The following is a 230,686-nucleotide window of genomic DNA, read 5'->3' as shown; positions in this document are numbered from 1 at the left end:
AGCAAGGTGATCATCGGTATGACCAGGCGTTTCTAAGACACGAATTTCTAATTGACCAACTGAAAAGCAGTCACCATTACGTACTGTCTCAGCATAGACAACAGGTTGTTCTGGATTAGGGCCATGTAAAACTGTCGCTCCTGTCATTGCAGCCAAGATAGGTGCGCCAGAAACCAAATCCTCATTACGATGTGTCTCAAAAATATGAGTAATCTCAAGTCCTGCTGCACGCGATTTTTCTACATATATCGCACAGTCACGACGTGGGTCAATTACCGCTGCTTGACCACCAGAGCTTACCAAGTAAGATAAGTGCGAAAGTCCAGGTGTCTTAATTTTCTCTAGTAGCATGGTCATTTCCTTATTGTTGTTTTAATCATAATAGTTATTTTAATCAGGTTTATTGGCAGTACAGAGCGAGAGCTACCAGCCAAATTTAGTTTTACTGTGCATAAACTTGTATTCAATCTAGCATGAACTTATAAGTGTCATCAATATACAATAACATATATTAAACTTGTTATTTACATAGGCCAAACGTAGAGGATTTTAGGTTTAAAAGGTTAAACAAGCATTATTTTCGCTATTTAGTTAATCGCTTTTACTTGTTGATATATATAGTTTAATTGCACAGATATATTTCTTTTAGAATAAAAATATCTGTAAAACATTGAATTATTTCCATATGTCTGTATTATTGGACATATGGAAATAACTAATGCTATTGCAAGCTTTGCTGCGCTCTCTCAAGATACTCGTTTAAAGGCTTTTAAGCTGCTCGTCAGCCACGAGCCTGAAGGCCTACCTGCGGGCGAAATAGCCCGTCAGCTCTCTGTTCCTCATAACACAATGTCAACCCACTTATCGGTGTTGGCACGAGCAGGGTGGGTGGTCTCACAGCGTCATAGCCGACAGATTATCTATCGTGCTTCGCTATCACATATGGATAACGTCATCCAGTTTCTGTTGCAAGATTGCTGTGCGGGACATCCAGAATTATGTGCGTCACTCATGGATAGTTTGAGTGGCTGCAGAGTAAATGAGTCTGCTGAGCAAGGTAATGATTAAACCAATTATCAATTCAATAAATACATAAAATAGGTGTAAAAACTATGAAGCCATTAATTTTTCATAATCCTAAATGCGGTACATCTCGCAACACACTTGCTATTATTAAAGCATCAGGTGAAGAGCCAGAAGTGGTGGAATATCTGAAAAATACACCAACCCGCGACCGTTTAGTGGAGCTGTTGGCACAAATGCAGATTTCGCCTAGAGAGCTATTAAGAAGCAAAGAAGCTATCAATGATGAGCTTGGTTTAGATAATCCTGAGTTGTCTGACGATCAAATTATCGATGCCATGATTGCGCATCCTATTTTAATCAACCGTCCTATCGTAGTGACTGATAAAGGCGCTGCTCTATGTCGTCCTTCAGAGCGCGTGTTTGAATTGCTAGCCAATCCAGTAAGTAGCTTTACAAAAGAAGACGGCGAGGTTATTACTCATGATAAACACTGAGGTTGACCAAGCATTGGAAGCCGAATCTACTGTTTCGCCAAAATTTAGCTTAGACGATTTGCCCAATATTGATATAGATAATCTTCAACCTATCGACATTGAGTCTTTGGTTGCACCGAATGACTCACGTCACCCGCCTAGAATACTAGTGCTATACGGCTCTGTCCGCGCGCGCTCGTTTTCTAGATTGGCCGCTGAAGAGTCGAGCAGGTTGCTACGTTGGTATGGTTGTGAAGTAAAAATGTTTGATCCATCCGGCTTGCCATTGCCTGACGATGTAGACGCAGACCATCCCAAAGTGCAAGAATTGCGGGAGCTGGCGCAGTGGTCAGAAGGCATGCTGTGGGTGAGTCCAGAGCGTCACGGTAGTATCACCAGTATTATGAAAGCGCAAATCGACTGGATACCGCTGTCACTAGGTGGCGTACGTCCAACTCAAGGTAAAACACTAGCACTGATGCAAGTCAGCGGCGGTAGTCAGAGCTTTAATACGGTTAATCAAATGCGTATTCTCGGGCGCTGGATGCGGATGATCACTATCCCCAACCAATCCTCGATCCCCAAAGCATTCTTAGAGTTCAACGACGACAATCGCATGGATATGTCTCCATTATATCTGCGCCTTGTTGATGTCTGTGAGGAGCTAGTGAAGTTTACTTGGCTCACACGCGGACGTTCAGATTATCTTACTGATCGTTATTCAGAACGCGTTGAGAGTGCTGAAGAACTATCGAGCCGCGTCAATCAAAAATCGATCTAACCCCCTAATCGATCTAATTCCCTATATTAAATCGGCTGAATAAAATCAGCTTAAGTAAGGTTGTACAATGCTTGCATTTGCTATTTTTGTGGTCACTTTAGTCTTAGTTATCTGGCAACCTAAAGGATTGGGCATCGGTTGGAGCGCCATGGGTGGTGCGTTAGTCGCGTTAGCGCTTGGCGTCGTGCAGTTATCAGATGTGGGTATTGTCTGGGATATTGTCTGGGATGCGACCTTTACTTTTGTGGCGCTGATTATCATCTCGCTTATCTTAGATAGGGCAGGGTTTTTTGGCTGGGCAGCATTGCACGTGGCACGCCTTGGCAATGGACAAGGGCGCTTATTATTTCCGATGATTGTCGTGCTCGGCGCTTTTATTTCTGCCTTTTTTGCCAATGATGGTGCTGCGCTACTACTGACCCCGATCGTCATCGCTATCTTGCTACGTCTGAAATTTTCGCCACCATCAGCGTTAGCATTTATCATAGCGACTGGTTTTATCGCTGATACGGCAAGTCTGCCATTGGTCACCTCAAATTTAGTCAATATCGTCAGTGCCAATTATTTTGCTATTGGTTTCGGTCGTTATGCGGCGGTGATGGTACCAGTCAATATCGTGTCTGTATTAGCGACGCTACTGGTATTGTGGATTGTCTATGCACGTCATATTCCAAAAACCTACTCGACTAGCGAGCTCAGCGCTCCAGAGTCTGCTATTACCGATCCATTGGTATTCCGAGCTGCTTTTCCACTATTAGGCTTGCTACTGGTCGCCTATTTTGAGACTGAGCCGTTGGGGCTACCTATTTCATTGGTCACGGGCATCGCTGCTGTCGCGTTAATGGCAATCGCTGGTCGTATATGGCAAGGCGGGCGTGGTGCGGTGGTCTCGGTGAGCGATGTGGTACGCAAGGCGCCTTGGCAAATCGTACTATTTTCAATCGGTATGTATCTAGTGGTATACGGTCTGGGTAATGCAGGTCTTACCGCCTATGGCGCGCAAGTACTTAACTGGTTGGGTCAACAAGGCGCAGTCATTGCTACGGTTGGAACTGGTTTTTTGTCCGCTATAGTCGCTTCTGTTATGAATAATATGCCAGCAACCCTAGTCGGCGCGCTTGCTATTGATCAAGCACAAGTGCCTGCTGCAACGCGAGAGCTGATGATTTATGCCAATGTCATTGGTAATGATTTAGGACCTAAGTTTACGCCGATTGGTAGTCTTGCAACCCTTTTATGGCTGCATGTGTTGGCAGAGAAGGATTACAAAATCAGTTGGGGACAGTATATTAAGATTGGATTAGTGATTACACCGCCAGTGTTGTTAGTGACCTTGTTAGCCTTGGTGTTCTGGTTGCCACTGTTGCCAAGTTAACTGATGAAAAACTTACTACAGTAATATCCTATCGTGACAATGATATTTATTTTTAAATATCATTGTCACTATCAAGTATGAAACAAAGTAGTTATTAGCGTTTATCAAAATGGCAACGGTAATAAAGCATATTAAATGAGACACATAAAAAAACCCCCATCAAAGTGATGAGGGTTTTGGCAAATGCCATAATTGAATTAATCATAATTCAAAAAATTTACTACTAAAATGTGGCTCTCCAACCTGGGCTCGAACCAGGGACACACGGATTAACAGTCCGTTGCTCTACCAACTGAGCTATTGGAGAATAGGCTGTAAGTAACTAATCGCTTACAACGAGCCTTAGAAGTCTCTAACGAGTTCTTGCTAAGTGGGGCGTATTCTAGCAAAGTTAAAAAATACGTCAAGCCTTTTTTTGCATAATTAGTAAAAATTATCATTTTAATGATGAGATAGCGTGTTTTTCCTAGTTATGCCTAAGACTCTCGCACAAAAAGACGCCCTATAGAATGTATAGGGTGTCTTTTTAATGAACAGCGGTAAGACTCGTTGCTATTTAAAATTTATTCAGCAACGTCTAAGTCAGCCACTGCTTTTTCGATACGCGATAGTGCATCTTTCAATGTTGCCTCATCAGTAGCGTACGAGATACGCATATAGCCGCCAAGACCGAACGCATCGCCAGGTACAACTGCCACGCCTACTTTGTCCAATAACCATGCTGAGAATTCAGTACATGATGACAGGCCCGCCGCTTTGATTAGCGGTACGATATTTGGATACACATAAAATGCGCCATCAGGACGCAAGCAAGTAATACCTTTAATGGCATTTAGACCATCTACGACTAGGTCACAGCGCTTCTCAAAAGCGGCTACCATCGGCTCTAGTACGCTCTGATCACCACTGATAGCGACTTCCGCTGCCACTTGGCTGATTGATGTTGGGCATGAAGTAGACTGTGACTGTACCTTTTTCATCGCGCCGATTAGCTTAGCAGGGCCACCCGCATAACCGATACGCCAGCCTGTCATCGCATACGCTTTAGACACACCGTTCAAGATGATGGCACGATCTTTTAGCTCAGGTGCTGCGTTTAAGATATTGTAGAACTTATCGCCTGTCCAGCGGATGTGCTCGTACATATCGTCTGAAGCTACATAAACTTGTGGATGCTTTTTTAATACTTCAGCGATGGCCTTTAGCTCATCTAATGTATAAATCATACCCGTTGGATTCGATGGGCTATTTAATACCAACAATTTAGTCTTGTCAGTGATTGCTTCTTCTAGCTGCTCAGGAGTAATTTTGAAATCTTGTTCAGCTGGGCATTTGACGATGACTGGCACGCCTTCTGCAATGATAACCATGTCAGGATAGCTGACCCAATATGGTGCTGGTATGATGACTTCGTCGCCAGGATTGATAAATGCTTGAGCAAGGTTAAAGAAAGACTGCTTACCGCCGACCGATACTAATATTTCATTTGGCTCATAGCTGATGTCGTTGTCGCGCTTGAATTTCTCGATGATGGCTGTTTTTAGCTCTGGCGTACCATCGACAGCCGTATATTTAGTAAAGCCATCATTGATTGCATCGATTGCTGCTTTTTTGATGTGTTCAGGGGTATCAAAATCAGGTTCACCAGCGCCCAAACCGATAATATCTTTACCAGCTGCTTTTAGCTCTTTGGCTTTATTGGTAATCGCTAGCGTAGGTGATGGTTGGATGTTGTTGACGCGGTCAGACAGTTGCAACTCGCTCATGAGAGATCCTTTTTTATATGAGGGTGGGGTTGGTGAAAATCTGATATTAATTATATAACGTTTTCATTGCTATCAGGACAAGATGTCAGATAGTTTTAAAAAAGATAGCGTTATCTTACCGTGATACGGCGGTCATTCGACTATAGACGATGGTGATGATGCTTCGGCAAACGACGCGATTGCTAATTTTTGCATTGTAGCATGCTGATATTGAGCTGTCTTATGACGCTAGTAACAGAATATTGTGTTGTTGCTTGTGATAGCAGGGTACTTGTGGAAATGACAAATAACACGCTGAGCTTAAGCTTAAGCCCATATGATTGCGAAGACACAACAATAAACCTATAGCTGACCACTACAATTATTTAGATTTGTTAAATAAAATGGCCTATAGCTTAATGAAATGCGCCCAATGATATCTGCGAAGAATAATGATAATAGCTAGCTGTTATCAAAGATTTAAGCTTTCATTCAGCAAACAGTTTAAGAGCATTAATGCCATATTATGAAAATACTTAAAAAGATAAGAATACTCAAAAAGGATATTTACGATGACAGATTCTACTGAAAAATTACATATTCTCATTACTGGGGCGACGTCAGGCATTGGTAAGCAGTTGGCAAAAGACTATCTGCTAGCAGATCATCATGTATATGTAGTTGGCCGTGACGACGAAGCGTTGGCTGAACTTCAGGCGTTAGGTGCAGAAACGATTGATTTAGACCTAATGGAACGAGAAAAAGTCATCGAAGCTTTTGAAAAAATCGACAATGTTGATTTAGCGATTTGCGGCGCTGGTATGTGCGAGTACTTAGATATGCCGAACTTTGATAGCGGTGTGTTTATGAAAGTCATGTCGGTAAATATGGGTACGTTGTCGCATGCGATCGAAGGAGTGCTGCCAAAGCTAATTGCGTCTAAAGGTCGCTTGGTCGGTATCGGTTCAGCGTCTGCTTATGTGCCTTTTGCGCGTGCTGAGGCCTATGGTAGCTCAAAAGCTGCTATCCATTATCTAATGAAGACACTACAGATTAGCCTTGCTCCGCATGATGTGTCAGTCAGCTTAGTCGTACCTGGTTTTGTTGAGACACCGATGACCAAACAGAATGACTTTCCGATGCCATTTATCCAGACGCCAGCGCAGGCCAGTCAAGCCATACGTGACGGTATCGAAAGTGGGCATGACGTGATTGAATTCCCAAAAAAACTAACCATGCCTTTAAAAGCATTGGGTACGTTGCCTGATTTGGTCTGGCAGCAAGTTAGCGAAAAACTTAATAAAAAATAATCTACCATTAATAGAACTCTTAGCCATCATATCGACAGAAAAACACAGAAGGGAATGCTTTTATGCCGTTTACTCGTTTCAAGCGTGCAAGTAACCAAAAAAATGCTACCAATGCTGCAACAGATTCTGACCATCAGACTACCCCAAAACGTATTGCTATCATCGGCTCAGGTGTGTCAGGACTGACATGCGCCCATTATTTAGGTACGCAACATGATGTGACGGTATTTGAAGCCAATGATTATATCGGCGGGCATGTAAATACGATTGACGTGGCACTACAAGACGGTAAAAAAGCAAAGAGTAGCAATGTAGAGAGTAGTGCGATAGATACAGGATTTATTGTTTTTAACGAGCGCACATACCCGAACTTTTTTCGTTTGCTTCATGAGTTGCAGGTGCCATTTCAGGCAACGGATATGAGCTTTTCTGTCAAGAATACTGCACGTCATTTTGAATACAACGGTCATACGCTCAACACTTTATTATCACAGCGCAAGAATGTACTCAATCCAAAATTCTGGCAGTTTATCAAAGATATTCTGCAGTTTAATAAGCATATCAAACAGCTACGCCAAGATTACGATAGTGCGCGTTCTCAAGGACAAGATGTCAGTAGCTACGCAGAGCAAACGCTTGGCGGTTATTTGGCACAAAAAAAATACGGTCAGCTATTTACCGATAACTATCTACTGCCAATGGTCTCGGCTATTTGGTCAACCAGTCTAGATGAAGTACAAGAATTTCCTTTGGTGTTTTTTGCACAGTTCTTTGACAACCACGGGTTGCTGGATGTGGTCAATCGTCCGCAGTGGTTTACGATAAAAGGCGGTTCAAAACAGTACGTCAATAAATTGATTCCACGCTTTATCAAAGCGGGTGGCAAGATACGGGTCAATAGCCCAGTACAGTCTGTAGTTCGTGATGGTGAGCAAGTAACTTTGACAGTACAGAATGCTTTGACAGTGCAGGATAAAGGTAACGCTGACAACCGTAGAGAAAAACTTGTATTCGACGAGGTTATTTTTGCTTGTCATGCAGATACCGCACTAAAGATATTAAAGGATGCGAGCACCGATGAATCTGAAGTATTAGGTCATTTCCGCTTTACCAAAAACACGGCTGTACTGCACACCGATACCAGTGTTTTACCTAAAAAACCACTGGCATGGGCAAGCTGGAATTACTTAATAGATGAAACAGTTTCAGGCAATGCTAAGGATGAGCAAGCGTCTGGAAACGCACAGATACCTGCAAAGCCAGTGCTGACTTATCACATGAATATCCTGCAACGCTTGACCAAAAAACACAATTATTTGGTAACCCTAAATCCAGCTGTAGACAATAAAAGCGTCGATGATAAGCAGATAATTAAGAGCATTGATTACAGTCATCCAGTGTTCGATCTTGCGATGATTGATGCGCAGACTAAATGGTCGAGTATCTCTGGTAACGGTTTGCACACGCATTTCTGCGGGGCTTATTGGTTTAATGGCTTTCATGAAGATGGCGTACGCAGTGGATTACGTGTCTGTCAGGCGCTTGGTCTTGATATTGATATAAAAGACGAGGTTGACCCAGCTCATTTACCTGATGTTGATAGTGCGCATACGCCGTTTCGTTATAAAGATCTACCTATAAAAGGGGATACCAAATTACGTAAACTGAACAAGCGCGAAGTCACCATAGCGACGACCAATCAGGAGCTGGTCGAGTATGCTAATCGTTTGCAGAGTTCAACTGCTGATACGAGCCAATATAAGAAACGTGGCTTATTCGGTCGCCGTAAAACCAAATAATATGAGGATTAATGCCGTTATGTATTCTAAGTATTTTGAAATATTCGCCATATAAAAAGTACGCCGTTACCCAAGAGACTATTTATGACCACGTTCGCTCAAGATACCAATGCTATGCCAAGTCATGAGTATTCTTATGATACCACTGCATTGCCGCATCAGCTGTTTGAGGGTACGACATGGCACAGTCGGTTGCTACCTAGTGTGAATAAATTCGTTTACTCTTATCGCTATTGGGGCGTCAATATTAGTGCACTGGCGGCAGGGCAAGAACTTCCTGAAATTAGTACGGCAGCATTTGATGAGAGTAAGTTTTTAGAAAAATTACCATTACGTAAAATATTGCCGAAAAAGCTGCTAGCGAAAGGTCTACCTCTATTTTCAGCAAAGAAAAAGGCGCTACAACAATTCTGTCCTGATGACTATTTACAGCATATTAATCTACAGAGTAATAATAGCCTAAGCGATGATAGAAAACCTGATAGTAATGGACAGTCTGTTCAAGCACTAGAAAAACGCCTAAGCCGAGCATTTGAAAAACATGCAGGAAGCGCGCCTGAAGGCGATATGTTGGGACTGCTTGTCTGCCGTAATGCGGGCATGTACTTTAGCCCAGTTAATTTTTACTTGGGGTTTGATGCGCAGCAGACGCCAACTCATCTGCTGGCTGAAGTGTCTAATACGCCTTGGGACAAGCGTCATTATTACGGGTTTCTATTAGAAGGAGAGGATACTGAGTTCTGTCATGACAAGGATTTTCACGTATCACCTTTTAACCCTATCGATCAGCTGTACCGCTGGCAGGTAACGGTAAAACGTACAAAGACAGACGATCAACCTAACGCTGGATTACAAGTTCGTATTGCTATCAATATCAGTGATGAGCGCGGTGAAGTGCTAAAAACTGGTATAAAGATATCAGGCGTACCGATGACAGAAGAGGCTGTTCGTCATAGCTTGCGAAAAAATCCTCTGATGAATATAACGTCCTTAACCCGTATTTATTGGCATGCGTTTAAGCTCTATGCGATAAAAAAAGTGCCATATATCAACTACGATGAAAAGTTGGCCGACAGTCAACAGAAAAGCGGCCATCAGAAAAGTAGACAAAAGGAAAGCAGCTAGCAGTATCGAGCGCAAAAAATGTCTTATAGTTCTAGCAATTTTTGAACATTAAAAATCTTGTCAGTGTATGACTGAAAATGAACCACTAAAAAATAAAGCATTTAAACAAGGATAAATACACGATGCCAGCACGACCGACCGATCGAGCACCAGTCACAAAACTAGAGAAGTTAACTGCTCGTGTGAGCAAAGTAGTTAATGAAAGTGCTGTACTACAGCCAGTCAGCAATAGTGTGAACAACTTAGCTAGAAAGCTTATATTTCGTGCGTTACAGCATGTTCAGTTTGGTAGCCTCACGCTGATTGAAACGTTTGACGAGCAGGAACCTAAGACAAGAAGTTTTGGTAAAGTAGCTACTAACGATGCTAGTAGCTCGGCGGTTGGTCGCCATTCGCTACATGTGACGCTACAGATTCATGATAGCGCTGTCTATCGTCAGCTATTACTTGGTGGCTCTATCGCGCTAGCAGACAGTTATATCAATGGTGAATGGGATGCGGATGATCTAACAGGTTTGATTCGTTTGGCGGCTCGTAACTTAGCAGTGCTCAATAAACTAGAAAATCGTTTTGCTGGTATTAGTAAAGCATTTGAAAAAGCGAAGCATCAGCTTCGTAGCAATGACAAATCTGGCTCCAAATCCAATATCCTAGCGCATTATGATTTGGGTAATGACATGTATGAGCGGTTTTTGGACGATACGATGATGTACTCATCAGCAGTTTATCCTACACCTGACGTGACGCTTAGCGATGCTCAGCAGCATAAACTATCGCTTATATGTCAACGTTTACAGCTTAGTGCTGATGATAATGTGATCGAAATCGGTACAGGGTGGGGTGGCTTTGCTATCTTTGCAGCCAAGCATTACGGCTGCCATGTGACCACCACGACTATCTCTGATGCCCAGTATGATGAAGCACAGCGACGAGTCGAGGCAGCAGGTCTGTCTGACAAAATCACACTGCTCAAACAAGACTACCGCGAGCTGACAGGTCAATATGACAAGCTAGTCAGTATCGAGATGATTGAAGCGGTGGGGCATGAGTATTTACCGACTTTCTTTGCCAAGTGTAATAGCTTGCTCAAGCCAACAGGTCTTATGGTATTGCAGGCCATCACTTTTAATGATCAAAATTATCAAGACTATATCGACTCGGTTGATTTTATCCAAACGCATATTTTCCCAGGTGGTTGCCTGCTTTCAAACCAAGAGCTGACGACCCAATTCACTGAACAGACTGATATGGTTGTCAAACAATTGCATGATTATGGCTTTGATTATGCGTATACGCTGCGTGACTGGCGTGCTGCGTTTATGGCCCAGCGTGCAGAGATTCAAGCGCTTGGCTATGACGATGCCTTTATCCGCCTGTGGGAGTTTTACTTTTGCTATTGCGAAGGTGGCTTTTTGGAGCGCACGATCGGTGTGGTACAAGTCACTGCGGTGAAGCCTAACAACATCGACACGCTACATTTTTCCGATTTGCCATCTGCCGTCTTAAATCATGAAACGGTTTTGAACGATGAGACATTTAGTGAAGATAGAACAGACACCGCGTCAGTATAAGTCTGATCATATAGATATGGTTTGTTCATGACATTCATAGGGTCTCATACTGCACAAACAGTTTGGGACCCATATGTTGAGAGGTTGTACATCGAAAGGTTCTACGATGCTTGCAGGGCACGCTTATCACGTAGACCTGAATAGCGTGTGACCGCTAGTGCCATTAAAGAGATAACAGCGCCGATCCAAGCTGTGTCTTGCAATGACATATTTTCAACCACGCTACCACCGATGATTGAGCCCAGTGCAATACCGATATTAAATGCAGCAATATTCAATCCAGAAGCGACATCGACGGCATTTGGCGTATATTTTTCAGCTTGCTTAACCACATAGATTTGTAGACCTGGTACATTACCAAAGGCAAAAGCACCCCATACCAAAATAGTCAGCACTGCGGCAATCTTGGACTGCATAGTAAAGGTGAACAGTAAAAGAATGACACTTAAGGCGCTGAATATAATGCTAAGCGCACTAATAGGGCCGCGTTTATCTGCAAGTTTTCCGCCCCAGATATTACCGATAGCAACGGACACGCCATATACGAGCATGATGAGACCGATGGCTGATGGCGCAAATTTGGTCTGCTGCTCTAAGATAGGTGCTAGGTAGGTAAATGCCGTAAACGTACCGCCATAACCAAGGATCGTCATGAGATAAACCAGCAGTAACTGTGGTTTTACAATGACTTGTAATTGCTCTTTGAACGTTGCAGGGATAGATTTTTTTAGGTTTTTTGGTACTAATATTGCGCTACCAATTAAAGCAATTAAACCCAGTACTGAGACGACCAAAAACGTAGCGCGCCAACCGAAATGCTGTCCAATCCATGTACCTAAAGGTACGCCAGTGACGAGCGCTACAGTAAGCCCAGTAAACATAATGGCAATTGCGCTGGCTTCTTTCTCTTTACTAACAAGGCTAGTAGCAATCATGGAACCAATAGAGAAAAACACACCATGTGCCAGACCGGTCAAGATACGGGCAAGTATTAAGGTTTCATAACTGGGTGCTTGCCAAGCCAGCAAGTTACCGACGACAAACAGACCCATTAAGCTCATCAGTACGATTTTACGGTTCCAGCGGCCAGTGAGTGCGGTAAGTATAGGGGCACCGATGGCAACACCGACAGCATATAGGCTAACGAGTAACCCTGCTGAAGGTAAGCTCACGCCTAGATCTGCGGCAATAGTTGGTACCAGACCAACGATGACAAATTCGGTTGTCCCAATTGCAAATGCGCTTAGAGTAAGCGCCCATAAAGCGAGTGGCATAACGACATCCTAATAATTAAATGATGCGCGTAGTTTGACGGATTTATAGTTTGCAAAAAACAGCACAAATGACAAAATACCTTTGTCGATTTTGTAAAGGTAATCATGATGATGGGACATGCTAAAACAGAAGACATAGAGATATTTTTGACGGTAGTAGACACGGGTAGCTTTACTGGCGCTGCCAACTTACTGAATCAGCAGGTTGCCAAAGTATCTCGTGCGGTGTCCAGACTCGAAGACACGCTGCAATGCACGCTGCTAAATAGAACGACACGGCGCTTGGAGCTGACGGAGGAAGGGCATGTCTTTATAAGATATGCGCGTGAGAGTTTAAATACGTTATATACCGGTGAAGAAGCGATTAAGCTGTTAAAACAAGCGCCGAGTGGGCATTTACGGATTGACGCCGCGAGCCCGTTTGTCTTTCATCAACTGACGCCTTTGGTTGGTGATTTTGTGGCGCAGTATCCACATATCACTCTCGACCTTACCTCGCATGACAATATTATTGATTTGCTTGAGCATAAGACGGATCTAGCTATCAGAATTGGCGACTTAAAAGACTCAAATTTGCATGCACGTCTATTAGGTAAAAGTAAGCTGCGGCTAGTAGCCAGTCCTGAATACTTACACCAGCATAATGAAGTGACTCATATTGATAATTTGAATGTTGATGATTTAAGCACTCATAAATTAATTGGCTTTAACTATGCGTCAAAGCTAAACAGTTGGCCGTTAAGAACACCAGTGAAGCTCAATTTTCACATGACAGCCAGTAGCGGCGAGACCTTACGTCAGCTATGTTTGAATCATCAAGGTATTGCTTTATTGTCACACTTTATGATTGGTGAAGATTTAGAATCTGGACGATTGGTTGAGGTGTTGCCTGAGGCGATAGTCAGACCAAACAACCGTGAAGCCATACAGGCGGTATATTACAAAAACAGTGCCGTATCTTCACGTATTCTGGCATTTTTAGATTTCGTTCAACCAAGACTGACATTATAACTTTTATCCGTTTCTATTCATTTTATAAGAGGTAATATCATGGGTTACGTTTTTATTTATCTCGCCGCTGTGGTTATCTTTTTGGGTATCGATGCTGTCTGGCTAACGACCATGAAAGGCGCCTTTTATGAGTCGCGTATCGGGCATCTATTGGCTGATGAGCCGAACATGATGGCGGCTGGCGTGTTTTATATGTTTTATATATTAGCGCTTTGTATTTTGGTTCTATATCCGCAAATCAAAGCTGGCGCATCCGTTGGTCATATCTTCTTACTCGGCGGGTTAATTGGCTTGATGGCTTATGGAACATACGACTTTACCAATTTGGCACTGTATAAGGGCTTTACGCTAGATACAGCGTTGGTTGACTTTGTATGGGGTGGTATTTTGACCGGTTCGGTTAGCGCCATAGTAGCGTGGCTTGCGTATCGCTTTCACTGGTTAAGCTAATGCTTATATCTTGGCCTATATAACGCTGTTTAAATAGCTCCAATTTACACAATTTAGACTGTCTAATGACAGAGGTCTGTTTGTGCTAGACGGCGACCTGCTGTATAAATGGTAGACATAATAAATAAGTGTCAAACCATTAAGGAATATTATGCCGCAATATAATACCAGCTCCACTGCCAAAAAAGCCCCATTAAACCATGAACTATATATGTCAGTACTTATGACGCCCGATATGGCGAATTTCATTGGCAACGTGCATGGTGGAGATTTGCTGAAGATGCTTGATCAGGTCGCTTATGCCTGTGCCAGTCGCTATAGTGGTAACTATGTGGTGACACTGTCTGTCGATCAGGTGATGTTCCGTGAGCCGATATATGTGGGCGAGTTGGTTACTTTTGCAGCCAGTGTCAATTATGTTGGTAACACCTCAATGGAAGTAGGTATCCGCGTCGAAGCAGAAGATGTGCGTGGTCGTACCGTCCGTCATACCAATAGCTGTTACTTTACGATGGTGGCTATCGATGACAATGGTAAACCAACCTCCGCACCGCCACTCGATATCAAAAACAAGATGCAGCAGTGCCGTGCCGATGCGGCTAAAGAACGAAAAAAGCTGCGTATGGAAAGCTCGCATCGTCCTAGTTGCGACTTCGAAGAAATTAACAAGCAGTTTAGCGAACACGAAGAAAATGCCGAGGTGGAAAAGTAGCCCAAGTTATTCAAAGCTATCTAAAATTGTATAAAGTTATCTAGTTTTATTAAATTAATAATTCATACAACGACTCACTAAAAAGACACTGTTATTGTAGAGCGCTTATTTTAAGCTGATATAGATTTCAAGCCATTCATCTATGGCAAAATTCTACTATCAATACGTTATCTCAGTGAGTCTAGCATGAGTCTAAAGCCATCTATTGCTAATCCCCAGCGCCATTTACCAGCCTCTCCTAAAGCGCAAACACCTCGCGCGCGTGGGGCGGGTAATCCTAAAATTTCAAATGACCCTGAACTAAAACATACCCTTAATCAAAGCCCTGAAACCAATGATGAGCATTCAGGCTCACTGATCACTGTGTTGATTGCGGTCGGGGCCAATCTGGTTATCGCTATCGCAAAAACTGTTGCCGCCTTTATGACAGGCTCAGCCTCTATGATTGCGGAAGCAGCTCACTCATGGGCAGATGCTGGCAATGGCACATTGCTCATCGTCGCAGAAAAAAAATCCATCAAACCTGCTGATAAAAGCCATCCGTTAGGCTACGGCAAAGAGTCTTATGTTTGGTCGATGATTGCGGCTTTTGGTGTATTTACGGCAGGTTCGATTGTCTCTATCTATACCGGTATCAAAGAATGGAACGCTACTGAGTCTGAAGCTAACTATACGATTGGCTTTATCGTATTGGCAGTGGCATTTGTGCTCGAAGGAATCTCATTGATTCAGGCTTACAGACAAAGCAAAAAGCATGGTGAAGCGCTCGATATCAGTGCACTTGGCTATGTTGTAGATACGTCTAACCCAACGTTGCGCGGTGTATTCTTTGAAGATTTAGCAGCGGTCATCGGTTTGGTGATTGCCGCTGCTGCTATGGGTATGCATGCTTATACGGGCGAACCGTATTGGGATGCGTTAGGGTCTATCATCGTCGGTCTACTACTGGGCGTCGTCGCCATATTCTTGATCAGTCGCAACCGAGATTTCTTAGTCGGGCATAGAGTCACTGACCGTATGCATGAATATGTTTTAAGCGAGCTGCTAAATCATCCAGATATCGATAGTGTGTCCTATCTGCACCTAGAGTGGGTCGGTCCAAAGAAGATATTTATGGTGGCGGCAGTAGATATCGCAGGCAATCAAAAAGAAGAGCATATCGCACAGAAGTTTGAAGAGATTGAAAATTTATTCAGAGGTAATCCAGTCTTTCAAGAGGCTATCTTGACACTGTCTGAACCTAACGCTGAGCTCCTAAGTTTAGAGAATATTTGATATAAAGGTTTAATAGATTAAGTAGGTGGTAGAGGAATCATATTGAATGCTTTTAAGTATTCTTTTTAAATTAACAAAACGCTAAACACAAAAAAGCCGTCAATCATGACGGCTTTTTTTATAACTTTATAACTCTAGTACTTAGTGACTAGTCGAATTAAATACTATTAGTTCTTTGGTGCGTTTGCGCCGATGAACCATGCATCTTTATCGACAATGCGACTAGCTTCTGTGAATAAGTCAGCGGTGTCTTCATCACCTGCATCGCCAGCAGTAGCAATCGCTTCACGCAATGTCTCGGCTACTTTCTTGTAGCGGCTTGTTAGCTCACGAACATGCTGATCTACCTCAGTGATGTCGGTTGGGTAGTCATCTAGGATAGACTCTTTTACTACTCGACTTGCTAAACCGTTTGGTTGGCCACCTAGGATTACAATACGCTCTGCGATAGTATCTGATACTTCAAGGATACGATCTGACGTCTCATCTAGTAATTGATGCACACCGATAAAGCCAGTACCTTGTAGATTCCAATGGCACTGTTTACCATCTAAGGTTAAATCGATAACGTTTGCTAGGTTAGCGTTTAGCAAATCAATCATTTTTTTCGCAGTTTCGTCTGAAATACCACTTGCGTAACGTTCTCTCATATTTTACTCCGTCATTTATTTAAAATTATTATATTGAATGAAAGTTCAATGTATTTTTATTGGTCTTCTATTCGATGACAATCAATTCAAAACTAATCATAGGAATTGCTATAAAGCTATCCATTCACTAATACTGATCATTAATACTTGAAAGTCATCAACTTGTTAACTCAAGAACGATAATAGCAGCTTAACTCAGTGTTGGAACCCTTGAGTGTTAGGCTTTGTTGAGTGGTCGTGTAACGAGTTTGTTAACCGTGAAAAGCTTTGTAAATTTATCGAATACTGTGTGCATTTTTTATAACGATGTAAGTTTTATCCGCTAATATTAGGCCTTAACTTTTAATAAATCTTACCTTTATATACTTATATTTTGGGCAGCGAGACAGCGTTTCGACTATAGGATAAGACTCCTTATTCTCCTTTAAAAACCGCTGCTCAGACCCCATATTGTTATAAACCTTAAGAAGAAGAAAGCCATTATGCGAATGCCTGAACCGCGCTCATCGCGTCAGTTAAATCAATTGGCCACTCAGCTCCAAGGCGAAGCTGAAATTAGTGGTGTTAATGCGTCAGGGACGCAAATATCAAGCCGTGCCTTTGAGATGGTTACTGACTTTGAGCCAGCAGGCGACCAGCCGCAAGCCATCAAAAAGCTAGTCAACGGCATCAATTCGGACATGGACGAGCAGTTGCTACTAGGTGTGACTGGTTCTGGTAAGACCTATACCATGGCGAAGGTCATCGCTGAAACTCAGCGTCCGACCATTATTATGGCGCACAACAAAACGCTAGCCGCTCAACTATATGGTGAGTTCAAATCGTTCTTCCCTAATAATGCGGTCGAATATTTTGTCAGCTATTATGATTATTATCAGCCAGAAGCGTATGTCGCTGCTAGTGATACCTTTATCGAAAAAGACAGCGCCATTAACGATCATATTGATCAGATGCGCCTGTCAGCCACGCGTGCCTTGTTAGAGCGCCGTGATGCGATTATTGTCGCTTCGGTATCTTGTATCTATGGTTTGGGTGATCCAGAGAGCTATCTTAAAATGCTCTTGCATGTCGTTGTGGGCGATAACATTGATCGTACAGCAACCATCAAGCGTTTGGTTGAGATGCAATACACGCGTAATGAGCTGGATTTTGGCCGTGGTACCTATCGCTTGCGTGGAGAGCTGTTAGATATCTATCCTGCTGAGTCTGAGCAGCTAGCCGTACGTGTGCATTTATTCGATAACGAAGTCGAGAAGATTACGTGGTTTGATCCCTTAACGGGTAAGACGGTACGCAGCGTGCCACGTATTACCATTTATCCAAAGTCGCACTATGTGACGCCGCGTAATAAGTTAGAAGCTGCCAGCCATACGATTCGTGCTGAGTTAGAGCCGCGTTTAGAATACTTCCGTGACAACAATAAGTTGATTGAAGCACAACGTCTCAAAGAGCGTACTCAGTATGACTTGGAGATGATTCAGCAGCTTGGTTACTGTAACGGTATCGAAAACTACTCACAGCATCTCTCTGGCCGTCCATCAGGGGAAGCGCCGCCAACGTTATTTGATTATATTCCAGAAGATGCCTTACTGTTCCTTGATGAATCACATGTGACGGTTTCGCAGATTGGCGCGATGTATAAAGGCGATAGATCACGTAAAGAAAACTTGGTCAATTATGGTTTTAGATTACCCAGTGCGATGAATAACCGCCCGATGAAGTTTGAAGAGTGGGAACGTATCAAGCCCAAAACCATTTATGTGAGTGCCACGCCAGCCCTATATGAGCTTGAACACAGCGAGCAAGTCGTTGAGCAGGTCGTTCGTCCTACAGGACTAATTGATCCTGAGATTGAGATACGTCCTGTCTTGACGCAAGTTGATGATGTGCTATCAGAGATTACCAAACGCCGTGAAAAGGACGAGCGTGTACTGATTACTACATTGACCAAGCGTATGTCAGAAGATTTGACCAGTTACCTCAAAGAGTATGATGTAAAGGTTGCCTATCTACATTCGGACATCGATACTGTCGAGCGTATGCAGATTATCCATGAGCTCCGTACTGGCGTGCATGATGTGCTGGTCGGTATCAACTTATTACGTGAAGGCTTGGATATGCCTGAGGTATCACTGGTAGCGATATTTGATGCTGATAAAGAAGGCTTCTTGCGTTCAGAGCGTTCGCTTATTCAGACCATTGGTCGTGCAGCGCGTCACTTGAATGGTAAAGCCATTCTCTATGCTGATCGCATTACGCCAAGTATGCAAAAGGCGATAGACGAGACGGATCGCCGCCGTGATAAGCAGATTGCCTTTAACCTTGAGCATAACATCACGCCAAAAGGGGCTCGTCGTAGTATCACGGACAAGATTGATACTGGTGAAAGCTTGGATGCCAATGACAATCAAGCTATCCCAGTTAAGAGTAACTTGCCAGATGTGGATATCAATATCTTGCGTAGTCCTGATTTGCTTGCCAAAGAAATCAAACGATTAGAGAAGCAAATGCAGCAAATGTCTCGTGATTTGAAGTTTGAAGAAGCAGCAAAAACGCGTGATAAAGTGCTAGAGTTAAAAGCACATTTAATCTGATCGCTTGGGTTAAATGCTGAGGCTAAAAAGAGGCTAAACAATAGCGAAGGTGAGGTGCTTTTTGAGTACCTCACTTTTTTGTGGTTTATTCAATATCGGAATGTGTAGAAGGCTTGTAATACAGCGCATTGCCACTTACCATATCCGCATAAACCTCACCATCCATATAACATTTCAAAAATTTAAGTCGTAAGCTAATAAGCCGAGCACGTGTGATGCTCTATTTGGGCTAGGCTTGTTGTTCTCATAGATCACACTGTCAACGTCAACACAGACTAAATTTTTGGAATGGACATAATCTAGGCGTATTATTCACTGTGCTTACCAACAACTTAATAGAATTAAACTCTAACGAAAACTCACTCGGCATGTCAGATGCTGCCAAACAAGCTATTATCGACTCTCTAGACATTGGCTTTCGTTATCCTGATGACCAACGTGCGGCGCTGATTACTAAAGTCGCTGAGATAAACGGTGTGATAGAGAGTCAAATCTCACTGGGCAGTGGCTCTAGTGAAAACATCCGTACTGTCGTCCAAATGCTACAAAATCAAGCATTAGTAGCAGGTAAAAAATTCCAAGTTATCGTGCCGCATCCAACCTTTGCCTATGCTGAGTTATATGCGACATCTATCGATGTACCTGTGGTCAAAGTACCACTGACGACTGAAAATTACGCCTTTGACTTGCAAGGTATGCAAAAAGTGGCTGATGACTTTGACGGTATTAGCTTGTTTTATCTGTGCAATCCAAACAACCCAACGTCGACTATTACTGACACAGTAAATCTCAAAGAATGGGTAGGAAATGCAACAAGTAACCATTACTTTTTATTAGATGAAGCTTATTCGGAATATGTGACTGATCCAAGTTTTGAGAGTGGTGTCGCATGGATACGAGAGGAGTACTCAGAAAATATCGTTGTAGTGCGTACTTTCTCAAAACTATGTGCACTCGCTGGCATGCGTGTCGGCTATGCAGTTGCTAGCCCGCAAACGATAGGCAAACTAGAGGCTTTCATCTCAATTGATAATACCAACTTGGCAGGTGCCGTGGCTGCATTAGCGACTCTCGATGATGAAGCGTTTCTAGTATTGAGCTTGTGTATGGCCAATCAATCGCGTCAACTGGTTGAGCAAACATTAGATGAGCTTGGCTTACGCTACTTGCCATCGCAGGCAAGCTTTATATTTCATGAGATACAAGGCGATGTGCAAACCTATATCGACAGAATGCGTGAGCATGGTATTGCTGTCGGGCGTGAGTTTGCGCCAATCAGTGGCTTTAATCGCTTAACACTTGGCAGACCTGATGAGATGGCAGTATTTGTAGAGGTACTCAAATCATTTCGTGAGAAGGGCTGGGTCTAGCTAAATTAGTTAATGCAGTTCAATAATAAAAAAGGAAGTTGCTTGTTGGTAGCTTCCTTTTTTGTTGAGTCTATTTTTCTAGTTCTATTTTATTGGGTCTATGTCACATCCAAAATCAATCGCACATTTTTACCAACATCAAACGCAGTTTTACATATCGCACCTTAAATAATCTAACGCTATCTTATAGGATAACTGAGTAAAGCATGACCCGTTAATCACACAGATGAATACTGGGTAACAGTCACAGTGCTCGGCATGCTCACGTATCTTATAATTATAAAGTTAGGGATGTACCTATGTTTGATATCAAATCATTTTTTAAACGAGAAGTAGAGAAAAAGCTTATCAATGTAGATGACTATATTTTTATGCCAGAACGCGTAGAGATGGAAATTGAAGGCGGACTATTAAATTGTGTGTTGAATAGTGATGGTCGCGTAGATATTTTTTATAGTAAAGACGGTGTCACTGAAGTGGGTTCAGCGTCGCGCAAGCACCCATTTACAGCATTTGAAAAAGAGCTATATCATGGTATTTATGATGACGTGATTAATGATTTAATTAAGGAAGTAGATAAAATTATTGATAGCACCTCGAAGTATTTCCGTCGTAGCCAATCATTACCTTTTACGGCCTCTATAACGTCTCAAGCATCTGACACAAATAAATTTTAGGCTAATTAATTGAACTAATCTATTAGCAATAAAAAGGGTGCATTATGTATAACGCACCCTCTTTATTATTTTTTATTCTAATAAATAACTTAATTGTTCTATTGAACAAAGCTTGTATAGCAGCTCTGTAGAGATTTGGCGACGACTTGTGCGACTAACTGAGTACGGTACTGAGAGTCAATCGCGGCATTGCCCAGCTCAACAATCGTCACTTGCTGTGGCGCTTGCTCACTCACACAGCCACAAACATTGGTTTTAACAGATTCTTGCTGTGCTTCTGTCATGGCGACGCTTGCAACACGCCATGCGTTTTGTTTTTCAATTTGGCTACGGCATTGGTTGTCGATCGCAGCTCTAAAAACATTCATGCCGATCTCGTTTGCGGTACCGATTGCTGTACCTGTACCGTTGTTTGTAGTACCTGTTGAGGTACATCCCGCCAAGGCAAAAGTCGCTAGCATCATCGTTGAAGCCAAGATTTTTTTCATAAGTTAGTCCTTTAAGGTGTCTGTCATAAATAAAGCTGTATTTTATCAGTAAAACCTAGCAATGACATCATTAACCACAGGCGCATTTTATTTTAGAACTCTATAACCTATATGTATTAACCACAAAAAAGCCAGCTAAGTAATCACTTAACTGGCTTGATATAGACTAAGCTATTCGGCTTATTTATACGTTTTTGCCGTGTTCTTTTTGCTGAATATCTTTCGCCAATTTATAGCATTCGTTGATATGGTCATTAGCGATTTTCTTAAAAATCGTATAGCCCATAGTCGCAGCAACCAATTGACCGCCAAGTGGGATAAACTTAGTCACTTGTTTGGCAGCGATACGACCACCGAAACCTTGAATGGTTTTCTTAACGATACCGCGTGTTGCCATGAGTCCAGCGAAATCTACAGTACGATCTTTTACTGCGCTCCAATGCACTTCGCGAGATTCCAAGTTAATGGCTGATTGACGGTCTTCAATGAGACCAAAACGCTCACTAATCTCTGGAATCAACTGCGTCAACATCCCCGCGTCAACTGCCACATCAAAAAATGGTACTGGCACAACTGCTACACCAGCAGAAACTCTAGCGCGTCTTTTTACCATTCCCTGACATTCTTTTTTAACCTTCTCAAGGTCTAGGTTAGGGTCGATCGTATTTGGAAGTTTTTCAGCAAGTGGCGTGGTTTTCATAAAGTGTCCTTATAAATAATTAAAATATAAATGATAAAAAGTTCAATGAACAACAAATTCTTCAGTTGCTTACTATTTTATGGATTTATGCGTGGCTTACAATCATTGCTTTGTAGCAAAATGAATGAAATTACTCATACTGTGCACCTTTTTTGTAAGTGATTAAACGAAGGCAGTTTACATGAGCTATAAAAATGGCAGTATCAATTATTGCTAATTTACAGGCATTATTCATCAGGTTGCACAATGCCTAATGATATACAAAGGTAGTATAAATTGTCATTGTGAGCCTCTGCTAAAGCCAGTAGAATACGCTCATGCTAAATTTAACCCCCCGTTATACCAGCACTCGCATCGACGAGTTGCCCGCCGCGCTGCAACCATTTGCCGCTCAATCATTCACGCTTGCCCGTCTGTATGCAGGGCGAGGTATCACTGCGCCTGATGAGCTGGAGACTAGCCTGTCAGGTCTATTGCCTGCTGAGGCCCTGCACGGTGTCACTGAAGCCGTGCGCTTATTAGATGTGGCCATTGATGAGCGTCAGCGCATCTTGATCGTTGGTGACTTTGACTGTGACGGTGCCACCAGTACAGCCTTAATGATGCGCGCGCTCACAAAGATGGGTGCGGTCGTTGATTTCCTAGTACCAGATCGTTTTAAGTACGGTTATGGCCTGACGCCAGAGATTGTCGAGTTAGGTATTGAGACTTTTCAGCCAGATATGATAGTGACGGTTGATAATGGTATCTCAAGTCACGAAGGGGTGGCACGCGCCCAAGCTGATGGTATTACGGTGATTATCACAGACCATCATCTCACGACCAAAGAGACGCCACCTGCGGAAGCGGTAGTCAATCCCAATCAGCTAGGTTGTGACTTTGCTAGTAAAGCACTGGTTGGAGTTGGAGTCGCGTTTTATGTGCTCGGACGCTTAGCAAAGCTACGCCGCGAAGCTGGCAAGTCTACGGTACAGGTGAGCCAATATTTAGATTTAGTCGCACTTGGGACGATTGCAGATGTTGGGGTACTGGATAAAAACAACCGTATCTTGGTACATCACGGTTTATCAGCTATTCGTCAAGGCCGCTGCTGTATGGGAATATTGGCATTGCTTGAGCAAGCGGGCCGTGATCCTAAGCAGCTTCATGCGCAGGATTTCGGTTTTGTATTAGGCCCACGTATCAATGCAGCTGGGCGTATGGATAATATGCGCATCGGTATCGAATGCTTATTAACTGAAGACTGGAGCACCGCACAACGTTTGGCACAAGAGCTTGAACAGCTGAATCGTACGCGTCGTCATGTAGAGGGCGAGATGCGTGCGCAAGCTGATAGTATCGTACAAGCACTGGTTAATAAAGATAATAACGACGATAGTACGAATGGTGATAGTGATGATAATGGCAGTAACGATGACACAATTACTCAAGCACTTGTTACTCAGAATGTGGCTACTCAAGCTGTCTCTACTGCTAAGGTCAACAATACAGGTGCTCGTAGTATTATTCTGTACCAAGATGACTGGCATCAAGGAGTCATTGGCATTGTCGCTGGTCGCTTAAAAGAAAGCCATTATTTACCCAGTATCGTTTTTGCACCAGCAGACACTGAACAAATAGATGAAGATAGTGCCATTAAAGGCTCTGCACGTTCTATCGCTGGCGTACATATTCGTGATGCGATTGAACAAGTTGCTGAGCGTCATCCTGACTTAATCAGTCACTTCGGTGGACATGCGATGGCAGCAGGTCTGACCCTCAAGCGTCGTAACTTTGAGGCATTTGTCACAGCTTTTAACGAAGTGATGGCTCAAATGGATGATGAGGTATTTGCAGAGCAAAAATTCACCGATGGACCTTTGCAAGCGAGTGACTTCAGTTTATGGTTTGCCGAGCATTTAGCCGATGCCAGTATTTGGGGTCATGGATTTGCACCGCCAATATTTGATGGCGTGTTTGAGGTTCTGAGCTTTAAGATTTTAAAAGATAAACATCTTAAGTTATCGCTGCGCTATCCAGACGTTCAATATCCGATAGAGGCCATTTGCTTTAACTTCGATAATGAGGCTTGGGATTATCGTGCTAAGCAAGTCCATTTATTATTTCAGCTAGACATCAACGAATGGAACGGCAAACAAAGCTTACAGTTGATGGTCAAGGATTTGGCTGTGGTAGAGCAAGGGTAAAGCGAAAATGTTAAATCGATAATACTAAAAGCCCTCAAATATGGGCGCGTTGGTATTATCAACTTTAATTTAGTCTAGGGCGTGTCTTCAATTCACCCGATAGTCATCTAAATGGGCTAAAAATGGTTAAATCTTGCCAAACAGCGTCAAATAGCTGGTTAATATCCCGATATTATCTGCGCTATTTTTCTTGTTTGACGGCAATTTATCTCATTTTTATCACCATTTTTGAAATGAAGACACGCCCTAGTATCAGTATTTCCACTCTAGTGTGGGGAACTGCCAATCGTAACGAATAGCAAGCATACGCAAAGTAAAAATCGTACTCATCGTAGAGATGTCAGCTACCCAATCTGTCACGCCTAAATTCTTTAGAGCAAAGTACAGCACGCCACCCGTCAACGCTGCCGTGATATAAATCTCTTGCTGTAGTACCAATGGAATCTCATTGCAAATCATATCGCGAATGATGCCACCAACCACGATAGTAATTACACCTAATAATAGCGCTACAGGCACATTGGCGCCCATACTGTCAGCGACTTTGATACCGATCAGTGTAAATGCTGACAGACCAATGGTGTCAGAAAGCTTGAGGAACTTATCCACTCGTCTAGAGTTTGGATGAAAAAATATCTGCATCGCTAGCGATGAAATCGTAATAAGGGTCAGATAGCTCATATCTACCATCCAAAATAACGGATGGCGATCGAGAATGACATCACGTACCGTGCCGCCGCCGATAGCAGTGACAATAGACACGAGAAGACAGCCGAAGACGTCGAAGTTTTTGTGCTTGGCAAGTATCGTGCCCGAAACGCTACAGGCGATAATGCCAATCATATCGAAGAAATATATCAAAGAGCGCGGGTCAAAAGTAGTGATCAGTACGGTAGGGTCCAATACGATAGCCAACATGGGCAGTTCTCACTATTTTCAATTATTGTCAGTCAAACAAAGGCTATCTCAGCAGAGTCTTGCTCAATCAATCAGTCTACGAGTCGAATAGAAGGCAGATGCCAGTCGAATCTGAGCGCGAGCATACGTACTGCAAAGATGACAAACAGCATAATAAATTCGTTGAGACTGGCGTCCACCCCAAAATACTGTAAGCATAAATAAGTCACAGACCCTGCGATACTGGCAGTAATATAAATCTCACGCTGTAGTACCAGCGGAATCTCATTACAAATGATATCACGTAACAAACCACCAATGATGGCGGTCCAAACACCCATCATAATAGCAATAAGGGGAGACATGTCTAGGGTTAAGGCCACCTTAAAACCAATGACACTAAAAGCGGCCAACCCAATGGCATCAAAGAGCTTTAACGCATTATCAATCTTATGATAAAGGTGAAAGAAGATTTGTAAGATAAGGGAGGTCACCGTGATAACGATCACGTAATTAAGATCAGTCATCCAAAATAGAGGGTGACGGTCGAGAGCCATATCGCGTAATGTCCCACCGCCGATGGCATTGACCATCGCTACCAAGATACAACCAGCGATATCGAAGCCTTTATGCTGCGCAAGCAAAGTCCCTGCAATCGCGCAGGCAACAATGCCAACCATGTCCAATAAATATAATAGAATATCAGGAAAAATCAAAGCATTGCCCATGGTTATATTGCCAAATCGAGATCATCAAAGTGATAGGTGTTTTTTAGGTGGCTATTCAATGCATAACTGTGACGAAATGGGCGTAGTGTTATAGTGCCATTTAGCCGTCTTTTGCAAATAATATCAGCCCTACCATAATAAGCCCTATACCGACCAGTCCCATCGCCGAAGGTATGGCGTTACCTAACAATAATATACCCCCAATCAAGGCAAAGATAACCTCACTGGCTTGGGTTGAGTCAACGCCTGCAACCTCGCTTGAAGTAACAGCTTGCTCGCGCGCATACAAAAATATAGTGGTCGCTGCCACGCCTGCTAATAGAGCAACGAGCAACGTATTGATTATTTGTGAGGCGTGGGGCTGGTCAGGGCGCACTATAATGCCCAAAAACAGCCAAAATGGCAAACACCCGAGAGTCATTAGCCACACTTTGTTAAAGGCATTTTGCAGTAGCGTGGTTTCGATAGAAGGAATACGAGCAATTAGATTTTGTAGGGATGAGGTTGCCGCAGTGTTGTTACTTTGAAGTACGCTATCGAGGTCGGTAGCATCATATGTCGTAGCTGGCAAATCATAAGCTTCGGATATGAGTGGTTCATTCTGCTCACTGATATCAATACTAATACTGATGCTAGCTTTTTGATCGTTAAACTCTGCTGCCTTCTGTAATTCAGTATTGCGCTGGCGGGCATTATGAGAAGCCTGCCAAACCAGCTGGTTACCAATTGGGTAGCTAAAAGCAGCGATAAGCGCAGGTAGCGCACCGTAGAGCAGCATGTCAGACATTGGGACGGTGTCGGTTATAGCAGCAGCATGCAGACCTTCACTGATATTGACGAGTGCCACACCGATAAAGACAATGACAGCATATACGATGAATTTTTTATCAAAACGTTGACCAAATGCCAATAGTACAAGTAAACTGGCGACGACGGTAAACATAAAGGTAGCCGCTACCACCCATCCCGCAACATGATCTGCGGCATAGCAAATACCGGTATAAAACAGTCCAAACCCGATACTGCCAGTAATGCACCAAAAGCCCCAATGCTGAAGAAAAATCCTCATTAGCGCTTTAATACGACCAAAGCCATGTTGTATCGCAATAATGACGGTAATAATTAACAGCATAAAGACATAGCGTAGACTCGCTGACCAAAACCAATGTCCACCTGCGCTACTCATAAGCTCATTTAAGATAAATGTCGAGCTAAAAAACGCACCTGCTAGCAAGCCCAATAAAATGAGTTTGATCATACCGCTACCTTATCCATGGCACTCAACGTGTTCACACTTTTTGTTTGTTACTTGCTGATAATTACTTGCTGATAGTTACTTGCCTTTGGCATCTGCCCAAATGATTTTGTGCAATTGCAGCTGAAAGCGAACTGGCAAGGCATCAGCCAACATCCATTCTGCTAGCTCGCGCGCCAATACAGGTACTTCAGGGCTGAGCTGTTCATCGACATCATTTGCGACATTAAACATCGGAGAGAACCATACCGTACCGACCAATTCGTTTAGCTTATACTCGGTCAATTTAGCTTTTGCCCAGTCGTAATCTGTACGATTCATAATGACAAACTTGATTTGGTCATGCTGAGTGAGATAGTCGAGGTTTGACCATAGATTCTTATCGACTTCACCTGAGCTTGGTGTTTTGAGATCCATTACCTTGCTGACTGCTGCTGGCACGTTTTCTACCGTGAGTGCGCCTGCGGTCTCAAGGGATATCTCATACCCATCGCTCAGCAAACGTTTCATCAATTCAATGGCATTTGGCTGTGCTAATGGCTCACCACCAGTCAGACAGATACGCTTGCACGGATAACCTTTGATGGTTTCTATGATGGTTTCTAATGATTGACGTTCGCCGCCAGTAAAAGCATATTCGGTATCACAATAGACGCAGCGCAGCGGACAGCCCGTTAGACGCACAAATATCGTCGGCAAGCCTGAAGTGATTGCCTCACCTTGTAAGGAATAAAAAATCTCAGTCAGACGTAATCCTGCTTCGGGGTCAGTAACAGGGATAGCGGCGGTGCGTAATGATGATTCACTCATAATATTTCAAATACAGTTAAAGGTCGATAAGGCGATGAAGCGCTTATCAATCGTAATAAAAAGGCAGGGGATGGTACGAATGATTTTGTGTTTGTATAAAGACAAACTAAAAGAGGATTATAACGTAACGCGTTATATTAAGCTGCAAAAAAGATGCTGGAGTCATCCCCCAGCATCTTCATATAAAACAATATTATGTACCAAATAATGGTACGTGCCAAATATTTAGGCTAGGCGTAATAGCTCGTTTACTGATGTTTTTGCACGAGTTTGCGCGTCAACTTTTTTCACGATGATGGCAGCGTACAAGCTGTGCGTGCCATCTTCTGACGGTAAGCTACCTGGTACAACAACAGAACCTGCTGGTACACGGCCACGATGAATCTCGCCAGTTTCGCGATCATAGATGCGCGTCGATTGACCGATATAGACACCCATAGAGATGACAGCGCCTTCTTCAACGATAACGCCTTCAACGATTTCAGAGCGTGCACCGATGAAGCAGTTGTCTTCGATGATAGTAGGGTTTGCTTGCAATGGCTCTAATACACCGCCGATGCCAACGCCACCTGATAAATGCACGTTTTTACCGATTTGAGCACATGAACCAACGGTCGCCCACGTATCAACCATCGCACCTTGATCGACATAGGCACCGATGTTGACGTATGACGGCATCAATACTGCGCCTGCTGCGATGAAAGAACCTCTACGTGCGACAGCTGGTGGTACAACGCGTACGCCTGCTTCTTTAAACTGCGCTTCGGTCCAGTTAGCAAATTTAGTTGGAACTTTGTCATAGAACTGTACGTGTTCGCCAGCGGCTTGGACGTAGTTGTCGTTTAGACGGAAAGACAATAGTACGGCTTTTTTGGCCCACTGATTGACAACCCATTCGCCATCTTTCTTTTCTGCTACGCGCAGGCTACCGTTATCTAGTTGCTCAAGTACTTGATTGATAGCATCACGCACGTCTTGTGGCATATTAGCTGGACTGTATTCGTTACGGTTTTCAAAAGCTTGTTCGATGGTTTGTTGTAATGACATAAAGGTTCCTAAAATGAATGAAAGGGAGGGTGATCTTAATGTTATGGTTAAAGACTTATATGACCCAGCCTAAAGAAAATTCAAGGTATGGCTTGGTCCAAAAACTTGCTTGCCGTATTGTCGCTAATTTGACCGCTTTTAGCAAACGCGTTGAGGGTCTTATTGTGACAATATTGAATGAGTTGTTTTCAGACATCCTCTCAAAACAACTCATTTATCATAATTTAATTGTCTGCCGTGTTGGTCTCTATCCACTCTAAAATATCTTGATAAACGGTCTGTTTATCCTTTTCGTGCAGCACTTCATGGCGCATATTAGGATACAGCTGAATATCGACATGACTGAAATGACGTTTGTCCAGACGCGTGACAACCCTACGTATACCGCGACCCATTTCACCAATCGGATCATCTTCACCGCTGATAAACAGCATTGGGAAGTTTTTGGCAATAGTGGTAGCCCAATTTTTATTTAATCCAGTATCCATGAGCGTGAACAATGTCATAAAGCCATTATTGGTAAAGTCAAAACCAGTCTTAGGATCGGCTTCATAGGCTTCAATGTTTGCGGTATTTTCACTGAGCCACGCAAACTGTGAGGACGAATTGCGATCAGATAGTTGGCTGTTAAGGACTTTATTCATCACCTTGGCAAAAATTGTATTCGGTTGTCTTGGAGCAACTCTGGCCAGTAGCTTGTTAATAGGTAATAAAACCTTAGCCAGTGGGTTGGCGTCTGCGGAACCCATTAGGATGGCACCTGTGAAATTATGCGCATGATGCTTGAGTACATTGCGTACGATAAATGAGCCCATCGAGTGACCCATCACAAAATGCGGGACGTCTGGATGACGGTCTTTTAGGCTATCGGCCATCACAATCACGTCTTTCAAAAGTGACTGTACCGGATGCTCCTCACCAAAAAACCCAAGATCGGCCTCAGTCTTGATCGTCTGTCCATGACCCAAATGATCGTAAGTCGCCACAGCAATACCATTATCTGCCAAAAACTGTGCAAAATCGCTATAGCGACCGCTGTGCTCTGCCATGCCATGCACAATCAATAAAGTCGCGCTAATCTCGACGTCTTTGCTACTTGGTTCAAAAAAATTATGATGCAAGTAGTGAATATTGTCAGAAGACAAAATGTGGTCGTTACTGGTATCGATATTGGTACTCATGTAATGTTCCTTGATTACTTATAATTTTCATTAACGTTTTTGACGATGTTGCTCAAGTAATGGGTCAAGCAGCGCAATTTATCATGCGGCTCTTATAATGTCCTATTGTACTGGGCGATGATAAATAATTTCACCTTATTTTATGATTTTAATTCAGGTGTACAAAATATCATTCTACTAATAACGGTTGACGCAGTGACTATCGCTGAATCCGTATAAGTCATTTACGCTCTTACTGTTTACCCGCAATAGACTGGTCTTATTTATATGATACTTTTAAATGAGTTTTTAAAGTCATTTATATCAATCAACATTCGATCAAACACTAATAGCAACTAACCGCCTTGATAAAATCATCTATGACAAAATTTTCATCGAAAAAGACACTACTATTGGCAGGCGCAGGTCATGCTCACATTGGCATGTTGCGCCGACTTGGCACAGCGCGTTTAAAGGACACCGATACGATAGAGGCAGACATTCATTTAATTAGTGAGCAACCGCAAACTATTTATTCTGGCATGTTACCTGGTTGGATGGCAGGACATTATCAATTGCATGATATCAGTATCGATATCAAATCGCTTTGTGTACGAGCAGGCGTGCGCTTTATTCAGCAGTCGCTTGTAAAAGTAAACGCAGCGTCAAACAAGGTGGTTACGACTGGCGATGAACAAACGGATTTTGACTACGATGTCTTGTCTTTAAATACTGGCGCAGATACAGACATGCGTTGGCTATGTAGCCACAATGACTACAACGAGCACAGAAGCGATAGTGACGATAACAATACTGGTGCTGCTAATACCGACGTAATTGTCATACGACCGTTATCAACATTCATCACACAATGGCAGCGGATTCTAAAAGATGCTCAACAGTCTGAAAGGTATCAATTGGCTATTATTGGGGCAGGCGCTGCGGCAATAGAATTGGTGATGGCCGCTCAAGTCGCGCTACGGAACATCAATCGTAATCATCAGGTGACATTAGTATGCGGTGAGAATCTATTGTCAGGGTTTAATTCAGGCTTTCGACAACGGGTCATTAAGCAGTTACATCGTCATGGCATTACGATAATTCGAGAACGAGCGACCGATTATCGTGACGGTAAATTATCGACCACCCATAAATCATTGCCCATAAATGCTGTCATCGCTGCGACTGGCGTCATAGGCTCGGCATGGACGGCTTCTACGGATTTGGAGATAGAAGGTGATGGGTTTGTCGCGGTAAACGATAAGCAACAGAGCGTCTCTCATTCTAATGTGTTTGCGGTTGGTGATGTGGCGACACGAATCGATAAATACGTGGCGCACTCGGGGGTTCACTCAGTGCATGGTGGTGCTATCGAAGCTGATAACTTATTGGCCTATCTGGGTGACAACGTAATGAAGAGTTATCAGCCAAAGTCGCGCACGCTATATCTGCTGTCTTGCGGTGACAAATATGCCATTGGTAGTTGGGGTAATGTAAACCTACAAGGTCGCTGGGTATGGCATCTCAAGAAATATATCGATAAGCGTTTTATCGAAGTTGATAAGAATTGACGAAGCTGATAAGAACTAACGAAGGTTAATGCTCATTTAGAATAAACCATAAAATCCATATGATTAGTTGTCAATGCTTATTGATAATCAGGTATGATTGATTAGATAAACCGTAAAGTGAGCAATCAGGTTTTACATTGTCAAACTTGAAAATAAACAGTAAAAGCAATGCGCTATCTGTGTTTTCTAATATTTAATGTTACGTTGCTATCCTTTTTTAGTTGTACTGCTAACAGGATTTTAGACCACCATGAAATCAACTATCGAGTTACTTGAGCATACTGATTTTCCAGCGATAAAACGACGTCAATTGACGATATTACAAGTCAATATGGGCTACTTATGCAATATGTCCTGCGTACATTGTCATGTGGCTGCAAGCCCTTATCGTACTGAAATGATGTCACGTGAGTTGGTTGAGCTGATACCAGAGGTATTGCAAGCACAAAACATCGATATGCTTGATTTGACCGGCGGTGCGCCTGAAATGCATGAGGATTTTAAGTATTTGGTTAAGGCTGTTCGGGCATTAGGTGTCAAAGTAATAGACCGCTGTAATCTGACTATCCTTATGGAAGAGGGTTATGAGGGTATGGCGCAGTTTCTAGCAGATAACCAAGTGGAAGTGGTGGCTTCTTTGCCTTGTTATTCCTTAGAAAATGTAGACAAACAGCGCGGTAAAGGCGCGTTTGACGACAGTATATTAGGATTACAGAAGCTCAATCAGTTAGGGTACGGCAAGCCTGATTCAAATTTAACATTAAACTTGGTTTACAACCCACAAGGCGCGACGCTGCCGCCCAATCAACAACAGCTTGAAGCAGACTATAAGCGTGAGTTAAAAGCGCACTTTGATATTGAGTTTAATCATTTATTTGCCCTAACCAATATGCCGATTCAGCGTTTTGGGGCGGTGCTGTTGGCAAAAAACCAGTTCCACCCGTATATGGATTTGCTCAAAGCTAATTATATGGCTGCCAATTTAGCCGAGGTCATGTGCCGTTCGACCATTAGTGTCAATTGGTTGGGTGAGCTGTTTGATTGTGATTTCAATCAGCAGTTAGAGATACTTGTCCCAAACAAGTCACGGCGACACCTAAGTGATTTGTTAACGCAAAACCCGTCTGGTGATGACATTGCCATTGCTGAGCACTGCTATGGCTGTACAGCAGGACAGGGCAGTAGTTGTGGCGGCGCGTTAGAAGAAGAGGCAGTAGAGCCAGTGCTAGCAGACACGCCTTAGCCGTTCTAATGTAAGTGCTTTTAATATAAGTACTTTTGGTATAGATAAAAAACAATCAGTATAAACGGAGTAAGCCTTATGTCAGTATCTAACTTTTCAGCGAAGACATTTTTCGCCCAACCAGTGATTGCTACGACTATTTTATTAGCAAGCGTGGCCGCTCATGCTGACTTTAACCATCAGAGCTGGGATAGCTTATTAAATAAGCATGTGACCATGACCAACGGTGGCAAAGCTTCAGTGGTCAATTATGCTGGTATGAAAGCAGATCAAAGTAAGCTGACAAGCTATCTGGAAGCGACAAGCAAGGTATCTCAATCAGAGTTCAATCGTTGGAGTAAAAATGAACAGTTAGCATTTTTAATCAACGTTTATAACGCTGGTACGGTAGATTTGGTATTAACGAAATATCCAAATGTTAAATCTATCAAAGATATCGGCGGACTGTTTGGGTCACCATGGAAGCAAGAGTTTGTTTCGCTACTTGGTAAGACGCGCTCACTTGATGATATTGAGCACAACCTGATTCGTGGTTCTAAACGTTACAACGATCCGCGCATTCACTTTGCGGTCAATTGTGCCAGTATTGGTTGCCCAGCACTGCAAGATGATGCCTTTACTGGCAAGCGTTTAGACAGTCAGTTAGAGCAGGCAACGTCTAAGTTTTTAGCAGACAGTAGCCGCAACAGTCTCAAAGGCGATACGCTTAAAGTATCACCAATTTTTAAATGGTATAAAGAGGATTTTGCAACCAACTGGCGTGGCACCAAAGATTTAGCAGGGTTTTTGGGTCGTTATAACTCGTCACTAGGATTGAGTAAAGCTCAGACAGCAGAGCTAAAACAAGGCAAGATAAAAATAAGCTATACCGACTACAACTGGAATTTGAACAAAAAATAAGCCAGTTTTTAATCTTACTCGCTGATTAACGTGACGGTATATCCATTGAAACTCTCCATCATCATTCCATTGTTAAATGAAGCGGACAACTTGCCTGAGCTTATCGCTCATATTGCCAGTCTCGATCCGGCACCGCAGCAAGTGATATTGGTCGATGGTGGTTCAGTGGATGGTTCGGTTGCTATCGCCAAAAGTGTGCTCAAAAGTACAGAGATTGCTCAATCAATCATTGATTGGCATATTATCGAATCTACGGTAGGGCGTGCACAGCAAATGAATGCGGGCGCTATGTTAGCAACAGGTGATGTGTTGCTATTTTTACATGCCGATACCGAGCTGCCAGCTGATGCGATAGATAACGTTCAGCAGGCAATAGCTCAGTATGACTGGGGACGATTTGATGTGCGCTTAGACAGCTGTGAGCCATTGTTAAAAATCGTCGGGTTCGTGATAAATAAGCGCTCACGCTTAATGAGTATCGCCACTGGCGATCAAGCAATTTTTATCAAAAAATCCATATTCGAGCAGATTGGTGGCTATCCTGATCAGCCATTGATGGAAGATATTGAGCTCTGTAAACGTCTAAAGAAGTTTGCTCGACCAGCTTGTCTAAAAAGTAAAGTCATAACATCCGCGCGGCGTTGGCAGCAATATGGTACATGGCGGACGATTTTTTTGATGTGGCAGTTGCGCTTTGATTATTGGCGCGGCGTATCGCCTAATGTTTTAAAGCAACGTTATTATAAGTAGTGAGATTGTTTGATTTATAAATATGATAGACAAAAGAAGAAAGAGCTCGTCCTTGTACATTTGACCAATTGAGAGACCGTTATAGTGACAGCTGATTTATCTGCAAGACAGCAAGATACCTGCATCATTCTTTTTGCAAAATATCCAGCGCGCAATAAGGCAAAAACCCGTTTGCAGCCAGCGCTAGGGGTAGATGGCGCTGCACGTATGGCAAGGCAACTCTTACTGCATAGTATTGAGCAGGCCGTTGATACGGGCTTTGCTGTCGAGCTATGTGTGAGTCCAGCACCAACAGATCCATGTTGGCAGGCGCTTGATTTGCCTGACTCGTTGCGCTGGTCTGCGCAGGCCGAAGGGGATTTGGGTTTGCGTATGTTGATAGCCAGTCAGCGCGCATTGCAACATTTTGACAAGGTTGTGTTAATTGGTACGGACTGTCCTAGTCTTACGACAGCACGTATTCAGACATCGGTACAGCAGCTAAATCAACACGATGCGGTTATGATTCCAGCAACTGATGGTGGGTATGTGTTGTTAGGATTTAAACAAGTTAATGACAGCATGTTTTCGGACATTGTTTGGAGTACGGCTAGTGTAGCCGCTGTCACCAAGCAGCGCATGGCGGCATTAGACTGGACACTTGCACTATTTGACCCTTTGCACGATATTGATGAGCCTAAAGATCTAGTACATTTGCCGTCAGGCTGGCTAGATTCTTACATCAATATTAATATCAAAGTGGATAACTACTGATAACCGATAAGTGACAACTAGGTTGATAAACTCACTAATGTAGTTGCATATTCTAAGATGATTCACTAAGAATTTTAACTGGATGGCACATTCAATAAGGATATTGTTATGCATGACGTCGTGCAAAATTACTATGGAAAAGAGTTACAGAGTACCAATGATCTAAAGACCTCGGCTTGTTGTGATATTAGCAATATGCCTGAGTGGCTCAAGCCCTTACTCGCAAATATTCACGATGAAGTATTGAATCGATATTACGGCTGTGGTCTGGTGTGTCCAGCACTGCTCGAAGGCTGCCGAATTTTAGATTTGGGCAGTGGCTCAGGCCGAGATGTCTACGCATTGGCGCAACTGGTTGGTGAGAGTGGCCACGTAGTCGGTGTTGATATGACCGATGAGCAGCTAGCCGTTGCCAGACAGCATCAAGCCTATCATGTTGATAAGTTTGGCTATGATAATGTGACATTTTTGCACGGCTATATCGAGAAACTAGATGAACTAGAACTTGAGGCTAATAGCTTTGATATTATCGTCTCCAATTGCGTTATCAATCTATCACCAGATAAAGCCGCGGTTATGGCCAGTGTACAGCGTTTGCTGAAACCTGGTGGGGAGTTTTATTTTTCTGACGTCTATGCCGACCGCCGTATCCCGCGACACTTAATCGATGACCCAGTCTTATATGGTGAGTGTTTAAGCGGTGCATTGTATTGGAATGATTTCAACCGTTTGTCACGAGATGCAGGATTCTTAGACGTACGTTTGGTTGAAGATCGCCCACTTGAGATTACAGATCCTGCTTTAGCAGCCAAAATTGGTGATATTCAATTTTTCTCTGCGACTTATCGCTTATTTAAAATCGACTCGCTTGAGGATGCTTGCGAAGATCATGGACAAGCGGTGATATACAAAGGAACTATCGAGCAGTCACCGCATCGGTTTGATTTAGATAAACATCATGCTATCGAAGCTGGTCGGGTATTTCCAGTATGTGGCAATACGTTTCGAATGCTGAAAGAGTCGCGCTTTGCGCCGCACTTTGAGTTTATCGGTGATGACAGTCGTCACTACGGTATTTTTGCAGGTTGCGGTGAATTAATGCCATTTAATCAACCTATGATGCTGGCATCTGGTGCAGGTGGTTGTTGCTAACATTAAAGTGGTGTATTTAGCATAAATTTAAATATATATGCTTAATTATGAAAAAGGCCATTATTTTAGATAATGGCCTTTTTTGATTCAATGGGAAACAGCTTGATTAAAATTGAACCGATTAGCAGTAATTAGTTTAAAATGGAAAAGACGCATTACAATCATGTTAGTAAGGCGGCCAGTCTGATCTTGGTATGTTCGTCCATCGCATCTATAGGTGTGACTAATGCTTGTGCGATAGCATTGTGAGCGATTGACTCAGGTAATTCGGCAGCAATTAAAGTCACTGCTTCTCGTATCACTTTTTGAGCATTGTCCGCATTTTTCATTAGGTTCTGTATAGCATAGTCGGCACTAACGGCTTCTTCCGTCGGATGCCAGCAGTCGAAGTCTGTCACCAGAGCTAACGTGGCATAAGCAATACTGGCTTCACGTGCCAATTTGGCTTCTGGCATATTGGTCATGCCAATGATATCTGCCTCCATCTGACGATACCATTCTGACTCTGCCCGAGTTGAGAACTGAGGGCCTTCGATGCAGACATAAGTTGCTTTAGAATGACTGCTAGCTTCTGCAATATCTGCTTGGTCATAAGCGCGCGTCAAGATGTCTGCTAGGGCAGGACAAAGCGGGTCAGCCATCGACACATGAGCGACGGCACCTTCACCAAAAAAGGTACTCACTCGCTGCTTGGTCATATCGATCATTTGATCAGGCACGACCATATCTAGTGGCTTAAGATGCGCTTGCAATGAGCCAACTGCTGATACGGATACGATATAGCGTACCCCAAGCGTTTTTAGCGCATAGATATTGGCACGATAAGGCACTTCGGACGGGGTCAGTCTGTGGCCCTGACCATGCCGTGTTAGAAATGCGACGGTCACTCCCTCAAGCTCACCTAAGACAATATCATCAGATGGACTACCATAAGGCGTCTGTATCGTTATACTGCGTTTGTTGGTCAGTGATGACATTTGGTAGAGACCGCTGCCACCGATGATAGCAATATCAGCAGATAACGTTGCCAGTACTTCCGTGTGGGGTATTGTCATAAGGACTATCCGAATGGGTTAATAAAAGAGAGACACAGGCTAGTGCCATGTAATATCCTGAACCAAAAAATAGCTCAGATAAAATATAGCAGAACTTTTGCCCTTATAGTTATAAATCGAGAATTCTCATTAATTTGCTATATCTAAAAATTCCTAAGAAATAATGCGATATGGCGATATTTGCTAGATATCGATAAAGGTTTACAATAGCGACAATTTTTGTTTTAATATTTATTAAATGAAACTTTGTTTCGCATAGCAAAACATACATATATATTAGTACAATTGATGAATGACCTATATTTTCTCTAATAGCTTTAAATATAAGGTATTGAAAGAAAAATAGAAAGTAAGCTAAGGTTTATTTATTGACAGAATTGCTATATTATTACTCGTCTGTAACGTATTTATGTATAAATACGGATATTGTTAAACGTATAAAACCGATTACTTCAAGGATGAATTCAATGCTTAATTCTTTAAAATCCCCATTACTTTTGTCAGCTATGTTGAGTGCTGCGTTAGGTCTAACTGCATGCTCATCTCCAAGCTCAGAGGGCAGTGATACTGCATCTGCAGATAGCGCGGCAACAGATAAGCTTGATACTAAGTTTTTGACCATCGCTACTGGCGGTGCGTCTGGCCCTTATAACATCATTGGTACTTCATTGTCTGAAGTCTATGTCAAAACCTTTGGCGTAAACTCAAAAACTCAAACCACTGGCGCATCAGTTGAAAACGTCAATCTACTGACCCAAGGCAAGGTCGACATGGTCTTGGCACTGAGTGACGTGGTTACGGATGCTGTCGAAGGTAAAAACAACTTTGAGCAGCCAATCACTAACATTCAGCAGATTGCTGTTTTGTACCCTAATGTGGTGCAAATCGTGACTTCGAAAAAATCTGGTATCAAAAATATTGAAGACTTACGAGGCAAGCGTATTGCGGTAGGCGATCAAGGATCTGGTACAGAAGTCAATGCTCGTACTTTACTGGAAGGGTTTGGTATCACGTATGATGATGTCACCGTTGATTATCTAGGCTTTGCTGAAGCTGCTGATGGTATGAAAGCAGGTAAGATCGAAGCGGCATTCTTTAGTAGTGGGCTACCAAACTCATCTTTGATGGAGTTAGAGCAAGGTTTAGATTTACAGATTGTCACTATCAACCAAGACAAGCTAAAAGAAATCATCGCGACCAAGCCTTACTTCAAAACCTTTGAGATTCCTGCTGGCACGTATGGCAATGAAACAGCCGTACCAACTGCCGCAATCATGAATGCATTATTGGTTAGCTCTGATCTATCTGAAGCGGATGGTTATAAACTAACCAAAGCATTGTTTGATAATTTAGATGGTCTAAAAACAGCTCACCAAGCGGCCAATGATATCAGTTTAGAAACCGCTCGTGATGGCATGGTAGCCCCAATCCATCCTGGAGCTAAAAAGTACTATGACGAACAAGCAGCCAAGTAATTCATTATGGTTATCAACTGGCGCGGCATTTATTGCAGCGCTGGTTTTTTTTACGCTATGGTTAGGCTTTACGCTTCAGTCTGTCGTTGAAGTGCGAGTCGCAGGCGTAGACGGTGCTGATGATAAGGTTTGTTACTTCACTGAGCCTGACTTTCAGCTACGTTGGATACATTCTGTAGAAAAACAGTGGTGGGAAGAGCAGTATCAACGCATAGACGGCAGCAGTACAGAAGGTGCGGAGCTGTTATTGACCACGACCTATTTTGAAGCGTTCGGTGCGGGGACACCCTCCACCGAAATGCTCGCTCCTATACAAAAGCCTGGCTATCTGGGTTATCAAATCAACGAAAAACTGCCTCGCCTTAATTGGGTCGTATCTAGACTGACCAAAGGGGAAATGGATTATGGTGGTCATCGTGTCTTGATTCACCAGTGGGTGCCAGACTATTCTGAAGTGGTGATCATGCCTAAGACGTATGATTTAATTGATAGATTTAAAAAGGACTTTTGTCATGAACTCCCAAGTGACGGATCAAGGTAGTGTGACTACCATGCCAGATGCTCAAGTTGATAACGATGCTGAGGCGGATGCGGTCAACCGAGCAGTATTGGAAAAATATGACCGAGAGTCAATCACGCGTCATATCACTCAAGGACCAGTGAAGTATTTTATCGCTGGCATTTGTATACTCTATTCACTGTTTCATTTATACATCACTTTTAATCCAATGCCAGCATTGTTACAGCGCTCTGTGCACGTGGGTGTTGGTTTTGCATTGATATTCCTAATTTTTCCAGCCAGCAAAAAAAGCAGTCGCAAACGAGTGGCATGGTATGACTGGATTTGGTTTGCCCTGTCTCTATCCGGTATGGGTTATCTCATCTATGAATATCAAGATATCGTGACCTCGCGTGGCGGCATGGCCAATCAGGTCGATGTGATATTTTCCTTGATTACGGTAGTCTGCGTACTAGAAGGCAGCCGCCGTATCACTGGTTGGATTTTGCCAATCTTGGCAGGCATATTTTTGGCCTATCCATTTGTTAGCCATTTAGACTTTATGCCCGATAGGCTACTGACTCGTCCTTATGATATGGGTGATATCTTTGGTCAATTATTCTTAAAAACAGAAGGTTTGTACTCTGTTGCGATTGGTGCATCGGTCACCTTTATCTTCTTATTCATTCTCTTCGGTGCATTCTTAGCCCGTTCGGGAATGGGGCAGTTGTTTAATGATTTGGCATTGGCCATCGCTGGTCATAAAAAGGGCGGACCTGCAAAAGTAGCAGTCATCTCTAGTGGTTTTATGGGTAGTATCAATGGCTCAGCTTTATCGAATGTGGTTAGTACAGGTGCCTTTACCATTCCGTTGATGAAAAAGGTCGGCTATCATAAAGATTTCGCAGGTGCAGTTGAGGCCAGTGCTTCGGTTGGTGGACAGATCTTGCCACCGATTATGGGTGCCAGTGCCTTTATTATGGCTGAGACAACAGGCTTGCCGTATAGCACGATTGCCTTAGCAGCATTATTACCAGCGATATTGTACTATTTAGGCGTCATCGCGCAGGTGCATTTCCGCGCTGGACGTCGTGATCTAAAAGGTATTGCTAAAGAAAATCTACCAGCGGTAAAAGAAGTATTAAAAGCCCGCGGTCATATGCTATTGCCGATTGTCTTCTTGATTTTCTTATTAATCAGAAACGTACCTGTAGGATATGCAGCAGCTTATACCATTGGTTTTACTGTTGTTATCAGTATGCTACGTGCCGAAACGCGCATGAGTTTTTCTGATATTTTAGGTGCATTAGAAGATGGTGCGCGCCAGTCGCTAGCGGTTATGGCTGCTTGTGCGGTCGTTGGTATTATCATTGGGGTGGTGAGTCTGACCAGCTTTGGTACGGTGATGACGTCATCTATCGTCACGCTAGGAGCAGGATCGCTATTCTTTACCCTTATCTTAACGATGTTGGCATCAATGGTTTTAGGCATGGGATTACCATCTATTCCTGCCTATATCATTACGGCGACCATGGCTGCGCCAGCATTGGCCGGTTTTGATATTCCAATTTTGTCAGCGCACATGTTTGTTTTCTATTTTGGTATCTTTGCCAATATTACACCGCCTGTGTGTCTTGCAGCCTTTGCGGGTGCAGGTATATCCGGTGGAGATCCAATGAAAACAGGGTTCTTATCTCTCAAACTTGCCCTCGCGGGATTCATCGTGCCGTTCATGTTTATCTATAATCCAACGATGTTGATGATAGATCCAACTGGCCTAGCAGTTACGGCAAAAGATTTCCCGCTGCCACCTATTGTAGATATCATTACAGTGGTAGTGACTTCGGTAACGGGTGTTATTGCGCTGAGCTCGGCACTTGAAGGCTACTTTAGAGGCGGTATGAATACGGTGACTCGTGTCATTTTAGCTATTGGTGCTTTGCTATTGATTTATCCTGAGATTACGACTGGTATCGCAGGTGGTGTGATCGTCCTTGGTATTGCTGCATTCAATATAAAAACAGCTGGAAAGCCGACGCCAACTTTAACCGTGTAAAGCGTTAGGTTTAATCATTCTTAAATCTAACAAAGCTCAAAAAAAGGGTGAATAACAAATTTGTTATTCACCCTTTTTAATATTCTCGAGATGTCGTAATAACTGTCTTAGCTACTGTTCTTCACAATTACTTTCACATCACTTTATTACTAAATTAGCAGCCAAGTTTGCCTTCAGCTTCTAATGCTTTTTTGCTACGGATAGGTGCTGGGCAATCTTCGCCATAGTATTGACGATCTGCAAAGTAGCTTGAGCGTACCATTGGACCTGCCCAAATGCTAAAGAAGCCAATCTTTTTACCGTAGTCCATATAGCGTTGGAACTCGTCTGGATGGACATAACGATCGACAGGCGCATGGTTTTTACTAGGCTGTAGATACTGACCAATCGTGATCATATCCACGTCATGAGCTTTTAGATCATCGAGTAGCGCATAGATCTCTTCTTCTGTCTCACCAAGACCAACCATAAAGCCGCACTTGGTGGCGATATCAGGACGACGCTCTTTATAAATCTTAAGCAAATCTAGCGAATGCTGATAATCAGAACCCGGACGGAAAGCTTTGTATAGACGTGGCACCGTTTCGATATTGTGGTTAAACACATCTGGTGCAGTCTCTGTCAATAAATCCAATGCGATATCCATACGGCCACGGAAATCTGGTACTAGGATTTCAATCAAGCAGTTTGGGCTAAGTGCTCTTGACTCGTTTAGCACTTCCACAAAATGTCCCGCACCGCCGTCTTTTAGATCATCGCGATCGACAGAGGTGATTACGGCATATTTAAGCTGTAGACCTTGAATGGTCTCAGCAGTATGACGCGGCTCATCCTTGTCTAGCTCATTAGGGCGACCATGGCCTACATCACAGAACGGGCAGCGACGCGTACAGATATCACCCATAATCATAAAGGTGGCTGTACCATCAGCGAAGCACTGTGGCAGGTTAGGGCAGGCCGCTTCTTCACAAACGGTATAAAGCTTTTGCTCACGCAAGGTTGCTTTGATACGAGCGACTTCAGCAGGCGAGGACATTTTTACCCGAATCCAATCAGGCTTTTTCTTTGCCTCGACAGTCGGGATCACCTTAATTGGGATACGGGCAACTTTGTCATAGCCACGTAGCTTTTCACCTTGGATGGCTTTTTTTGGTTTGGCCTTAGCAGCAGGTACATGTGTTTGTACGGCAGTTGTCATAATGGAGTTATCTCTTAACCCTTTATATTATAAGGGTTTATGGAATTATCAGAATGTTTTATGAGTGCAGACATTATAGCAGAAATTTGGTCGTCAATTTTTAAACAATATTGTTAAGATTACTATGATTGCTCGGACGACCATAGTTTTAAATATCTATATCGATTTCCAACTCATTCAGTATATCTATGGCAGCGCGAAACGCTTCTTGAGTAGCAGGTGCACCGCAGTACGGCAAGCTGTGCATGAGCACTTCTCTAATCTCGGCGACACTGGCCCCGTTGTTAATGGCACCGCGTATATGACCTTTCAACTCATTTGGGCTTTTTTGAGCAATTAAAAAGGCAATAGTGATTAATGAGCGATACTTGCGTGGTAATACTGAGTCATCTTGCCAAGTGCTGCCCCAAGCGTGTTCAATAATCCAGTCTTGCAGCGGTTGGGTAAATCCTGTGGCCGCATCAAGCGAGCGTTTGACATGCTGCTCACCCATCACCTCAGTGCGTACCTTGAGACCATTATCATAGTTAGGATTGTTGTCCGTATTGCTATCAGTCATATCGTCGTCCTTAATATTTTTACCAAAATGTTTTTACCAAATCGACTGTTAATACATCGATATTGCTACATTTCTTTAAGCGAGATTTTATCGAAGTTGTTTCTTACAAAATCGTATATCAGTCATATGGTGTCTGCTCAGTCATAAAGCAAGCGCTTATTGATAAGCGTAATCAGACAAATGCCAGTTATAATGAGCACTACAATCATATTATTGATGGCACTATTTTTATAATAAATGTTCAATATGGCCTTACTATGCGCCTTTTCAGAGCTGAGCCATTAACATTTAAAGCGTTTTAAGCTATGATTGCACGGATAATTATTTCATATAGTATATAGACGCAGGCAGTCATGCTGACTACCCACGTAATGTGCTACACCCCAACTGACGAGGACGACTATTGTGTTAGAAGCTTATCGTAAACATGTCGAAGAACGTGCTGAGCTAGGAACTGTACCCCTACCACTAAATGAAAAACAAGTAGTAGAGTTGGTTGAACTGTTAAAGAACCCGCCTGCAGGCGAAGATGCGTTCTTGATGAACCTATTAGAAAACCGTATTCCTGCTGGTGTTGACCAAGCAGCATACGTTAAAGCGGCATTTTTGGCTGCTATCTTAAAGGGTGAAACATCATCACCACTTATCAGCAAACAAAAAGCGGTTGAAATTCTAGGTACTATGCAAGGTGGCTACAACGTTCAGCCATTAGTTGCTGCACTAGATGATAGCGAAGTTGCACAAGACGCTGCTGAAGCACTAAAGAAAACTTTGCTAGTATTTGACGCATTCAATGACGTGACTGAAAAAGCTGAAGCGGGCAACACCATTGCTAAAGAAGTTGTTCAATCTTGGGCTGACGCAGAATGGTTCTTGAATCGCCCTGAAGTACCAAAGAAAACCACTTACACGACGTTCAAAGTCACTGGCGAGACCAACACGGATGACTTATCACCTGCGCAAGACGCATGGAGCCGTCCTGATATCCCATTGCATTCACTAGCCATGCACAAAAACTCTCGCGACGGCATCAATGCTGACGAAGAGGGCGTTGTTGGCCCAATGAAGCAAATCGAAGCACTGAAAGAAAAAGGCCATCCGCTAGCCTATGTTGGTGATGTTGTTGGTACTGGTTCTAGCCGTAAGTCTGCGACCAACTCAGTATTGTGGTTGATGGGTGAAGATATCCCTAACGTGCCAAACAAACGTGGCGGCGGTCTCGTACTTGGTAACAATATCGCTCCTATCTTCTTCAACACCATGGAAGATTCTGGCGCATTGCCAATTGAAAAAGTGGCAGTTGATAACCTAAACATGGGTGATGTATTTGACATCTATCCATACGAAGGCAAAATCACTAAGCATGATTCTGACGAAGTACTATCAACGTTCTCACTAAACTCACCAACATTGCTTGATGAAGTTCGTGCTGGCGGCCGTATTCCATTGATCGTTGGTCGTGGTTTGACTAACCGTGCTCGTGAATACATGGGTCTTGGTCATTCAGACATCTTTGCTAAGCCAGAAGAGCCAGCTGATACTGGTAAAGGCTTTACGCTTGCACAGAAAATGGTTGGTAAAGCTTGTGGTCTGACAGGCGTACGTCCAGGTATGTACTGTGAGCCTAAGATGACGACTGTCGGCTCTCAGGATACCACTGGTCCGATGACGCGTGATGAGCTAAAAGACTTGGCATGTTTGGGCTTCCAAGCAGACCTAGTGATGCAGTCATTCTGTCATACTGCGGCTTATCCAAAGCCAGTTGACGTTGAGACTCAGCACACACTACCTGACTTTATCATGAACCGTGGCGGTGTAAGCTTACGTCCAGGTGATGGTATCATTCACTCATGGTTGAACCGTATGCTACTTCCAGATACCGTTGGTACTGGTGGTGACTCGCATACTCGTTTCCCAATGGGTATCTCGTTCCCAGCGGGCTCTGGCCTAGTTGCTTTCGCAGCGGCAACTGGTGTAATGCCACTTGATATGCCTGAATCTGTTCGTGTTCGTTTTGTTGGTGAGCGTCAAGCTGGTATCACTCTACGTGACCTAGTACATGCGATCCCTTACCAAGCGATCAAAGAAGGTTACTTGACGGTTGATAAGAAAGGTAAAATCAACGAGTTCAACGGCCGTATTCTTGAAATCGAAGGTCTAGAAGATTTGACCGCTGAGCAAGCGTTTGAATTGTCTGATGCCTCAGCTGAGCGTAGTGCTGCTGGTTGTACCATCACTTTATCTGAAGCGTCAGTGACTGAGTACCTAAACTCAAACATCACGCTGCTTAAGTGGATGATCTCAGAAGGCTATGGCGATGCACGTACGATCAGCCGCCGTGTTGAGCAAATGCAAGAGTGGTTGGCTAACCCAAGCCTCATGCGTGCTGACGACGATGCTGAATACGCGATCGACATCACTATCGATATGAGTGAAATCAAAGAGCCTATCCTGTGCTGCCCGAACGATCCAGATGATGCAAAAACGCTAGCAGACGTGGCTGGTGATACGATTGATGAAGTATTCATTGGTTCATGTATGACTAACATCGGTCACTTCCGTGCCGCTGGTAAATTGCTACAAGACGTACCAGCAGGTAGCCTGAAGACTCGTCTATGGATTGCACCACCTACTAAGATGGATGCACGTCAGTTGATGGAAGAAGGGTACTACAACATTTATGCACAAGCCGGCGCTCGTACTGAAATGCCAGGTTGTTCACTATGTATGGGTAACCAAGCACGTATCGCACCGAAATCTACTGCGGTATCGACCTCAACTCGTAACTTCCCGAACCGTCTAGGTCAAGGCGCTAACGTATACCTAGCTTCTGCAGAGCTTGCAGCAGTCGCAGCGGTACTTGGTAAATTGCCGACTAACGATGAGTATCAGCAGTATGCTGGTATGCTAAACAGCATGGGTGATGAAGTCTATCAATACATGAACTTCGACCGTATGGAAGACTATACTGAAGAAGCAGACAAGATTAACGTTGCTCAGTTGACCTAATCTTGAGTATATAAGCTTTTAAAATTAGAGGCTTTATACTAAAAACTTTATACATAAAAAATAACCCCGTATCGTCATGATGCGGGGTTTTTTATTAATGACTCTAAGAAAACTAGTATTCATTTACAAACTTTTATTGAGTATCTATAATCAAAGCCAATTGTTGATAATTTTCACTGACTATTTCTACTTTTCACGACTGAGATAAAAAGCCCTATGGAAAATAATATTAAGCTCGATAAAGCAACACCGCCGCCATTGCCCAGATCTACGATGGCTAACAATCATAGCGCTGAAGCAAATTATGGCATCATTGACTGGTTTAAAAAGGGCATGAGAAATTACACGAATTTTTCTGGTCGTGCGCGCCGTAAAGAATATTGGTATTTTTTTCTAGTGCAAATGGGGGTGATGATCGTTGCAATGCTGCTAGACGCAATAATATTCAGCTCAGAGACAGGTTTATTTTACATAGTAGCGGCACTTGGTTTATTTCTGCCTGGTCTTGCCGTGACTATCCGTCGCTTACATGATACTAGCCGCTCAGGATGGTGGTTTTTGATAGGGATAGTGCCACTTGTAGGCTCTATTATATTGCTGGTATTTCTAGTGAGTGATACCAAGCCTGAAACCAATAAATGGGGTCTACCGGCGAAATAGTCCGGTTAAAACAGGCGGTAATCGTTAATAAAACGGCTTACGCCTGTTTACAAATGTCCTCACTGATTTTTGAGTCTGGTTTCTGTATAATATAGGGGCAGGCGGAAACCGTGGCTCTGTACTTTATTTATCTTTTCTAATTCGGGACGGACCGATACTTTGATACGCACCTTGCTGTTTAAATACAGGTGCTTTGGAGTCTTGGTTGATGACCTTATCACCGCTTAAACGTCGCTTAATTTATGTGACCGCCTTCGAAATTATCGCGATTATCTTATCTACCCTTATATTGATGAAACTCAGTCACAGTGATGCATCAGAATCTTTACCAATCGCCGTAATGATGTCGGTAGCAGCCGTCGTTTGGAACTTCATATATAATACCGCTTTTGAAGCGTGGGAACGTCGCAGGCGCATTGTACGTCGCACATTATGGATACGCAGTGTTCATGCTTTTGGTTTTGAAGGTGGGCTGGTGTTGATCTGCTTGCCACTATATATGATTTGGTACGATGTTGGTCTAGTAAAAGCCTTGATGATGGAAGTGGCGCTACTGCTGTTTTTCTTAGTTTATACGTTTACGTTTACTCTGATTTTTGACAAGATATTTACTTTACCTCATCATTCTAAACCCGCTACCGCTTCTTAATTAAAGGCATTGACAAAAAAAGGGCTACCATATTGGCAGCCCTTTTTTGATTGTATCGTTATTTAAGTTATTATTTACCTTGATATACAGGCTTACGCTTTGCTATAAAGGCGCTAACCCCTTCGATAAAGTCATCGGTTTTTGCCATTACGGTCTGTTGCTCAACTTCCGTATCTAACGCTGCGCTCAAACCAGCGAAGGCGTGTACGTTGAAGCTCTCTTTCATAGCGGCCAATGCTTTGCCTGGCAGCTGGCTCAATCGTAGCGCCAATGCTTGTACGGTGGCTTCTAGCTCGTCAACACTTACCACGTTGTTCACTAGGTTTAAGCGCGCCATGTCTTCTGCTTTTAATTTGTCACCTAGCATTACAAGCTCAGTGGCTTTTGCTGCACCTACCAATTGGTTTAATAAGTAAATACCGCCAGCATCTGGAACTAGGCCGATATTAACAAACGCTTGTACAAACTTCGCATTGTCTGCGGCAATGCGGAAGTCACAAGTAAGCGCCAAGTTCATGCCAGCACCTGCCACAGCACCTTCTAATTTGGCAATAATCGGCTTATGGATATGACGTAATTTTAAGCTGACTTCGCCTGCACCTTCTACCATGCCTCTTAATTTGTTTGAAACAATATCCTTGTCTAATCCTTCAGACAACATCTCTTTTATATCGCCGCCGCTTGAGAAGTTACCACCAGCCCCTTGTAAAATAATCACCCGTACTTGATCATCTGCGGCCGCTTTATCTAGCGCTATCAAGACTTGGTTTTTTAAGGGTGTGCCAAAGGCATTTAAGCTTTTTGGATCGTTAAAGGTAATGGTAGCAATGTGCTCTGCAACTTGATAATCGACGAGAGGCTGTGACATTTGAGACTTCCTTATTTTAAATGACGGTTTTAATATTCTGTATCAATGACAATACTTTGAGATAAAGGTAAAAATGGTTCAATGCTGATTACTATAGCAGCTTGCTATGATTATAAAAGCGTGTTTTGTGGGCGCTTAAGACACATCTACATACTGGTAAACTTTCCTATTCTATCGTAAAAGCTGATGCTAGCTAATGAGACAAAACGACTGGCTCGTAAAAAGGCTATGACCTAAGGGGCTAATGGATTATGCTAATATGCCAGGTTGAGCGTAAAAGAGTCGTAAAAGACACAAGGGTACGCTCGAACTTTTCATTGATCAAACAAGGATGTGGTTATGCCAACTATCACTGTAAATAACGCTGATATTTATTACGAAGACAGCGCACCGAATGACACACAAAAGCCCGTTATCGTATTTGCTCACGGTCTACTGTGGAGCTCACAGATGTATGATAAGCAAGTAGAGCACTTTCAAACAGACTATCGTTGTATTGCTTTCGATTTTCGCGGGCAAGGTCAGTCTCAGGTTACCAAATCTGGCTATGATATGGAGACGCTGACTGAAGATACGCTTGGCTTACTTGCAGCGCTTGGTATTGATAAATGTCATTTTGTTGGGCTATCTATGGGCGGGTTCGTGGCTCAACGTATCGCGCTTAAACGCCCTGAGCTGCTATTGTCGTTAACGCTGTTAGAAACCTCTGCTGACCCTGAAGATCCAAAAAACATCCCTCAGTATCGCAAGCTGGTGAAAGCCATTCGCTGGCTAGGTATGAAGCGTGTGAGTAACAAAGTGATGCCAATCATGTTTGGCAGTACGTTTTTGGCAGACAAGCTGCGCAAATCTGACCGTAAGCAGTGGCTAACAATGCTACAAAGCAATCGCAAAGGCGGCGTGGTCAAAGCAACAATGGGCGTGATTGAGCGTACAGGTACTTATGAGCAGCTGGGTGAGATTACAACGCCAACACTGATTGTGGTTGGTGATGAAGATGCCGCCACGCCTTATGCCAAATCTGAACGCATGCATTTTGCTATCGCTGGGTCCAAGCTTGCTATTATCAAAGGTGCCGGTCATACATCGACAGTAGAAGAGCCTGATCAAGTGAACCAAGTACTTCGTCAGTTTTTGGAAAGTTGTGCTTAATATAGATATTGTTCGAGAGCTTTGAAGCCTTATATCTATAGAAGTCCTAAGCAAATCTCTATATAAAAAAGCCGCTACCTGTATTTGATAGCGGCTTTTTGTATGGTGCAATTTGTTAAATGGCAGTCAGCCATCATCAGAGATGAAAGCTACATTCGTGAGCTGTATTGGCTATGTCCGTCATCAATGGTACCAAAGGCTTCTGCACGATTAACAATTTCAGTCGCCCAAGCACGGTGCGTCGCAGGCTCTAGCATCGTATTATTGTACTTAAACACTGCTTTGGCCTCAGAGTGAAGGATCGCTTGTGCTTCATCCAGTGTACTCAATGGCACGCAATAAGCTTGCTGTACTAGGGCGATTTGGCTTGGATGAATGACAGTTTTGCCTACCATCCCTAAGCTGACGTCTCGGTTCAGCTCTTGCATAAACAGCGTCGGCTGATCCAAGTACTCAAATACTGGCGCGGTAAGATAAAAACCATGCGGTACAAAACAGCCAAGCATTTGATAAGCCAACGTACCGATAGGCGATTCATAGACAATACTGTTCTTTGGGCGGCGTAAGCGCAGTGCTGCGAATAAGTCATTACCGCCGATACGCAATGCAAAAACTGGTTGGCTAAACGCTTCTTTAAAAGCGATGGCAAGCTCTTGATTGTGATGCGGATTGAATAGCGCTGCGGTTTCGAGCGTCGGCATAAGTAGTTGATCTACTTTTAGGTTCTGACAAGCCATGCGCCAGTTAGATAAGCTATACATATCAACTTTTGGCATAACGAAACCATCGATAAGATCGATATGGGTGTAGTCAGCCAGTTGCTGTAGCATCATCGGGCTACGTGGACGTATAAAAACCAATGGACGTGTCGGGTGCTGAGCATGAATTTTCGCCGATTTAGATGGCGCATTAATGCTATTCACATGCTCAGCCCATGTATCGAGCAGGGTGCGCAAACGCTCAAGCGCCAACTCTACATCCTGCTGACTGACCGCATCCTCTAGACAGATAATAATACTATTAATCGTCGGTAATTTATCTCGCTTGATGACTTGCCAAATATCTTGGCGAGTCGCAGGCATGTATAAGCTAGCACCGAGCTGATATGGATGGTGCGTGTGTGGTTTGACCATCGCATGACGCTCAGTGATCAGATGCGCATAAGATTGGGTATCATTGTAAAGGTCTGACTCGGTTTTTAGCATATCTGACATAATTGGCATCATAAGTAGAGAGTATAAGAGAACGAAAAAGAAAGTATTTAATACCGTTAAATGTATTAAGTGTCTTGGGAGCGCTGCTTGATAAGCGTGATGGCTTGATAAGGCAGTATTCTATCACCTAATACACTGATAGTGATATTTCGTTGCGCACATAAGTGGCGTAGCAGTACGGTATCAGGGTGCTCAGCAGTGGCGAGCAATATACGCTCTGGATCACGGCGTAATATGGCACGTGTTGCCTCGGCAATAGTCGGCTTAATACGGTTGCGATTGATAATCTTATAGTCTGCGGCCAACGTCTCTATCAACGCCGCAGTCTGGTAGCGTGGCTGCTGGTAAGTCGGTAGACGCACTGGAGTAGTAGCCAATGATCGTTTCGCGGCATCGATATGCTCGACGAATGCCAAACTGTGATCTACCTCAATTAAATCATCATAAAAGACACTGCGATGCAGGCCTGATGATGGCTCTGTATACAAGCTACGTGAAATTAATCCCGATACGGTGCTATTTAACAAACCCGATGGGATCAACCAGTCTTCTTCACTTGCCGCGAGCCAAGCAACGCCAGCCGGATCGGCAAGAGTCAGTAACGGAATGACGTCAGCGCCTTGATGGAAAATGTTGGCAAAATTAACATGAGTAGAATCGCTAAACGTCTCTAGACTGCGAGCCAACTCTTGATATATGGCACCTTTACCTGTCCAGCCATCGACGAATACGACTGGACTGTTTGGATAAGCCTCTAGTAGCATTTGCAGGGCCACTGGATCAAGACCACGATCGCGAATGATACTGATGCCATAATGTACACTTGGCAAGCGATAGCTACTGTCTGTATCCGACAGCGCACGCTGCAATAACACACCAATTGGCAGACCAGCTCGCACCAAACTGACCAAAACCAGTGGATGCTCATCACTCACGTCCTGCTGGAACAGCTGATGTAGCGTATGAGACAAATGAGCGATATCAGTCGCGGTCCTTGTTGACCCTTGCTCTAACGCCTGTATGTATAGCTGCTCATGCATTGCAGTAGGTGCTTGCTCTAAGGTCAGCATGTCAGAGTAATGGCGTTGTCCGCTTTGGATAAGTGCTTCTTTTTGACTGACGGGCACATCGGCAACCGCGTCCTTATCTACCATATCGAGTAGGACAGTGACATCGCTTGCAAGATAGCTGCCTGAGCCATAGTTTTTTAAATCGGCTCTTTTTATCTGTATATTAGGTAAAGTCATAGTATGAATAGTAGCACTCTTGATGATAACAGTGGATTTGCGTGGCTGCAGTTTAAACTCGTGGTTTAGCCTGACAATTTAGACTGGTATTGCTCATGCAATTGGCCATGATTGGGCATACCGTACCAGTCCAATAACTGTAAGAAAGGCAGGTCAGCTAAGCTATCACCAAAACCAAAACTGGGACGCTGATGGTCTAAATGATGCTCTAATAAAAACTGTACCGCATGACGCTTATGAACCGCATGGGGCAATATCGCTAGGTTATTGGCATTCACATGAACATAGAAATCTTGATCAAAATCACGTATCAGAGTGGGCAGTTTCTCAGCTAAATCTACGAGCGCTTGATGATCTTTCTGCGCATGTTTGACAGCCAGATAAATGGTTAGCTCTTCATCAACAGAACCATTGTTAAAGCTATCGATATGCGGTGTGAATACTAAATGACTTTGCTCGCTTTGACTATGACTGGCAAATAATTCGCTTAACTTATTAAGCTTATTTTGCAATGGCGCGAGCTTACTATACATATGCTGCTGCCAACTGCTTAGCAGCGCTCCATCAGACGTTAAAATAATCGCCCCATGAGTTAATACTTGCCAACTATCAAAGGGCAGCTTAACGCGTTTGATTTCACTACGATCCCGTGCCGTCACTACAATTAATTCAGTGCTAGCAAGTAACCAATTAAAAAAGGTTGCTTGGCGCTGGCTCATAAAGCTCAAAGGCTCGTCTTGCTTATTGACTGTTGCACATACCAAAGATTCAGGCTCAGTAGTGAGCAAATCCCAAGCGTCGATTTTGCGCTGGGTTTGGAATAACGTATCATCCAAATCCATCAAGGCATAAGGCTTAATAATGTCTGGGCTAGCTTTAAAAAATGAGGTAGTCATGGTGTCGTCCGTAAATAATAGGTTTGAAAGTTAGAGAGCAATTTAAAGACTAGGGCTCACCACCAGCACGTTATCCAAACCTCGCCACATAGCATCCACACTATCAGCTGATGTTTCTACACACAACACTATCAAATCCCAATCACTAGGCTCAACGTTATAAGCAAAATTGGTCATACCAAGCCCGTAATTGTCGCTAAAGCTTAGCATCGTAGTAATCGCTCCACCAAGCGCAATCGGTGAGCGGGTTAAAGCGCTAAAATTAACCATGGACGCTGTATCGTCGTTGAGTTTGTCTGACTCTGTTTCAAGCCATTGAGCCAATAAAAATGGCAACCAAACAAACTCATTGCTACCCAATACTAAGATTCTTTTTGGTAGCTGAGTAACATCAAAGTTTTCTTGGCCATCGAAGCGCGTAAATGCAGTCTGAAAACTTGAAAGATAGTTAGCAAAACCCTCTGTACTGTCTAGCGTTGGAAAACGCCCCCAGTTGCCCGTATCACCGAGCGCCTGACTACCAGCGGCAGTAGTATCAACCGATGGCATCGTGATGGGTTCAGGATTGGGTGCATCTGTCCATTGCCAGGCACCAGACAATAAATGATGGCGATGAAACTCAATACTAGCGAGACGATCGGCCATACGTGCAGGCTTAGCATCTGACTGTGGGTGAGGTTTTTCTTGATCTAATGACCAGTCGACCAATGTTGTTAGATGCACTTGCTCTAACTGGTTCAATCCTGCTTCACGTAGGGCCGTGACGACATTCACACAGGTATTACCCGTTGAGGCTTCATCATCGACCATAATTAGTGTTTTACTGGCCAGTAGCTGCGCTTGAGTAACGCTATCTTTGCTCTGATAAATCAAATGCTGGCTGGCATGGCTGTGATCTTCACAAAACGTCGTCAGTAAAGAGTCGGTATCATTGGCATCACTACCATTTGCATTGTTACTCTCATCGTGCTGTGCATGACGCGTAGAGTTCAATAGCAGAGCTTGAGGATAGCGCGTTTGTAGCGCTTGATGGACACCAGCAGATAGACCAACAGCGGTCTCTGCCATACCAATGACTAGCACTGGTTCGGCCAAGTCACTAGGCACTAAATCAGCCAAATCAGTAAATGCGTTTCGCATAGTGCTTGGCGCAACGGGAATATGACGACCTAGCACTTTTGAGACAAACAGAAACGCCCGTTTTGGATTAATACGCTGTGCAAATCCTAGCAAATCTTCTAATTGATAACGGTCGCGTTGTTCTACGCCATTTTTATTAGTGACTGATTTATTAGTGGCTGAATTGGTTTGGTAAGTCAGATCTAGCGTACCACGGGGTAGGGTGATGGTCGTACTGTGTTGCTCATTTAACATTCATATTCCTTGGCGCTTTTATTTGTATGTCGTCGTAGATTTTTAACCCTGACAGCCAACTAGCCATAAGGCACTGCGACTTTGCTTGCTTAGCTGAGGTGTTGTAAGAGGCGTAGAACTGGTCAAATCAGTCGTGTTCTCCAAACTGATGCCAGCGCTCGCCAGTAGGGCAGATAATAACTGAAATTTCACCGCATAGTTCATATTTTGTGCATGTTCATGAACCAGACTTGATGTGACCATACCGACTACCTCTCCAGTCAGCAATAATAAAGGACTACCACTAGATCCAGGCTGAATGGGTGCGGTGAACTGTATATGACGGATATCGTTATTTAAACCTGTCAATCCTGATATACAGCCTTGAGTGACTTGCAGTTGGCTACTCAGTCCTGATAACGGAAACCCCAGTGTGGTAATGGTCTCACCCAATATATCAACACATTGCTGCGCCAATGGGAGGTAGCTAGGCAAAGGGTCGCTAACTTTAATAATAGCTGAATCGCTTCCGATATCGCTGAATACGACTTGTGCCTCGCGATCAGGCTGACCTTGCTGACGTATGCCAACCATTGCTGCTGACTCAATCACATGATAGCAGGTCAGCAGATGATAGGGATCAATAGCAAACGCTGTTCCTGTCCAAGTCTCGCCTGCTTGTACATGACGGGGAGGGCGAGCTTCGTTGTTTGGTTGAGTACGCTGCTGCTGTTGCGCTTCTTGAATAAGTGTATGTGTGCTAGGTGGACGAATATCCAGACTAACCTGTACATGATGTTCAAGGCTCGCTAAGCCTTGGGTTGATGCCTCGCCAAGCGCACGACATTTGAAATGTCTATTACGTTGATATATTTCTAATATAATCGCCGCTTTGACATGCCGCTCGTTCGTTGTGAAGTTATAGCGAATATCCCCGTTGTTGAGCGTGAGGCTTACGTCATTTAACTCTACCGCTGGCAAGTTTAGGCTTGGATCATGATAAACATAAGCAATCAGTTGTAAGAAACTAACATTATTTTTATCAAATAACTGGGGTAAATCTAACTGCCATGTACTTGGATTATCCTTGCTATCGAGCTGAGCCCAGTCTTTAGACTCATGTAAATAAGCAGGACTACAAACTGCTTTACGATTGGCATCTAATGGCAACCACAATAGTCCAAGCTGCTGTCCAAACTCTAATGATTTAGTAGTAGAAAATGCGATCGAACACTTTGTATTTTCGATAACCGTATTGGCTCCTAGCACTAATTCGACTTGCTTCAACATCACATTTCCTTAGTTTATTTGCGTGATTATAATTATTTTTATTGTTTAATGATTTTATCCTTGAGACTAAAGTCTGACTATACAAAGGTTTTTGATTTTATTTCGAACCTACCATTCTACAAAGAGAAAACATTAATAGATGTTTTAATATACAGTTAAGATTAATTGCATAATAGATATATCAAGATATATAGGTTTAAATAGTTTTGGAATTCCTTTTAATAATTAATTACTTTTAGAAAATAATGATGGGGTTTTATAGTCTAGCCATTTGTCGGCTAATGGAGCCACTTATCGGACAAAGCCATATAGTGTATTGCTACAAAACAGGATTCCGGTGATAATACAATCAAAATCTATTGCTATTTAGTAACTCTACTGTGACCAAATGTTATCTGTAAAGTTTAAAAATAGGATCTGATTCAAAACTATTAATTCTAATCTTATTTTCAAGCTTGTTACTGTTTCGCGATTAATGAATTTCTAGTAGTTAGAGCACTTGTATGCTTAATAACTATAAAAATCGAAATTTCATCTACTGAATATAGTTCATTTCTTATAATATAAAAGATATACAAAAACTATTGTGTGGTTGATGTCTGAATATTTTTTATATTGTGAGAAAGTCAGTTGGTGGACCTTTGAAACGTTATTCACATTAGCTTATCTAGATAGCTTGATATAAGAAAGCGTAACAGTATTTTAAGAAAAGGAGTGCTCTGTGAAATTCTCTTGTGCATTAGAAACGTCTTCTGAACGTATTCGTCTGGTCAATGTTATTTCGCCGCTTATCAAAGCAGGTTATCAGCTAGTCTCCCAAAAGCAAGAACCTTCAGAGAATGGTGGTAATATCATTCATGTGATCGCAAGAAGCCTGGGCTCTAAAACGCAGGAAGATCTAATCGATGACTTGTCTTCAATTGAAGGTTGTACGCTTTTTAATCTAGAAATAGAAGAAGAAGGCGGATCGTCAGCTGCCCCTGCAAAAAAGACATTGGATGAGAAAAGCGTCTTATCAGCCATTGGTGCTTATTACCCTAAAATAGCAGATATTGTCAGCCAGTATGAAGATAGTTTGCCTATTGAGCGACGTGTGACGGCATTGCAAGAATTGGGTCGTAAGGTTGGTGGCGGCATTTACCAGCGTGATTATTCACTTGGTAGTCCACTGAAGATGCCTACTACGATTACTCGTGAGCTTGTGCCAGCACTAAAAGGCCTATCTAAAGTTAAAGCAAAAAACAATGTAATTTATTTAATCAAATGTCCGTTCTGTAAGTCGTCAGATCATACTCACTCAGGATGCCATTTTATTGTAGGTTATATAGAAGGCTTTTTGGCAAGCAACCCTGCTATAGATGTGGTTCAAGTTGAAGAGACTAACTGCGGCGCAGGCAGTACCAATATTTGCGAATTTACCATTGGGTAAGAAAAACTGTGTGTAGATAATTTCATGTCTATGCAAAAAAATCAACGAGTGAATGACGCACCGTGTTGCAATAAAAGTAACGTTATTTGACTCAATTCTTATGATAGATAAAAGGCAAAAAAATGATGGAAGTTGAATATAACTTACTTTTGGTGTTGGTCTCATACGCCATTGCAGTATTTGGTTCTTATGTTGGCTTAAACCTTGCCATTCGAGTACCTTCTGCCAAGCCAGGAACAGATTTGTATTTTTGGGTAGCGCTATCATCGATTGCTATCGGTGGTGCGATTTGGTCTATGCACTATATCGGTATGATGGCAGTAGATATGAAAATGCCTGTGACCTATGACTTAGGGTTAACAATTGTCTCAATGCTACTCGCGATTTGTTTCGTTGCAGTCGGTATTGTCATCGTAGGTCGCGGTGAGCCAAGCGTTGCTAAGCTAATCGGTGGCGGCGTACTTACTGGACTGGGTGTTGCAGCCATGCATTATACCGGTATGGCCTCTATGCAGATGGACGCTACCATGTCGTACAATATACCGCTGCTTATCCTATCGATTGTGATTGCTATCGCAGCTGCTATCGCTGCGCTATGGTTGGCATTCAATCTACGTGGTACATTACAGCGTTTTGGTAGTGCCTTCATCATGGGTCTTGCCGTTTGTGGTATGCATTACACTGGTATAGCCGCGATGGAAATGACGATGACTGATCACACAATGCCTATGGATTATACCCATGCAGGTGCCATCTCTTCATCTATTATGATCTTCATCGGTTCAGCAATCGTATTGAGCTTACTATGGGTCATTGCTTCTAAAAATGCACCTAAGCAAGCGACACTAGCCTTTGGCGAGTAATTTTAAACGCTCATTTTTGATACTTTTCAAGAATGAAGATAGTAAAAAAGGTTTTTAGATATTAATCTAAAAACCTTTTTTTGTGCCTATTCAAATCATTTACTAACCACGTGCATGCCTAGCGGACCATTCATTCGTCATCCTTTTCAATTTTGACACTCATCATAATAGAGCGTACTTGGCATGGTTCAATATGCTGAATATTGGTCTCTAAGTTAGGTTTCTCTGATAGCCCCAACCAATAAGAAAATCCGACTTGCGTTAAGTCGATCCCACTATGAGAAGTATAACCAATACCACCTGATGGACGGCTATTAATCTCAAGAACTCGGTGTTGACCACTATCATCAGCTTTGGTTTGTACACTGACGATGCCATCACAGCCAAAAGCCCTAATCAGTGGGATTACGACATCCATGACAGACTGCTCATAACCAACGTGTTGTATCTTTCCTGTTTTATGACGAGTGACAGCAGCTAGGACTTCGCCATATTCACAGACTACATCGATAGAGTACTCTTGCCCTGACAGATAAGGCATTAGCAGCATTGGAATAGGGCGCTCGTGTACCATTTGGCTGTTGGTATAGGCATTCACAAACTGAGCTGTGTTGATTTTTTTCTCTTCAGTGAAATATAAGTGCTCAAAGCTATCGTACTGCTCGTCATATTCTTTACCAGTGTCTAGTCGCCAAAACCCTTGTGCAAAAATACCGACAACAGGTTTCACGCATAGAGGTTGGTCACCATATTTGGCTAATAAATCCTCAAGCTCCGCCGTATTATTAAAACGCCATGCGTCTGCCGCTGGAATGTTATGAGTGTGACAATGCTGCATAAAAGCAAATTTATCATCGATTGATTCTAGTGCTGTTACGCTGGTTGCGCCCGTCAATAAGCGAATACCAGCAGCGTCAAATTTCTCACGATGCACTTCATAATCAATACCATTGCGCCCAGTCAGCAGTACTTTTACGTTATGCTTTTGAGCTTGCTCCAATACGAACTGCCAGCGTGGTATGGCAGTTTCATCAGTCATTTGGATATCAGTATCTATAATCGAGTCAGATGGCTCGCGATAAACCATATCGGCGAATTCGAAAATCTCAGGCCTATCATGACGATGTGAGGCAATAACTTGAAAAGGGTTGTTTGAAGGACTGTTTGATTTGCTCTTTAGACTTTGTAAGCTCTCCAACATATCACGCTGGCTAGATTGACCTTCAGCTAACCACGCCGCTACTGGCATTGAAGGGTTACTATTGTCAGCAAGATTATTCATAATTCTCTCAGCGTTATCATTAGGTGTAGGGGAATGGGCAAGTCAATATTGCTACTGCAAATCTAGTAGTAATATTAGCAAAGGTATACGGTTTAATAGGACGTATTATATACAAATGATATGCGTTATAAACGCCTCTAATAAAATAGTCATAGGGATTTGTAAGGACGACTTTAGCGCTTATATCGCGATTGTCTGGTTCAAAATTTTCATAATATCCATGCTACTATATGACGACAGTCAGCATGACAATGACAACAGCATAATAAATAATCTAAAGGACGTATGATGAGTCAAAACCAACCTCAAAAACTAATTGCAGGTGCCAATGCGCCACTACCGACTGACAATATTAGCATTCGTATTTTAAGCCAAAATGCTATCGATTGTGCTGCTTATCGCCTGACTAATGACGGCAAAGTGCGCGGTGATGGTGACATGATATTTTATGGTCAGACACGTAGCGATGATGGTAGTGTTAGCTTCCGTGGTCATGACAGTGATGGTTTTTTTGATGTCAATTTGTCTGCACAGCCTGCAACTATTGAGAAAATTGCCCTAGCGTTCTCTAGTGCGCAAACATTATCACAAGTTGGCGATGTGGACATTCAAGTCTTACAGGGTAGTCAGGTGCTAATGACCTGTCAACTGAGTAGTGCTGGACGTAATGAAAAAGCCATTATATTGGCTGAATGCTATCGAAGACAAGGAAGCTGGAAATTTCGTTTTATCGCCCAAGGATTTGAGGGAGGGTTAAAACCTTTATCTGAGCATTTTGGTGTGGAAATCGCTGATGACGCACCTGCTCAAAATCATAACCCTGCACAAAGCCAAACTCAACCTATCAACACGCAGCGACCAATCAATACGCAGAAAGCAGGCAACACGTCTCAAACTAACAACCCACCACCGATTCCTGCCAGTCCTTCGATTAACTTAAGTAAAATAACCTTAACCAAAAACCAATCTAGCATCAATCTTAAGAAACGTGATGATTTCGGCAAAATTTCGGTCAATTTAGATTGGAATCAACGCCCGCAAAATGATAAAGCAGCGCCCAAGAAAGGCATACTGGGTGATTTATTTAAGCAGCATCAATCAAGCAGTATCGATCTAGATGTCGGCGCTATGATTCATCTAAAAAATGGTGAAAAAACCCTGATTCAAGCGTTAGGTAATCGCTTTGGTAGTTTACAATCAGCGCCTTATGTTTGCCTACGTGCGGATGATAGAACGGGGCAGGTAAGTGGCGGTGAATGGCTGGATATCAATGGTCAGCAATGGTCGCAGATTGAAGAGGTATTTATCTTTGCATTTATCTACGAAGGCGCACCTAACTGGGAAAAAACCGATGGGGTCGTGACTATCCATGTGCCAGAGCAATCACCGATTGAGACACGTTTGACCGAAGGTGCTGGTAACTTACCGATGTGTGCCATTGCCCGTTTGGTCAATCAACAAGGCAGTATCAATGTTGAGCGTATCAACCAATATTTCAAAGGTCATCAAGAGATGGACAAAGCGTTTAATTGGGGCTTTAGCTGGAAGCGTGGACGTAAATAGTGTTTTTTAAGATCTAAATAATAAACATAAAAGAGCGGCCCATCTACTGATAGATGGGCCGCTCTTTTTTGAAATAAACTATTTAACTAGATTGGTAATAATCTAGTTAAAGTCTCAAGTCCATTATGCATGCGGAGTAATAGCAGGCATTAAGTCGTGGAAAGTACGGCCAGAAGCTGTCTCGCCAATCGCATGCATTTTCCATTCATTGTTATGACGATAGACCTTTGCCATTACCATCGCTGTATGTCCACCTTGTGCAGACAAATTATAACGTGCTACTTCGCTATTATTATTGGCATTAACGATACGGCAAAACGCATTTTCTACCGTTTCAAACGTTTGACCGGTAAAGCTATTGACCGTAAATACCAATGAGACCACATTGGCAGGTACTCTTGAGAGATCGACGTTGATGACTTCATCATCGCCATCACCGTCGCCAGTACGGTTGTCACCAGTATGCACGATACTGCCATCTTTCGATTTTAGCTGACTGAACCAAATGGCATCGACCGCTTGCTTGTTAGCATCGAACATGATGCATGAAGCATCTAAATCGATAGAGTCGCCGCCAGAACCGCCGCCGAATAATTTTCCTAAGAAGCCACCTTTTTTATCCTGTGGCCCTTGCGCGACATCCCAGCCTAGACCTAGTTTAACTTGAGTTAGCTCGCCACCAGCTTCTTTGCTTAGGGAGATTTTTTGACCTTTTTGAAGACTAACTGCCATGTGAGTATCCTTATAATAATTGTGAATAAAACCGTTTAAAAATAATGCTAAAGAGTGTGATAAATTGCGAAATGCACTATAAGATATTGTCTAAAAAGCCACCACCGCCGCCACGTCCGCCTGAGCTACTACCTAGGACGCTTTGTATCCAACCTTGATAACTGTCACGATTGCGCGAGCAAATAATGACTTTGCCACTTCCTGAGAAGTTCAGAACCATACCTTCACCACTGGTGACAGAGTTAATAATATTGCTCATGATGCCTTTTTTCTTACTGGTCGAAACTGACAACTTGTATTCAAGGTTCGAATCCCAGCAGACCACATGACCGTTATCAATAATGACGTCTTTGTCTGGTGTAACATCAATCTCAAACAACGAGCCAAAACCAGATACCACGACTTGGCCTTGACCTTGGGTCTGCATCACCATAAAGCCGCCTGTATCACCAAACACTGCACCGCCTAAATTGCGCTGAATATTGGCTCTGATATCGACGCCAGTTTGAGCCGCGACAAACGCACCATCACTCAATGTATACTGCTGCTTACCAACTTCTATGATTTGCATATCACCATCGAGCGTGGGCGCAAGCAAACAGTCGCCTTCACCATTAACTGCCTCAATCTGCTGTTGGAACAACGATTCATCGTTTGCAAAGCGGCGCATCAGTGACTGCATCAGCCCACCTTGTAGCTTACCTTTCAGCTCAAGATTGGACTCCATCATTACCATCGCATTGGCCTCACAATAAATTGAATCGCCTTTTTTAAGATTACAATGCAAAAAAGGTTCAATAGTACCGATTAAACTGAATGTTGCGGCCATGGCTTGCAAATCCTTATTCTAATATCTTTGTTGAATGCTCTTAATGTGTGCGTGTGCTTTTATGTGCTCTATAGCTTTTAATGATAAGCCAATTAAATTTAAAGCCATCAAATGCGTTAAAGGGGCACACTTGATGGCTCATTAGATCATAACCAGACGTCTGATTATGATAATTGGCTTGCTAAACGTTTACGTTGGTCTTAACGTTAAACATTTACGCCATAAGAGGCTGCTAATGGTCCAAGACCACCGCTGAAGCCTTGACCGACCGCACGGAATTTCCAATCACCGCTGTGACGATATAATTCACCGAAAATCATCGCTGTTTCAGTGCTGCCGTCTTCTGATAGGTCATAACGAGCGATTTCAGATTCGCCATTGTCGTTTACAACGCGAATATAAGCATCACCAACTTGACCGAAGTTTTGGTTACGTGCTTGGCCTTCATAGATGATGGCACAGATAGCTACTTTGTTGACGTCAGCTGGAATGCTCGCAAGATTGATTTTGATTTTCTCATCATCGCCATCGCCTTCGCCAGTACGGTTATCACCAGTATGCTCAACAGCGCCGTTGTCTGATTTTAGGTTATTGAAAAAGATAAAATCTTGGTCGTTACGGACTTTGCCTGCTTCGTTAATCAAGAAACCGATTGCATCTAAGTCAAACTCTTGGCCGTCAGTGGCACGTGGATCCCAGCCTAGACCGACTGTAATGTTAGTTAAACCTGGCGCTTCTTTTGATAAGTTTACGTTGCCGCCTTTTGTTAAGCTAATAGCCATACAAATATCCTTTGGATTAATAGTTAAGTGGATTGATTGATAAAAAATAAACTAAAAGTTGTGCAGTGACTGATATCTCAGAGCAAATAATAAAAACTTACCTGTACGCTATGCCCTGCATATCATTACGTTTTACTATACTAAGCGTTTGCTCACTAAGCAAGGCGTATTTTGTGCGCTTACTATATGCTTACTAAGGGACATAATACTTCTGTATCTTTGATAATTTCTAATCAACTTAGCAATAGTCGTTAAGATATTGTTATGAAAAGTAATGTTTCATACAAAAGGGATTTAGCACAAAGGTAGCTTAGATAAAACAATCGCTTTAAAAAGCACCGACTGACTATATGGGCTTAGAACAAACTAACTCATGGCTTAGGTATGCTTCGCAGCTAGTATGAGAGCTTGGCATTATATAAAAAACCTATTTAGACAAATAGACATGTATCTCTTATTCTGCAAAAACCGACCAGCCAGTTTTTTGTACGAAGCGCTCTAGTGCTTTTAGTCCAAGCTTAGAGTTACCTACATGATCAAGCCCTGGCGACCAGACAGCGATAGACCCTTTACCAGGTGCTATCGTCAAAATACCGCCACCAACACCACTTTTGCCTGGTAAGCCCACACGGTAAGCAAATTCGCCAGAACCATCATAATGACCACACATCATCATCAATGAGTTAATACGGCGTGCTCTTTTTTCATTGATTACACGTACTCCTGAGTGCTTATCAACTCCGTTAGACACTAAATAAAGACCGGCACTAGCCAGCTGTTGACAGTTCATTGCAATCGAGCACTGATGAAAATACGTACCTAATACATTATCCACATCGTGTTTTAAACGACCAAAGGATTTCATAAAGTGCGCCAGAGAGGCATTTCGGTCCTTGTGCGCCATCTCAGAAGCCGCTACTTTATGATCAAAGCGAATTGACTCATCATCTGCAATGAGGTGAACAAACTGCAGGATTTCACCCAGTGTTTCTTTAGGTTTATGCCCCATCATAATAGCATCCACCACGGCAATGGCACCAGCATTGATAAATGGGTTGCGCGGTCGGCCAGACTCATGCTCGAGCATCACAATTGAATTAAAAGGATCGCCAGATGGTTCGCGTCCGACGTGTGTCCAAAGTGTATCGCCTAGCTTGCCAAGACCAATGGTTAAGGTAAATACCTTAGAGATACTTTGGATGGAAAACAGAGTGCTTGCATCACCTGCTGCATACATATGCCCATCAGGAGTCGCTACGGCTATACCGAACTGATTAGGATCAATATGAGCCAATTGAGGGATATAATCTGCGACTTTGCCGCGGTCAGTTTCTCTTGCCATCTCTGCAGCAATATCATCAAGAATTTTTTGCATATCGTTTATAGGGTCTTATTTCGACAAGTTATTTAAGGACGAGGATTTTAACTGAAGATAGGGTAATAGTAACAGGGCAAACGTAGTTTTAACCATTGATTGTCTCAATTATGGGTCATTTCGATATCTTGGGGCTTCAATATGACCTAGCAGTATGGCGAAATAATATGACAAAAAAACAGGCCATACCTGATGATATGACCTGCTCGAATAATAACTAAATACAAAGCGTACTGCGCCTACAAAGGGCTTTAGTTCAGAGTGGCTCTTTCAGCCTTACGATGCTGAAGTGACGCTAGCAGCGCCCAACCAATAAAGGCAATACCAATCAGACCAGTTATAATCTCTGGTACATGGAACTTCACTGACAATAGCATAATCAGTGCCAATGCGCCGATGGCATAATGTGCGCCATGCTCAAGATAGATGAACTCGTCAAGCGTGCCTTTGTCTACCAAGAAGATAGTCATAGAACGTACGAACATCGCACCAATCGCAAGACCTAACATGATAACAATCACGTCATTGGTAATTGCAAATGCCCCAATCACACCATCAAAACTGAATGAAGCATCTAGGACTTCTAAGTATAAGAAACCAATGATACCGCCTTTCATAATGGCACTTGTCGCTGCAGCGCCCGAACCATTCTCTTCGTTCTCTAGGTCTTCTTCCAGATCGCCCTCAAGCATACCCGATACAACCTGTACGCCCAGATAAACCAAGATACCCCAAACACCTGCGATTAGGACAGCGCTTGACTGCTCTGCATTGGCCCATGATACCGCGATCATCAAGACGATAAGCGCTACAAATACGCTCATAGCATCGACTTTACCTAGCTTGGCTAAACGGCTCTCAAGCCAGTCAAACCAATGTACGTCTTTGTCATCAAAAATAAAGTTCAAGAATACCAATAGTAAGAAGATACCACCGAATGCTGAGATTTCTGCATGGTGTGCCATCAGTCTTGCTGAGTACTCTTCAGGGCTATATAAAGCCAAGTTGATAACTTCCATCATACCAAGGTCAGCAGTAACCGCGACGATGACAATAGGGAAGACCAATCGCATACCGAATACGGCGATTAGGATACCAACGGTTAAAAATATCTTTTTCCAAAATTCGTCCCAGCCCTTAAGGACTGAAGCATTGACCACCGCATTATCAAAAGATAATGAAATCTCCATGACGGCCAAAATAGCGGTAATAGAAAGAGTGGCTATCATGCCACCCATACCACCATGTGAATATCCCCACCATGCTGCTATTGCCAAAGCAATTGCGGTGAAGATAAAGTCTAAATAAAAATGTCTCATGACACATCCTGTATGGTTGCGTAAAGCTAAGGTCTACCTAGTATAGGCATGAACCGCAAAAAAGCGGTTATTACTAACCACTTTTTATGCATAATTTTAAACGAAACGTAAAGCATTACTAGTCATTTGGCCATTAAAAATTGTGACTATTTGCAACGATGGCGGTTTGCTATTTTGGACGTGATGACGGTGACTAATAACTGACTAAATACCAGTAAATAATGGTTTTAGATATCAACACCGTATTGCTGACACATCGCTTGCAAGCCGCCTGAATAGCCTTGACCAACAGCACGGAATTTCCATTCGCCATTGTGACGATATACTTCGCCAAACACCATTGCTGTCTCAACAGAATAGTCTTCTGCTAAATCAAAACGTACCACTTCAGTGCCTGTTTCCTCATTGACGACGCGGATAAAGGCGTTTGCGACTTGACCAAAGTTCTGGCTACGCGCAGCCGCGTCATGAATAGTCACTGTCACGACTACTTTATCTACGTCTGCAGGTACTTGAGTGAGGTTTACTTTGATAACTTCATCATCACCGTCGCCTTCGCCAGTACGGTTGTCGCCAGTATGCTCGACAGCGCCATTGTCAGACTTCAGCTGATTATAAAAGATAAAGTCATGATCGCCGCGCACTTTACCTGCGCCATTTAGCAAAAATACGCTAGCATCAAGGTCGAACTCAGCACCAGAAGTGGCGCGCTCATCCCAACCAAGACCGATAAGTAGTTTGGTTAAATTTGGGTCAGTTTTCGTTAGCGATAAATTACCGCCTTTATTAAGTGATAAAGCCATGGTGTTATCCTTTTTATTAGACGTTAGTGGTTTTATAAGGTCATCGAAAAAAGGCGATGCTTACGCAATAACTGCGCAAATCCATCGCCTAGTAACGCTCTATCATAGCAACAAAAAATGACCCAATCAAAGCTGATTGGGCCATTGTTATATTTCATATACATTCGGCAAAAAACAGAAGTTTCAGATACTTATATTGCCCTTATAAATCTAAAACTTCGAATTATAGACTTTGACGATGACGAATCTCAAAGCTTTGATGAATCGGCTTTTTGATATTGAAATCAAAGCCAATGGTTTTTTGCGTGATATCAATGATGTCATAACGCTGAGTCAACTGCTCATCTAACTCAAAACGCGTAAAGTTGTTAGAAAAGTACAAGACGCCATCAGAGGTGAGGCGGTTCATGGCACGATTAATCAATGCAGCATGGTCACGTTGCACATCAAAAGTACCTTGAAACTTCTTAGAATTTGAGAAGGTCGGTGGATCAATAAAGATAACATCGAACTGTTCGGTATTGTCTTTTATCCACTCAAAGATATCGGCAGCAACGAACTGGTACTTATTGCGGCTAACGTCCAAACCGTTCAAGACAAAGTTTTGTTTGCCCCAATCTAGATAGTTCTGTGACAAATCAACGCTAGTGACTTTTTTCGCACCAGCAAGCGCTGCATGCACACTTGCGGTACAAGTATAAGCAAACAGGTTAAGTACGGCTTTACCGCGGCTGTTGTCCTTGATACGAGCACGCATATTACGGTGATCGATAAACAGACCAGTATCTAAGTAATCTGTAAAATTGACATACAGATAGGCGCCATCTTCGCGCGCAACATGAAACTTGCCACGTTTTTCTGTGGTGTTCTGCTTGCTGTACTGATCGTTGCCAGACTGACGGGCACGCGTTTTGATAAAGATCTGTTCACGGTTAATATCAAAGACTTCACGGATACCCATCAATGCCAAGTTAAAGCGTTTCTTTGCAGTCTCAGGTGGGATAGTCTTTGGCGGCGCATATTCTTGCACATGCGCATAATCACCGTACAAGTCGATCGCGACTTTGAAATCAGGTAAATCAGCATCGTAAACACGAATGTTGCTTACATTGTCTTTTTTGGCCAGTTTCTTGAGCTTAGCAAGGTTTTTTTGCAGACGGTTAATGAAGTCTTGACCATCTTCTACTTCAATCTCGCGTTTCTCAAAACGACTAACAAGATTGCCCGTTTGCCCAGCGATGAGCGTTCCGTAGCGGAAATAGACAGTGATGGCACCATTATGACAGCGTAAGGTTTTTGGTTCTTTAATCGGTAGAATATCTACTTGTTCAACATGAGAGGCCAATATGCCAAGCATCGGGTCAATGCCACTACCGGCAAAGCTGTCTTGCAATATCAGCCCAATTGCTTGATATAACGGCTTAATCATTTCTTCATCACCCAAACGCTCACCATACGGTGGGTTGGTAATGACTAAAGGATTGCTCAATCGACCATCATTGACTAATGGCTTGAGCACGTTGCTGAGCTGGTCAAGCGCACGATGTTCGATATCGAGTAATGGTAAAAGGTCTTGTAAACCTGCGGCAATTAAGTTTTTTTCTGTGGCGAGGATCGCACCACTATCAGCATCAAAGCCTAGCATAAGTGGCAACGTATCAGGTTGCTCGTTGGCAATTTCTAATGCTTCGCGGAAACGCGTTTGAGCATCATCGATCATTTCTTGCCATAACGTCTCGTCATGATGCTGCCACTGGTAAAAGCCAAATTGATTGGCAGCTTTGTCGATGCCCACGGCATAGTCGCAATGCATCAATAACGCTTCGATAAGGAACGTTCCAGAGCCGCACATTGGGTCGATTAACGCATTATAAAAAGGTGCGTCGCCAGCTTCATTTTTCTTGTGCCAACCAGCACTATAAAGTAGGGCAGCTGCCAAGTTTTCTTTTAATGGCGCTTCTGTCATGGCCACGCGATAACCACGGCGATGCAAACTGGTACCTGATAAATCTAGATACAGCTCTGCTTGCTTATCATTGATAGTTGCAAAAACAGAGAAGTCTGGGTTTTTACTATCGACGTTAGGACGGCTGTCGTAAACTTCGTTAAACGTATCGGCAATCGCATCTTTGATACGTAGCATGGCAAATTGCTGACTGACGGCGACACGCTTATCGACAGACAGACGAATAGCAAAGGTTTGCTCTAGGCTAAACTGCTCAGTCCAATTGACCGATTTTGCCAAGCCATATAGCTGCTCTGCAACGTCGTATTCTGCATTGATGTTTTTACGTTTAATCAGCATCAATACCCGCGAGGCCACGCGTGACCATAGGCAGATAGTATATAGCTCACGCAAGCCACCAGTTACAGCTAGACGGCCAGTACTTTTGATTTCGCTGTCAATACCAAAACTGGTTAGCTCAGTCTGCAGTGGTGCCTCAAGCCCATCGGCACAGGTAATAATAAGATCAAGCGACAACTCTGGTGAAGCTGCTGTTAGAGATGCGGGCGCGGTTTGTTCGGTCATACGGGTACCTGTGGGCTAAATTGACAAAAAAGCAAATAATAAGATAATCGGTGTAACCGGCAATTTTACCATAATTCAGAGTAGGATGGTTCAAAGTAGCCGTGTTTAAGATTTTAAGATGTGATAGCTAAATACGTGACAATAAATTCTCTACTCACCCTTCGTCAGTGGTAATTCCTCTGGGACGATTTGAGTGGTGGTCGCAAAGGGCTTGGTTGCGATAGGGTAATCAACATCTTTTGGCATCAGCAATCGCATATGAGGATAGGGCGTAGAAATATTAGCCGCATCAAATGCAACCTTAATCTCTTCTTGCAGCACTTCTTTAATTTTGGGGATACGGGCAACGGCCGCTGGTTTGACCCAAAAGCGTACGATAAAGAACACCCCGTATTCACCAATTTCTGCCACAGTCGCTGAGGTCTCAGGACGATTAAGCACAGCATCGGTATTGCTGAGCACTTGCAAGATTTCCTTACGAGCTGTCTCAATATCATCTTCGAACGCGATACGTACACGAATATCAAAACGGATAAAGTTCTTGGAAGTCAGGTTAATCACCTCGGAGGAGGCAACATTAGAGTTTGGAATAATGACAGTGATATTGTCTCGAGTGAGGATATGAGTGGTGCGCAACGCGATAAGTACCACGCGTCCTTCATTATCATTGATATGAATCCAGTCACCGACTTGAAAAGACTGCTCAAGCAAAATCGTGATACCAGCGATAAAATTGGCAAGGGTAGACTGAGCGGCGAAACCAACCGCCAAACCAACAATACCTAAACCCGCCACTAACGATACAATGTCGAAGCCAAATTGCGCCATGACGCTGGCAAGCCCGAGTACCAATAGTAGTACAGATAAAATATTTTTGAGGAGCTGCTCTATGGAAGCATTGAGACCATAATGCTGTAGGACTCTGTGAATGATTTGTCCTGATGATGCCCAAAGTACGTAATAGATACCTGCCCAAGTGCTTGCCTTCGCGGTGGCTTTGATGGTCTCTGGTTCAAAGTTTATCTGACTCATAATCGCTATCAGACTGGCGACAATCCAAACGTAACGTAGCGTTGAACGGACAATCTTGGTGCGGCGCTCATTTAATCGAATTTTGGCACGGCTTTGCTTAAGGATATAATTGGCCAACCAATAAAAAAATCCCAATACCGCAAGCAGTATTAGGATTTTGATGCCAGTGCTCGCCAATTCTACTGCTTGAGAGGACCAATTAAGTGACTCTTCATCTATAGAGCCGCCTAGAGCAAGATATAGGCTAGTATGTAAGTCGCGAATGATCTCTTTAAAAAAGTCGGTAACACTAGCGATTGGCATTTTTTCGTCCATGCAGGATGTGTTTGTACAAAAAGTTGTAAACGAATATACATTTATAAATTACCTCAAGTCGTCAAAGCAATCAAATAAAGCAACAGTTAAGACTAGTTACTATTAATTTAAAGGCATTGCTGAATTGAGGACTTAGCTAAAGGGTCGATTAAGAAGTATCCTTTTGGGTATCTAGAGATTGGAAAGGTATCTCCATTTTATACTGCACATCACGTAACGCCGTACGTAGTCCCTCTAGTATCGTCGGATGATAAAAAGGGGTGTCGAGCATATCTTTAATACTCAAATCATTGGTAATCGCGGTGGCAAGTATATGACCGATATATTCAGCATCAGGACCGACCATACTGGCGCCTAAAATTCTGTCTGTCTTTTTGCAGCCATAGATATGTAGCAATCCGCAATTGACACCCATTACACGGCTACGTCCTTGATTATCAAAGCTTACGCTACCGATAACAAATTCGAGTTCTGAATCTTTTTGAATCTCTGGTAGCGACATACCAACATTGACGATTTGCGGTGAGCAAAATACGATAGAAAACGGCGTCGCAGGTGGGCGAATATAGGCCGCTTCTGTGTTTTCGCAGACCATACTGCCCGCACTATAGCCCTCATCGCTGGCCACATGCAATAACGGAATATTAGCATTGGCATCACCAACGATATAAACGTTTAAGTCACCAATTTGACCTGTTTTTTTACTCAAGTTTTTTGGGCGGTTCTTATCGTCTAGCTCGACACCTAAGTTTTCGACACCCAGCTGCTTAATATTGTTGCGACGACCAGTAGCAACTAAGACATACTCACCTTGCCATTGCTGAGACTCACCAGCACTATCTTCATACTCGATAAATGCACTTTTATTACCTCCATCTGCTGTTGTGCCTACGTCGGTAATTTCGCTGCCTAGATGCATGGTCAATTCATGACCTAAGCAATCGATCGCTTTATTATTGATATCATCATCTTTTAGACCAGCCACTTGTTTGGCACGGTTTAGCAGCGTAACTTCCACACCTAAACGTGTAAATGCTTGCGCAAGCTCTAGACCGATGGCACCAGCACCGACGACAGCCATCGTTTTTGGTAAGTCTTCAAGCTCAAAGACACTATCAGAAGTGAGCATGGTATCACCAAGCTTATCCGCCCACCCATCAGGAATAAACGGCGAGCTACCTGTGGCGACAATGATTTGCTCAGCAGCAATCAGCTCATCATTGACCTCGATTAGCCCTTGCTCATTGATACGAGCACGACCGTCGATTTTCTTATGATCAGGCCAGCTGTCTACTTGCTTTTTGATGTAGCTAGCAAAATGACTGCGTTCGTCACGCACACGCTCCATGACTCGTTTGCCATCAATTTTCGCTGTTGCATGAATACCAAATTCAGCAGAATGGTTGGCATCATGTGCGCGATCCGCCGCTGCAATTAACAGCTTACTAGGCATACAGCCGACCGCAATACAGGTCGTGGTCCAAAATCCTTCATTAATAATGACCACGTCATCTTTGATTTTACTCGCTTGGCGAAAAGCGTTTTGACCTGCGGTACCCGCGCCAATAATAGCGACAGATACTTTGCGCGTGACTTCTTTCGGCGTATCGTCGGTGGTCGTGTCAGATGGTTTATTCATATTATTCTCTAATAGGGGCAAAGTTATATTCAGTGATAGACTGAATGCTTGGCTTATATTTTTTATTCGGTTTTTATTGTTCTTATGATCAATACTGATTTAATTATAACGTCAATAATACTGACTTACAGAACCAGTGATTACGGCGCTAATATAGTCAGTAAACGACTGGTATAGTCTTTAGCACGTAAGTTACGCTGAGCATGAGTCAGCCCACTGTTTTTATCGAATACAAATGCCGAACGTACAAGACCTAGCGTAACTTTGCCATACATATTTTTTTCTTTGATAACGTCAAAATACTGGCATAGCTTTTCATCAGCGTCACTGATGAGTGGAATCTGTAAGTCATATTTGTCGATAAATTTTTCATGAGATTCAACACTATCACGAGAGACGCCGATGATGTCGTAGCCCAATTCATCGAAGTCATGAAGGTGCGAGGTAAACTCTGTTGCCTGTGTGGTGCAGCCTGGCGTGTTGTCTTTGGGATAAAAATAAAGGATAAGGCCTTTATCGGTATTGGCGACCATTTCTTTTAGATTGATTTCATCATGAATAAAGTTACCAGCAAGTTTGCGTACTATGGTTACTGGAAAATCAGGTAGGTGAATGGTTTCTGTTGTTGGCTTGGCCATTGTAAAATCCTTATTAATTTTAGTTATGTGTATTGGCTTAATGATGGTTCTATTTATAGTGTTCTTATTATAGGCAGATTAGTAGAAATAAATAATCAGTTTTACACTTTGCCCATTCATTGGCAACAAAAAAGACTGGCAATAGCCAGTCTTTTGTATATCAAACGATTAGAGATTAAGCAGGTTTTTGTGGCTTCTTTAAATCTAAGCCAACGGTGCACTGCTGTAAATCTTTTTGCATCGCTTTCACATATGGCAAATTAGAAGGGTCTTTCTTATCTTGCGCGTAGCTTTCGATTTCCCACATTTGACCGATAGTCATGTTGCTGCGTACACCAATAGTACAGTTACATAGTTTGGTTGCGTTGCTTTTGTCAGCGACTTTGTATTTGACTGCGCCATTGACACATGAATTGATATTGTCTTGCTTAATGTCAGCAGCGTTGGCTTGTGGCATGGCAAACAGGGCCGCTAAGGCTAGGGGTAGTACTGGCAACAACTTCATAAATTTCCTCTTACGGGTAGCGTCAATTTTTTATCTTTTTCTCAATGCAAAGTCAACTCATCAATATATGAGTGACCGATATCGTCATGTACATCTTTCGATAAATATAATCGTTCATACGATAGCAAGTATGTCGATTAGAATACAAGAACGACGTGCTGTGTTAATGCAAGCGAATGTTGCGCGAATGTTGATGGGTATCGTCATTCCACGCAATATTTAGTATTAATGCATAATCAGTTCGATATGATTTAATCATAAGGAAGGATAGCGGAATAAGCGCGCCTTATACCGTATCTAATTTATACAGAACTGACTAAAATTAATTAAGACTGATAGTGAGTAGGGTCGGTGACGCCAGCTTGGGCGAAGCCCTGACGACGTAATGCGCAGCTATCACAAACACCGCAAGCAAGACCATTGGCATCTGCGCGATAACAAGAAATCGTCTGTCCGTAATCGACACCTAATGACAGACCAAGCTCAATGGTTTGGGCTTTTGACAGTTGCTGTAATGGCGTTTGAATCGATAAGCGATGACCAGTAACGCCTGCTTTTGTCGCGAGATTGGCCATATGTTCGAAGGCAGCTATATACTCTGGGCGACAATCAGGGTAGCCCGAGTAATCAACTGAGCTGACACCGATGACGATATGATTGGCATCAGCGACTTCGGCGACTGCTAACGCGTATGATAAGAAGATAGTGTTACGCGCAGGCACGTAGGTATTCGGGATAGCGTCGTTATCAATCTCATCGCGTTTTTTGCTAGGGAATTTGTCCGAATCACCATCTGGCACGATCATACTGTGGTCTGTCAGTGAAGAGCCACCCAGTTGTGCGATATCAATATCAATGATTCTATGATTGACGCCTGCTGTCTCAGCGATGGTCTTTGCGGCCACAAGTTCACTATTATGACGTTGACCATAGTTAAAGCTGACTGCTGTCACTGATGCATAGCGCGCTTTTGCCCAATATAAGCAAGTCACCGAATCGAGACCGCCAGATAAAAGGACAACCGCATTTTGGCTTTTGGTAAGAGCAGCTAAATCAGCATCTGATACTTGATTGGGGGTGTTTTGCAAAGTAACGTTAGTCATAGTGATATCTATTATTGGTTTACGAAAACGGCTATTTTAGCAAAAATACGTCTACTACAGAACCACGAAGCGACCAATCACCCGTCACTAAGCTGCCAAAGCAAATTTAAACAGCATCGTAATAAAATAAAGTCGGTATTACTGTCATCTTTTCAATCTGTTAGCAATATTTGTTATAATCGCAGCTTTTAAAGTATCAGTCACCTGACATCGGTGATAATGCTTTAAAAGCTTTATCGCAAATCGCTTTATAGTAAAATCACCCTTATAAAGATATTGAGTAACTTATGACCGCAGCAACCTTATTTACGCCAAATATTCCTTCTCAAGCTGATGATGTATCTGATGCAACGAGCTTTGATAGTCAGGCTATGGACACCGATACTGATAGTAGAGAGTACGATGACGTCTCTGAAGATGGCAGTGATGAGGACATGATTGACGAGCAGTTTGCCGATGCGCAAGCACCTACCGAATCAGCGTACTTTCGTAAACTACAAAAGAAGCTGCGTCGCCAAGTTTCTTGGGCAATCCGCGATTTTAATATGATCGAAGATGGCGATGTGGTGATGGTCTGTGTTTCGGGTGGTAAAGACAGCTATACCTTACTCGATATTTTATTGCTGCTAAAACGCATTGCACCGATTCATTTTGATATTGTCGCGGTCAATCTCGACCAAAAGCAGCCAGGCTATCCGGAAGATATTTTACCTGCGTATCTAAACGAGCAGGGCATCGCTCACTATATTTTAGAAAAAGACACCTATAGCATCGTCAAAAGCGTGGTGCCAGAAGGCAAGACTTATTGCTCTGCATGCTCACGTCTGCGCCGCGGTTCACTATATGGCTTTGCCAAACAGATTGGTGCGACTAAGATTGCCCTTGGTCATCATCGTGATGATATGCTGGCGACCTTCTTTTTGAACTTATTCCATGGTGGTGCGCTTAAATCCATGCCGCCCAAGCTACTAAGTGATGACAAGCAAAATATGCTGATTCGCCCATTGGCCTATGTCGAAGAAAAAGACATTATTGAATATGCCAAATTAAAGGAATTCCCAATCATTCCTTGTAACCTATGTGGCAGCCAGACCAACCTACAACGTGCTATTATCAACGATATGCTCCGTGAATGGGATAATGCTCACCCGCAGCGTTTGGCTTCGATCTTTAAGGCAATGCAAAACGTTGCGCCATCACAATTAGCTGATCGTGAGCTTTTTGATTTTGAAACACTCAGTCTTGACCGTGATAATAATGAGCGTTTATTTGAAGGCGACAATATTCAAGCTGGGCAGACAGATAGTTTGGCTGAGATTGGTTTACCGGTATCACCAATGACGCAAACGTTCAATCCTAAGTTTGCTAGTGACAAGCCTTATTCGACAGAGACGGATAAAGCCGCGCAAAATGAGCGTAAAACACAGAAAATTCCAACGATTAACCCAGTGATTTAGTAGTTGATGGATTAAAGCTATATTAGATAATACCTATTAATTATTAGGCTATTAAATAGCTCAAAAAAAACCAGCCGATCTCTGACGAGTGGCTGGTTTTTTTTATGTCTGGATGCTACTAACAGCATTAACTCTTAGCAAAAACTGGTAATGGGTCAAAGCTGACCTTTGAACGAGGCAATTTTGCGACATCTTGCATACGCCAATCATCTTTACCGTCGTTGCTAACCTGTAGGTAATACTTGGCTTTTACAGGATCAATATCGACTTGTGCACTGTATCTATTGCCCTCAACATGCTTAAGGACAACATCGCGGTCTTTTTTGATATCCGTTGCATGAGAAATAGACAGCTCCAACGTATCAGGATAGGTAAGTGGTGTGCCGTTTAGCAGCTTGCCTGACTGGACGCTTTGCTCAGGGTAGTTAAGATAAAACACAATATCGCCATTTTCTGCAAACTGCATTTGTCCATGCAAATCTAAGTCATACGTGAGCTTGTCACGAGACACATCATGATAGAGCGTTTTGCCATCCATATACCAGTCGTCACGTACTACGCTATCACGGATCTGGTAAGAGTAATAAACAAACCAAATACAAGCGATCACGACCGCAGCAGGCATGCCAATCACAAAGATAACGACCATGTAATTTTTATACCATGGCTGCTTATCTTGATGTTTAAAGTTCGGTGCTGGAGTAGACATAAAATACCTATGCATCAGATACGCATTCAATAGATAGCTGTTCATTAGATATCTACAAATGGTATCAACGGATAATTTGGCGGCTAAGCGCTGCCAGTTTAATGATAAAACGTGTATCCAATAGCCTTTCGCTATAACAATTAGTTATTTAACTACTTGCACTAGCTACAGACTACCGAATGATATACATGAAATTAAACAATAGGTCTGCTAATCATTTACTGACCTTGGGTCGTAAAGATATTTTGCTTACTTACCTTATACTTACCGTTTTCGCTGCTCACATTTAGCGTGACAGGCGTTTGGCCAAACTCTATTACATCAGGATCACCATAAATACTGACTGGCATATCAAAGCTTTCGCCAGCTTCTAATGGTACATCGTTAAAGCGTAGCTCTAAGCTCAGCCCTTTTTGCGGTGCTAGTGTTATCGTGTAGGTATGAGCATCCTGCGTCTTATTGGTTAGCTTGACGATATAGCTGTTTTCGATCATGCCTTGATTGTTGATAGACGACAACTGATTACGGTCACGGCGGATATCAATCTCTAAGGGCACGCGATCGGTCAGCGCATATATAACACCGCCACATAGCACAGCTAATAACGTCAAATAAGCAAATAATCGTGGGCGTAGTACGCGGCTTGGCTCTTTTTCTGCCAGCTGACGTTCGGTTGTATAACGAATCAGTCCACGCGGATAGCCGACCTTATCCATCACTTCGTTACAGGCATCAATACAAGCTGCACACTGGATACAGCCAACTTGCAAACCATCACGAATATCGATACCAGTAGGGCAGACCTGCACACACATGGTACATTCAATGCAGTCGCCCAGGTGCTCTGGATTTGTGCCTTTTTTACGGGCACCGCGCGGCTCACCGCGCTCATAATCATAAGATACGATCAATGTGTCTTTATCAAACATCACACTCTGAAAGCGGCCATAGGGGCAAATCTGTACACACATTTGCTCACGCATATAGCCTGCATTGGCATAAGTAGCAAAGGTGAAGATAAACATTGAGACCCATACCCATGTTGGCCAGTCAGGGAAGGGAATCACTCCTATTGACTGCCAGCTATGATATAGAGAATCTGTCCCTGCTACATAACTAACAAAGGTCGCCGCTGTAATCACAGAAAGTAAAAACCAAATTGAATAAACAACCGTGCGTTTGAACACTTTGCTCGCACTTAACGGTGCTTTATCAAACTTGATACGTTTATTACGATCGCCAATTACCCATTTTTCAACATATTGGTATAGATGCGTCCATATCGTTTGAGGACAGGCGTAACCGCACCAAACGCGTCCAGCATATACCGTCACCATAAACAGCGTAAACGCGGCAATAATGGCAAATGCAGCAATAAAATAGAAATCTTGCGTCAAAAACGTCATGCCAAAAATATAGTAATGCTGCGATGGCACATCAAACCATATCGCTTGTCTATCATTATAGCGCAGCCATGGCAAAAGTAAAAAAGCCGCCAAAAGAGCATACATCGTGATGACACGAATATTTTGATAAAAACCTGTGACAAACCTTGGGTGTACACGATGCTTGGTTGCATCAAGATCGACTTGTTGTACAGGAATTTTATTGGGTTGTTGTGCTGACATAAACGTGCCTCTTTAAAAAAAGAATCAGTCTGCTGGCATGATGAACAAACACCTCTAGCGTCGAGGTATATGAGTGTATGATGTTATCAATGTCAGTAAATAGCGGATAAAAAATTCGATAAAAAACTTTCTAATCTGCTTACCAAATGATCGATTGTAAATATAGTCGGTTCAACATAATCTTGATACAAGCAAAGGGGAGTGAAGGTACTACAAATAGTAGACTAAACAAACCTGCATCTAATTTATGTGAAGTTGACTATCGTGTTATGTGATTGAGTCAGAGCGATATAAAGCTATGACTAATAGACTATTTTAAAAATAGCTATTCTAACATTCTCCCTACTAATAATGGGGTGATAATCATAAAAATCAACGAATATATGAGAACGTTTTCTAGTGTTTATAGCTGCTCATCATTGTCATTTCTAAATGAAAATCAATACCGCCATACGCAAAAGGGAGAACTGCAATAACAGTTCTCCCTTCATTAAATCTCGTCCATATTCAGTACAGTAACAACGTCTTAGTTAGCAGTTGCTTCTTCAGTTGCTACAGGCTGAGTAGCTGCAGCAGTAACCGGTGCTGCTTCAGGTGATTTGCCTGTTTTATCTGATAGTGAGTAGATATAAGCAGCAAGTAGCATGATGCGCTCATTACCTAGCTTAGTTTCCCACTGAGGCATAACGCCAGCACGGCCATAACGTAATGTATTACGTACAGTCTCACGCTCACCGCCATATAACCAGATGTTGTCAGTCAAGTTTGGTGCACCTGCTGAAATCATACCTTTACCGCTTTCAGAGTGACATAGTGCACACTGTTGCTTAAAGATCGCTTCGCCTTGATTAACCAAAGTTTGGTCAAGTTCACCGTTACTCTTACTACCGTTGTTTGGAGATAGTGACAATACATATTCAGAAGCTGCACGTACACCGTCTTCGCCGATCTGATCGCGCCAAGCAGGCATACCGCCAATACGACCATTATGTAGCGTGGTCAGAATGTTGCTAGCTTCGCCGCCATATAACCAATCATTGTCTGTTAGGTTAGGGTAGCCTGTCGCACCTTTAGCGTTAGAGCCATGACATACAGAACAGTTCTGTAGGAACAAGCGGCTACCAACCTTTAAAGCATTTGGATTTTCAGACAATTTTTCGACATAAGGAGCAAGTTCTGCAACTTTTTCGTCAATTTTAGTCTGTAGATCTGCTGGTGGGTTTTCGCTACGACGCATGGTCGCTTGTAACTCGTTTAGCGTACCAAGTGTCGCAGTCGCGCCTGCAGCATCTGCTTTTACCAAAATGCTTTTTTCAAAGTTATCGGTAAATACTTTGTTGTTGCTTTCAAGTTCACTGAACAACTCGTTTTTAGAGGTCCAAGGTACCGTTTCGCCATCGACTTCTACTGTGGCAATACCGTCCCAATGCTTAGGGAACATGGCTGGGAAAAACACCCAGTAAGCGATGCCCCAGACGATTGAGCCAAAAAATATCACTAACCACCACTTGGGCAGGGGTTTGTCGTATTCTCGGATGCCATCATATTCATGACCTGTTGTACCGTCTTCTTCTACTTCTGGCTTGTACTTTAGAACCATCAAAAGGACGCCAAGAATAAATAGCCAACAAGCAAAACTAAATACAGTGATCCAAGAACTCCAAAAAAATGTCATCGTTTATCCTTATTGCGCTGCTCTTCAGACAGAGACTTTATATCCTCGTCATCAAGCGCAAGTTGTGCATCTTCTTCGAAGCGTTTTTTGTTTTTTGGCGAATACGCCCACCATGCAACGCCTACAAAGGCAACAAAGGCAGAAACGGTCGCAATTGTTTGTAATTCACCAATACCCATTAGCGCTGTCCTTCCATTGCGGTACCTAACTGCTGTAGATAGGCGACCAAAGCGTCAAGCTCAGTAGCGCCAAGCACTGCATCTGGAGCGCCTTCAATATCTTCTTCAGTATAAGGAACACCGAAGCGATCGCGGAATAGACGCATTTTAGCTTGAACGTTTTCGCCATCTACTTCGTTAGTCGCTAACCAAGGGAAACCTGGCATAACTGACTCAGGCACTAGCGAACGTGGATTGATCAAATGTTGCTTTTGCCAATCTTCAGAATAACGGCCACCAACACGTGCTAAATCTGGTCCAGTACGTTTCGATCCCCATAAGAATGGATGATCCCACGTCGACTCGGCGGCACGTGAATATGGTCCATAACGTTCAACTTCTGCACGTAATGGGCGAACCATTTGAGTATGACAAACGTGACATCCTTCACGGATATAAATATCACGACCTTCAAATTCAAGCGCTGTCCAAGGCTCCATGGCAGGAAGGGGAGCGTTCACCCCACCTTCTTCAGGACCCTTGTTGTCATAGATCAATGGCACGATTTCAACTAGCGTTGCAAAACTAATAGCAATCACGATACCAATGACTAACAAGCCTGTATTTTTTTCAATAATTTCATGCGGTGTACCAGCCATGATCGCTCCTTATACGTTAGCTGTCGAAGGTTTTTCGACACTAGGTTCATGATCCGTTGGATCAGCGACATCTACAGGCTTACCTTCTGGCATTTTGAGTGTTTTATAGCAGTTATAAGCCATAACAAACATACCCGATACATATAAGAAGCCACCAAATGCACGGCCAATATATGGGAAATGCGAGAATTCAACAGTATCAACGAAGCTATATACCAAAGTACCGTCTGGGTTAGTAGCAAGCCACATCATGCCTTGGCCAATACCTGAGATCCACATAGACACGATATAGAAGATCGTTCCTGCAGTCGCAAGCCAGAAATGCGTGGTGATTAAGCTGATAGAGTACATCTTCGGTTTGTTATAAATACGTGGTAACAGTACGTATAGCGAACCAATGGTAATCATACCAACCCAGCCAAGTGCGCCTGAGTGTACGTGACCAACTGTCCAATCAGTATTATGCGATAGCGCATTCACTGTTTTGATAGACATCATTGGGCCTTCGAACGTCGACATCGCGTAGAACGACAATGCAACAATCATAAAGCGAATGATTGGATCGGTACGCAGCTTATCCCAACTACCTGATAGCGTTAGTACACCGTTAATCATACCACCCCAAGATGGTGCAAACAGGATGATTGAGAATACCATAGCAAGAGACTGCGTCCAATCAGGAAGCGCTGAATAATGCAAATGGTGACCACCGGCCCACATATATGAAGCAATCAATGCCCAAAAGTGAACGATAGACAAACGATAAGAATAGATAGGACGGCCAATCTGTACAGGAACGAAATAATACATCATTCCAAGGAAGGCTGCCGTTAAGTAAAAACCTACCGCGTTATGCCCGTACCACCACTGCACCATCGCATCAGTTGCACCGCCAAATAGCGAGTAAGATTTGAACGCACTAACTGGAATCGCCATGCTGTTTACGATGTGTAGTAATGCAATCGTAATGATGAAAGCGGCAAAGAACCAGTTAGCCACATAGATATGTGAGGTTTTACGTTTGATGAGCGTACCAAAAAATACAATGGCATAAGAGATCCATACCAAGGCAATTAGGATATCGATCGGCCACTCAAGCTCAGCGTATTCTTTAGTTGAGGTCAAACCTAGAGGAAGGGTAATAACAGCGGATACGATAACCGCTTGCCAACCCCAAAAGGTAAACCAAGCCAAATATGGCGCAAATAAACGCGTCTTACAGGTACGCTGAACGATGTAGTAAGACGTTGCGAACAGGGCAGAGCCACCGAACGCAAAAATCACCGCATTGGTATGCAGTGGTCTTAAACGACTAAAGGTCAGCCATGGAATGTCAAAGTTGAGTGCTGGCCATGCTAACTGTGAAGCAATGAACACACCAAGACTCATGCCGACGATGCCCCAAACGACAGCCATGATCGTAAAAAATCTTACGATAGTAATTTCATACTCACGGTCAACTGGGGCGACTGCTGTGTTTTGTAAACTCATTGGATGATTCCTTTACAGCCCGAATTATCAACAGAATTAACCAACAATCTATGTTGTCTGCACTATAAATACTCTCAAATTTGTATTTATACTAGCGCCAACACATGTTGTTTTTTGGCTTATTTAGCGCAATGACGTCATTAACTATCGATTTAGGCCCTTACTGTCTATTAGTTAATACTAATAAATAGAAATAGGCATTTCATACACTTTACTTAAAGTCAATCGATAGTAGGATTGTTAATAGATCATCAAGGTAAATAAGAAGACGCGCCGTTTTGAGCATCAAACATCTCATAAGGCTAAATATGTATCTTAATTATTACGAAAAAATCTGTACTAATGAAGATAGATACCCATATCTATAGGGCTATTAAAACGCATTGACCATAGATGTATGCTAGCGGCGGCTGACAAAAAACACGATTATGTAATGTTTGGTTAAAACTCCCGACTCTGTTTAAGGGTATTGTAACGCAATCCTAATTAAATATCATCAGAACTATGCGCCAAAATACAAACTCTTTGGTATAAATGTTAGCGAGCAACTTATTATTGCTGTGCTACTCCTCTATTTTATACACAATTTTGTCACTATTCTAGATGCTTATTTTGATTGAATAGGGGAAGCGCTCGCTAGACATAAGCGTAGGCTTGCAAAGAAGTTTTGTAACAATAACATTGCTGAGCCGATAAATAGGTTTTACTTCTTATCAAGTCGCCCTTTATAATGAGGCTGAACGTCATTAATGGCTATGTATTGCATAGGTCTATTGATAGCAATCATTTTAATAATTCTAATAGTTAGGCTAATAATACTTCAAGGGATATTGGCCTGATAGAATATCAATTAAGGATAATATAATATGGCAGTTTTTTTGACAGATGAATGGTTTGAGCAAGTAGAAAAAATGGGCAACGAAGCAGGTGAGTTAAACTTACCGCCAGTACTTGCCAATATGGTCGTCAACTTAAAAGTGGCTGAAGCTGATAAAACTATCGAAGCCAATTTTGCAAATGGTTTGCTGCATCGCGGCTTAAACGATAATGCAACAACGACACTGCTACTAGATCGCGATATTCTACAGTCTATCATCACTGATTTTGATACCAACCAAATCATGGGTGCGTTTATGAGTGGCAAAATCCGTGTCGAAGGCGATATGTCACAGCTAATGGCCGTACAGACTGCACGTCCAAGCGCAGAGCAAAAAGAGCTATATACTCGCATCAAATCAATGACGACGATGGCTTAATCATATACCTATACGATTTTTACGTTACGTTTTGCATTGAAAGAATTCATAAGACACAGAAAAGCCCCTAATTCATATTAGGGGCTTTTTTATTGGGTACTTACATAAGTAATAGCATAAAAAGCTGTAAAAAGTCTTTCAAACAGGTTAGCTAGCTTTTGATTGCTGCGTCGCATTTGATTGGTTTTCTTTGTATATTGCTGCTTGTAGCCATACGTTGGCTTGGACGTAGTCATGTACTTTGATGCTATTAGTCTCAGCAGTATTAAGCGCACCAATACGCACTACAAACGGATCTGCATCCTGCTCACGTAGCGTCACCACGTCAAATAATATGATAGATTTACCATTAAATACGGTTTCTTGCTTGCCAAGCACTTGCCCCTGACACCAAGCCTCGTCTTCTTGTCCTAGCGTATCACCAAACAAGTAAGCGCACATATGGCCTAAGTTAATCTCGACAGGTGCCATTTGTTCTTTGGTTTCAGGTTTCCATTCGCTGATTTGCTCTTGTAGGTCATCAGGGATTTTTCCGTCATTTGCCGCCACGATGTCGTTAAAGGCACGGTGATAACGGATAGACTCTTGGTCTTCGACCATGATGACTTCGTTTTGCTCGCTTAGCTTAATTTCGTGCGCCCAAGCACTAAAGTTCACATAGTAAGAGGTGTCGCGTTGATAGAGATGGCGGTTGGTCGTATAGAGTTGATCAAACGCATAAATGATACTGCCATCAGCAGTACGTAAGCGCAACACGGCATCATGTGAGTTGTCATTGGCGATGACACGCTCAATTTTGCAGGTCAATCCGTAAGGACTATCGACACAAGGATAGGCATTGATAAAGCATTCTGGCTTACCATCCTTCATCGCGAGCACTTGATTAATATGGCAAGGCTGATCTTCTGATAGAAGTAGGCAGCTGTCTTTTGCACTGACGTTGTTATTCAGGCCTTTAGGCATAGCAGCGACTTCGATCATTTTTTGTAGCCACTCAGGCACATCATGACTCATATCATCGGTCAGAATACGCCAGTGATCGGCGTGACCTGCAGACTGCTCATCGGTCAACGTGATCTTGGTAGGAGATTGAATGTTTTTGTATTGATAATTTATGGTCATGAAAATACTCAAAATTAAGTCAGCGTGAGGTTTGTATCTAATACTGTGTTTGCTTGTGTACCATCCAACATTTTAAATGATTGGTTTATGATGGTCAGAAGCCTAGCCAGTAAAAGATCAGAAACCTCAATGAGGGGTTAATGACAATTGTCTTTAGCATATAATATATAGGTATTGGTACAGCTAATAGCAAGCCCCCTATAAAAAATAATAACAAAACCCAGTTTTTTGGTAAAAAATACTCTCAGTTGTTGCTAATGACTGGCACATATCAGCTAGTTTGTGTCAAACTAGCTCCCTTTTGACAGCTGTTATTGGCTCGTCTGACCCCCTGTTTTTGTGTTTGATTTATATGTGAGTAGTAGCAACTGTATGATGCATTTACTACTGCTCGTTATGCAACCTATATAAAGTCGCACGTAGATAAGATAAAGAGTTTGAATATGTTTCGTCCTTTAGCGTTATTTATCGGCTTACGATATACCCGAGCAGAACGTAGTAATGGCTTTATCTCCTTTATATCACTCATCTCGATGATTGGTCTGACGCTTGGGGTTGCCGTATTGATTACGGTGCTATCAGTGATGAACGGCTTTGACCGTGAACTGAAAACCCGTATTTTGGGAATGGTACCGCAGGCTACTGTGGTCTCATCAGAAATTATTGGCAACTGGGAGCAGCTAGCCGATCAGATCAAAGAAGACCCAGAAGTGGCAGCTGTGGCACCATTCATTCAACTGCAAGGGATGCTGACATCAAATGGTCAGGTCGCAGGTATCATGGTGACAGGTGTCGAGCCTGAATACGAAAAAAACGTCTCCATCATCAATGAGCATATGATTGAAGGTAGTATTGACACCCTGAAAAGTGGCGATTTCAGTATCGTGTTGGGCGAGGAGATGGTGCAGTCTTTGGGTCTGCAAATAGGGGATAAAGTGACGCTGGTATTGCCAGAAGCGTCACCATCACCAGCAGGTGTGATACCGCGATTTAAGCGGTTTACTCTGACAGGCATCTTTACGATCAGCCCAGAAGTAGACAGTCTCATGGCGTTTATCCCGATGGGAGATGCGGCAAAATTACTGCGTTTGCCAGAAGGCGCGCAGGGCGTACGCATGAAGGTTAACGATATCTTTACTGCGCCGATAGCTGCGGAAAAAGCGGCTGCTATCGCACCTGAGAAGCTATATCCAAATGACTGGACACAGACCCATGGCAATCTGTTTGGGGCAATTCAAATGGAAAAAGCCATGGTCGGCCTATTACTATTTTTGATTATTTTAGTGGCCGCTTTTAACATTGTTTCAAGTCTGGTCATGCTAGTGACCGATAAAAAAGCAGATATCGCAATCTTAAAAACCTTTGGTGCGTCTCCTCGTTTGATTACGCAAGTCTTTATGGTCCAAGGTGTGGTCATCGGTGTTATCGGTACTATCGCTGGTACGATACTGGGTGTGATATTTGCACTTACGGTCAGCGATATTTTAGGCTTTATTAACCAAGCCTTTGGTCTAAACCTATTTGATGCGTATTTTGTCAATTATTTGCCATCGCAGTTGCGTTTGTTAGATGTGGTATTAATCACAGGTGCATCGTTTGTACTGAGCTTTTTGGCAACGATTTATCCAGCACGCCGAGCGGCTAAGATTCAGCCTGCTCAAACGCTACGCTATGAGTAATCGCAAACGCCTAAACATCGAAATAAATACCGAAATAAATAAAATAAAGGAAGCGCTATGTCTGCCATTTTAGAGGCGACCAATATCAATAAGATATATGATGAAGGCGCGGTCAGTACACAAGTATTGACTGGTCTTGATCTGACTGTTCATGCGGGTGAACGCATCGCTATCGTTGGAACCAGTGGTTCAGGTAAAAGTACACTGCTACATTTGCTTGGTGGTCTAGATACGCCAACCAGTGGTGAGGTTTGGTTACATGGTCAGTTATTAAATAGCATGAATGAAACTGAGCGTGGAGCTATGCGCAACAAGCATTTGGGCTTTATTTATCAGTTTCACCACCTTTTGGCAGAATTTACAGCAATCGAAAACGTAGCCATGCCATTGCTGATGCGTCCAGAAGTATCAACGACTGATGCTCGTAAGCAAGCGGTTGAGATTCTAGAAAATGTCGGTCTGGAGCATCGTTTGATGCATAGACCAGGTGAGCTATCAGGTGGCGAGCGTCAACGTGTAGCGATTGCACGCGCGCTAGTGACTAAGCCATCGCTTATCTTGGCAGATGAGCCAACAGGTAACTTGGACTACGACAATGCACAAAGCGTCTTTGGCTTGTTGTCAGAGCTACAAAGCACCATGCAAACGGCGCTACTTATGGTGACGCATGATCGTAATTTAGCGGCTCTTGCTGATCGTCAGTTGTTGCTACGCAATGGGCATTGGGAACAGTATTAATAATTTTTTATATTAGGTCGAAAAACTGACCGAAACGCCATTTATTGGCGTCTGTCATGGATGTGATGGCTATCATATTGAAAAGTTATTGTTGTATTATTAATAAAATATATCATAGAAACTAGCGATTAAGCGGTTGTGAGCCAGCCGCCTTATCTATTTTATAAGGATGCGTAAAATGCGTGAAGATGATAATCCAATTGCGGCTTTTGGCAGTGCAGAAGAGGGTGATGAGCCGTTAAAGCCTTACATCGATCCAACTTTGTTTGAAACACTTGATAGACAAGCGCAAACGGAGCTACTGACACCTGTGTTTGATGCCATCACTTTGGCTGGGGTTGATTACGACCTAAAAGTTCAAGACAGCGCGACAGGTAAGCGTTATACGCTCTGTAAAAATGATGAAGTCATTGAGATCGTACCGATGGATAGAGATTTCACTGACAAAGTCTTAAATGCTATAGAGAACAGTAAAGAAGAATAAGCTTTGCTAGCTAAGCTTAGTTTAGCTAGGGCGTAAGCGTTATAGCCGTGTAATGAAGATAGATTGCCTTATAATTTGTCAGATTCATCAGAAGGTTTTTGCTGACGTTTCTGCCAGCTCGCCACGGTCTTATAACGCCAAATGGCCTTAAATGCCAAACCGCAAATAAGACTGGTGACTACGGCTAAAATCGTTAGCCCGATACAAAATGCAGCAAGTGATACTGTACCGCGATAAGTAATGAACGGATTGGCGCCGTTTGATAATGCCCATAAGCTAAAATCAGCAATCATTCTACCGATGAATCGCAAGCTAATCACAGGTGCATCAATGATTTTTGCGCCGATATAGTATCCAGCATAAAAGATGGGCAAGCTAGTGACTGGGTTGGTAATCCATGTCAAACCAAGCGCCATAGGAACATTGGCACGAAAAATAAGCGAGCCAATAAGTGCCAGTAACATCTGTCCTGGCAGCGGAAAAAATGCACTTAGTACACCGATATAGACGGCCTTATTTAGGCTGTGTCGATTGAAATGCCATAACCTTGGATCAGCCAAGTGCGGTGCAAACAGCTTTAAAGTGCGACTTTCTAAGATTTTCTCTGGTGTAGGAAGTAGGTCTTTTAGACGTTTTTGGGGCACAGGATCGCCTTTAATCATTAACTACAGTCTACTCAATGGTATTGAGAATCTGGTATAAAGTAATATATGGTGAGTAGGATAAAGGTTAGAACACACAGAATGGTGGTGTCAGATAGTTACCACCTAATACGTTACCTCAGTATAGGGTAATATAAATATAAATGCTATTGCATCGCGTGTCATTTGCTATAGTAAGTAACCATATTTGGCCGAATAATATTTAAGTCATCAAGCAAGGAGTGCTGGTGTACTGGTTGATTGGTAGTCTCATAATTATAGTTATGATGGGCGTATTGGCAGTCGCAGATAATGTGATAATGCCAACCGACTTATCTTTGCTAGATATGATTGATCCGTCCAATCTGTCTTTGGCGCTTATTGTATTTGCTAAGTTTCTGTTGGCTTCTGCTCAATTTAACATACCCTCGATAGACAGCCACAACGCTGATAGCAATACCTCTAACAACACATCTCGCCATACTAAACTTCCTTTCCGTATTATTAGACACTTGGTCTTAGCTTTGTTAGCGACTGCGTTAGTGATAGGCAGCGCACTGCAAGCTTTGGTTACTCATCAACAAGCAGAAACCACTGAAATTACCGCTCCAATACGAGTACAAGCACTCGTGCGTATCGAAGGGTTGAGCGACAGTGTTTATGATGCCACTACAGACAGCGGTTATAGACAAGTAGTAGTGATAACGAACATCGCTCCATTGGCCGTTGCGCTAACGCCCCAAGAGTTAGCAACCAAAACATCCGACTACTTAGAGGTGAATAAAAATAGCCTAAGCAGCAATTACGATGTTAGTTCCAATGAAGTTAATATCAGAGTCAGCGAACACCGAGTCTTACTTAACGCCTATCCAAGAAAGTCTGAAAATGATAATCAGCTTACATCCTTAAACGATTTGCAGCCCGGTGATGAGATATTCATGAGCCTAGCACTGGCGCCGTTAGCTACTTCTGAGCAAGCAGTCAATAACCCTACTGGCTTTGACAGTTATCGCTGGTTACGAGGTCGGCATATTGATGGCGTTGCAAATATTTTGGCCGTTAGCCCTACATTGGTAAATAGTAGCGAAATTAGCAATGAAATCAGCGATAAAAAATATTCGAAGCAGTCGCTAGACTCTGATTCATATCTTCAGCGCTTTCGTACTCGTATCGATCAGGGGCGTTGGCGATTACGACAGCATTTCTATCAAGACTGGTCAGCACAAACGACAGCAGAGCAACAAGCAAAAGCCGTGACATTAAGTCTTCTCACGGGTGATCGTAGCTTGATTAATCGTGATACTAAGGACTTATATCAACTGGCGGGTATCTCACATCTGCTCGCTATTTCAGGCACGCACGTACTGTTTTTGGCTATTGTATTGGCAGGCATAGTTGTACTGCTGTTTGATCGTAATTATTCAGCGATTTATCGTCGTATTCCGCGTTGGCAAGTGCGCTGGTGGGTAATGATTGGTGCTGCTTTTATTTATGCGCTATTTACTGGTTTTGACGTACCTGCTGCTCGTACGGCTTGGATGTTATTGGCGATTGGATTTATCAGACTAACATTGCTTCCTATTAGTACGACGCGCGTGCTATTGGCACTGGCTGTGTTGATGGCCTGGCATGACCCTTACGTATTGTGGCAGGCAGGTTACTGGCTATCTTTTATTGCAGTGGCGTTATTACTCAAGTATGACGATACGTCGTATCAGCATCAGACTACTGCTGCAACGACTGTACACGATAGTAAGCCACGTACTCATATCAATAACGCGCTATCTAACCGTGTTTGGCGAATGGTCAAGCATGTGTTTAAATTACAGTTTTGGCTGTTTCTTACTTTATTACCCGTTACGTTGCTTCTATTTGGTAAGGCATCGTTATGGGGCCTTTTCATCAATTTATTTGCTATCGGGCTATTTGGTTGGGTGATTGTACCGCTCAATTTATTAGCCGGGCTGTGTTATCTTTTGGTGCCGAGTATCGCTGATATTCTCTGGATGGTTATTAGTACGATAGTTGGTAACCTTCACGATTTGATGAGTTGGCTGACGTCATTGCCAGCGCTCTCAGATGCGTGGCTCTATACACCAGTTAATATCGCGATACTATCGATGGCTTTGCTAAGTGCATTGCCTTTGCTGCTACCACGAGGTTTACTCAGCCGTTGGTTGACGTTGCCACCATTAACGTTGCTGATGATGACGGTGTATGCCAATCAGCAGTCATTTGTCACGATGCCGACCCTATATATTTTGCCGACAGGTGATTCGTATATAACGGCGGCATTGCTACAATATCCTACCGTCAATGAAGACAGTACCAATTGGTTGTTCTTAGCTGATCATAGACCAGCCTCTACACGAACGATGCCAAGCAGCCTGACAGCAGACAATTTATCTGAAAATTTAAAGCAGCAACTGGGCCGTTTATCTGTCAATAAGTTAGAGAGCATTGTCGTGCAGAGTAGCAGTGTCGGCCTGACTGATACATTAATTCCTGACGATAAGAATATTGCTAATACCAAAAATTCTGAATTACTACCGATGATTGTTGCTCAATTAAATGACCGGTTAGCCATTAGCCAATATTGGCAAGCAGGACGCTCTGATCGTTGGTCTACATTTCAGCAAGCCTATAAAACAGTTAAGCAGTCTGTAGATACGCCTACTATCAGCACTCAGCGTTGTGAGCAAGGCAAAATATGGCAGTCGGCCAATGATGAGTTGTCAGTACAAGCCATCACTGGTTGGACCGAGATAGGTGATACCAGCGTTTGGGACTGTACGATTGCTCTTGATACTAATCTGCCTATACGAGTTCTGAGATACAATGCGGCAGATCCACTCAATTCGTTACCTGCCAATTCACCTGTTAGCCCTCAAGCACACATAGTCGCCAATCATTTAACTAGCAAACAGTCAGCGTCTTCCCAGTCGCGTTTGATTCTAGATACTGCTACTCATCAACGCGTTTGGCAAATGTGGTCATTACTATGTTCAGTTGAATCGAATAATGATGACATGCTATTCAAAAATACACGTTGGCTTGGTCATAGTACCTCGCAAATTACAGCTGATGCCATAAGTCGTCAAAGAGTCGATGAAGTTATAACCTATGATAATAAACCCTTAGACGCGGCATTATTGCTAAACAACTAAATCGCTAAATAACATTGATAGCACTCCCAATGCCGAAACTACTAACCCTCAAAAATAAGGCTTATATTATCAGTGTTACAATATAGTGATATTTCACAGTTATACTATTGAACCATTATCGAAATACCACCATACTTAGCAGCCTATTAATACAGGTCACAGATACTGTGAGACAGTATCAGTCAGGTATACACCACTGTTCTAGCTGTATTTCTCGACAACCTCATTTCATTGTTTTAGATTGTTTCTAACTTAGGAAGTTATATGCCCAACTGGCCACCAGACCCTAACAAACGTCCTGATAACTCGGCAAATCAGCCAACGCAACTGCAGCAACCAAGCCCGCCAAGTGGACAAGAATGGAAGGTGCTGGAAAACACGTTATTAGCGAGTGTGGTTGAGCAGCGCCGCGCTCGTCGCTGGAGTATCTTTTTTAAACTATTGACCTTTGGTTATATCTTATTGATATTTTTGACCCTTGGTCGTGGTTGCAGTAGCGCGCCAACAGGTATGGACGCAGTCGATACTAGCGATCCACATTTAGCAGTGGTTGAGCTGCAAGGCGTCATCAGTAATGACGATGTGGCTAATGCATATGATGTCAATGAAGCCTTGAGAGACGCTTTTGCAAACAGTAACTCAAAAGCAGTGGCCTTAGATATCAATTCACCTGGCGGTTCACCGGTACAGTCTGATGAGATTTGGCAGACCATGATGGACTTACGCCAAGAGTACCCAGACAAAAAGCTTTATGCGGTGATTGGTGATATCGGTGCGTCAGGTGCTTATTATATTGCGTCTGCCGCAGATGAGATTTATGTCAATCCTTCAAGTCTGGTCGGCTCTATCGGTGTCATTATGCCAAGTTACAATGTCAAAGGCCTAATGGACAAGGTCGGCGTAGAAGATCGTACTATCACTGCGGGTGAGTACAAAGACATCTTGAGTTTGTCGCGTCCATTGACTGACTACGAAGAAAAACATGTCGAAGGTGTGCTTGCTAATACGCACAAGCATTTCATCAATGCCGTCAAAGAAGGCCGCGGTGATCGCTTGAAAAATCCTGAACAAAACAAACTGTTCTCAGGGTTATTCTGGACAGGTGAGCAGTCTATTGAGCTAGGCCTAACAGACAAAACAGGTAGTATCACAAGTCTAAGTAAGCAACTAGATCTTGATACTATCATTAGCTATAGCCCAACTGATCCGTTCCAAATGTTTATGGACCGTTTTGCAGTGAAATTAGGTGCAGGTATTGGCTCTAGCGTGAGTCTTGATGGGTTTTTGCCCCAAGAAGAAGGTAATGCAAAAATGCGTTAAGCGTTTAATATTTTAGATATACTGTGTATGATTGTTGGGGCTGAGCATATAATTATGCTCAGCCTTAATTGTATATAGTGCTAAAAACTACCTTAATATGAAATACAGTTGAATTATTAAAAATAATATATAAACCATCCCACGAGAGCCTATTATGAGTGATGAAATCAATTTGCAGACCTTTGCTGCGCTACCTGTCTCCAAGATAACAAAAAAGCCTGTATTACATTTTGCCCATGCCAATGGCATGCCAAGTGCTGTCTATGAGCCGTTTTTTGCAGGATTGTCCGCATTTTTTACGATTGAATATATTGCCATGTTGGGTGATACGCCCGATTATCCAGTGGATAATCATTGGCGCAGTCTGACACAGCAGGTGATCGATAGCGTAAAAACCGCCTGCGAGAAGCATAGCGTCAGTCAGGTGGTGGGCGTGGGGCACTCACTTGGCGCCATGTGTACATTGCAAGCAGCGTACCGTGAGCCTAAGCTGTTTGCTCAAGTAGTGCTTATGGATCCGCCTTGGATCTATGGCAAAGTTAGCTTGTTATGGCATTTGGCAAAGACAGTAGATAAATTGCCTCTAACGAGTAAGCGTTTGATGGATAAATTGTCACCAGCGGGTATCTCTAAGCATCGCCGTGATGTGTGGGACAGCCGAGCAGAAGCGTACGAAAAAATGCGGCACAAAGGATTTTTCAAAAACTTTGATGAGCGCAGCTTCCAAGGATATATCGATCATGGCTTGCATGAGCGCGCGGATGGTAAAGTGACACTGGCCATTCCTAAAGCTAGTGAAGTGGAAGTATTCCGTACCAATCCTTCTTGGTATTGGTTGGCACCGAATCGTGGCCCCAAAGTGCCTGTTACCTTGATTATCGGTCAAGACAGTATCTTTTTAAAACGTCGGTTTCCCCAACAGATAAAGTCGCGCTTGGGTATCCCTTATGAGACTCATGAGGGTGGCCATATGTTCCCACTTGAGCACCCAGAGTCTGTATCGCAGCAGGTACTCGAACTGATTAAGCGGCAACTATCAAAATAAAAGCAACGCATCGTTATGTAGGCTTGTGTCTAATACAAGCTGACAGCGTATTTTTTAAGTGACATATATATGCCAAAAAACGTGATAGCTTTACCAGATATCGCAACCTCGCCTGAGCGTCCGCCGTTATTTTCACGCGTTGGTACATTTATGCTGACGGTAGGGATGGTGCTTACGTTTTTTATCAGTCAATTGGTAGGCGTCTATAGCGCTGGCAAGCTGGTATTACCTGCGACCAAAAATGCTTCGATGGGCGATATCTTCTTTTTTGGCAGTAACGATGGAACAGTCGTGAGCTTATCAATACTCATAGGCTGCGTGCTGCTGATGACAACCAGTGTTCTCATTATTCGTATAAAAGGCGGGGAATGGCGACAGTATTTAGCATTAAAGCCGTTTTCATTTACGGTAGGTATGGGCATGCTAGGATTGCTGTTGATATTTATGATAGTCAGTCAGGCGCTGACTTATATGCTGGACATGACGCCGCTGGTATTTGTAGATCCGTTGTATCAGTCTGTTAGTTCAGTGTGGCTGCTGGTCTTTGCAATGGTCGTGGTTGCACCTATTTACGAAGAAGTGGTTTTTCGTGGCATATTATGGTCAGCCATCAAAGAGCAGTTCACCGCACCGTCATACTCTGTGCATCACGGTGCGATAGTAGCAAGTATCGTGACCAGTTTGATATTTGCCACTATCCATGTGCAGTATGGCATTTATGAAATCAGTACTATTGTGGTTTTGGCATTCATATTTTGTTATGCACGTATCAAGTCAGGGTCGCTATTACTGCCAATCGTACTACATATCGTTAATAATGGCGCAGCGATGTGGCAGTATCTTGCGCAAGCGGCGTAGATAACATGCTAGCCACGACAATGGCTAGCATGTGAATTCTATCAAGCCAGTTATATCAGCATTTAGCTATGCGTCAGGATTTAACAATAATACTTCATCGGCTGCTCGTTTAATGTCATCGAGCGTTAGCTGAGGTTTGCCGCTCAATGCTTGCCGCCATTTGCGTGCACCCATCAACCCTTGAAACAATCCTAGATAATGTCGTGTCATCGTAGGTAGTGCTTCGCCTTTGGCGATTTGTTCTTGTAGATAAGGGTAGAGCTGCTCTAAAATCTCTGAGCGCTTAGGTATCGCGTCGGGTGCTGCCTCGTTCCATAAGCTATTGGCTTCTGCTAATAGATACGGGTTGTGATAAAACGCCCGACCAATCATCACGCCATCGATATGTTGCAAATGCATTTTTATGTCTTCAATGGTATCAATACCGCCATTGATCTCGATATCGAGTTCAGGAAAGTCTTGTTTTAGACGATAGACATCCTCGTAGCGTAGCGGTGGTATCTCGCGGTTTTGCTTAGGACTCAGCCCTTGTAGCCATGCGGTACGCGCATGAACGATAAAACGCGTACAGCCAGCTGCTGCAACAGTCTGCACAAAATCTACCATAAACTCGTAACTGTCAAAATCATCGATACCGATACGGTGTTTGACCGTCACGGGGATATCGACTGCAGCTTGCATGTGCTTGACCAAGTCAGCCACCGTTTTTGGCTCTGCCATTAGACAGGCACCTATCTTGTTGTGTTGCACACGATCAGAAGGGCAACCAACATTGATATTGACTTCATCATAGCCGTATTGCTGAGCAAATTCGGCGCATTGTGTCATCTCACTGATATCTGCTCCGCCAAGCTGCAATACCAGTGGATGCTCAAGTGTGTCAAAGCGTAGGTGCCGTGCGCGGTTACCGTGTATCAATGCACCGGTGCTAATCATTTCGGTATACAGGTACGTGTGCGGGTTAAATAGTCGTGCAAAATAACGATAGTCTGTCGTTGTCCAATCAATCATTGGCGCAACTGAGAGGCGTTTGTTGGTCATATCAACCATGGTTATCAAGCCTTAATATCTGTGTCTTAAATAATGGATAAGGTGCAATGGATGAGATATCCCATTGCACCTTATTTTCAAGATTTTCTAGAGCTTCAAGCGTTATGCGAAGCGGCGATTGACTATCTTACTTATACAATAACGTGGTCAATCTTTTTGAATTCGGGCAAATTATAAAAATACAGCCCCATGATAATACCGATAAAGCCAATAAAGGCAATGTATAGTGCTGGTGAAAAGCTTACTAAAGTTGTGGCATAACCAAGACCAAAAGGTATCAGTACACCAACGATACCGTAGGTCACATTATAACAAAAAGAGATACCTGTGAGACGCACGTTGGTTGGAAACAATTGCACCAAGATAGCAGGAACCATACCGACAATACCAGCACAGAATCCCAAAAGCGCATACATAATCAATATATAGTCGCCACCCGCCTGCAGATGATAAAAGAACGCCAGTGTTTGAGCGATAAGTAGAACAGAGCCAACGACCAAAATTTTACCAAAGTTCTCATGGGTTGAGATAATCCCATAAAAGACACAGCCAAGAATCATAAATACGATGCCCAAGCTATGAGAAAAGCTAAACAAATCACTGTCTAAAGTAAAGTTGATTTCTATTAGTTCTGGCAGTAGTAGGACAATGACAGAGGTGATACTAGATATCACTATAGTCAGTACCATACTGACAAAGATAGAGTGTTTGCAGCGCTTGAATAATACCGTAAATGGTCTACCTAGATTCTTACCAGTTTTTGGCTTATCTAACGCCAAGAAAAACGGAGTTTCTTTAACCAATCGCCATACCAACAATGGCAGACAGGTTAGTAAGGCGCCAACAAAAAACGGCAAACGCCAGCCATAATCAGTCAGCTGTACGGTGGTCATAAAGTCAGTCAGCCACAGAAAAAACGCATTAGAGAACAGTACACCTACCAAAAAGCTAGCCGTAACGTAGCTACAAGCCACTGACAAATACTGCCGAGGGACATGCTCCGCCACAAATACCCAAGATAGCGGTGCGTAAAGACCAAATGCCATACCTTGTATGATTCTCAGCAATATGAATAACGCAGGTGCAAGCGCACCCCACTGCGCATAAGTAGGCAGACACGCCATTGCGAGCAAGCTACCTGCCGTAACGATTATGCTCAGGAAAAAGGTCGGCTTTCGACCTTTGAGATCACCATAACGCCCGAACAGAATACCACCAAATGGCCGAGCCAAGTAACCAATGACAAACAGCCCCATTCCTTGCAGCTTAGCAACCGTAGGATCGTTATTAGCGGGGAAAATAGCAGCTGAGACAATGTCTGCAATGTACAAATAAATCAAGAAATCAAAAAAGATTACAGCGCTGATAAAGCTTACGAATATGACTGTATTTTTGTCTTTTTTAGACATCAGGGCGTATTGAGAACGAGTCGGCATAATAGATCACGCATCCACGGAGTAAAGTGGTCATTAAGACGATCATCGTTTAGATAATCGGCCATGATAAAAACCGGCAAATCAAAGTATATAAACAATGATTCGCCGAAACAGTAATTTTGTGTATTGTAATAAGAACTTTGATTACAGGATTTGGCTTTTAACAAAAGCAAAACTGCACATCCTGCAATTTTAGGGACTATTTAGAAAAGAGTTTACATATTACAGTAGCCAGTCAATGGGTAACCAAGACATAATAGTAAGCCAGATATGATCACTCATATCGACCCGTGGCTCTGACTCGTAAACGACTTCTTTGCCATCTTCCATGGTGTGCCACTCCAAGCTACCGTTGTCTAGCAGCTTAACTTCATAAGCTTGGTTTAGTAAATCATCACTCAGCGCCCCGTGCAGCTGTCTTGCCAACTCATCATCATTGATGATGACACCCATTTCAGTATTGATATTGGCAGAGCGAGGGTCAACGTTGTAGGAGCCGATAAACACTTGATAGTCGTCTACCGCAAACGTTTTTGCATGTAGGCTGGTTGATGACTGACTGCGTGCACGCCAGAGTTTATTGTCACGTTTTTCTTCAGCTGCCGTTGATTTTAGCTCGTATATTTTTACGCCTGACCGCAGCAGGCTAGGGCGCCATTGACTATAACCAGAATGAACAGCGGTCACGTCGGTTGCATCAAATGAGTTGGTTAATATTTTGATATCAACGCCAGATTCGGCGAGCTTCACCAAAGTATCGACCCCATCTTTGGTCGGTACAAAATAAGAAGAAATAATCGTCAATTTCTTAGTTGGGCTACCAAGCAAGTTACGCAGTTGATGCACTAAGTTGGTCTCAGATGAGACGCTTTTGGACAGCTTGCCAACATCGTCACTCAAAAACTGCATGTCTGTCCAACGAAACGGCACGCGTTTGTTGATCAGATCAGTGTCTATCGTCGAGTCTTTGATGGCGGCTTTATAAACCGTCAAGCTACTGCCTTCGTTATTTTCCTCATCTATACCCAGCTTGTCTAATGCCTTTAAAAAATCAGGCGTGACGTCATCATCAAATTTTGCTAAGGTCTCGATATCAAATGATAAAGGCGATGACCAATAGTCATAAAAACTGTTATCAATATCTGTGACGACTTTACCAATCAGTAAGACATCCAAATCTGCAAACTGGCTGCTTTGGTCATTACTAAGGTATTCGTTGCCGATGTTACGCCCGCCGATGATAGTAATCTGCTTATCAAAGGTCATGCTCTTATTGTGCATGCGGCGATTAATACGCGGCAAACCAGTCACATAGTTCAACGTCGGAAACTTACGATGCATCAAAGGGTTGATGATGCGCACCGCAATGTTAGGATGGCTAGCAAAACGTAATAAATGCTGGTCAAACTTGGCACTATTATTAAAATCATCTAACAATAAGCGCACGATCACGCCGCGTTCAGCTGCGTCCCATAAGTCTTTTAATAGAAGCTGGCCAGCCTGATCGTTATGCCAAATATAGTACTGTGCATCAATATTGCGCGTGGCCATATCTGTCAAGATGCTACGAGCAGCAAAAGCATTCGCTCCGGTTACGATTGGGTGATAACCAGACAAGTCAGGATGAATATCGTTCTGCGCACTAATAGCAGAGACCAAATCAGTACTGCTGGTCTTAATCGGCTCACCTTGCGTCGTTTGCTTATCTGAATATAGCGCCTCTACACGCGCTGATAGTGCTTGGCTTTCCGGTAAATGTGGCTGCTTGGGCAAACTCTGGCAAGCGCTAAGACCTAAAGTCAGTCCTAGGGTTAGGCTCAACGATAAGCTGCTTGGTTCTATACTGAACATCGACATAACGAATTTACCTTAATGAGCCTAAATGTACTGATAAATAATGATTCTAAGTGTTGAAAGCACTCTTTTTAGATGAACTACCAGACTGTTGTTGTATTACATGTGGCAAAATCTAAATCGTCGCTAAGCTTAGCAGCTGTTGTGATATCTGCCTATTATAAATACGTTATTTTTGTTAGATTTAGCGCACGAAATCATTGTTTTTTAAGTAGTGTTTAATTATATATGTGGCAGATTTTAAGCATTAAAATTGATACATGTTTGGTATTCGAAAATAATATTTAGTGGCCATTTGAAACCAGCTGTGCGGAATAAGTCGACATGATATGATAACGCTGATGAATTCGGTCGATAATCAGAAGAATAAGCAGTCATTTTATTTCAATTAAAAGACCAACCAATAAAATACTAATCAATAAAATACCAACCAAAGTAACGGAACGTTTATGAGTCAGTCGCAAAACCATGATGAGAATAGTTTGAACAAGTTAGATCCAAACTGGCGCAACGATGCCTTAGATTTAGGGCTTGATTATGGCATGCAGACCATCGCAGTGCGGGCAGGTCAACATCGTACAGACGAAGGCGAGCATTCAGAGCCTATTTTTACCACCAGCTCTTACGTTTATCGTTCAGCCGCTGATGCCGCTGCTCATTTTGACGGTACAAAAACAGGCAATGTTTACTCTCGCCATACTAATCCAAGTGTACGTACTTTTGAGCGTCGCTTGGCTGCATTAGAAAACGGTGAACGCGCGGTTGCGACGGCCTCTGGTATGGGCGCTATTTTGACCATGTGCTTGGCATACCTAAAAGCGGGTGACCATTTGCTAGCGGCCAACCAGTTATTTGGCTCATCTATCGGTCTATTCAACAACTATATGGCCAAGTTTGGTGTTGAAGTCAGCTACGTGGATTGCTTCGACAATGAGGCATGGGCCAATGCGGTTCAACCAAATACCAAGGTGATTTATTGCGAAAGCCCAAGTAATCCATTGGCGCAGATTTGTGATATCGGTTATTTGAGTCAGCTATGTAAAGCCAATGACATATTACTCGTCGTTGACAACTGCTTTGCAACGCCAGCATTGCAGCGCCCGCTAGACTTGGGTGCGGATGTGGTCATTCACTCTGCAACTAAATATTTAGATGGTCAAGGTCGAGTACTTGGCGGTGCGCTAGTTGGTAGCGACAAGCTCATGCAAGAAGCCTTTACCGTGGTACGTTCAGGCGGTATTAGTATGAGCCCATTTAACGCTTGGGTATTTACCAAAGGGCTTGAGACACTCAAATTACGTATGCAAGCGCATTGCCAAAATGCCAATCAAGTGGCAGAATTTTTGGTCAATCATCCTAATGTCAGTACCGTACACTTTTCAGGCTTGAGTGATCATCCTGCACACGAGCTTGCCACACGTCAGCATCATATGAAAGATGGCTATGGTGCTATCATGGGTTTTGAAGTCAAGGCATCTGATAGCCGTGATACCAAAGAAGCGGCGTGGCATGTGATTGATTCAACACAAATGGTCTCTATCACCAATAACTTGGGCGATGCCAAAACCACGATTACTCATCCTGCAACCACCACGCATTTCCGTCTAACTGCTGAGGCTCGTGCCGAAGCTGGTGTCAAAGACGGTCTGATTCGTCTATCGGTTGGTCTGGAAGATGTAGAAGATATTATCAAAGACTTGGCACGTGGTTTAGACAGTTTGTAAAGATAACGGTATAATCTGCACTAACGCATTGCATTAACTTTACGTTGTTAATTATTCATTACTATACGCACTAGCATAAAATACAAACCATAAATAACAAAACATAAATAACAAAAGAGGCAACTATGAACATTCAAGCATTGATGCAACAAGCACAAACGATGCAAAAGAAAGTAGAAGCAAACGTTGAAAACGCTAAGAAAGAACTTGCTAATAAAGAAGTACAAGCAGAAGCGGGCAGTGGCTTAGTTAAAGTAACGATGACTGGTCGTCATGTGGTTAAGCGTTTGACTATTGATCCAAGTCTGCTAGAAGATGAGCCAGATATGATTGAAGATCTTATCGCTGCTGCTATTAATGATGCGGTTCGTCAAGCAGATGCACTATATGAAGAAACGATGGCTGGCGCGACTTCAGGTATGGGTCTGCCACCAGGTATGCAAGGCATGTTTTAAGCATTAAATATTTCATACTAAAGACAAAAATGGGGTTGTTATCGATACGATACGACCCCATTTTTATAGCTACGATTTATAAATTCAGTTAGATAAAGTCAACTAAAGGAAGCTACTTTGCTTACAGCCAAATTTGATCAGCTGGTCAAACAGCTGCGTATATTGCCAGGCGTCGGTCAAAAAAGTGCCCAACGAATGGCGCTACATCTGCTCAGTAAAAAACGCCCACAAGGCATGGCACTCGCCCAAGCACTAGATGAAGCCATGCGTGATATTGTTGAATGTCAGCGTTGTCATAGCTTTAGTGATGAGGCTGTATGTCCGCTTTGCCAAGATGTTAGACGTGATGACAGTCTGCTATGCGTGGTCGAGACAGCAGCAGATGTGATGGCGATTGAGCAGACAGCTGGTTACCGTGGTCGTTATTTTGTGTTGGGCGGGCATCTATCACCAATTGACGGTGTCAGCGCAGACGACTTAAATATCGATCAGCTGGTATGGCGAGTGAAGCAAGAACCTGTCGAAGAGCTGATACTGGCAACAGGTACGACTGTCGAAGGGCAGACTACTGCGCACTTTATTAGTGAAGCTGTCAGTCGTCATGTCAATAAAGTGACGCGTTTAGCACAAGGTGTGCCGATGGGCGGCGAGCTTGAGTATCTGGATAGTATGACGCTTGGTCAAGCCATGCAAAATCGTTCTTTTTTATAATGTTTTGATTGCTTCAAAGTCTTACCCAATTCATTTCTTGGAATTGCTATAATTACTTTATTATTGTTTATCTTTTAATTTTATTAAGGCGCGGTTTAGCGTTTTATTTTCTCCTATTAATGCAGGTATCTGCCCGTGTCCAATAACGTTTCAAACGCCTCAGCTCAATCAAATGCTTCTGATATCAATGATGGCTCATTACAAGAACCCGCTAATATTGAGCCAATGTCAGCAGCCACTTCATCTGAGTCAGCTACTAATACTCCAGATGCTGAGGTGCTAGATATTGATGCACTGTTGGATATTGCCGATGACGTTGCTATTACTTGGGTACGTAAGCAAGGCGATTTAGATGAGGTTATCGATGCCTTAGCGACTTGCGGACGCGTAGCCTTAGATACTGAGTTTATCAAGCGTGACACTTATTATCCGCGCTTGGCACTTGTGCAATTAAATACTGGCGATCATGTTTATTTGCTGGATGCACCCCAGTTACAAATGGCTGAACTGTGGGAAGCGCTACGCAAAGTAGATGTGGCTATCTGGCATGCTTGCGGCGAAGATTTGGGCATTTTTTATCTGTTGTCTGGCTGCCCACCGTTGACCAATATCTTCGATACGCAAATTGCATTGTCTTATCTAACGGGTCAATTGCAAATGGGGTATCAGCAGGCACTGGCCGATCAGCTAGATATGCATATCGATAAAGAACATAGTCAGTCTGATTGGCTCCAGCGTCCGTTGACAGATGAGCAAGAGCAATATGCCATCGACGATGTGCGTTATTTGCCAGCGCTATATCTCAGTATCGAACATGCGCTTAAGGCTCAAGGGTTGTATGATTATGTTTGGGCCGACTGTCAGCTCTATGCCAGTGATTTGTATGACACGCAGCACGTCGAAGATGAAGCGATGTATTTAACGATGGCAGATTACCGCTATAACTCGCAGCAAATGGCGATACTCAAAGGTGTGGCTACGTGGCGAGAAGAGCTGGCTCGTGCGACCAATCAACCGCGTACCTTTGTGATAAAAAAACAAGCAGTACGAGAGATTGTCACTGAAAAGCCAAACAGCATGCGAGAGCTGGCACATAAAACAACCATGCACCGTAGTATGCTGCGACTATATGGCGAAGAGCTGCTGAAAGTAATCAGAGATGCCAAAAGTCTACCGCCTACAGAGCATCCAGAATGTCTAGTGCCACCATATCGCTCAAAAAATAAAGTATTATCAAAAGCAGTGCAGCAAGCGATTGATGAGCATGCGCGCGAAATCGGTATACCTGCCAGTGTATTGATGCGTAAAAAATGGCTAGGGCAATTGTATGAAGTGGTTGCTCTTGATAAAGATGTGAGCGAACTGCCACAAGGGCTAAAAGGTTGGCGTAACGACTGGGTTATTAAAACCTTAATTCCAGTCATCAAAAAGCATAAAACTGAACTGCAGCAGGGCATGGGTATTCGTGTTCAATAAAACAGCGTTTAATAAGACTGAAAACTGACACTCAAATATTCATACAGCTCTTAGCGTTTAAATCGTCCATGCTCTAAAAAGTATCGAGTCTGCTCGGCGACCTCTGGGTTCACTAGCATGCCAGTATGTGAGACTGGCATAATGATATGATCAGCTGCAGACTCTATCCTCGTCTCTTCTATATATACTGTCCCGTCATGTGCAAGTTGCTCGTTAAGAGGTGGCTTGTCAGATTTGCGCATTTTGCGATTATGATATTGCAAAAACAGCTGACCTAGACCATACGGGCGGTTGCCAGCGATGACACCTAGCGTCACGTGTTTGGGCAATGGCGCGACTGTGCCGTCCAGTGCGTCGACATACGAGCGACCTACGACAGCAGGAGTCAATCGCCAGATATAATCTGCACACACACTGCCTCTATGCGGTGTTCCTAGAGTCACGCAACGTCCAATTTTCCATTTTGGATACTGAGCGACAAAATCACGAATGATCAAACCACCTAAACTATGCCCAACCAAATCTATAGGATGATCTGGGTGATGGTTTGTTTCTAGCCAGCTATTTAGGCGAGCGCTATTGGTTTTGATACCATCACGCATACTACGGTAGCCATACTGATGGGTATCAAATCCTGCTGCTTGCAGGCGCTTGGCTAATGGTCGCATGATCCATGGGGTTTGGTGTAGCCCGTGAATTAGAATGACGCGAGTTTTTTGTTTAGGCGCTTTATGTTGCATAGCAGTGTCCAATGGTTGCTTCAGAAATTTAAGATAAATAGCTTATTATCAATATAAGCTTTTATTACATTGAGTTCTTATCGTTTATTTTATTGATAATATTACCTGCTAACGTAATAGATAAAAAGTCAGACAAATAAAAACCTCCAAGTCAGCTGCTGACTTGGAGGTTTTTTACTACAGAGAATAACTATCAAAAATGATAATTACATATAGTTTTCGATACTTGGGCAAGAGCACATTAGGTTCTTATCACCATAAGCATCATCGACACGAGCGACACTTGGCCAGAACTTGTTTGCACGGATGTACGGCAGTGGGAATGCAGCAGTCTCACGGCTGTAAGGATGCGTCCACTCTTCGCCAGTAATCATAGCAGCCGTATGCGGTGCATTGACTAATGGGTTGTCTTCTAGCGTCCAGTTATCTTCACCAGCTTTGGCTTTCATGGCTTCAGCTTTGATAGATTTTAGCGCACTGATAAAGCGATCCAACTCTTCTTTTGACTCAGACTCTGTTGGCTCAATCATAAGCGTACCAGCGACTGGGAAGCTCATCGTTGGCGAATGGAAACCATAATCCATCAAGCGCTTAGCGATATCGCTTTCCGTGATGCCAGTTTCTTCTTTTAACGGACGAATATCGATGATACATTCGTGAGCCACACGGCCGTTTTTGCCAGCATATAGGACAGGGTAGTGACCTTTTAATTCGGCTGCCACATAGTTTGCGTTCAACAATGCTAATTCAGTGGCTTTTAATAGACCATCGCGGCCCATCATAGCAATATACATCCATGAGATAGGCAAGATGCTCGCTGAACCATAAGGTGCTGCTGATACTGCTGAGCAGTCTTTTTGTGCATTATGTACAGGACTCAAGGTATGGTTGGCCATAAACGTTGCCAAATGCGCCTTCATACCGATAGGACCCATGCCTGGACCACCGCCGCCATGCGGGATGCAGAAGGTTTTATGCAAGTTCATGTGTAATACATCAGCACCAACGTCTGCAGGTTGCATCATGCCTACCTGAGCATTCATGTTGGCGCCATCCATATAGACCTGACCACCATGCTTGTGAGTCAAATCACAGATATGACGGATGCCTTCTTCAAACACGCCATGAGTCGATGGGTACGTGATCATTAAAGCGCCCAAACGCTCGCTATGCTCTTCACACTTGGCGGTTAAATCATCGATATCAACGTTGCCGTTTTCATCGGTTTTGACCACGACGACTTTCATACCCATCATCATGGCGGTAGCAGGGTTGGTACCGTGCGCTGACTGAGGAATCAAGCACACATCACGATTGGTCTCGCCCAATGACTCATGATAACGGCGAATCGCGAGCAGACCAGCATATTCACCAGAGGCACCAGAGTTTGGCTGCATAGAGACATCATCAAAACCAGTAATGGCTTTTAATTGATCTTGCAAGCTATCGATCATCGCGATATAGCCAGTAACTTGATCACGTGGTGCAAAAGGATGCACGTTGGCAAACTCAGGCCAAGTAATCGGTAGCATCTCACTGGTGGCGTTTAGCTTCATGGTACAGCTACCCAGTGAAATCATGCTGCGGTTCATCGCTAGATCTTTGTCTTCAAGCGACTTTAGGTAGCGTAGCATTTCGTGCTCGGTATGATGCGAGTTGAATACTGGATGAGTCAAAATGTCATCCGTACGCAAGTGTGCGCTATCTAGAGAGACGCGAGCGGTTTCAGGTAGATCGTGTGACTTGTTGACGAATAGCTGAGTCAACGTGTTGAAATCTTGCTGATCGCTGGTTTCACTAAAGGCAACGCTTAATTTGGTGTCGCTTAGACGCCATAAGTTATAGCCAACGTTGTCTGCATTTTTAAAGATTTGAGTAGCAAGCTTCTCTGAACCACAATCAACGACGACTGTATCGAAGAATTGATCATGTACCACGCTCAAGCTGCTGTCATTAGATTCTGTGATAGCATCAGCAAACGCAGTGGCAAACGCATGAATACGAGTGGCAATACGCTTCACGCCGCCTGGACCATGGTATACCGCGTACATACCAGCGAGGTTAGCTAGTAATACTTGTGAGGTGCAGATGTTTGAGTTGGCTTTTTCGCGGCGGATATGCTGCTCACGCGTTTGTAGAGCCATACGTAATGCAGTATTGCCTTGTGCATCTTTTGATACGCCAATGATACGACCAGGTGCTGAACGCTTGGCTTTATCAGAAAACGCAAAGTAAGCGGCATGTGGACCACCGAAGCCCATTGGTATACCAAAGCGCTGCGTACTACCTAGCGCTACGTCAGCACCCATATCGGCTGGTGATTTCAATAACACCAAGCTCATGATGTCACTGACAACACTGACGTAAGTTTTGTTTTCTTTTACGGCCGCGATGACGTCTGTTAAGTCTTTAACGTCACCTTCAGCACCGACATACTGGAATAGCGCACCAAAATAATCGCCTGATTTAGCCGTGTCAAAATCACCAACGACCACTTCCCAACCAAAGTATTTAGCACGAGTATTGATAACATCTAGCGTTTGCGGATAGACACGCTCGTCGACGAAATACTGCGTTGATTTGCTTTTGCTCACACGCTTTGACATCGCCATCGCTTCTGCCGCTGCTGTTGCTTCATCAAGCAATGACGCACCAGCCAGCTCAAGACCTGTTAGATCAATACATACTTGTTGGAAGTTCAGCAATGCTTCTAGACGACCTTGAGCGATTTCAGCTTGATAAGGGGTATAGGCGGTATACCAGCCTGGATTTTCAAGGACGTTGCGCTGAATGACGGCAGGCATACGAACCGGAGAGTAGCCTTGACCGATATAGCTTTTGTTAACAGTGATGTCATCTGCCATCGTGCGTAGTTTGGCAAGTGCCGCATGCTCACTCATCGCCACTGGCAAATCCAGCTCTTTGTGCAGACGTACTGGCTCAGGCACAGTGTCATTGATAAAGCTTTGCATATCTTTATAACCAACAGCGCTGAGTAGGTCAGCTTGCTTGGTTTCGTTCGAACCTAAGTGGCGATAGACAAATTCAGCTTCGTTGAACAATCCTTGAAAGGTATCAAACGATGGGTTTTGAGAGATAGTCATGACAATCCTTGGTTAAGGGAGTAATAAACAAAATAGCAATTAAGGGAATAATGTGAGCGGTACGTTATACGTAATGCACAAACTGTTTTTGATCAAAGCGGAACTGGGTGTTGTAAACGCCACTGTCAGCGCGCTCGCCTGCGCCAAGCATCATAACGATATGATGGTCGTCGCTAAGATTGAGCAACGCTTTCATGGCAGGCTCATCAAAGCCGCCCATAGGACAGCTATCAAAACCATGAGCGCGTAATGCTAGCATCAGGTTTTCGGCGGCAAGCGCGGTGTTATTGGTTGCCCAGTTTTTGGTGTCTTCAAAGGTATAATAAGGCGATTTGATTGGGCCTTTTACGCGTCTGACCACTTGCGTTGCGCCCCATTTTGCAGCCGAAACCACGTTGGCTGGGCCGCGCAAAAAGTCCATCGTAACGACTTTGTTGTAGTAGTCTTTTACTTTCTTAGGCACTGGCTGATCAGGGTATTCGCGCAATACTTGCTGAGCGTGATCGTGCCAAACATCAGTACGAGCAACGATGGCAATCAAACGGGCTGATGTTTTTGCTGCGTTTTGATTCATGCAGTTTTTGACGGCGCGTTTGCGATTGTCAGCATCATCGATAACATAAAATTCCCACGGCTGTAGGTTGCTAGAGTTTGGTGCTAGCATGGCCAAACGCAGACAGTCTGCCAATACGTCATCAGGTATGGGGGTATCAGTAAAACGGCGCACGGAACGGCGTGACTCTACGATATCGCGAAAGGCTTTTAGCTGCGGCGTATGGTTTGGTGTAGCAATGGGGTCTTTATTATCGGTGTTGGCATTCATATTAGGATCCATGCTGAGAATTGGGTTATCAGTTTGAGTCGTTATTGATAGCACGTATTCATTGGGATTCGAATAGGTGATCAATACGAGTCAATGAGATAACGCTTGAGAGCAATAACATCGGACGATAATGATTGTTGGAGATCTACATATAAAGCTACTTTCAAATAGTAAGCATGGTCAATGAGCCAATACTTTTCATGAGAAAGGTTTTTAAATCGTTTAAATAGAGAGTATAGATACCAGCTGCTGCCAGTATCTATAATGTTTAGTCGGGGCTAGTGCTTTGTACGAGCTAATATCTTACAAATGCTAATGTCTTGCGAGAGTATGCTTAGCTTACGTGTTTAGCTTATAAGTCGCTTTCGTACTCGTCAGCAGTCATTAGTGCTTCGTAGTCAGCGATGTTGTCAGGCTTCATTCTGAAGAACCAACCTTCGCCGTATGGGTCAGAGTTGATGATTTCAGGATCATCTTCTAGTGCTTCATTGATAGCGATCACTTCACCTGAAATAGGCGCATAAACGTCAGAAGCCGCTTTTACTGATTCAACAACTGAGATTTCGTCATCAACAGCGATGATATCGCCCACATCTGGTAGCTCAACGAATACCACATCACCCAATAGATCTTGAGCATGGTCAGTGATACCAACAGTGATCGTACCGTCGTCTTCTAGGCGTAGCCACTCGTGACTCGCAATATATTTTAGCTCTGCTGGGATGTTGCTCATGGTCTCTCTCCTAAGTGATAGAGGTTAATTAACAAAAATAATGGAGGCTAGGCGTGTTGCCATTTTTATAATTGCGCGCAAAATGACAACGCGCTCTAATGATAGAATTTATAAGACCTAAGAGTCAAACTGTTGCTTGCCGTTACGGACAAAAGGTAGCTTTAGTACGCGTACATCGACGAATTTACCTTTGCCGCGTAGATCGACTTGTACGCTGTTATCTTCTGATAAGCTGGTAGGTACACGAGCAATCGCGATTGAATTTTTTAGGCTAGGGGAGAATGTACCGCTGGTGATAATGCCAGTTTGCTCGTTATCAGTGCCTTGATTGATAGTCACTGTCATGCCTTCACGCAATACGCCGCGCGTGGTCAATAGCAAGCCCACTTGCTTCATAGCGGTGTTGTCTTCTTTTGACTGCTTACGTTTGCTGACCAATGCTTCACGACCGACAAAGGCGCGGTCGTCTTTGAGCGCTAGCGTCCAGCCCATGTTGCACTCGTAAGGGCTGATGGTCTCGTCCATGTCATGGCCATAAAGGTTCATGCCTGCTTCCATACGCAAGGTATCACGTGCGCCAAGACCGGCAGGTTTGATGCCATTTGCTTTTAGCTGCTCAAAGAAAGCAGGGGCATCATCGGCATGCATAATGACTTCGACGCCATCTTCACCAGTATAGCCGGTACGAGCTACAAACCAATCGGTGCCTTCGATATCGGTCAAGTCAGCACCAACGAAAGGTTCTAGTGCTGCTAAGGTATCTGCCCAGCTTGGTTTGGCCTGAGCCAGTTTTGCAATAGCATTTGGACCTTGCACGGCAAGCATCGCAAGCTCAGGACGCTCGGTAATCGTAATATCAAAGCCTTCGGCGACTTTATTAAACTGTGCTAAGTCCTTGTCACGAGTGGCCGCGTTAGAGACGATACGGTACTCAGTTTCTTCTGCATTCATCAGGTAGACGATCAAATCATCGATGACGCCGCCTTGCTCATTGAGCATGCCAGAGTATAGCGCTTTACCAGTGGTGGTGAGTTTGTTGACATCGTTTGCGAGCAGCTTTTGTAGCCATGCTTTGGTATCAGCACCTTTGATATCAGTCACAACCATATGTGAGACATCAAACATACCTGCATCTGTACGTACTGCTTCGTGCTCTTCGATTTGTGAACCGTAATGAATTGGCAATTCCCAACCAGAGAAATCGACCAGTTTGCCCTCACTATCAATATGAGACTGGTAAAAAGGGGTGCGCTGAGGGGCTTGGGTTTGATCGTTTTGAGAAGTGATGTCTTGAGAATGGGTATCAGTCATAACAAATCCTTATGTGTACATCAGTCGTACTCGGCAGAGTAAGGAGTGATGCGCAACGTAAAAGTAGCGAGAAGCAATATTGCAAGGCGCAAATATCACATCAAAGGGTGACACAGAAAGCAAAGATGAAGACGTAAGCCAAACAGACGCTATACGTCAGTTTAAGCTAAAGCCCTATCTGTCCTGTGACCTGAGATTTTCAACACGAACTATCATTTTTGGGCAGTTATATGAGCCCTATCGTCGATGATAGCGTATTTTCTCCCCTTCGGTGGGTAAGACGTCGTCCGTGCTTACCACTCTCCAGATTTGTTATGCCTTATGTTTGATAAAAAAGTAGTGCGCTATGAGCGTCATATTACTAAATACTATCAAACAACAGTGACATGCGTTTTTCAGTCCTTTTACCTGAGCGATTGGCAGGGTGGATGCGCCTTCGGTGGTTATCTAGCAATTGCGATAGTTGTATAACCAATAGGGTTCAATACAAAAACGATGCTGATAAACTCTCTCCTGAAAAACGCTTTTATTATGAAAGGTTCAAAGCGCTTTTACAAGTCATCAAAGCCATTAAAATAAATAAATTTGGCAAAAATGATGTTTTGTTAAGGCAGTCTATGAAATAGGTTATATTTTACAATGATATTTTTGTCGCTCATATCAGCGTTTTATCTGTGTGTTTTCACAAAAATTACGATAGCAAAACGCAAAGCGACTACTGGTATTTGCCTGAAATATGCTAACCTACGCCCATAGTTTCTGATAGGTGGTTTTTATGCATTGCGATATTTATAAATTTCCAAAACATGACGACATGTATATCTACATTGCGCGTCCTGATTATCCTGACGATACTGATGAGATCAAAGACTGGCTTGGCGTATTACCAAAAGATTTCCGTGCAGGTTTAGGCCGTAGTAAGTTCGTCATGCATTTGGACTTATCAACTAAAGATAAGCTCGCTCGTGTCGATAAAGGAGAAGTACTGGCAAAATTACAGTCTCAAGGTTACTTTGTGCAGTTGCCGCCGCAAGACGTGATGCGCCGCCAAGCAGAGCTGCGTGCTCGTGAATCGCAGGACAGCATCTACAATTAATAGATTTGTCAGCAAGTAATTGTGGTAGGACATATCAATGCGCTACCTTGAAAATAGCGTCGATAAAAACCTACGACACACTTGCTCACATGCATTTGAGTAGAGAGTCGTGATAAACTGACACCCTACGCAATGTACATATAAGCCTACATAATGCACAAGTTCATTATGTAGTTGGCCTCATTCTGGTTCTACAGAACGCACATATACCGCTAGACACAGATTGTGTCATTGGCGATAAACGCAGGTAAATAAACACGCATGGACTGGTTAAAAAATATCTTACATAGCTTACCGCTAGAGTCTATCAGTGACATTCTCGGTGAGATTGCCATTTGGTGGGGCCAAATGGTAAAGGATGTCCCGCCCGCTGATTTGCCGATGTATGCTTATCTGGGCGGTGCTGTTTTGGTACTAGTGCTATGGATACTTGTGGCTCGTGTACTGCCAAAACCATTGGGCGGTATGAGCTGGATGGTTCTGTTTGCGGTATTATTAGCACCAGGTACAGCGCTTGGTGATCCGAGCGAGCTTGCACCAGCCAGTATTAGCGTCGTCTATGCTGTGATGATGAAAGATTACGCAGGCGCGGTTGCCAATATGTTGCCGATATTGGTGATACTGGTCGCAGGGTTGTTTGTTGGTTTTGTATGGCAGTTGATACGCAGCGCATTTGCATCAAGCTTGGATAAAGCCCGTAGCCGCAGCGCAGAAGATACACAGGCCACGTTACAAATGACCACAGGCAGTTATTTGCCAGAAGGCACTACCGTAACCGGACAGCCTGACACTAACGTGAGCTTAAAAAAAGACAATGCATTGGCTAAGAAAATGGATAGCGATACGTCTGATAAGTGATAAAAATAGGCTAGGCATTAAGATAGTACTATTTTTTTAGAATTTATTTGATACCCGAATAAAAAGACACCGCTGCGTGTCTTTTTTTATGCTCGACTGTTTATTAGACATATAAATAATTGCTCACTATACATTGCACATAACAATTGTTAATAAATGCGAACGCATGAGTATTTTGGCAATGTATCAGGCTGTGCTAATCTAATTTATTCTTTACTAATTTATCCTTTATTAGTCATTTATGTTTTAGACCTATCCATTTATAACAACTTATCTATAACAACAATCGAGATCTGATTATGACCACAGCTGACAATACTAAGAAAAACTTTACTGGTACCAGTAGTTATATTGCTACCGATGATTTGCAACTGGCCGTAAATGCCGCTATGACATTACAAAAGCCATTGCTGATCAAAGGTGAGCCTGGCACAGGTAAGACATTGCTTGCCGAAGAAGTCGCTGAAAGCTTGGGTATGCCACTGATTACTTGGCACGTCAAATCGACGACTAAGGCTGAGCAAGGACTGTATGAGTATGATGCGGTATCACGCCTGCGGGATTCGCAGTTGGGTGATGATAAGGTCTATGACATTGCCAACTATATCAAGCCGGGCAAGCTGTGGGACGCTTTTACCAGTACAGAGCGTAGTGTACTACTGATTGATGAGATTGATAAAGCCGATATCGAGTTCCCAAATGACTTGCTACATGAGCTTGATAAGATGTCTTTTTATGTTTATGAGACTGGCGAAACTATTACAGCGGCGCAGCGTCCAGTGGTTATTATTACTTCAAACAATGAAAAAGAGCTACCAGATGCATTTTTGCGTCGTTGTTTCTTCCACTATATTGACTTCCCAGAAGAAGAAACCATGCGCCAAATCATCGAAGTGCATTTTCCAGACATTCAGGAAAAACTGGTCAATGATGCATTGGATATCTTCTATAAACTGCGCGGTATTCAAGGTCTTAAAAAGCCGCCATCAACGTCTGAGTTGGTCGATTGGTTAACTTTGTTACTTGCTGATGATATGGCTCAGGACGAGCTAGAAGAAAATCTGCGCGGCGAAAAGTCTATCCCGCCTCTATATGGCGCATTGCTCAAAAATGAAGCAGATGTGAGTTTATTACAGCGTTTTGCCAATATGATGCGTCGTTAATGTTTGCAGCTTGCGTTGATTTTAACGTCTTATGTCCGATATCGGATGTCTATTATGAAGGTCAATGCAAACGCTCAACCTGTGACTGTAACTGTACCAATTAATGATATCAGCAATATCACCAGATAATAATATCAGCCAATAAGTGATACGACTCTTATGTTTATCAAACTATTCTATACCTTGCGTACTTATGGCGTGCCAGTCAGTACGCGCGAGCTGCTCGATCTCAATGCCGCGTTAGATAAAGGGCTGATGATGCAGTCGCATCCTGAAGATCCAGCACTGACTACTTTTGCTAGCCGCGAAGATATGTACCGGTTGATCCGACTGTGCATGGTCAAAGACGAGCGCCATTTTGATAAGTTCGATCGGGCCATGGCGGATTATTTTGAAGGTGTCGATAGTCTCGATATGGATGAGCTGTTGGCCAAGTTAACGGACGTGCCCAAAGAGTGGCTGGATCTAAAGCTCGATCCCAAAAATCTAACCGAAGAGCAAAGACGATTACTGAAAAAGTACGGCTCGCTTGAAGAGCTGATGAAGGCGTTAGAGGAACGGTTAAAAGAGCAAAAAGAGCGTCATCAAGGTGGCAGTAAATGGGTAGGAACGGGCGGGACTTCGCCATTTGGTGCCTATGGTGATCATCCAGAAGGTGTACGTGTCGGCGGTGAGTCTCGCAAACGTAGCGCAGCAAAAGTCTGGGAGCAGCGTAAATATCGCAATCTCGATGATGACAATCAGCTCGGTACTCGCCAAATTCAAATGGCGCTACGCAATCTGCGTCAGTTTGCGCGGACTGGCAGTGCTGACGAGCTAGATATTCATGAGACGATTAAACGTACGGCAAAAAAGGGGGTGCTCGATATACATATGCAGGCAGAGCGCCGTAACCGTGTCAAAGTGCTAATGCTGTTTGATGTGGGCGGCAGTATGGATATCCATGTCGAAGCGCTCGAAAAACTGTTTTCTGCGGCAAAAAATGAATTTAAAACCTTAGAGTTCTTTTATTTTCATAACTGTTTGTATGACTATGTGTGGAAGGACAACAATCGTCGCCATAGTGCACCGATGCCAACGTTTGAGCTACTCAATAAATATGGCCGAGAGTATCGTGTTATCTTCGTCGGTGATGCATCGATGTCGCCTTATGAGCTGATGACAGTAGGCGGCAGCGTAGAGTATATGAATAATGAAGCGGGCATCGTATGGCTGAAGCGAGTACTGGAGCATTTTGATAAAGTAACTTGGCTCAATCCTGAAAACCCATCGTATTGGCAATATACACAGACCATCGTTGAGATTAAAAAGCTGTTCGAAAATAAGATGTATCCGATGACGCTACATGGTGTTGAAGAAATGACTCAATATATGGCACGGTAATTTTGATATTCAGCCTGATTGATAAAGCCTGTTAACACAGCTTAAACCCTTATAAAAACAGCCGTTATGACAACATAGCGGCTGTTTTTTTATCGATGCAAATAGGTTCTATAGTCATCCTATATTGGTATGCCTAGTAAAGTGTGTTAACATTCATTTTAAATGAATGTTATAAATATTCTGTATTGGTCGGCTAATAATTTTGATGACTACTGTAAAAAGGTCTACTCATTATTGCCAGTTTAGACGGATTATTTTTAACATTTCAATTTATCAATGTAGTTAATGACTAAGAGAAACAACATGGCCTCACCAAAAACGTTAGAAATTGTCACCGCAACCGTTCCTGTACTTGAACAACATGGTGTTGCGATTACCACTGTGTTTTATAAAAATATGTTTAATGAGCATCCTGAGTTGTTAGATATTTTTAATGAGACCAATCAAAAACTAGGCCGTCAACAGACCGCACTGGCTACAACAGTATTGGCCGCTGCCAAGCACTTGGACAAACTGGCTACGCTATTGCCACAGGTGACCCAGATTAGCCATAAACATAGAGCCTTACAGATATTACCTGAGCATTATCCTATCGTCGGCAAACATCTAATTGGGGCGATAAAAGAAGTGCTAGGAGAGGCAGCCACTGACGACATCATTACCGCTTGGACAGAAGCTTATGATGAGATCGCCTCCGTGTTTATCCAGATTGAACATGGCATGTATGAAGAAGCAATGTGGCAGGGGTTTGCGCCTTTTAAAGTGACCGAAAAGGTAGCGGCTGCTACGGATATCGCAGCCTTTACAGTAGTGCCAGTGAACGACAATGAAGATAGTAATCAAGATATTGACCTGAGCAAATTGACCTTAACCGCTGGTCAATACATCACGGTGAAAACAGACCCAAAAGACAGCGATCATATTGCGCTGCGTCATTATTCTTTATACTCTGCCAGTACTGATGCAGGCATTCAGTTTGCTGTTCGACGTGATAACCGTAATGAGCATCATGGGTTGGTTTCTAACTATATGCATGATCAACTAGAAGTCGGTGATACGGTTTTATTATCGGCACCAGCTGGTGACTTTGCGCTCAATCAAGATTTGGTACAGCAAAATGATATTCCATTGGTATTAATGAGTGCAGGGGTCGGGGTTACGCCTGTACTGTCTATGCTAGAGGCGCAAGTATTAGCCAATCCTAAACGACCTATTATATGGGTTTATGCATGTCAAAATATCGCCCATCATGCTTTCTCTGATCAGGTAGAAGTATTACTCGAACAGGCTGAGAGCGTAGAAAAACATATCTTTTACTTTGAGTCTGGGCAGATGTTAGATGAGACATGGCTTGCTACCTTGCCTAAGCCTGCTGATATCTATGTGTGCGGCTCGATGCCATTTATGGAAAGTATGATTGATGGGTTGGTAGCATTAGATCATGGTGCCGATAGCGTTCACTACGAACCGTTTGGCCCTAAAATGAGCTTGGGTGGTTAGTTTTTAGCGATTGTTAGCCATTAATTATTACCAATAACAAAAAAAGCACTTGAATGACAACGTCATTTCAAGTGCTTTTTATTGAACGCAATATAAGAAGCAATAGGAGTTAGATATTAACATTGAAATATAGATGCGTATTACTCTTTATTTTCAACCAATCCAATCATCACGCCCATCTCTTTTTTATCCTGCTTATCGATACTAGGCGCATACAATGCTGAGGCAATACCACCGTCTAAAAACAGCGCGTTTGAACAACCTAACTCATTCTTAAATAGTTCTGCAAACTGATAAAAGGTCACAGGCTCATCGCTATTAACGAGCTGTATACTGCCATCACGGCAAACGCCTGCACCATTACGCAGTTTGATTGAGCTGCTATCAGGGTTGAACTTTGGGTGTATCTCGTCATTGATGACCAGCATAGGACCCGACTGCGTCGCATACCAAGGCTGCACATCACCATTGCTTATCTGCTCATTTAACGCATTACTTTCGGTGATTTGCACGTTGCCAGCTTGGTCCCACCACATAACCCCATTAGGTAATAGATGAAAATTACCGCCACCTTCTTTTGTATTTAGCGATTTGAGTTCTTTGCCTTCGATGACGGTATAGCCAATCGGCGCATAGTTTTCATTATACATGCCTGCATTCATCGCAAATTTGAGGGTCTCATGATTCGGTAATGTGGCCAATAACGCATCAAAGGTCAGCAGAGGCTCATTGTTATCAGAGGATTGCCAAAACAGTTGTAATGAATAACGCTCGCTCGCTAACGCGGTAGCATCGACACGGCAAACACTATAAGCAAAGGGCGTGTCTTTAGTCTGACATGACCAGCTATCGGTATCGCTACTAGTCGCATTGGTATTTGTCTGCTGGCAGGCGCTCAGGCCTAGCGCAAGTACCATCGTTGATAAGAATAAGTTAAAAATAGAACTTGGCATCAATCACGCGTCTTTTAATGTGTAAATTATTTGAGTTTGGTTACTATCTACCGCTTAATTACTCCTTCATCACTACTTTTTAAATACAACGATTTAGGCACTGATTCAGTCATTAGTAGGCGGAAAGTCACGGATTGTATTGTTCACATTACCAATTAATCGTCCACCATCGGTGAGATTGGTCAAGTGCTCAGAATTATACCCAGCGCTGTGTTCTGTTGGCGCGCCAGTTTCCTTGCCCTTATCACGCGAGTCCTTGTTATAAGCAATGAGCGCATCATTATTGGCTAAAAAGCTATCAGGGTTTGCCATGACCCACATCTGGTTAAATACGTCGGCACGGGCACTATGATCGAGCAGTGCGCCTTTATCAGCAAAATAGAAGAATTTGGATAGCAGCTTAATTTGCCCATCATCTAGACGGCGTGCGATATGGTACGGCTGTAATTGGCTAGGATGCTGTAAACCGACCGCGCCTACGATACTGGCAAGCGATTTTAGCGTGTTTTTGTGGAAACTTGCAACACGCTCAGCTTTACTAGGGACGTCGAGCGCCTTTTGACGATAAGGGTCTTGAGTTGCCACACCTGTCGGGCAAGTGTTGGTATGACAAGAGCGCGACTGAATGCAGCCGACCGCAAACATAAAACCACGTGCTGAGTTGCACCAATCTGCACCTAGCGCAATCATGCGCGCAATATCGAAGCCTGAGACTATCTTGCCGCTGACGCCAAGCTTAATTTTGTCACGAATACCAGCACCAACTAAGGTATTGTGTACCAGCAAAAACCCTTCAACCATTGGCATGCCGACATTGTCCATAAACTCGACGGGCGCTGCACCAGTGCCGCCTTCTGCACCATCAATAACGATAAAATCAGGATAGTTATCCGCCTCTATCATCGCTTTGACAATCGCCATAAACTGCCATGGTTGACCAATACATAGCTTAAAGCCAACTGGCTTGCCACCAGATAACTCACGCAGCTGCTGCCAAAAGGCGACTAACTCGCGCGGGGTGCTAAATGCGGTATGCGAAGAAGGCGAGATACAGTCTTGACCCGTAGGTACTTGACGTGTGTCTGCAATCTCTTGCGTAATTTTGCTAGAAGGAAGGACGCCACCTTTACCAGGCTTGGCACCTTGTGAAAGCTTGATTTCAATCATTTTAACTTGCGGATCGACAGCTTTTTCAGCAAAAGACTGTGGATCAAAGTTACCATCATTATCACGGCAACCAAAGTAGCCTGTACCCAATTCCCAAATCAAATCACCACCGAACTTACGATGATAAGGGCTGATCGCGCCTTCGCCCGTGTCATGAGTAAATCCGCCCAATTTTGCGCCTTGATTGAGTGCCATGATGGCGTTCGCTGAGAGACTGCCAAAGCTCATTGCTGAGATATTGAATACTGACATATCGTGTGGCTGCTGACAACGCTCACCGCCGACCATAATTCGAAAGTCTTTGTTCTCTAGTGGTGCACTGATGGTAGATTGCAAAAACCATTCTTTACCATGAGTATATAGATTGTCCAACGTACCAAAGGCATTGGTATCGCTGACGTTCTTAGCACGTTGATAGACTAGCGCACGCTGCTGGCGTGAAAACGGCACTTGTTCTTTATCATCCTCAAGCAAGTACTGGCGAATCTCAGGACGGAAATCTTCCAACACGTATCGAATATGTCCAGCGACAGGGTAGTTGCTCAATATCGCGTGCTTGGACTGAATCAAATCATAAATACCAAGCGCCACAGCCAAACCACCGATAACAATCAGCCACCAACTTACCAATAATAGACCCGCTAATAGAATTAAAATCGCCGCGCCGAACGTGCTATAGCGAAGTAATAATCCGATAAAATACGGCGAGCTGGTTTTGGGTTCAGGGTTCAGATTGGTACGAGATTCAGGCATAACGAGGCTCAATAGTAATGATTGATATAGATAAGATGCTTACATTTGTCGCGTACATCATACACGCATGACGTCGTTACGTCGGTATCAATGGGTAACAGGGTTATCCAAATCATTTTTGTTGAGAGCGGCATTAGTTCGATTACGGAAATAAGTAATGACAGTATATGCAATAAAGTGATTAAAAATAGCCCATATGTTACTTTAAACAGCGAAACCGTTGAGCAGGGTAGCCATAATATTTTAAGAAAATATCTAGATGAAGACATGCTGACAACTATTGATCCATTTGATGCGGTGCAACTGGCGTATGTGATTGAGGTATGTATCAGCTATAAAAACCAAGCGGCGGCGGGGCGCTATCTATACGCGAATTCGCGCGATAAATTAAAAAGCCCGAACGATAGCGATAGATTGCGTAAGTATCTAATGAAATTTGGGCTGAGGTTTGATGGATTAAAACGATAATATTAAAAAGGAGAGGATATGAACAATACAGGATTTGTCGCGGGAACGCTCGTTCATACGGATAAAGGATTGGTACACATTGAGCAGCTAAAAGTTGGCGATATGGTATTGTCTCGTGATGAGCATAACCCGAACGGTGATCTTATCTATAAAAGAGTATTGAATACGTTTGTTTCCACTGAAAAGAAAAGGATTTTTAGCGTAGCATTTGAAACTGTAAAAAGAGATATGGATTTAGAGAAGTTTAATAGAGTTAAGTCGGGTGAGATTATTGCTAATGAAAAAGAAAGAAACGGCTTGTCTTATCTGTTTTGCACAGGGAATCATGCATTCTGGACTAAAGAATCTGGATGGACACAAGCTGAAGATTTAGCAATTACCAAACGCTATAAAAATGAAGATAGGGATTATACTTTAGTGTGCAAAGACGGGTCACCTACGTATGGTGCGAGTCTTTTTACATCTAAAGAACCACTTTATAGAACAAGTTTGGAAGATGTAGCATTACATAAGGTTGAAAATATCGACGACTACGGAGTAGCTAATTATGTAGATTTTAGTCAAGAGAAGCCTAAAATTTTGAAAAACTGTAGGATTTGGACAAAGGCTGAAGATGAAGAATTTTTAAGTGAAAGTCAAAGCTTTATTGATTTAGATATCGAAACCCATCATAGGTTTTCAGATAAAAATAAAGATCAACTCCATTTTGAATGGATTACTGATTTGTATAATGAAGATAAAAAAAATTATTACGTTGATAACGTTTATAACATCGAGATCGAAGATTACCATACATACTTCGTTGGTGAGTATGGTGTTTGGGTACATGACGCCAGTTTGAACAACCAACCAAATCAATAATAAAAAATAAAAGGAATATAAATGACTAATTCAGGATTTGTGGTGGGAACGCTAGTCCATACGGATAAAGGTTTAGTACCGATTCAGGATATCAAAGTGGGCGACTTAATTTTAACAAAACCTGTGCTCTCCAAGTTTGAAAGTGGTCGTGGTGACATAGAGTATCAGCCTGTCATAAGTACGTTTACATCCCCGAAAAAGGAAAGAATCTTTAAAGTTGAATACTTTAACGAAACGGTAGCCAAGCAAGGTGAGAAGGGTAGAAACTATATCTTATGTACCAGTAACCACCCATTTTGGGTAACTCGCCAGCCTGACGATACGGAAGGTGAATGGCTATCGGCGGAGCGCTTGCTAGCTGGATATCTAACCTCTGCTCATGGCGATACGATTGCGCTTGATGATTATTCGTTTATCCCTGTACGCACCTTACCTAATTTCCCTGAAGGTACAGCGTATACTCAAAGTATTGAGGAACATGACTTATGGGAGACAAACGGTCTGGTTCAGTTTGTGAGATTTACGGATGATGGCTACGAGTTTGTTAGTTTAGCCAATACAGAAGAAGCGTTCAAAGAAGAGATCAAAACCGTCAATATGCAAACTTCTGATGCCAAGTTGCTCATCAATGAAAAGGCACCCTTTATTATAGACCCTGATCTTTATAAAACTTTAAATACTAGACTAGATCAAGACATGGGTGGTTTATATACACACTCCTCTGAAAGCTTTATTGAGTTTGCAAACTCACCTTTAGTGTATGAGGGTAAAATAGTAAGAGAAAATAAGATAATTAACTTAGGTAGACATAAGATAGTTCTTAATAACATTGAAAGATATGGTAATGCAACAGGATTGTTAGAGGGTAGTATTCATAAGCAGATGCGACGCTATAACGATATATGCCCTAACCCTTATGAGGACCACGTCTACAACATAGAAGTGGCGGACCATCATACTTATTTTGTCGGGCATGATGTGGTGTGGGTGTTGGACGCTAAAGAGTCAGCCAATTAACCAGTCCTTTAGTCTATATCAATAGAAAAGTGTCATGACTGGCTAAAAGGCTTATATCTTCACCATATTACTGTTTTAAACCCCACCACCAATCCGCTCCGCCAACGCCTGCAATTTTGGCACTATGATTGCCGCATAGTCGTCCGCTTCCCAATTAGCACTCGGTACACTGGCATTCAGCGAATACGCGTATTGTCCTGTTGCGACATCATATACCCCAACCGCGACTGCCAATATGTCAGTAGAAAACTCCCCATCAGACACGGTATAGCCATACTTTGCATAATGCTCTGCCGCGCTGGCTAGGGCGGTTTGCGCATCGTTATATTCTTCAACAGACAAATTATCTTGGAGATTATTAATGATGACCGCTTGTCTTGCTTGTGAGCTTGCCGCATAAAAAGCACGTCCGATAGCAGTGCGTGCGACAGGTACAGCGGAGCCAACCTGCAAGTTGACCGATAGTCGAGCAGGACTACGACAGCAGGCGTGATAGCGCATCTCTCCTTCGACTTCAGTCGCTAGGTTCACCGATACTTCGTTGTCACTGGCGAACTGCCGCAACAATGGTTCAGCGTACGCCACCATATCATGACGACTCCATGCAGTCGCACTGAGACGTACCGCACTACTGCCCAGTTGATACTGTCCGTATTTATTCGTACGCAAAAACCCAAGCGTGATTAGAGTATGGATAAGGCGAGTAATGGTTGCTTTTGGTAGTTCGGTCATCTGACATAGCTGCTGATGGGTGAGCCGCTCATGGTGCTCAAAAGCTGCCAGTATGATCAGTCCCCGTCCCAATGCCGTCACAAACTGTCGGTCATTCTCGTCCTTATTTTGACTCATTGTTGCATGCATACGTTCGAGTAGCGGAGTAGCTGTTGATAAGGGTTTTGTCATTTTATACTCATCTTTTTTTGATAAAGGTTTACAGCGTAGCGAAAGTTTGGTTAAATGGTTTTAAATTATGAAACTAAGTTTCGCACAGCGGAATAACGAAGTCAATGACTTGTTAGACCAAATGATGTATCAATCACTATTCGTCAGTCAGGATGACTGATACCAAGGAGATCCACATGGCAACATCTACTAGCCCACGCTTTGATTGGGAAGATCCTTTTTTACTACGTGACCAGCTCACTGAAGAAGAGCGCATGGTCACCGAAAGCGCTCGTCAATTTTTTCAAAAAGAGCTGATGCCTGGCATTATCGAGGCCAATCGTAACGAGAATTTTGACCGTAATATCATGCGTCAAATGGGTGAAATGGGCCTGCTAGGTGTCACGATTGAAGGTTATGGCTGTGCTGGCTTATCGAGTGTTGCTTACGGTCTGATTGCCAAGGAAGTGGAAGCCGTTGATTCGGGCTACCGTTCAGCGATGAGCGTACAGTCAAGCTTGGTTATGCATCCTATTTGGGCGTATGGCACAGAAGAGCAAAGAGAAAAGTATTTGCCAAAGCTTGCTACAGGTGAGTATGTAGGCTGCTTCGGTCTGACTGAACCAGACTCAGGATCTGATCCTTCATCGATGTCTACTCGTGCGCGCGCCGTCAATGGTGGTTACGAGCTGACGGGTAATAAAATGTGGATCACCAACAGTCCGATCGCTGACGTGTTTGTCGTGTGGGCAAAAGATGATGCTGGCGAGATTCGCGGTTTTGTTTTAGACAAAGGCATGAAGGGCCTATCCGCTCCAAAAATCGAAGGCAAGTTTTCACTACGTGCCTCAGTCACCGGTGAGATCGTCATGGACAAAGTATTCGTTCCTGAAGCCAATGCTTTCCCAGATATCCGCGGTCTAAAAGGACCGTTTGGCTGCTTAAACAAAGCCCGTTATGGTATCGCATGGGGTTCGATGGGTGCGGCTGAGTTCTGCTGGAAAGCGGCTCGTCAGTACACGCTCGATCGTAAGCAGTTTGGTCGTCCGCTAGCGGCAACGCAGTTGGTACAGCTAAAGCTGGCCAATATGCAAACTGAAATCACGCTAGGTCTACAAGCGGCATTACGTGTCGGTCGTTTGATGGATGAAGACAATGCAGCGCCTGAAATGATCTCACTTATTAAGCGTAATAACTGCGGCAAGGCGCTTGATATCGCTCGCATCGCTCGTGACATGCATGGCGGTAACGGTATCTCTGATGAGTTCCATATTATCCGTCACGTGATGAACTTGGAAGCCGTCAATACTTACGAGGGTACACATGATATTCATGCGCTTATCCTAGGCCGCGCACAGACAGGCATTCAAGCGTTCTTCTAAGCGTTTTTAGCTAATAATTTTTGGTAAAACTGTATTTTATGACGTACGTTACTGCTTGGCTTTTTATCAAAAGAGCATTAACAGTAGCGTACGTTTTTCAGTTGTTCTTCATGATTTAGCTATTTAAACGCTAAATCCTGAAGAACAATTTTATGATTAAAAAATATGCGACAGAGTAAGGGAATCTCATGACAGATATGATTGATATGGCTAATATGCCAAAGGGCGCATTGCATGGCATCAAAGTGCTCGATTTATCGAGAGTGCTGGCTGGCCCTTCTTGTACGCAAGTGTTAGCTGATCTTGGTGCCGAAGTCATCAAGGTTGAGCGTCCGCATATCGGTGATGAAACGCGTCATTGGGCACCGCCAACATTCAGCGATGATACCTCCGCTTATTATGCTACGATTAACCGCAATAAAAAATCACTGACGGTAGATATCACTACGCCGACAGGGCAAACCATTATTAAGCAGCTAATCGCTGACAGTGATATCTTGGTCGAAAACTTTAAAGTCGGTGGTCTGAAAAAATACGGCTTGGATTATGACAGCTTAAAACAAGACAATCCGCGGCTGATTTATGCGTCATTGACAGGCTTTGGGCAGACAGGTCCCGATGCCGCGCGCCCTGGCTATGATTATATTATCCAAGGATTATCAGGGCTGATGAGCATCACAGGCCCTAGTGATGGCGAACCGCACAAAGTTGGCGTGGCAGTCGTCGATTTATTTGCAGGTTTACAGTTGACGATTGGTATTCAAGCGGCACTGCTGGCGCGTCAAAATACTGGACTTGGGCAACACGTCGATGTGGCATTACTTGATAGCGCGCTCGCCATGCTAGCCAATGTCGGTATGAATCATTTGGCATCCGATAAGATACCGCCAAGACTAGGCAATCAGCATCCTAATATCGTGCCGTATCAAGTGTTTGCGGGTGAGGGCGAGCAGCATTTTATTTTAGCCTGTGGTAATGACAGTCAGTTTGCCAAACTGTGTGATGTGCTTGCAGTTGATTGGCATACCGATGAGCACTTTGCGACCAATCCACAACGCGTTGCTAATCGCGAATTGTTGTGCGGTGAGCTGACTAAGCATTTTGCCAAGCAGTCACGTACCTATTGGCTAGAGGTTTTAGATCAAGCAGGCATTCCATGCGGTGCGATTCATAACGTGGCCGAAGCTTTGGCCATGCCGCAAGCACAAGCCCGTGAGATGATTGTTAATTTCACCGAGCAAGGCAGTCCAGTACGCGCACTTGGTAACCCTATCAAATTGTCCGCATCACCTGTCACTTATCGTACGCCACCACCGAAGTTAAGCGAACATACTGATAGTACGCTTGCTGATTTGGGTTATGATAGTGAGATGATCGCTAAGCTAAAAGCTGATGGGATCGTTTAACAGAATTTTTTGGATTATATTTTTTAGACCTGCACTGATATTCAATCCTAACGCTACCTTTCAGCGTTAGGATTGAAGCCTAAATGCTGCTCGATTTGCTCCGCCAATTCAATCAATACCGCACTGACCTCAGCCCGTTTAGACTCATACTCTCCTTGCAAAAAACTCACTGCCATACCAGCGACCGCATTTCCTGACGCATTACGAATATAAGTGCCTAAGCAGTACATCCCATCGCGCAATTGTCCATCATCGAGCGATACTCGGCTTTCTTGTATCGCTGCAAGCTCAGTTGCCAAATCGGTAAAATTCTTGACCCCATGCTGGGTCATCGGCGTCGGAAACGTATCTTTATACAATGATTTGATACTGCCCATCGACAACGTGGATAGCATGGCTTTGCCTGTCGCAGAAAATACGGCAGGTACACGAACGCCTGCACGAAACGTAAAGCCAAGCGGCGCAGGCGACTCATGACAAGCCAAAAATACTACTTCGCCCAAGTCCAGTTTTGATAAGGTAACCGTATGCTGAAGAAGTACCGGATACTGCACAATCAAATCTTTAAACAACTGCACCACGCCTTGCTGCTGTTCGTACTTACCTGCCCAATACATCAAATATGAACCCAAATAAAAACGGCTTTCAGGGTCTTTGTAAATGACATGTTTGGTCAATAGACTCTGCAAAATATTGTGAGTGGAGCTACGCGGTAGCCCAAGCTCTTTTGCGATATGAGCCGCTGTCAGAGGCTGTGAGCTATCGGTAATCAAGTCCAAAATTTGAAACGTTTTGTCTAGCGCAGGCACGGCAGTCGAGCTCATAAATAACCTATAAAGTGAAATAAAAGAAAGAAGTACAAGATAATTTTTAAAATAATGAGATTAAGGGTTGCAAATCGCGTCATATCGTTCTTATAATGACGTCTCGTATATAGAATACTTGTTCAGTATATTGAACAAATAATGAATTATCAATAATTATTTACGACTTACCATTGTATCCATTCTTATAAATACACCCTATATGACAAGGAGCGTCAACATGTCACACGCGCTACAGTTATCAAATCCAGATTTACTCAAACAATCTTGCTTCATCAAAGACGGCTGGCATGCTGCTAGTGATGAAGCTGTACTTGATGTAAACAATCCTTTTAATGGCGAGCTCATTGGTACTGTACCAAGTCTTACCACAAAAGATGTCAACGAAGCCGTTGCTTACGCTCATGATGTCCAAGCAGACTGGGCAGCAAAAACAGCCAAAGAGCGTGCAGAGTTATTGCAAAAGTGGGCTGATCTAATCGATGCCAATAAAGAAGATTTGGCCATCATTATGACCGCTGAGCAAGGCAAGCCACTAACTGAATCACGTGGTGAGGTAGGTTATGCCAACAGCTTTATCCGCTGGTTTGCCGAAGAAGGCAAACGCGTCTATGGCGATGTGATTCCTGCCAATAGCACACAGCTACGTCATGTCGTTCTTAAGCAGCCAGTTGGTGTTTGTGCCGCTATTACGCCTTGGAACTTTCCAGCTGCGATGATCACGCGCAAAGTTGCTCCTGCACTAGCAGCAGGCTGTACGATTATTGTCAAACCAGCCACCGAGACACCGTATTCGGCATTGGCACTGGGTGTATTGGCAGAACAAGCGGGTATTCCAGCTGGCGTTATTCAGGTTGTAACCGGTAAGTCTTCTGTCATCGGCGACATTCTAACGGGCGATGCACGCATTCATAAACTGTCATTTACAGGTTCTACAGAAGTAGGCCGTACGCTAATGGCACAATGTGCGCCAACTATTAAGAAGCTATCGTTAGAGTTGGGTGGCAATGCGCCATTTATCGTCTTTGATGATGCCGATCTAGAAAAAGCCGCTGCTGGTTTAATCGCTTCTAAATATCGTAATGCTGGTCAGACTTGTGTCTGTGCCAACCGCGTATACGTTCAAGACAGCATTAAAGATAAATTCTTAGATGTCTTTGTCAAAAAAGTCGCTGAATTAAAAGTAGGTAACGGCTTAGAAGAAGGCGTCGATATTGGTCCTCTTATCAACAAAAAAGCGTTAGATAAAGTTCAAGCCTTGCTAAAAGATGCGCTAGATAAAGGCGCAAAACTGGTCACTGGTGGTAGTGTCAATGATGCTTCAGAACTGACTTATAACCCAACGGTTATCACAGATATTAGCAGTGATATGGACATCGCCTCTGAAGAAATCTTCGGACCGATTGCGACCATCTTTACCTTCAAAGACGAAGCAGAAGTTATCCGTGCTGCTAACGATACTATCTATGGCTTGGCCGCTTACTTCTATAGTAGCGACTATGCCCGCTCATGGCGCGTTACCGAAGGGTTGGAGTACGGCATTATCGGTCATAATACTGGTCTAATTTCTACAGAAGTTGCCCCATTTGGCGGTGTGAAGCAGTCTGGCTTTGGCCGTGAAGGTTCAAAATACGGTATCGAAGACTATATCACGACCAAATACTGGTGCTCTGATATCACCTAATAGCCATAACCTAATGAGTTGGCTTAATGGTTAGCACAGTAACAATTAGCAAAGCATCAACTAGCGCAAATTTTTAGATATCTATGGTGTTTTGGGTCAAACAAGCACCATGTGATATCTACTGAGTACAAAGACAAACATCAAATAAACCGCCAATCACTAGATGGCACTTATGTTACGAACAAAGAAAAGGACATTCCCATGACTACCAATCAATCATTACTTGAGCGCCGCAAAGCTGTTTTACCAACAGGACTTGGGGTTGCCTTTCCTATCTTTGCAGAAAAAGCAAAGAACTCAGAAATCTGGGACATCGAAGGCAAGCGCTATATCGACTTTGTCGGTGGTATCTCAGTATTGAACACGGGTCATAGCCATCCAAAAATTACCCAACGTGTCCATGAACAGTTAGACAAATTTACGCACACTGCAGCGCAAATGATTAACTACGAATGCTATGTGGATCTGGCTGAAAAGCTATGTGAAAAAGCGCCTATCAGTGGCGATACTAAAGCGTTCTTTTTGACCACTGGCGCAGAAGCGGTTGAAAACTGCATCAAGATTGCTCGTGCTAAAACCCGTCGTCCAGGCGTGATTTCTTTTGTTGGTGGCTGGCATGGTCGTACCATGATGTGTATGAGCCTGACGGGCAAAGTACTACCATACAAAAAGAACTTTGGCCCGATGCCAGGACCTGTATTCCATGCGTTGTTCCCTGCAGAAGAGTTGAACGTAACAGAAGCGCAAGCGCTACATAGCCTTGACATGATCTTCCAAGCAGATATCGATCCTAGTGAAGTGGCGGCAATGATTATCGAGCCAGTCCAAGGCGAGGGTGGTTTCCATCAGGTAACGCCGTCATTTGCTAAAGCATTGCGTGAGATTTGTGATGAGCATGGCATCGTGCTTATTTTTGATGAAGTACAGTGTGGTTTTGCGAGAACCGGTACGTTGTTCGCCACTGAACAGCTAGGTGTTGAGCCTGATCTAATGACTGCTGCGAAGAGTTTGGCTGGTGGTTATCCTATCTCTGCGGTCATCGGTCGTGCTGACATCATGGATGCGCCGCAAGTAGGCGGCTTGGGCGGTACTTACTCTGGTAACCCACTTGCTTGTGTGGCGGCGCTTGCTGTTATGGAAGTGATCGAAGAAGAAAACTTACTTGAGCGTAGTATCGAGATTGGCGATACCATTGCTTCATTCTTAAAAGGCTTGAACCTTAGCAGTATCGGTCATATCCGTCATAAGGGCGCTATGCTAGCGTTTGAATTGATTGATAGCGAAGGCAAACCTGATGCAGCCGCCGCAGCCAATCTAAAAGCAAAATCATTTGAGCAAGGTTTGCTACTAGCGTCTTGTGGTATGTATGGCAATGCCATTCGTGTGATGGTGCCATTGACGGTCGAAGATGAAGTGCTACAAGAAGGCCTTGATATCATCAAAGGTATTCTAACGGCATAAGCAATACTGAGTGTTATTTACTTTAGCGATGGAGCGCTTTTAACCAAGTACAGCTAGTTCAAGTACCGATATTGGTTAAAAGATTGTATGAAAGATAACGGCAAGGTTGCCCTTATGACGCTCGCTTTGAGTGAGTTTTTCAACGGCGCCTTGCAAGTCAAGACGCCGTTTTTGTTTTTGCTGTTTGAATACTATACCGACGGCAAATACAAGTTTTTCGGCGACGCGACAGACACAACAAACATGATGGGTATGATTCCATGAAACAAAAATAGTGTAACTGTAACAGGTTGACACGGATGACACACAGACAAGGAGTAAGTTATGTCTGAACTAAAGAAATCGTTAGGAACGCTGGATATTATTGCATTAGCATTTGGTGCAATGGTTGGTTGGGGCTGGGTAGTGTTGGCAGGTGGTTGGATTTTATCTGCGGGTACGTGGGGCGCGATGTTGGCGTTCTTGATAGGCGGGCTAGCAGTGATACTGATCGGCGTGACTTATGCTGAGCTTGCTGCCTCTATGCCGATTACTGGTGGCGAGCATACCTATACGCATCGAGCGCTAGGGGTCAATGTCTCCTTTATTTGCTCATGGAGTATTTTATTCGGTTACTTCTCAGTCGTCGCGTTCGAGGCGGTTGCCTTACCGACAGTCGTAGAATATTTCATTCCTAATTATAACCAAGGGTATCTTTGGACCATTGCTGGGTGGGATGTGTATGCCACTTGGGTGGGCGTCGGAATGCTGGGATCTGTCATCGTCACTTGGCTGAATATACGCGGCATGGAAGTCAGTGCTTGGTTCCAAAAAACGGCCGTATTGGGCATTTTATTCGTTGGTACGTTATTGTTCATCGGTGCGGTCTTGTTCAATCCCGAAACCTCAAACTCGATACAAGCGCCAGCATTCATTGGTGGGGTTGGCGGTATCATGGCAGTGATTGTCATGGTGCCTTTTATGTTTGTCGGTTTTGATGTCATTCCACAAGCGGCAGAAGAGATTGATTTAACTCGGCCCAATATTGGCAAGTTTTTGATTGTCTCTATTGTGGTTGCCGTGCTGTGGTATGTGGGTATCGCTTGGAGCGTCGGCACGACTTTGCCACTTGTCCAAGCAGAGAACTCAACCCTCGCTACTGCTGATGCGATGACCAATGCGTGGCAAGGTAAGTGGGCAGGTATCTTACTGGTTATCGGTGGTGTGCTGGGTATTTTATCAAGCTGGAATGCATTTCTTATCGGTGGTAGTCGCCTGTTGTACGCGATGTCAAAAGCACATATGTTGCCAGCGTTTTTGGGCAAATTGCATCCAAAATACAATACGCCATCAAATGCTATCTTATTGATTGGTGGTTTGGCGACGTTAGCACCATTATTTGGTCGTAAAATGCTGGTTTGGATCGTAGATGCAGGTGGTTTTGGCATCGTCATTGCTTATACCTGTGTGGCGATATCATTCTTAGTATTACGCTATCGTGAGCCTGATATGGTACGTCCATTCAAAATACCCGCAGGTAAACTGGTCGGTATGGTCACGATTGCGCTCAGCATTGGTATGTTGATGCTGTATATGCCAGGTATGCCATCGGCACTGACACCAATCGAGTGGTGGATTTTCTTTGGCTGGACTGTCTTGGGCATCGTGTTATATGGCTATGCGAGAGTGAAATATCCGGGTATTAGTGAGGCAATCATGGCAGAAGAGCTGCGTGAATTAAAAATCGTCAATCAGTTGTGGTTAAAAGACAATCCTCCCAAACGTTAAGCTTGTCGAGCAGAACTTTTAGCCAAATCATCCTTCAAAAAAAGGCCTAACATTCAATGTTAGGCCTTTTGCTATTCTAGAAACCACGCTATTGATTAAGACTTATCACGAATCAGCTTATAGTTTAAGAACTCAGTGATACCAAGCGTACCAAGCTCGCGACCAAATCCTGAACGTTTAACGCCGCCAAATGGGGTATTGGCTTCGGTACCAGACGGCGCGTTGATAGTGACCATGCCTACTTCTAGCTTGCTAGCGATGTCTGCTGCTAGGGCGGGATCTTGTGTCTGAATAGACGCACCTAGACCGAATGGTACATCGTTGGCAATCTTGATCGCGTGTTCGATGTCATCTGCTTTGTAAATCACAGCCACCGGACCAAACAATTCTTCACGGTACACATCCATTGATTCAGTCACATCTGTCAGAACAGCAGGCGCAAACCAAGCACCCGGCTTGTCTTTTACCATACCGCCTTCTACCAATACTGTCGCACCTGCTTGAATGGCACTATCTAGCTGCGCTTGCAAGTTGACCGCAGCGGCTTTTGATGACATTGGGCCAATAAACGTATCTTCCTTAAGCGGGTCGGCCAAAGTCATGTTACTGACCGCATTGGTAAAACCTTCGACGAATTTGTCATAGACTGATTCAATGACGATCAAACGCTTGGCTGCGTTACAGGCTTGTCCAGTATTACCAAAACGACCAGAGATAGCGCCTTGTATTGCTTGTTCGATATCGGCATCGGCTGCGACGATAAAGGCATCTGAACCGCCCAATTCTAAAACGACTTTTTTGAGTGCGCCGCCAGCTTCTTTTGCAACGGCTTGTCCAGCGCGTTCAGAACCTGTTAGCGAGACACCTTGTACGCGTGTGTCATTGATAATGGTCGCTGATTGCTCATTGGTTGCAAAGATATTGTTATAAACACCTTCAGGTACGCCTGCATCTTTAAAGATATCGACGATAACTTCTGCTGTATTTGGACACTGCGGTGCGTGTTTTAGAATAATTGTATTACCTGCCATAAAGTTTGGCGCGACAAAACGTGCCACTTGATAATGCGGATAATTCCACGGCATGATACCGAGTAGAACGCCAACAGGACGTTTTTCTACCGAAGCTGATCCTGAGTCAACGTCAATGGTATTCGGCGCGAGTAGCTGCTCAGCATTGTCTGCATAGTAACGATAGATCTCAGCGACCAGACCGATTTCACCCTTGGCTTGTGCAACGGGTTTACCCATCTCACCCGCCACGATACGAGCCAGCTCGTCTTGACGTTCCAGATAGCTATCGGCAATTTTATGCAGTAGTGCACTGCGCTCACTCAATGAGACTTGACGCCAGTCTTGATATGCGTTGTCAGCCTGCTCGATGACTTGCTGGATGTCTTGTTCAGTGGCGGTAGGGTAAGTGGCTTCTAGTTCGCCAGTGGCTGGATTGTTGATTTGATAATCGCTCATATTTTTTCCTTATTTTTAGCGTGTTTTTGGGTTTAAAATCCATTTTTGGGTTTATGCTTATACTTTCAGTTGCTAATAAGTGCGATTTATTATGGTTCATTCTATGCCAAGCGGCGTGTTTTAGAGTGACGCTTTGGTTACAGGTTGTTGCTGGGTAATACAATGAATATTACCGCCGCCATAGACAATCTCTTTTGTGCGTACTCCCACTACTTGATGCTGCGGAAAGATTTTTTCAAGCTGCTCGATGGCGAGTGCATCATTTATATCATCATATTGCGGTACGATGACCGCGTCATTACAAATCAAAAAATTGGCATAGGAGGCGATACAAACATCACCCGTTAGGCGAGGTTTGGCATCATGAGATTGATGAGTGTTTACAGTGGTTGATTATCTTCAGTTGTTTCTACCGTATCGACATTATCCGTTGTCTTCGATTTTTCTTTAGTCAGCTTTATTTTTGGATTTTTAGCAACAGGTTCGATGTTTTTTACAGCGACATTTAGGGCGGGTTTAGATGCTTTTTTTAGACTGCGTTTGATGCGTCGAACTGCGATAGCATCTGCTTCTACTTGTTCTTCGGCAAGCGCCGTATCATGTAAGCCTTGATATACCTCAAGCGTCTTTTCAATCATTTCACGCATGGTAAATTTGTTGGTCATTTCAGGACGCGTCACACTCTCCAGCTGATTTCTAACCGCTTTACAAAGCGCGTTGGCATTATATTTTTTTACCAGTCCTTGCGGGTAGAGTGGTTGTAAAATCTCGCTAAAGGCTGCTTGATCCCAACCAATAACTGGCGTACCTAGATGTATGGCTTGTAGGGCATTGATACCGATTGACTCGGGCTCATTGGCAAGTGCCATGACAATATTGGCCGCTGATAGCCATTCTCGCATATCATTACGTTTGCTGCCCACATAGGTAATGCGCTCCGCCAATCCTAAGCTGTTGGTGCGTTGGCGAAAATCTTCATGAGCGACATCGCCGTCTTTATAGTCTTCATCCATAATAATGACATGAATATTGGGGAACTGCTCTTGCAGGTTACCCAAGATATCGATGAGCCATTCTTGCCCATACTCGTTACCGATTACGGTTGGGAATACGAGCCATTTTTTGTGCTCAAGCTCAGGGTATTCAGCAAAGGTATGACGTAACCAATAGACCGACGGATTATGACGATAAGGGTAGCGCCGAGTATCGATACCACGATAGATACGCGTGATGACCTTAGGATCTACGTCTTCGATGCGCAGTCCTTTTTTTAAGTATTGAGTGACACTATCAGATACGGTGATTATCGTATCAACATTGAGTAGAGCCTGAGAGTATTTATTGATTGGATAAAAACCATACATGGTCGAGACCAGTTTGGGAAAACGTCTGACACGTGCGCGGCGCAGTGCCAAATGCAATATCCATGCAGGGGTACGCGAATGTACATGAATGACATCGGGTTCGTACTTTTCTATCAAATGCCGTAGTGCAGAGACTTGCAATAATGATAGCCAAGACTTTTTATTCACGTGTAGCTGATGGTAAATATTGCCATCACGTTTGAGACGTCTAACCAAATCATTGTCTTCATCGGCACTCGAGACAATGATAGAGGTGTGCTCATTTTTAACCAATGCTCGGCCAAGATGAAAAATGCCGCGCTCGGATTCATCATGCTTTAGAGACGACAGTAAGCGCATAACTTTCATAATAGCGTTGGTCACCGGTTAGTAATATCAATTTGCTATTGTCAGTTAAAAGCGATTAAAACTCAACCATCAAGATAAAAAGATAAGGTCAGGTAGGGGTTTTTAGACTATATAAGCGTAAGACGTGGATTAATTAATAAGCACCAAAAGCCATTAGCGTCGTTTTTGTAAGTGCTCAGCATTGGGCAGTACTTGTTTTTCACTCAAGTATTTCCAGTAGCGCTGCGGGAGATATTGTTTATGTAGCTTAGGGTTTTTGCGCTCTTTGATATTGACGTTGGTAAAATACCCTTGCCAGAATTTTTGATAGCGCTGTTCATCAGGACTATGGACGCTAGCAGGATTGCGTAGTACCGCATCATCGAGGTCGGTGATGGTTTGCAGCTTTGCTGGACGTGATGGCGTGCTATTACTTTTATCATAATAGATGCCGTAGCCCCGAGTCAGATCATAGATTGCCCAGTGCTGATCCTGATAACGCTGCCGAAAATGCTCTCCGATCAGTGGCAGTACATTAAAATCAGGCTCTACACGTGCAAAATAAATATCATCAGTCGTATGCTCAAAACGTACAAATGCCTCCATACGATGTTTTTCACGACCAACCGATTTGACTGTCTGTACTAGCTCCAGAACATCTAGATTGCCAAGGTCTTGCATAATTTGACGGTTAGGGTAATCAATGGCGTATTTGACCACGCGAAACAATGTCGTACCGATATCTTCTTTCTCTGATAAAAAACCCCACAAGATATTTCGTATGCCTGAGCGACCCAATAAGATATTTAATTTGACCAACACGCGCTCGGCTTTATCCTCATCAGTTGCCACGCTAGTCGTCTGAGCGATGAGTGAGGGCATATAGCAATCTTGCGCGGTTAGTTTCAGTGACATATCGTTTTGTAGACGATTGGCATAGACATAAAATACTGCACTCAGCCAACCTTCAAAGCTAGGCTCATACAGTACAATGCTAGGCGTCAATTGACCGACAGCGTAAGAGTCGTTTTGCATAAGTGCTGACATGTTTTATCCTACATTTCTATCATAAATACAGTAGCGAGATAGCAGGTTTTTTAACACGTGCTATCTAGAGCCATTTTAAAATAAAGCCAACTGCCCAGTACGTTGATCGTTAAACTTGGTCTGCGTTTGAGCCAATACATACTGACGAAAATTATCGCGCGTTAAATGAGCAAGGTGCTCGTTTTTGCCAGTGGTCGCGATGAAGTATTTAGCACGGTTGACCGCAGCACCCATCTTTTTTAGATGGTATAGCGTCAATTGATTGAACTTACGTGCTTTGACGATTTTCTTGGCAGTCTTTGTACCGATACCTGGGATACGCACAATCATCTCATATGTCGCTGTCTGAATATTGACTGGGAAATGCTCGCGATGGCGTATTGCCCAAGAAAGCTTAGGGTCGCAGTCTAAATCTAAAAACGGTGACTCCGGCTCCACAATCTCATGCGCACCAAAACCATAAAAACGCATTAACCAATCTGCCTGATACAGACGATTCTCCCGCACCATCGGCACAGGCGTTCCAATCGCAGGCAAGCGATTATCAGAGAGCATAGGTACATAACCTGAGTAATAGACCCGCTTGAGATCGTACGTTTTGTAGAAGTGACTCGATAGCTGAATTACCTGTAGGTCAGTCTCGTTACTCGCACCAACGATCATTTGACTGGTCTGACCTGCTGGCGTGAACTTAGGCGCTTTTTTGTGAGTTTTACGGCTTTCACGAATGGTGATGATCTCTTCTTTTACCGTCTCCATCGGTGCCTTTAATTGATCGTGAGATTTTTCTGGCGCAAGCAACGCCAATCCTGATTTGGTTGGAATCTCGATATTGACGCTCAAACGATCCGCATATAATCCTGCTTCTAGCAGCAGCTCTTTTGACGCACCTGGAATGGTCTTTAGGTGGATGTAACCATTGAAGCGCTCACGCGTACGTAAGAGTTTGGCGACTTCGACCAGTCGCTCCATCGTATAGTCGCCACTTTTAAAGATACCAGAGCTAAGAAATAACCCTTCGATATAGTTACGGCGATAAAACTGCATGGTTAAATCGACGACTTCTTCGACACTGAACGCGGCGCGCGGCGTGTCATTGCTCTTGCGCGAGGTGCAATAAGCGCAGTCGTAAATGCAGTGATTGGTCAAAAGAATCTTTAATAGGCTGACGCAGCGACCATCTTCGGTATAGCTGTGACAGATACCCGTTGCTGAGGCATCGCCTAGTCCGCCGCCTTGGTTTTTACGAGTACCAGCGGAGAATGAGCAAGAGACATCATACTTGGCAGCATCGGCCAAAATATTGAGTTTGCCCTGTAATCTTTCATAATTGATGTTTGCCATAAGTCGGTTATTACCAATTAATTGATGAAAGACTATTTTACCAAAATTATCGCTAAGTCATTGTATTAATAGGATAATTATAAAAACAACACGACAAATAGTGTCGTATGATTCGTGTCTGATATAGTAAACAGTAGTTTGAGGTTTATTTAAAGGCTAAACTCTGTGGCTTAATATATTCACTTTTTAAGGGTAAATATAGATTTTTTCAAACATTCCAAGAAAGGCTCTTTTAGAGGGATTTTATGCTCAAAAAATTTAAAGAAAAATCAGCGTCTCAAAAGTTCGATACGTTTCTAAATGTCTCGTTTATATCTTTTTTCATTGCACTCAATTTTTTGGAATGGCAGGGTAGAGGTTTTCCGCAGGAGTCGGAGCTACAATACAGTGAAGGCATTATCACTGATACGGGATTTAGTATAGCCTTGCAATCTATCGAAAATCCTAAACAAATAACGCTTTACGGCTGTAGCTATAATGTATTTGGCTTTATTAATACTGGGTCATGTATGGGTCCTACATACCTTGAACCTAGGCTTGGCAAGTACGCAAGAGTTGGTTGGTACTATCAGCCCAATTTTTTAGGCGTATCGAATAATTTACCGCAATTAGTCAGCTTAGACATTAGAGAATCAGAGGAAGATCTGCAAATAACTTACGAAGATACCAAAAACCTAATGTTCGATCAAAACATGATAAGAGTGCTCACTACGTCAATCTTTGGTTTTGGTTTTATCTTTTTTATGACAAAACTTAATAATCTAATTAATCGGCCTATTCTGTATAAAGAAAAATAATCTTCTCTAAAAGCTCAGCTATTTCTGCCACTGCATCAAGCATTTATATCCTAAGCTTAAAGCAGTGCTTTACCACACTCAAAACCAAGCCACCGACACAAAAAAGGTCTTGCTGACTAGATAGCTAGTCCACAAGACCTTTTACATATACTGGTATCTATTCAATAATAATACGCTATAACCTAATTTTTATTGAACCTTGGCACGTATGACGACGGTTTTGGCTGCATTGGCATCAAAGTTAACCAAGTTCCATTTTAGACCAGAGTAGTTTTCTTGGACAACCACCGTGTTGCCAACTTGCTGAATGGTTTGATAGCTGTCTCCGCCAGTGGTAGCAAGTGTCGGCAGAGGACTATTCAACGAGACTAACTGGACGCCACTTGGTACTGAGATCATGGCGTTGATGTCATTGACTGGCTGTGCCGTGGTATTGGTATAAGTGGTGTGATACTCGATCACGTCACCAGGGTCAATATGATTGGCAGGAACGGCAACTTCACGTCCATCAGCATTTTTTAGAATTTTTATCACTTTGGTATTGGCATTGACCACGCCAGGCGTACTAAAAGTCGGGGTCAATTGCAAGGTATCTAACGTGGTCGTCGTTGTCGTTACTTGATTGGTCACTGGCTGCTGCGTAATCACTGGCGGGGTGACATTAGTTGCGACAGGTAGTACTTGTGTCACGCTGCTGGCAGGCGTAGTAATCACATCTACTTTAGTGACTTTATTGGTAATAGAGTTAGTCACTGGTACGCTAGTAACGGTCGTCGTACCTTGGACAACAGGAGACTGACGCATGACATAGCGTGGCACAGTGGTCACCTGAGTTACCGCGTACGGCATGCCGTCTTGCATGGTAATACCGTTTGGCGTCGCCGTAATCGTAGCAGTTTTGCCATTAGAGTATTGCTCGACCACCGTGGTGCTACCGCTCGCAGAGGAGCTAATAGCAATCTCAGGAGCAGCATTGGCCGATGATGCGGCCAATACGATACCTGCTAGCATTGCAGATATAGCTGTATTTTTTGCCATAGTCGTTTTAGCAGTTGATGCTTGAAAACCATTGTTCGTAATCATAAAAGACTCCTCAAAAATAATAGTAAGTAATACAACAATAGATAATGCTTAGATAAGCAAAACCCCCGCTAAATGACACCAAAAAATATGCCAAATAACGAGGGTAGTAGTGCTGATATTAGCCTATGTATGCGATCAGACCATCATTATTTTTAGTAAAAGCGCCGCAGTGTTAACTTGCATAGAAGTTATTCAATCTTAACTATTTCTTACTGAATAAACTTAATATTGAAGCTATGGTGCACTCAAACTCAAATAATTATGCGCCAAAACAAATCATGGATAAAAGCAGCATTGTGTAACCAAAATGGTATAAATGCTATCTATGTGTAGTACAGCTTTCATCTATGGAGTCGCATAACTAAGTCGCTAGGCGCAACCATTGTCATCGAAGCTGCTATCTAAAAGTCATTTCTCGAACTGTCTATCTTTGAGAGTATCAAAATTCTAGATTAGAACGCAGTGTAGCTATTAAGTGTCGCTATTAATCGTATATAACTTTCATGACTTCATATTCAACCACACCCTTTGGCGTTTCGATGCGGACTTCGTCGCCTTCGAACTTACCAATCAAACCACGAGCGATTGGTGAGTTGACTGAGATTTTGCCAGCTTTAAAGTCAGCCTCATCATCGCCAACGATTTTGTACTGTTTTTCTTCTTCGGTGTCCATGTTTTCGATCACGACGCTGACGCCAAACACGATACGGCCTTCTTTTGGCAGTGTCGAAGGATCGATGACTTGAGCGCCACCAAGTTTGGCTTCGATATCGCGAATACGTGCTTCACAAAAACCTTGTTGCTCGCGGGCAGCATGGTATTCAGCATTTTCTTTCAAATCGCCGTGTTCGCGTGCTTCAGCAATCGATGCTGTGATACGTGGACGGTCGACACTTTTTAGCTGTTTTAATTCGGCTTCTAAAGCCGCGTGTCCTTGCGGAGTCATTGGGTAACGTTGCATGTTTTTTCCTTAAACCAATAACACCACACCACCTCATAATGAGATGGTGTCAGTGTTGTTGCAATGGATATAAAATATAAAAGAGTGATAATTAAGACGATGTAATGAATAAGTTGGCCATCATTTATGAGTGTATCTCACCTCAATTCAAGCATAGGCGCACTTAAGCTTACGTAATAAAAAGCATAGTCGCAATTTAGCCACTATGCTTTTTAGGTCTATCACGGTAAAGGTATCGTTCCTCAAGCATGGTTGGCTATATTTAAAGCAAACAACGATACTTGAGTGAGCTTTTAGGCAAGCCTAACGGTTATGCTTAATCTACTGAAATTATTCAGCCACGTCAATAGACTTTGCTTGCTCATGCAAATCTTGTAACTTATAGACATCAAACGGTAAGTCAATCGCGTAAGATTTGCAGACCGCATCAGCAGCACCTAACGTGGTGACGTAGAATACTTTGCCCTGTAGCGCACTACGGCGAATAGAGAACGAATCCTCTTGAGCTTGCTTACCTTCAGTGGTATTGATGATAAGGTCGATTTTGCCGTTTTTCAAGGCATCAACGATATGCGGACGACCTTCAGTGACCTTGTTGATTTGCTGACTTTCGATACCAGCGTCGCTCAGTACTTTTTGCGTGCCAGTGGTCGAGACAATCTTAAAGCCAAAGTCTGCAAGCTGACGAGCAATCGGAGCAATTTGGGCTTTGTCACTGTCACGAACTGAGATAAAGACGGTTTTTGTCTCGCCTTCAGTCGGTAGACCTGGCAGACGCTCATTACTACCGATAATGGCCTTGTAGAATGCTTCGCCAAAGGTTTTACCCACGCCCATGACTTCGCCCGTTGATTTCATTTCAGGACTCAAGATTGGGTCAACACCTGGGAACTTAGCGAATGGGAATACCGCTTCTTTGACCGCATAGAATGCTGGGACAATCTCAGTAGTAAAGCCTTGATCTTTAAGCGAAGTACCAGCCATACAGCGCGCTGCAACCTGTGCTAACGAAGTACCGATACACTTAGAGACGAACGGTACTGTACGTGCAGCACGTGGGTTCACTTCTAGGATATATACGGTTTCGCCTTTTACTGCGAACTGTACGTTCATCAGACCGATAACGCCCAGCTCTTTTGCCATAGCGACCGTTTGTGCGCGCATCACGTCACATAGCTCTTTAGACAGTGAGTATGGTGGTAGTGAGCATGCTGAGTCACCTGAGTGAACGCCAGCCTGTTCGATATGTTGCATGATACCGCCGATGACGACATCAGTACCATCACATACGCAGTCTACGTCAACTTCGATAGCATCATCTAAGAAGCGATCTAGTAGGACAGGCGCTTCGTTCGATGCTTGTACCGCAGTACGTAGGTAATGTCTTAGCTCGTCTTCGTTGTAGACGATTTCCATCGCGCGGCCACCTAATACATAAGATGGACGTACAACCAATGGATAGCCTACGTCTTTTGCTTTAACCAAGCCATCTTCCAAACTGGTTGCTAGTGCGTTTGATGGCTGTACTAGGTTTAGCTGTTGAATCATATGCTGGAAGCGCTCACGATCTTCGGCACGGTCAATTGCATCTGGGCTAGTACCGATGATTTTAACGCCTGCTGACTCTAGTGCACGAGCAAGTTTCAATGGTGTTTGACCACCGAACTGTACAATCACGCCATCTGGATTTTCAATACGAACGATCTCTAGCACGTCTTCTAACGTGATTGGCTCAAAGTATAGACGGTCAGAAGTGTCATAATCGGTTGAAACCGTTTCAGGGTTACAGTTAACCATTATGGTCTCGTAACCGTCTTCACGCATGGCAAGCGCTGCATGCACACAGCAGTAATCAAACTCAATACCTTGGCCGATACGGTTAGGACCGCCACCGATAACCATGATTTTCTTTTTGTCTGTTGGGTTTGCTTCACATTCGCTATCGTACGTTGAGTACATATAGGCCGTGCTAGTAGCAAACTCTGCGGCACAGGTATCTACACGCTTATAGACTGGGTAGACGTTTAGATCCCAACGCTTTTTGCGTAGCTGCTTTTGTGAGATACCAAGCAATTTAGCCAAACGCAAATCTGACAAACCTTTACGTTTAAAGCTACGTAAATTTTTCTCGTTCAAGCCGCCAAAACCAAGTGATTTTACCGTGGCTTCTGTTTTAACGATGTCTTCGATCTGTACCAAGAACCATGGGTCAATCTTGGTAAAGTTAAACACTTCATCGACACTCATACCGACGCGGAATGCATCAGCAACGTAGTAGATACGCTCAGGTGTTGGAATGGTTAGACGATTGATGATTTCGCTACGCGCTTTTTCAACGCTTACTTTCGATAAGTCAATTTGCTCGTCAAAGCCATCCGCACCTGTTTCCATACCGCGCAATGCTTTTTGCATAGACTCTTGGAAGTTACGACCAATTGCCATCACTTCACCGACCGATTTCATCTGAGTCGATAGGATGTTGTCTGCTTGTGGGAATTTTTCGAAGTTAAAACGAGGTATCTTAGTCACGACATAATCAAGCGCAGGCTCAAAGCTGGCTGGCGTTTTGCCACCAGTGATGTCATTTTGCAATTCGTCTAGCGTATAACCAATAGCCAGTTTTGCTGCGATTTTGGCAATCGGGAAGCCAGTGGCTTTTGAGGCTAGGGCAGATGAGCGTGATACGCGTGGGTTCATCTCGATGACGACCATGCGACCAGTGTCAGGGTTGATACCGAACTGTACGTTTGAGCCGCCTGTTTCTACACCAATTTCACGCAGTACTGCCAATGAAGCATTACGCATGATTTGGTATTCTTTGTCCGTCAAAGTCTGCGCAGGTGCGACGGTGATTGAGTCGCCTGTATGCACACCCATTGGATCAAAGTTTTCGATGGCACAAATGATGATGCAGTTGTCGTTTTTGTCACGAACCACTTCCATCTCGTACTCTTTCCAACCAATCAATGACTCATCGATAAGCAGTTGATGGTTTGGTGACAAGTCAAAACCGCGCTCACAGATTTCAATGAACTCATCGCGGTTATAAGCGATACCACCGCCTGAACCGCCCATCGTGAATGATGGACGAATTATACACGGATAGCCCATTTTTTCTTGAGTCGCAAAGGCTTCTTCCATGGTTTCAGCGGTTTCAGCGCGAGGGCACTCAAGGCCGATACGCTTCATGGCTTTATCAAACAAGTTGCGGTCTTCTGCCATCTCGATTGAGTCTTTGGTCGCGCCAATTAACTCGCAGTTATACTTGGTCAATACACCGTGCTTGTCTAGCTCTAGCGCACAGTTTAGTGCTGTCTGTCCGCCCATCGTTGGCAAGATTGCATCTGGACGCTCTTTGGCAATGATTTGCTCAACGGTTTGCCAAGTAATCGGCTCGATATAGGTTGCGTCAGCCATGACAGGGTCGGTCATGATGGTTGCAGGGTTTGAGTTGACCAAGATGACACGGTAGCCTTCTTCTTTTAGTGCTTTACACGCCTGTGCGCCTGAATAGTCAAACTCACATGCTTGGCCGATGACGATAGGGCCTGCGCCAATGATAAGAATGCTTTTTATGTCGGTACGTTTTGGCATAGTTAGAGCTACCTTCGGTTGGGTGATAATTTGAGTAATCTTTATTTTTGATAACGCTTATGGCGTTTTATACTTGCAGTGCTTTATTTAGCGACGCTTGAACCGCTATGGACGATTAAAGCGTTTACTTATTATGTAGTTATAAACAACCGTTTACGCTTGGGCAGTTTTAGACTGCTTCATCATATCTGCAAACTTATCAAACAATGGCGCGCAGTCATGTGGGCCAGGGCTGGCTTCTGGGTGACCTTGGAAGCTAAATACAGGCTTATCTGTCAGCTCGATACCTTGGTTAGTACCATCAAACAGTGAGCGATGGGTAGATTTAACGTTGTCAGGTAACGTGTCTTCATCAACCGCAAAGCCATGGTTCTGACTGGTAATCATAACCGTACCGGTCGCTAAGTCTTGTACTGGATGGTTGGCACCATGATGGCCAGTTTTCATCTTGATAGTATTTGCACCGCTAGCCAAACCAATCAGCTGATGGCCTAAGCAGATGCCAAACGTTGGCACGTCAGTTTGCTCAATGATGTGGCGTACCGCATCGATAGCATAATCACAAGCTGCAGGATCACCAGGGCCGTTTGATAAGAAGATGCCATCTGGGTTCATCGCTAGCACGTCTGCGATAGGGGTCTGTGCTGGTACGACCGTTACGTGGCAGCCACGGTCGACGAGCATGCGTAAGATATTGGTTTTGCTACCGAAGTCATAAGCGACGACATTGTATTTAGAATCGATGTAAGTGCCGAGTTGCTTAAAGAAGCCGCCAGTACCGCTATCATGACTGCCAGGGATATCACGGTTGAGTAGGGTGTCTGACAAGTCCCAAGTACCTGCTGTCCACTCGAAGTTCTCTTTAGTGCAGCATTCTTTTGCCAAGTCCATGCCTTTTAGACCTGCAAAGCCTTTCGCTAACTCGATCGCTTTTTGCTCGTCGTCGCTGCTGATAGTCTCGCCGTTTGAGGCAGTCATGATACAGCCGTTCTGTGCACCTTTATCACGTAATAGGCGAGTCAGCTGACGCGTATCAATTTCAGCGATAGCCACTGTTTCGTTACGTTGTAGATAGTCGCTAAGTGACTCTGAGTTACGGAAGTTAGAGGTTGCCATGGTGGCATCACGGATGATAAGACCGTCTGCCCATACTTTGTGGCCATTGCCAGATTCTGTGTCCTCAGCGTTGGTGCCTGTATTACCGATATGAGGGTAAGTCAAAGTCACCAGCTGGCGGGCATAACTTGGATCGGTTAGGATTTCTTGATACCCTGTCATGGCTGTGTTAAATACCACTTCACCAATACGATGACCTAGGCTGCCGATACTGACACCGCGAAAGATTGTACCGTCTGCTAGTGCCAAAATTGCTTGTATTTCTGCCGATGAATTCAAGGATTGCCTCCGCTGTTATTGGTGAGTGCCATCGTGTTTTGTTGGTCTAAAATTGCTCCGTATCCTTTTATTTACAGCATTTGACTGTTGTCAAACTGAGGCAATAAAAGGGCGATACACAAAAATTTTCCACAAAAAAGCGAGAAGACATTATTGATGAAAACTACAAAACTCACTAGATAGTGAATAGGTAACTTGCATCATGTCCGCTCGCTTAGGCACAGATTTTGCGTATTATATACAAAATAGACTAGTATGGCTAGCCGATTTGTTGGATTAATAGTCATTATGCAAGTAATAGCTGTATCCTTGTAGAATAGTGGCTCTAATAAATAGCCTAAGCAAAATTATATTAATACTTTTTGTATCCAATTCGACATTAGGCAGCCATTAATAGCGCTGGATTTTCGCAGTTGGCTTTGCCACAATGAACAGCGCAGCGCTAGTCCCAATTTTTATGATCGTTTGTTATAACAGTAATGAAGATGACAAGGAGTCGTTATGATTTATCAGTATTTAGACAAAACCCCTGAGTTTGCTGCACCATTTAACGGTTGGGTAGCAGATTCAGCGCAAGTGATGGGCGATGTATATTTAGGTCATCAAGCCAATATTTGGTTCGGTGCAGTGATACGCGGTGACAACGATCGTATCCATATCGGTGACTATAGTAATGTGCAAGAAAACAGTGTGATTCATACCGATGCAGGTATCAAAGTCACTATTGGTAATTACGTGACTATCGGTCATCTGGCTATGCTACATGGCTGTGAAGTCGGTGATAACAGCCTAATAGGTATTGGCGCTGTGGTACTTAATAATGTCAAAATCGGTAAAAACTGTTTGATAGGGGCGAAAGCCTTGATTACTGAAGGTCAGGTTATTCCTGATAACTCGCTAGTGATGGGCGCGCCTGCAAAAGTGGTCAAGACGCTAACCGATGAGCAAGCAGCGATGCTAAAAATGTCAGCGCTACATTATGCTGAGCGTTGTCAGAAATTTAAAACAGGCTTAACAGAAATAGCGATGCCTGATTAAAGGTAAATAGTCTAAGCAATTCTAGAAAGATAGATTACAAGGTACAGGCTTATTTCATTTACATGCTGTTTAAGTGATGCGCTCAGCCTTAATAGATAACTGTACCCAATTTTATTAAACGATTCATATTTTTTCGCAACCAACGATAAGGTCTCACTATGCAGGCAAATCAAGCACAAACACAACAAAAACAACTGGCATTATTTGATTTAGATCATACATTACTTGATGTCGATAGCGATTATCTCTGGGGTGAGTATATCGTAAAGCATGACCTTGTCGATGAGGCGCAGTACCGCACTGCCAATCAGAAATTTTATAATGACTATATCGAAGGCACGCTGGACGCGACAGAGTACAATGAATTCGTCGCGCAGTTTTTAAGCAGTTTACCGCTTGATAGACTGGATGAGCTAAGAGAAGACTATATCAAAAGCGAAATCGAGCCGCATATTCGCCCAAAAGCAATGGAAGCGTTGTGCCAGCATATTGAGCAAGGACACGATGTGGTGATTATTTCTGCGACCAATGATTTTGTAGTATCCGCTATTGCCAAGCGGTTTGGTATTGAAGCTGCCAATGTATTGGCAACGCCATTAGAGATCAAAGACAATCGCTATACAGGTAAGCTAATTGACAGACCAAACTTCCAAGCAGGCAAGATATACCATTTGGATAAATGGCTAAATAAACAGCAAGCCTCTGGTATCACGTTTGAAAAAACGTATGCGTATTCAGATTCTAAAAATGATATTCCGTTACTCGAATGGGCTGATGTGGCCGTTTGCGTATCACCTGATGATGCGTTACATGCGCATGCTTTGGCACATCGCTGGGCAGTAGAAGATTGGTCGATCTAGATTATTTAATCTAGTAATAGTAGCAACATTATCAATAGTGATAATTAGCGAACCATTTAGTATCAATCTCATTTAAAATAGCGCCACATGCGTTATTTATTTTATTAGAAAAACAGGAATATTTATGGAAATCAATCCGTATCAAGAGCAAATCAAAGACTTATCAGAGCGTGGACAGGATTTGCGGAGGTATCTTTGACTTCGATGGTAAGCAAGAACGCTTAGAAGAAGTCAATTTAGAGTTAGAAAACCCTGAGCTATGGAACGATCCAGAGCGCGCGACCAAAATTAATAAAGAAAAAAGTCACCTTGACGGTGTCATTGATGTGGTGGTCTCTCTTGAAACCACACTAGAAGACGCGTCTGCCATGCTAGAGTTGGCAGTCGAAGCAGAAGATGAGTCATTGCTAGCTGACGTGCAGAGCGAGCTAGATAGTGCTGAGAAACGTGTTGCTGATTTAGAATTCCGCCGAATGTTTAGCGGTGAGATGGATCCAAATAACTGCTACTTGGATATTCAGTCAGGCAGTGGCGGTACTGAAGCGCAAGATTGGGCTGAAATGCTACTACGCATGTACACACGCTGGGCAGAAGCACATGGTTTTAAAGTAGATGTGATTGAAGTGTCGTCAGGTAGCGTGGCTGGTATCAAGTCGGCAACGATTGAGATCAAAGGCGATTATGCGTTTGGTTGGTTGCGTACCGAGATTGGCGTACACCGTTTGGTGCGTAAGTCACCATTTGATAGTAATAATGGTCGTCATACGTCGTTTGCTGCGGTGTTTGTGTCGCCTGAAATCGATGACAACGTCGAGATTGACATCAATCCTGCTGACTTGCGTATCGATACCTATCGCTCATCTGGGGCAGGTGGTCAGCACGTAAACACGACAGATTCTGCGGTACGTATTACTCATGAGCCAAGTGGTGTGGTTGTCACTTGTCAGAATGAGCGTAGTCAGCATGGTAACAAAGCCACCGCGATGAAAATGCTGCGTGCTAAGCTGTATGAGCTGGAAATGCAAAAACGTATGGAATCGCAGCAAGCGGTAGAAGATGGCAAGTCTGACGTCGGTTGGGGCAGTCAAATTCGCTCGTACGTGCTCGATGACTCACGTATCAAGGACTTGCGTACGGGTGTTGAAACCTTTAACACTGGTGCCGTACTAGATGGTGACCTCGATCAGTTTATCGAGGCGAGTCTAAAAGCAGGATTGTAAAAGGCTGTTTTAAATAAGCAGCCGTTTTAAAATAGTAACCAATATTTAATTAAGGAAAATTATGCCAAGCGTTAATAATTATTTTGATGACAAAGTGACTTCTATCGCCTTTCAGACGGCGACCAAGCCTGCGACTGTCGGTGTCATGGAAATTGGTGAGTATGAGTTTGGTACCAGTGAATTCGAAACCATGAGTGTGGTGAGCGGTGCATTGACTGTTAAGCTGCCAGAGAGTGATGAGTGGCAAACGTTTAACGCTGGCGAGCAATTTACGGTTGAAGCTAACGAAAAGTTTCAGGTAAAAGTGGACGTCGAAACCGCTTATCTATGTGTATACGGAAAATAACGACTTCTAAGTTATATCAGTATTAGAACGATGAACGCCAAGTATTCTATGCTTGGCGTTTTTTTGTGGGCATTTCATTCTCTAGCTCACTCTTTATAAGTCCTTACGGTACTGAACCATGTCTGTCTGAGTGGCAATGGCATCATAGAGCTTACGAGCGGCGACGTTGCTGTCTTGCGTCGTCCAGTAGACGCGGTTACAGTCTTTGTCCTTAGCAAAGGAGTATACATGTTCAATCAATGCACGTCCCACACCTTGACCACGGACATTATCCGCGACGTATAAATCTTCTAAGTAACAACACGCGTTAGTATTCCACGTATTGGGATGCAGTACGACATGGGTAATGCCTACCAAAACATCGTCTCTCCACGCCCCAAATCCATAGACAGGGATGTCATCATCAAGCAGATTGCGCCACGTCGTCTCCGTCGTGCTTGATGGCAAATTGGTCTCATAAAATGTCAGATAGTTTTGCCATAAGTGTGCCCAAAGATCGTGATCGGCGAGAGTTAGTGGCTTTATTGTCACAGGTGAATGGTTCATTTTTTATAAACTTAAGTCGTGAGTATTGCCGAATTATGCCTCAAAAGTACAGCACTTGGAACCCGTATCGCTATTTTTATCACTGCTTACTTTTACACAGCATTACACTTTGTCTGTGCCAAATAAACAGCAAAAACTACCGTCATTAATTATGCTAAAACCATGAATTCTCAAAGGTATATAGGTTTATGACAAAGGCAAAATTACAGACTAGCCAGCAGACAATGACCAAAGATGTGCGTCATGATTACGAGCATCTCGCACGCCGCGCTAATTTGCGTTATGTGAGTGACAATGAACCAGGCTACGAGCGTAGACGTTGGGGTCGCGGCTTTACTTATCGTGATGCAACAGGCAACACGGTCAAAGACAAAGCATTGCGTCAGCGTTTTGATGCATTGGTGATACCGCCCATGTGGTCAGAGGTGTGGATATGCCAAGACGAAAGAGGCCATTTGCAATCAACAGGGCGAGACGAAAAATCGCGCAAACAGTACTTGTATCATCCGTCATGGAACAACATCCGTGACCAAGCAAAGTTTGATGCGATGATAGGATTCGCAGAGGCACTGCCCAATCTACGCGCGCAGGTGGAGGCAGATTTGGAAGCAGAGTCCTTATCACGCACCAATGTGCTTGCTGCCGTCGTTAAATTGCTAGAGACCACTTTGATTCGTATTGGTAATAGCCGCTACGCCAAGCAAAATAAAAGCTATGGTCTGAGTACGCTACGCAGCAAGCATGTTAGTGAAACCGACAATGGACTGGCGTTTGATTTCGTCGGAAAAAGCGCAAAAGAACACCACATTGAGCTGCAAGATGAGCGATTGATTGACATCGTGCAGGCCTGTTCTGAGCTGCCAGGTTATCAGATATTCAAATATCTAGATGATAATGGGCATAAGCAAGTCGTTGATAGTAGTGATATCAATGACTACTTACGGATGCATACGTGCGGCATGGACTGCGAAAGCAAGCTGTACAGTGCAAAGGATTTTCGTACATGGATGGCAAGTGTGCTCGCAGCAAGCTACCTTTATGACGAACTACAAACGACTGCAGGCGCTAACATATTAGCCAGTGCACCAGAAAGCGCTGAGCGACAGCAATTAGTCACTGATATGGTAAAAAGTGTGGCAGCGGAGCTAGGCAACACGCCAACCGTATGCCGTGCCTCTTATATTCATCCTATTGTCATTGAGCGTTTTTTGGCAGGGCAATTCTTTGAGGCTTACAAACAAGCGCGCCGTGGACGAACTAAGAAATACCAAAGCTGTGAAGAAAAAGCATTGTTAGGGTTTTTAAGAGCTGATGTTTAGGTGTGAGGTTTTAGATAATAATATTGAGGTGTTAATTCTTTAATAGGAAATCGAAAGTATGTGGCAGTACTTTGGCTATTGATTGTAGGTGTCTTCGCGGACTTATAGCGAATTAATGATAATTAGTTATAGATTATCTCTACTTCTATAAAATAAAAATGATACGTTATGTATTGAAATAAACGTAAAAATGCGTTACTAATAGAGCATGATAAATACGAACCTATGAAACGGTCTATAGGATGTGGCCGTTTTTCAATCATAAATACCATTTTACCAGTTACCTGCTATTGCTAAAGGATTAGCTTATGAACACCGCCTCTCAAACTCCGACGAATATTGATGCAGATACTACCGTCACACCAAAAAACTATACCGATTATTATAATAATTTTGATATGGATACACTGCTGTCAGAAATATTTGGCGAGCATGTGGATGATCGTTTAAATGCTTATATGGCTTGCTGTGGTCGTCATGTACGCGATGGCCGCGCTGACAATGCTGCTCTAGTACACGAAGACACCGCAGGCAATATAACGCGCATGACTTTTGGTGAGCTTGACAAAGCGAGTGCTCAAATCGCTAACCTGCTACAGTCGTATGGGGTAAAAGCGGGAGATAAGGTAGCGACGATGCTACCGCGTACGCCAGAGCTGCTCACTGTTGTATTGGCAACATGGCGCATCGGCGCGGTATATCAGCCGCTATTTACCGCTTTTGGCTATGATTCAATCAAATATCGGATGGACAAAGCCGATACCAAAGTCGTTTTTACTAACTTAGAAAATCGCAGCAAGTTTGAAGATTTGGCTGAGCAAACCAAAATGGTATTAGTCGGCAGTATAGAGGATGCTCAGACATGGGGTGACGATCACTATATTCAGTCTATGGCAGCACAGTCGCAAACGATCGAACCAGTGATCCTCGATACGGATGCGCCATTCTTGCAAATGTTCACCTCTGGTACAGTCGGTAAATCAAAAGGCGTCAGCGTTCCATTGGCGGCGTTACCTGCTTTTTACCTATATATGCGTTATGCCATTGACTTACGCAAAGATGATCAATATTGGAACATGGCAGATCCAGGCTGGGCGTATGGCTTGTACTATGCCATCACAGGGCCTCTGCTATTGGGTATCACGACTTATTTTAATGAAGCAGGATTTGACGCGACTAATACCCGTGAGTTTATGGTACGTCATAAGATTACCAATTTGGCCTCTTCACCAACCGCATTTCGAATGATGAAGTCTAGCGGCGTATTTGATAATAAAGACGACAATGACGATGATCTTGAAGACAACAGCACCCAACTCGCTTTACGCTGTGCCAACTCGGCAGGAGAGACACTGAACACTGAAGTGGTCAACTGGGTTGAAACCTATCTGGCGTGCCAAGTCAAAGACCAATATGGGCAAACAGAGACTGGCATGACTTGCTGTGCACATCATGCACTGGCGCATGAATGTCCAGTTGGCTCGATGGGTATGGCGCTACCAGGTCATACATTAGTGGTATTAGATGATGATATGAATGTACTGCCAGATGGTGAGCAAGGGCAGCTAGCAGTTGTGGTCAGTCAGTCACCTGCGTTTTATTTCCGGGGTTATAGCTGGAATGAAAAACAAGCCTTTGTAGATGATTACTATCTGACAGGCGACGTGGTCGAGCGACATAGTGATGGCAGTTACTGGTTCTCAGGCCGTGATGATGACATCATTATTACCGCAGGTTACCGCGTAGGGCCTACTGATGTCGAAAACACCGTCTTAGAGCATGAAGCAGTCGCAGAATCTGCGGCGGTAGGCGTGCCGGACGAAGTGCGCGGTCACACTATCAAGTCTTATGTGGTACTAAAAGATGGCATCGAAGGCAGTGAGCAAATCGCCAAAGAAATCCAAGAGCTAGTACGCAAACGCCTATCCACTCATGCTTATCCACGTGAGGTAGAGTTTGTGACCGAGTTACCAAAAACGCCAAGTGGTAAGATTCAACGCTTTTTGCTGCGTAGTCTGTCTGCTGCATAAATGAATTGGTAAAGTGTCTATAAATTTAATAGAAAAATATCTAATAAAAAGCAAAAATTTAAAGGAATAATCATGCAAGTTAAAGAAAACAGCTTTTTAGTCACAGGCGGTGCATCAGGTTTAGGAGAGTCAGTGGCTCGGGCGATTGTAAGTCAAGGTGGCAACGTCGTTATCGCTGATTTAAATGAATCTGCTGGGCAATCATTGGTCGCTGAATTGGGTGATAGTGCGCGCTTTGTGCGCTGTGATATCACTAATGGCGATGAAGTACAATCAGCGGTCGAAATGGCAGAGTCAGCTTTCGGTGGCCTACAAGGTTCAATCAATTGTGCTGGTATCGTAGTGGTACAAAAGCTGCTAAATCGTGATAACAATCCGGCAGACCTTGAGGCATTTAGCCGTGGGGTCAATATCAATCTGGTTGGTTCATTTAACGTTGCCCGTTTGGTCGCTGCTAGCATTGCCAAGCGCATAACGAATGACAGCAGTGCAGGCGAGCATGCAGAAAAAAACCATGTACAAAAGAATGCAGATCAAGGCATTATTATTAATACAGCTTCTATCGCAGCCTTTGACGGTCAAGTAGGTCAAGCCAGTTACTCGTCGTCCAAGGCAGGTGTGGTTGGATTAACGTTGCCGCTGGCTCGCGAGCTGGCTCGTCACGGGATTCGCGTGATGACTATCGCACCAGGTGTCTTTGCTACGCCGATGATGGAGAGCATTCCTGAAAAAGCCCGCGAGCAGCTAGAAGCAGGAGTGCCATATCCTAAGCGTTTAGGCGCTCCCAATGAGTTTGCCAAATTGGTCACTCATATCATCGATAATGCTTATCTAAATGGTGAAGTTATTCGCTTAGATGGTGCGATTCGCATGGTGTAGCAGTCTAGTGAGTGATTCATCACTTTTGCACAAAACGTATCTACAGAATCTGGCATAGTGCTTTGATACATATGATTAATGACAAAAAATTAATTATGGGAATCAAAGCTTATGCCATTTTTTTATAAAAAATCTTACTCATCAAATGAGCAGCGGACGCCTTGGTTGCCCATTATTATTTGTCTTAGTCTTGCTGCTATTGTCAGCACCAGCGCTATTGCTTATGTCAAAAGCACCTCAAAACCCAAAAACCTCATTCCTGCGTCGTCAGTCATTGATAGAGTCTTTGTCGACAAATCAGACCGTATCTTAAAATTGATGAGCGATGGTAAAGCTATTAGGTCGTATCGTATTGCGCTAGGGGGCAGTCCAACAGGTCATAAGCAACAAGAAGGTGACCAGCGTACGCCCGTTGGAGTTTATACCTTAGATTATAAAAACGAGAACTCTATTGCCCATCGCTCTATCCATATTAGCTATCCCAATGATGAGGACAAGGCGCGAGCGCAGTCATTGGGGGTCAATCCGGGTGGCGATATCATGATTCATGGGCAAATGAATGGCTTTGGATATCTGGCTTTGTTTAATCAACGGCGTGATTGGACAGATGGTTGTATCGCGGTTACCAATGACGAGATGGATGAAATCATGGTAGCGGTGACACTTGGTACTCCTATCGAAATCGTGGAGTAGAATAGTCAGATTATTATCTAGTTTATACTAAGTAGATGCATTATTTATTAGCGTATCTAATGGAGATTTATCTTTCATTTGCCCTAATAAAAAGGCGTAACTTATCTATTAACTACCTTTAACTGATATTAATAGCCCCTTTAAGTATTGTTAATAATTAATATCATTGTTTTAAGTAAGGTTTTATTTGGTAATCGTCTTGAAATAGGTGTATATATACCTTATATAAGTGACAGATAACAGTAGGCACTAAACTAAGATAACCTTTAGAGGTGCTACTGAAAATACCAATTATAAAAGGATATAGACATGAGATTTGAGAAGTTTACTCAAAAACTGCAGTCCGCCATTCAAGAAGCACAAAGCCTAGCGTTAGGTCGCGATCATACAGGTATCGATCCTGTGCATTTGCTTGCCGTGTTGCTACAAGATGAGTCTAATTTATCTATCTGCCAACAAGCAGGTGCTTCTATTCCAGCGCTAAAAAATGGCGTGGCCAAAGCTCTAGATAATCAAGCAACGATTTTGGAGCCGACAGGTGACGTCAATCTAAACCCAAACTCGGTTAAAATCTTGAATTTGGCCGATCGTCAGGCGCAAAAAGAAGGCGATGATTTTATCGCAACAGAATGGGTGATGTTGGCACTCGCTGAGCAGGGCGAAACCAAAAAGATATTTGAAAGTGCTGGCGTGACGGCAGGCAAGTTAAAAGTGGTGATTGAGCAATTACGCGGCGATGATACGGTGAATAACCAAAACGCAGAAGATCAACGTGATGCACTCAATAAGTACACGATCAATCTGACTGAACAAGCAGAGCTTGGCAAGCTAGATCCAGTCATTGGTCGTGACGAAGAGATCCGCCGTACTATTCAGGTACTATCGCGCCGTACCAAAAACAACCCTGTGCTGATTGGTGAGCCGGGCGTTGGTAAAACAGCTATCGTAGAAGGTTTGGCACAAAAAATTATCAATGGTGACGTGCCAGAAGGGCTGCGCCGTAAAGAAGTGCTGTCGTTGGATTTAGGTGCGTTAATCGCTGGGGCAAAGTTCCGCGGTGAGTTCGAAGAGCGCCTCAAAAGCGTATTGAGTGACTTGGCCAAGCAAGAAGGCAATGTCATCCTATTCATCGATGAGCTGCATACGATGGTTGGTGCGGGTAAATCTGAAGGTGCAATGGATGCGGGTAATATGCTAAAACCTGCATTGGCACGCGGTGAACTGCATTGTGTCGGAGCGACGACGCTTGATGAATACCGCAAGTACATCGAAAAAGATGCAGCGCTTGAGCGTCGTTTCCAAAAAGTGCTGGTCGATGAGCCAACGGTCGAAGATACCATTGCGATATTACGGGGTCTAAAAGAGCGTTACGAGCTGCATCACGGCGTCGATATTCAAGACAGTGCCATTATCGCTGCTGCGCGCATGAGTCACCGCTATATTACCGATCGTAAGCTACCAGATAAGGCGATTGATTTAATTGATGAAGCGGCCAGTCGTTTGCGCATGGAGATGGATAGCAAGCCTGAATCATTAGGTAAGCTTGATAGCCGTTTGATTCAGCTAAAAATGCAGCGTGAAGTACTCAAAAATGAAGAGGATGCTGGTGCGCAAGCCGAGCGTAAAGTGCTCGATGCACAAATAGCAGAATTGGAAAAAGAGTATGCTGATCTCAACGAGGTTTGGCAGGCAGAGAAAGCATTGGTCAAAGGCAGTCAACAGTTAAAAGATGAGTTAGATAAAGCCCGTATCGCGTATGACAAAGCCAGCCGCGAAAGCGATTATGAGACCATGAGTAAGCTGCAATACGAAACCATTCCGCAGTTAGAACGTCGTATTCATGAGTCTGACTTGGCTGAGCAAAAAGAGCAGACAGGTGAAGGTAGCGGTGTCAAATTGTTACGTAACAAAGTCACAGACAACGAAATCGCCGAAGTGGTTGCGGCCGCGACTGGTATTCCAGTCAGCAAAATGATGCAAGGCGAGCGTGATAAGATGATCGCAATGGAAGAAAAGCTCCATGAGCGCGTCATTGGTCAAAACGAAGCAGTCGAATCGGTGGCCAATGCGGTACGTCGTAGCCGTGCAGGCTTGTCTGATCCCAATCGTCCATCTGGTTCGTTTTTATTCTTAGGACCTACGGGTGTCGGTAAAACTGAGCTGACCAAATCACTAGCAAATTTCTTATTTGACTCTGAAGATGCGATTGTACGTATCGACATGAGTGAGTATATGGAAAAACACAGTGTCAGCCGTTTAGTGGGCGCGCCTCCAGGCTATGTCGGTTATGAAGAAGGCGGTACGTTGACTGAAGCGGTACGCCGTAAGCCATATAGTGTCATATTGTTCGATGAAGTAGAGAAGGCGCATCCTGATGTGTTCAACATCTTACTGCAAGTATTGGACGATGGTCGCTTAACCGATTCGCAAGGTCGGGTGGTAGATTTCAAAAACACTGTGATCATCATGACCAGTAACTTGGGTTCACATAAGATCCAAGAGATGGTTGGTGAAAGCTATGAGGATATCAAGGCAGAAGTAATGGATTCTGTTGGGCAGCATTTCCGTCCAGAGTTCGTCAACCGTATTGACGAGATCGTGGTCTTCCATCCGCTTGGTATGTCGCAGATGGCAGGTATTGCCGATATTCAATTGAATCGTTTACGTCAGCGTATCCAAGAGCGTGAGATGGATATTGAGCTATCAGCCGATGCGATGAATAAATTGGTTGCCGTCGGTTATGACCCTGTTTATGGCGCTCGTCCTTTGAAGCGTGCCATTCAACAAGAGATCGAAAACCCATTATCATTGAAACTGCTTGCGGGCGACTTTGTGGCAGGTGATATCATCAAAGTTGATGTTGGTGCCGATGACAAGCTAACTTTTGATAAGCTTAGAATGAGCTAATCAATTTACCCTTGATGTCTTTATGACCCAACTTTACGCTTAAAACAAACCCCTTATCTACAATCGTAGGTAAGGGGTTTTTATTTATAAGACGCGTTTTACGTTACTGTTTTTTTACCATTTCGATATCTCTTAAGTCTCAGGACTATGCTATAACTAAATCAAAGACTAATAATATAAGTATCAACTGAACGGAGAAACAGAACGATGACAGCCCATATTGAACGTATAGATATACCTTTAACTTCGCCGTTAATTATTGCAGCATTGCTATTTAGCACTGCCGCATGCTCCAACCCTTCTACAGTAAGTCCTAGTAATAATAAAAGCACTGCAACAGAGTCTAAAGAAGTTTCCAGTTCAGATAACGATGCTCAAACCGCCACAAAAATCACCACACAAACAGATACTAGCAAGCCTGACTTTACTACCAAAGCAATCGCTACCTTTGATGAGCCTTGGGCTATGACAGCGTTACCCATTACAGATAGCAAAGCGCCAAAATTACTGGTGACACAAAAAACAGGTGAGCTATTTATCGTAGATACCGCGACGAGTAATAAGACCAAAATCGAAGGCGTGCCTACAGTCGCTTACGGTGGTCAAGGCGGCTTAGGAGACATCATCGTGTCGCCAGATTTTGTGACGTCTAATACCGTCTATCTCAGCTACGCGGAAGCAGGGGCAGGAGCTGATAGCAATAAATTTGGTGCCAAAGTGATCAAGGCGACACTCTCAGGATTAGAGACAGCCACACCTACGTTGCAAGATATCACGCCTATCTGGCAACAGGCTCCGAAAGTCACAGGGCAAGGACATTATAGTCATCGCCTGCTGTTTTCGCCTGATGGGCGCTATCTATATATCAGCTCAGGCGAGCGTCAAGACAAAGACCCAGCACAAGACATGAATGGCAATCTGGGTAAGATAATACGGTTGAGTCCTGATGGTAACGCCCCAACAGACAATCCGTTTACTGATAATGAGTTGGCCAAACAGTTTTGGACCATCGGACATCGCAATGTGCTTGGTATGGCATTTGATGATAGTGGACAGCTTTGGGCGCACGAGATGGGACCAAAAGGCGGGGATGAATTTAATATTATTGAGAAGGGTAACAATTATGGCTGGCCAGTGGTATCCAATGGACGCAATTATTCAGGTCTAGATATTCCTGACCATGATACTAAGCCAGAGTTTGCAGCACCCAAAATTACTTGGACACCTGTCATATCACCATCTGCTATGAGCATCTATGCGGCTGGTACTCATAATGACTTTCCTAGCTGGCAAGGCAATGCGCTTATCAGTGGTTTATCGTCTAAAGCGCTTATCGTAGTGGGCATAAACGACGACAATACCGCGGCTGAACGTTATCGCTATGACATGGGAGAGCGTGTACGCAGTGTGCTAGCAGTAGACGGGCAAGTGTGGACACTTGAAGACGGTAATGATGCACAATTACTCAGATTATTGCCCAAATAACATCGAAACAATATTGAAAAAACATCGAAACAGCATCGAATTAAGGACGTATTTACCTGCCTGTATATTTAATTATTTTAATAAAACTATTCAAGTCTTTTAGAGTAAATTAATAGTTTTATCAAGTTTTATTTTGTAATAGATTGATAGTTAAGACCTATTTTGTTAAGGTAACGTTCCTTGAAATTTGAGACTTGCACATGGAAGAAGTAAAAGTAGGCAGATTAGGACCTTTTCCGCGGGTAAGTAAACCTGTGTTTATTACATCATCACTGCTGATTGTTGGCTTTATTATTTTCGGTGCGTTTTTCACCGAAACAGCAGGGGCTGTTTTTAGTTTTTTACAAAATTTTATTACCGATAAGTTTGGTTGGCTATTCATTATTCTGGTCAATACCGCGCTCGCGCTTTGTATTTACTTGGCAATGAGTCGCTATGGTGACATTCGACTAGGCAACCAAACAGAGCGACCGCAGTACAATCTGTTCTCTTGGATTGGCATGCTATTTTCTGCAGGTATTGGTATTGGTCTGGTTTATTGGGGTACAGCAGAGCCGCTGTATCACTTTATGGCACCACCAATGGGCGATGCCGAGACAGTAGAAGCCGCCAAGCAAGCAATGAATATCTCATTTATGCATTGGGGTCTACATGCTTGGGCGATTTATACGATTGTAGCGCTATCTTTAGCGTACTTCCATTTCCGTCGCGGCCTACCATTATCGATTCGATCTACTTTGTATCCTTTACTTGGTAAAAAGATCTATGGTCGTTGGGGACACACGGTCGATATCTTGGCTGTGTTTGGTACGATGTTTGGTGTGGTTACCTCACTCGGGCTTGGGGTTATGCAGATCAACTCTGGACTCGAAAAGCTGTTTGGTACGCCTAACAGTCTTACCGTACAGTTTGGCTTGATCGCTTTCATCACAGCGCTAGCAGCAGCTTCAGTCTTGATGGGTTTGGATAAAGGTATTAAGCGTTTAAGTGATATCAATATTGGTTTCACTATCGTCTTATTAGCGTTTATGGTCATCTTAGGACCAACGCTATTTATCTTTGATAGTTTTATCGAAAACATCGGCAACTATCTGACCGTGATTGTACCTCTAGGTACATGGGGTGAGTCTTATAGCGGTACAGATTGGCAGAGTAGTTGGACGATATTTTATTGGGCATGGTGGGTTAGTTGGGCACCATTCGTTGGTATCTTTATTGCCCGTATCTCTCGTGGTCGTACGATTCGTGAATTTACGCTTGGTGTACTACTGATTCCAATGCTGATTTTGTTCTTCTGGTTTACCACCTTTGGCGGCGTTGCTGTTCATATGGAGCTTGCTTCTGCTTTGTCAGGTGTTAGCCCAGGATTGGTTGAAGCAGTACAAGCGGATTCTGGTAGTGCCATCTTTAAACTGGTTGAATACTATCCATTGGCAAAACCAATTACGCTACTTATTGTCGTCATGATTATGCTATGGTTTGTGACCTCGTCAGACTCTGCTAGCTTTGTCATCGATATGTTGACTGCTGGTGGCGATACCAACCCACCTAAAATCCAGCGCTTATTTTGGGCAACGACAGAAGGTGTTATCGCGGCTATCTTGCTAGCGGCTGGTGGATTGTCTGCGCTACAGGCGGCGGCTATCGTAGCGGGACTACCGTTTGCCTTAGTGGTCTTTGTCATGATGTATGCGCTACTGCGTGGTTTGAGTCGCGATCGTCTGATTCTATACAGAGCGCAACAAGGCTTTATTACGGATGAATCAGCAGACCATAACTCAGCGAATGAGTTCGTCGATGAGCATCTGTTAAAAGGACCACCTAAGATTGTGAAAGGTGACTAAGAAGTAGATAGCATTAAGACAGCTACTTAAGCTTTTGATAGAAGAAGCCCCAATTTATTTTTAAATTGGGGCTTCTTTATTGGGTAAAGATATTTAAATTTGTTCAGGAAAAATTCAGATTGTTGAAAGATTATTGCTGCAATGTTACTACGATTTCTATACATTCGGCAGTATTTACATGGTGTTATATTTAGTGATTCGTTCATACCTTGGTATGGTTACGCTCTCTTTTGGGGATATACCTATGGATCATGTAAAAGTTGGCAGGTTAGGCCCTTTCCCTCGGGTAAGTAAACCTGTTTTTTTAACTTCAGCATTACTTATTATTACATTTATTATTCTTGGCGTTTTTTTTACTGAATCTGCCGGTACGTTGTTCAGTTTTCTACAAGGCTTTATTACCGATAAATTTGGTTGGTTTTTCATTATTCTCGTTAATGTGGCCTTAGGACTTTGTGTTTATTTGTCTATGAGCCGTTATGGCGATATTCGCCTTGGTGCTCAAACTGAGAAACCACAGTACAGTCTATTCTCGTGGATCGGTATGCTGTTCTCTGCTGGTATCGGTATTGGACTTGTCTACTGGGGTACAGCAGAGCCCTTATATCACTTTATGGCACCGCCACTTGGTGAAAAGGAAACGATAGAATCCGCCAAGCAAGCGATGAATATTACCTTTTTACATTGGGGCTTACATGCTTGGGCATTGTACGCGATTGTAGCGCTATCTTTAGCCTATTTCCATTTTCGCCGTGGCTTACCACTATCGATTCGTTCAACCCTTTATCCTATATTGGGTAAAAAGATATATGGCTCGTGGGGTCATGCCGTTGATATCTTAGCCGTATTCGGTACGATGTTTGGTGTGGTGACGTCACTCGGTCTTGGCGTTATGCAAATTAACTCAGGGCTTGAGAAATTATTTGGTATTCCTAATAATCTCACAATACAAATCGCTCTGATTGCTTTTGTTACTGCTTTAGCCGCCTGTTCTGTCATGATGGGCTTGGATAAGGGTATCAAGCGTCTAAGCGATGTGAACATTGGTCTAACGGCTATTTTGCTTGGTTTTATGGTCGTCTTAGGGCCGACGCTTTTCATTTTTGATAGCTTCCTAGAAAATATCGGCAACTATCTTTCAGTGGTCGTACCATTAGGTCTGTGGGGGGAGTCTTACGAAGGTGAGGCAAACTGGCAGTCAGCATGGACGATATTTTATTGGGCATGGTGGGTAAGTTGGGCACCATTTGTCGGCGTGTTTATTGCTCGTATCAGCCGTGGTCGTACGATTAGAGAGTTTGTACTTGGGGTATTACTTATCCCCATGACCATATTGTTCTTTTGGTTTTCAACTTTCGGCGGCGTTGCTATTCATATGGAGCTGCTCGCTGCTATTGATCCAGCGTTGGTTAGTCCTGGACTGGTCGAGGCGGTACAAACAGATTTTGGTAGTGCAATTTTCAAATTGGTTGAGTACTATCCATTGGCGCAACCCATCACATTCATGATTGTGATTATGATTGTATTGTGGTTCGTAACCTCATCAGATTCAGCCAGTTTTGTCATTGATATGCTGACCGCAGGTGGTGATACCAATCCGCCAAAGATTCAACGTTTATTTTGGGCAAGTACTGAAGGCGTGATTGCTGCTGTTTTGTTGGCTGCTGGTGGATTGAGCGCGTTACAAGCAGCCGCTATCGTAGCAGGATTGCCATTTGCTTTGGTTATATTTGCAATGATGTATGCGCTACTACGTGGTTTGAGTCGCGATCGATTGATATTATATAGGGCGCAGCAGCATTATATTACTGAAGAATCAGCAGATCACAACTCTGCAGATGAATTTGCTGACGAGCATCTACTAAAAGGACCACCTAAGATTGTAAAAGGTGACTAAAAAAAGTAGATAGAATTAAGACAATTACTTAAGTTTTTCATAGAAGAAGCCCTAATTTATTTTTAAATTGGGGCTTCTTTGTTGGGTGAAGATACTTAGATTTATTCAGGACAGATTCGTATTGTTGAAAATTATTACCGAAATGTTACTACCATTTCTATACATTCGGCAGTATTTACAAGGTGTTATATTTGATAATTCGTTCATACCTTGGTATGGTTACGCACTTTTTTTGGGATATACCTATGGATCATGTAAAAGTTGGCCGATTAGGCCCTTTTCCGCGGGTAAGTAAACCTGTATTTTTGACTTCAGCAATCTTGATACTGGCGTTCATTATTTTTGGCGCTTTATTCAATGAACAGGCAGAAGTCGTATTTAACCAAGCAAAAGCATTTGTCTCTTTACGCTTCGGCTGGTTTTTTATTGTCGTGGTCAATTTAACATTGGTCATGAGTATTTATATGATATTTAGCCGCTACGGCGATATCAGACTCGGTCATCAGAATGAGAGGCCAGAGTACAATATGGTTTCTTGGATTGGTATGCTGTTTTCAGCTGGTATCGGTATTGGGCTGCTTTATTGGGGCACCGCTGAGCCGCTGTATCACTTTATGGCACCACCATTAGGAGAGGCGGAGACAGTCGCCGCTGCCAAGCAAGCGATGAATATCTCGTTCCTACATTATGGTCTACATGTATGGGCGCTATATGGCATGGTCGCGCTATCGCTTGCTTATTTTCATTATCGAGTAGGTTTACCACTGGCTATCCGTTCGACACTTTATCCAATATTGGGTAAAAAGATCTACGGCGGTTGGGGACATACGGTAGATACGCTCGCCGTATTTGGCACGATGTTTGGGGTAGTGACCACGTTAGGTCTTGGCGTCTTGCAGATCAATTCAGGCCTTGAGACGTTATTTGGCATACCCAATAATATTACGGTGCAGATTATTTTGATTGGCCTTATCACCATGCTAGCAGGGTTATCTCTGTTTATGGGATTGGATAAAGGCATCAAGCGTCTAAGTGATACCAATATATTGTTCACTGTGATATTGCTAAGTTTTGTGATTATCTTTGGGCCTACGCAGTTTATTTTTAATAGCTTCGTAGAAAACATCGGCAACTATTTGCACCAAATCGTGCCGTTAGGTCTATGGACAGAGTCTTATAGAGGCGAAGAAAACTGGCAAGCCTCTTGGACGATTTTCTATTGGGCATGGTGGATTAGCTGGTCACCATTCGTTGGGGTATTCGTTGCACGTATCTCTCGTGGTCGTACCATCCGTGAGTTCATCTTAGGCGTATTATTAATTCCTATCACGATATTGTTCCTGTGGTTTACTGCTTTTGGTGGTTCTGCGGTAAATATGGAGCTAGTGGCAGCAGCAGACCCTAACATAGTTAGCCCAGGTCTGATCGAGGCGGTCAAAGCCGATACAGGTAGCGCTATCTTTAAATTGATGGAGTCTTATCCATTAACAGGTGCGGTCAACTTGCTCATCGTGGTGATGATTGTCCTATGGTTTGTTACCTCGTCAGATTCAGCCAGTTTTGTCATCGATATGCTGACATCAGGTGGTGATACCAATCCGCCAAAGATCCAGCGCTTATTTTGGGCAGGTTCTGAAGGTGTTATCGCCGCTGTATTATTGGCAGCAGGTGGTTTGAGTGCGTTACAAGCGGCATCGATTGTCTCAGGATTTCCTTTTGCTATTGTGATCGTCGTGATGATGTATTCTCTATTGCGCGGTCTCAGTCGAGATCGTTTGATACTCTATCGTAATCAGCAATGGTTCACTACAGAAGAGTCAGCAGAGCACAACTCGGCCAATGAATTCCGTGATGAAGAGTTGCTAAAAGGCCCACCAGCACTTGAGAAAGATGCTTAATATTTTATTTTATGGCTACAAAAATACCCAGCTTATATAGGCTGGGTATTTTTATGTATGTTCAATATTTTTAATAGAAAACCTTTCAATACAGCAGCTTTCAGTACAGCAGATCTCGATACAACCGCTTTATAGATTAGCTACATTCGCCTTTTGTATAACCAACGGCTTCAGGAATATTACAGGCTGAGCAAGCATTGCTAGCCGTTCGGTAGCTAACAATTGATCCAACTTTCGTTTTTACACAGACGGGTTCATATTGTGCCGTACAGATATTGTTGGCAGGGTTAGCGGGTGGGCATTGAGTCAGAGCACCTTCAAATTGCTGACTGATATCAGGACTGGATGGGGTAGGTGTTTGACCAGACATAGAGCTACAGCCCGTTAAAGCTAGAACTAATATCAATATAAGTGATGATGGTTTGAACGAAAATTGATTAATTATAGAAAATCGACGAGTAGATAGAGTTTGTTTCATAAGAAATGTCCTTATTCATAGTATTCGATAGCGTCCTGTTATCGATGATTGATTTGCCTACTGAGGCTAAACGCTTAAGCATTTATGGTAGCTCATTTATCAGTAGCTATCTACTTAAACACCATACAAAAACCCCAAGCTCAATTAAGCTTGGGGGTTTATTTTCTGTTATCAAATACTGATTTTATGACAGCATGTCTAAATCAAAGACATCTAGACTGAAGAAATTCGCTTATTCAGCTGGTTTGTCGTCTTGATTTAGCTGCACGTATTTGTCAAAGTTTTGAGCATAATCAGTTAAATTATCGCTTAGCATTTGGCGATACTGTTTGACATAAAACTCGACGATATCGTCTTTTTCTTTGGCGAAATCATCGCCTTTGACGAAACCGATAGAGGCAACTGACGCGCTATAGCGTGCTGCAGCATACAATAAAGAAGCACCTACTTGACCTGAATGCGCCTCAGGGCCTAGCTGGCTGTTTGCGATACCGATGATAGCGTCAGCACGTTGATAGAACGCCTGCATTTCAGGGGTGATTTCGATGTTAGCATCAGCGTTTTGGTCTTGAATATTGTCTTGAGACATAAGCAACTCCTAATAATAAGTGTCAGTAGTTTTTAGTATATAAAAATGGTTGGTAAACGTTTTAAAGTAGTGACTCTTATAAACCAGCGTCTGCTTTTAAGATATCAGCTTTGTCTGTTTTTTCCCACGTAAAGGCAGTCTCTGAACCTGGACGACCAAAGTGTCCAAAGGTAGCAGTCTGCTGATACATTGGTTGTAGTAAGTTCAACATACGGGTAATGCCGTAAGGACGTAGGTCAAAGTGAGTACGAATCAAGCGAATGATTTCATCGTTACTGATTTTGCTAGTACCAAAGGTATTAACAGAGATAGAGGTTGGCTCAGCGACACCAATCGCGTAGCTGACTTGTACTTCGCAGCGCTCAGCTAATCCTGCTGCTACAATGTTTTTGGCAACATAACGTACCGCATAAGCAGCACTGCGATCCACTTTTGAAGGATCTTTACCACTGAACGCACCGCCACCATGACGTGCCATGCCGCCGTAAGTATCAACAATAATTTTACGACCAGTCAGACCAGCATCACCAACAGGACCACCAATCACAAACTTACCAGTTGGGTTGATATGATAGCGTGTGCCAGCGTGCAATAGGTCAGCTGGTAGCACTTGCTTGATGATAGATTCCATCACCGCTTCTTGTAGGTCTGACTGCGAGATGCTTGGATCATGCTGTGTTGATAATACAACAGCATCGATAGCGACAGGACGATTGCCGTCATACTTCAAAGTTACCTGCGCTTTAGCGTCTGGACGCAACCAAGGCAACTCGCCAGCGCGGCGCAGCTCCGACTGACGCTCCATCAAACGATGAGCATACTCGATAGGCGCTGGCATAAGTACTTCGGTCTCATTACTGGCATAACCAAACATTAAGCCTTGGTCACCTGCACCTTGCTCTTCTGGGTCGCTACGATCGACGCCTTGCGCGATTTCAGGAGATTGCTTGCCTAACATGTTGATGACTGCACAAGTCTCGCCATCAAAGCCTAGATCTGAATGGTGATAGCCGATGCCATTTACAGTGTCACGGACCAGACGCTCTAAATCGATATTTGCGGTTGTGGTGATTTCACCTGCAAGTATGACTGCGCCTGTTTTTACTAAGGTTTCGCATGCCACACGTGCGTGCAGATCTTCACGTAAGATAGCGTCAAGGATAGCGTCTGATATTTGGTCAGCCATTTTGTCAGGATGGCCTTCGCTCACAGATTCTGAGGTAAATAAGTTGTATTCACGCATAATGGGATCGCTTAATTGAATCAATAAGGGTAGGAAAAGCAGCACATCTGGGTGCTGCTCTAATTAATTTTGACCACGCATTTACGCGGCAGATAATCGGTATTTCTCAATTTAAAATCGGTTTTGACTAAAATCTTTGCTAATAAATATGACCAAAGGGTGAGCGGACTATCATTCAATCAATATATAAAATGATACTACCTTGCTCTAATATGGTCTTGGCGGTAACGAGTTGGGTCAATACTTGACCTAATAGACAACGCTAATGTGCAGATTGCCTTATCAGAAGCAGGGTAATGGCCAAAATCTCTTAACGCAAAATAGGGTTATTCTACCTTGAAACGTTATAAAACTCTAGTGAGCAACACTTGCTCTACTATAAGAAATGCTCAACAAGCAGTTCACTGCAGTCAAAGGTGGTTACTGGATAGTGGTTTATCTAGCTGAGTGATTAGCTAGTAGTAGCGTCTGCTTGGAATGAACAATACGTTACAACTCTAAAAATGCAGCTTTATCTTTGAACATGCATTCTTCATAGACAGGACAGGCGCCGCATTTGGGTGTACGTGCCTGACAAGTATAGCGGCCGTGTAAGATAAGATAATGATGGGCGTCTACGATGAAGTCTTCTGGGATACGCTCGACCAGCTTTTTTTCGACGATGAGTACGGTTTTGCCAGTGGCAAGCCCAGTACGATTGCCCACACGAAAGATATGCGTGTCAACGGCCATGGTCGGCTGACCAAAGGCCGTATTTAGCACAACGTTAGCAGTTTTACGGCCGACACCTGCCAGTGATTCTAAGTCTTTACGGTTATCAGGAACAGTGCTATCAAATTTCTCAATCAAATCACGACAGGTTTTGATGACATTTTTTGCTTTGGCATTATATAAACCAATGTTTTTGATATAGGATTTGAGACCGTCTTCGCCTAGTGCCAGTATTGCCTCAGGCGTGTTAGCTATTGGGCACAATTGCTTGGTAGCAATATTGACACTGACATCAGTCGCTTGTGCGGACAAGATTACTGCGATAAGTAACTCAAAATTACTGTCATAATTGAGTTCGGTGACAGGTTCATCAATAGTCGCTGCCAGCTTTTCAAAGAATGGACGCACGTCACGATTGGGCATTCGTCTAGAGGGCGGTGTGTCAGCTGTTTTATGTTTGACCGTTTTACTCATGGCATTTTGACTATTATATTGATGGATGATTGTGCCAAATTATATGCTAGCGCTAGCATTCATGTTAATGATTAAAGTATTAATTTATTAACGCATTCACTGCGTAATCAGCTATTACCGTTATAGCGCTACTTGCAATGACTCAAGCTCGGCTTGTAAGGAATCGAGCTCTGCTTGTTTCTTATCGTTTACACGCACACTCAGTTGCTTTTCTAGTTTTTTGATTTTGGTACGGAGCTTGGCAGCTGCGATGGTGTTTTTCGCTTGCGATTCACTGATGTTTAGAGACTGACTTGCTGCATTATTGAGCTTAGCCTCTACCATGCTAACGACAGGTCTACTATTGCTCGTATCAGCAAGCTGTTCTGTGACGCGTTTTAAATGAGTGTGGTAGCGTTGTCTCAAATCTTCTTGCTCTGCTATTCGCTCAGGCTCAGATATTTCTCGCTCAATCGTGACTAAGTCAATGCAATCAACAGGGCAGGGCGCGATACATAGCTCACAGCCCGTGCACAAATCTGTGAAAATCGTATGCATATGCTTGCCAGTACCAACGATAGCATCGACTGGACAAGCAGGAATGCATTTGGTACAGCCGATACAGTCATCTTCACGGATAACCGCACGAACCTCGGTCGGACGTTCAGAGGTGGCATCTATTGGCCACTGTGAAGGCACTGCCGTCAGCATAGTGTCAGGAGTATCTATATCGAGAGTCTGAGCAATCGCATTGGTGACTGGCTGACCACCGGGCACACATTTATTATACGGCTCGCCATCTAATACAATCGCAGCGGCATATGGCAGGCAACCATCTGGATGCTCACATAGCCCGCATTGCGTCTGTGGCAAACAAGCATCCACACGTGCAATTTTTGCCTGTATGTCAGCGGGCAAGGTATCAATGTGTAATGTATCAAATAAGATAGGTAGATTGACTAAGCGTATATTGGTGCTACTTTGCATTTAATTAAGGACCTTAATACCAGTCGTAAGAATAGGTATTAGTATAAATAGAGATAAAAGATTGAGAAAGCGGTCTTTGTAAAACATTATTTATAAGAGCATCTGCTCATGTTAGCGTGTCACTACTCATTTTGGCGTGTTACTTACTAAAAATGAAGTTCGAAGTAAAACGCTTATCACAGAAGCAGCGATTTTAAAGAGATGAGATTGAAAATACAACACTATAGCGTAATGTGGTGTTTATAGATAAGTACTGATTATAAATCTATATTTTGTTCTTTAGCCACTTGGTCAATCAAATCGCGAGCGATACTACCCTTTGGTGGGATTCTGGGTAGGTTTGAGAGATCAAAGAAATCAGCATGTGCTAGCTCATCTTCTTGTAAGATAATATCGCCACTGGCATACGATGCACGAAAACCCAGCATTAAGTTAGAGGGAAATGGCCATGGCTGACTGCTCACATAGCGGATATCTGTTACGCTGATATTGACCTCTTCTGCAACTTCACGTACTACGGCATGCTCCAGACTCTCTCCAACTTCTACAAACCCTGCGATCAAACCATACATTGGCGGCAGATTTTGCTGTCCATGACGATGATGGTGAGCCAGTAAGATTTGCATCTCACCTGTTACTGGATTTGGACGAGTAATAGCAGTAATGACGCACGGTTGTACGCGAGGGTATTGGCGCAATCGACATACTGGACAAACCATGGCACGTTCGCCTTGGTCAGCATGTACAGTAGGGCTAGCACAGCGACTACAAAACTGCGTATCTGCTTGCCAACTTAATAGCTGTATCGTTTGGCTAATCTGATCTGACAAGGCGACTGGCAAATGAGTCATCAGTTTTCGATAAGGAACAAAAGTGTTACCACTGCTTTCAGCAATAATTGGTAGCGTCACGTTATGAGCAACTGCATAATCATAAGTCATGGCGCTCGTCGCTTGGGCAGTAAAGCTATGAGCCATATTGGCATCAACCGTACCCTTTGCATGGTTGCCAGCGCTACTGCTATCGTCTGATAACCAATGATTTGGTGCTAGGCTCTCGTGAAGCCTTATGTGACCAACCTGATAAGCTTGCTCGCTTAAGTTATTACTATCGGGCGATAGCTGAACTTGCAAAGGCCACCAACCATCTGGCATTTGACGGCATAAGATACTGTCATCACTTAATACAAAAGCATGAGCCATATAAAATTCCAAACATTATAAAGTAAGTCCGCATCGACGTAGACACAGACTTATTTAGAGTAAAGTATCATCAATTCTATACAAATCAGATATGCAGATATGTTGTCAAGTTGATTCAGCCTAATGACTGTAGCGCTTTCACGTGCCTGACTTGTACCTACATTATCTTGAGTTATCTATACGTAAATGAGATGTCATGGTTAAGAGGTAATGACCATGACATGACAATGAGAAAAGTTAAGCAGCAAGTAGGTGGCTCAAGCTCTGTTGACCAACATCAAGCGCTTGCTTGCTGACAGGGCGATTATTCTCAAAACCATCTAAGTGATGATCGACCGCCATGATAACATCAGCGATGCAGGCTAACGTACTGTCTTCGATACGTCGTCCGCCTTCGATACGCTTTTCAATGTAGTTGGCTAGCTGACTCAGCATGCTGGCAGGTGTGGGCAGTTGTAAGAAACGTACTGCGCCTGCTACTTGACGCATCATCCCAGGTATATTTTGGATATTGAGCATGTCGCGTTCAGGCTCCGCCAAATAATCATTGATGGCTTGCTCAGCACTAGCAATAGCAGTTCGGCTCTCTTGTATCAAGGTATCATTGGCCGTATTAAGCTGATGCAATGAGATATGCGGATTATTCAGTGGCAGATAGATTGCCCCTGGTGTATGCATCTCTGCCATAGCAATGGTGGCGTTCTCTGCATGCATCAACGCCAGTAGCAAATGATCGAAATCTTCAGGAGAAGGCGCTTGCCAATGACCAACAGCTTCTGCTGCTTCGCTAAGACTATTGGCTGCGTTGGACAGACCTAACAAACGTAATGCCGAACTCAGTTCAGTCAGCTCTTTAATAATCTGCGCTGTCTGCATATCAATAGGATTGATTGAATCGCCACGTGCATAACTATCGACGTGTTCTTTAATGTTATTGATCTGATTTTGAATAATTGTGTTTAACGTATCGGTAAGTTCGCGGTTAGGACCGAATAAAAAGCGCTTCATTTGTTCTAGCTGAGCACCTTCTAAATGGTTATTTGCATATTGTTCAAGTAATTGCTGCGCTTGCTCGTTATCACGTTGACAGGCAAAGCTCACTAAATCTGCAAAGCGGGTATCCATGACTGGTAAATAGCTTTGAAATTGCTGCTCTAAATAGATAAGTGTGTGCTTTTGACTTAGGTTTAATGGTAATACTGCTGCGATATCAGTCACGGCGGCAGTCGCCGCTTGCCAAAATAAGCTATCAGTATTTGCAGCGATTAATGCGCAGGCTGCACTCATGGCATCCAGCTTTTGCTGATTCGCGGAATCAATGTTGCCATCTTGATTGAGTAGTGCAATGCCAAGGCCACTACGATACGCGTTGGTCAGCAGCTCTGTGTCTAGATTAAGCGTGCTTAGAGATTCAAAGTTTTGTTCAGGATTGGCGATGATGACACTACTGCTGCCAAATGCAGAAAAATAGTCTGCCGTAATAGGAGCTTCTTGACTATGCGCATTAAGCTTGTTGATTACAGGTATGAGTAGAGTAGGCTCTACCGATTCAGTCAAGAGGACAAACTCGACATAACGATCCAAGGTCATGATGGCTTCTGATAGATCCATGATCAAATCAGTATCGTTGTTATCACCATTGTCATAAAGTCTCTGTAAACCACCAACAATAGCATCATTCAATGCTTCTGCACCGACCAAAGAAATCAGTTTGAAAATACAAGACAGCTGCTTTAGCACTTCGATAGAGTCTGACAACAAAGGAGCCTGACTACTATCATCGTTGAACTCACTCAAATGAATCTCGGTATCTTTAAGCGTTGCTATAACCTCATCATGCAATAAATGAAGTGATGGTAGGTTAAAATCAGTAACACTAAGTGTTGGGGCGGTTAACTTCATTTGCGCAGACTGGTCCATAAGTATTTTTCCATAATGTACTGATGAGAATAGCAATGGTGTAAAGTTGATTTAGAAAGTATTAGCTAGTGATGTTTTAACGCTTTCTATCATAATAATCAAGACTAAATTATACAAATGTCGGTTCAATAAAAATTCGAACGACAATTATATGCTAGCTTTTAGGGTAGGATAATCTTCTGCCAAAGCGGCATACCAGCTTTGGTCAGCAGTTTCATCCGCCGTTGATGCCAGCAATAAATTCGCTAAATTGGCAAAACTTGCATGAGCAGTTTGTCCGCCATCGGTATCTGTATCCTCTTCGATAGCAAGCGTGACCTGTCCACCAGTCATCGCCAAATAAACTTCAGCTAAAATCTCTGAGTCAAGTAATGCCCCGTGAAAAGTACGGTCTTGCTTACCAACATCTAGGCGACGCACGAGGGCATCTAGCGTGTTTTTTTGCCCAGGGTATTGCTGCTTGGCCATCGCCAGTGAATCGGTTACTTGCACTCGATTGGCAAAGTCATTCAGACCAACTTTTGCAAACTCCATATTTAAGAAGTTCATATCAAAAGTAGCGTTATGAGCGATAATCTCAGCGCCATCCATAAAGTCATACAAAGACTGAGCCACTTGATCAAAGGTCGGCTTGTCGGTCAAAAATGCTTCAGAGATACCATGAATACGAATGACTTCATCATCCATACCGCGCTGCGGATTGATATAAACGTGCAGCTTTTCACCAGTAAACTTACGTCCGACTAGCTCCACAATACCGACCTCGATAATACGGTCGCCTTTTAGTGCATCAAGCCCTGTGGTTTCTGTATCCATAATAAGCTGACGATCTGCTTCATGGCGGTGTATCGGCTTTGGTAGTAGCGGCTTAAAATGTGGGTTGGCACGGCTAGTATCTCCATCGAACTTAGGTGTATCAGATTCTACACTTGGCAACATATCATTGTCGACGGTATCATCTAGGTGCGTTTGAATGTCTGGCATAGCTTTGGTACTCGTCGGGTTGTATGTATTGTCTTGATGGCTGTTAGATTCTACAGCAATGTCTTCATTTATATTACGATTGTCAGCAGCACTCTGACTATTTTCTCTTAGCGGCTCAGGTTCTAAGAGCTCTTCATCACACTCATCTTCTATTATATCTAGACCCAATGGATCGAAACTTAGCCAGTCAGCGCTAGATGATTTTTGCAAGGTGTCAGTGTTAGCGTCAGTATTAGTATCAATATCAGTCGCTATGTGGTCTTTTTTTTTAGTCGTATCTGCTTCACTGACTATAGCTGAATGGCCGCTGTTTGATGTGACACCTAAGTTTGCCAGCTCGTCTGCTTTTTCATTACCAGCATGCCCAGCGTGACCCTTGACCCAATGCCAGCTAACATCACGCTGTTGGCAGAGCTTATCCAATTGTTGCCATAGGTCTTGATTGGCGACTGGCTTTTTACTGGCAGTTTTCCAGCCTTTTTTCTTCCAACCTTCAATCCATTCAGTGATGCCTTTTTTGACATAACTGGAGTCAGTCCAAATCTCAAGAGTATGCTCGTGCGGGCTATGGGTCAGGGCTTGTATCGCACCCATTAGCTCCATACGGTTGTTGGTGGTTTCTTTGTCACCGCCGTACAAATCTTGCGTGCCGCCATCACTAAATATAAGATGTGCGCCCCAGCCGCCAGCGCCAGGATTGCCTTTGCAAGCACCATCAGTATAGGCCACAGTGGTATTTGTTTTAGCAGCCAATGGATCAATCGCGTTGTCTTTATGAGTGTTTGGCATTGAATTACGGTTGTCTGACATAAAAGAGTATGGACCTGATAAGTGGTAAGCATAGGGTAGTACTAGAGCATCTCGTTTACGCTATTCGAACGATGATGATGACGTTGTGAGTATAGCAAATCTATCATAAATATGGGCAGTCGTGACGCACAAAGTCATAAAACCCTTACGGTAACTTATAACATAATAGTAACGTCTTGGTTTTCTGTTAAAATAGCGAAGCTCTCTGAAAGGCTCTAGTTTTTAGTTACAGAGCTGCCTTTGCTACAAAGATGCCCAAGCGCATTTTTCGTATCTGCTATTTGATGGTTTTTTGACAATAGTACACTTAATAAAAGTTTTTAATGCATGATTGCAGGATAACCCCATTATGTCCTTACGCTCGAATTTATTGAATAAGAGACTGACCTATCTGATGCTCAGTGTGACTGCCAGCAGCGCGATTTTTCTGAGCGCTTGTAATGATACTAGCCCTCAAGCAGATACCGAAGTTGCAGCAGATCTGTCTGTCTTTGAGGGTTGTTATACGGTGAGTCAAGATGAGCCTGCTCAGATAAAGGTCAGCCAGCAAAATGACACTTGGGTAATGCAGATGAAAGAGCCCGTCACTGCTAAGCGCGTCTGGGATACTCCAGAGCCGTTAGAAGTGATAGACAATAGCGATATACCGCAGTTTTTCTCTATCGATCCAGATAATGTCGATGCGGTTATTGGTCGTCCTGATCGAGTGCTTGTACTGGCTCATGTCAAACCAGCCTATGCAAATATTGATCCGCTCTTAGACAGTGAATACTTGTCGTACATTTATCGAGGCGCCAACACGATCTACCGCGTGGAGTGTGATGAGGTGAATACCGATATTTTAGCCAATCCACATGCCAATCTTGTTATCGATAATGTTGATGACAGTATTTAAATAAGCATTGATAATAGTCTTTAGATAAATACCATTGTTGGTCGATGATATTTCCATAGACAGTATTTTGTTATAAACAGTCATACCATTAGAGTTAATTAATATGAATTTTTTTAGTTACGTGGTGTTAGGCGGGTTTTCTTATGCAGCTGGTTGGGCGGTAAGGACATATGTATTAGACAAACAACCGACGCCTGAGCAGCCTTATAATTTAAAACACCCTGCAATTTTGGCATATTTGGGTGCATTCTTTATTATCATGTTGATCGTCTCGTGGCTGCTTGGTCGCTATGCACTTGGTCATGCTGCGATTGATTTGCCTTTCATTATTGTCAATAGTCTCGTTGCGACATTCGTCTACTCGTTTGGTCTTAATCCAGAAAAGGCTAATTATGAAGTGCCTGATTAAAATACAGTATTAAATGAATTGTAAATAACAAAAGCCACGACCGAAGTATTAATTCGCGGTCGTGGCTTTTTCGATAGTGCAGTTTTTTAATAGCTGAAAGTACTAATACTTATGAAGCTTTCTTCAGATTAGTACTAGTCTCGTCGCTATCTTTCCCATCAGTACTAGTCTTGTCGTTATCAGTCTTATCCGTGTCGCTCTTAGCTTCTAACTTATCCTTAGTAGCTGATTGTTCCTGCTTCCACTCTTTGTATTTTTGCAAATCTTTTCTGGCCTGCTTTAAACAAAATTTAAGTACTAGCGCATCATCGATATGGCCGATAAACGGGATAGAGTCAGGAATGAGGTCAATTGGATTTAGCACATAGAGCGCACCAATAACGCCAGCTGAGATTGTCTTAAAAGGGATCTTACGGTAGTCACCTTTATAATAGTCTTTGACAAGACTCATAAATAGCATTAGATCATCACTAAACGGTTCAAGGTAGCCGCTATCTTCTAACTTTTCTTTCAGCTTATCTTCTTTGCCCAGCAAGTATTCTAAATTAGAGTCAAGTGACTTGTTTTTATCGGTTTTTTTATTAAACATAATTATTACCTTTTATTTTTTGCAATGAATTTGTATTTACAGTAACAAATCTAATCGACCTATATTGTGTGTCTCAGTAGCGAAAAAGTAAATATCGGTAAAGATTAGGCAACCATCAGTGTCAGAAAAGCGTCTACAATATGCTGCCACAAGGTCTAAAAACACAAGTCATAAAAATAAAAGCGATAAGGTAGCAGTAAGATATGGGGATTAAGCGTCAGTCATGGATAGATAATAAAAATAGTCGTGCAACTGAAATAACATCTGGGCTAAACCGTCGGCAGTTTCTACGTCGAATCGGTGTGAGTGCAGGCACAGCAGTATTAGCGAGCCAAGGTATGTCTCAAGCGCTTGCAGCCAGTCCTATCGATTCTGATCATAGTACGCAGCTGACCAAGGATGATCTGCCAACTTCGTTGTTAGAGGGACAATCATCATCACAAATTTCACAGGAATCACTGACGAAGACAGGTTGTATCACGCCTACGATTGAGACGCGACTTTTTGCCAGCTCTAACGTTGGTGGTAATGATGAGCGTAATCAGTTGGCATTAGATCGGGTGGCTTGTGCTGGGTTTAAAGTAGAAAATCCTGCTATTACCAATCGTCAGTATTTACGCTTTGCGGGAACGGACTCACAGCGTGCCAGCGATTTTCAAAATCTTGCCACTGGAGCAATAGCCGCGCCAAAGCTGCTGTTAGGTGTGCGCGGTGGTTACGGTGCCATGCGCATATTGCCTATGGTTGATTGGTCGACGCTGGGACGTATTATGAAGGAGCACGGCACGATACTCGCAGGCTTTAGCGATGTGACAGCTATCCAATGTGCGCTATTGGCAAAAGGGTCAATGAGCTCGCTTGCCGCACCGATGCTCTATAGCGAGTTTGGCAAAACTGCGCCTGATAAAGTCAGCTGTCAGCAGTTTGTTGAAGCACTAACCAATCCTAATCTGGTTATTAATATATCAGACGCGTCTTTAACCAGTCATCAGCTACCTGTCATATTGATAAAGGGTGAGCCAAAACCATTAACTGGTACGATTTGGGGCGGTAATCTAAGCGTGGTATCGGCGCTGGCAGGTAGTGAGTATTTACCGCGTATCGATGGCGGTATTGTATTCTTAGAAGATGTAGGCGAGCAGGCGTATCGTATTGAGCGCATGCTATATGACCTATATCTCGCAGGTGTGTTTAAGAATCAACAAGCAATTGTGTTTGGGGCATTGTCTGGTGCAGGTGAGGATAGCTATGACAAGCGTTATGATGTCGCCACAGTCATTCGTCAGCTGCATGAACTAACAGGATTGCCGATATATAGTGGTATGCCTTTTGGTCATATCGGCAAAAAACACAGCTTTCCACTGGGGGCAACCTGTCAAATTAGCGCCGATACCGTTGGCGGCTATCAGTTGGCATTTACCGATTATCCAACTATTGAAGCTGATGCTATCCAAGTAGAAGGCTTGTGGCAAAATGCTTGAAAGTTAAGCGCTATCTTTTTAAATAGCCAACCGCGAAAACTTATCTTGATACTCTTTTGGTGTCAGCTCTGTCGCGCGTTTAAATAGACGCGTGAATGAAGAGATATCATCATAACCTACTTGATCGGCAAGAGACTTTATCGATACATCGCCTAATTCAAGTAAGCGTTTGGCTTGTTCAATTCTAACAGCCTGAATATATTCAATCGGTCGCATCGCCACGCAGGACTGGAAGCGCCTGTTTAAAGTGCGCGGGGTAATATTTACCATAGCGGCTAAACTACTGACCTGCAAAGAATGTTGAAAGTTCTCTTCGATATATTCTTGTACTTGTTTAATCAAATGGTCCGAATGTGGCTTGTGTAAGGTCACATTGGTATAGCTATTTTGACTACCTCTTTTGCTATCGATAATTTGGGTTTTTGCCACTTGCGTAGAAATCTCACGTCCGCAGTAGCGCTCAATCAATAATAGCCCCAAATCATAGAAGGCGCTGCCACCAGCTGCACAAAATATATTGCCCGACTGGTTTGTTGACTCGCTTCTTGAATGGGTCACAAACTGATTCTCTTGTAAGTCCACTAATGGAAAATCTGCCTTAAACTTATTGGCATAGCCCCAATGTGTAGTGGCTATCTTATGATCTAATAATCCTGCCTTTGCCAAGAAAAATGCACCGCTACAGTTGCTTGCTATATCGGCCTTGGTATTCGCAAGCCGTACTAAATGTGGCAATAGCTCACTGTTTTGCTTCAACACCTTATCAATAGAGTCGCCAATGGTTGGCACAAGCAATAAGTCGCACTCTGTCACGTCTCGAATATCGCAGTGGGCTTGCATGATTAAGCGATTACTGCACCTGATATCACCGCCACCCAAGCTTGCAATTTGCACATTAAATCGTGGCTCTACAGACTCATTTGAAAAGCGCTGCCAGCTGACCCCTGTGAATGAAAACAAGTCCAATGCGCCAGAGAGTACACTGCCAAGTACTCCATCGAAGCCAAGAATAATCATTTTAAAAGGTTTGAAATAGGGCATAAGTCACTCGTTTCCTTTGCTGTACTGACCAAAGTAGCCATTATTTGATTGATTTTAACCAGTTAGATACTCTGTTTATGTCTTATTTGACCATAATTATGTCATAAATGACAATATGGACAGGTATCAAATTAGACTAATATCAATTGATAACCACATTTAATTAGTTAACGAGAATACTATGGCTGCAGATACGCTTATCAATGACTTTGAATTACCGTTCCAATTGTATGATGTGCTAGGCACAGAATCACTCACTGAGCACGCAAAGTTCTCAGAGCATAGCCGCGAGACATTTGATGCTGTGCTAGAGACGGCAAATAAGATTGCAACGGATTTATTTCTACCACACAACCATATTGCAGATAAGAACGAGCCGCAGTTCGATGGTAAAAAAGTCAGCATGATAAACGATGTAAAAGTCGCTTTTGATGCGTTCCGTGAGTCTGGCTTTATCGCAGGTCGTTATAGCTTCGAAGACGGCGGCATGCAGTTACCTGAAACGGTTATGACAGCCGTGGCAGGTTACTTTATGGCAGCCAATCCATCAACGACTGCCTATCCCTTTCTGACCACTGCGGCAATCAACGTCATCTCGCATTTTGCTAGCGATGATATCAAAGCAGCCTTTATGCCGCGCATGCTGACAGGCGAGTTCACCGGCACCATGGCATTGACCGAACCACATGCAGGTTCATCGCTTGCCGATATCAAAACCATCGCTGTAAAACAGGATGATGGCTCGTACCGTGTCAAAGGCAGCAAGATTTATATCTCAGCAGGTGACCATGAGCTGTCTGACAATATCGTGCATTTGGTATTGGCCAAAGTGCCAGGCGGCCCAGGCGGTGTTAAAGGTATCTCTTTACTTGCCGTGCCTAAATATCGCTTGAACGCTGACTTGTCTGTTGGCGAGCGTAACGATGTACATCTGACTGGACTGATTCATAAGCTTGGTTATAGAGGTGCGACTTCTACGGCATTGAGCTTCGGCGATGAAGGCGATTGTCATGGTTATTTGATCGGCGAAGAGCATTTTGGCTTGCGTTATATGTTCAAAATGATGAATGAGGCACGTATCGCAGTTGGTTTTGGTGCTTCTATGATTGGTTATCGCGGCTATCAGTATTCGCTAGATTATGCCAAAGACCGTACACAAGGTCGCATTGCGCCAAACAATAAGCCTGAAGATGATGCAACGGCCATTATTCAGCATGGTGATGTAAAGCGCATGCTATTGGCGCAAAAAGCTTACTCTGAAGGCGGCATCTCATTATGTCTATATGGTTCAAACCTAATTGACCGTATCAACACTTGCGAAGACGAAACGCTAAAAAATGAGCTAACCGAACTATTAGATTTGCTAACCCCAGTGCTAAAAGCATGGCCATCTGAATATGGTCCAAAAGCCAATGACTTAGGTATTCAAGTATTGGGCGGCGCAGGCTATACGCGTGAATATCAGGCTGAGCAGTTTTGGCGTGACAATCGTCTAAATCCTATCCATGAAGGCACAAATGGTGTGCAGGCGCTAGATTTGTCATTCCGCAAGTTATGGCAAAAAGGTGGGTTAGGCATTCAAATCCTAAAACGTGAAATTACAAAAGATTTAGAAAGCATTACTACGCCTGAGAGCGCGCAACTTGCAGGCAAGCTGATGCCTTATATGGGTCAGTTGCATGAAGTGCTCGTGCATTTGGGCAAAGTGTTGCAGACAGAAGAAGCGCTGACATTGACTGGTAATGCTCAAGCACTCATGAATATTTTTGCCTCAATTGTACTGAGCTGGATTTGGATTCGCCAAGCCAGTAAAGCCGAGCAGCTACTAAGTACGACGCAAGATGTCGAGCAGCAAAACTTTTACAAAGGTAAGATACAAGCGGCCAAATACTTCATCGATTGGGAACTACCATTAGTTAAACGCGACATCGAATTATTAACCAACACCAACTCGGTTTGCACTGATATGCAAGCGGACTGGTTCTAAGGACAACTCTAAGGAAAGAGACATGACAACGATAAACAAACAATGGCGACTAAAAGCAAGACCTGTAGGCGAGCCAAGCGCTGAGACTTGGGATTATACCGAGACAGAAATACCGACGATTACCGATGGTCAGTTGCTGATTAAGGTTGAATATATCTCTATCGATCCGGCAATGCGTGGTTGGTTGAACGATGCCAAATCTTATATCGCGCCAGTACAAATTGGTGAAGTGATGCGCGCTGGTACGGTAGGCGAAGTGATTGAAAGTAAGCATGAGAAATTTGCAGTAGGTGACTATGTCGCAGGTCACGACGGCGTACAGTCATATGCGGTCAGTGATGGCACAGGTCTACATAAAGTTGATCCAAGTCTAGCGCCGCTGTCTTATTACTTAGGCGTACTCGGTATGCCGGGGATGACAGGGTATTTCGGTCTCCTAAAAACGGGTCAGCCAAAAGCTGGTGAGACGGTAGTGGTATCAGGAGCTGCCGGTGCGGTTGGTAGCTTGGTTGGTCAGATTGCCAAAATTAAAGGCTGCCGAGTCGTTGGTATCGCGGGCGGCGCTGAGAAATGCAAGTTCTTGGTCGATGAGCTTGGGTTTGATGCGACGATTGATTACAAAAACGAAGATGTGAAAAAAGCACTAAAGAAAACCTGTCCAGACGGCGTCGATGTGTACTTTGACAACGTAGGCGGTGATATCTTAAATGACGTGCTTACTCAGATTAATCTACATGCGCGTATCGTTATTTGCGGGGCTATCAGCCAATATAACAATACCACAGCAGTAAAAGGCCCATCGAACTATCTATCACTATTGGTCAATCGTGCGCGCATGGAAGGCATCGTGGTGTTCGATAATATCAAAGAGTATCCAATCGCCATGAAAGAGATTGCTGGCTGGATTCAGTCAGGTGATATGAAAGTAAAAGATCATATCGTTGAAGGTATCGAGACGTTCCCTGATACTTTGATGATGCTCTTTAACGGTGAAAACTTCGGCAAACTAGTACTTAAGGTAGAGGGATAGATCATGACACTGAATACAAATGGAATTGCATCAGATGTAGCTGGCAAACGAATTTTGATCACGGGCGGTGCGTCAGGTATCGGTGCAGCAAGCGCATTGTTGCTAGCCAGTCGCGGCGCAAAAGTCGTCATTGGTGATATGGCAGAAGAAATGGGCGAAGCAGTTGCCAAACAAGGTCAAGACGCTGGCAACAGTATCGTCTTTAAAAAAGTAGACGTGACCAGTGGTGATGAGGTACGTGCGTTGTTCGACTTTGCAGTAGAAACGCTTGGTGGCTTAGATGTTGTGGTAAACAATGCTGGTATCGACCATAAGCCTTCGCCAATGCACGAGCTAAGCGATGATGATTTTGATCGCAATATCGCAGTGAATTTAAAAGGCGTTTGGCACTGTATGCGTGCTGCGGTCAATTGTATGATACCTAACGGTGGTGGTCATGTGATCAACGTGGCATCTATTGCAGGTCTGCGTTCAGCACCTATGATTTCAGCCTACAGTGCAGCTAAACATGGCGTTATGGGTCTGACCAAATCTGCTGCCCATGAGTATGCCCGTGCCAATATCCGTTTCAACGCTGTATGCCCAAGCTTCATTGATACGCCAATGGTTCGCAACACCATGGCAACGATGGATGAGCGTACGCAGCAAGCAACGATTAAGGCCAGTCCACTGCGCCGTTTAGGAAACGTTAGTGAAATCTCTAGTGCAATTGCATGGCTTGCCAGCGATGAAAGCAGTTTTATGAATGGCCATGCCTTCACCTTAGATGGTGGTATGCTAGCGTAACCGTGATCGTTGAGCGCTCTTTGTTCAGTTCATTAGTGCTCGATAATCGCTGTTAGTTTTGACAGCGATTATCTGCGTTTAGTTATCTGATTTTAGATACACGTTTTAGATACATGAATTTAGTGCTCAAAAATTATTGAAAATATAAAGTTTATAAAAATATAAGGAATAATGATGAAAGATTTATTTGATTTAACCGGTAAGGTTGCTCTAGTAACTGGTGCTAGCCGTGGTATTGGTGAGTCTATTGCCCGTCTATTGGCATCAAGAGGCGCACATGTGATTGTCTCTAGCCGCAAAATTGATGCTTGCCAAGCAGTTGCAGATAGCATTAAAGCTGACGGTCATAAGGCCAGTGCTTTTGCATGTCATGTAGGAGACATGGAGCAAATTGACGCAATTTTTGAGCATATCAAAAGTGAATTTGGTCAAATTGATATCTTAGTCAATAATGCTGCAGCCAACCCTTACTATGGTCATATCTTAGATACAGATTTAGCCGCCTTTGATAAGACTGTTGAAGTTAATATCCGTGGTTACTTCTTTATGTCGACGGCCGCTGGCAAAATGATGAAAGATCAGGGCGGCGGCGTCATCTTGAATACCGCATCGGTCAACGGCTTAGTAGCAGGCGATAAGCAAGGTATCTACTCAATTACCAAAGCGGCAGTCATTAGCATGACCAAAGCCTTTGCTAAAGAATGTGGCCCACTTAATATCCGTGTTAATGCGCTATTGCCAGGTTTAACCGATACTAAGTTTGCTTCGGCTTTGACTACTAACGATAAAGTCTTAAAAATGGCGCTACACTCGATTCCGCTAGGACGTGTGGCTGAGCCTGATGAAATGGCTGGTACCGTATTGTATCTAGTGTCGGACGCTTCAAGCTATACCACAGGCGCGACTATCGTTGTCGATGGTGGCATGCTGGCTTAATTAGCAAACTACAGCATATAAGTTCAAGAACAACTTACTATAAAGAGCCGCATGAGATTTATTTTCATGCGGTTTTTTTGATTTATTTTTTAATAGAATGTCTAAGTAATCTTGGTTTTGCACTATCGAATAAATTGCTAATTTTAAATGAGCATCAGCTGTATAGTGGCATAATAAATGTGCTAATAGCTACTTGGACAATATAATGGGGTCACGCATGGATTCAGTTATCAAAAATAAAATAAAAACGATTTCTCAAAATGAAACATGGCTGTTTGTGCCAGCGACTCGCATCGATAGAGTGGCGAAAGCCTTTGCTAGTGGTGCAGATGCGGTTATTGTCGATTTAGAAGATGCCGTTGCGCCAGAAGATAAAGCATCCGCACGCGAAGCATTACAGCAATATCACGACAGTTCAGGTTATCAGCCGGTTTGGGTGCGTATTAATAAGGCAGGTAGCGAAGAGTTTTTCAAAGACATAGTGCTCTGTCAGAAAATGCCCAATTTGGCTGGCTTGTTATTGGCCAAAGCTGAGAAAGCAGAAGATATTAATAGCGTACATCAGCTTACCAATTTACCCGTGATTGCATTGATTGAGAGTGCGATAGGATTGTATCAAATCGATAGTATGGCAAAAGCAGTCGGACTGGCCGCGTTTAGTTATGGATTTTTAGATCTTTGCAATGATTTGCAGGTACAAGTAGGAACGCCTGCTGCTGATATCATCGCCAATCAAGTTCGCTATCAACTAATCCTGACGTCAAAAGTACACCAATTATCGCCGCCTATCGATACTATTTATCCTGATTTCAATAACGAAGTTGGACTGAGCGAGCGAGTACAGTTATGGTCAAAAATGGGAATGTCAGGGATGCTGTGTATTCACCCCAAGCAAGTGGCAGTCGTCCAACAAACATTTCAACCGACAGATGTCGACTTGTCCTTTGCTCAGCGTGTGGTTGAGGAGTACGAGCGGAGCGGGCAGGCAGTATTCAAAATAGATGGCGAGATGGTCGATGCACCAGTGATTGAGCGTAGTCGTCAACTGTTGGCAAAGTAGCAGGCCAATCCATATTTAGTTAAATATAGGCAGTCGATTCAATATAACTTGGATACTAGGGCGTGTCCTCAATTCAATCGATAGTTATCTAAATGGGTTAAAAATGGCTAAATCTTGCCAAATGGCGTCAAATAGCTGACTAATATCTCGATATTATCTGCGCTGTTTTCCTTGTTTGACTGCGATTTATCTCATTTTTATCCCCATTCTTAAAATGAGGACACGCCCTAGAAAGCCGAGTGAAAGTATTACAAGCAGTATACTAAGCGAGACTGACACCGTACCTAATTTATAGAGGCTTGACTATATAATGCTTTATCATAAATCATATCTATTCACATTCGATAACAGCATACTATGATTTTTATTAATAATAATATTAGCCTCAATGATAATGAGGTAGAGATCAGCGCCATACGAGCGCAAGGCGCAGGTGGGCAGAATGTCAACAAAGTATCTTCTGCCATTCACCTGCGTTTTGATATTAATAACTCAAGTCTGAGCGATGAGTACAAGCAGCGACTGCTAAATAGTAAAGATAGCCGAATAACAAAGGAAGGCGTGCTAATTATCAAGGCGCAACAGTTTCGAACGCAAGAGCGCAATAAAATAGATGCGCTTGAGCGTTTGCAAAGTTTTATCACCAAAACCACTTACGTTAATAAAACCAGAAGGCCGACCAAGCCAAGCAGAAATGCCAAACGTAAACGGGTGGATAAAAAGACCCAGCGCGGTAAGACAAAGGCTTTGCGCGGTAAAGTAGATTTTTAAAAAATTTATGATATTAGGTTTTGTCGTTGAGAAGTTGTGTAGTAGAAAACTTATAGAGTAAAAGCTGTAATAGGCTATGAGGTTTTTTTGAATTTAGAATGGTATAGGCGATTAATTATCACCTATACCATTATTCTGTATTAACGACTTATTTAGAATGCGCCATTAAGTCCAACAAATAGGCTGGTTGAGTCATCGTCATTACCTTGTGAATGGGTAATACCAGCATTGGCATTCAATAGGCCAAAGCTTCTAGATAGGCCAAGTGTCATAGCAACGTTATCATCATCAGTTTCGACCATAGGCGTTTCAAAGCTGATATTTGGTAGCGTATTCAAACGTGCGGTTACCGCTTCGCGATTGTCACTCAGCTGCTTTTGGTAATGAATATCACCAAATAAGTTGAGGTTCTCCATCAAACTATGATTAGCCTTAAGACCAAGCTTGCCATATGTCGTAGAGTATTTCTGCTCATCGAACTGCATAGCAATGCCAGACATCTCTTTTTCTTTGAGTCCGTCAATTTTTACGCGGCTCGCTGTTGCACCGATATAAGGCGTAACGGCAATATTGCTCACTTGCATCGGGTAGCCTGCCTGCAAGTTGGCATAAAAGCGCTTGCCATCAGCATTTGACTTAAACTGTTGTTGGTTGCTGCCAAGTGTGACAGCACGTGTGACATTGACATCTATGTTGCCAAATCCTGCAGCACCATTGATCTGTAAACCGCCAAACTTGTTGCTATGATAGACACCAAAACCGAACTCTCCTAGATCAATATCACTCAAACCTGTGCCAACGTCTGAGTTTTCAAAGTCTTTTTGGGTAATGTTACCGTATAAACCTGTCACTGCATTTGCTGAGTTAGGATGAGCAAAATCTACACCAAGCAATACTTGAGTATTATTATCACCATCAAACCCTGCAATTTCTTGATTGGCCACTTCACCGACGGCCCATAGTGTGCGGGCAGGTTTTTGCTCACTGCTTTGGATTTGGTTGACGTGTGACTGTAAGCGTTCATTGGTTGCAAGTCCAGTTGTCGTTGCAATATGAGGCAGTACACCGATTAAACTAGGCGCAGTAACAACAGCGTTTGCATAGTCGGCGATCAGTTGGTGGGTAGCGCCTGTTGGATGTATACCATCAGCGAAGAAGTAGGTTTCGTTGGCATTTGCTTCTACAAGCGTATCAGGCCCACAAGTTAGAGAGCTATTGTTGTCACCGCAAGCTTCATCGGTGACATTAGTGAAACCATACTGAGCAGGCGACGCAATGATCTCCTGAGTTAAGCTAAACATATCTAGCGGTATGATATTAGCGCCAGTATTTGCTGCGGCACTAAGCATGAATTGATTGTATAGACTGGTAGCACCAGTACTTTGCGCCTGCGCTACAGGCCCTTGATCAATAACTCTAGGGGTTAGACCGACATCAGGAATATTAGGTACCAAGATATATTTGGCACCATTGTCTTTTAATGCATTAATAGTTTCGGTTTGGCTAGCTACTGCTCCAAGTATGATCGCTTGGGCATTAGCAGGATCTTCAGCCGCTGCAAGCAAGTCATTTGCACCTGCCCACACCACATAGAGTCCGTTAGGGTCTACTGTGTTATTAGCGAGATAACTATCGACTTGGCTATTGGCAGAAGCAATAGGAATACCGCCAGGGAAGGCCGCTTCTTCGCCTGCTCTTGCACCACCGATAGCGTAGTTATTACCAATTTGAGGACTACCGAATACAACGGGAACAGCCGTGGTACCTAGCTGCTCAGCGAATGAGGTTGCCCATGTGTTGTCAGGATTGGTGGTAAACTGAGCAGGACCTGGTACAACTTGACTAAAATAGCCACCATCGGTCAGGCTATCACCGAAAAAGGTGACACTGTCATAAGCACTTGCGTGAGAAATACCAGCGATAGATAGGCTGACAGCCAGCATGCTTTTGGTAAAAGTTTTGAGAGTGGTATGGCTAATTTTAGAACGTGAAGTATTACGAGGCATAGCGACTTCCTTGTCATCAATGTAATAGTTTGTCAACCGAGTGTAACCACTTTTTAGAAAGCTAGCAATCGTTTTGATTGCAAAATTGCAAGAATATCTCCTTATTTGAATAAGTTTTTAGAGCATAAAAAAGAGGTATTCAAGTATTAAAAAATCATACTGTCTCGCTCATGTAATTGCTTATTTAGCCTAAGCAACTATCTAGTCATAAATAGTATAAACTCAACACTCAACAATAAGATAATTAGGTCGGATGAGCATATAGATGTCTACTGCCAGCAATAGCAAAGTATAGCTAGCAGTATCAATACTATGGAAACTGAAATTAAGCTTGTTTTTGTGGACGCAATAATAAGGCAAGTCCAAGCGCTACAAAAGCTGCGATACCAGATATCATATAACTGATACTAAAATCCCCAGTGATTTCTGCGAGATAGCCTGCTGCCACTGGCCCGAGAGCCTGTCCACCTGAAAAGGCAAAAGTCAGTGCTGCAAGTGCACTTGCCGCCGCTGCAGGACCGAAATAGTCTCCCGCCGAGGCAGCCATAATGACAGGCACACTCCACACCACTAAGCCAAACAGAATAATTGACCAGTACAGCCCTAAACTCCAATCAGTAAGTCCGACCAACAGATAAGCGATGGCAAGGAAGAAAAAAGCCAGCGCTAGACCAAGGCGTCTGCCAATATGGTCAGAAATCCAGCCAAACAACATACCTGAGAACATGCTAAGTAGTCCAATCCATGCCCAAATACCACCAGCAGCCGCTTCACTCAGTTGATACGAGCTAACCATAGTGGTCACGATGAAGGTGACGTAAACCATATAAGTAGCACCATAAATAGCAAAAATGACACCTAGATGTACGAGTAGCTTAATATTGCTACGTTCTAGCTTTTTCTTATTTGTAACAGGTAAGGTGGGTGCGCGCCCAAAAGGGCTTTGGCTGACATCGTCTGGATGATTGCGAATCAAAGTAAAAGTAAGCCAAGCTACCGCGATATTAATCACGGCAAAAATTAGCCAACCTGTCTGCCAAGACAGTAGAGTAGAGATAGGTAAGAGTTTGGGTACGACAAAGCCCGATAAAATGATACCAAATCCAGGCCCAGCCATGACCAGTCCTAAAGCGAGCCCGCGGTGCGAAGGAAAAAACCAATGCGACATGACGCTCATCATTGGTAAGACCACGCCGCCGCTACCGATACCTGTCAGTACATAGAGTGCGCAAAGTATTGGAAAACTGGTGGTAAAAGCCATACCGAACATAGAGACAGCAATGAGGAGGATGCTTGCCGTCGCAGTCGTTCGAGTACCCAACCGAGGTAGAATAAAAGGACTTAGAAGCACTGCAACCAGATATCCTATCAGGTTAGTGAATCCCAAGATTCCGCTTTGGGTATAATTTAATCCTAAAGAGGATGACATGGACGGTAGTAACATGCCAAATGCGAATCGTCCTAACCCAAGTCCGCAGAACATTGCTACAGAGCCTGTCGCAGCAACGATCCAAGCATAATGCAACCTGCCTAGCTTAAGGGGCACAGTGTTATCTTGATTTCCTTGATCTTGACTGTCTTGTTGAGTCATTCGATCAGACATCACGAATCTCCATCAAGTTGAAAATTCGTAATATATATCGTCACTAAATTTAGATCGTAGGTAATGACTTCCTTGTTTTGAATATTATTCATTTCACACTCATCCTTTTGTGCTTAATCCCTATCAGTCCTTTATTGAGTATACTTATAGCCTAAGCATACTTATGTCCAATGAAATTAGTATAACTGCACCTGAACGTTCGTTCAATGAGTATATAAGCAATCCTCGTAATGCTTTCACAGACCATAACAAAAAATGCCAGCCCATTTAGATGGCTGGCATTCTGCTTATTATTTTCTGACGGTTCCTTCCTGACTACTATTTTTTGGCTATCTTTTAATATCGACTTATTAGCTAGCCAAGTCGTTTACTCAATTCAGGAAAGCGTTTAATCATAAACAGCATTAATAGTAACGCCACAACTGCGATAGCCGCACCTGTATATCCTATGCTAGATAGTGAAATGTGCGTCACGGCATAACCGCCGAATAGTGCACCCGTACCAATTCCCAAATTAATAATACCTGAGAACATCGACATCAGCATGTCTTGTGCATTGACGTCGACCATGATGACTTTGGCCTGCATGGAGATAATCAGTAGCATGAGCGCCGCGCCCCAAAGCAAAGCGATAAAACTGAGCGCCCATACAGAGGTCACTGCTAGCAACAGCGCAAGCATAGACACGAGCATCAGTATTGTCGATATTAGCATCAATCTGGTATTGAACCGATCGCCCCAACGACTAAAAATCACACTGCCTACAATTCCTGCTGCACCAAATAGTAACAGTACAAAAGTCGCAGCATTTTCACTGATGTTGCCGACTTGGCGCATAAATGGTTCTATGTAAGAATAAGCCGTGTAGTGCGCTGTAAAGACCAATAAAATAAGCAGGTATAGACAAACCAATAAAGGGTTTTTAAGGAGTTCTGGAATCTTTCTAAAAGACCCTTCAAACATACTAGGTAGCGTTGGTAAGAGTCTCGCCTGTAGAATAAATACAATTAAGGCGATGACGCCAATACCGCCAAAGGTCGCGCGCCAGCCAAACCATTGCCCAACCAAACGCCCCAGCGGCACACCTAGGACCATTGCTAACGATGTACCAGTCGCCAGTACGCTAAGCGCTAAGGCTTTCTTACCTTCAGGCGCGACGCGTATCGCGATAGCAGCCGTGATGGACCAAAATATCGCATGCGATAACGCAATCCCAACCCGACTAATGAGCAGCACATCAAAGCTCCAGGCAAATACCGACAGTACGTGACTGGCAATGAATACGGCAAAGAGACCCAAGAGTAAACGTTTGCGCTCAAATCGACTGGTCAATAGCATTAGTGGCAATGACATCGCTGCGACAATCCAAGCATAGAGTGTCAGCATCCAGCCAGTATCTGCCGTCGTAATAGAGAAGTCCTGAGCAATGTCGCTCAACAGCGCCACAGGGACAAATTCTGTGGTATTCATAATAAATGCACTAACGCCCATCAAAAATACTTGAAAATACTGAGTTCGGCGAGCGTTTGAGCTAGCCTCAAGGTTATGTGTCATAAAATCCAATACAGATGCGAATACTACGTGTGATAGGTCAAAGTGGGGCACGCTTGCTTAGAATACAAGGTTTGCGGGGCAAGATAGCAAGTCCACGTCGATCGTGAAAGGTGTTTTTTGATAAGGATTGTTAATTGGATGTTTATTGAAGATGCTTGAGTAATATGAAACTGTCGCTAATGATACTTATTGTGTTGGGATACTTGCTAACGATTAAACTACAATTCATTTAAAAAGAAGCGACACCAGTTGTCGTAGAAGGTTTTAAGCGGCTTTATTTTTATAGGGGTTTATATTATAGTTATTGAGTAAGGCAAAAATAACAGGGCAAACAGTTAATCCTCGGGGCGCAATGCTTCACTTCTTAACTGAGTTTTTAAAGCGCTATTTTAGCGAAGTCTTTCTAGTAGTGTTATTTACGTTTAATCCTAAACTTCTGTGCCTGTACAAACCTAAAAAACCATATTTATTAATAAACAAAAAACTTAGCAGAAAAAAGCTCGTTGGCGTTGCAAAAATATTAGCAATGTAACAGCGAAAAACTGTGGCTAAAAAGTCTATCAGAATTAAAAAAATACTACCTCACCAAGTCGATTAATTTACTTAACTTTAGAGATAATGACGTCATTTAAACAATGGCGAATAGGCTCGGCTGGCTTGAAATCGGCACTCAGACCAGACAATGAAAATAAAGCGACATGCAAACCAAAATCAAAATAATAAGGATATAAATATGACGACATTAGCGTATCAGCTTGAGCAAAAACGGTTAGATAACTTTAAGTGGTCGGATGGCTCAAAGCTATCTGGTATAACGGCACTAGCAAATGATGAGAAAGGCCGAATACGAAAACAGTCATTGTTTTACCTCGAAACGGTTTCTATAGACAGTTATGAGGATGATATTTACTTCGTGAACAATACCGATGAGACGCTCAGATGGGTAGCACCCTTTAAGCTCTATCGAAATATAGGGGAAGCAAGAGCAAAGTTGGGCGATACCAGTGATGAAAACTTACGTAAAGTGACGCTTTATAGTGATGACATGGATAGCGTATATCATGATGTACTACCTAAGCAGGGCGTGCGGATTGGTAGTACTCATATCATGTATGACAGTGATGCGATGATGCAGTGGTTCATACATGTGCCTTATAAAGGGCCAGATACTCATTATGCGATTTGGCAATTTAATATAGTGGAAAAGGGCGGGATTCGAGGAACTTATCCACTGCTGTGGGATGATTTTAGTAAACCCTCGCACATGGTGAGTTGTGACTGTCTGTTTGAGCAGGCTGATATGCCGATAGAGGTCAATATTTATGAAGAGCGCTGTACAATGCTTGACAGGCTTATTGGCTCATTTGGGGTGTCCAATGCCATATTCATATTGGCAATCAATGATGTGCTTTATCGTTATGGCGTAGGCTGGAGCGCGCCCTATAGTGAGTCGGATATACAAGCACAAGACATTGCGATGAAACTAATAGAACAAAAGCCAGAAAATGCGAAAGCGGTAAAAGCCGTTGTTCAAGCGGTTTATGATTTTTGGTTTAACGAAGGTTTTGCAAAAAATACCTCAATGCAGGCTTGTGAGGAGCTTTTGAGCCTGTATCAAGCGCAGGTTGCTAGCCAAAAACCAGTTTAATTTATAAGCCAAGTTATCAAGAATAAGCCTAAATAATAATTAAAAAAGGAGAACCTTATGATGTTTCCTATTGAAAACAACGATACGTTTTTACTGTTTTTTCATGGTCTTGATTCAAGCAATGAGACCAGCAAATATACTTGTATCACGCGTGAGCCAAAATACTGTCAAACGGTCAATTATCGAGAGAATTTTGCAGAAATATTTGAGATTTATGATGAATTGATTCGCGAGAGAATCGCACAGTATCCACGTGTGGTGTTGGCAGGGCATTCTCTTGGTGGTTGGTTTGCCAATCATTTTGCCCATAAATACAACTTGCGCACACTGTTGATTGCGCCTTGTATCTATCCAAGTGAGGTATTGGTGGATCGTATCCCTGACGTGGCTGATATGAAGCTATCTTTTCCCACAACCAATACTGAGATGGTACGAGTTATGGTAGAAGTCGATGATGAAAGCTTAGACGTAGCGGTCGCTAGACGAACCTTGGTAAATCTACCTGATAGCTGGGAAGTCGATTATTTTGCAGACGGTCATCATCGTATCGCTCGTAGTAGTGATATTTGGTATCACTTAACTCATCTGTGTGAAGATGCCATCGTTTGGATGGATGAGGCAACATATCATGGTGAAGACTGATAGCGATGACAGTCAAAAAACTGTCGCGACTGATGGATAAATAAACCGCTAAAAATAATTTATTGACATTAAAGACGATCGGTCATAATATTTGTGCATGACGATTACTAAGCCAAAAGCCCGTCGAGGGCGTCCACCCAATGTTGAACGAGAGTTTACGGATACCCGTGAAGCTCTTTTGAGATCTGGGATGGAGATGCTGACAGAGCAAGGCTTTGCGACCACTGGTATCGATGCCATACTCAAACGCATCAATGTGCCTAAAGGTTCTTTCTACAATTACTTCAAAAACAAAGAAGCATTTGGACAGGAAGTATTACGGCAGTACGCGTTATATTTTGCTCGCAAGCTAGATCATTGTTTTTTAAACGAGCAAGTGTCTCCTATGCAGCGTATCAGTGACTTCGTTGAAGATGCAAAGTCAGGAATGATCAAGCATGAATTTCGACGCGGCTGTTTGGTAGGCAACTTGGGTCAAGAGATTGTCGTGTTGCCTGAGAGTTTTCGTTGCGAGCTAGAAGGTATATTAGTTGATTGGCAAAAACGTTTAGCGGCTTGCTTGCGTCTGGCAGTACAACAGGGACAAATACACTCTGATAGTGATTGTGATGAGCTTGCTGCTTTCTTTTGGATTGGTTGGGAAGGTGCGGTTTTGCGTGCTAAGTTGACGCAAGATGTCAGTCCATTAGATACTTTTTTCCGAGGTTTTGCAGCAGGGATACAGAAGTAATTTTTTTATTTATATTTTTAGACGATTGGTCTAAATTATATTTTACTTATTTATAGACGATTGGTCTAAATAGGAGCTACTATGTTTAAAGCAATATTAATTGAAAAAAATGACGATGTTTATCAGTCCAATCTGACTGAGATACAGGACACGCAATTGCCTGAGGGTGATGTAACGGTTCGTGTGGCATATAGCACGCTCAACTACAAAGATGGATTGGCCATCACGGGTCGTAGCCCTGTGGTACGTACATTTCCTATGGTTCCAGGTATTGATTTAGCAGGAACTGTAGAAACAAGTAATCATCCTCGCTACAAAGCTGGCGACAAGGTGTTGTTAAATGGTTGGAGTGTGGGTGAGAAGTATTGGGGCGGTCTGTCACAAAAAGCGCGATTAAACGGTGACTGGCTGATCCTGCTCCCTGAATCGATGACTGAACGTCAGGCGATGGCGATAGGTACAGCAGGATATACCGCAATGCTTTGTATAATTGCGTTAGAGCGTCATGGACTCACACCAGAGCGTGGTGAAGTATTGGTGACGGGTGCTAATGGCGGCGTTGGTAGCTTTGCCATCGCACTTTTGGCAAACCAAGGCTACTCTGTCACGGCCTCTACGGGTCGCTTAGAGGAAGCAGAATACTTAAAAAGCCTTGGTGCAACGACGATCATTGACCGTGCTGAATTAAGTAGCCCAGGACGCGCACTTGGTAAGGAAAAATGGGCTGCCGCAATTGATTCTGTTGGTAGTCATACGCTGGCCAATGTCTGTGCCAGTACGTGTGAAGATGGTTTAGTCGCTACTTGTGGACTGGCTCAAGGCATGGATTTCCCTGCTACTGTTGCGCCATTTATTTTGCGCGGTGTCAGTTTACTTGGTATCAATAGCGTGACACGACCTTATGATGAGCGTGTAGAAGCATGGCAGCGTTTGAGCACAAGCTTGGATATGACGCAATTAGATGCAATCACCAGAGAGATTGGTCTAAGCGAAGTCATTCCGACAGCCAACGAGTTATTGGATGGTAAGGTTCGTGGTCGAATAGTTGTTGACGTCAATCGTTAAACGTTAATCTTTAACAATTCAACACTAACATTTCGATGTTGAGCCTTTATTTAATACATGAATAAATGATGCATCGAAAGGTCTAAGATTGAATGATTAAAGTGAAAAAGAATTATTCACAAACGGTCACAAATATCGGTATTTATTTTTTGTCATCTGATGTGCTATTATCGTTGAACGATCTATCGTGGGTTTAACAGTTTTGTTATCTCCGACCATGACAAAAGTTTAATGGCGGCGTGACAAACCTTGCAACTTCCAGCACGATATAAAACAACTCTGGTAAAGCGCATGAGCCTGTACTCCGACAACCTCATTTGTGCCTGATTTTTTGCCTATTTGGGCGTATCTCATACTTTTTCGTCGGAGTTACAGGAGTCTAAGGTGTTCAATATCATGAGCCACATTGCTAATCCATCTAAATATACCCGTCGTTATCACCCACGCCATTCTCTAGCGCAATATATTATCAACCAAATAGAGTCGCTTGAGCTGCGTCCGCAAGATATCGTCAAGCAAATGGGCTATCCTCTTAAACATACCATACCTGCCTATGACCGCTTGCGCCATGTACTGTCGAGCAAATTCCTTGGGCTTGATGGTAGCTATATGGACAAGCACTTTACCGCTGATGAGTTTTTGGCAAAACTGTTTGCCGTACTTGAGATACCGTATCAGCCATTCGCAGAAGATATTGCTCAAATTAAATATGACTTGGCAAATTACTCTAATACGCTACCCAGATATAGCTTACGAGCGGAAGTAGATTTCACATTTACGAGTGCTGATAATTGGATGTCTCGTGGCGCGGCTTCACGTTTTGCCCAAGTGCATTTACCTAGCGGTTTTGCCAAATTAGACGATGCTGCCCGTAAATCAGCGATTCAAGACATTATCTGCGAGCATTATCAGCAGTATGAGGGCAGTTTGCCATACGACGGTATCATCACAGGCTATCGACTGACTATTGAACAAAATAACCATGTGATCGACCATTCAGAGTATGGATTACCAAAATCTAGCAGTATTTAAAAAGTTTTGAGCGTATAAGCAGCACGAGCTGTTAATTACATTGATTGAATAATCACATTGACCGAAAAAAATATAAAAAAGCCTCACTTTATCGTGGGGCTTTTTGGTTTTTTACATTATGTTTTCTTGTAAGAGTCAAACACTGCTAAATATCAGTTTTATAAAGTTCATTTTAAGCTTTAGGCTTCTGGTTTAGAGATGGCGCGCCATAAAATCACAAACAGCGCATCAAACTCTGCATTTAACGGTGTTTCTGTTTGGCGAATGGTATGCATTAAACCAAGTCGACTGATGAACCCCATAAACACATCGAAGAGTATGTGCAGTGGGACAGTGTCATTTAGCACCCCACGATTTTGCCCATCTTCTAATACCGCCAAAAACGCACCAATTAACTCTTTGTTTTCATAGATTGCGATATTACGTATCCGTGATGCCGAGACCGAAGACAGCACCATCACTGCATCTGGATGCGCATCGACAAAATCAAAGCAGACCCACAACGTCTTGCGTAGACGATCTTGTACGCTATCAATCCCTTGCAGATGATCCATAATCCGAGCCGCTAATCTGCCGAGCACAATATCCATAATGGTATAAAACAGCGTCTGCTTGTCTCCAAAATACTTGTAGAGTGTTTGCAAAGAGACGTTTGCAGACTTTGCAATCTGCGCCATCGTCACCTCATTAGCGTCAAATCCTGCAAAGACTTTGCGAACGGCCTGTTCAATTTTATCCAAAGTTGCGGGCCGCATATCGGATAGGGGTGCTAGAGATCGAGTTTGCATGAGGCTATCTGACTGACTAAAGGTTTTCATATTTATTGCTTCTTAAAGTATTGGTTATTTGATATGTCCTACCAGTTAAATGATTTACTCGATAATTTAACGTGATTAAATTAATAAGTAATATAAATTACCATTTTTATTTAATTGATTGCGAAGTGGTTTTTCGTAGCCTAGTATAAGACTCATATATTAATAAATACAAAGAATTTATAGGATATATATAACGGTAATATAAATTACCATAATTTACAAGATGGCTTAGGTATAGCTATTATTCATTCAACCTTGTCAAGGATAGACATTATGAGTATCGAAAAATTCACTCCGAACTGGATGACCGAAGAGCATCAGATGGTGCACGACAGTGCCCTAAAAATGTTCCAATCTTGGGATTCCAAAGACGAGCAGTGGCGCAAAAATGGCATGATCGATCGCGATGCGTGGGAAGAGGCGGGCGAAATGGGGTTTCTGTGTGCGGCGATACCAAGCGAGTATGGCGGCGGCGGTGGTGATTTTGGTCATGAGGCGGCGCTTATCTACGCACAGACTGAGGCCAATCAGTCAGGATTTGGCGGCATGGTGCACTCAGGTATCGTCGCGCCCTATATTTTAGACCACGGTACTGAGGAACAAAAACAAAAATGGCTACCCAAGATGGCAACAGGCGAATACATTGGCGCTATCGCTATGACCGAACCTGGTACAGGGTCTGATTTACAAAACATCAAAACCTATGCGATAAAAGACGGTGATGACTACATCATTAATGGTTCAAAGACCTTTATTACCAACGGTCAGCATGCCAATCTGATTTTATTAGCTTGCAAAACAGACCGTGAAAAAGGCGCACAAGGTGTCTCACTTATTATCGTAGAAACCGATAAAGTAGAAGGGTTTGAGCGTGGACGCAATCTTGATAAGATTGGTCTGACGTCGCAAGATACCTCAGAGCTGTTCTTTAGTAATGTACGTGTGCCGCAAACCAACCTCTTAGGTACGGTAGAAGGTATGGGTTTCATACAAATGATGCAGGAGTTGCCACGTGAGCGTCTGATCATTGCGTTATCAGGTATTGGGTCGATGAAGCTAGCGATCAACTTGACCCTAGATTATGTAAAAGGTCGCGAAGCTTTTGGCAAGCCCATCTGGAAGTTCCAAAATACCCGCTTTAAGATGGCAGAGTGCTATGCCGATTATCTTGCTGCTAGTAGCATGTGTGACGCGGCAGTAGATGCCATGTTAGATGGCAAACTGTCTGTACCGCATGCGTCATTGATCAAATACTGGGTTACCGAAAAACAATGTGAAGTGCTGGATGAATGTGTACAGCTGTTTGGTGGCTATGGCTATATGACAGAATATCCTATCGCACGTCTATACGCTGATGCCCGCGTACAAAAAATCTATGGCGGTACCAATGAGATTATGAAAGAGCTGGCTTCGCGCTTCATGTAGACGTGTCGCTTATTGATTGAAATGATGGTTTGTTTAAAAATAAAAAAGGATTTTTTATGACTGAGAATGCATATATTTATGATGCTATGCGTACGCCACGTGGTAAAGGAAAAAAGGATGGCTCTCTTTATCAGGCATCACCGATTTGGCTGACACGTACCTTATTAAAAGAGATGGAGCAGCGCCACAACTTAGATACCAGCTTGGTTGATGATGTGGTGCTTGGCTGTGTGACGCCAGTCGGCGAGCAGGGCTCTGATATTGCGCGTATCGCCGTGATTGATGCTGGCTGGGCACAAAGTGTGGCTGGAGTAACCTTGTCTCGCTTTTGTGCTTCTGGTCTGGAATCTATCAATCTGGCGGCTGCCAAAGTCATGTCAGGTATGGAAGATATGGTGGTGGCGGGCGGCGTTGAGTCCATGAGCCGCGTGCCAATGGGCTCTGATGGCGGCGCTTGGTACATGGATCCACGCGTCAATGAAGCAACGCATTTCGTACCGCAAGGCGTGGGTGCAGACACCATCGCAACGCTCAAAGGCTTTAGTCGTAATGATGTTGATGCTTTTGCCACCGAGTCGCATCGCCGCGCTGCACAGGCTTGGGAGAAGGGTTATTACGACAAATCTGTCGTCCCTGTCACCGATCTCAACGGTATGATGCTACTGGATAAAGATGAAACCATCCGCCCTAATACCAACGTCGAGACTTTAGCGGGTCTTAAACCTTCCTTTGTTATGCCAGGCAAGATGGGTTTTGATAGCGTGATATTGGACCGATATACCACGATTGAAACCGTCAACCATGTGCATCATGCGGGCAACTCTTCAGGCATCGTTGATGGGGCAGCCATTTGTTTGGTCGGTAGTGCTGCTGCTGGTCAAAAAGCAGGTCTAAAACCACGCGCCAAAATCACGATGGCATCAGTTATTGGCTCAGAACCTGCCATCATGCTGACAGGTCCAACGCCAGCTTGCCAAAAAGCCCTCGATAAAGCGGGCATGCAAGCCTCTGATATAGACCTGTGGGAAATCAACGAGGCATTCGCTGCTGTCCCGATGAATACTGCTGATGATTTTGGAATCTCGCTTGATATTGTCAATGTTAATGGCGGTGCAATCGCTATGGGGCATCCGCTTGGGGCAACGGGTGCGATGCTAATGACGACCGTTCTCGATGAGTTAGAGCGCCGTGACCTCAAGACCGCTATGATCACGCTATGTGTGGGCGGTGGTATGGGCATTGCGACCATCATCGAGCGTGTCTAACTTCTTTCTCAAATAAAATGAAAAACAAGTAGGCAAAAAATAATAGATAAAGAATCATTTAAGGGATAAAAATGATGACAAACAACCAGACAGCTAACCAGACAACAGATAGCGTGACAGTCATTAACGCATTAGAAAACTTCTCCGCCCAGCGTGATGACGATGGCATCGTCACCGTTACGATTGACCAAAGCAAACGCAAAATGAATGTCATCGGTGACGGTTTTACGGAGTCGTTCGCCACAATGGTCGATAGCGTTATCAATGATGACTCAGCCAAAGGCTTGATTCTCACTTCTGCCAAAGACACCTTTGTAGTTGGCGCAGATATCGACCAATTGGGTAAGATCGAGACAGCCGAGCAAGCATTTATATTAACTGAAGCGCTCAAAGGGAGTTTGCGTCAGCTTGAAACCTCAGGCAAGCCTGTGGTCGCTGCGATGACCGGAACGGCGCTGGGCGGTGGTTTAGAGTTGGCGCTTGCCTGTCATTATCGCATTGCCATTGATACGCCGAAGACTAAGCTTGGTCTACCTGAGGTGAAATTGGGCTTGCTGCCGGGCGGCGGCGGTACGCAGCGCTTGCCGCGATTGGTCGGTATTCAAGTGGCACTGGAGCTGATGACGCAAGGCAAAGAGTTGCGCGTCGCTGCGGCGAAAGACATCGGTCTGATTGATGCGACAGCTATCGATCATGCAGATATGCTGGTGCAGGCTAAGGACTGGATTCAAAATAATCTAAGCGTGCAGCAGCCATGGGATAAGAAAGGCTTTAAAATCCCTGGTGGTGATAGCAAACACCCCAAAGTGGTGCCTATATTCTCCATCGCCCCAGCTATGGCCAATCAAAAATCTCACGGCAACTATCCAGCGATTACTCATATTATGTCTTGTGTGTTTGAGGGCTGTTTGGTAGATATCGATACGGGACTTGAAATTGAGTCGCGTTATTTTGCCGCTTGTGTGCTGTCGACTGAATCAAAAAACATGATCAACACCCTATGGACGCAGCTGAATAATATCAAGAAAGGTCAGTCTCGCCCTCAAGGGTTTGAGCGGACACCGACCAAAAAAGTCGGTATCTTAGGGGCTGGTATGATGGGCGCAGGCATCGCTTATGTCACTGCTAAAGCAGGTATAGATGTCGTGCTATTGGATACAGATATTGCGAATGCTGAAAAAGGCAAAGCGTATTCTGCTAACATTTTGGATAAAGCCATCAGCCGAAAGCGCGCTACCGAAGAGAAAAAGCAAACCCTCTTAACACGTATCACGCCAACCGTCTCTTACGATGATTTGGCTGATTGTGATCTCATCATCGAAGCAGTATTTGAAAACCGAGAAATCAAAGCCAAGTGTACCCAGCAGAGTGAGGCAGTGATTCCAAGCACAGCTATTTATGCGTCTAATACCTCAACGTTACCTATTACAGGACTGGCAAAAGCCAGCACTCGTCCAAATCAATTTATTGGTCTGCACTTTTTCTCACCAGTAGACAAGATGCCACTGGTCGAAATCATCGTAGGCGCGCAAACCGACGATGTGACGCTCGCCAAAGCATTTGATTATGTTTTGCAAATCGGCAAAACGCCTATCGTCGTCAATGACAGCCATGGATTTTATACTTCCAGAGTATTTGGCACCTATGTATCAGAGGGCATCGCGATGCTGGGCGAAGGTGTCCATCCGCGTAGTATCGAAGTTGCTGGATTAAAAACGGGCATGCCTATGCCGCCCCTGGCATTGCAAGATGAAGTGTCACTGAGTCTAGCGTTACATGTCAGCGAGCAGCAGCAGGTGGATATGGCAGCCGAAGGCAAGTCTATTGCTGTGCGCCCTTCTTACGAGATACTAAAGACGCTGGTCAATGAGCATGGGCGCGAAGGCAAGAAAAATGGCAAAGGGTTCTATGATTATCCGGGAGACGGTAATAAGCATTTATGGCCTGAGCTTATCAACTTGTATCCACCACAGTCAGAGCAACCCTCACAGCAGGACCTAGTTGATCGCTTAATGTTTATTCAAGCCAATGAATCTGCGAGATGCTATGAAGAAAACGTCGTGCGCTCGGTCGCCGATACCAATATAGGGTCTATCTTTGGCTGGGGATTTGCCCCGCAGCACGGCGGCACGCTACAGTTTATCAATGCGATGGGCGTCGATGAGTTCGTCAAGCGTAGTCGCGAGCTGGCGGCAAAATATGGTGAACGGTTCGAGCCTGCCCAGATATTGTTAGATATGGCAGCCAAAGGCGAGGCGTTCTCTGATGACTGATGTACATGTATCAAATCATGGTCAAATGACAGATTGTCTACAAGGGTTACGAGTCGTCGATTTGACTCGTAACCTACCAGGGCCCTTTGCCACGCGTCTGCTTGCAGATCTAGGGGCAGACGTCCTAAAAATAGAACCTAAACAAGGCGATCCTGCTCGCGTGTTTGGGGAACTGTTTGCGGCTTTAAACCATGGTAAGACAACCGAACAGCATGACTTTCATGATCCTAAAGCGATAGATAGTATAAAAGCACATCTTAAAAATGCTGACGTGATGCTAGACAGCTTTCGTCCAGGTATCCTTGCGGACATGGGACTAGATGCTCAGACGCTTCATACTATCAACCCAAAGCTAGTCATGTTGTCGATTACTGGTTATGGTGTGGCAGGCAACGACAAAAAAGAAGAGTCTCACGGAAAAGAAGGTGTGCACTTAAAAGATAACTCTCAAGTAACTCATCATTGGTCTGACAAGGCCGGTCACGATATCAATTTCATGGCTATGAGCGGTGTGCTTGATCAACTAAAAACAGCAGAGGGCGGGCAGGCCATGCCCAATATCCAGTTTGCGGACTTGGCAGGTGGTAGTGATACAGCAGTGATTGCGCTACTGGCTGCTGTGTTTGCCGCCCAGCGTACCGGCAAAGGACGACATATTGCTATTAGTATGACGCATAGCCTTTATAATCATATAATCATGCCAAAGGTAACCGGCAAGTTAATCAATCGTTTGTCAGGTGATACTTCAGCAACGCCGCCTATGCCGCAGCACGATTTTTTAGGTGGCGCATTGCCATGTTACCGACTGTACCAAACCGCTGACCTACGCTATATGGCGGTTGGTGCATTGGAGCTGAAATTTTGGGAAGGTCTATGTGAGGTATTGGAACTACCGTCGCTTAAAGAAATACACTGGCAACTTGGTATCATGCCCAATAAACCTGAGAGTGAAGCTGCGACCAACACAATCGCGGAAAAGTTCGCCAGTCAAACGCTTGAGCATTGGCAACGTGTATTTGCAGCAACGGATGTCTGTGTGACCCCTGTACTGAGTTTATATGAAGCCAAAGCTCACCCTTTATTTGCACATCAAGATGAACATTGTGCAACATCAGGGTGGCAGCAAGTGAATTAGTATGTAAATAGTCTTAGAGAAAAGTGAAAGTTGGATTAGCACTTGAAGGCAATATCAAGATACTGCTGGCTAGTATCGTCTTTTTAGCCTGTGTTATCCTGACTGCCTGTCTAAACTAGAATGATTGAACTTGTATATTTATAACTGTCTATCTAAAATTGTCTGAATAAGAGACAATACGCCCATAAATCCTAAAGCCTTACGGTATTAAAAAATAGTAGCGCGTTCAAAGGCTCTTAGAGATTGAGCAACACAGACATTTAATAAATTTAACTTAAGCAAAAAGGCAGTTCTGAATGACCAAACATAACCCGTATAATTTTTTACCTTTGCAGCCAACAGGTAGAAACGAGACCAATACTGCTAATACCTATGCTCCTGAAGATATGATTAAAATATACGAGCAGCAGTTTCTCATTCAAGTGCCTGAAGAAGAGCTGACCGAGTTTTTGCCAGCGTTAAAAGCATTCTATGATATCGATAATCATACCTTAGATGTCAGTGCCATTATTTTTGATGCAATCGCAGACTCTGCTATCATTTATAATCACAAAATTAAAGTCGGCGACTATCAGATATTAGGTGAGTTGATAGAAGAGGCGATTGAATATGATGAAGACAATAAAAGTGATGAAAGTACTGAAAACGAAGAAATTCAAGCCTATACATTAGAGTGCCAACGTACATTTTTCATCAATGATGTAGAAATACCTTATCATTTTAACCTATTTATTTATGGCGACGGTTATTCTACTTTGACCAAAAAAGAAACCGTACTAGAAAAAATGTACTGGTTTGTCAGAGGTAGATTTGAAGAGGATTTATTAGATGATACTGAAGATAATGACAGCTTAGAATCGATTAATGCGCAACTAGCCAGTTTAGGTGTTCGTGAAATGGATCTGACGACTGTAGATGAGATAATCAGCTATGTAGAAGGCAGTATTATTGACGATCTAATGGTGGACGAGCTTAATAAACTGTTGGATGATGCTGAGTAGTGTGGAATATAGATTAGTAGAGTGATCCAACGTCAAAAGAATGGATTTGAAAATAAAAAACTAGAAAAAAGCCTCACTGCTCGTATTATGAATGGTGAGGCTTTTTAAATTATTAACCTCATAAACAAGTTCTTTCAACATTATCCAAAATCACATGACGCCATACATTTCTAGGTTTTTACCCATCTCTCCTCAAAGGGTCAGTCGATTTCCTATATAATGTGAGCTATTTCGTTATTGTTGATTCATTCAATTTAGGCTTTTTTCTTAGCAAAAAACGCTTCTTATCAGGTAAAACGGTGCTTTATGTTCAACGCTTCCTCGACTCGTTTAAATAAATACATCAGCGAAAGTGGTATTTGCTCTAGGCGAGACGCTGACCGCTTTATTGAACAAGGTAATGTATACATCAATGGCAAACGTGCGTCGGTCGGTGATCAGGTGGTCGCTGGAGATGCGGTAAAAGTCAACGGGCAGCTTATTGAGCCACGAGAGCCTGATGACTTTATTTTTATTGCGTTGAATAAGCCAGTAGGCATTGTAAGCACCACGGAAAGCTCTGAGAAAAATAATATTGTCGATTTTGTGCGACATAGTTTGCGTATTTTTCCGATTGGCCGTTTGGACAAAGATTCTCAAGGTTTGATATTTTTGACTAATAATGGTGATTTGGTCAATAAGGTACTACGTGCTGGTAATAACCATGAAAAAGAGTATTTAGTTACAGTAAATAAGCCGTTAACGGATAGCGTTATAGAAGGTTTGGCGGGCGGTGTGCCGATGCTTGGCAAGATGACCAAAAAATGCCCAGTGACTAAAGTGGCTCCTAATGTGTTTAATATCACGCTCGTTCAAGGTCTAAACCGTCAAATTCGCCGTATGTGTGAGCACTTTGGCTACGAAGTCGTCAAGCTTGAACGTACGCGGATTATGAATGTAAGTCTCAAGGGTCTTCCCGTTGGTGACTGGCGAGACTTAACCCCAAAAGAGCTGTCTGTGTTGCTTAAATCTGTAGAAGATTCATCTTCGCAAGACAATCACTCAAATAAGAAATCTCGCAATGCACCACGAAAAAAACCTCGTGCTGATGCTTCGTTAAAGTCAAAACCATCTACAAAACCGGCAGGTGCAGCAAAGGGGCGTAGCAAATACGCCAAAGATGATGCTAGAAAACCAGCAGGTTCTAAAGGTAGGGATGGACGTCCTACTGGTCGTGGTAAGCCATCAGGGGGTAATGGTAAGTCCGGAGGCAATGGCAAACCTACTACCAATGGCAGGCGTCCTTCGAAAGGAAGAGGCTCTTCACGGTAATAATTTTTCACAATGTGACGGCTATATTTATTTTTAAAATGGCAGTAAGCTAAATAAATTTAGTCTTAATGAGATAATATTATGTTTAAAATAAAAGTAGAGCGCATTGTCAAAAAACCGATTGATGAGGTATTTGAAGCACTGAGTGACCATGCCAGTTATGGCTCATTTAAAGCGGTGGGAGTGGCTAAGTTGGTGAATGAAGGTGACGGGGAGCGCAATGGTGTCGGGGCTTTACGTAGCATTCAAACAGGACCTGTTAAGTTCTGGGAGCGAATTACAGCGTTTGAGCGTCCTACTCATATGCAATACCAAATCGAAAAATCTAAGCCCATCAAAATGCAACATGATAAAGGCGTCATTGATTTAAAAGACTTGGGCGATGGCACCACACATGTTACTTGGGTGTCTGAGGGTCGATTGATGGTACCATTGCCATTAGTCGGTCGCCTATTTGACCGTCAAATGCAGAAACAAGGAACCATAGGGTTTAGTAGCATACTCAAATCTATCGAAAGCCGCTAATCTAGCGGCAATGTTGGATTTTTTGATATCACACTCTAGTGATGGCTTATTTTATTTGAGCCATCACTGTCAGTTTTAATCCGTTTTATTCTTAGCAGTTTCAATCTCGTTAAAACGCGCTAGCTGCTCTGGCGTTGCTTTCTGTTGATATTTCTCTTTCCACTCAGCATAAGGCATACCATAAACAAGCTCGCGCGCATCCTCGTATTCGATTTCAATACCACGCTCTTCACCAGCCGCTTTATACCATTTGGATAAACAGTTACGACAAAAGTCGGCAAGGTTCATTAGCTCAATATTTTGTACATCTTTACGTTCGTCTAAATGAGCTAGTAAGCGACGAAATGCCGCTGCTTCTAGCTCAATGTTTGATTCTAATTTTGCCATAATATTTTCCTAATTGTAGTTGAGCTACTTCTAAACCAACATGATACTAACGACATAAATATTGCGCAACCTATGTCGTTGATTAGAATGACTGGTGGTGATAGTCCATTCTAATAGTACTATAACTTTGACAATTGAAATGATATTTCCGCTTTAGAGAGTTAGTTCGAAATAGTCACGTTTTGGTCACGGTGCTGATTTCGAGACTTTTATCTCGTTAGATTAACTTAATAGTTTGATTGGTCAATAAGATATAAAAATGCTGTAACCCTTGAAAATTGGACAAAAAAAAGCCTCACTACTCATATAAAGAGTAGTGAGGCTTTTTAAGTATTTGGAGCGGGAAAAGAGATTCGAACTCTCGACCCCAACCTTGGCAAGGTTATGCTCTACCACTGAGCTATTCCCGCTAATTATCAATTAACTATCGTCAGTTGATGAAGGCGTATTATACGCAGTTTTTTTTAGGTGTCAATACCTATGACGAAAAAAATTAAAGTTATTAAAATAGGCGTGTCTTCTGGCCATAGATATATGTTATAACGGTTTATTATAATATGTATTCCAAAAGCTTTGTAGTACAAAAATAAGCTGGGACGCACTTTATAATTTAACCGTTATAACATTCACAATTATCAATACTTACAAAGATAAGTCATAAGGATAAAAAATGAGTCAACAATATACCATCGCTGATTATTTGTTTGATCGTGTCGCAGAAGCGGGTGCTTCTGAGATATTTGGAGTACCTGGTGATTTTAACTTAACTTTTTTGGATAACGTTCTTGCTTCTGACAAGCTGCGCTGGGTAGGCAACACCAATGAACTAAATGCTGGCTATGCTGCCGATGGCTATGCACGCGAGCGTGGATTTGCCGCCATGGTGACAACCTTTGGCGTGGGCGAGCTGTCAGCGATCAACGCGACTGCAGGTTCTTTTGCTGAGTATGCGCCGGTATTGCATATCGTAGGTGCACCAAGCACGGCGCTACAAGACTCAAAGCGCCGTATTCATCATTCGCTTGGCGATGGCGTATTCAATCATTTTATTAAGATGGTCGAGCCTGTGACGGTAGCCCGTGCGCAGCTTACTCCTGAAAATGCTGCTTCAGAAATCGATAGAGTGATTCGCTTGATTCTCAAAAAGCATCGCCCAGGTTACTTACTGTTATCACCAGACGTTGCGCGCCAGCCTATCTATCCACCAACGACCAAACTGATCGATAGCCAAGAAGATATTACTAGCCAAGCGGCATTATCAGATTTTAAGCAAGCACTAACCGAGTTTTTGCCAAATAAGACCACGACACTGATGGCAGATTTGATGGTGCATCGTTTGGGATTACAGTCACAGCTCAAAGCATTGATCGCTGATACCGATATTCCTTATACCACGCTATCTTGGGGCAAGACGCTACTTGATGAAAATAGCGATCGTTGGGCAGGCACTTATGCGGGTGTTGCCTCACGTCCAATTGTGAAAGATGCGGTAGAAAACTGCGAATGCCTCATCAAAGTAGGAGTGCAATATACTGATACTACTACCGCAGGGTTTAGCCAAGATATCAATGAAGATGTGGTCGTAGACTTGCATTATGAGCGTGCTTCTATCAGTGGTAAGAACTTTGCACCGATTGCGTTAAAAGATGCGTTGCAAGCCCTACATGAAGTGATGACCTCTGGCATTAATATCGTGCCAAAACCTTTCTGTGAAGAAGTTAAGCCACACGAACAAAAAGGTAAAGACAGTGAGGCTATCCGCCAAGATGACCTATGGCACATTATCGCTGACCGTTTAGATCACAATAACTTGGTGTTTTCTGAACAAGGGACGGCCTATTTTGGTATCAGTGATGTGCGCCTGCCAGAAGGGGTAACGTCATATGGGCAGCCGATGTGGGGATCAATTGGCTACACGTTGCCTGCCAGCTTGGGCGCCGCAATCGCATCGCCAGATAAGCGCAGTGTGTTATTGATTGGTGATGGTTCAGCATTGCTAACGATCCAAGAGCTAGCAGTCATGATTCAAGAGCGCATCAATCCTGTGATCGTCTTAATCAATAATGACGGCTATACGGTAGAGCGTGCGATTCATGGCGAAAACCAATACTATAATGATATTCCTAAATGCGATTGGCAAATCATGCCGCGAGCGTTTGGCGCGACAGAAGCGAATAGCCTACTACTCAAAGCAGAGACGGCGGGCGAGCTAAAATCTGCTTTCGACAAAGCTGCTGCGACTACTGATAAGCTTATAATGATTGAGGTAATTGCAGACAAGCATGATATCCCACCATTGCTAGCAGACATCAGCGCCGCATTAAAGCCAAAAAAGGACTAAGTAATTCGTAAGAGCTTACTGAACAAAAGTAACAGCCCCATTTAGCAACTTAGCTAAGTGGGGTTTTTGCATTTTTTTATCATATGGATTAATTAATCAGCGATTGCTCTTATGTCAGTTTGCAGACTTTAGTATCATGGCGGATTGGGCTACGTTCAGCCTTTATAGTCAACAGGAGATAGACACGTCGTGATTTGGTTAAAAATGCTTATCGGCGCCTTGATGGTACTGGCGATTCAAATGTTCGCCCAAACCCGATTTTTTTATTTGGCGGCGCTCGCGCCACTATTTCCCACTTTTACGTTAATCAGTCACTTTATCGTTGGTACTGAGCGCAGTCCTGCTGATTTAAAGGTCGCGTTGATATTTAGTATGCTTGGTGTCATACCGCATTTGATTTATACCTTTGTGGTGTTTTTTAGCATCAGTTATATGAGTTTATACAAGGCACTGCTATTAGGGGTGGTCGCTTGGACGGTTGCGGCTGCGATTCTGGTACTGACATGGCAATACATTCAGGGTTAAGTGATATTAAGACGTAAACTCTTTTAGCCTAGCAATGGCATTTTGTGGGCTTCACTTTAATATTTGAACTTTTTTTATTGAAGTATTTTTATTGATCTAGGGCGTGTCTTCAATTCACCCGATAGTCATCTAAATGGGCTAAAAATGGCTAAATCTTGCCAAACAGCGTCAAATAGCTGGTTAATATCCCGATATTATCTGCGCTATTTTTCTTGTTTGACGGCAATTTATCTCATTTTTATCACCATTTTTGAAATGAAGACACGCCCTAGTATTGGCTGCTAGTTCTGATGGTGATGCTAATATCATCATAAGTAATTGTCATTCATATTTTGAATAACGGCCGCTTATGATAGGCTCACTGGTGTAATATCTACTAACAGCAAGATAACGAAAACCCCATCGCAATCAATTACTATTCTTAATAATAAAAAATAGGGCTCAAAAAAAATGGATACCTTAAATATCCTGTATCTCGTAGGCGCAGTACTAATTTTCGCCAGTATCATGGCGAGTACATTATCGGCGCGCTTAGGCGTACCATTGTTGTTGCTGTTTTTGATAGTGGGTATGTTGGCAGGCGAGCAGGGTATCTTGGGTATTGAGTTCTCTCAATATGCGCTAGCCAATTTCGTTGGGCAGGCAGCCTTAGCCTGTATCTTGCTAGATGGTGGTTTACGTACGTCCTTTAAATCGTTTCGAGTAGGGCTAAAACCTGCGATTACGCTGGCCACGTGGGGCGTGTTGGTCACGGTCATGGTGCTAGGGGTCTTTGTCACTTGGCTGCTCGATGTCGATTGGCGTTTTGGTCTACTGATGGCAGCGATTGTCGGCTCAACCGATGCAGCAGCGGTATTTTCTTTATTACGTAATGGCGGTGTCAAGCTTAACGACCGTGTACAAGCAACGCTTGAACTTGAGTCTGGTGCTAACGATCCTTTGGCTATTTTGTTAGTCACTGGTTTGATTGCCCTAAATGTTGATCCTGATGGTCAGACAGTGTTCGGCTTTTTAGTTTTATTGCTACAGCAGCTGAGCTTTGGGCTAGGCATGGGCTTATTGTTCGGTTATTTCTTATCCCGATTATTGCCCAAGGTACATTTAGCAGAAGGCATGTACGCGATCTTAATCCTCTCTGCTGGCTTGGCTGTGTTCGCCGCGACCAATCTCATTGGCGGCAGTGGATTTTTGGCGGTATACCTCACTGGTGTGTTAATCGGCAACCACAAAGTGCGCTCGACAGAGCATGTCATGCGAGTGATGGACAGCTTTGCTTGGTTGTCGCAGGCGGTGCTGTTTGTGGTATTAGGACTATTGGTCACTCCATCAAACGTCCTCAATGTCTGGCATTATTCGGTTGCAATCGCGCTCTTTATGATCTTTGTGGCGCGTCCTATTGCCGTCTATACCAGTGTCAAACCTTTCAAATTTAAAGACAGAGAGATTGGGTTTATCTCTTGGGTTGGTTTACGCGGTGCAGTGCCTATTACCTTGGCAATTTTACCTGTCATGGCTGGGATAGATAACGCTTTTATGCTGTTTGATATTGCCTTTGGTGTCGTGGTTCTGTCGTTGGTTTTGCAAGGCACAACCATTCCTACAATGGCCAATCTATTTAAAGTACGCATTCCAACCAATAAAGACCCAAAAGAAGAACATGAGGTTTGGGTATCCGATAAGGCCAGTATCACGCTATATGAGTTTGAGGCAAAGTCGGGCGCATTTGCCATTGGGCGTCATCCTATGGGTATCTCCAAAGGTATCAATCCAGATGAAATCAGTGTATTTGCGCTAGTCCGTAATCAGCAAATCGTAGTAGTCGATGATAATACGAAGCTAAAATTCGGCGACAGTGTCTGGTATGCCATGAGAGGTAATCACGCGAGTAAAATCGCCAAGATTTTTAATGACACTACACTAGATCGCAAAGCTATCGATGATTTCTATGGCGATTGGTTGCTATCACCGAGTGTTAAGCTTGGTGATTTGCCGTTTTTTACAGGAATTATGGCATCTGAGACTCTGGTAAAAACACTCAAAACGTCTGATGAAGACAGCGCAAAAAACATGTGGGAGCAGACGGTGGCCGAGTACGTGAAAACACATTTAGGTACCGCGCCAGTGTCGGGCGATACTGTCGTAGTGAGTGATGAATGGTCATTGGTCATTAAGGAAGTGGGTGATAAAGGGAAGCTAAGAACCATTGGCCTAAAGTACCAACAACCGTCTGCAATAGTGTAATAAACCTAGTGGTATCTTATAACAAGTTCATCATCTTATTCAAAAAGTCAGCCGCTTGTTTAGGCTGATTTTCTCTATATGCCCAATGGTGCTCGACATCATAGCTTGCCTCATCAGGCAGCAGTATTTTCATCAGTCCCATACCCTCATAACGCTTCGCTAAATCACGCGGCAAGTAGCCAACATGGTGGCCTGCAAGGATAAGCTGCGCTGTCGCCTCCATATGATAAGTAGTCGCGCTTAACGTCTTGGGGCGAATATGATTGATATGATGCTCTACTACATAGCCTCTTTTTATCCACGGATAGTTCTGTTCTAAATCCTCAAAAGTTAATCCTTCTGAGTTGTAAAATAATCTATGCTCGCGTCCACAGCAGACCACTTGTTTTTCAACAAATGCTGGCTTAAAGGTCAGTAAAGGTGGAAAGCTGCCAAAATAACCCACACCAATGTCACTCTCGTTACTTAAGAGCTTTTCTAACATGCTTTCAGGGCTTTGTACGTCGATAGAAAAGTGTATTAACGGGTTATTACGGTAGCTATTGGCTAGACGTTGTCTAAGTGCATCATAAAAAAACTTGGGCATCTGATCAATCAAGCAAAGCCTGATGTGCCCGCCGTGAACTGAGTCTAATTGCTTAATATAGTGCAGCTGATGTTGAAAGCTGGCGACTGATTCGGTAAAGCCCAAACATGCCTCGTAAACAGCGGCACCGTCCTCTGTCAGCTTAAATCCTGCTCGACCACGATGGCACAGCGTCATGCCTAAGCGATCTTCTAAGTGGGTTAAGTGTCCACTGATCACAGAAGTAGTGACATTCAAGCGTGACTGAGCGGCCGTCACGCCTTGGCACTCTACGATAGCCATAAAGCTGCGTAGTGTTTTGATGTCTATCTTTATCAGTTCATCCAATATCAAAAGCGGCTCCTCATTTATTAAATCAATATCATCTTTTTTTAATCGATACTGCCTCTCATAAACTTCTGATAGTGACCTATAAGCGCACTTTACTACGAAAAAATAGAAGTTTACTTCTAAATTTTACCATGGTTCCTTCTCTTATATTTATGTATTGTCAATGGCATGTAGCAAATTGTGTACTTAAACCAAATAGAACAAGGAAGTAACTTATGACATTCAATCAACCATTAAGCGGCAATGATATGCCAAGATTTGGCGGTTTCGCTTCTATGATGCGTCTGCCAACTCAGGCTGATGCTGAAGGGTTAGATGTGGCGTTCGTTGGCGTACCTTTAGATATTGGTGCATCCAACCGTAGCGGTGCAAGATTGGGTCCTAGACAAATTCGTGATGAGTCAAGAATGATTCGTCCCTACAATGTGGCCACTCGCGCTGCACCTTTTGAGTCATTACAAGTCGCTGACATTGGCGATGTGCCTATCAATACATTCAACCTGCTAAAAAGCGTTGATATCATCGAAAAATTCTATACCGATAAAATCGTCAAACACGGCGCGATTCCTCTAACACTAGGCGGCGATCATACTATCGCGTTACCTATCCTGCGTGCCCTTGCCAAAAAACATGGCCCTGTCGGTATGGTACATATCGATGCTCATGCTGATATCAATGATGATATGTTTGGCGAAAAAATCGCGCATGGTACGCCGTTCCGCCGCGCTGTCGAAGAAAACCTAATTGATGGCAATCGTGTGGTACAGATTGGTCTACGTGGTACAGGCTATAGCGCTGAAGAGTTTGACTGGTCAACTGAGCAAGGATTCCGCGTGGTACCTGCTGAGGAGTGCTGGTATAAGTCGCTAACACCGCTTATGGCTGAAGTACGTGAAAAGCTAGGTGATGGTCCTGTCTATTTGAGCTTTGATATCGACGGTATTGATCCTGCATTTGCCCCAGGTACGGGCACTGCTGAAATCGGCGGCTTGACCTCTACTCAAGGTATCGAAATCATACGCGGTATGCGTGGCCTAGACGTGGTGGGCGGTGATTTGGTCGAAGTATCACCACCGTATGATCCATTCGGTAACACCTCGGTATTGGCGGCGAACTTATTGTTCGAGATGCTATGCATCCTGCCGGGCGTACGCTATGACGACAAGGTTAAAGCGGTTTACTAATCACCATCATTTATTACCTCTATAATGAGCAGCCTTTGCAGCCAGTAATTAGTGACTAATAATCGGTATGAAAGAAAAAATACAAAGGTTGTTTTGAGGTATTGATAATTATCTGAATATTCAGCGAAATTTTTTAGGATGACTGACCCATGACCAAATTGACGCAAACGCCTTCTCCTTTGATTGAAACTTCATCATTGACCTGCGGTGAGCTATTGGTGCAGTGGCTAGAGTACTATGGTGTAGAGACCGTTTTTGGTATCCCTGGTGTACATACGGTAGAGCTGTATCGCGGCCTTCCAAATACCAATATTCGTCATGTGACACCGCGCCATGAGCAAGGCGCTGGGTTTATGGCAGATGGTTACTACCGTGCCTCTGGCAAGGTTGGTGTATGCTTTATCATCACTGGCCCTGGTATGACCAATATTATGACGGCAATGGCGCAAGCACTGGCTGATTCGATACCGATGCTAGTGATTTCTAGTGTCAATAAAGTTAAAGACACGGGTAGTGGTGAAGGGCATTTGCATGAGTTGCATGATCAGCAAGGCATGATTAGTAAAGTAGCCTTGACTAGTAAGACCATTTGGCAACCTGAATCGCTACCAAAAGTCATTGCAGAAGCTTTTGCCTTATTTAACGGTGCACGTCCTGGCCCTGTACATATTCAGCTGCCTATCGATGTCATCACTGCTGATGCCAGCCACGTTGCTAAGCCGCCTAAGTTAAATGCTGTAGCAAATAGCGAAGCTAGTACAAATAATTTGAGCCTACCACAGGTCACAAGACCATTGCCGAATCCTACGCAATTAGACCTAATCGTGCAGTCATTACAAACCGCGAAAAACCCTGTAATACTTTATGGAGGCGGCTGTGTCGATGTCGATCAAGATGCACAACGATTGGCAGAGCTGATAGATGCGCCAACGTTTTTGACGATTAATGCAAAAGGCTTGCTGCCACCTGGTCATCCATTAAGTTTAGGTAGCAACCAGTCATTAGAAGCAGGCCGAGCCGTGATTACCGAGGCGGATTGGGTGTTAGCGATTGGTACTGAGCTTGGCGAGACTGACTATGATGTGTTCTTTAATGGTGAGTTCAAAATCAACGGCACGCTGGTACGTATCGACTGTGATGCCCAGCAATTGCAGCGTCCGTTTAGAGCAGATATTGCGGTACTGTCTGACGCGCAAATGGCGATTAGTGGTTTATGTAGTCGCTTAGAAGGTCAGACATTCGATCATCAAGCATTATCACGTGTCAATGAGGCAAAGCAAGCTATCTTGAAGGATGTAACGACAGACTTTGCGGGTCAAAATGCATTACTACAGCTGATTAGAGATGAAGTAGAAGATGTCATTTTCGTTGGTGATTCAACGCAGCCTGTCTACAGTGGCAACCTTGGCCTAGAAGCCTTGGCGACGCGTAAATGGTTTAATTCATCGACGGGTTTTGGCACATTAGGCTATGGTTTGCCTGCTGCTATTGGCGCCATGGTTGGCTCAAACCTACCTGTCGTCAGTCTAATGGGTGATGGTGGTATTCAATTTACGATTGCCGAGCTTATCTGCGCAGCCGAGCTTGAGCTACCATTGATCGTCTTGTTATGGAACAACCAAGGCTACGGTGAGATTCGTCGCTATATGGAAGAGGGCGGTTTACCACTGATTGGCGTCAACATCAAAACGCCAAACTTTGAGCCATTAGCAGCAGGGTTTGGCGCTGGCTATCGCAGAATCACCAATAAGCAGCAATTGCTAGACGCATTAAAGGTAGACACGAAGGGTAAACAACCAATCATTTATGAGATTGATGAAGCGGACGATTTTCTAAAAGAAATGGCTAAGACAGTGACTTATTTTAATTAACAGTAATACGGTCTTTAATGCTACGGATAATCACGAGACCGATAGTCACAGGTCTAAAAAACGACAAAAAAATGACAAACGCTGATTACGCAAGGAAGCACGTTCATGACGCCCAATGCTATAGAAATGTCAGAAAGTAGACATAAACACATACCGCGTTTGTTAACGGCGCTTGCTGCTGTCGTTGGTACGACCAATGTATTGACAAAACCTAGCCAACAGCAGTCTTATGTACAAGGTGCAATTGAGACTATCACAGACGCGACCGTAGCAGTTGTGATACCGCACTCTCTTGTGGCACTATGGCGCGTCATTAATATCTGTGCTGCTGCCGATGTGATTATAATTGCTCAAGCGGCCAATACAGGCCTGACAGGTGGTTCAACTCCGAATGGAGATTATGATCGTCCATTAGTCGTAATCTCTATGCAGTTACTAGCCGGTGTGCATTTACTCAACGATGCAGCAGAACTGGTTGCTTTGCCAGCCGCTACTTTGCAGCAATTAGAGTCCACCCTTGCGCCACTAGGACGTGAGCCGCATTCAGTACTGGGCTCTAGTTGTGTGGGTGCATCAGTGATAGGCGGCATCTGCAACAGCTCGGGCGGGATGTTGGTGCAGCGTGGACCTGCTTATACTGAGATGGCGTTATTTGCCAGACGCAATACCTCAGGAGCGTTTGAGTTAATCAATCATCTGGGACTGGATTTGGGGTCGCAGCCAGAGGAAATGCTAGAGAACCTGCAAGCTGGTACGTTTAATAAGGTCTCAAATAGTACGAGTAACAGTAAAGCCTGTACCAACCATCATTATCAATACAAAGTCCGTGATTGTGAGGCAGAGACACCTGCTAGATTTAACAATGATCCCAACGGTCTGTATGAAGCATCTGGCTCAGCTGGCAAGGTCATTGTATTTGCGGTGAGGGTAGCGACCTTTGCCAAGCCTAAACACGAGCAAACATTTTATATCTCGACCAACGACGCTGATACCTTGACCACACTCAGAAAACAATGGTTAAAAAGCGAGTTGAAATTGCCCGTGTTGGCTGAGTATATGCATAAAGACTATAACGACATTACCATGCACTATGGTCGAGACACTTGTCTGAGTATGCGTAAGCTTCCTGCTAGTCAGATAGGGACGTTATATCGACTGCAAGCAAAGATTGGCTACTATCTAGATAAATGGCATCTTCCAAAGACGCTGCCAGATCGGATACTGCAACTAACATCTAGGTTTATGCCGCCGTCATTACCAGCCACTTTGACCACGCAGGCACTCTCATATAAATACCATTTGATTATAAAAGTCGCAGATGGTTTTGATAACGACTTTGAACATGGCATTAATAGAAATTCTGATAAAGGCATTAATAAAGATTCTAATAAAAATGATGGCAACAATATCGCCACTGCGCAGGATTTTTTGCAAAATCATCTACAGCAATATCAAGGTGCGCTGCATGTATGCACAGAGCTTGAATCGCAATCGTTATTGGTATTTCGCAGTGCCGCGACCGCTGCCATGTTCCGTTATCATAATTTAAATCAAGATAAATTTGGCGAGCTGCTATCGACCGATATTGCTTTACCTAGAAATGCCGTAGATTGGGACGAGACTCTACCTGAACATTTACAAAAACAAGTCAGCAAAACTTTTTATTTGGGGCATTTTTTCTGTTATGTCATGCACCAAGACTATTTATTGAAACCTAAGACCAATGCCAAGCAATTCAAGGATGAGCTGCTGGTATTTTATGACCAACGTCATATTGAGTATCCTGCTGAGCACAATGTGGGGCATGTGTATCCTGCTAAAACTGAGCTACATTATTTTTATAAAAAACTGGATCCAACCAATTCGCTTAACCCAGGTATTGGTCAGACAGAGAAATGGAAAAACTGGCAATCATCGCCCATCAAGGAGAAGTTAAATGACGAGTTATATGGATAAGTCGCAGCAGCCGATTTTAGGGAATAATATGGTCGATCCAGAAACGCCAAAAGCAGGTCAGTGGCGAGCAGCAATGTGGAAGTTTTTGTTGTTTTCAGCATTGGGTATTGCGTTATTTATCATACCGTTCGAGTGGGATGGTAAAGTCACGATTTTATTAGGTGTATTGACCGATACGCTACAATCAGCCTTAGGTGGTTTTGTGACCTATATCACGATGGCGCTCGTGACGATATCCTTTTTTGGTGCGCTGGCCGTCAAAGCGTTAAAGCCAAATCTAAATGAAGGTTCGCTTGCTAAAAAACTCTTTGATGTTGAGTGGTTTTGGCTTGCTATCCGGTTTTTAGGAATGGCATTTGTTTGGATGATTTTTCTACAAGTTGGCCCTGAGTTTATTATCAATCGTAATACAGGCGGTGTCATTTTTGAGGATTTGATTCCTGTTTTGATTCCGTTGTTCTTCTTTGCCATTTTATCGCTGCCATTTTTGACTGATTTCGGCTTGATGGAGTTTTTGGGTACTTTAGCCAGTAAAGTATTTATCAAGCTTTTCAAACTGCCTGGTCGTTCTGCTGTCGATGCGATGTCTTCTTGGTTTGGTGCCGCGTCTATCGGCCTGCTAGTCACTATGCAAGAGTATGACAAAAGCTTCTATAGTCAGCGTGAAGCTGCCATTATCGCGACCACATTTTCCGTCACTTCTATCGCCTTTACCTATGTGGTTGCCAAAACCATCGGCGTAGACAATAACTTCGTTTTCTTTTATCTAACCATTGCGCTAACTGGTTTCATCGCTGCGATTATCATGCCGCGTATACCACCATTGTCACTTAAGCCTGATACGTATCATTCTGGCAAAAGCATGCTAGATGAAGGCATTCCTGCAGAATATACAACGTACCAATGGGCGGTCAATCGTGCGGTGACTCGCGCGCATTCTATGCCAAGCTTAGGTAAAGTGTTCAAACGCAGCTTACACAATCTGTTTGATATCTATTTGGGACTAATTCCAGTAACCTTCGCTATCGGTACGATTGGCCTTGGTTTAGCAGAGTACACGCCTGTCTTTAATTGGATTGCGACACCGCTTGTACCAGTACTTGAATGGTTGCAGATTCCAGAAGCGGCAAAAGCTGCACCTGCCATGATTATGGGCTTTGCAGATATGTACTTGCCAGCATTGGTTGGCAAAAGCATTGAAAGTGAGATGACACGATTCATCGTTGGAGCTGCCTCAATCACTCAGATTATCTATATGTCTGAAGTCGGTGCGCTGATTTTGAAGTCAAATATTAAGCTAAATGTATTAGAGCTATTTTTAATCTTTATCCTTCGTACGCTTATTAGTTTGGTAGTCATCACATCAGTGGCGCATCTACTGTATTAGTGGCGTGTCTAGTATTCACAAGGCATCTAGCCTGACGATAATATACAAATGGTCGGTTTTTCTGTAGTCAGTTAAACCGACCATTTAGCCAATGACGTTACGGACGTTACGCACATAAAGACAATTTGATCAAAAATATAAGGCGATTGACCATTATGGAAATGCTGAACTCTACAGATTTAACCAGAGAAACTGCCATACAAACGGCTCAAACCGAAGTTGTACTCAATGCCGCTTATATCAATGGTGACTGGGTTACGATTGAAGCGCTCGCGACTGATTCTGGTAATGCAAGCTTTGATAATACAAATAACCATGCGTTGTATGATCCAAATTCAGGCAATGTAATTGCAACGATGCGCTTATGCACCAGTGCCCATGTAGAGCAGGCAGTTGCAGCGGCTGATGAAGCGTTTGCTGGCTGGTCACAGACCACGGTAAGCGAGCGTGCCCGCTATCTAAATGCGATTGCAGAGTCTATGGAACAGCAATTTGATACCTTGGTTGGGCTGTCTGTATTAAACAACGGCAAGCCAATTGAAGAAGCAAAGATAGACGTAGGGGACGCCATTGCCTGCTATCGCTACTATGCCAATCTCATCACAGAGCAGGCAACGTGGTCTAAGGTCTCAACGCTTGAGTCAGGCATACGCTTGTTAAAGACATACTCGCCAGTGGGTGTTTGTGCGCTGATTACCCCTTGGAATTTCCCAATGGTGACGACCTCTTGGAAGTTGGCTCCTGCGCTAGCGGCAGGATGTACCGTGCTATTGAAACCGTCTGAAGTGACACTATTACCAGAGCTTATGCTAGGTAATATCTTATCTGAGATTGGCTTGCCAAAAGGAGTGGTTAATATCTTACCGGGTGCTGCTGAAGTGGGCACTGCTATGACCAGTCATCCGCTGATTGACAAAGTATCGTTTACAGGTAGTAATGTAGTCGGCGAAAAGGTCATGATTCAAGCAGCAAAAGGCATCAAAGACATCAGTTTAGAGCTAGGTGGCAAGTCTGCTATTGTGGTCTGCGCAGATGCTGATATTGATTACGCTTGCGATTTAATCATTGGTGGTATATTTACCAATGCAGGTCAGATATGCTCGGCCACGTCGCGTCTGATTGTCCATCAAAATGTCGCTACACAACTGTTTGATACGTTAAAAGTTAAAACGGAAAGTTTGCAAATTGGTGATGGTTTTGCGACAGAAACGCAAATGGGTCCATTGGTGAGCGAGCAGCAGCTGAATCAAGTTAAGAAATTCTTTGATATTGCGACAGCTGAAAATCTGAATTGCTTAACTGGCGGTGAGCTATTAGAAGCATCTGGCTATTTTGCGATGCCTACTATCTATACGGATGTGCCAACGACCAGCCAATTATGGATGGAGGAAGTGTTTGGCCCTGTATTAGTCTGTGCAACCTTTACTGACGACGCAGAGGCTATTCGCCTAGCTAATGATAGCAAGTTTGCTCTAGCAGCAACCATCGTGAGCGCTGATGAGACTGCCGCACTCGAGATGGCGCTACAAATAAAAGCCGGACATATCTGGATTAACGGGCAACAAATCGTACTGCCAGAAGCAGGCTGGGGCGGATTTAAACAAAGCGGTATCGGCCGTGAGTTGGGCGGTGATGGTTTGTCCGCTTATCAAAAGAGCAAACACGTATTACTAACCGATTAATTGGATTCCAATTAGATTATCACTAGCCACTGTAGAGACCATTTACTAGCTATCAGCATGCCTGTTGAATTATTGTAGAGTGATTATTGATAGCTAGGTCACGCTCTAGCATTACGTTTGTTTACCAGACCGTTTCTTATATTAACTTTACTGTCGCACCCATTCAGGATAAAATTGAGCAATCATTCAAGTTTTATAGCCGTGCCCATTTTTATATGAGGTCACGGCTTTTTAAATGGGGCACATTATGTCACGCACCGCACTTTACAACCGTCATGACGCCTTGGAGCGTGCGCTACAGCTTTTTTGGCAAAAGGGCTTTCATGCCACGTCTCTAAAAGACATCGAGCAAGCACTCGATATGCGCCCAGGCAGTATCTATGCCGCTTTTGGTAATAAAGAAGGCCTGTTTCAAGAGGCGCTAGAATACTATGCACGTCTAGGGTTGACTGAGCTTGAGCGAGTGTTGAGCCATCATAAAACGCCTTTATTAGGACTTGCCGCTTATATACGTCAGCTTGGCGGGATTCGTGATAAGGCGTTACCTAGCCGAGCCTGTATGTTGGTCAAGAGCTTACTAGAGCTGGGTGCGCGTGAGCAGACAGCGTTAACCAAGGTGGAGATGCTGCTGGCAGGTATGGAGACGCGATTCATAGAATGCTTTAAGGAAGCGCAGAGTGTCGGTGAGATGGATAGTGAGCTTGATCCGGTTAGACTTGGACGCCGCTTACAGGCAGAAGTCATGGGACTGCGTGCCTTTGCACAGCGTGACATAGAGAGCTCGACGGTACACGCCCTTGCTGAAGATATGGCTTTATCTATAGAAGCACTGCGACTGGACGATTCGGTAAATGTTTAGCGGTATGATGGTTGGGTTTTGATACGGCGTATATCTCTAGACGCTTACTTGATAGATTCGAGCTGTTTGAGGGTATGATACCCACCATGTATACGAGTAAAAATAGTAATAGCGCAGGCAGTAGCAAAGATGCCAGCAAATAGCACGAAATGCTGAGGCCAAATACAGAGGGCAATAAAAAGAGCAATAGTCTCGGTGCCTTCTGTAAGACCATTAAGATAATAAAAGCTCTTATATTTAAACTGTGGCTTGTCTAATTGAAACTTTTCTGCAGAAATCGCAAAGGCCAAAAAGCTCGAACCTGTCCCGATAAATGCTGCTAATAACAAGGCACCTGCAATAGCGTTTTGTGCAGGGTTGGCCAAAATAAACCCTAGTGGCACAGCGGCATAAAACAAAAAATCGAGGGTGATATCTAAATAACCGCCTGCGTTTGAGCTTTGCTGGGCATAGCGTGCCATTGCGCCATCCAGCCCATCAAAAATACGATTCAATATAATCACTGCCAGTGCGCCATACCATAGCTCAAACGCGAGGAGTGGCAATGCCAACATACCAACCAAGAATCCAGCTACTGTAAGCTGATCAGCCGTAATACCGAACTTATGCAATGTCGCTACTATCGGGGTTAGCAGCGGCTTGATGACGGGCGTAATAAATTTGTCTAGCATGCGAGCTGCCTTTTATATTTTGCTTGTTTTGATACTTTGACTGGGTATTTAGCGTTGATATTTGACTCTGATATCTAAAATTATCGTCCTACATAAATAACTTTGCCATTGGCTGCTTCAGCGTCACTTTGGTCGTGCGTGACCATAATAGCAGGCAACTTATGAGTACGAATCTGATCGAATACCAATTGTCGCGTATCCATTCTCAATTGAGTATCAAGTTTGCTAAACGGCTCATCAAGTAGTATCGCTTTGGGCTCACTCAGCAGCGTGCGCAGTAGGGCGACACGTGCTTGTTGACCACCTGATAGATTATCAGGATGACGATCTCCCATCCCCTCTAAACCCACTTGCGCTAAAGACTGCGCTATTTTTTTAACTCGCTGTTTTTTGTTTCCTTTTGGCATGGCAAAAGCAATATTGCCTGCGACTGATAGGTGCGAAAACAGCAGTGCATCTTGATACAGCACGCCAATACGGCGCAAATGCGCAGGCAGGTGAGTCACATTTTTATCGTTTAACCAGACAGTACCCGTCGCGGTAAAGTCACTCGCCAAAGTGCCTGTTAGCCAGTTGAGTAAACTGGACTTGCCACTACCAGAAGGGCCCATTACGGTTAGGATGTCGCCACCAACAATGTTCTCATTGATATTCAATAACTGCTCGTTTTGACGAAACAGCTGTAAGTCTTTTATCTGTAGAGATGATGGCATCAGGAACCCTTTATTTGCGTTTTTCATGACTAATTATTTGAATGTTTAATATTTTTAGCGGCTATTTTTTTCATAACGGCTGTTTTCGATACCTGATACTTTTCACAACTGTTCTTATTCATGAACAGCTTGCTACCGCGCGCCACTTCTAAAAAAGTATTTGGGTAGCATCCAAGCCACTATAAAACCGATGAGCGGTAGCGCCATTTGCATGATGGCATAAACAGCACTGGTACGCCTACTGGCTCCATTCGCCAGTGTCACTGCTTCTGTTGTGATAGTGGCAATACGTCCGCCACCCGCCAATAGAGTTGGCAAGTACTGGCCGAAGCTGATCGCTAGACCGAGCGCAATGGCAATTAAAATAGGGGCAAATAACTGCGGCAGTTTTATCTGAAAAAATACTTTGATAGGAGCAGCGCCAAGGCTGGCGGCCACATGAGCGAAACGTGAGTCTAAGCGTCGATAGCTACTGGCCAATGATAAAAACACGTACGGTAGCACGAATAAAAGATGGGCAAATGCCACATTAAAAAATTCTGATTGATGATTGGCCAACTGCTGCAACCATACCAAGCCAAACAAGAAAGCAATACTTGGCACCAAGAGCGGTAAGTAAATAATAAAACTGGTGAAGTGTGACAATGGCTTAGCACTCAGTTGCTCAGCTTCCAAGCATAGCAAAGTCAGAAAAACAGCAAAGGCAGTACTGACGGCCCCAATGCTAAGCGTATTGACCAATGGTGTGCTCATTTGGGTAAAGGCACTTTGAAAGTGTAATAATACGAATTGCTCTGGTAGCATCGCCGGAAACCGCCAAAATCCTGCAAATGCCCATAAAACGAGGCCAGAGAGTGACAGTAGCATAAAACCAATCACGCCTACGGTAAGCATAGCGGTGACTTTTTGCCAGATAGCGTCTGCATAATGACGCTTGCCATTGATTGACGAAACACTAAATATTGTTTTGATAGCTTTTTCGCCGCCCAGCCAAAAGACGACTAAACCTGCTGTCAATGCGAGCTGTAATAATGCGCCTGCTGATGCCTTGATACGCAGGGTCAGGTCAACATCGTTGAACCATTGTATGATAGAGACAGCAAGCGTTGGCGGTGTGTTAGGGCCCAATATCAACGGCATCTCAACGCTCGCACTGGCATAGGCAAGCACTGCCAAAATAGGCAAACGTAGAAAAGAATATAACAGAGGCAAGACCGCCTTAAAAAAAGCAGTAATTGGGTAGTAACCAAGATTGAGCGCGACGGTATATTGCTGACGCAATTTTTTGCCAAGCTCAGGCTGAGCCAGCGCGCCTAAAGCCATTAATAACAGAAAAGGCAGCTCTTTTAAGGTTAAACCCAAGATGATGCTAATACCGTACGGATCATGCGGAAACATACCATCGGGTGCCATCTCCCAACCAGTTAGCCAGGGGGAGATGAGCCGTGCAAACATGCCTGATGGCGCAATCAAAAATCCAACGGCAATAGCTGCAGCTGCATGAGGAATGACCAATATAGGGCTTAGTAAGTGCTCAATACGCTGCAACCAAACACTGTTAAAAAACGCGGCTAATATCATCAGGGCAATGACAAAAGCAAGTAAGGTGCTGATAAGTCCTGTAGCCAGACTTAATGCAGCCATCTGCGTGATACCAGGCGTTTGCCACAGGTCTATAAACCCTTGCAGATTCAAGGTTGTTTTTTCTAGGGCAGGAAGCCAGCTCAGAGCAGGTAATAGTACACAGATGAGGCCACAGAGTACCGGTAGTATTAATATGAGAATTAAGAGTTTAGGACTAAAAGACACGATACGCGTAAACAGATCTTTTTTCTCAATCATAATAGGTCTAGGTTTATCACCTTTTTTCGTTATTTTACCAAAACCTTGGCTCATGGACTCACCCCATAACGTGCTTGCCAGCCTTGCTGGATGGCCTCTACCCAACTTGGATGCGGCTCGCTTACCGTGCGTTTGACACTGTCAAAGGGTAGGGCGCTTGGATGAGGCTGCTTGGTTTTGAATAATGCTTGTTGTACAGGGCTAAGTGTAGATTGAACCAGTACGCTTTTGTCACCCCATACTGAAGGGCTTTGTTTTTTTGCTTGGGCTTCTGGACTCATTAAGAAGTTGGCTACTAATTGTGCCGCCTGAGGATGGCTAGCGTTATAAGGGATAGCAACAAAATGAGTATTGCTTAAGCTGCCGTCGCTCATGGCAAAGCTGCGAATGCTCTGGGGTAAGTCATAACGCTGTACGGCTGCAGGAACTTCTGGTGCTGAAAAGGTAAACGCGAGACTCAGCTCCGTATCATCGACCAAGCGCCGCATCTGCGCCCCTGTCTGTACAAACTGCTCGCCCTTACGCCATAAGGTTGGATGAAAGCCATCTAAAAACGCCCACAGCGGATCTAATACAAGCGCGGTGTTTACTTCAGTGGCAGGCAAGTTGAGCTGCGCACTAATGTCTTTACCCGTTTGAGCGTCTTGTTGCTCATGCAGCATAACTAAGACGTACTTTAAGAAACTCATACCCAAAAAATCAGGCGGCTTTGGGTAGCTAAAGCGGCCAGGGTTTTGTGCTGTCCAAGTGGTCAGTTCAGTTAGCGTTGTTGGCGGTTTACTGGTCGAAAGGCTGTCGTAATAAAACGTCAGAGCGGCTTGTCCCCATGGTGCTTCCATGCCGTTGGTCGGCACACCAAAGTCGAAATTTACAGTTGGATTATTGTCCGGATCAGTCAACGTAAAATTAGGCAGTTTGTTTGCCCATTGTTTAAGTAATAATGAGTTTTCACTCATAGTGGCAAAGTTAGCACCATTAATCCAGATGAGATCCACACTGCCTTGATCGTCATTATGAGCAGATTTTTCTGCGAGTACCCGACTGACTGCTTCACTGGTGTCACTCAATTTAACATGGACTAAGTTGATATTGTATTTATCATCGACTTGATCGGCGACCCATTGTAGATAGGCGTTAATCTGTGGATCACCGCCCCATGCATAAAAGTAAACGTCTTGGTTGCTGCCTTGGGTTTCTATCTGCTGCCAAGGTGATAAGTCTTGGTTAATATTGGCAGTAGTTGGCGATGCTGTGCTTGCTGATATACCAATACAAATGCTCATCACCATAGCGTAGGTGCTATATCGCGTAAGACGTTTGAGCATCGGTAAAGTGGTAATAACGCGCATTCAAATTTCCGTTATGATTTAAATGTTAGTAAAGCCGGTAAAGATCTCATAGGCTGTCATATCAAACCAAACAGATACTACGAAATCTAAACCAGTTTTGTTCGGCTTTTTTTAGAGCTTTCCCACCAGTCGCATCATTTAACGATGCCTACGAGCAAACTGCCATTAACTAACCGCGACGCCAAGTATGGTATTTCTCTAGCCAACTCAATACGGTCTCAGGCGCATGAGCACGTTTCCACTCACCAGCTGCGTATTTGTTGCCTTCAGCCCAAGTAGGGTAGCTATGAATGGTGCCCAATATTTTATTAAGACCCAGACCATGTTTCATGGCCAGTACAAATTCAGCGATTAGGTCGCCTGCATGTTCAGACACTACCGTCACACCCAATATTTTGTCTTTACCTTTTGGCGTAATGACTTTAATAAAGCCTTTAGCTGCGCTATCTGTAATGGCACGATCTAACTCTTCAAACTCAAAACGAGTAATCTCGTAATCGATGCCTTTATCAATGGCTTCTTGCTCGTTAATACCAACACGAGCGACTTCTGGGTCGATAAATGTAACCCAAGGAATGACGCGATAATCTACTTTAAACTTTTTCAGATTGCCAAATAAACCATTCACTGCGGCGTACCAACCCTGATGGGCAGCGACATGAGTAAACTGGTAGGGCCCGACGATATCGCCTGCAGCAAAGATATTGGGATATAACGTCTCGAGATATTCGTTGGTCACGATAGTACGATTGGTTTCGATACCTAGCGCCTCTAAACCATAACCTTCAAGGCGTGCGCTACGACCAACCGCACAAAGTAGCTCATCATACTCGATATCGATTTCTGTTTCATTGTGTTTGACGATAATGTATTTTTTGCCATCACGCATCTCGCAGCGCATCGCTTGATGCGAAGTTAAAATATTGACGCCGCTATCAGTAAGTGATTGGTGAGCAAAGGTAGAGACTTCAAGGTCTTCTTTACCCATAATGCGATCGCTCATCTCAATTTGCGTCACATTAGAGCCTAAGCGAGCAAAGCTTTGCGCAAGCTCGCTACCGATTGGTCCACCGCCCAGTACTACTAGCTTTTTCGGGGCTTCTTCTAGCTCAGCAAACTTCGTCCATAGCGTGTCACTGGTTACGTAGCCTGTTTCTTCTATACCTGATAGAGGTGGTACAAATGGACGGGCGCCCGTGGCAATGACAATGGTGCGCGCTGTTAGGGTCTGCATGCCGCCGTCGTTCAGTTTGATTTCTACTGTCCACGGGTCAACTAATTTAGCATAGCCTTTGACCACATCGACGCCCAGATTGGTATAACGTTCAACACTGTCGTGCGGTGCGATATCAGCCACTACTTGCTGTACGCGTGCCATCACTTTTTTGAACGAAAACTGCGGTACGGTGTTCTCTAGACCGTAGTTTTCCCCATGACGAATTTGGTCAGCGATTTTTGCGCTCTTAATGATGGCTTTACTAGGTACACAGCCATAATTGAGACAATCACCGCCCATTTCACCTGCTTCAATCAGTGTGACTTTCGCCTTTACTGCTGCGGCAATGTAGCTTGTAACCAATCCACCAGCGCCAGCGCCAATCACAATCATATTGCGATCGAACCTTTTAGGTTTGGTGTGGTTTTTATAAACACGGCGTTTTTTAAACATGTTCAACACTCCTTTTGCTATTAATGGGAAGAAACCTAATAACGCAAACGAGACAATTAAGTTGAAAGATAAAATACCCGATAAACTGTCTATTTGTGCCAGCTGTGTCCCTGCATTGACAAAAACAAACGTCCCAGCCAGCATACCGATTTGACTGACCCAGTAATAAGTCCATGTTTTAATAGACGTCACACCCATCAATAGGTTAATCAAAAAGAATGGAAATATGGGTACCAGACGTAAGGTAAATAAATAAAACCCACCTTCTTTTTCGACGCCTGCATCAATAGCTGCCAACCGCTCAGGAAAGCGCTGTTTGATGGTGTCACGCAGTAGATATCGCGATGCCAAGAAGGCAATGGTAGCACCAATACTCGATGCAAATGAGGCAACGAGTAAGCCCTGAACCAAACCAAATAGCGCACCAGCGGCTAGCGTCAAAATCGCAGCGCCTGGTAAGGAGAGGGCAGTAACGATGACATATAGTAAGAAAAATCCACCGATAATTAATAGTGGTGACTGCGCTTTATAGTCATTAAATTGTGCCATCGACCCTTTTAAGCCATCAAGCGTCAATAATTGATTTAGGTCAAAATAAAAAAAACTTGCCGCTAATATCAATATCAATAGTATTAAAAATATTCTTTTAATCATGAAAAATCCGGCCAAATAAGGGAGCGAAGGCTAAAATCGTAGTTATTGCTCAAACAGTAGAACACTCATCCCTGAGTAACCCTGTTTAAGTAATGGTGGCGATCAAATCGAATCGTCTGAATCGCCTAACCACGATAAAAAGTTTAAGTCGGCAGTCTTAATAGTATATAAATTATGTCTTGCTGTCTGACATTTATACTACTTAAGCAATAAGCATTGCCGCTGACATTTATACTGGAGACGTATTTTTACCCAATGTTAGGGTGTCATAGTCTCTCATTAAGAATAGCGCCAAACAGGCTGCCAGCATTGGCCATGCAGCAAAGAACAACAAGTTATCAAAAGGCGTTAGGTAAAGACCAAAAGATGCAAAAGTAGAAGCGGCATGTAGTAATAAGATAATGCCGTATGTCCATTTTTTGAATAAACCCATGACAAACGAGAAGATAAGAATAATTTGCAAGCTACCAATCAGGTAAACAATAGTGATGCCCAAGTTTTCCAATGCATAGAATTTAGCAAACACATTGGCGGCATGCTCAGGATTTACGAATTTGTCGAGTGTCCAAAAGAAGAATACGATGAAAACACCAAGGCGAAGAAACAATAGTGAGAGTGGCAAATGTTTTGGCATGAATTATCTCTTTTTGAGAAAAAGTAAAAGTGAATTGGAACAAATTAAGCAAATAAAACGGGCATGACGGCACCGAACTATCAGGTAACAAACACAGGTAAAATATGAACAATATTGAGTGATTACTCAAAAATAAACAAAGTATTACCACAAAATGTACTAAAAACGCATTGTAGTAGTTATTGAATAACTGTTCAAGTTGATTATATCCATATTCTAGCAATTATAGGTCTGAGTTACTTTCTTTAACCAAACCAGCAATGTTAGGTTAAAGAAGCCCGATTTGTATACGTTTGATTGAGTCTGTCGACACATTTAACGTTTATCTTGCGCTACAAAAATTCGCCTAGCCCGTATAAACGAAAAAAGCCCTTTATAGAACGTAAATTCTATAAAGGGCTTTTGGGGGAATACTTATAACACTATAGTAAAGCCAACAGCAGTAAAATAATGCCTTACCACATCAAGTCATCTGGAATCACATAAGCAGCATACGGATCGTCTTCTGCCAATGCTTCCTCAGCAGTGTCGTTTGACACAACCATAAAGCCTTCCATTTTTGAATCAATACGATCAGCCAATGGACGAGGTAATAGCGCGTAGCTTTCTTCCAAGCGTGCGATGACCACGTGACCAGCCACGATTTGATCGTACAGTTTCTGAGTGATAGCGATTTTCTTTACTTTGGATTCATCGACAAACTGATAGCTAACCTCACCTTCTGTCTCAGTAATCTGATGCTGCTTAATCATTTGCACGATATTGGCTTTTAATGCTTTCTCTTCCAATACGCGCTGCTTTTCTTGATTAAGCTTCTGATCCTTTTCTAGCTTTTGAGCTTGCGCCTCTGCCAACGCTTTTTTTGCTTCGACGCTTTCTGAGTCACCAGTACGCTTGGCATGTTGCGTTTGTTTGCTGATTTTTTTGGCCTTTTTGCTATCAACCAATCCAGCCTTTAATAATTGAGCCTGTAGGGCATTTTTTGCCATAATCCAATCACCTAAATAACGATACCGAAATCATAAATGCTAAAAAATACATTGTAGCAAACTTTGCTAGCGCATGTGGTCAGACGATGATAAGACTTTATATATAGCTAGGTATCAGTCTGCGGTAAGCCCTATACAAGATTGACGGTAACAAATTGCAATTATTGCAAAAGGGTCGCACACATCGCTGGATGAAGCCGTGTAAATTGGTTATTATCAAATGAATGGGTAAATTTACTTGATAAGATAATTTTTGAAAGCTAACTATTATAAGGTAAATGAAACATACCCCAGTCAGAGTACATAAACCAAAGAGCATAGCTTGGTCAGAACCAACAAGCTGTATAGGATTAAATAATTAAATTTAAGGACAGATTATGACAACATCACAGCACATTTTGGCCTGTATTGACGGCTCGGCAGTGACTGAATCGGTTTGTGACTATGCAGCGTGGTATGCCAGTAAATTAAACGTACCTGTTGGATTATTGCATGTCAGTGACATACCAGCATCGACTAGACGGGATTTATCAGGTGCTATAGGCATAAATAGCCGTCAGTTTTTATTAGAAGAGTTGTCCCAATTGGATGAGCAAAGAGCAAAAGTCGTCAACAGCTATAGTAATGCATTGGTACAAGATGCAAAAAGCCACATTCAAAGCAGTTTCGCTGATGTCAATGTTCGCGTTTATCAACGCCACGGCAAGTTGCTTCCTAGTATTGAGCATTTCAAAGAAGCAAATCGTGCGATTGTGATGGGACGCCGCGGAGAGGATCATAAGAACAGTCGGATTAATATTGGTAGTCAGATCGAGACGGTCGCTCGTGGGTCAGATATTCCTATATTGATTTGCTCAGAGAAATTTGAAGAGCCAAGCTCCTATATGATTGCCTTTGACGGTAGCAAGACCTCTATTAAAGCGGCACGAATGGTGTCAAAAAGTCCACTATTAAAAGGTCTAAAAGGCCATATCGTGATGGTAGGCAATCATAACGACGCCGCCAAGCAAAGTATGAGCGCCGCCGCCGCACAGTTAGAAGATGCTGGGTTTGTCGTTGAAGCACATCACTTATCTGCTTCTGATGCGGTGGACGGATTGTTAAAGTTTCAGGTAGAGAACAATGTCGACATTATGGTGGTGGGTGCGTACGGACATTCGAAATGGCAGCAATTGTTTCTCGGAAGTACAACGACAGAAATTATCGCTAGCACGTTATCACCAGTTATTCTAGTGCGGTAATAACGTCATATATTTGTGTTTATCGTCTAGGGCGTATCCTCAGCTTTATATTGTGGGTACGCCCTAATCATTTAATACTTTTGGAATATTTTATGCTAATTAATGCAGATTTTTCACAACGTGCTTCACTGACCCCTGAAGCACATCAATGGATTAAGTCACCACAAAATGGTGTGGAGCGTGTGATGCTTGATCGTGTGGGTGCGGAGAAGGCTCGCGCTACCAGTCTTGTGCGTTATGCGCCAAACTCTTACTTTCCGCACCATCTGCATCCAGGCGGCGAAGAGATTTTGGTATTGTCAGGCACTTTTTCTGCAGATGACACTCATTATCCAGCAGGTTGGTATTTACGTAATCCACCGACATCAGGTCATCGGCCTTATAGTGACGAAGGTGCTGTCATTTTTGTCAAGTTACGGCAAATGTCATCTGACGAAACGCAGCACGTGGCTATCAACACTTACAATGATGCCAATTGGCAACGACAAGGCGACCGTACTGTCTGCAAGCTTTTTTCCGATGGGGTAGAGCGCGTTAGTCTACAGCGTATCGATGCAGGCGAGTTGCTATTCACTGAGACAGTTCATGGCGGTGCAGAAATATTAGTTGTAGCAGGCGAGCTAATAGAGGGTGGACAGTTATATCAGCAGGATAGTTGGATACGCCTACCGATAGATATAAGCGTACAAATAAAAGCAGGGGTGGAGGGCGCAACCATATACTTAAAAACTGGCCATCTTAATCATGTCATCGGTTTAAAGGTTAAATAAACCTAAATAGCACTTATTAATTGTATAGACAAATTATACCTTAGTAAGTTCAATATATTAGGACCATTGCTTTTTTTTGCATGAAATATATTAAGTAAAAGGTACCAAGCATCATCTTTTTCATCTACCTTCAAAAAATAACAACCTTCCAAGTATCTTCTTCTAAAAAAGTAGCCTAAGTAATTAAATGGAATGCTTTAACTTTTGTATATAGAACAGTAGTGAGCTCTAATTCATGCTTATATAGTATATGAGTTGTTGCCTTACTAACTTAGGTCTAGTAAGGTTTAACACAGAAGTGTTGAATACACATTTAAGAGCGCATCAACAAGGGCGATTACTAAAATAATATGAAAAATTCGTCAAATCGTAAGCAGTCACTTCGTAGTATTTCAGTGCGCCATTTTATGACCGCTTTGGCGACTGGTATATGTTTTACCGTGACTTCACACGCAGTAGTAGCAGATTTCCAAATCAATAGCCTAGTGGCGCAGGCAATTCAAACGCATCCTTTAGTAGGGTCGGCTCGAGCGAGTCAACAAGCAACTACCGAAGGAATTAATGCGGCCAAATTAAACCTTTTACCAACACCAAGCGTAAGCTCAGGTTACGATAGAGACAATGATTTTGTCTCAGAGGTTACTATTCGCCAGCCCCTATGGACAGGGGGTAAACTCACCGCAGATGTCAATCAAGCCATATTCGATGACAAGGCTGCTGTAGAGTATATCTACGAGCAGCAAAACTTAGTGGCCAAGACAACGATTGATGCTTGGCAAAGCTATATCCAAGCCGTCGCGACACAAAGTGTCCATGTGGAGAACTTAAAAGAGCTGAATGATTTTGAAGCCATGATGCAGCGACGCGTTGGTCAAGGTGTATCAGCTCGTATTGAGCTTGATCTGGTGACTAACCGTATATTGCAAGAGCAAACATCTTATCAAGCGGCAGTTGAGCAGCAACGTATCGCCGCTGCTAGGTTAGAACAAATCATTGGTCAACCACTGTCTCAGATGAGTGTCACGAGCATACCGAATCTTAAGGTATTGGTAAATCAAGCCAAGCAGCAATCCGTTGACTTTGAAAGAATGGCATTTGATAGAGCTGGCTTTTACAATCCTACCGTTGTAAAAGAACACTTCCAAATTGAATCCGCTAAGC

The 230,686-nt window shown here is 43.4% G+C and carries 192 protein-coding genes, 2 tRNA genes, 1 pseudogene and 2 riboswitches (2 of these 197 cut by a window edge); of the genes and pseudogenes, 106 read left to right on the top strand and 89 right to left on the bottom strand.

What is annotated here, in order from left to right:
- Positions 1 to 351 carry the 5' end (the start) of an MBL fold metallo-hydrolase gene (locus CXF69_RS02260; RefSeq protein WP_101206396.1) on the bottom strand. It extends 981 nt beyond the left edge of the window, so only the first 351 of its 1,332 coding nucleotides appear in the window; it begins with the start codon at positions 349 to 351; its stop codon lies beyond the left edge, outside the window.
- A 354-nt stretch (positions 352 to 705) separates the two neighbouring features.
- Between CXF69_RS02260 and CXF69_RS02255 the strand changes: the two genes are divergently transcribed.
- The 4 genes from CXF69_RS02255 to CXF69_RS02240 all read left to right on the top strand — a co-directional run bounded on the left by CXF69_RS02255 (position 706) and on the right by CXF69_RS02240 (position 3,655).
- On the top strand, positions 706 to 1,068 hold the full coding sequence (locus CXF69_RS02255) for an ArsR/SmtB family transcription factor (protein ID WP_101206397.1): 363 nt from the start codon (positions 706 to 708) through the stop codon (positions 1,066 to 1,068).
- A 44-nt stretch (positions 1,069 to 1,112) separates the two neighbouring features.
- Positions 1,113 to 1,520, top strand: a complete 408-nt coding sequence (arsC, locus tag CXF69_RS02250) for an arsenate reductase (glutaredoxin) (protein ID WP_101206398.1) — start codon at positions 1,113 to 1,115, stop codon at positions 1,518 to 1,520.
- On the top strand, positions 1,507 to 2,280 hold the full coding sequence (gene arsH / locus CXF69_RS02245; RefSeq protein ID WP_101206399.1) for an arsenical resistance protein ArsH: 774 nt from the start codon (positions 1,507 to 1,509) through the stop codon (positions 2,278 to 2,280). The genes arsC and arsH overlap by 14 nt, the downstream gene beginning before the upstream one ends.
- 67 nt (positions 2,281 to 2,347) lie before the next feature.
- Positions 2,348 to 3,655, top strand: a complete 1,308-nt coding sequence (locus CXF69_RS02240) for an arsenic transporter (RefSeq protein ID WP_101206400.1) — start codon at positions 2,348 to 2,350, stop codon at positions 3,653 to 3,655.
- A 231-nt stretch (positions 3,656 to 3,886) separates the two neighbouring features.
- Here CXF69_RS02240 and CXF69_RS02235 read toward each other — a convergent pair.
- Positions 3,887 to 3,962, bottom strand: a tRNA-Asn gene (locus tag CXF69_RS02235).
- Positions 3,963 to 4,218: 256 nt separating this feature from the next.
- On the bottom strand, positions 4,219 to 5,421 hold the full coding sequence (locus tag CXF69_RS02230; RefSeq protein ID WP_057760918.1) for a pyridoxal phosphate-dependent aminotransferase: 1,203 nt from the start codon (positions 5,419 to 5,421) through the stop codon (positions 4,219 to 4,221).
- A 551-nt stretch (positions 5,422 to 5,972) separates the two neighbouring features.
- Here CXF69_RS02230 and CXF69_RS02225 point away from each other — a divergent pair.
- From CXF69_RS02225 to CXF69_RS02210, 4 genes are all read left to right on the top strand, one after another.
- Positions 5,973 to 6,710 carry an SDR family NAD(P)-dependent oxidoreductase gene (locus tag CXF69_RS02225; RefSeq protein WP_101206401.1) on the top strand — a complete coding sequence of 246 codons (738 nt, stop codon included), beginning with the start codon at positions 5,973 to 5,975 and terminating at the stop codon, positions 6,708 to 6,710.
- Positions 6,711 to 6,772: 62 nt separating this feature from the next.
- Positions 6,773 to 8,509 carry an NAD(P)/FAD-dependent oxidoreductase gene (locus CXF69_RS02220; protein ID WP_101206402.1) on the top strand — a complete coding sequence of 579 codons (1,737 nt, stop codon included), beginning with the start codon at positions 6,773 to 6,775 and terminating at the stop codon, positions 8,507 to 8,509.
- Positions 8,510 to 8,593: 84 nt separating this feature from the next.
- Positions 8,594 to 9,634, top strand: coding sequence for a DUF1365 domain-containing protein (locus CXF69_RS02215; RefSeq protein ID WP_101206403.1), 1,041 nt, complete (start codon positions 8,594 to 8,596; stop codon positions 9,632 to 9,634).
- 122 nt (positions 9,635 to 9,756) lie between these two features.
- A complete protein-coding gene (locus CXF69_RS02210) occupies positions 9,757 to 11,205 on the top strand; it encodes an SAM-dependent methyltransferase (protein ID WP_101206404.1) in 1,449 nt (482 codons plus the stop codon).
- Positions 11,206 to 11,306: 101 nt separating this feature from the next.
- On the opposite strand, the gene CXF69_RS02205 is transcribed toward CXF69_RS02210, so the two are convergent.
- Positions 11,307 to 12,479 carry an MFS transporter gene (locus CXF69_RS02205; protein ID WP_101206405.1) on the bottom strand — a complete coding sequence of 391 codons (1,173 nt, stop codon included), beginning with the start codon at positions 12,477 to 12,479 and terminating at the stop codon, positions 11,307 to 11,309.
- A gap of 105 nt (positions 12,480 to 12,584) precedes the next feature.
- Here CXF69_RS02205 and CXF69_RS02200 point away from each other — a divergent pair, with 105 nt between their 5' ends.
- From CXF69_RS02200 to CXF69_RS02185, 4 genes are all read left to right on the top strand, one after another.
- Positions 12,585 to 13,490: a LysR family transcriptional regulator gene (locus CXF69_RS02200; RefSeq protein WP_228706732.1), complete on the top strand. Its 906-nt coding sequence runs from the start codon at positions 12,585 to 12,587 to the stop codon at positions 13,488 to 13,490.
- A 39-nt stretch (positions 13,491 to 13,529) separates the two neighbouring features.
- Positions 13,530 to 13,940: a DUF2177 family protein gene (locus CXF69_RS02195; protein WP_101206407.1), complete on the top strand. Its 411-nt coding sequence runs from the start codon at positions 13,530 to 13,532 to the stop codon at positions 13,938 to 13,940.
- Positions 13,941 to 14,091: 151 nt separating this feature from the next.
- Complete coding sequence (locus CXF69_RS02190) at positions 14,092 to 14,652, top strand: acyl-CoA thioesterase (protein WP_101206408.1); 561 nt, start codon at positions 14,092 to 14,094, stop codon at positions 14,650 to 14,652.
- Positions 14,653 to 14,838: 186 nt separating this feature from the next.
- Positions 14,839 to 15,927, top strand: coding sequence for a cation diffusion facilitator family transporter (locus CXF69_RS02185; RefSeq protein WP_101206409.1), 1,089 nt, complete (start codon positions 14,839 to 14,841; stop codon positions 15,925 to 15,927).
- A gap of 167 nt (positions 15,928 to 16,094) precedes the next feature.
- On the opposite strand, the gene dps is transcribed toward CXF69_RS02185, so the two are convergent.
- Positions 16,095 to 16,577, bottom strand: a complete 483-nt coding sequence (dps, locus tag CXF69_RS02180) for a DNA starvation/stationary phase protection protein Dps (protein WP_101206410.1) — start codon at positions 16,575 to 16,577, stop codon at positions 16,095 to 16,097.
- 482 nt (positions 16,578 to 17,059) lie between these two features.
- Between dps and uvrB the strand changes: the two genes are divergently transcribed.
- The 3 genes from uvrB to CXF69_RS02165 all read left to right on the top strand — a co-directional run bounded on the left by uvrB (position 17,060) and on the right by CXF69_RS02165 (position 21,218).
- Positions 17,060 to 19,171, top strand: coding sequence for an excinuclease ABC subunit UvrB (gene uvrB / locus CXF69_RS02175; RefSeq protein WP_101206411.1), 2,112 nt, complete (start codon positions 17,060 to 17,062; stop codon positions 19,169 to 19,171).
- A 317-nt stretch (positions 19,172 to 19,488) separates the two neighbouring features.
- Positions 19,489 to 20,541 carry a pyridoxal phosphate-dependent aminotransferase gene (locus tag CXF69_RS02170; RefSeq protein ID WP_227522990.1) on the top strand — a complete coding sequence of 351 codons (1,053 nt, stop codon included), beginning with the start codon at positions 19,489 to 19,491 and terminating at the stop codon, positions 20,539 to 20,541.
- A gap of 299 nt (positions 20,542 to 20,840) precedes the next feature.
- Positions 20,841 to 21,218 carry a hypothetical protein gene (locus CXF69_RS02165; protein WP_101206413.1) on the top strand — a complete coding sequence of 126 codons (378 nt, stop codon included), beginning with the start codon at positions 20,841 to 20,843 and terminating at the stop codon, positions 21,216 to 21,218.
- 98 nt (positions 21,219 to 21,316) lie between these two features.
- On the opposite strand, the gene CXF69_RS02160 is transcribed toward CXF69_RS02165, so the two are convergent.
- Entirely contained in the window at positions 21,317 to 21,706 is a 390-nt protein-coding gene (locus CXF69_RS02160) for a hypothetical protein (RefSeq protein WP_101206414.1), read from the bottom strand.
- A 184-nt stretch (positions 21,707 to 21,890) separates the two neighbouring features.
- The gene (locus tag CXF69_RS02155; protein WP_101206415.1) at positions 21,891 to 22,406 is read right to left on the bottom strand and encodes a hypothetical protein; all 516 of its coding nucleotides are present in this window, start codon (positions 22,404 to 22,406) and stop codon (positions 21,891 to 21,893) included.
- 317 nt (positions 22,407 to 22,723) lie between these two features.
- Between CXF69_RS02155 and CXF69_RS02150 the strand changes: the two genes are divergently transcribed.
- On the top strand, positions 22,724 to 24,592 hold the full coding sequence (locus tag CXF69_RS02150; RefSeq protein ID WP_101206416.1) for a single-stranded-DNA-specific exonuclease RecJ: 1,869 nt from the start codon (positions 22,724 to 22,726) through the stop codon (positions 24,590 to 24,592).
- 252 nt (positions 24,593 to 24,844) lie between these two features.
- On the opposite strand, the gene CXF69_RS02145 is transcribed toward CXF69_RS02150, so the two are convergent.
- From CXF69_RS02145 to CXF69_RS02120, 6 genes are all read right to left on the bottom strand, one after another.
- Positions 24,845 to 25,510 (bottom strand): trimeric intracellular cation channel family protein, encoded by a 666-nt coding sequence (locus tag CXF69_RS02145; RefSeq protein ID WP_057760888.1) that lies wholly within the window; start codon positions 25,508 to 25,510, stop codon positions 24,845 to 24,847.
- A gap of 71 nt (positions 25,511 to 25,581) precedes the next feature.
- The gene (locus CXF69_RS02140) at positions 25,582 to 26,217 is read right to left on the bottom strand and encodes a trimeric intracellular cation channel family protein (protein WP_101206417.1); all 636 of its coding nucleotides are present in this window, start codon (positions 26,215 to 26,217) and stop codon (positions 25,582 to 25,584) included.
- A gap of 100 nt (positions 26,218 to 26,317) precedes the next feature.
- Positions 26,318 to 27,475 (bottom strand): multidrug resistance efflux transporter family protein, encoded by a 1,158-nt coding sequence (locus CXF69_RS02135; protein WP_101206418.1) that lies wholly within the window; start codon positions 27,473 to 27,475, stop codon positions 26,318 to 26,320.
- 75 nt (positions 27,476 to 27,550) lie between these two features.
- On the bottom strand, positions 27,551 to 28,282 hold the full coding sequence (queE, locus tag CXF69_RS02130) for a 7-carboxy-7-deazaguanine synthase QueE (RefSeq protein ID WP_101206419.1): 732 nt from the start codon (positions 28,280 to 28,282) through the stop codon (positions 27,551 to 27,553).
- A gap of 225 nt (positions 28,283 to 28,507) precedes the next feature.
- Positions 28,508 to 29,329 carry a 2,3,4,5-tetrahydropyridine-2,6-dicarboxylate N-succinyltransferase gene (gene dapD, locus CXF69_RS02125; protein WP_057760881.1) on the bottom strand — a complete coding sequence of 274 codons (822 nt, stop codon included), beginning with the start codon at positions 29,327 to 29,329 and terminating at the stop codon, positions 28,508 to 28,510.
- Positions 29,330 to 29,553: 224 nt separating this feature from the next.
- On the bottom strand, positions 29,554 to 30,510 hold the full coding sequence (locus CXF69_RS02120) for an alpha/beta fold hydrolase (RefSeq protein ID WP_101206420.1): 957 nt from the start codon (positions 30,508 to 30,510) through the stop codon (positions 29,554 to 29,556).
- 359 nt (positions 30,511 to 30,869) lie between these two features.
- Between CXF69_RS02120 and CXF69_RS02115 the strand changes: the two genes are divergently transcribed.
- The 6 genes from CXF69_RS02115 (at position 30,870) to CXF69_RS02090 (ending at position 36,858) form a co-directional block, all read left to right on the top strand.
- Positions 30,870 to 32,060, top strand: a complete 1,191-nt coding sequence (locus CXF69_RS02115) for an FAD-dependent oxidoreductase (protein ID WP_101206421.1) — start codon at positions 30,870 to 30,872, stop codon at positions 32,058 to 32,060.
- Between the two features lie 250 nt (positions 32,061 to 32,310).
- The gene (gene arsS, locus CXF69_RS02110) at positions 32,311 to 33,303 is read left to right on the top strand and encodes an arsenosugar biosynthesis radical SAM (seleno)protein ArsS (RefSeq protein WP_101206422.1); all 993 of its coding nucleotides are present in this window, start codon (positions 32,311 to 32,313) and stop codon (positions 33,301 to 33,303) included.
- A gap of 78 nt (positions 33,304 to 33,381) precedes the next feature.
- Complete coding sequence (locus CXF69_RS02105; RefSeq protein WP_101206423.1) at positions 33,382 to 34,203, top strand: DUF547 domain-containing protein; 822 nt, start codon at positions 33,382 to 33,384, stop codon at positions 34,201 to 34,203.
- A gap of 45 nt (positions 34,204 to 34,248) precedes the next feature.
- Positions 34,249 to 34,953, top strand: coding sequence for a TIGR04283 family arsenosugar biosynthesis glycosyltransferase (locus tag CXF69_RS02100; RefSeq protein WP_227543648.1), 705 nt, complete (start codon positions 34,249 to 34,251; stop codon positions 34,951 to 34,953).
- An 84-nt stretch (positions 34,954 to 35,037) separates the two neighbouring features.
- On the top strand, positions 35,038 to 35,706 hold the full coding sequence (locus tag CXF69_RS02095) for a TIGR04282 family arsenosugar biosynthesis glycosyltransferase (protein WP_101206425.1): 669 nt from the start codon (positions 35,038 to 35,040) through the stop codon (positions 35,704 to 35,706).
- A gap of 108 nt (positions 35,707 to 35,814) precedes the next feature.
- Positions 35,815 to 36,858 carry a methyltransferase domain-containing protein gene (locus tag CXF69_RS02090; RefSeq protein ID WP_101206426.1) on the top strand — a complete coding sequence of 348 codons (1,044 nt, stop codon included), beginning with the start codon at positions 35,815 to 35,817 and terminating at the stop codon, positions 36,856 to 36,858.
- A gap of 161 nt (positions 36,859 to 37,019) precedes the next feature.
- Here the strand turns inward: CXF69_RS02090 and mtnP are convergent, their stop codons facing one another.
- On the bottom strand, positions 37,020 to 37,913 hold the full coding sequence (mtnP, locus tag CXF69_RS02085) for an S-methyl-5'-thioadenosine phosphorylase (RefSeq protein ID WP_101206427.1): 894 nt from the start codon (positions 37,911 to 37,913) through the stop codon (positions 37,020 to 37,022).
- 467 nt (positions 37,914 to 38,380) lie between these two features.
- Between mtnP and CXF69_RS02080 the strand changes: the two genes are divergently transcribed.
- From CXF69_RS02080 to CXF69_RS02070, 3 genes are read left to right on the top strand one after another with little or no spacing between them, the layout of a single operon-like run.
- The gene (locus CXF69_RS02080; protein ID WP_101206428.1) at positions 38,381 to 39,388 is read left to right on the top strand and encodes a TAXI family TRAP transporter solute-binding subunit; all 1,008 of its coding nucleotides are present in this window, start codon (positions 38,381 to 38,383) and stop codon (positions 39,386 to 39,388) included.
- Positions 39,366 to 39,929 (top strand): DUF1850 domain-containing protein, encoded by a 564-nt coding sequence (locus tag CXF69_RS02075; protein ID WP_101206429.1) that lies wholly within the window; start codon positions 39,366 to 39,368, stop codon positions 39,927 to 39,929. The genes CXF69_RS02080 and CXF69_RS02075 overlap by 23 nt, the downstream gene beginning before the upstream one ends.
- Positions 39,930 to 39,939: 10 nt before the next feature.
- Complete coding sequence (locus tag CXF69_RS02070) at positions 39,940 to 41,943, top strand: TRAP transporter permease (RefSeq protein ID WP_057762540.1); 2,004 nt, start codon at positions 39,940 to 39,942, stop codon at positions 41,941 to 41,943.
- A gap of 154 nt (positions 41,944 to 42,097) precedes the next feature.
- Here the strand turns inward: CXF69_RS02070 and lipA are convergent, their stop codons facing one another.
- Positions 42,098 to 43,141, bottom strand: coding sequence for a lipoyl synthase (lipA, locus tag CXF69_RS02065; protein WP_057760861.1), 1,044 nt, complete (start codon positions 43,139 to 43,141; stop codon positions 42,098 to 42,100).
- A 148-nt stretch (positions 43,142 to 43,289) separates the two neighbouring features.
- Entirely contained in the window at positions 43,290 to 43,700 is a 411-nt protein-coding gene (locus CXF69_RS02060) for a carboxymuconolactone decarboxylase family protein (protein WP_057760859.1), read from the bottom strand.
- A gap of 405 nt (positions 43,701 to 44,105) precedes the next feature.
- Here CXF69_RS02060 and acnB point away from each other — a divergent pair, with 405 nt between their 5' ends.
- From acnB to CXF69_RS02045, 3 genes are all read left to right on the top strand, one after another.
- Positions 44,106 to 46,709: a bifunctional aconitate hydratase 2/2-methylisocitrate dehydratase gene (gene acnB / locus CXF69_RS02055; protein ID WP_101206430.1), complete on the top strand. Its 2,604-nt coding sequence runs from the start codon at positions 44,106 to 44,108 to the stop codon at positions 46,707 to 46,709.
- Positions 46,710 to 46,925: 216 nt separating this feature from the next.
- Positions 46,926 to 47,369 carry a DUF805 domain-containing protein gene (locus CXF69_RS02050; RefSeq protein WP_227522991.1) on the top strand — a complete coding sequence of 148 codons (444 nt, stop codon included), beginning with the start codon at positions 46,926 to 46,928 and terminating at the stop codon, positions 47,367 to 47,369.
- 208 nt (positions 47,370 to 47,577) lie between these two features.
- A complete protein-coding gene (locus CXF69_RS02045; RefSeq protein WP_101206431.1) occupies positions 47,578 to 48,018 on the top strand; it encodes a PACE efflux transporter in 441 nt (146 codons plus the stop codon).
- A gap of 70 nt (positions 48,019 to 48,088) precedes the next feature.
- Here the strand turns inward: CXF69_RS02045 and CXF69_RS02040 are convergent, their stop codons facing one another.
- Entirely contained in the window at positions 48,089 to 48,886 is a 798-nt protein-coding gene (locus CXF69_RS02040; RefSeq protein WP_102078385.1) for an enoyl-CoA hydratase/isomerase family protein, read from the bottom strand.
- 339 nt (positions 48,887 to 49,225) lie between these two features.
- On the opposite strand from CXF69_RS02040, the gene CXF69_RS02035 reads away from it, so the two are divergent.
- A complete protein-coding gene (locus tag CXF69_RS02035; protein WP_057760852.1) occupies positions 49,226 to 50,038 on the top strand; it encodes an alpha/beta fold hydrolase in 813 nt (270 codons plus the stop codon).
- A 149-nt stretch (positions 50,039 to 50,187) separates the two neighbouring features.
- On the opposite strand, the gene CXF69_RS02030 is transcribed toward CXF69_RS02035, so the two are convergent.
- The 5 genes from CXF69_RS02030 to CXF69_RS02010 form a co-directional block, all read right to left on the bottom strand.
- Positions 50,188 to 51,252 (bottom strand): HpcH/HpaI aldolase/citrate lyase family protein, encoded by a 1,065-nt coding sequence (locus CXF69_RS02030; RefSeq protein WP_227522992.1) that lies wholly within the window; start codon positions 51,250 to 51,252, stop codon positions 50,188 to 50,190.
- A gap of 65 nt (positions 51,253 to 51,317) precedes the next feature.
- A complete protein-coding gene (locus CXF69_RS02025; protein ID WP_101206433.1) occupies positions 51,318 to 52,499 on the bottom strand; it encodes a cysteine protease StiP domain-containing protein in 1,182 nt (393 codons plus the stop codon).
- Between the two features lie 65 nt (positions 52,500 to 52,564).
- On the bottom strand, positions 52,565 to 53,395 hold the full coding sequence (locus CXF69_RS02020) for an HAD hydrolase family protein (RefSeq protein ID WP_101206434.1): 831 nt from the start codon (positions 53,393 to 53,395) through the stop codon (positions 52,565 to 52,567).
- A 42-nt stretch (positions 53,396 to 53,437) separates the two neighbouring features.
- Complete coding sequence (locus CXF69_RS02015; RefSeq protein ID WP_101206435.1) at positions 53,438 to 54,769, bottom strand: phosphoribosyltransferase domain-containing protein; 1,332 nt, start codon at positions 54,767 to 54,769, stop codon at positions 53,438 to 53,440.
- A gap of 42 nt (positions 54,770 to 54,811) precedes the next feature.
- Complete coding sequence (locus CXF69_RS02010; RefSeq protein ID WP_101206436.1) at positions 54,812 to 56,038, bottom strand: S1 family peptidase; 1,227 nt, start codon at positions 56,036 to 56,038, stop codon at positions 54,812 to 54,814.
- Positions 56,039 to 56,759: 721 nt separating this feature from the next.
- Between CXF69_RS02010 and CXF69_RS02005 the strand changes: the two genes are divergently transcribed.
- Both CXF69_RS02005 and CXF69_RS02000 read left to right on the top strand, forming a co-directional pair.
- Positions 56,760 to 57,467, top strand: coding sequence for a hypothetical protein (locus CXF69_RS02005; protein WP_101206437.1), 708 nt, complete (start codon positions 56,760 to 56,762; stop codon positions 57,465 to 57,467).
- A 122-nt stretch (positions 57,468 to 57,589) separates the two neighbouring features.
- On the top strand, positions 57,590 to 58,330 hold the full coding sequence (locus CXF69_RS02000; RefSeq protein ID WP_101206438.1) for an MHYT domain-containing protein: 741 nt from the start codon (positions 57,590 to 57,592) through the stop codon (positions 58,328 to 58,330).
- Between the two features lie 130 nt (positions 58,331 to 58,460).
- On the opposite strand, the gene CXF69_RS01995 is transcribed toward CXF69_RS02000, so the two are convergent.
- Complete coding sequence (locus CXF69_RS01995; RefSeq protein WP_101206439.1) at positions 58,461 to 59,612, bottom strand: ATP-grasp domain-containing protein; 1,152 nt, start codon at positions 59,610 to 59,612, stop codon at positions 58,461 to 58,463.
- 288 nt (positions 59,613 to 59,900) lie between these two features.
- Here CXF69_RS01995 and CXF69_RS01990 point away from each other — a divergent pair, with 288 nt between their 5' ends.
- Entirely contained in the window at positions 59,901 to 61,175 is a 1,275-nt protein-coding gene (locus CXF69_RS01990; protein WP_101206440.1) for a TerD family protein, read from the top strand.
- A 123-nt stretch (positions 61,176 to 61,298) separates the two neighbouring features.
- Here CXF69_RS01990 and CXF69_RS01985 read toward each other — a convergent pair whose 3' ends face one another.
- From CXF69_RS01985 to queC, 12 genes are all read right to left on the bottom strand, one after another.
- Positions 61,299 to 61,907, bottom strand: a complete 609-nt coding sequence (locus CXF69_RS01985; RefSeq protein ID WP_057760836.1) for a TerD family protein — start codon at positions 61,905 to 61,907, stop codon at positions 61,299 to 61,301.
- Between the two features lie 76 nt (positions 61,908 to 61,983).
- The gene (locus CXF69_RS01980) at positions 61,984 to 62,736 is read right to left on the bottom strand and encodes a TIGR00266 family protein (RefSeq protein ID WP_057760834.1); all 753 of its coding nucleotides are present in this window, start codon (positions 62,734 to 62,736) and stop codon (positions 61,984 to 61,986) included.
- A gap of 206 nt (positions 62,737 to 62,942) precedes the next feature.
- Positions 62,943 to 63,518, bottom strand: a complete 576-nt coding sequence (locus tag CXF69_RS01975; RefSeq protein ID WP_057760832.1) for a TerD family protein — start codon at positions 63,516 to 63,518, stop codon at positions 62,943 to 62,945.
- Positions 63,519 to 63,972: 454 nt separating this feature from the next.
- Positions 63,973 to 64,893, bottom strand: a complete 921-nt coding sequence (locus CXF69_RS01970) for a glutaminase (RefSeq protein ID WP_102078669.1) — start codon at positions 64,891 to 64,893, stop codon at positions 63,973 to 63,975.
- Between the two features lie 251 nt (positions 64,894 to 65,144).
- The gene (locus tag CXF69_RS01965; protein ID WP_102078668.1) at positions 65,145 to 66,212 is read right to left on the bottom strand and encodes a DUF475 domain-containing protein; all 1,068 of its coding nucleotides are present in this window, start codon (positions 66,210 to 66,212) and stop codon (positions 65,145 to 65,147) included.
- Between the two features lie 227 nt (positions 66,213 to 66,439).
- Positions 66,440 to 67,015, bottom strand: coding sequence for a TerD family protein (locus CXF69_RS01960; protein WP_057760825.1), 576 nt, complete (start codon positions 67,013 to 67,015; stop codon positions 66,440 to 66,442).
- A 223-nt stretch (positions 67,016 to 67,238) separates the two neighbouring features.
- Positions 67,239 to 69,545, bottom strand: a complete 2,307-nt coding sequence (gene rlmKL / locus CXF69_RS01955) for a bifunctional 23S rRNA (guanine(2069)-N(7))-methyltransferase RlmK/23S rRNA (guanine(2445)-N(2))-methyltransferase RlmL (RefSeq protein ID WP_101206444.1) — start codon at positions 69,543 to 69,545, stop codon at positions 67,239 to 67,241.
- 150 nt (positions 69,546 to 69,695) lie between these two features.
- Positions 69,696 to 70,880: a mechanosensitive ion channel family protein gene (locus tag CXF69_RS01950; RefSeq protein WP_227543649.1), complete on the bottom strand. Its 1,185-nt coding sequence runs from the start codon at positions 70,878 to 70,880 to the stop codon at positions 69,696 to 69,698.
- Between the two features lie 160 nt (positions 70,881 to 71,040).
- Entirely contained in the window at positions 71,041 to 72,531 is a 1,491-nt protein-coding gene (locus CXF69_RS01945; protein WP_102078666.1) for a dihydrolipoyl dehydrogenase, read from the bottom strand.
- A gap of 140 nt (positions 72,532 to 72,671) precedes the next feature.
- Positions 72,672 to 73,169: a peroxiredoxin gene (locus CXF69_RS01940; RefSeq protein ID WP_102078665.1), complete on the bottom strand. Its 498-nt coding sequence runs from the start codon at positions 73,167 to 73,169 to the stop codon at positions 72,672 to 72,674.
- Positions 73,170 to 73,344: 175 nt separating this feature from the next.
- On the bottom strand, positions 73,345 to 73,674 hold the full coding sequence (locus CXF69_RS01935) for a hypothetical protein (protein WP_057760815.1): 330 nt from the start codon (positions 73,672 to 73,674) through the stop codon (positions 73,345 to 73,347).
- 326 nt (positions 73,675 to 74,000) lie between these two features.
- Positions 74,001 to 74,777 carry a 7-cyano-7-deazaguanine synthase QueC gene (queC, locus tag CXF69_RS01930; RefSeq protein WP_101205716.1) on the bottom strand — a complete coding sequence of 259 codons (777 nt, stop codon included), beginning with the start codon at positions 74,775 to 74,777 and terminating at the stop codon, positions 74,001 to 74,003.
- A 287-nt stretch (positions 74,778 to 75,064) separates the two neighbouring features.
- Here queC and ttcA point away from each other — a divergent pair, with 287 nt between their 5' ends.
- Positions 75,065 to 76,234 (top strand): tRNA 2-thiocytidine(32) synthetase TtcA, encoded by a 1,170-nt coding sequence (gene ttcA, locus CXF69_RS01925; protein ID WP_101205715.1) that lies wholly within the window; start codon positions 75,065 to 75,067, stop codon positions 76,232 to 76,234.
- A 127-nt stretch (positions 76,235 to 76,361) separates the two neighbouring features.
- Here the strand turns inward: ttcA and CXF69_RS01920 are convergent, their stop codons facing one another.
- The 6 genes from CXF69_RS01920 to ccoN all read right to left on the bottom strand — a co-directional run bounded on the left by CXF69_RS01920 (position 76,362) and on the right by ccoN (position 82,554).
- Entirely contained in the window at positions 76,362 to 76,943 is a 582-nt protein-coding gene (locus tag CXF69_RS01920) for a FixH family protein (protein ID WP_101205714.1), read from the bottom strand.
- Positions 76,944 to 77,161: 218 nt separating this feature from the next.
- Complete coding sequence (ccoG, locus tag CXF69_RS01915) at positions 77,162 to 78,571, bottom strand: cytochrome c oxidase accessory protein CcoG (RefSeq protein WP_101205713.1); 1,410 nt, start codon at positions 78,569 to 78,571, stop codon at positions 77,162 to 77,164.
- A 526-nt stretch (positions 78,572 to 79,097) separates the two neighbouring features.
- Positions 79,098 to 80,246, bottom strand: a complete 1,149-nt coding sequence (locus CXF69_RS01910) for a c-type cytochrome (protein ID WP_101205712.1) — start codon at positions 80,244 to 80,246, stop codon at positions 79,098 to 79,100.
- Complete coding sequence (locus CXF69_RS01905) at positions 80,243 to 80,425, bottom strand: CcoQ/FixQ family Cbb3-type cytochrome c oxidase assembly chaperone (RefSeq protein WP_010199605.1); 183 nt, start codon at positions 80,423 to 80,425, stop codon at positions 80,243 to 80,245. Before CXF69_RS01905 ends, CXF69_RS01910 begins: the two co-directional genes overlap by 4 nt.
- Entirely contained in the window at positions 80,425 to 81,063 is a 639-nt protein-coding gene (gene ccoO, locus CXF69_RS01900) for a cytochrome-c oxidase, cbb3-type subunit II (RefSeq protein WP_101205711.1), read from the bottom strand. The genes CXF69_RS01905 and ccoO overlap by 1 nt, the downstream gene beginning before the upstream one ends.
- A gap of 9 nt (positions 81,064 to 81,072) precedes the next feature.
- Positions 81,073 to 82,554 carry a cytochrome-c oxidase, cbb3-type subunit I gene (gene ccoN / locus CXF69_RS01895; RefSeq protein ID WP_057760799.1) on the bottom strand — a complete coding sequence of 494 codons (1,482 nt, stop codon included), beginning with the start codon at positions 82,552 to 82,554 and terminating at the stop codon, positions 81,073 to 81,075.
- An 866-nt stretch (positions 82,555 to 83,420) separates the two neighbouring features.
- Here ccoN and CXF69_RS01890 point away from each other — a divergent pair.
- Positions 83,421 to 83,810 (top strand): SCP2 sterol-binding domain-containing protein, encoded by a 390-nt coding sequence (locus CXF69_RS01890; protein WP_057760797.1) that lies wholly within the window; start codon positions 83,421 to 83,423, stop codon positions 83,808 to 83,810.
- 147 nt (positions 83,811 to 83,957) lie between these two features.
- On the opposite strand, the gene CXF69_RS01885 is transcribed toward CXF69_RS01890, so the two are convergent.
- Complete coding sequence (locus tag CXF69_RS01885; protein WP_101205710.1) at positions 83,958 to 84,932, bottom strand: hypothetical protein; 975 nt, start codon at positions 84,930 to 84,932, stop codon at positions 83,958 to 83,960.
- A 443-nt stretch (positions 84,933 to 85,375) separates the two neighbouring features.
- On the opposite strand from CXF69_RS01885, the gene CXF69_RS01880 reads away from it, so the two are divergent.
- The 3 genes from CXF69_RS01880 to CXF69_RS01870 all read left to right on the top strand — a co-directional run bounded on the left by CXF69_RS01880 (position 85,376) and on the right by CXF69_RS01870 (position 87,833).
- Positions 85,376 to 86,611 carry a lipoprotein-releasing ABC transporter permease subunit gene (locus tag CXF69_RS01880; protein WP_101205709.1) on the top strand — a complete coding sequence of 412 codons (1,236 nt, stop codon included), beginning with the start codon at positions 85,376 to 85,378 and terminating at the stop codon, positions 86,609 to 86,611.
- 57 nt (positions 86,612 to 86,668) lie between these two features.
- On the top strand, positions 86,669 to 87,349 hold the full coding sequence (gene lolD / locus CXF69_RS01875; RefSeq protein ID WP_057760792.1) for a lipoprotein-releasing ABC transporter ATP-binding protein LolD: 681 nt from the start codon (positions 86,669 to 86,671) through the stop codon (positions 87,347 to 87,349).
- A 178-nt stretch (positions 87,350 to 87,527) separates the two neighbouring features.
- Positions 87,528 to 87,833 carry a hypothetical protein gene (locus tag CXF69_RS01870; protein WP_101205708.1) on the top strand — a complete coding sequence of 102 codons (306 nt, stop codon included), beginning with the start codon at positions 87,528 to 87,530 and terminating at the stop codon, positions 87,831 to 87,833.
- A gap of 68 nt (positions 87,834 to 87,901) precedes the next feature.
- Here the strand turns inward: CXF69_RS01870 and CXF69_RS01865 are convergent, their stop codons facing one another.
- Positions 87,902 to 88,477, bottom strand: a complete 576-nt coding sequence (locus CXF69_RS01865) for a DUF2062 domain-containing protein (RefSeq protein WP_227522947.1) — start codon at positions 88,475 to 88,477, stop codon at positions 87,902 to 87,904.
- A 245-nt stretch (positions 88,478 to 88,722) separates the two neighbouring features.
- Here CXF69_RS01865 and CXF69_RS01860 point away from each other — a divergent pair, with 245 nt between their 5' ends.
- The 4 genes from CXF69_RS01860 to CXF69_RS01845 all read left to right on the top strand — a co-directional run bounded on the left by CXF69_RS01860 (position 88,723) and on the right by CXF69_RS01845 (position 94,864).
- Positions 88,723 to 91,641, top strand: a complete 2,919-nt coding sequence (locus CXF69_RS01860) for a ComEC/Rec2 family competence protein (RefSeq protein WP_227522946.1) — start codon at positions 88,723 to 88,725, stop codon at positions 91,639 to 91,641.
- Positions 91,642 to 91,905: 264 nt separating this feature from the next.
- Positions 91,906 to 92,961 (top strand): signal peptide peptidase SppA, encoded by a 1,056-nt coding sequence (gene sppA / locus CXF69_RS01855; RefSeq protein WP_101205706.1) that lies wholly within the window; start codon positions 91,906 to 91,908, stop codon positions 92,959 to 92,961.
- Positions 92,962 to 93,115: 154 nt separating this feature from the next.
- Positions 93,116 to 94,006 carry an alpha/beta fold hydrolase gene (locus CXF69_RS01850; RefSeq protein ID WP_101205705.1) on the top strand — a complete coding sequence of 297 codons (891 nt, stop codon included), beginning with the start codon at positions 93,116 to 93,118 and terminating at the stop codon, positions 94,004 to 94,006.
- A gap of 69 nt (positions 94,007 to 94,075) precedes the next feature.
- Complete coding sequence (locus CXF69_RS01845; protein WP_227522945.1) at positions 94,076 to 94,864, top strand: CPBP family intramembrane glutamic endopeptidase; 789 nt, start codon at positions 94,076 to 94,078, stop codon at positions 94,862 to 94,864.
- A 66-nt stretch (positions 94,865 to 94,930) separates the two neighbouring features.
- Here CXF69_RS01845 and dusA read toward each other — a convergent pair whose 3' ends face one another.
- From dusA to CXF69_RS01830, 3 genes are all read right to left on the bottom strand, one after another.
- Positions 94,931 to 95,914: a tRNA dihydrouridine(20/20a) synthase DusA gene (gene dusA, locus CXF69_RS01840; RefSeq protein WP_101205704.1), complete on the bottom strand. Its 984-nt coding sequence runs from the start codon at positions 95,912 to 95,914 to the stop codon at positions 94,931 to 94,933.
- Between the two features lie 131 nt (positions 95,915 to 96,045).
- Positions 96,046 to 97,350 (bottom strand): MFS transporter, encoded by a 1,305-nt coding sequence (locus tag CXF69_RS01835; protein WP_101205703.1) that lies wholly within the window; start codon positions 97,348 to 97,350, stop codon positions 96,046 to 96,048.
- A gap of 222 nt (positions 97,351 to 97,572) precedes the next feature.
- Positions 97,573 to 99,207 (bottom strand): phospholipase D family protein, encoded by a 1,635-nt coding sequence (locus tag CXF69_RS01830; RefSeq protein WP_102078287.1) that lies wholly within the window; start codon positions 99,205 to 99,207, stop codon positions 97,573 to 97,575.
- A 446-nt stretch (positions 99,208 to 99,653) separates the two neighbouring features.
- Here CXF69_RS01830 and CXF69_RS01825 point away from each other — a divergent pair, with 446 nt between their 5' ends.
- From CXF69_RS01825 to CXF69_RS01810, 4 genes are all read left to right on the top strand, one after another.
- Positions 99,654 to 100,928, top strand: coding sequence for an O-succinylhomoserine sulfhydrylase (locus tag CXF69_RS01825; protein ID WP_101205701.1), 1,275 nt, complete (start codon positions 99,654 to 99,656; stop codon positions 100,926 to 100,928).
- 125 nt (positions 100,929 to 101,053) lie between these two features.
- On the top strand, positions 101,054 to 101,383 hold the full coding sequence (locus tag CXF69_RS01820) for a YbaB/EbfC family nucleoid-associated protein (RefSeq protein WP_045445429.1): 330 nt from the start codon (positions 101,054 to 101,056) through the stop codon (positions 101,381 to 101,383).
- A 117-nt stretch (positions 101,384 to 101,500) separates the two neighbouring features.
- Positions 101,501 to 102,094 (top strand): recombination mediator RecR, encoded by a 594-nt coding sequence (recR, locus tag CXF69_RS01815; protein WP_057760773.1) that lies wholly within the window; start codon positions 101,501 to 101,503, stop codon positions 102,092 to 102,094.
- A 135-nt stretch (positions 102,095 to 102,229) separates the two neighbouring features.
- Positions 102,230 to 103,570, top strand: coding sequence for a ribonuclease D (locus CXF69_RS01810; RefSeq protein WP_227511144.1), 1,341 nt, complete (start codon positions 102,230 to 102,232; stop codon positions 103,568 to 103,570).
- A 50-nt stretch (positions 103,571 to 103,620) separates the two neighbouring features.
- Here CXF69_RS01810 and CXF69_RS01805 read toward each other — a convergent pair whose 3' ends face one another.
- The 5 genes from CXF69_RS01805 to gcvT all read right to left on the bottom strand — a co-directional run bounded on the left by CXF69_RS01805 (position 103,621) and on the right by gcvT (position 110,281).
- A complete protein-coding gene (locus CXF69_RS01805; protein ID WP_057760771.1) occupies positions 103,621 to 104,310 on the bottom strand; it encodes an esterase/lipase family protein in 690 nt (229 codons plus the stop codon).
- Positions 104,311 to 104,516: 206 nt separating this feature from the next.
- Positions 104,517 to 107,414, bottom strand: a complete 2,898-nt coding sequence (gene gcvP, locus CXF69_RS01800; RefSeq protein WP_101205700.1) for an aminomethyl-transferring glycine dehydrogenase — start codon at positions 107,412 to 107,414, stop codon at positions 104,517 to 104,519.
- 64 nt (positions 107,415 to 107,478) lie between these two features.
- The gene (locus tag CXF69_RS01795) at positions 107,479 to 108,237 is read right to left on the bottom strand and encodes a nitroreductase family protein (protein ID WP_101205699.1); all 759 of its coding nucleotides are present in this window, start codon (positions 108,235 to 108,237) and stop codon (positions 107,479 to 107,481) included.
- Positions 108,238 to 108,589: 352 nt separating this feature from the next.
- Positions 108,590 to 108,970, bottom strand: coding sequence for a glycine cleavage system protein GcvH (gcvH, locus tag CXF69_RS01790; protein WP_057760766.1), 381 nt, complete (start codon positions 108,968 to 108,970; stop codon positions 108,590 to 108,592).
- A 117-nt stretch (positions 108,971 to 109,087) separates the two neighbouring features.
- Entirely contained in the window at positions 109,088 to 110,281 is a 1,194-nt protein-coding gene (gcvT, locus tag CXF69_RS01785) for a glycine cleavage system aminomethyltransferase GcvT (protein ID WP_102078286.1), read from the bottom strand.
- A gap of 168 nt (positions 110,282 to 110,449) precedes the next feature.
- Positions 110,450 to 110,598, bottom strand: a riboswitch (glycine riboswitch).
- Between the two features lie 69 nt (positions 110,599 to 110,667).
- A riboswitch (glycine riboswitch) is annotated at positions 110,668 to 110,807 on the bottom strand.
- A gap of 249 nt (positions 110,808 to 111,056) precedes the next feature.
- Between gcvT and CXF69_RS01780 the strand changes: the two genes are divergently transcribed.
- From CXF69_RS01780 to CXF69_RS01760, 5 genes are all read left to right on the top strand, one after another.
- On the top strand, positions 111,057 to 111,377 hold the full coding sequence (locus CXF69_RS01780) for a YcgL domain-containing protein (protein WP_101205697.1): 321 nt from the start codon (positions 111,057 to 111,059) through the stop codon (positions 111,375 to 111,377).
- Between the two features lie 261 nt (positions 111,378 to 111,638).
- Positions 111,639 to 112,235: a hypothetical protein gene (locus CXF69_RS01775; protein WP_101205696.1), complete on the top strand. Its 597-nt coding sequence runs from the start codon at positions 111,639 to 111,641 to the stop codon at positions 112,233 to 112,235.
- A gap of 299 nt (positions 112,236 to 112,534) precedes the next feature.
- Positions 112,535 to 113,398, top strand: a complete 864-nt coding sequence (locus CXF69_RS01770; RefSeq protein WP_101205695.1) for an AAA family ATPase — start codon at positions 112,535 to 112,537, stop codon at positions 113,396 to 113,398.
- Positions 113,399 to 113,557: 159 nt separating this feature from the next.
- Positions 113,558 to 114,781: a vWA domain-containing protein gene (locus CXF69_RS01765; protein WP_101205694.1), complete on the top strand. Its 1,224-nt coding sequence runs from the start codon at positions 113,558 to 113,560 to the stop codon at positions 114,779 to 114,781.
- A 303-nt stretch (positions 114,782 to 115,084) separates the two neighbouring features.
- The gene (locus CXF69_RS01760; RefSeq protein WP_102078285.1) at positions 115,085 to 116,281 is read left to right on the top strand and encodes a globin domain-containing protein; all 1,197 of its coding nucleotides are present in this window, start codon (positions 115,085 to 115,087) and stop codon (positions 116,279 to 116,281) included.
- A 140-nt stretch (positions 116,282 to 116,421) separates the two neighbouring features.
- Here CXF69_RS01760 and CXF69_RS01755 read toward each other — a convergent pair whose 3' ends face one another.
- A complete protein-coding gene (locus CXF69_RS01755; protein ID WP_102078284.1) occupies positions 116,422 to 117,234 on the bottom strand; it encodes a phosphodiester glycosidase family protein in 813 nt (270 codons plus the stop codon).
- Between the two features lie 105 nt (positions 117,235 to 117,339).
- On the bottom strand, positions 117,340 to 119,154 hold the full coding sequence (locus CXF69_RS01750; RefSeq protein ID WP_101205691.1) for an FMN-binding glutamate synthase family protein: 1,815 nt from the start codon (positions 119,152 to 119,154) through the stop codon (positions 117,340 to 117,342).
- 90 nt (positions 119,155 to 119,244) lie between these two features.
- Between CXF69_RS01750 and CXF69_RS01745 the strand changes: the two genes are divergently transcribed.
- The 3 genes from CXF69_RS01745 to CXF69_RS14460 are packed head-to-tail and all read left to right on the top strand — an operon-like array spanning position 119,245 to position 121,500.
- On the top strand, positions 119,245 to 119,622 hold the full coding sequence (locus CXF69_RS01745; protein WP_102078283.1) for a hypothetical protein: 378 nt from the start codon (positions 119,245 to 119,247) through the stop codon (positions 119,620 to 119,622).
- Positions 119,623 to 119,640: 18 nt separating this feature from the next.
- A complete protein-coding gene (locus tag CXF69_RS14465; protein ID WP_102078282.1) occupies positions 119,641 to 120,483 on the top strand; it encodes a hypothetical protein in 843 nt (280 codons plus the stop codon).
- Positions 120,484 to 120,504: 21 nt separating this feature from the next.
- Entirely contained in the window at positions 120,505 to 121,500 is a 996-nt protein-coding gene (locus CXF69_RS14460) for a Hint domain-containing protein (RefSeq protein ID WP_102078281.1), read from the top strand.
- A gap of 75 nt (positions 121,501 to 121,575) precedes the next feature.
- Here CXF69_RS14460 and CXF69_RS01730 read toward each other — a convergent pair whose 3' ends face one another.
- The gene (locus CXF69_RS01730) at positions 121,576 to 122,403 is read right to left on the bottom strand and encodes an IclR family transcriptional regulator (RefSeq protein WP_102078280.1); all 828 of its coding nucleotides are present in this window, start codon (positions 122,401 to 122,403) and stop codon (positions 121,576 to 121,578) included.
- 176 nt (positions 122,404 to 122,579) lie between these two features.
- Between CXF69_RS01730 and CXF69_RS01725 the strand changes: the two genes are divergently transcribed.
- Positions 122,580 to 123,764 carry an acyl-CoA dehydrogenase gene (locus CXF69_RS01725; protein ID WP_102078279.1) on the top strand — a complete coding sequence of 395 codons (1,185 nt, stop codon included), beginning with the start codon at positions 122,580 to 122,582 and terminating at the stop codon, positions 123,762 to 123,764.
- 197 nt (positions 123,765 to 123,961) lie between these two features.
- Positions 123,962 to 125,170: a CaiB/BaiF CoA transferase family protein gene (locus CXF69_RS01720; protein ID WP_102078288.1), complete on the top strand. Its 1,209-nt coding sequence runs from the start codon at positions 123,962 to 123,964 to the stop codon at positions 125,168 to 125,170.
- Positions 125,171 to 125,223: 53 nt separating this feature from the next.
- Here CXF69_RS01720 and CXF69_RS01715 read toward each other — a convergent pair whose 3' ends face one another.
- On the bottom strand, positions 125,224 to 125,994 hold the full coding sequence (locus CXF69_RS01715) for an IclR family transcriptional regulator (protein WP_102078278.1): 771 nt from the start codon (positions 125,992 to 125,994) through the stop codon (positions 125,224 to 125,226).
- 220 nt (positions 125,995 to 126,214) lie between these two features.
- On the opposite strand from CXF69_RS01715, the gene CXF69_RS01710 reads away from it, so the two are divergent.
- The 4 genes from CXF69_RS01710 (at position 126,215) to CXF69_RS01700 (ending at position 130,906) form a co-directional block, all read left to right on the top strand.
- A complete protein-coding gene (locus tag CXF69_RS01710) occupies positions 126,215 to 127,678 on the top strand; it encodes an NAD-dependent succinate-semialdehyde dehydrogenase (RefSeq protein WP_102078277.1) in 1,464 nt (487 codons plus the stop codon).
- A gap of 201 nt (positions 127,679 to 127,879) precedes the next feature.
- Positions 127,880 to 129,139 carry a 4-aminobutyrate--2-oxoglutarate transaminase gene (gene gabT, locus CXF69_RS01705; protein ID WP_102078276.1) on the top strand — a complete coding sequence of 420 codons (1,260 nt, stop codon included), beginning with the start codon at positions 127,880 to 127,882 and terminating at the stop codon, positions 129,137 to 129,139.
- A gap of 114 nt (positions 129,140 to 129,253) precedes the next feature.
- Positions 129,254 to 129,403 (top strand): hypothetical protein, encoded by a 150-nt coding sequence (locus CXF69_RS14285; RefSeq protein WP_166739214.1) that lies wholly within the window; start codon positions 129,254 to 129,256, stop codon positions 129,401 to 129,403.
- A 60-nt stretch (positions 129,404 to 129,463) separates the two neighbouring features.
- Positions 129,464 to 130,906: an APC family permease gene (locus CXF69_RS01700; RefSeq protein ID WP_102083155.1), complete on the top strand. Its 1,443-nt coding sequence runs from the start codon at positions 129,464 to 129,466 to the stop codon at positions 130,904 to 130,906.
- 95 nt (positions 130,907 to 131,001) lie between these two features.
- Here the strand turns inward: CXF69_RS01700 and CXF69_RS01695 are convergent, their stop codons facing one another.
- From CXF69_RS01695 to CXF69_RS01675, 5 genes and pseudogenes are all read right to left on the bottom strand, one after another.
- Positions 131,002 to 132,375, bottom strand: a complete 1,374-nt coding sequence (locus CXF69_RS01695; protein WP_102078370.1) for an NAD-dependent succinate-semialdehyde dehydrogenase — start codon at positions 132,373 to 132,375, stop codon at positions 131,002 to 131,004.
- A gap of 120 nt (positions 132,376 to 132,495) precedes the next feature.
- Positions 132,496 to 132,708: pseudogene (locus tag CXF69_RS01690) on the bottom strand (agmatine deiminase family protein); the annotation flags it as partial.
- Between the two features lie 47 nt (positions 132,709 to 132,755).
- Positions 132,756 to 134,087, bottom strand: a complete 1,332-nt coding sequence (locus CXF69_RS01685) for a glycosyltransferase family 4 protein (protein WP_102078369.1) — start codon at positions 134,085 to 134,087, stop codon at positions 132,756 to 132,758.
- Positions 134,088 to 134,240: 153 nt separating this feature from the next.
- A complete protein-coding gene (locus CXF69_RS01680) occupies positions 134,241 to 135,113 on the bottom strand; it encodes a TIGR03915 family putative DNA repair protein (RefSeq protein WP_102078368.1) in 873 nt (290 codons plus the stop codon).
- A gap of 75 nt (positions 135,114 to 135,188) precedes the next feature.
- Positions 135,189 to 136,457: a putative DNA modification/repair radical SAM protein gene (locus tag CXF69_RS01675; RefSeq protein ID WP_102078367.1), complete on the bottom strand. Its 1,269-nt coding sequence runs from the start codon at positions 136,455 to 136,457 to the stop codon at positions 135,189 to 135,191.
- Between the two features lie 245 nt (positions 136,458 to 136,702).
- Here CXF69_RS01675 and CXF69_RS01670 point away from each other — a divergent pair, with 245 nt between their 5' ends.
- A complete protein-coding gene (locus CXF69_RS01670) occupies positions 136,703 to 137,254 on the top strand; it encodes a hypothetical protein (protein ID WP_102078366.1) in 552 nt (183 codons plus the stop codon).
- Positions 137,255 to 137,443: 189 nt separating this feature from the next.
- On the opposite strand, the gene CXF69_RS01665 is transcribed toward CXF69_RS01670, so the two are convergent.
- The 4 genes from CXF69_RS01665 to carA form a co-directional block, all read right to left on the bottom strand.
- Positions 137,444 to 138,337 carry a hypothetical protein gene (locus CXF69_RS01665; RefSeq protein ID WP_227543650.1) on the bottom strand — a complete coding sequence of 298 codons (894 nt, stop codon included), beginning with the start codon at positions 138,335 to 138,337 and terminating at the stop codon, positions 137,444 to 137,446.
- 484 nt (positions 138,338 to 138,821) lie between these two features.
- Positions 138,822 to 139,298 carry a transcription elongation factor GreA gene (gene greA / locus CXF69_RS01660; RefSeq protein ID WP_057760725.1) on the bottom strand — a complete coding sequence of 159 codons (477 nt, stop codon included), beginning with the start codon at positions 139,296 to 139,298 and terminating at the stop codon, positions 138,822 to 138,824.
- 330 nt (positions 139,299 to 139,628) lie between these two features.
- On the bottom strand, positions 139,629 to 142,892 hold the full coding sequence (gene carB, locus CXF69_RS01655; RefSeq protein WP_102078365.1) for a carbamoyl-phosphate synthase large subunit: 3,264 nt from the start codon (positions 142,890 to 142,892) through the stop codon (positions 139,629 to 139,631).
- Between the two features lie 153 nt (positions 142,893 to 143,045).
- Positions 143,046 to 144,287: a glutamine-hydrolyzing carbamoyl-phosphate synthase small subunit gene (gene carA, locus CXF69_RS01650; protein WP_102078364.1), complete on the bottom strand. Its 1,242-nt coding sequence runs from the start codon at positions 144,285 to 144,287 to the stop codon at positions 143,046 to 143,048.
- Positions 144,288 to 144,788: 501 nt separating this feature from the next.
- Between carA and CXF69_RS01645 the strand changes: the two genes are divergently transcribed.
- From CXF69_RS01645 to CXF69_RS01630, 4 genes are all read left to right on the top strand, one after another.
- Positions 144,789 to 145,325, top strand: a complete 537-nt coding sequence (locus CXF69_RS01645) for a gamma carbonic anhydrase family protein (protein ID WP_057760719.1) — start codon at positions 144,789 to 144,791, stop codon at positions 145,323 to 145,325.
- A gap of 158 nt (positions 145,326 to 145,483) precedes the next feature.
- Positions 145,484 to 146,185, top strand: a complete 702-nt coding sequence (locus CXF69_RS01640; RefSeq protein ID WP_102078363.1) for an HAD family hydrolase — start codon at positions 145,484 to 145,486, stop codon at positions 146,183 to 146,185.
- Between the two features lie 124 nt (positions 146,186 to 146,309).
- Positions 146,310 to 147,405, top strand: a protein-coding gene (gene prfB / locus CXF69_RS01635; RefSeq protein ID WP_102078362.1) for a peptide chain release factor 2 whose coding sequence is annotated in 2 segments (ribosomal slippage) — positions 146,310 to 146,381 and positions 146,383 to 147,405 — 1,095 coding nt in all. Because the reading frame shifts where the segments join, the coding sequence is not laid out codon by codon here.
- Positions 147,406 to 147,466: 61 nt separating this feature from the next.
- A complete protein-coding gene (locus tag CXF69_RS01630; RefSeq protein ID WP_102078361.1) occupies positions 147,467 to 147,751 on the top strand; it encodes a pyrimidine/purine nucleoside phosphorylase in 285 nt (94 codons plus the stop codon).
- A 93-nt stretch (positions 147,752 to 147,844) separates the two neighbouring features.
- Here the strand turns inward: CXF69_RS01630 and CXF69_RS01625 are convergent, their stop codons facing one another.
- The gene (locus tag CXF69_RS01625; RefSeq protein ID WP_102078360.1) at positions 147,845 to 148,297 is read right to left on the bottom strand and encodes a GNAT family N-acetyltransferase; all 453 of its coding nucleotides are present in this window, start codon (positions 148,295 to 148,297) and stop codon (positions 147,845 to 147,847) included.
- Between the two features lie 188 nt (positions 148,298 to 148,485).
- Between CXF69_RS01625 and CXF69_RS01620 the strand changes: the two genes are divergently transcribed.
- The 9 genes from CXF69_RS01620 to CXF69_RS01580 all read left to right on the top strand — a co-directional run bounded on the left by CXF69_RS01620 (position 148,486) and on the right by CXF69_RS01580 (position 163,249).
- Complete coding sequence (locus CXF69_RS01620) at positions 148,486 to 149,616, top strand: DNA topoisomerase IB (RefSeq protein WP_102078359.1); 1,131 nt, start codon at positions 148,486 to 148,488, stop codon at positions 149,614 to 149,616.
- Between the two features lie 308 nt (positions 149,617 to 149,924).
- Entirely contained in the window at positions 149,925 to 151,646 is a 1,722-nt protein-coding gene (locus CXF69_RS01615; protein ID WP_102078358.1) for an AMP-binding protein, read from the top strand.
- Positions 151,647 to 151,718: 72 nt separating this feature from the next.
- The gene (locus tag CXF69_RS01610; protein WP_102078357.1) at positions 151,719 to 152,525 is read left to right on the top strand and encodes an SDR family NAD(P)-dependent oxidoreductase; all 807 of its coding nucleotides are present in this window, start codon (positions 151,719 to 151,721) and stop codon (positions 152,523 to 152,525) included.
- 111 nt (positions 152,526 to 152,636) lie between these two features.
- Positions 152,637 to 153,218, top strand: coding sequence for a L,D-transpeptidase family protein (locus CXF69_RS01605; protein WP_102078356.1), 582 nt, complete (start codon positions 152,637 to 152,639; stop codon positions 153,216 to 153,218).
- 309 nt (positions 153,219 to 153,527) lie between these two features.
- Positions 153,528 to 156,125 carry an ATP-dependent chaperone ClpB gene (gene clpB, locus CXF69_RS01600; protein WP_102078355.1) on the top strand — a complete coding sequence of 866 codons (2,598 nt, stop codon included), beginning with the start codon at positions 153,528 to 153,530 and terminating at the stop codon, positions 156,123 to 156,125.
- A 207-nt stretch (positions 156,126 to 156,332) separates the two neighbouring features.
- Positions 156,333 to 157,610, top strand: a complete 1,278-nt coding sequence (locus tag CXF69_RS01595) for a PQQ-dependent sugar dehydrogenase (protein WP_102078354.1) — start codon at positions 156,333 to 156,335, stop codon at positions 157,608 to 157,610.
- 200 nt (positions 157,611 to 157,810) lie between these two features.
- On the top strand, positions 157,811 to 159,454 hold the full coding sequence (locus CXF69_RS01590) for a BCCT family transporter (RefSeq protein ID WP_102078353.1): 1,644 nt from the start codon (positions 157,811 to 157,813) through the stop codon (positions 159,452 to 159,454).
- Between the two features lie 244 nt (positions 159,455 to 159,698).
- Positions 159,699 to 161,351 (top strand): BCCT family transporter, encoded by a 1,653-nt coding sequence (locus CXF69_RS01585; protein ID WP_102078352.1) that lies wholly within the window; start codon positions 159,699 to 159,701, stop codon positions 161,349 to 161,351.
- Between the two features lie 245 nt (positions 161,352 to 161,596).
- Positions 161,597 to 163,249, top strand: a complete 1,653-nt coding sequence (locus CXF69_RS01580; RefSeq protein ID WP_057760694.1) for a BCCT family transporter — start codon at positions 161,597 to 161,599, stop codon at positions 163,247 to 163,249.
- 136 nt (positions 163,250 to 163,385) lie between these two features.
- On the opposite strand, the gene CXF69_RS01575 is transcribed toward CXF69_RS01580, so the two are convergent.
- The 8 genes from CXF69_RS01575 to dnaQ all read right to left on the bottom strand — a co-directional run bounded on the left by CXF69_RS01575 (position 163,386) and on the right by dnaQ (position 172,626).
- The gene (locus CXF69_RS01575; RefSeq protein WP_134292226.1) at positions 163,386 to 163,619 is read right to left on the bottom strand and encodes a hypothetical protein; all 234 of its coding nucleotides are present in this window, start codon (positions 163,617 to 163,619) and stop codon (positions 163,386 to 163,388) included.
- Positions 163,620 to 163,959: 340 nt separating this feature from the next.
- Complete coding sequence (locus CXF69_RS01570; protein ID WP_102078350.1) at positions 163,960 to 164,316, bottom strand: DUF3144 domain-containing protein; 357 nt, start codon at positions 164,314 to 164,316, stop codon at positions 163,960 to 163,962.
- A gap of 76 nt (positions 164,317 to 164,392) precedes the next feature.
- Positions 164,393 to 165,559 carry a methionine adenosyltransferase gene (gene metK / locus CXF69_RS01565; RefSeq protein WP_057760687.1) on the bottom strand — a complete coding sequence of 389 codons (1,167 nt, stop codon included), beginning with the start codon at positions 165,557 to 165,559 and terminating at the stop codon, positions 164,393 to 164,395.
- Between the two features lie 489 nt (positions 165,560 to 166,048).
- Positions 166,049 to 166,744, bottom strand: coding sequence for an endonuclease III (gene nth / locus CXF69_RS01560; protein ID WP_102078371.1), 696 nt, complete (start codon positions 166,742 to 166,744; stop codon positions 166,049 to 166,051).
- A gap of 120 nt (positions 166,745 to 166,864) precedes the next feature.
- Positions 166,865 to 167,710: an RnfABCDGE type electron transport complex subunit B gene (locus CXF69_RS01555; RefSeq protein ID WP_102078827.1), complete on the bottom strand. Its 846-nt coding sequence runs from the start codon at positions 167,708 to 167,710 to the stop codon at positions 166,865 to 166,867.
- A gap of 257 nt (positions 167,711 to 167,967) precedes the next feature.
- A complete protein-coding gene (gene nudC / locus CXF69_RS01550) occupies positions 167,968 to 168,912 on the bottom strand; it encodes an NAD(+) diphosphatase (RefSeq protein WP_102078826.1) in 945 nt (314 codons plus the stop codon).
- 237 nt (positions 168,913 to 169,149) lie between these two features.
- Positions 169,150 to 170,832 carry a hypothetical protein gene (locus CXF69_RS01545; RefSeq protein WP_102078825.1) on the bottom strand — a complete coding sequence of 561 codons (1,683 nt, stop codon included), beginning with the start codon at positions 170,830 to 170,832 and terminating at the stop codon, positions 169,150 to 169,152.
- 147 nt (positions 170,833 to 170,979) lie between these two features.
- Positions 170,980 to 172,626, bottom strand: a complete 1,647-nt coding sequence (gene dnaQ, locus CXF69_RS01540) for a DNA polymerase III subunit epsilon (RefSeq protein ID WP_102078824.1) — start codon at positions 172,624 to 172,626, stop codon at positions 170,980 to 170,982.
- A 349-nt stretch (positions 172,627 to 172,975) separates the two neighbouring features.
- Between dnaQ and CXF69_RS01535 the strand changes: the two genes are divergently transcribed.
- Positions 172,976 to 173,521, top strand: a complete 546-nt coding sequence (locus CXF69_RS01535) for a hypothetical protein (protein WP_227543651.1) — start codon at positions 172,976 to 172,978, stop codon at positions 173,519 to 173,521.
- A 103-nt stretch (positions 173,522 to 173,624) separates the two neighbouring features.
- Positions 173,625 to 173,930 carry a hypothetical protein gene (locus CXF69_RS01530; RefSeq protein WP_102078823.1) on the top strand — a complete coding sequence of 102 codons (306 nt, stop codon included), beginning with the start codon at positions 173,625 to 173,627 and terminating at the stop codon, positions 173,928 to 173,930.
- Between the two features lie 109 nt (positions 173,931 to 174,039).
- Here CXF69_RS01530 and CXF69_RS01525 read toward each other — a convergent pair whose 3' ends face one another.
- Entirely contained in the window at positions 174,040 to 174,519 is a 480-nt protein-coding gene (locus CXF69_RS01525; RefSeq protein WP_102078822.1) for a YkvA family protein, read from the bottom strand.
- A gap of 203 nt (positions 174,520 to 174,722) precedes the next feature.
- Between CXF69_RS01525 and CXF69_RS01520 the strand changes: the two genes are divergently transcribed.
- The gene (locus tag CXF69_RS01520; protein WP_102078821.1) at positions 174,723 to 176,000 is read left to right on the top strand and encodes an LD-carboxypeptidase; all 1,278 of its coding nucleotides are present in this window, start codon (positions 174,723 to 174,725) and stop codon (positions 175,998 to 176,000) included.
- Between the two features lie 18 nt (positions 176,001 to 176,018).
- Here CXF69_RS01520 and CXF69_RS01515 read toward each other — a convergent pair whose 3' ends face one another.
- Positions 176,019 to 177,041: a GlxA family transcriptional regulator gene (locus CXF69_RS01515; protein WP_101205632.1), complete on the bottom strand. Its 1,023-nt coding sequence runs from the start codon at positions 177,039 to 177,041 to the stop codon at positions 176,019 to 176,021.
- Positions 177,042 to 177,222: 181 nt separating this feature from the next.
- Between CXF69_RS01515 and CXF69_RS01510 the strand changes: the two genes are divergently transcribed.
- The 6 genes from CXF69_RS01510 to arfB all read left to right on the top strand — a co-directional run bounded on the left by CXF69_RS01510 (position 177,223) and on the right by arfB (position 183,611).
- On the top strand, positions 177,223 to 179,028 hold the full coding sequence (locus CXF69_RS01510) for an acyl-CoA dehydrogenase family protein (RefSeq protein ID WP_102078820.1): 1,806 nt from the start codon (positions 177,223 to 177,225) through the stop codon (positions 179,026 to 179,028).
- A 22-nt stretch (positions 179,029 to 179,050) separates the two neighbouring features.
- Positions 179,051 to 180,058: an NADP-dependent oxidoreductase gene (locus CXF69_RS01505; protein WP_102078819.1), complete on the top strand. Its 1,008-nt coding sequence runs from the start codon at positions 179,051 to 179,053 to the stop codon at positions 180,056 to 180,058.
- Positions 180,059 to 180,061: 3 nt separating this feature from the next.
- Positions 180,062 to 180,844, top strand: coding sequence for an SDR family NAD(P)-dependent oxidoreductase (locus CXF69_RS01500; RefSeq protein WP_102078818.1), 783 nt, complete (start codon positions 180,062 to 180,064; stop codon positions 180,842 to 180,844).
- Between the two features lie 171 nt (positions 180,845 to 181,015).
- Positions 181,016 to 181,780, top strand: coding sequence for an SDR family oxidoreductase (locus CXF69_RS01495; RefSeq protein WP_205963284.1), 765 nt, complete (start codon positions 181,016 to 181,018; stop codon positions 181,778 to 181,780).
- Positions 181,781 to 181,997: 217 nt separating this feature from the next.
- Positions 181,998 to 182,840, top strand: coding sequence for an HpcH/HpaI aldolase/citrate lyase family protein (locus CXF69_RS01490; RefSeq protein WP_102078844.1), 843 nt, complete (start codon positions 181,998 to 182,000; stop codon positions 182,838 to 182,840).
- Between the two features lie 357 nt (positions 182,841 to 183,197).
- Positions 183,198 to 183,611, top strand: coding sequence for an alternative ribosome rescue aminoacyl-tRNA hydrolase ArfB (gene arfB, locus CXF69_RS01485; protein WP_102078834.1), 414 nt, complete (start codon positions 183,198 to 183,200; stop codon positions 183,609 to 183,611).
- Between the two features lie 152 nt (positions 183,612 to 183,763).
- Here arfB and CXF69_RS01480 read toward each other — a convergent pair whose 3' ends face one another.
- The 3 genes from CXF69_RS01480 to CXF69_RS01470 all read right to left on the bottom strand — a co-directional run bounded on the left by CXF69_RS01480 (position 183,764) and on the right by CXF69_RS01470 (position 188,774).
- Complete coding sequence (locus CXF69_RS01480) at positions 183,764 to 185,617, bottom strand: autotransporter domain-containing protein (protein WP_102078835.1); 1,854 nt, start codon at positions 185,615 to 185,617, stop codon at positions 183,764 to 183,766.
- Between the two features lie 325 nt (positions 185,618 to 185,942).
- Positions 185,943 to 187,220: an MFS transporter gene (locus CXF69_RS01475; protein ID WP_102078836.1), complete on the bottom strand. Its 1,278-nt coding sequence runs from the start codon at positions 187,218 to 187,220 to the stop codon at positions 185,943 to 185,945.
- A gap of 354 nt (positions 187,221 to 187,574) precedes the next feature.
- Positions 187,575 to 188,774 carry a sugar transporter gene (locus CXF69_RS01470; RefSeq protein ID WP_102078837.1) on the bottom strand — a complete coding sequence of 400 codons (1,200 nt, stop codon included), beginning with the start codon at positions 188,772 to 188,774 and terminating at the stop codon, positions 187,575 to 187,577.
- A 733-nt stretch (positions 188,775 to 189,507) separates the two neighbouring features.
- On the opposite strand from CXF69_RS01470, the gene CXF69_RS01465 reads away from it, so the two are divergent.
- The 5 genes from CXF69_RS01465 (at position 189,508) to CXF69_RS01445 (ending at position 193,891) form a co-directional block, all read left to right on the top strand.
- Positions 189,508 to 190,422 carry a hypothetical protein gene (locus CXF69_RS01465; protein ID WP_102078838.1) on the top strand — a complete coding sequence of 305 codons (915 nt, stop codon included), beginning with the start codon at positions 189,508 to 189,510 and terminating at the stop codon, positions 190,420 to 190,422.
- Positions 190,423 to 190,479: 57 nt separating this feature from the next.
- Positions 190,480 to 191,064, top strand: coding sequence for an alpha/beta hydrolase (locus CXF69_RS01460; RefSeq protein WP_102078839.1), 585 nt, complete (start codon positions 190,480 to 190,482; stop codon positions 191,062 to 191,064).
- Between the two features lie 97 nt (positions 191,065 to 191,161).
- On the top strand, positions 191,162 to 191,794 hold the full coding sequence (locus CXF69_RS01455) for an acrylate utilization transcriptional regulator AcuR (RefSeq protein WP_102078840.1): 633 nt from the start codon (positions 191,162 to 191,164) through the stop codon (positions 191,792 to 191,794).
- An 81-nt stretch (positions 191,795 to 191,875) separates the two neighbouring features.
- Complete coding sequence (locus CXF69_RS01450; RefSeq protein ID WP_102078841.1) at positions 191,876 to 192,859, top strand: acrylyl-CoA reductase (NADPH); 984 nt, start codon at positions 191,876 to 191,878, stop codon at positions 192,857 to 192,859.
- A gap of 396 nt (positions 192,860 to 193,255) precedes the next feature.
- Positions 193,256 to 193,891 (top strand): hypothetical protein, encoded by a 636-nt coding sequence (locus tag CXF69_RS01445; RefSeq protein WP_102078842.1) that lies wholly within the window; start codon positions 193,256 to 193,258, stop codon positions 193,889 to 193,891.
- A gap of 179 nt (positions 193,892 to 194,070) precedes the next feature.
- On the opposite strand, the gene CXF69_RS01440 is transcribed toward CXF69_RS01445, so the two are convergent.
- Entirely contained in the window at positions 194,071 to 194,709 is a 639-nt protein-coding gene (locus CXF69_RS01440; RefSeq protein WP_102078843.1) for a TetR/AcrR family transcriptional regulator, read from the bottom strand.
- A 273-nt stretch (positions 194,710 to 194,982) separates the two neighbouring features.
- Between CXF69_RS01440 and CXF69_RS01435 the strand changes: the two genes are divergently transcribed.
- From CXF69_RS01435 to CXF69_RS01405, 7 genes are all read left to right on the top strand, one after another.
- Positions 194,983 to 196,134, top strand: a complete 1,152-nt coding sequence (locus CXF69_RS01435) for an acyl-CoA dehydrogenase family protein (protein WP_102083153.1) — start codon at positions 194,983 to 194,985, stop codon at positions 196,132 to 196,134.
- Between the two features lie 56 nt (positions 196,135 to 196,190).
- Positions 196,191 to 197,399 (top strand): acetyl-CoA C-acetyltransferase, encoded by a 1,209-nt coding sequence (locus tag CXF69_RS01430; RefSeq protein ID WP_102078880.1) that lies wholly within the window; start codon positions 196,191 to 196,193, stop codon positions 197,397 to 197,399.
- Positions 197,400 to 197,470: 71 nt separating this feature from the next.
- Positions 197,471 to 199,672 carry a 3-hydroxyacyl-CoA dehydrogenase NAD-binding domain-containing protein gene (locus CXF69_RS01425; RefSeq protein WP_227543652.1) on the top strand — a complete coding sequence of 734 codons (2,202 nt, stop codon included), beginning with the start codon at positions 197,471 to 197,473 and terminating at the stop codon, positions 199,670 to 199,672.
- Positions 199,665 to 200,807, top strand: a complete 1,143-nt coding sequence (locus CXF69_RS01420) for a CaiB/BaiF CoA transferase family protein (protein WP_205963285.1) — start codon at positions 199,665 to 199,667, stop codon at positions 200,805 to 200,807. The genes CXF69_RS01425 and CXF69_RS01420 overlap by 8 nt, the downstream gene beginning before the upstream one ends.
- Before the next feature lie 296 nt (positions 200,808 to 201,103).
- The gene (locus CXF69_RS01415; RefSeq protein WP_102078882.1) at positions 201,104 to 201,808 is read left to right on the top strand and encodes a hypothetical protein; all 705 of its coding nucleotides are present in this window, start codon (positions 201,104 to 201,106) and stop codon (positions 201,806 to 201,808) included.
- A gap of 306 nt (positions 201,809 to 202,114) precedes the next feature.
- Complete coding sequence (gene rluF, locus CXF69_RS01410; RefSeq protein WP_102078883.1) at positions 202,115 to 203,119, top strand: 23S rRNA pseudouridine(2604) synthase RluF; 1,005 nt, start codon at positions 202,115 to 202,117, stop codon at positions 203,117 to 203,119.
- An 81-nt stretch (positions 203,120 to 203,200) separates the two neighbouring features.
- Positions 203,201 to 203,644 carry an SRPBCC family protein gene (locus tag CXF69_RS01405; RefSeq protein ID WP_102083152.1) on the top strand — a complete coding sequence of 148 codons (444 nt, stop codon included), beginning with the start codon at positions 203,201 to 203,203 and terminating at the stop codon, positions 203,642 to 203,644.
- Between the two features lie 75 nt (positions 203,645 to 203,719).
- Here CXF69_RS01405 and CXF69_RS01400 read toward each other — a convergent pair whose 3' ends face one another.
- On the bottom strand, positions 203,720 to 204,031 hold the full coding sequence (locus CXF69_RS01400; protein WP_102078502.1) for a DUF1244 domain-containing protein: 312 nt from the start codon (positions 204,029 to 204,031) through the stop codon (positions 203,720 to 203,722).
- Positions 204,032 to 204,366: 335 nt separating this feature from the next.
- Positions 204,367 to 204,441: transfer RNA gene (locus tag CXF69_RS01395), tRNA-Gly, on the bottom strand.
- Between the two features lie 260 nt (positions 204,442 to 204,701).
- On the opposite strand from CXF69_RS01395, the gene CXF69_RS01390 reads away from it, so the two are divergent.
- From CXF69_RS01390 to CXF69_RS01380, 3 genes are all read left to right on the top strand, one after another.
- Positions 204,702 to 206,372, top strand: coding sequence for an alpha-keto acid decarboxylase family protein (locus tag CXF69_RS01390; protein WP_102078501.1), 1,671 nt, complete (start codon positions 204,702 to 204,704; stop codon positions 206,370 to 206,372).
- Between the two features lie 189 nt (positions 206,373 to 206,561).
- Positions 206,562 to 206,897 (top strand): GlpM family protein, encoded by a 336-nt coding sequence (locus tag CXF69_RS01385; RefSeq protein WP_224737711.1) that lies wholly within the window; start codon positions 206,562 to 206,564, stop codon positions 206,895 to 206,897.
- A gap of 450 nt (positions 206,898 to 207,347) precedes the next feature.
- Entirely contained in the window at positions 207,348 to 209,138 is a 1,791-nt protein-coding gene (locus tag CXF69_RS01380; protein ID WP_102078499.1) for a potassium/proton antiporter, read from the top strand.
- A 16-nt stretch (positions 209,139 to 209,154) separates the two neighbouring features.
- On the opposite strand, the gene CXF69_RS01375 is transcribed toward CXF69_RS01380, so the two are convergent.
- Complete coding sequence (locus tag CXF69_RS01375; RefSeq protein WP_227511139.1) at positions 209,155 to 210,057, bottom strand: LysR family transcriptional regulator; 903 nt, start codon at positions 210,055 to 210,057, stop codon at positions 209,155 to 209,157.
- 212 nt (positions 210,058 to 210,269) lie between these two features.
- On the opposite strand from CXF69_RS01375, the gene speB reads away from it, so the two are divergent.
- The 6 genes from speB to CXF69_RS01345 all read left to right on the top strand — a co-directional run bounded on the left by speB (position 210,270) and on the right by CXF69_RS01345 (position 218,993).
- Entirely contained in the window at positions 210,270 to 211,238 is a 969-nt protein-coding gene (gene speB / locus CXF69_RS01370; RefSeq protein ID WP_057760617.1) for an agmatinase, read from the top strand.
- A 149-nt stretch (positions 211,239 to 211,387) separates the two neighbouring features.
- Entirely contained in the window at positions 211,388 to 213,109 is a 1,722-nt protein-coding gene (locus tag CXF69_RS01365; protein ID WP_102078498.1) for a 5-guanidino-2-oxopentanoate decarboxylase, read from the top strand.
- A 105-nt stretch (positions 213,110 to 213,214) separates the two neighbouring features.
- Positions 213,215 to 215,065, top strand: coding sequence for a D-lactate dehydrogenase (gene dld, locus CXF69_RS01360; RefSeq protein ID WP_102078497.1), 1,851 nt, complete (start codon positions 213,215 to 213,217; stop codon positions 215,063 to 215,065).
- A complete protein-coding gene (locus tag CXF69_RS01355) occupies positions 215,046 to 216,452 on the top strand; it encodes a YjiH family protein (protein ID WP_102078496.1) in 1,407 nt (468 codons plus the stop codon). Before dld ends, CXF69_RS01355 begins: the two co-directional genes overlap by 20 nt.
- A 155-nt stretch (positions 216,453 to 216,607) precedes the next feature.
- Positions 216,608 to 218,134: an aldehyde dehydrogenase family protein gene (locus CXF69_RS01350; RefSeq protein WP_227543653.1), complete on the top strand. Its 1,527-nt coding sequence runs from the start codon at positions 216,608 to 216,610 to the stop codon at positions 218,132 to 218,134.
- Between the two features lie 247 nt (positions 218,135 to 218,381).
- Complete coding sequence (locus CXF69_RS01345; protein ID WP_102078495.1) at positions 218,382 to 218,993, top strand: TetR/AcrR family transcriptional regulator; 612 nt, start codon at positions 218,382 to 218,384, stop codon at positions 218,991 to 218,993.
- A gap of 44 nt (positions 218,994 to 219,037) precedes the next feature.
- Here CXF69_RS01345 and CXF69_RS01340 read toward each other — a convergent pair whose 3' ends face one another.
- From CXF69_RS01340 to CXF69_RS01310, 7 genes are all read right to left on the bottom strand, one after another.
- Positions 219,038 to 219,664, bottom strand: a complete 627-nt coding sequence (locus CXF69_RS01340; RefSeq protein WP_102078494.1) for a CDP-alcohol phosphatidyltransferase family protein — start codon at positions 219,662 to 219,664, stop codon at positions 219,038 to 219,040.
- An 80-nt stretch (positions 219,665 to 219,744) separates the two neighbouring features.
- Positions 219,745 to 220,404, bottom strand: a complete 660-nt coding sequence (locus CXF69_RS01335; RefSeq protein WP_228706731.1) for an ATP-binding cassette domain-containing protein — start codon at positions 220,402 to 220,404, stop codon at positions 219,745 to 219,747.
- Positions 220,405 to 220,509: 105 nt separating this feature from the next.
- Entirely contained in the window at positions 220,510 to 222,273 is a 1,764-nt protein-coding gene (locus tag CXF69_RS01330) for an ABC transporter permease (protein WP_205963286.1), read from the bottom strand.
- Positions 222,270 to 223,568 (bottom strand): ABC transporter substrate-binding protein, encoded by a 1,299-nt coding sequence (locus tag CXF69_RS01325; RefSeq protein WP_102078492.1) that lies wholly within the window; start codon positions 223,566 to 223,568, stop codon positions 222,270 to 222,272. Before CXF69_RS01325 ends, CXF69_RS01330 begins: the two co-directional genes overlap by 4 nt.
- 169 nt (positions 223,569 to 223,737) lie before the next feature.
- Positions 223,738 to 225,786: an FAD-dependent oxidoreductase gene (locus CXF69_RS01320; RefSeq protein ID WP_228706730.1), complete on the bottom strand. Its 2,049-nt coding sequence runs from the start codon at positions 225,784 to 225,786 to the stop codon at positions 223,738 to 223,740.
- Positions 225,787 to 226,120: 334 nt separating this feature from the next.
- Positions 226,121 to 226,525: a hypothetical protein gene (locus CXF69_RS01315; protein WP_102078490.1), complete on the bottom strand. Its 405-nt coding sequence runs from the start codon at positions 226,523 to 226,525 to the stop codon at positions 226,121 to 226,123.
- Positions 226,526 to 226,980: 455 nt separating this feature from the next.
- Positions 226,981 to 227,514: a DUF2058 domain-containing protein gene (locus CXF69_RS01310; protein ID WP_102078489.1), complete on the bottom strand. Its 534-nt coding sequence runs from the start codon at positions 227,512 to 227,514 to the stop codon at positions 226,981 to 226,983.
- Between the two features lie 377 nt (positions 227,515 to 227,891).
- Between CXF69_RS01310 and CXF69_RS01305 the strand changes: the two genes are divergently transcribed.
- The 3 genes from CXF69_RS01305 to CXF69_RS01295 all read left to right on the top strand — a co-directional run.
- A complete protein-coding gene (locus tag CXF69_RS01305) occupies positions 227,892 to 228,755 on the top strand; it encodes a universal stress protein (protein ID WP_102078488.1) in 864 nt (287 codons plus the stop codon).
- A 92-nt stretch (positions 228,756 to 228,847) separates the two neighbouring features.
- Positions 228,848 to 229,525: a cupin domain-containing protein gene (locus tag CXF69_RS01300; protein WP_101205257.1), complete on the top strand. Its 678-nt coding sequence runs from the start codon at positions 228,848 to 228,850 to the stop codon at positions 229,523 to 229,525.
- 407 nt (positions 229,526 to 229,932) lie between these two features.
- Positions 229,933 to 230,686: the 5' portion of a TolC family protein gene (locus CXF69_RS01295; protein WP_102078503.1), read on the top strand. The gene runs 728 nt beyond the window's last position; 754 of the gene's 1,482 nt are visible here — the first part of the coding sequence; it begins with the start codon at positions 229,933 to 229,935; its stop codon lies beyond the right edge, outside the window.

This window comes from Psychrobacter sp. Choline-02u-9, from assembly GCF_002836505.1.
Lineage (GTDB): Bacteria > Pseudomonadota > Gammaproteobacteria > Pseudomonadales > Moraxellaceae > Psychrobacter.
This window is presented reverse-complemented; position numbering and strand designations above follow the sequence as displayed.

Coding starts and splice junctions, on each gene's coding strand:
- CXF69_RS02225 (WP_101206401.1), top strand. CDS start 5,973: ATGACAGATTCTACTGAAAAATTACATATTCTCATTACTGGGGCGACG.
- CXF69_RS01340 (WP_102078494.1), bottom strand. CDS start 219,664: ATGCTAGACAAATTTATTACGCCCGTCATCAAGCCGCTGCTAACCCCG.
- CXF69_RS01980 (WP_057760834.1), bottom strand. CDS start 62,736: ATGGCCGCAACATTCAGTTTAATCGGTACTATTGAACCTTTTTTGCAT.
- CXF69_RS01380 (WP_102078499.1), top strand. CDS start 207,348: ATGGATACCTTAAATATCCTGTATCTCGTAGGCGCAGTACTAATTTTC.
- CXF69_RS01970 (WP_102078669.1), bottom strand. CDS start 64,893: ATGCAAAAAATTCTTGATGATATTGCTGCAGAGATGGCAAGAGAAACT.
- CXF69_RS01350 (WP_227543653.1), top strand. CDS start 216,608: ATGGAAATGCTGAACTCTACAGATTTAACCAGAGAAACTGCCATACAA.
- lolD (WP_057760792.1), top strand. CDS start 86,669: ATGTCTGCCATTTTAGAGGCGACCAATATCAATAAGATATATGATGAA.
- CXF69_RS14285 (WP_166739214.1), top strand. CDS start 129,254: ATGACGCTCGCTTTGAGTGAGTTTTTCAACGGCGCCTTGCAAGTCAAG.
- CXF69_RS01480 (WP_102078835.1), bottom strand. CDS start 185,617: ATGCCTCGTAATACTTCACGTTCTAAAATTAGCCATACCACTCTCAAA.
- CXF69_RS01965 (WP_102078668.1), bottom strand. CDS start 66,212: ATGAGACATTTTTATTTAGACTTTATCTTCACCGCAATTGCTTTGGCA.
- CXF69_RS01330 (WP_205963286.1), bottom strand. CDS start 222,273: ATGAGCCAAGGTTTTGGTAAAATAACGAAAAAAGGTGATAAACCTAGA.
- rluF (WP_102078883.1), top strand. CDS start 202,115: ATGTTCAACGCTTCCTCGACTCGTTTAAATAAATACATCAGCGAAAGT.
- CXF69_RS01830 (WP_102078287.1), bottom strand. CDS start 99,207: ATGTCGATGTTCAGTATAGAACCAAGCAGCTTATCGTTGAGCCTAACC.
- CXF69_RS01460 (WP_102078839.1), top strand. CDS start 190,480: ATGATGTTTCCTATTGAAAACAACGATACGTTTTTACTGTTTTTTCAT.
- CXF69_RS01345 (WP_102078495.1), top strand. CDS start 218,382: ATGTCACGCACCGCACTTTACAACCGTCATGACGCCTTGGAGCGTGCG.
- CXF69_RS01805 (WP_057760771.1), bottom strand. CDS start 104,310: ATGCAACATAAAGCGCCTAAACAAAAAACTCGCGTCATTCTAATTCAC.
- ttcA (WP_101205715.1), top strand. CDS start 75,065: ATGACCGCAGCAACCTTATTTACGCCAAATATTCCTTCTCAAGCTGAT.
- CXF69_RS02090 (WP_101206426.1), top strand. CDS start 35,815: ATGCATGACGTCGTGCAAAATTACTATGGAAAAGAGTTACAGAGTACC.
- CXF69_RS01675 (WP_102078367.1), bottom strand. CDS start 136,457: ATGGCAAACATCAATTATGAAAGATTACAGGGCAAACTCAATATTTTG.
- CXF69_RS01420 (WP_205963285.1), top strand. CDS start 199,665: ATGACTGATGTACATGTATCAAATCATGGTCAAATGACAGATTGTCTA.
- CXF69_RS01520 (WP_102078821.1), top strand. CDS start 174,723: ATGGGGATTAAGCGTCAGTCATGGATAGATAATAAAAATAGTCGTGCA.
- CXF69_RS01665 (WP_227543650.1), bottom strand. CDS start 138,337: ATGATTACGAACAATGGTTTTCAAGCATCAACTGCTAAAACGACTATG.
- CXF69_RS01820 (WP_045445429.1), top strand. CDS start 101,054: ATGAACATTCAAGCATTGATGCAACAAGCACAAACGATGCAAAAGAAA.
- CXF69_RS01755 (WP_102078284.1), bottom strand. CDS start 117,234: ATGCCAAGTTCTATTTTTAACTTATTCTTATCAACGATGGTACTTGCG.
- CXF69_RS02200 (WP_228706732.1), top strand. CDS start 12,585: ATGATGATGGGACATGCTAAAACAGAAGACATAGAGATATTTTTGACG.
- CXF69_RS01530 (WP_102078823.1), top strand. CDS start 173,625: ATGAATTTTTTTAGTTACGTGGTGTTAGGCGGGTTTTCTTATGCAGCT.
- CXF69_RS01445 (WP_102078842.1), top strand. CDS start 193,256: ATGAGCCACATTGCTAATCCATCTAAATATACCCGTCGTTATCACCCA.
- CXF69_RS01975 (WP_057760832.1), bottom strand. CDS start 63,518: ATGGCTATTAGCTTAACAAAAGGCGGCAACGTAAACTTATCAAAAGAA.
- CXF69_RS01315 (WP_102078490.1), bottom strand. CDS start 226,525: ATGCCAAAACATTTGCCACTCTCACTATTGTTTCTTCGCCTTGGTGTT.
- CXF69_RS01680 (WP_102078368.1), bottom strand. CDS start 135,113: ATGTCAGCACTTATGCAAAACGACTCTTACGCTGTCGGTCAATTGACG.
- CXF69_RS01920 (WP_101205714.1), bottom strand. CDS start 76,943: ATGTCTACTCCAGCACCGAACTTTAAACATCAAGATAAGCAGCCATGG.
- CXF69_RS02025 (WP_101206433.1), bottom strand. CDS start 52,499: ATGACTTTACCTAATATACAGATAAAAAGAGCCGATTTAAAAAACTAT.
- CXF69_RS02230 (WP_057760918.1), bottom strand. CDS start 5,421: ATGAGCGAGTTGCAACTGTCTGACCGCGTCAACAACATCCAACCATCA.
- CXF69_RS01515 (WP_101205632.1), bottom strand. CDS start 177,041: ATGCCCTATTTCAAACCTTTTAAAATGATTATTCTTGGCTTCGATGGA.
- mtnP (WP_101206427.1), bottom strand. CDS start 37,913: ATGACAATACCCCACACGGAAGTACTGGCAACGTTATCTGCTGATATT.
- CXF69_RS01365 (WP_102078498.1), top strand. CDS start 211,388: ATGACCAAATTGACGCAAACGCCTTCTCCTTTGATTGAAACTTCATCA.
- CXF69_RS01320 (WP_228706730.1), bottom strand. CDS start 225,786: ATGGCACAATTTAATGACTATAAAGCGCAGTCACCACTATTAATTATC.
- CXF69_RS01645 (WP_057760719.1), top strand. CDS start 144,789: ATGATTTATCAGTATTTAGACAAAACCCCTGAGTTTGCTGCACCATTT.
- CXF69_RS01555 (WP_102078827.1), bottom strand. CDS start 167,710: ATGCAAAGTAGCACCAATATACGCTTAGTCAATCTACCTATCTTATTT.
- CXF69_RS01870 (WP_101205708.1), top strand. CDS start 87,528: ATGCGTGAAGATGATAATCCAATTGCGGCTTTTGGCAGTGCAGAAGAG.
- CXF69_RS01605 (WP_102078356.1), top strand. CDS start 152,637: ATGCCATTTTTTTATAAAAAATCTTACTCATCAAATGAGCAGCGGACG.
- carB (WP_102078365.1), bottom strand. CDS start 142,892: ATGCCAAAACGTACCGACATAAAAAGCATTCTTATCATTGGCGCAGGC.
- CXF69_RS01455 (WP_102078840.1), top strand. CDS start 191,162: ATGACGATTACTAAGCCAAAAGCCCGTCGAGGGCGTCCACCCAATGTT.
- CXF69_RS01570 (WP_102078350.1), bottom strand. CDS start 164,316: ATGTCTCAAGACAATATTCAAGACCAAAACGCTGATGCTAACATCGAA.
- CXF69_RS02185 (WP_101206409.1), top strand. CDS start 14,839: ATGAGTCTAAAGCCATCTATTGCTAATCCCCAGCGCCATTTACCAGCC.
- CXF69_RS02120 (WP_101206420.1), bottom strand. CDS start 30,510: ATGAGTACCAATATCGATACCAGTAACGACCACATTTTGTCTTCTGAC.
- CXF69_RS01845 (WP_227522945.1), top strand. CDS start 94,076: ATGCCAAAAAACGTGATAGCTTTACCAGATATCGCAACCTCGCCTGAG.
- CXF69_RS01960 (WP_057760825.1), bottom strand. CDS start 67,015: ATGGCTTTATCACTTAATAAAGGCGGTAATTTATCGCTAACGAAAACT.
- queE (WP_101206419.1), bottom strand. CDS start 28,282: ATGAGTGAATCATCATTACGCACCGCCGCTATCCCTGTTACTGACCCC.
- CXF69_RS01995 (WP_101206439.1), bottom strand. CDS start 59,612: ATGAATAATCTTGCTGACAATAGTAACCCTTCAATGCCAGTAGCGGCG.
- CXF69_RS14460 (WP_102078281.1), top strand. CDS start 120,505: ATGACTAATTCAGGATTTGTGGTGGGAACGCTAGTCCATACGGATAAA.
- ccoN (WP_057760799.1), bottom strand. CDS start 82,554: ATGAGTTTACAAAACACAGCAGTCGCCCCAGTTGACCGTGAGTATGAA.
- CXF69_RS01760 (WP_102078285.1), top strand. CDS start 115,085: ATGGCCTCACCAAAAACGTTAGAAATTGTCACCGCAACCGTTCCTGTA.
- CXF69_RS01940 (WP_102078665.1), bottom strand. CDS start 73,169: ATGGCCAAGCCAACAACAGAAACCATTCACCTACCTGATTTTCCAGTA.
- CXF69_RS01770 (WP_101205695.1), top strand. CDS start 112,535: ATGACCACAGCTGACAATACTAAGAAAAACTTTACTGGTACCAGTAGT.
- CXF69_RS01535 (WP_227543651.1), top strand. CDS start 172,976: ATGTCCTTACGCTCGAATTTATTGAATAAGAGACTGACCTATCTGATG.
- CXF69_RS02160 (WP_101206414.1), bottom strand. CDS start 21,706: ATGAAAAAAATCTTGGCTTCAACGATGATGCTAGCGACTTTTGCCTTG.
- CXF69_RS01910 (WP_101205712.1), bottom strand. CDS start 80,246: ATGACATTTTTTTGGAGTTCTTGGATCACTGTATTTAGTTTTGCTTGT.
- CXF69_RS01610 (WP_102078357.1), top strand. CDS start 151,719: ATGCAAGTTAAAGAAAACAGCTTTTTAGTCACAGGCGGTGCATCAGGT.
- CXF69_RS02240 (WP_101206400.1), top strand. CDS start 2,348: ATGCTTGCATTTGCTATTTTTGTGGTCACTTTAGTCTTAGTTATCTGG.
- CXF69_RS02015 (WP_101206435.1), bottom strand. CDS start 54,769: ATGTTAAATGAGCAACACAGTACGACCATCACCCTACCCCGTGGTACG.
- CXF69_RS01745 (WP_102078283.1), top strand. CDS start 119,245: ATGGGTAACAGGGTTATCCAAATCATTTTTGTTGAGAGCGGCATTAGT.
- CXF69_RS02255 (WP_101206397.1), top strand. CDS start 706: ATGGAAATAACTAATGCTATTGCAAGCTTTGCTGCGCTCTCTCAAGAT.
- lipA (WP_057760861.1), bottom strand. CDS start 43,141: ATGACAACTGCCGTACAAACACATGTACCTGCTGCTAAGGCCAAACCA.
- dapD (WP_057760881.1), bottom strand. CDS start 29,329: ATGTCATTACAACAAACCATCGAACAAGCTTTTGAAAACCGTAACGAA.
- CXF69_RS01795 (WP_101205699.1), bottom strand. CDS start 108,237: ATGAATGCCAACACCGATAATAAAGACCCCATTGCTACACCAAACCAT.
- CXF69_RS01885 (WP_101205710.1), bottom strand. CDS start 84,932: ATGACCATAAATTATCAATACAAAAACATTCAATCTCCTACCAAGATC.
- CXF69_RS01495 (WP_205963284.1), top strand. CDS start 181,016: ATGATGAAAGATTTATTTGATTTAACCGGTAAGGTTGCTCTAGTAACT.
- CXF69_RS01310 (WP_102078489.1), bottom strand. CDS start 227,514: ATGGCAAAAAATGCCCTACAGGCTCAATTATTAAAGGCTGGATTGGTT.
- uvrB (WP_101206411.1), top strand. CDS start 17,060: ATGCGAATGCCTGAACCGCGCTCATCGCGTCAGTTAAATCAATTGGCC.
- CXF69_RS01850 (WP_101205705.1), top strand. CDS start 93,116: ATGAGTGATGAAATCAATTTGCAGACCTTTGCTGCGCTACCTGTCTCC.
- CXF69_RS02115 (WP_101206421.1), top strand. CDS start 30,870: ATGACAAAATTTTCATCGAAAAAGACACTACTATTGGCAGGCGCAGGT.
- CXF69_RS01525 (WP_102078822.1), bottom strand. CDS start 174,519: ATGTTTAATAAAAAAACCGATAAAAACAAGTCACTTGACTCTAATTTA.
- dps (WP_101206410.1), bottom strand. CDS start 16,577: ATGAGAGAACGTTACGCAAGTGGTATTTCAGACGAAACTGCGAAAAAA.
- metK (WP_057760687.1), bottom strand. CDS start 165,559: ATGCGTGAATACAACTTATTTACCTCAGAATCTGTGAGCGAAGGCCAT.
- CXF69_RS02045 (WP_101206431.1), top strand. CDS start 47,578: ATGACCTTATCACCGCTTAAACGTCGCTTAATTTATGTGACCGCCTTC.
- CXF69_RS02220 (WP_101206402.1), top strand. CDS start 6,773: ATGCCGTTTACTCGTTTCAAGCGTGCAAGTAACCAAAAAAATGCTACC.
- CXF69_RS01620 (WP_102078359.1), top strand. CDS start 148,486: ATGACAAAGGCAAAATTACAGACTAGCCAGCAGACAATGACCAAAGAT.
- CXF69_RS02020 (WP_101206434.1), bottom strand. CDS start 53,395: ATGACTACCTCATTTTTTAAAGCTAGCCCAGACATTATTAAGCCTTAT.
- gcvT (WP_102078286.1), bottom strand. CDS start 110,281: ATGACTGATACCCATTCTCAAGACATCACTTCTCAAAACGATCAAACC.
- dld (WP_102078497.1), top strand. CDS start 213,215: ATGACGCCCAATGCTATAGAAATGTCAGAAAGTAGACATAAACACATA.
- CXF69_RS01490 (WP_102078844.1), top strand. CDS start 181,998: ATGGATTCAGTTATCAAAAATAAAATAAAAACGATTTCTCAAAATGAA.
- CXF69_RS02205 (WP_101206405.1), bottom strand. CDS start 12,479: ATGCCACTCGCTTTATGGGCGCTTACTCTAAGCGCATTTGCAATTGGG.
- CXF69_RS01780 (WP_101205697.1), top strand. CDS start 111,057: ATGCATTGCGATATTTATAAATTTCCAAAACATGACGACATGTATATC.
- CXF69_RS01835 (WP_101205703.1), bottom strand. CDS start 97,350: ATGCCGACTCGTTCTCAATACGCCCTGATGTCTAAAAAAGACAAAAAT.
- CXF69_RS02050 (WP_227522991.1), top strand. CDS start 46,926: ATGGAAAATAATATTAAGCTCGATAAAGCAACACCGCCGCCATTGCCC.
- CXF69_RS01625 (WP_102078360.1), bottom strand. CDS start 148,297: ATGAACCATTCACCTGTGACAATAAAGCCACTAACTCTCGCCGATCAC.
- CXF69_RS02040 (WP_102078385.1), bottom strand. CDS start 48,886: ATGTCACAGCCTCTCGTCGATTATCAAGTTGCAGAGCACATTGCTACC.
- CXF69_RS01505 (WP_102078819.1), top strand. CDS start 179,051: ATGACAACGATAAACAAACAATGGCGACTAAAAGCAAGACCTGTAGGC.
- CXF69_RS02105 (WP_101206423.1), top strand. CDS start 33,382: ATGTCAGTATCTAACTTTTCAGCGAAGACATTTTTCGCCCAACCAGTG.
- CXF69_RS01470 (WP_102078837.1), bottom strand. CDS start 188,774: ATGACACATAACCTTGAGGCTAGCTCAAACGCTCGCCGAACTCAGTAT.
- CXF69_RS02210 (WP_101206404.1), top strand. CDS start 9,757: ATGCCAGCACGACCGACCGATCGAGCACCAGTCACAAAACTAGAGAAG.
- arsC (WP_101206398.1), top strand. CDS start 1,113: ATGAAGCCATTAATTTTTCATAATCCTAAATGCGGTACATCTCGCAAC.
- CXF69_RS02000 (WP_101206438.1), top strand. CDS start 57,590: ATGATGGAAGTTGAATATAACTTACTTTTGGTGTTGGTCTCATACGCC.
- CXF69_RS02030 (WP_227522992.1), bottom strand. CDS start 51,252: ATGTCAGATATGCTAAAAACCGAGTCAGACCTTTACAATGATACCCAA.
- CXF69_RS01595 (WP_102078354.1), top strand. CDS start 156,333: ATGACAGCCCATATTGAACGTATAGATATACCTTTAACTTCGCCGTTA.
- CXF69_RS02145 (WP_057760888.1), bottom strand. CDS start 25,510: ATGTTGGCTATCGTATTGGACCCTACCGTACTGATCACTACTTTTGAC.
- dnaQ (WP_102078824.1), bottom strand. CDS start 172,626: ATGTCAGACAACCGTAATTCAATGCCAAACACTCATAAAGACAACGCG.
- CXF69_RS02165 (WP_101206413.1), top strand. CDS start 20,841: ATGTTTGATATCAAATCATTTTTTAAACGAGAAGTAGAGAAAAAGCTT.
- CXF69_RS01545 (WP_102078825.1), bottom strand. CDS start 170,832: ATGGACCAGTCTGCGCAAATGAAGTTAACCGCCCCAACACTTAGTGTT.
- CXF69_RS02060 (WP_057760859.1), bottom strand. CDS start 43,700: ATGACTGATAGCAATACGGACAACAATCCTAACTATGATAATGGTCTC.
- rlmKL (WP_101206444.1), bottom strand. CDS start 69,545: ATGACCGAACAAACCGCGCCCGCATCTCTAACAGCAGCTTCACCAGAG.
- CXF69_RS02035 (WP_057760852.1), top strand. CDS start 49,226: ATGCCAACTATCACTGTAAATAACGCTGATATTTATTACGAAGACAGC.
- CXF69_RS01890 (WP_057760797.1), top strand. CDS start 83,421: ATGGCAGTTTTTTTGACAGATGAATGGTTTGAGCAAGTAGAAAAAATG.
- CXF69_RS01725 (WP_102078279.1), top strand. CDS start 122,580: ATGGCAACATCTACTAGCCCACGCTTTGATTGGGAAGATCCTTTTTTA.
- CXF69_RS01335 (WP_228706731.1), bottom strand. CDS start 220,404: ATGAAAAACGCAAATAAAGGGTTCCTGATGCCATCATCTCTACAGATA.
- CXF69_RS01440 (WP_102078843.1), bottom strand. CDS start 194,709: ATGAAAACCTTTAGTCAGTCAGATAGCCTCATGCAAACTCGATCTCTA.
- CXF69_RS02080 (WP_101206428.1), top strand. CDS start 38,381: ATGCTTAATTCTTTAAAATCCCCATTACTTTTGTCAGCTATGTTGAGT.
- nudC (WP_102078826.1), bottom strand. CDS start 168,912: ATGGCTCATGCTTTTGTATTAAGTGATGACAGTATCTTATGCCGTCAA.
- CXF69_RS01590 (WP_102078353.1), top strand. CDS start 157,811: ATGGAAGAAGTAAAAGTAGGCAGATTAGGACCTTTTCCGCGGGTAAGT.
- speB (WP_057760617.1), top strand. CDS start 210,270: ATGACATTCAATCAACCATTAAGCGGCAATGATATGCCAAGATTTGGC.
- CXF69_RS01880 (WP_101205709.1), top strand. CDS start 85,376: ATGTTTCGTCCTTTAGCGTTATTTATCGGCTTACGATATACCCGAGCA.
- CXF69_RS01670 (WP_102078366.1), top strand. CDS start 136,703: ATGCTCAAAAAATTTAAAGAAAAATCAGCGTCTCAAAAGTTCGATACG.
- CXF69_RS01950 (WP_227543649.1), bottom strand. CDS start 70,880: ATGCCAATCGCTAGTGTTACCGACTTTTTTAAAGAGATCATTCGCGAC.
- CXF69_RS02195 (WP_101206407.1), top strand. CDS start 13,530: ATGGGTTACGTTTTTATTTATCTCGCCGCTGTGGTTATCTTTTTGGGT.
- dusA (WP_101205704.1), bottom strand. CDS start 95,914: ATGGTTGATATGACCAACAAACGCCTCTCAGTTGCGCCAATGATTGAT.
- CXF69_RS01430 (WP_102078880.1), top strand. CDS start 196,191: ATGACTGAGAATGCATATATTTATGATGCTATGCGTACGCCACGTGGT.
- CXF69_RS02215 (WP_101206403.1), top strand. CDS start 8,594: ATGACCACGTTCGCTCAAGATACCAATGCTATGCCAAGTCATGAGTAT.
- CXF69_RS01580 (WP_057760694.1), top strand. CDS start 161,597: ATGGATCATGTAAAAGTTGGCCGATTAGGCCCTTTTCCGCGGGTAAGT.
- CXF69_RS01400 (WP_102078502.1), bottom strand. CDS start 204,031: ATGGCAAAATTAGAATCAAACATTGAGCTAGAAGCAGCGGCATTTCGT.
- CXF69_RS01905 (WP_010199605.1), bottom strand. CDS start 80,425: ATGGGTATTGGTGAATTACAAACAATTGCGACCGTTTCTGCCTTTGTT.
- CXF69_RS01985 (WP_057760836.1), bottom strand. CDS start 61,907: ATGGCAGTTAGTCTTCAAAAAGGTCAAAAAATCTCCCTAAGCAAAGAA.
- CXF69_RS02135 (WP_101206418.1), bottom strand. CDS start 27,475: ATGATCAAACTCATTTTATTGGGCTTGCTAGCAGGTGCGTTTTTTAGC.
- CXF69_RS01390 (WP_102078501.1), top strand. CDS start 204,702: ATGAGTCAACAATATACCATCGCTGATTATTTGTTTGATCGTGTCGCA.
- CXF69_RS01825 (WP_101205701.1), top strand. CDS start 99,654: ATGAGTCAGTCGCAAAACCATGATGAGAATAGTTTGAACAAGTTAGAT.
- CXF69_RS01710 (WP_102078277.1), top strand. CDS start 126,215: ATGTCACACGCGCTACAGTTATCAAATCCAGATTTACTCAAACAATCT.
- CXF69_RS01935 (WP_057760815.1), bottom strand. CDS start 73,674: ATGAAGTTGTTGCCAGTACTACCCCTAGCCTTAGCGGCCCTGTTTGCC.
- CXF69_RS01700 (WP_102083155.1), top strand. CDS start 129,464: ATGTCTGAACTAAAGAAATCGTTAGGAACGCTGGATATTATTGCATTA.
- sppA (WP_101205706.1), top strand. CDS start 91,906: ATGCCCAACTGGCCACCAGACCCTAACAAACGTCCTGATAACTCGGCA.
- CXF69_RS01300 (WP_101205257.1), top strand. CDS start 228,848: ATGCTAATTAATGCAGATTTTTCACAACGTGCTTCACTGACCCCTGAA.
- CXF69_RS01465 (WP_102078838.1), top strand. CDS start 189,508: ATGACGACATTAGCGTATCAGCTTGAGCAAAAACGGTTAGATAACTTT.
- CXF69_RS02010 (WP_101206436.1), bottom strand. CDS start 56,038: ATGTTGAAGCAAGTCGAATTAGTGCTAGGAGCCAATACGGTTATCGAA.
- greA (WP_057760725.1), bottom strand. CDS start 139,298: ATGCAACGTTACCCAATGACTCCGCAAGGACACGCGGCTTTAGAAGCC.
- CXF69_RS01450 (WP_102078841.1), top strand. CDS start 191,876: ATGTTTAAAGCAATATTAATTGAAAAAAATGACGATGTTTATCAGTCC.
- gabT (WP_102078276.1), top strand. CDS start 127,880: ATGACTACCAATCAATCATTACTTGAGCGCCGCAAAGCTGTTTTACCA.
- CXF69_RS01435 (WP_102083153.1), top strand. CDS start 194,983: ATGAGTATCGAAAAATTCACTCCGAACTGGATGACCGAAGAGCATCAG.
- clpB (WP_102078355.1), top strand. CDS start 153,528: ATGAGATTTGAGAAGTTTACTCAAAAACTGCAGTCCGCCATTCAAGAA.
- ccoO (WP_101205711.1), bottom strand. CDS start 81,063: ATGGCTGGTACACCGCATGAAATTATTGAAAAAAATACAGGCTTGTTA.
- CXF69_RS01415 (WP_102078882.1), top strand. CDS start 201,104: ATGACCAAACATAACCCGTATAATTTTTTACCTTTGCAGCCAACAGGT.
- gcvH (WP_057760766.1), bottom strand. CDS start 108,970: ATGAGCAACATCCCAGCAGAGCTAAAATATATTGCGAGTCACGAGTGG.
- queC (WP_101205716.1), bottom strand. CDS start 74,777: ATGACTAACGTTACTTTGCAAAACACCCCCAATCAAGTATCAGATGCT.
- CXF69_RS01325 (WP_102078492.1), bottom strand. CDS start 223,568: ATGCGCGTTATTACCACTTTACCGATGCTCAAACGTCTTACGCGATAT.
- CXF69_RS01765 (WP_101205694.1), top strand. CDS start 113,558: ATGTTTATCAAACTATTCTATACCTTGCGTACTTATGGCGTGCCAGTC.
- CXF69_RS01640 (WP_102078363.1), top strand. CDS start 145,484: ATGCAGGCAAATCAAGCACAAACACAACAAAAACAACTGGCATTATTT.
- CXF69_RS01695 (WP_102078370.1), bottom strand. CDS start 132,375: ATGAGCGATTATCAAATCAACAATCCAGCCACTGGCGAACTAGAAGCC.
- nth (WP_102078371.1), bottom strand. CDS start 166,744: ATGAGTAAAACGGTCAAACATAAAACAGCTGACACACCGCCCTCTAGA.
- CXF69_RS14465 (WP_102078282.1), top strand. CDS start 119,641: ATGAACAATACAGGATTTGTCGCGGGAACGCTCGTTCATACGGATAAA.
- CXF69_RS01355 (WP_102078496.1), top strand. CDS start 215,046: ATGACGAGTTATATGGATAAGTCGCAGCAGCCGATTTTAGGGAATAAT.
- CXF69_RS02075 (WP_101206429.1), top strand. CDS start 39,366: ATGACGAACAAGCAGCCAAGTAATTCATTATGGTTATCAACTGGCGCG.
- CXF69_RS01500 (WP_102078818.1), top strand. CDS start 180,062: ATGACACTGAATACAAATGGAATTGCATCAGATGTAGCTGGCAAACGA.
- CXF69_RS01715 (WP_102078278.1), bottom strand. CDS start 125,994: ATGAGCTCGACTGCCGTGCCTGCGCTAGACAAAACGTTTCAAATTTTG.
- CXF69_RS02155 (WP_101206415.1), bottom strand. CDS start 22,406: ATGAAAACCACGCCACTTGCTGAAAAACTTCCAAATACGATCGACCCT.
- arfB (WP_102078834.1), top strand. CDS start 183,198: ATGATTTTTATTAATAATAATATTAGCCTCAATGATAATGAGGTAGAG.
- CXF69_RS01405 (WP_102083152.1), top strand. CDS start 203,201: ATGTTTAAAATAAAAGTAGAGCGCATTGTCAAAAAACCGATTGATGAG.
- CXF69_RS01720 (WP_102078288.1), top strand. CDS start 123,962: ATGATTGATATGGCTAATATGCCAAAGGGCGCATTGCATGGCATCAAA.
- CXF69_RS02070 (WP_057762540.1), top strand. CDS start 39,940: ATGCCAGATGCTCAAGTTGATAACGATGCTGAGGCGGATGCGGTCAAC.
- CXF69_RS01475 (WP_102078836.1), bottom strand. CDS start 187,220: ATGTCTGATCGAATGACTCAACAAGACAGTCAAGATCAAGGAAATCAA.
- CXF69_RS01750 (WP_101205691.1), bottom strand. CDS start 119,154: ATGCCTGAATCTCGTACCAATCTGAACCCTGAACCCAAAACCAGCTCG.
- CXF69_RS01990 (WP_101206440.1), top strand. CDS start 59,901: ATGAGTCAAAACCAACCTCAAAAACTAATTGCAGGTGCCAATGCGCCA.
- ccoG (WP_101205713.1), bottom strand. CDS start 78,571: ATGTCAGCACAACAACCCAATAAAATTCCTGTACAACAAGTCGATCTT.
- CXF69_RS01510 (WP_102078820.1), top strand. CDS start 177,223: ATGGCTGCAGATACGCTTATCAATGACTTTGAATTACCGTTCCAATTG.
- CXF69_RS02150 (WP_101206416.1), top strand. CDS start 22,724: ATGCTAAATTTAACCCCCCGTTATACCAGCACTCGCATCGACGAGTTG.
- CXF69_RS01615 (WP_102078358.1), top strand. CDS start 149,925: ATGAACACCGCCTCTCAAACTCCGACGAATATTGATGCAGATACTACC.
- CXF69_RS01945 (WP_102078666.1), bottom strand. CDS start 72,531: ATGAATAAACCATCTGACACGACCACCGACGATACGCCGAAAGAAGTC.
- CXF69_RS01775 (WP_101205696.1), top strand. CDS start 111,639: ATGGACTGGTTAAAAAATATCTTACATAGCTTACCGCTAGAGTCTATC.
- CXF69_RS01685 (WP_102078369.1), bottom strand. CDS start 134,087: ATGAAAGTTATGCGCTTACTGTCGTCTCTAAAGCATGATGAATCCGAG.
- CXF69_RS01630 (WP_102078361.1), top strand. CDS start 147,467: ATGCCAAGCGTTAATAATTATTTTGATGACAAAGTGACTTCTATCGCC.
- CXF69_RS01575 (WP_134292226.1), bottom strand. CDS start 163,619: ATGTCTGGTCAAACACCTACCCCATCCAGTCCTGATATCAGTCAGCAA.
- CXF69_RS01425 (WP_227543652.1), top strand. CDS start 197,471: ATGATGACAAACAACCAGACAGCTAACCAGACAACAGATAGCGTGACA.
- arsS (WP_101206422.1), top strand. CDS start 32,311: ATGAAATCAACTATCGAGTTACTTGAGCATACTGATTTTCCAGCGATA.
- CXF69_RS01305 (WP_102078488.1), top strand. CDS start 227,892: ATGACAACATCACAGCACATTTTGGCCTGTATTGACGGCTCGGCAGTG.
- CXF69_RS02190 (WP_101206408.1), top strand. CDS start 14,092: ATGCCGCAATATAATACCAGCTCCACTGCCAAAAAAGCCCCATTAAAC.
- gcvP (WP_101205700.1), bottom strand. CDS start 107,414: ATGACTATCTCTCAAAACCCATCGTTTGATACCTTTCAAGGATTGTTC.
- CXF69_RS01730 (WP_102078280.1), bottom strand. CDS start 122,403: ATGACAAAACCCTTATCAACAGCTACTCCGCTACTCGAACGTATGCAT.
- CXF69_RS01585 (WP_102078352.1), top strand. CDS start 159,699: ATGGATCATGTAAAAGTTGGCAGGTTAGGCCCTTTCCCTCGGGTAAGT.
- arsH (WP_101206399.1), top strand. CDS start 1,507: ATGATAAACACTGAGGTTGACCAAGCATTGGAAGCCGAATCTACTGTT.
- CXF69_RS02140 (WP_101206417.1), bottom strand. CDS start 26,217: ATGGGCAATGCTTTGATTTTTCCTGATATTCTATTATATTTATTGGAC.